The 227,515-nt window shown below is 64.2% G+C and carries 212 protein-coding genes, 4 tRNA genes, 1 pseudogene and 1 riboswitch (2 of these 218 running past the window's edge); of the genes and pseudogenes, 104 read left to right on the top strand and 113 right to left on the bottom strand.

What is annotated here, in order from left to right; all coding sequences use genetic code 11:
• A protein-coding gene (locus EN862_RS07425; protein ID WP_127863483.1) for a xanthine dehydrogenase family protein molybdopterin-binding subunit crosses the window boundary here: on the bottom strand, window positions 1–1,742 show its 5' portion. Its footprint begins 607 nt before the window's first position; only the first 1,742 of its 2,349 coding nucleotides appear in the window; the start codon lies at window positions 1,740–1,742; its stop codon lies beyond the left edge, outside the window.
• A 126-nt stretch (window positions 1,743–1,868) separates the two neighbouring features.
• Window positions 1,869–2,369, bottom strand: coding sequence for a (2Fe-2S)-binding protein (locus EN862_RS07420; protein WP_127863482.1), 501 nt, complete (start codon window positions 2,367–2,369; stop codon window positions 1,869–1,871).
• A gap of 270 nt (window positions 2,370–2,639) precedes the next feature.
• Here EN862_RS07420 and EN862_RS07415 point away from each other — a divergent pair, with 270 nt between their 5' ends.
• The 3 genes from EN862_RS07415 to EN862_RS07405 all read left to right on the top strand — a co-directional run bounded on the left by EN862_RS07415 (window position 2,640) and on the right by EN862_RS07405 (window position 5,598).
• Window positions 2,640–3,809 carry an FIST N-terminal domain-containing protein gene (locus EN862_RS07415; protein WP_127863481.1) on the top strand — a complete coding sequence of 390 codons (1,170 nt, stop codon included), beginning with the start codon at window positions 2,640–2,642 and terminating at the stop codon, window positions 3,807–3,809.
• A gap of 5 nt (window positions 3,810–3,814) precedes the next feature.
• On the top strand, window positions 3,815–5,149 hold the full coding sequence (locus EN862_RS07410; RefSeq protein ID WP_127864014.1) for a hybrid sensor histidine kinase/response regulator: 1,335 nt from the start codon (window positions 3,815–3,817) through the stop codon (window positions 5,147–5,149).
• A 167-nt stretch (window positions 5,150–5,316) separates the two neighbouring features.
• On the top strand, window positions 5,317–5,598 hold the full coding sequence (locus EN862_RS07405) for a hypothetical protein (RefSeq protein WP_127863480.1): 282 nt from the start codon (window positions 5,317–5,319) through the stop codon (window positions 5,596–5,598).
• 32 nt (window positions 5,599–5,630) lie between these two features.
• Here the strand turns inward: EN862_RS07405 and EN862_RS07400 are convergent, their stop codons facing one another.
• Window positions 5,631–6,314 carry a response regulator transcription factor gene (locus tag EN862_RS07400; RefSeq protein ID WP_112127478.1) on the bottom strand — a complete coding sequence of 228 codons (684 nt, stop codon included), beginning with the start codon at window positions 6,312–6,314 and terminating at the stop codon, window positions 5,631–5,633.
• A 207-nt stretch (window positions 6,315–6,521) separates the two neighbouring features.
• On the opposite strand from EN862_RS07400, the gene EN862_RS07395 reads away from it, so the two are divergent.
• The 5 genes from EN862_RS07395 (at window position 6,522) to EN862_RS07375 (ending at window position 10,749) form a co-directional block, all read left to right on the top strand.
• Window positions 6,522–7,220 (top strand): fumarylacetoacetate hydrolase family protein, encoded by a 699-nt coding sequence (locus EN862_RS07395; RefSeq protein WP_127863479.1) that lies wholly within the window; start codon window positions 6,522–6,524, stop codon window positions 7,218–7,220.
• On the top strand, window positions 7,217–7,867 hold the full coding sequence (maiA, locus tag EN862_RS07390; protein WP_127863478.1) for a maleylacetoacetate isomerase: 651 nt from the start codon (window positions 7,217–7,219) through the stop codon (window positions 7,865–7,867). Before EN862_RS07395 ends, maiA begins: the two co-directional genes overlap by 4 nt.
• Window positions 7,857–8,318 (top strand): DUF4262 domain-containing protein, encoded by a 462-nt coding sequence (locus tag EN862_RS07385; protein ID WP_127863477.1) that lies wholly within the window; start codon window positions 7,857–7,859, stop codon window positions 8,316–8,318. Before maiA ends, EN862_RS07385 begins: the two co-directional genes overlap by 11 nt.
• A gap of 210 nt (window positions 8,319–8,528) precedes the next feature.
• The gene (locus EN862_RS07380) at window positions 8,529–9,569 is read left to right on the top strand and encodes a zinc-dependent alcohol dehydrogenase family protein (protein ID WP_127863476.1); all 1,041 of its coding nucleotides are present in this window, start codon (window positions 8,529–8,531) and stop codon (window positions 9,567–9,569) included.
• 94 nt (window positions 9,570–9,663) lie between these two features.
• Window positions 9,664–10,749 (top strand): hypothetical protein, encoded by a 1,086-nt coding sequence (locus EN862_RS07375; protein WP_127863475.1) that lies wholly within the window; start codon window positions 9,664–9,666, stop codon window positions 10,747–10,749.
• A 20-nt stretch (window positions 10,750–10,769) separates the two neighbouring features.
• Here EN862_RS07375 and EN862_RS07370 read toward each other — a convergent pair whose 3' ends face one another.
• Window positions 10,770–11,633: a DMT family transporter gene (locus EN862_RS07370; RefSeq protein WP_127863474.1), complete on the bottom strand. Its 864-nt coding sequence runs from the start codon at window positions 11,631–11,633 to the stop codon at window positions 10,770–10,772.
• A 102-nt stretch (window positions 11,634–11,735) separates the two neighbouring features.
• On the opposite strand from EN862_RS07370, the gene EN862_RS07365 reads away from it, so the two are divergent.
• The 3 genes from EN862_RS07365 to EN862_RS07355 all read left to right on the top strand — a co-directional run bounded on the left by EN862_RS07365 (window position 11,736) and on the right by EN862_RS07355 (window position 14,716).
• Window positions 11,736–13,154 (top strand): PLP-dependent aminotransferase family protein, encoded by a 1,419-nt coding sequence (locus EN862_RS07365; RefSeq protein WP_127863473.1) that lies wholly within the window; start codon window positions 11,736–11,738, stop codon window positions 13,152–13,154.
• A gap of 147 nt (window positions 13,155–13,301) precedes the next feature.
• Entirely contained in the window at window positions 13,302–13,883 is a 582-nt protein-coding gene (locus EN862_RS07360) for a TetR/AcrR family transcriptional regulator (protein WP_127863472.1), read from the top strand.
• On the top strand, window positions 13,880–14,716 hold the full coding sequence (locus EN862_RS07355) for a DMT family transporter (protein WP_127863471.1): 837 nt from the start codon (window positions 13,880–13,882) through the stop codon (window positions 14,714–14,716). Before EN862_RS07360 ends, EN862_RS07355 begins: the two co-directional genes overlap by 4 nt.
• A 69-nt stretch (window positions 14,717–14,785) precedes the next feature.
• Here the strand turns inward: EN862_RS07355 and EN862_RS07350 are convergent, their stop codons facing one another.
• The 3 genes from EN862_RS07350 to EN862_RS07340 form a co-directional block, all read right to left on the bottom strand.
• Window positions 14,786–15,283, bottom strand: coding sequence for a MaoC family dehydratase (locus tag EN862_RS07350; RefSeq protein ID WP_112127469.1), 498 nt, complete (start codon window positions 15,281–15,283; stop codon window positions 14,786–14,788).
• Window positions 15,284–15,462: 179 nt separating this feature from the next.
• Window positions 15,463–15,891, bottom strand: coding sequence for a TIGR01841 family phasin (phaP, locus tag EN862_RS07345; RefSeq protein ID WP_127863470.1), 429 nt, complete (start codon window positions 15,889–15,891; stop codon window positions 15,463–15,465).
• A gap of 143 nt (window positions 15,892–16,034) precedes the next feature.
• Window positions 16,035–17,330 carry a DUF445 domain-containing protein gene (locus EN862_RS07340; protein ID WP_127863469.1) on the bottom strand — a complete coding sequence of 432 codons (1,296 nt, stop codon included), beginning with the start codon at window positions 17,328–17,330 and terminating at the stop codon, window positions 16,035–16,037.
• A 212-nt stretch (window positions 17,331–17,542) separates the two neighbouring features.
• Here EN862_RS07340 and rirA point away from each other — a divergent pair, with 212 nt between their 5' ends.
• The gene (gene rirA / locus EN862_RS07335) at window positions 17,543–18,004 is read left to right on the top strand and encodes an iron-responsive transcriptional regulator RirA (protein ID WP_040982432.1); all 462 of its coding nucleotides are present in this window, start codon (window positions 17,543–17,545) and stop codon (window positions 18,002–18,004) included.
• On the opposite strand, the gene EN862_RS07330 is transcribed toward rirA, so the two are convergent.
• Genes EN862_RS07330 through hemP form a run of 5 tightly spaced genes read right to left on the bottom strand, consistent with a single transcriptional unit; the run spans window position 18,001 to window position 22,114 of the window.
• On the bottom strand, window positions 18,001–18,789 hold the full coding sequence (locus EN862_RS07330) for a heme ABC transporter ATP-binding protein (protein WP_127863468.1): 789 nt from the start codon (window positions 18,787–18,789) through the stop codon (window positions 18,001–18,003). The genes rirA and EN862_RS07330 overlap by 4 nt on opposite strands.
• Before the next feature lie 7 nt (window positions 18,790–18,796).
• A complete protein-coding gene (locus EN862_RS07325) occupies window positions 18,797–19,894 on the bottom strand; it encodes an iron ABC transporter permease (protein WP_127863467.1) in 1,098 nt (365 codons plus the stop codon).
• Window positions 19,895–19,900: 6 nt separating this feature from the next.
• On the bottom strand, window positions 19,901–20,794 hold the full coding sequence (locus EN862_RS07320; RefSeq protein WP_127863466.1) for a hemin ABC transporter substrate-binding protein: 894 nt from the start codon (window positions 20,792–20,794) through the stop codon (window positions 19,901–19,903).
• A gap of 11 nt (window positions 20,795–20,805) precedes the next feature.
• On the bottom strand, window positions 20,806–21,861 hold the full coding sequence (locus EN862_RS07315) for a hemin-degrading factor (protein ID WP_127863465.1): 1,056 nt from the start codon (window positions 21,859–21,861) through the stop codon (window positions 20,806–20,808).
• A 46-nt stretch (window positions 21,862–21,907) separates the two neighbouring features.
• Window positions 21,908–22,114, bottom strand: coding sequence for a hemin uptake protein HemP (gene hemP, locus EN862_RS07310; protein ID WP_127863464.1), 207 nt, complete (start codon window positions 22,112–22,114; stop codon window positions 21,908–21,910).
• A 201-nt stretch (window positions 22,115–22,315) separates the two neighbouring features.
• Here hemP and EN862_RS07305 point away from each other — a divergent pair, with 201 nt between their 5' ends.
• From EN862_RS07305 to EN862_RS07290, 4 genes are all read left to right on the top strand, one after another.
• Window positions 22,316–24,532, top strand: coding sequence for a TonB-dependent hemoglobin/transferrin/lactoferrin family receptor (locus tag EN862_RS07305; protein ID WP_127863463.1), 2,217 nt, complete (start codon window positions 22,316–22,318; stop codon window positions 24,530–24,532).
• A gap of 3 nt (window positions 24,533–24,535) precedes the next feature.
• Window positions 24,536–24,988 carry a hypothetical protein gene (locus tag EN862_RS07300; RefSeq protein WP_127863462.1) on the top strand — a complete coding sequence of 151 codons (453 nt, stop codon included), beginning with the start codon at window positions 24,536–24,538 and terminating at the stop codon, window positions 24,986–24,988.
• Window positions 24,989–25,127: 139 nt separating this feature from the next.
• Complete coding sequence (locus tag EN862_RS07295) at window positions 25,128–26,069, top strand: TonB family protein (RefSeq protein ID WP_127863461.1); 942 nt, start codon at window positions 25,128–25,130, stop codon at window positions 26,067–26,069.
• Window positions 26,070–26,122: 53 nt separating this feature from the next.
• Window positions 26,123–26,437 carry an antibiotic biosynthesis monooxygenase gene (locus tag EN862_RS07290; protein ID WP_127863460.1) on the top strand — a complete coding sequence of 105 codons (315 nt, stop codon included), beginning with the start codon at window positions 26,123–26,125 and terminating at the stop codon, window positions 26,435–26,437.
• A 34-nt stretch (window positions 26,438–26,471) separates the two neighbouring features.
• Here EN862_RS07290 and putA read toward each other — a convergent pair whose 3' ends face one another.
• Window positions 26,472–30,080 (bottom strand): bifunctional proline dehydrogenase/L-glutamate gamma-semialdehyde dehydrogenase PutA, encoded by a 3,609-nt coding sequence (gene putA / locus EN862_RS07285; protein ID WP_127863459.1) that lies wholly within the window; start codon window positions 30,078–30,080, stop codon window positions 26,472–26,474.
• Window positions 30,081–30,244: 164 nt separating this feature from the next.
• Between putA and EN862_RS07280 the strand changes: the two genes are divergently transcribed.
• Complete coding sequence (locus EN862_RS07280) at window positions 30,245–30,697, top strand: Lrp/AsnC ligand binding domain-containing protein (protein ID WP_126088729.1); 453 nt, start codon at window positions 30,245–30,247, stop codon at window positions 30,695–30,697.
• Here the strand turns inward: EN862_RS07280 and EN862_RS07275 are convergent.
• Both EN862_RS07275 and EN862_RS07270 read right to left on the bottom strand, forming a co-directional pair.
• Window positions 30,694–31,902 carry a cytochrome c peroxidase gene (locus EN862_RS07275; protein ID WP_127863458.1) on the bottom strand — a complete coding sequence of 403 codons (1,209 nt, stop codon included), beginning with the start codon at window positions 31,900–31,902 and terminating at the stop codon, window positions 30,694–30,696. The genes EN862_RS07280 and EN862_RS07275 overlap by 4 nt on opposite strands.
• Before the next feature lie 7 nt (window positions 31,903–31,909).
• Entirely contained in the window at window positions 31,910–32,353 is a 444-nt protein-coding gene (locus EN862_RS07270) for a FixH family protein (protein WP_127863457.1), read from the bottom strand.
• Window positions 32,354–32,510: 157 nt separating this feature from the next.
• Between EN862_RS07270 and EN862_RS07265 the strand changes: the two genes are divergently transcribed.
• On the top strand, window positions 32,511–33,431 hold the full coding sequence (locus EN862_RS07265; RefSeq protein WP_127863456.1) for a sugar kinase: 921 nt from the start codon (window positions 32,511–32,513) through the stop codon (window positions 33,429–33,431).
• A gap of 127 nt (window positions 33,432–33,558) precedes the next feature.
• On the opposite strand, the gene EN862_RS07260 is transcribed toward EN862_RS07265, so the two are convergent.
• From EN862_RS07260 to EN862_RS07250, 3 genes are all read right to left on the bottom strand, one after another.
• Window positions 33,559–34,584, bottom strand: a complete 1,026-nt coding sequence (locus EN862_RS07260) for an aldose epimerase family protein (RefSeq protein ID WP_127863455.1) — start codon at window positions 34,582–34,584, stop codon at window positions 33,559–33,561.
• A gap of 220 nt (window positions 34,585–34,804) precedes the next feature.
• Window positions 34,805–36,262: an NAD-dependent succinate-semialdehyde dehydrogenase gene (locus EN862_RS07255; protein WP_127863454.1), complete on the bottom strand. Its 1,458-nt coding sequence runs from the start codon at window positions 36,260–36,262 to the stop codon at window positions 34,805–34,807.
• Window positions 36,263–36,574: 312 nt separating this feature from the next.
• Window positions 36,575–37,525, bottom strand: coding sequence for an AEC family transporter (locus EN862_RS07250; protein ID WP_127863453.1), 951 nt, complete (start codon window positions 37,523–37,525; stop codon window positions 36,575–36,577).
• A 163-nt stretch (window positions 37,526–37,688) separates the two neighbouring features.
• Between EN862_RS07250 and EN862_RS07245 the strand changes: the two genes are divergently transcribed.
• The 9 genes from EN862_RS07245 to EN862_RS07205 all read left to right on the top strand — a co-directional run bounded on the left by EN862_RS07245 (window position 37,689) and on the right by EN862_RS07205 (window position 45,247).
• Window positions 37,689–38,237, top strand: coding sequence for a histidine phosphatase family protein (locus EN862_RS07245; protein WP_127863452.1), 549 nt, complete (start codon window positions 37,689–37,691; stop codon window positions 38,235–38,237).
• Between the two features lie 212 nt (window positions 38,238–38,449).
• Window positions 38,450–38,524, top strand: a tRNA-OTHER gene (locus tag EN862_RS07240).
• A 2-nt stretch (window positions 38,525–38,526) separates the two neighbouring features.
• Window positions 38,527–38,596 (top strand) — tRNA-Ile (locus EN862_RS07235).
• A 366-nt stretch (window positions 38,597–38,962) separates the two neighbouring features.
• Complete coding sequence (locus EN862_RS07230) at window positions 38,963–40,105, top strand: slipin family protein (protein ID WP_127863451.1); 1,143 nt, start codon at window positions 38,963–38,965, stop codon at window positions 40,103–40,105.
• A 182-nt stretch (window positions 40,106–40,287) separates the two neighbouring features.
• A complete protein-coding gene (locus EN862_RS07225; protein ID WP_127863450.1) occupies window positions 40,288–40,569 on the top strand; it encodes an acyl carrier protein in 282 nt (93 codons plus the stop codon).
• 55 nt (window positions 40,570–40,624) lie between these two features.
• Complete coding sequence (locus EN862_RS07220; protein ID WP_127863449.1) at window positions 40,625–41,812, top strand: beta-ketoacyl-ACP synthase; 1,188 nt, start codon at window positions 40,625–40,627, stop codon at window positions 41,810–41,812.
• A 12-nt stretch (window positions 41,813–41,824) separates the two neighbouring features.
• Complete coding sequence (locus EN862_RS07215; protein ID WP_127863448.1) at window positions 41,825–43,096, top strand: beta-ketoacyl-ACP synthase; 1,272 nt, start codon at window positions 41,825–41,827, stop codon at window positions 43,094–43,096.
• A 116-nt stretch (window positions 43,097–43,212) separates the two neighbouring features.
• On the top strand, window positions 43,213–44,241 hold the full coding sequence (locus EN862_RS07210) for a zinc-binding dehydrogenase (protein WP_127863447.1): 1,029 nt from the start codon (window positions 43,213–43,215) through the stop codon (window positions 44,239–44,241).
• 13 nt (window positions 44,242–44,254) lie between these two features.
• Window positions 44,255–45,247, top strand: coding sequence for a lipid A biosynthesis lauroyl acyltransferase (locus tag EN862_RS07205; protein ID WP_127863446.1), 993 nt, complete (start codon window positions 44,255–44,257; stop codon window positions 45,245–45,247).
• A 7-nt stretch (window positions 45,248–45,254) separates the two neighbouring features.
• Here EN862_RS07205 and EN862_RS07200 read toward each other — a convergent pair whose 3' ends face one another.
• Window positions 45,255–45,686 (bottom strand): L,D-transpeptidase, encoded by a 432-nt coding sequence (locus EN862_RS07200; protein WP_127864013.1) that lies wholly within the window; start codon window positions 45,684–45,686, stop codon window positions 45,255–45,257.
• 279 nt (window positions 45,687–45,965) lie between these two features.
• Between EN862_RS07200 and EN862_RS07195 the strand changes: the two genes are divergently transcribed.
• From EN862_RS07195 to EN862_RS07170, 5 genes are all read left to right on the top strand, one after another.
• A complete protein-coding gene (locus EN862_RS07195; protein ID WP_127863445.1) occupies window positions 45,966–47,243 on the top strand; it encodes an acetylornithine deacetylase/succinyl-diaminopimelate desuccinylase family protein in 1,278 nt (425 codons plus the stop codon).
• Window positions 47,244–47,352: 109 nt separating this feature from the next.
• Window positions 47,353–48,834, top strand: coding sequence for an ABC transporter substrate-binding protein (locus EN862_RS07190; protein WP_127863444.1), 1,482 nt, complete (start codon window positions 47,353–47,355; stop codon window positions 48,832–48,834).
• Between the two features lie 250 nt (window positions 48,835–49,084).
• A complete protein-coding gene (locus EN862_RS07180) occupies window positions 49,085–50,032 on the top strand; it encodes an ABC transporter permease (RefSeq protein ID WP_127863442.1) in 948 nt (315 codons plus the stop codon).
• Complete coding sequence (locus tag EN862_RS07175; protein WP_127863441.1) at window positions 50,029–50,898, top strand: ABC transporter permease; 870 nt, start codon at window positions 50,029–50,031, stop codon at window positions 50,896–50,898. Before EN862_RS07180 ends, EN862_RS07175 begins: the two co-directional genes overlap by 4 nt.
• Window positions 50,895–52,517, top strand: coding sequence for a dipeptide ABC transporter ATP-binding protein (locus EN862_RS07170; protein WP_127863440.1), 1,623 nt, complete (start codon window positions 50,895–50,897; stop codon window positions 52,515–52,517). Before EN862_RS07175 ends, EN862_RS07170 begins: the two co-directional genes overlap by 4 nt.
• Window positions 52,518–52,541: 24 nt before the next feature.
• Here the strand turns inward: EN862_RS07170 and EN862_RS07165 are convergent, their stop codons facing one another.
• Window positions 52,542–52,973, bottom strand: a complete 432-nt coding sequence (locus EN862_RS07165) for a TerB family tellurite resistance protein (protein WP_127863439.1) — start codon at window positions 52,971–52,973, stop codon at window positions 52,542–52,544.
• A gap of 107 nt (window positions 52,974–53,080) precedes the next feature.
• Here EN862_RS07165 and EN862_RS07160 point away from each other — a divergent pair, with 107 nt between their 5' ends.
• On the top strand, window positions 53,081–53,866 hold the full coding sequence (locus tag EN862_RS07160) for a TSUP family transporter (RefSeq protein ID WP_127863438.1): 786 nt from the start codon (window positions 53,081–53,083) through the stop codon (window positions 53,864–53,866).
• A gap of 51 nt (window positions 53,867–53,917) precedes the next feature.
• Complete coding sequence (locus EN862_RS07155; RefSeq protein WP_126060304.1) at window positions 53,918–54,088, top strand: hypothetical protein; 171 nt, start codon at window positions 53,918–53,920, stop codon at window positions 54,086–54,088.
• Between the two features lie 423 nt (window positions 54,089–54,511).
• Here EN862_RS07155 and EN862_RS07150 read toward each other — a convergent pair whose 3' ends face one another.
• Complete coding sequence (locus EN862_RS07150) at window positions 54,512–55,981, bottom strand: cobyric acid synthase (protein ID WP_127863437.1); 1,470 nt, start codon at window positions 55,979–55,981, stop codon at window positions 54,512–54,514.
• Entirely contained in the window at window positions 55,981–56,586 is a 606-nt protein-coding gene (locus EN862_RS07145; RefSeq protein WP_127863436.1) for a dimethylsulfonioproprionate lyase family protein, read from the bottom strand. Before EN862_RS07145 ends, EN862_RS07150 begins: the two co-directional genes overlap by 1 nt.
• A gap of 139 nt (window positions 56,587–56,725) precedes the next feature.
• On the opposite strand from EN862_RS07145, the gene EN862_RS07140 reads away from it, so the two are divergent.
• On the top strand, window positions 56,726–57,892 hold the full coding sequence (locus EN862_RS07140) for an isobutyryl-CoA dehydrogenase (protein ID WP_127863435.1): 1,167 nt from the start codon (window positions 56,726–56,728) through the stop codon (window positions 57,890–57,892).
• A 21-nt stretch (window positions 57,893–57,913) separates the two neighbouring features.
• Window positions 57,914–58,798 carry a 3-hydroxyisobutyrate dehydrogenase gene (gene mmsB / locus EN862_RS07135; protein WP_127863434.1) on the top strand — a complete coding sequence of 295 codons (885 nt, stop codon included), beginning with the start codon at window positions 57,914–57,916 and terminating at the stop codon, window positions 58,796–58,798.
• Between the two features lie 473 nt (window positions 58,799–59,271).
• Here the strand turns inward: mmsB and EN862_RS07120 are convergent, their stop codons facing one another.
• The 4 genes from EN862_RS07120 to EN862_RS07100 all read right to left on the bottom strand — a co-directional run bounded on the left by EN862_RS07120 (window position 59,272) and on the right by EN862_RS07100 (window position 66,256).
• The gene (locus tag EN862_RS07120; protein WP_127863432.1) at window positions 59,272–60,651 is read right to left on the bottom strand and encodes an aspartate aminotransferase family protein; all 1,380 of its coding nucleotides are present in this window, start codon (window positions 60,649–60,651) and stop codon (window positions 59,272–59,274) included.
• A 219-nt stretch (window positions 60,652–60,870) separates the two neighbouring features.
• A complete protein-coding gene (locus tag EN862_RS07110; protein WP_127863431.1) occupies window positions 60,871–62,940 on the bottom strand; it encodes a prolyl oligopeptidase family protein in 2,070 nt (689 codons plus the stop codon).
• Between the two features lie 73 nt (window positions 62,941–63,013).
• The gene (locus EN862_RS07105; RefSeq protein WP_127863430.1) at window positions 63,014–64,174 is read right to left on the bottom strand and encodes an MFS transporter; all 1,161 of its coding nucleotides are present in this window, start codon (window positions 64,172–64,174) and stop codon (window positions 63,014–63,016) included.
• Window positions 64,175–64,348: 174 nt separating this feature from the next.
• Window positions 64,349–66,256 (bottom strand): phospholipase D-like domain-containing protein, encoded by a 1,908-nt coding sequence (locus EN862_RS07100; protein WP_127863429.1) that lies wholly within the window; start codon window positions 66,254–66,256, stop codon window positions 64,349–64,351.
• A gap of 205 nt (window positions 66,257–66,461) precedes the next feature.
• On the opposite strand from EN862_RS07100, the gene EN862_RS07095 reads away from it, so the two are divergent.
• The 4 genes from EN862_RS07095 (at window position 66,462) to EN862_RS07080 (ending at window position 73,636) form a co-directional block, all read left to right on the top strand.
• On the top strand, window positions 66,462–68,039 hold the full coding sequence (locus EN862_RS07095; RefSeq protein WP_127863428.1) for a trimethylamine methyltransferase family protein: 1,578 nt from the start codon (window positions 66,462–66,464) through the stop codon (window positions 68,037–68,039).
• 76 nt (window positions 68,040–68,115) lie between these two features.
• Window positions 68,116–70,686, top strand: a complete 2,571-nt coding sequence (locus tag EN862_RS07090) for an FAD-dependent oxidoreductase (RefSeq protein ID WP_127863427.1) — start codon at window positions 68,116–68,118, stop codon at window positions 70,684–70,686.
• Window positions 70,687–70,768: 82 nt separating this feature from the next.
• Entirely contained in the window at window positions 70,769–72,280 is a 1,512-nt protein-coding gene (locus EN862_RS07085) for a glycosyltransferase family 39 protein (protein WP_189400873.1), read from the top strand.
• 15 nt (window positions 72,281–72,295) lie between these two features.
• Complete coding sequence (locus EN862_RS07080; protein ID WP_127863425.1) at window positions 72,296–73,636, top strand: Xaa-Pro peptidase family protein; 1,341 nt, start codon at window positions 72,296–72,298, stop codon at window positions 73,634–73,636.
• Here the strand turns inward: EN862_RS07080 and EN862_RS07075 are convergent.
• On the bottom strand, window positions 73,604–74,443 hold the full coding sequence (locus EN862_RS07075; protein ID WP_127863424.1) for a PhnD/SsuA/transferrin family substrate-binding protein: 840 nt from the start codon (window positions 74,441–74,443) through the stop codon (window positions 73,604–73,606). The genes EN862_RS07080 and EN862_RS07075 overlap by 33 nt on opposite strands.
• Before the next feature lie 77 nt (window positions 74,444–74,520).
• Window positions 74,521–75,522: a fatty acid desaturase gene (locus EN862_RS07070; protein WP_127863423.1), complete on the bottom strand. Its 1,002-nt coding sequence runs from the start codon at window positions 75,520–75,522 to the stop codon at window positions 74,521–74,523.
• Between the two features lie 248 nt (window positions 75,523–75,770).
• Here EN862_RS07070 and EN862_RS07065 point away from each other — a divergent pair, with 248 nt between their 5' ends.
• On the top strand, window positions 75,771–76,628 hold the full coding sequence (locus tag EN862_RS07065) for a helix-turn-helix transcriptional regulator (protein ID WP_127863422.1): 858 nt from the start codon (window positions 75,771–75,773) through the stop codon (window positions 76,626–76,628).
• A 168-nt stretch (window positions 76,629–76,796) separates the two neighbouring features.
• Window positions 76,797–77,813: a betaine--homocysteine S-methyltransferase gene (gene bmt / locus EN862_RS07060; RefSeq protein WP_127863421.1), complete on the top strand. Its 1,017-nt coding sequence runs from the start codon at window positions 76,797–76,799 to the stop codon at window positions 77,811–77,813.
• A gap of 9 nt (window positions 77,814–77,822) precedes the next feature.
• Here bmt and EN862_RS07055 read toward each other — a convergent pair whose 3' ends face one another.
• From EN862_RS07055 to EN862_RS07025, 7 genes are all read right to left on the bottom strand, one after another.
• Entirely contained in the window at window positions 77,823–78,101 is a 279-nt protein-coding gene (locus EN862_RS07055; protein ID WP_245519514.1) for a hypothetical protein, read from the bottom strand.
• Window positions 78,102–78,327: 226 nt separating this feature from the next.
• Complete coding sequence (locus EN862_RS07050; RefSeq protein ID WP_127863420.1) at window positions 78,328–80,517, bottom strand: VWA domain-containing protein; 2,190 nt, start codon at window positions 80,515–80,517, stop codon at window positions 78,328–78,330.
• A gap of 2 nt (window positions 80,518–80,519) precedes the next feature.
• The gene (locus EN862_RS07045) at window positions 80,520–81,080 is read right to left on the bottom strand and encodes an RNA polymerase sigma factor (RefSeq protein WP_127864010.1); all 561 of its coding nucleotides are present in this window, start codon (window positions 81,078–81,080) and stop codon (window positions 80,520–80,522) included.
• 184 nt (window positions 81,081–81,264) lie between these two features.
• A complete protein-coding gene (locus EN862_RS07040; protein ID WP_127863419.1) occupies window positions 81,265–81,996 on the bottom strand; it encodes a dienelactone hydrolase family protein in 732 nt (243 codons plus the stop codon).
• 104 nt (window positions 81,997–82,100) lie between these two features.
• Window positions 82,101–82,781, bottom strand: coding sequence for a 4Fe-4S dicluster domain-containing protein (locus EN862_RS07035; protein WP_127863418.1), 681 nt, complete (start codon window positions 82,779–82,781; stop codon window positions 82,101–82,103).
• Window positions 82,778–83,281, bottom strand: coding sequence for a hypothetical protein (locus tag EN862_RS07030; RefSeq protein WP_127863417.1), 504 nt, complete (start codon window positions 83,279–83,281; stop codon window positions 82,778–82,780). Before EN862_RS07030 ends, EN862_RS07035 begins: the two co-directional genes overlap by 4 nt.
• Before the next feature lie 89 nt (window positions 83,282–83,370).
• Window positions 83,371–84,945: a trimethylamine methyltransferase family protein gene (locus EN862_RS07025; RefSeq protein WP_127863416.1), complete on the bottom strand. Its 1,575-nt coding sequence runs from the start codon at window positions 84,943–84,945 to the stop codon at window positions 83,371–83,373.
• A gap of 271 nt (window positions 84,946–85,216) precedes the next feature.
• On the opposite strand from EN862_RS07025, the gene EN862_RS07020 reads away from it, so the two are divergent.
• Entirely contained in the window at window positions 85,217–85,915 is a 699-nt protein-coding gene (locus EN862_RS07020; protein ID WP_126099636.1) for a B12-binding domain-containing protein, read from the top strand.
• 76 nt (window positions 85,916–85,991) lie between these two features.
• Here the strand turns inward: EN862_RS07020 and EN862_RS07015 are convergent, their stop codons facing one another.
• Window positions 85,992–86,126 carry an entericidin A/B family lipoprotein gene (locus EN862_RS07015; protein ID WP_041003961.1) on the bottom strand — a complete coding sequence of 45 codons (135 nt, stop codon included), beginning with the start codon at window positions 86,124–86,126 and terminating at the stop codon, window positions 85,992–85,994.
• A gap of 51 nt (window positions 86,127–86,177) precedes the next feature.
• Between EN862_RS07015 and EN862_RS07010 the strand changes: the two genes are divergently transcribed.
• The gene (locus EN862_RS07010; protein WP_127863415.1) at window positions 86,178–86,807 is read left to right on the top strand and encodes a DUF1638 domain-containing protein; all 630 of its coding nucleotides are present in this window, start codon (window positions 86,178–86,180) and stop codon (window positions 86,805–86,807) included.
• 7 nt (window positions 86,808–86,814) lie between these two features.
• Here the strand turns inward: EN862_RS07010 and EN862_RS07005 are convergent, their stop codons facing one another.
• Window positions 86,815–87,729: an NAD(P)-dependent oxidoreductase gene (locus EN862_RS07005; protein ID WP_127863414.1), complete on the bottom strand. Its 915-nt coding sequence runs from the start codon at window positions 87,727–87,729 to the stop codon at window positions 86,815–86,817.
• Window positions 87,730–87,855: 126 nt separating this feature from the next.
• Here EN862_RS07005 and EN862_RS07000 point away from each other — a divergent pair, with 126 nt between their 5' ends.
• The 6 genes from EN862_RS07000 to EN862_RS06975 all read left to right on the top strand — a co-directional run bounded on the left by EN862_RS07000 (window position 87,856) and on the right by EN862_RS06975 (window position 92,532).
• Entirely contained in the window at window positions 87,856–88,431 is a 576-nt protein-coding gene (locus EN862_RS07000; protein WP_127863413.1) for a DUF4893 domain-containing protein, read from the top strand.
• Window positions 88,432–88,523: 92 nt separating this feature from the next.
• A complete protein-coding gene (locus tag EN862_RS06995; RefSeq protein WP_127863412.1) occupies window positions 88,524–89,306 on the top strand; it encodes a formyl transferase in 783 nt (260 codons plus the stop codon).
• Between the two features lie 136 nt (window positions 89,307–89,442).
• Window positions 89,443–89,745: a virulence factor gene (locus EN862_RS06990; RefSeq protein WP_127863411.1), complete on the top strand. Its 303-nt coding sequence runs from the start codon at window positions 89,443–89,445 to the stop codon at window positions 89,743–89,745.
• A complete protein-coding gene (locus EN862_RS06985; RefSeq protein ID WP_127863410.1) occupies window positions 89,738–90,328 on the top strand; it encodes a methylenetetrahydrofolate reductase C-terminal domain-containing protein in 591 nt (196 codons plus the stop codon). The genes EN862_RS06990 and EN862_RS06985 overlap by 8 nt, the downstream gene beginning before the upstream one ends.
• Complete coding sequence (locus tag EN862_RS06980) at window positions 90,325–91,416, top strand: methylenetetrahydrofolate reductase (RefSeq protein ID WP_127863409.1); 1,092 nt, start codon at window positions 90,325–90,327, stop codon at window positions 91,414–91,416. Before EN862_RS06985 ends, EN862_RS06980 begins: the two co-directional genes overlap by 4 nt.
• A gap of 141 nt (window positions 91,417–91,557) precedes the next feature.
• Window positions 91,558–92,532, top strand: a complete 975-nt coding sequence (locus EN862_RS06975; RefSeq protein WP_127863408.1) for a methyltetrahydrofolate cobalamin methyltransferase — start codon at window positions 91,558–91,560, stop codon at window positions 92,530–92,532.
• Between the two features lie 79 nt (window positions 92,533–92,611).
• Here EN862_RS06975 and EN862_RS06970 read toward each other — a convergent pair whose 3' ends face one another.
• On the bottom strand, window positions 92,612–92,854 hold the full coding sequence (locus EN862_RS06970; protein WP_245519513.1) for a hypothetical protein: 243 nt from the start codon (window positions 92,852–92,854) through the stop codon (window positions 92,612–92,614).
• Window positions 92,855–92,943: 89 nt separating this feature from the next.
• Here EN862_RS06970 and EN862_RS06965 point away from each other — a divergent pair, with 89 nt between their 5' ends.
• Complete coding sequence (locus EN862_RS06965) at window positions 92,944–95,013, top strand: ASKHA domain-containing protein (RefSeq protein ID WP_127863407.1); 2,070 nt, start codon at window positions 92,944–92,946, stop codon at window positions 95,011–95,013.
• A 175-nt stretch (window positions 95,014–95,188) separates the two neighbouring features.
• Here the strand turns inward: EN862_RS06965 and EN862_RS06960 are convergent.
• A pseudogene (locus tag EN862_RS06960) lies at window positions 95,189–96,001 on the bottom strand (acyltransferase); the annotation flags it as partial.
• A 343-nt stretch (window positions 96,002–96,344) separates the two neighbouring features.
• Between EN862_RS06960 and EN862_RS36055 the strand changes: the two are divergent.
• The 3 genes from EN862_RS36055 (at window position 96,345) to EN862_RS06950 (ending at window position 97,808) form a co-directional block, all read left to right on the top strand.
• Window positions 96,345–96,530, top strand: coding sequence for a hypothetical protein (locus tag EN862_RS36055; RefSeq protein ID WP_127874242.1), 186 nt, complete (start codon window positions 96,345–96,347; stop codon window positions 96,528–96,530).
• Window positions 96,530–96,670 carry a hypothetical protein gene (locus tag EN862_RS36050; RefSeq protein WP_189400876.1) on the top strand — a complete coding sequence of 47 codons (141 nt, stop codon included), beginning with the start codon at window positions 96,530–96,532 and terminating at the stop codon, window positions 96,668–96,670. The genes EN862_RS36055 and EN862_RS36050 overlap by 1 nt, the downstream gene beginning before the upstream one ends.
• Before the next feature lie 157 nt (window positions 96,671–96,827).
• On the top strand, window positions 96,828–97,808 hold the full coding sequence (locus EN862_RS06950) for an alpha/beta hydrolase (protein ID WP_127863406.1): 981 nt from the start codon (window positions 96,828–96,830) through the stop codon (window positions 97,806–97,808).
• On the opposite strand, the gene EN862_RS06945 is transcribed toward EN862_RS06950, so the two are convergent.
• Window positions 97,727–98,065, bottom strand: a complete 339-nt coding sequence (locus tag EN862_RS06945) for a hypothetical protein (RefSeq protein WP_127863405.1) — start codon at window positions 98,063–98,065, stop codon at window positions 97,727–97,729. The genes EN862_RS06950 and EN862_RS06945 overlap by 82 nt on opposite strands.
• A gap of 11 nt (window positions 98,066–98,076) precedes the next feature.
• Entirely contained in the window at window positions 98,077–98,976 is a 900-nt protein-coding gene (locus tag EN862_RS06940) for a LysR substrate-binding domain-containing protein (protein WP_127863404.1), read from the bottom strand.
• A 219-nt stretch (window positions 98,977–99,195) separates the two neighbouring features.
• Between EN862_RS06940 and EN862_RS06935 the strand changes: the two genes are divergently transcribed.
• The 3 genes from EN862_RS06935 to EN862_RS06925 all read left to right on the top strand — a co-directional run bounded on the left by EN862_RS06935 (window position 99,196) and on the right by EN862_RS06925 (window position 101,115).
• Window positions 99,196–99,381, top strand: a complete 186-nt coding sequence (locus tag EN862_RS06935) for a hypothetical protein (protein ID WP_042645026.1) — start codon at window positions 99,196–99,198, stop codon at window positions 99,379–99,381.
• 351 nt (window positions 99,382–99,732) lie between these two features.
• Window positions 99,733–99,867 (top strand): hypothetical protein, encoded by a 135-nt coding sequence (locus EN862_RS37340; protein ID WP_108702985.1) that lies wholly within the window; start codon window positions 99,733–99,735, stop codon window positions 99,865–99,867.
• Between the two features lie 309 nt (window positions 99,868–100,176).
• The gene (locus EN862_RS06925; protein WP_348632067.1) at window positions 100,177–101,115 is read left to right on the top strand and encodes a GlxA family transcriptional regulator; all 939 of its coding nucleotides are present in this window, start codon (window positions 100,177–100,179) and stop codon (window positions 101,113–101,115) included.
• 18 nt (window positions 101,116–101,133) lie between these two features.
• Here EN862_RS06925 and EN862_RS06920 read toward each other — a convergent pair whose 3' ends face one another.
• From EN862_RS06920 to EN862_RS06845, 16 genes are all read right to left on the bottom strand, one after another.
• Entirely contained in the window at window positions 101,134–101,925 is a 792-nt protein-coding gene (locus EN862_RS06920) for an ABC transporter ATP-binding protein (RefSeq protein ID WP_127863402.1), read from the bottom strand.
• A complete protein-coding gene (locus EN862_RS06915; RefSeq protein WP_189400879.1) occupies window positions 101,922–102,698 on the bottom strand; it encodes an ABC transporter permease in 777 nt (258 codons plus the stop codon). Before EN862_RS06915 ends, EN862_RS06920 begins: the two co-directional genes overlap by 4 nt.
• A gap of 164 nt (window positions 102,699–102,862) precedes the next feature.
• Window positions 102,863–103,813, bottom strand: coding sequence for an ABC transporter substrate-binding protein (locus EN862_RS06910; protein WP_127863401.1), 951 nt, complete (start codon window positions 103,811–103,813; stop codon window positions 102,863–102,865).
• Between the two features lie 116 nt (window positions 103,814–103,929).
• The gene (locus EN862_RS06905) at window positions 103,930–104,772 is read right to left on the bottom strand and encodes a DUF1194 domain-containing protein (RefSeq protein ID WP_127863400.1); all 843 of its coding nucleotides are present in this window, start codon (window positions 104,770–104,772) and stop codon (window positions 103,930–103,932) included.
• 75 nt (window positions 104,773–104,847) lie between these two features.
• On the bottom strand, window positions 104,848–105,789 hold the full coding sequence (locus tag EN862_RS06900; RefSeq protein ID WP_127863399.1) for a phosphoribosylaminoimidazolesuccinocarboxamide synthase: 942 nt from the start codon (window positions 105,787–105,789) through the stop codon (window positions 104,848–104,850).
• Between the two features lie 59 nt (window positions 105,790–105,848).
• Window positions 105,849–106,613: a site-2 protease family protein gene (locus EN862_RS06895; protein WP_127863398.1), complete on the bottom strand. Its 765-nt coding sequence runs from the start codon at window positions 106,611–106,613 to the stop codon at window positions 105,849–105,851.
• Between the two features lie 209 nt (window positions 106,614–106,822).
• Window positions 106,823–109,384, bottom strand: a complete 2,562-nt coding sequence (locus EN862_RS06890; RefSeq protein ID WP_127863397.1) for an FAD-dependent oxidoreductase — start codon at window positions 109,382–109,384, stop codon at window positions 106,823–106,825.
• A gap of 155 nt (window positions 109,385–109,539) precedes the next feature.
• Window positions 109,540–110,295: an FkbM family methyltransferase gene (locus EN862_RS06885; RefSeq protein ID WP_127863396.1), complete on the bottom strand. Its 756-nt coding sequence runs from the start codon at window positions 110,293–110,295 to the stop codon at window positions 109,540–109,542.
• Entirely contained in the window at window positions 110,292–111,521 is a 1,230-nt protein-coding gene (locus EN862_RS06880; RefSeq protein WP_127863395.1) for a hypothetical protein, read from the bottom strand. Before EN862_RS06880 ends, EN862_RS06885 begins: the two co-directional genes overlap by 4 nt.
• Window positions 111,522–111,534: 13 nt before the next feature.
• Window positions 111,535–113,010 (bottom strand): aspartate aminotransferase family protein, encoded by a 1,476-nt coding sequence (locus EN862_RS06875; protein ID WP_127863394.1) that lies wholly within the window; start codon window positions 113,008–113,010, stop codon window positions 111,535–111,537.
• A 21-nt stretch (window positions 113,011–113,031) separates the two neighbouring features.
• The gene (locus EN862_RS06870; RefSeq protein WP_127863393.1) at window positions 113,032–114,039 is read right to left on the bottom strand and encodes an NAD(P)-dependent oxidoreductase; all 1,008 of its coding nucleotides are present in this window, start codon (window positions 114,037–114,039) and stop codon (window positions 113,032–113,034) included.
• On the bottom strand, window positions 114,036–114,485 hold the full coding sequence (locus EN862_RS06865) for an EamA family transporter (RefSeq protein WP_127863392.1): 450 nt from the start codon (window positions 114,483–114,485) through the stop codon (window positions 114,036–114,038). Before EN862_RS06865 ends, EN862_RS06870 begins: the two co-directional genes overlap by 4 nt.
• Window positions 114,486–114,608: 123 nt before the next feature.
• The gene (locus EN862_RS06860) at window positions 114,609–115,961 is read right to left on the bottom strand and encodes an FAD-binding oxidoreductase (protein WP_127863391.1); all 1,353 of its coding nucleotides are present in this window, start codon (window positions 115,959–115,961) and stop codon (window positions 114,609–114,611) included.
• Complete coding sequence (locus tag EN862_RS06855) at window positions 115,961–117,394, bottom strand: UbiA family prenyltransferase (protein ID WP_127863390.1); 1,434 nt, start codon at window positions 117,392–117,394, stop codon at window positions 115,961–115,963. The genes EN862_RS06860 and EN862_RS06855 overlap by 1 nt, the downstream gene beginning before the upstream one ends.
• A gap of 259 nt (window positions 117,395–117,653) precedes the next feature.
• Window positions 117,654–117,917, bottom strand: coding sequence for a hypothetical protein (locus EN862_RS06850; protein ID WP_112127398.1), 264 nt, complete (start codon window positions 117,915–117,917; stop codon window positions 117,654–117,656).
• A gap of 310 nt (window positions 117,918–118,227) precedes the next feature.
• Window positions 118,228–120,717: a mechanosensitive ion channel family protein gene (locus EN862_RS06845; protein ID WP_127863389.1), complete on the bottom strand. Its 2,490-nt coding sequence runs from the start codon at window positions 120,715–120,717 to the stop codon at window positions 118,228–118,230.
• Window positions 120,718–120,910: 193 nt separating this feature from the next.
• On the opposite strand from EN862_RS06845, the gene EN862_RS06840 reads away from it, so the two are divergent.
• The 5 genes from EN862_RS06840 to EN862_RS06820 all read left to right on the top strand — a co-directional run bounded on the left by EN862_RS06840 (window position 120,911) and on the right by EN862_RS06820 (window position 127,710).
• Window positions 120,911–122,170 (top strand): sarcosine oxidase subunit beta, encoded by a 1,260-nt coding sequence (locus EN862_RS06840; RefSeq protein ID WP_127863388.1) that lies wholly within the window; start codon window positions 120,911–120,913, stop codon window positions 122,168–122,170.
• 14 nt (window positions 122,171–122,184) lie between these two features.
• Window positions 122,185–122,478, top strand: a complete 294-nt coding sequence (locus EN862_RS06835) for a sarcosine oxidase subunit delta (RefSeq protein ID WP_127252801.1) — start codon at window positions 122,185–122,187, stop codon at window positions 122,476–122,478.
• Window positions 122,475–125,468 carry a sarcosine oxidase subunit alpha gene (locus EN862_RS06830; RefSeq protein WP_127863387.1) on the top strand — a complete coding sequence of 998 codons (2,994 nt, stop codon included), beginning with the start codon at window positions 122,475–122,477 and terminating at the stop codon, window positions 125,466–125,468. The genes EN862_RS06835 and EN862_RS06830 overlap by 4 nt, the downstream gene beginning before the upstream one ends.
• A gap of 7 nt (window positions 125,469–125,475) precedes the next feature.
• Window positions 125,476–126,063 (top strand): sarcosine oxidase subunit gamma, encoded by a 588-nt coding sequence (locus EN862_RS06825; RefSeq protein WP_127864007.1) that lies wholly within the window; start codon window positions 125,476–125,478, stop codon window positions 126,061–126,063.
• A gap of 204 nt (window positions 126,064–126,267) precedes the next feature.
• Window positions 126,268–127,710: an MFS transporter gene (locus EN862_RS06820; protein ID WP_127863386.1), complete on the top strand. Its 1,443-nt coding sequence runs from the start codon at window positions 126,268–126,270 to the stop codon at window positions 127,708–127,710.
• 25 nt (window positions 127,711–127,735) lie between these two features.
• On the opposite strand, the gene EN862_RS06815 is transcribed toward EN862_RS06820, so the two are convergent.
• Window positions 127,736–128,440, bottom strand: coding sequence for a nitroreductase (locus tag EN862_RS06815; RefSeq protein ID WP_127863385.1), 705 nt, complete (start codon window positions 128,438–128,440; stop codon window positions 127,736–127,738).
• A 236-nt stretch (window positions 128,441–128,676) separates the two neighbouring features.
• Here EN862_RS06815 and EN862_RS06810 point away from each other — a divergent pair, with 236 nt between their 5' ends.
• The 4 genes from EN862_RS06810 (at window position 128,677) to EN862_RS06795 (ending at window position 135,528) form a co-directional block, all read left to right on the top strand.
• On the top strand, window positions 128,677–129,264 hold the full coding sequence (locus tag EN862_RS06810; RefSeq protein ID WP_245519511.1) for an XRE family transcriptional regulator: 588 nt from the start codon (window positions 128,677–128,679) through the stop codon (window positions 129,262–129,264).
• Between the two features lie 20 nt (window positions 129,265–129,284).
• Window positions 129,285–131,738, top strand: a complete 2,454-nt coding sequence (locus EN862_RS06805; protein ID WP_127863384.1) for an FAD-dependent oxidoreductase — start codon at window positions 129,285–129,287, stop codon at window positions 131,736–131,738.
• A gap of 164 nt (window positions 131,739–131,902) precedes the next feature.
• Window positions 131,903–133,084 carry a pyridoxal phosphate-dependent aminotransferase gene (locus tag EN862_RS06800; protein ID WP_127863383.1) on the top strand — a complete coding sequence of 394 codons (1,182 nt, stop codon included), beginning with the start codon at window positions 131,903–131,905 and terminating at the stop codon, window positions 133,082–133,084.
• A complete protein-coding gene (locus EN862_RS06795; protein WP_127863382.1) occupies window positions 133,081–135,528 on the top strand; it encodes an FAD-dependent oxidoreductase in 2,448 nt (815 codons plus the stop codon). The genes EN862_RS06800 and EN862_RS06795 overlap by 4 nt, the downstream gene beginning before the upstream one ends.
• Window positions 135,529–135,668: 140 nt before the next feature.
• On the opposite strand, the gene EN862_RS06790 is transcribed toward EN862_RS06795, so the two are convergent.
• The 7 genes from EN862_RS06790 to EN862_RS06760 are packed head-to-tail and all read right to left on the bottom strand — an operon-like array spanning window position 135,669 to window position 142,254.
• Window positions 135,669–136,256, bottom strand: a complete 588-nt coding sequence (locus EN862_RS06790) for an NAD(P)H-dependent oxidoreductase (RefSeq protein ID WP_127863381.1) — start codon at window positions 136,254–136,256, stop codon at window positions 135,669–135,671.
• Window positions 136,256–136,837 (bottom strand): NAD(P)H-dependent oxidoreductase, encoded by a 582-nt coding sequence (locus tag EN862_RS06785; protein ID WP_189400882.1) that lies wholly within the window; start codon window positions 136,835–136,837, stop codon window positions 136,256–136,258. The genes EN862_RS06790 and EN862_RS06785 overlap by 1 nt, the downstream gene beginning before the upstream one ends.
• Window positions 136,837–138,234, bottom strand: a complete 1,398-nt coding sequence (locus EN862_RS06780) for an FAD-binding oxidoreductase (RefSeq protein WP_127864005.1) — start codon at window positions 138,232–138,234, stop codon at window positions 136,837–136,839. Before EN862_RS06780 ends, EN862_RS06785 begins: the two co-directional genes overlap by 1 nt.
• Window positions 138,234–139,535, bottom strand: a complete 1,302-nt coding sequence (locus tag EN862_RS06775; RefSeq protein ID WP_127863379.1) for a cytosine deaminase — start codon at window positions 139,533–139,535, stop codon at window positions 138,234–138,236. The genes EN862_RS06780 and EN862_RS06775 overlap by 1 nt, the downstream gene beginning before the upstream one ends.
• Window positions 139,536–139,577: 42 nt before the next feature.
• Window positions 139,578–140,429 (bottom strand): ABC transporter permease, encoded by an 852-nt coding sequence (locus EN862_RS06770; RefSeq protein ID WP_127863378.1) that lies wholly within the window; start codon window positions 140,427–140,429, stop codon window positions 139,578–139,580.
• The gene (locus EN862_RS06765) at window positions 140,416–141,234 is read right to left on the bottom strand and encodes an ABC transporter ATP-binding protein (RefSeq protein ID WP_127863377.1); all 819 of its coding nucleotides are present in this window, start codon (window positions 141,232–141,234) and stop codon (window positions 140,416–140,418) included. The genes EN862_RS06770 and EN862_RS06765 overlap by 14 nt, the downstream gene beginning before the upstream one ends.
• 15 nt (window positions 141,235–141,249) lie before the next feature.
• On the bottom strand, window positions 141,250–142,254 hold the full coding sequence (locus EN862_RS06760; RefSeq protein WP_127863376.1) for an ABC transporter substrate-binding protein: 1,005 nt from the start codon (window positions 142,252–142,254) through the stop codon (window positions 141,250–141,252).
• A 252-nt stretch (window positions 142,255–142,506) separates the two neighbouring features.
• Here EN862_RS06760 and EN862_RS06755 point away from each other — a divergent pair, with 252 nt between their 5' ends.
• Together EN862_RS06755 and EN862_RS06750 are read left to right on the top strand one after the other, a co-directional pair.
• Window positions 142,507–142,890 carry a RidA family protein gene (locus EN862_RS06755; RefSeq protein WP_127863375.1) on the top strand — a complete coding sequence of 128 codons (384 nt, stop codon included), beginning with the start codon at window positions 142,507–142,509 and terminating at the stop codon, window positions 142,888–142,890.
• 66 nt (window positions 142,891–142,956) lie between these two features.
• A complete protein-coding gene (locus EN862_RS06750) occupies window positions 142,957–143,754 on the top strand; it encodes a creatininase family protein (protein ID WP_127863374.1) in 798 nt (265 codons plus the stop codon).
• 18 nt (window positions 143,755–143,772) lie between these two features.
• Here EN862_RS06750 and EN862_RS06745 read toward each other — a convergent pair whose 3' ends face one another.
• Both EN862_RS06745 and cobD read right to left on the bottom strand, forming a co-directional pair.
• Window positions 143,773–144,282, bottom strand: coding sequence for a tyrosine phosphatase family protein (locus tag EN862_RS06745; protein ID WP_127863373.1), 510 nt, complete (start codon window positions 144,280–144,282; stop codon window positions 143,773–143,775).
• On the bottom strand, window positions 144,279–145,334 hold the full coding sequence (cobD, locus tag EN862_RS06740; protein WP_127863372.1) for a threonine-phosphate decarboxylase CobD: 1,056 nt from the start codon (window positions 145,332–145,334) through the stop codon (window positions 144,279–144,281). Before cobD ends, EN862_RS06745 begins: the two co-directional genes overlap by 4 nt.
• On the opposite strand from cobD, the gene cbiB reads away from it, so the two are divergent.
• Window positions 145,333–146,322, top strand: a complete 990-nt coding sequence (cbiB, locus tag EN862_RS06735) for an adenosylcobinamide-phosphate synthase CbiB (protein ID WP_127863371.1) — start codon at window positions 145,333–145,335, stop codon at window positions 146,320–146,322. The two genes, cobD and cbiB, sit on opposite strands and share 2 nt — an antisense overlap.
• Here cbiB and EN862_RS06730 read toward each other — a convergent pair.
• The 4 genes from EN862_RS06730 to EN862_RS06715 form a co-directional block, all read right to left on the bottom strand.
• Window positions 146,316–146,651 carry a hypothetical protein gene (locus EN862_RS06730; RefSeq protein ID WP_127863370.1) on the bottom strand — a complete coding sequence of 112 codons (336 nt, stop codon included), beginning with the start codon at window positions 146,649–146,651 and terminating at the stop codon, window positions 146,316–146,318. The two genes, cbiB and EN862_RS06730, sit on opposite strands and share 7 nt — an antisense overlap.
• Before the next feature lie 22 nt (window positions 146,652–146,673).
• Entirely contained in the window at window positions 146,674–147,288 is a 615-nt protein-coding gene (gene cobO, locus EN862_RS06725) for a cob(I)yrinic acid a,c-diamide adenosyltransferase (RefSeq protein ID WP_127863369.1), read from the bottom strand.
• Between the two features lies 1 nt (window position 147,289).
• The gene (cobU, locus tag EN862_RS06720) at window positions 147,290–147,835 is read right to left on the bottom strand and encodes a bifunctional adenosylcobinamide kinase/adenosylcobinamide-phosphate guanylyltransferase (protein WP_127863368.1); all 546 of its coding nucleotides are present in this window, start codon (window positions 147,833–147,835) and stop codon (window positions 147,290–147,292) included.
• 132 nt (window positions 147,836–147,967) lie between these two features.
• Window positions 147,968–148,744 carry a gamma-glutamylcyclotransferase gene (locus EN862_RS06715; RefSeq protein ID WP_245519510.1) on the bottom strand — a complete coding sequence of 259 codons (777 nt, stop codon included), beginning with the start codon at window positions 148,742–148,744 and terminating at the stop codon, window positions 147,968–147,970.
• A 13-nt stretch (window positions 148,745–148,757) separates the two neighbouring features.
• On the opposite strand from EN862_RS06715, the gene EN862_RS06710 reads away from it, so the two are divergent.
• On the top strand, window positions 148,758–149,948 hold the full coding sequence (locus tag EN862_RS06710) for an aromatic ring-hydroxylating dioxygenase subunit alpha (protein WP_127863367.1): 1,191 nt from the start codon (window positions 148,758–148,760) through the stop codon (window positions 149,946–149,948).
• On the opposite strand, the gene EN862_RS06705 is transcribed toward EN862_RS06710, so the two are convergent.
• Complete coding sequence (locus tag EN862_RS06705; RefSeq protein ID WP_127863366.1) at window positions 149,917–151,116, bottom strand: MFS transporter; 1,200 nt, start codon at window positions 151,114–151,116, stop codon at window positions 149,917–149,919. The two genes, EN862_RS06710 and EN862_RS06705, sit on opposite strands and share 32 nt — an antisense overlap.
• Window positions 151,117–151,402: 286 nt before the next feature.
• Here EN862_RS06705 and EN862_RS06700 point away from each other — a divergent pair, with 286 nt between their 5' ends.
• Together EN862_RS06700 and EN862_RS06695 are read left to right on the top strand one after the other, a co-directional pair.
• Window positions 151,403–152,404: a DUF1624 domain-containing protein gene (locus EN862_RS06700; RefSeq protein WP_127863365.1), complete on the top strand. Its 1,002-nt coding sequence runs from the start codon at window positions 151,403–151,405 to the stop codon at window positions 152,402–152,404.
• Window positions 152,401–152,880, top strand: coding sequence for an isoprenylcysteine carboxylmethyltransferase family protein (locus EN862_RS06695; protein ID WP_127863364.1), 480 nt, complete (start codon window positions 152,401–152,403; stop codon window positions 152,878–152,880). The genes EN862_RS06700 and EN862_RS06695 overlap by 4 nt, the downstream gene beginning before the upstream one ends.
• A 6-nt stretch (window positions 152,881–152,886) precedes the next feature.
• On the opposite strand, the gene EN862_RS06690 is transcribed toward EN862_RS06695, so the two are convergent.
• Window positions 152,887–153,273, bottom strand: a complete 387-nt coding sequence (locus EN862_RS06690; protein ID WP_095815511.1) for a MerR family DNA-binding transcriptional regulator — start codon at window positions 153,271–153,273, stop codon at window positions 152,887–152,889.
• Between the two features lie 144 nt (window positions 153,274–153,417).
• A complete protein-coding gene (mgtE, locus tag EN862_RS06685; RefSeq protein ID WP_127863363.1) occupies window positions 153,418–154,815 on the bottom strand; it encodes a magnesium transporter in 1,398 nt (465 codons plus the stop codon).
• A 382-nt stretch (window positions 154,816–155,197) separates the two neighbouring features.
• Here mgtE and EN862_RS06680 point away from each other — a divergent pair, with 382 nt between their 5' ends.
• The 6 genes from EN862_RS06680 (at window position 155,198) to EN862_RS06655 (ending at window position 163,095) form a co-directional block, all read left to right on the top strand.
• Complete coding sequence (locus EN862_RS06680) at window positions 155,198–155,869, top strand: response regulator transcription factor (RefSeq protein ID WP_127863362.1); 672 nt, start codon at window positions 155,198–155,200, stop codon at window positions 155,867–155,869.
• A gap of 133 nt (window positions 155,870–156,002) precedes the next feature.
• Complete coding sequence (locus tag EN862_RS06675) at window positions 156,003–157,193, top strand: aminotransferase class V-fold PLP-dependent enzyme (protein ID WP_127863361.1); 1,191 nt, start codon at window positions 156,003–156,005, stop codon at window positions 157,191–157,193.
• Between the two features lie 10 nt (window positions 157,194–157,203).
• Window positions 157,204–158,157 carry a CoA ester lyase gene (locus tag EN862_RS06670; protein ID WP_127863360.1) on the top strand — a complete coding sequence of 318 codons (954 nt, stop codon included), beginning with the start codon at window positions 157,204–157,206 and terminating at the stop codon, window positions 158,155–158,157.
• A gap of 19 nt (window positions 158,158–158,176) precedes the next feature.
• The gene (locus EN862_RS06665) at window positions 158,177–159,364 is read left to right on the top strand and encodes a malate--CoA ligase subunit beta (protein WP_127863359.1); all 1,188 of its coding nucleotides are present in this window, start codon (window positions 158,177–158,179) and stop codon (window positions 159,362–159,364) included.
• Between the two features lie 14 nt (window positions 159,365–159,378).
• The gene (gene sucD / locus EN862_RS06660; protein ID WP_095764879.1) at window positions 159,379–160,278 is read left to right on the top strand and encodes a succinate--CoA ligase subunit alpha; all 900 of its coding nucleotides are present in this window, start codon (window positions 159,379–159,381) and stop codon (window positions 160,276–160,278) included.
• 135 nt (window positions 160,279–160,413) lie between these two features.
• The gene (locus EN862_RS06655) at window positions 160,414–163,095 is read left to right on the top strand and encodes a phosphoenolpyruvate carboxylase (RefSeq protein ID WP_127863358.1); all 2,682 of its coding nucleotides are present in this window, start codon (window positions 160,414–160,416) and stop codon (window positions 163,093–163,095) included.
• A 155-nt stretch (window positions 163,096–163,250) separates the two neighbouring features.
• Here EN862_RS06655 and EN862_RS06650 read toward each other — a convergent pair.
• Window positions 163,251–163,335 (bottom strand) — tRNA-Leu (locus EN862_RS06650).
• Window positions 163,336–163,571: 236 nt separating this feature from the next.
• On the opposite strand from EN862_RS06650, the gene lipB reads away from it, so the two are divergent.
• Complete coding sequence (gene lipB, locus EN862_RS06645; RefSeq protein WP_127863357.1) at window positions 163,572–164,315, top strand: lipoyl(octanoyl) transferase LipB; 744 nt, start codon at window positions 163,572–163,574, stop codon at window positions 164,313–164,315.
• A 156-nt stretch (window positions 164,316–164,471) separates the two neighbouring features.
• Here the strand turns inward: lipB and EN862_RS06640 are convergent, their stop codons facing one another.
• The 24 genes from EN862_RS06640 to EN862_RS06525 form a co-directional block, all read right to left on the bottom strand.
• Window positions 164,472–165,722 carry an SRPBCC family protein gene (locus EN862_RS06640; protein WP_127863356.1) on the bottom strand — a complete coding sequence of 417 codons (1,251 nt, stop codon included), beginning with the start codon at window positions 165,720–165,722 and terminating at the stop codon, window positions 164,472–164,474.
• 682 nt (window positions 165,723–166,404) lie between these two features.
• Window positions 166,405–167,088, bottom strand: coding sequence for an ABC transporter ATP-binding protein (locus tag EN862_RS06635; RefSeq protein WP_189400917.1), 684 nt, complete (start codon window positions 167,086–167,088; stop codon window positions 166,405–166,407).
• Window positions 167,085–168,371 carry a lipoprotein-releasing ABC transporter permease subunit gene (locus EN862_RS06630; protein WP_127863354.1) on the bottom strand — a complete coding sequence of 429 codons (1,287 nt, stop codon included), beginning with the start codon at window positions 168,369–168,371 and terminating at the stop codon, window positions 167,085–167,087. The genes EN862_RS06635 and EN862_RS06630 overlap by 4 nt, the downstream gene beginning before the upstream one ends.
• Complete coding sequence (gene proS, locus EN862_RS06625) at window positions 168,368–169,696, bottom strand: proline--tRNA ligase (protein ID WP_127863353.1); 1,329 nt, start codon at window positions 169,694–169,696, stop codon at window positions 168,368–168,370. Before proS ends, EN862_RS06630 begins: the two co-directional genes overlap by 4 nt.
• A gap of 572 nt (window positions 169,697–170,268) precedes the next feature.
• Complete coding sequence (locus tag EN862_RS06620; protein WP_127863352.1) at window positions 170,269–170,553, bottom strand: DUF1467 family protein; 285 nt, start codon at window positions 170,551–170,553, stop codon at window positions 170,269–170,271.
• Entirely contained in the window at window positions 170,550–170,954 is a 405-nt protein-coding gene (mce, locus tag EN862_RS06615; protein WP_127863351.1) for a methylmalonyl-CoA epimerase, read from the bottom strand. The genes EN862_RS06620 and mce overlap by 4 nt, the downstream gene beginning before the upstream one ends.
• Window positions 170,955–171,069: 115 nt before the next feature.
• Entirely contained in the window at window positions 171,070–172,740 is a 1,671-nt protein-coding gene (locus EN862_RS06610) for a ribonuclease J (protein ID WP_127863350.1), read from the bottom strand.
• A gap of 95 nt (window positions 172,741–172,835) precedes the next feature.
• Entirely contained in the window at window positions 172,836–173,657 is an 822-nt protein-coding gene (locus EN862_RS06605) for a biotin--[acetyl-CoA-carboxylase] ligase (RefSeq protein ID WP_127863349.1), read from the bottom strand.
• 4 nt (window positions 173,658–173,661) lie between these two features.
• Window positions 173,662–175,098: an NADH-quinone oxidoreductase subunit NuoN gene (gene nuoN, locus EN862_RS06600; RefSeq protein WP_127863348.1), complete on the bottom strand. Its 1,437-nt coding sequence runs from the start codon at window positions 175,096–175,098 to the stop codon at window positions 173,662–173,664.
• Between the two features lie 14 nt (window positions 175,099–175,112).
• Window positions 175,113–176,618: an NADH-quinone oxidoreductase subunit M gene (locus EN862_RS06595; RefSeq protein ID WP_127863347.1), complete on the bottom strand. Its 1,506-nt coding sequence runs from the start codon at window positions 176,616–176,618 to the stop codon at window positions 175,113–175,115.
• Window positions 176,618–178,591, bottom strand: coding sequence for an NADH-quinone oxidoreductase subunit L (gene nuoL, locus EN862_RS06590; RefSeq protein ID WP_127863346.1), 1,974 nt, complete (start codon window positions 178,589–178,591; stop codon window positions 176,618–176,620). The genes EN862_RS06595 and nuoL overlap by 1 nt, the downstream gene beginning before the upstream one ends.
• 11 nt (window positions 178,592–178,602) lie before the next feature.
• Window positions 178,603–178,911, bottom strand: a complete 309-nt coding sequence (gene nuoK, locus EN862_RS06585) for an NADH-quinone oxidoreductase subunit NuoK (protein ID WP_112100004.1) — start codon at window positions 178,909–178,911, stop codon at window positions 178,603–178,605.
• Between the two features lies 1 nt (window position 178,912).
• Window positions 178,913–179,533 carry an NADH-quinone oxidoreductase subunit J gene (locus tag EN862_RS06580; protein WP_027168993.1) on the bottom strand — a complete coding sequence of 207 codons (621 nt, stop codon included), beginning with the start codon at window positions 179,531–179,533 and terminating at the stop codon, window positions 178,913–178,915.
• A gap of 230 nt (window positions 179,534–179,763) precedes the next feature.
• Window positions 179,764–180,255 carry an NADH-quinone oxidoreductase subunit NuoI gene (gene nuoI / locus EN862_RS06575; protein WP_042643165.1) on the bottom strand — a complete coding sequence of 164 codons (492 nt, stop codon included), beginning with the start codon at window positions 180,253–180,255 and terminating at the stop codon, window positions 179,764–179,766.
• Window positions 180,255–181,298, bottom strand: coding sequence for an NADH-quinone oxidoreductase subunit NuoH (gene nuoH / locus EN862_RS06570; protein ID WP_127863345.1), 1,044 nt, complete (start codon window positions 181,296–181,298; stop codon window positions 180,255–180,257). Before nuoH ends, nuoI begins: the two co-directional genes overlap by 1 nt.
• A 2-nt stretch (window positions 181,299–181,300) precedes the next feature.
• Window positions 181,301–183,382: an NADH-quinone oxidoreductase subunit NuoG gene (gene nuoG, locus EN862_RS06565; protein WP_127863344.1), complete on the bottom strand. Its 2,082-nt coding sequence runs from the start codon at window positions 183,380–183,382 to the stop codon at window positions 181,301–181,303.
• 72 nt (window positions 183,383–183,454) lie between these two features.
• The gene (locus tag EN862_RS06560; protein ID WP_127863343.1) at window positions 183,455–184,135 is read right to left on the bottom strand and encodes an NADH-ubiquinone dehydrogenase; all 681 of its coding nucleotides are present in this window, start codon (window positions 184,133–184,135) and stop codon (window positions 183,455–183,457) included.
• Window positions 184,136–184,204: 69 nt separating this feature from the next.
• Window positions 184,205–185,509, bottom strand: coding sequence for an NADH-quinone oxidoreductase subunit NuoF (gene nuoF, locus EN862_RS06555; RefSeq protein ID WP_127863342.1), 1,305 nt, complete (start codon window positions 185,507–185,509; stop codon window positions 184,205–184,207).
• 10 nt (window positions 185,510–185,519) lie between these two features.
• On the bottom strand, window positions 185,520–186,860 hold the full coding sequence (locus EN862_RS06550; RefSeq protein WP_127863341.1) for an NADH-quinone oxidoreductase subunit E: 1,341 nt from the start codon (window positions 186,858–186,860) through the stop codon (window positions 185,520–185,522).
• Between the two features lies 1 nt (window position 186,861).
• Entirely contained in the window at window positions 186,862–188,052 is a 1,191-nt protein-coding gene (locus tag EN862_RS06545) for an NADH-quinone oxidoreductase subunit D (protein ID WP_127863340.1), read from the bottom strand.
• Window positions 188,053–188,100: 48 nt separating this feature from the next.
• A complete protein-coding gene (locus EN862_RS06540; protein WP_127235998.1) occupies window positions 188,101–188,484 on the bottom strand; it encodes a four helix bundle protein in 384 nt (127 codons plus the stop codon).
• A 21-nt stretch (window positions 188,485–188,505) separates the two neighbouring features.
• Window positions 188,506–189,108 (bottom strand): NADH-quinone oxidoreductase subunit C, encoded by a 603-nt coding sequence (locus EN862_RS06535; protein WP_127863339.1) that lies wholly within the window; start codon window positions 189,106–189,108, stop codon window positions 188,506–188,508.
• A 4-nt stretch (window positions 189,109–189,112) separates the two neighbouring features.
• Window positions 189,113–189,694, bottom strand: coding sequence for an NADH-quinone oxidoreductase subunit B (locus EN862_RS06530; RefSeq protein WP_015317338.1), 582 nt, complete (start codon window positions 189,692–189,694; stop codon window positions 189,113–189,115).
• Entirely contained in the window at window positions 189,685–190,050 is a 366-nt protein-coding gene (locus EN862_RS06525) for an NADH-quinone oxidoreductase subunit A (RefSeq protein ID WP_042643187.1), read from the bottom strand. Before EN862_RS06525 ends, EN862_RS06530 begins: the two co-directional genes overlap by 10 nt.
• Before the next feature lie 335 nt (window positions 190,051–190,385).
• On the opposite strand from EN862_RS06525, the gene EN862_RS06520 reads away from it, so the two are divergent.
• The 9 genes from EN862_RS06520 (at window position 190,386) to EN862_RS06480 (ending at window position 201,267) form a co-directional block, all read left to right on the top strand.
• On the top strand, window positions 190,386–191,585 hold the full coding sequence (locus tag EN862_RS06520; RefSeq protein ID WP_127863338.1) for a winged helix-turn-helix domain-containing protein: 1,200 nt from the start codon (window positions 190,386–190,388) through the stop codon (window positions 191,583–191,585).
• A gap of 97 nt (window positions 191,586–191,682) precedes the next feature.
• Window positions 191,683–192,096 carry a hypothetical protein gene (locus EN862_RS06515; RefSeq protein ID WP_127863337.1) on the top strand — a complete coding sequence of 138 codons (414 nt, stop codon included), beginning with the start codon at window positions 191,683–191,685 and terminating at the stop codon, window positions 192,094–192,096.
• 59 nt (window positions 192,097–192,155) lie between these two features.
• Window positions 192,156–192,359: riboswitch (cobalamin riboswitch) on the top strand.
• Between the two features lie 39 nt (window positions 192,360–192,398).
• Window positions 192,399–192,824, top strand: a complete 426-nt coding sequence (locus EN862_RS06510) for a DUF1636 family protein (protein WP_127863336.1) — start codon at window positions 192,399–192,401, stop codon at window positions 192,822–192,824.
• Between the two features lie 2 nt (window positions 192,825–192,826).
• Complete coding sequence (gene cobW, locus EN862_RS06505) at window positions 192,827–193,864, top strand: cobalamin biosynthesis protein CobW (protein ID WP_127863335.1); 1,038 nt, start codon at window positions 192,827–192,829, stop codon at window positions 193,862–193,864.
• 17 nt (window positions 193,865–193,881) lie between these two features.
• Complete coding sequence (locus EN862_RS06500) at window positions 193,882–197,637, top strand: cobaltochelatase subunit CobN (protein ID WP_127863334.1); 3,756 nt, start codon at window positions 193,882–193,884, stop codon at window positions 197,635–197,637.
• Window positions 197,634–199,127 (top strand): precorrin-3B synthase, encoded by a 1,494-nt coding sequence (gene cobG, locus EN862_RS06495; RefSeq protein WP_127863333.1) that lies wholly within the window; start codon window positions 197,634–197,636, stop codon window positions 199,125–199,127. Before EN862_RS06500 ends, cobG begins: the two co-directional genes overlap by 4 nt.
• Window positions 199,128–199,760 (top strand): precorrin-8X methylmutase, encoded by a 633-nt coding sequence (locus EN862_RS06490; protein WP_127863332.1) that lies wholly within the window; start codon window positions 199,128–199,130, stop codon window positions 199,758–199,760.
• Window positions 199,757–200,506 carry a precorrin-2 C(20)-methyltransferase gene (locus EN862_RS06485; protein ID WP_127863331.1) on the top strand — a complete coding sequence of 250 codons (750 nt, stop codon included), beginning with the start codon at window positions 199,757–199,759 and terminating at the stop codon, window positions 200,504–200,506. Before EN862_RS06490 ends, EN862_RS06485 begins: the two co-directional genes overlap by 4 nt.
• Entirely contained in the window at window positions 200,503–201,267 is a 765-nt protein-coding gene (locus tag EN862_RS06480) for a precorrin-3B C(17)-methyltransferase (RefSeq protein ID WP_127863330.1), read from the top strand. Before EN862_RS06485 ends, EN862_RS06480 begins: the two co-directional genes overlap by 4 nt.
• Here EN862_RS06480 and EN862_RS06475 read toward each other — a convergent pair.
• Window positions 201,231–201,998 (bottom strand): cobalt-precorrin-6A reductase, encoded by a 768-nt coding sequence (locus EN862_RS06475; RefSeq protein WP_127864003.1) that lies wholly within the window; start codon window positions 201,996–201,998, stop codon window positions 201,231–201,233. The two genes, EN862_RS06480 and EN862_RS06475, sit on opposite strands and share 37 nt — an antisense overlap.
• 1 nt (window position 201,999) lies before the next feature.
• On the opposite strand from EN862_RS06475, the gene cbiE reads away from it, so the two are divergent.
• Genes cbiE through cobT form a run of 7 tightly spaced genes read left to right on the top strand, consistent with a single transcriptional unit; the run spans window position 202,000 to window position 208,309 of the window.
• Window positions 202,000–203,241, top strand: a complete 1,242-nt coding sequence (gene cbiE, locus EN862_RS06470) for a precorrin-6y C5,15-methyltransferase (decarboxylating) subunit CbiE (RefSeq protein ID WP_127863329.1) — start codon at window positions 202,000–202,002, stop codon at window positions 203,239–203,241.
• The gene (locus tag EN862_RS06465; protein WP_112127336.1) at window positions 203,238–203,624 is read left to right on the top strand and encodes a cobalamin biosynthesis protein; all 387 of its coding nucleotides are present in this window, start codon (window positions 203,238–203,240) and stop codon (window positions 203,622–203,624) included. The genes cbiE and EN862_RS06465 overlap by 4 nt, the downstream gene beginning before the upstream one ends.
• A complete protein-coding gene (gene cobM / locus EN862_RS06460; protein ID WP_127863328.1) occupies window positions 203,621–204,385 on the top strand; it encodes a precorrin-4 C(11)-methyltransferase in 765 nt (254 codons plus the stop codon). The genes EN862_RS06465 and cobM overlap by 4 nt, the downstream gene beginning before the upstream one ends.
• Window positions 204,386–204,399: 14 nt before the next feature.
• Complete coding sequence (gene cobA, locus EN862_RS06455) at window positions 204,400–205,197, top strand: uroporphyrinogen-III C-methyltransferase (RefSeq protein WP_127863327.1); 798 nt, start codon at window positions 204,400–204,402, stop codon at window positions 205,195–205,197.
• A complete protein-coding gene (locus tag EN862_RS06450; protein ID WP_127863326.1) occupies window positions 205,194–206,510 on the top strand; it encodes a cobyrinate a,c-diamide synthase in 1,317 nt (438 codons plus the stop codon). Before cobA ends, EN862_RS06450 begins: the two co-directional genes overlap by 4 nt.
• Window positions 206,507–207,274, top strand: a complete 768-nt coding sequence (cobS, locus tag EN862_RS06445; protein WP_127863325.1) for an adenosylcobinamide-GDP ribazoletransferase — start codon at window positions 206,507–206,509, stop codon at window positions 207,272–207,274. The genes EN862_RS06450 and cobS overlap by 4 nt, the downstream gene beginning before the upstream one ends.
• Before the next feature lie 24 nt (window positions 207,275–207,298).
• The gene (gene cobT, locus EN862_RS06440; protein ID WP_127863324.1) at window positions 207,299–208,309 is read left to right on the top strand and encodes a nicotinate-nucleotide--dimethylbenzimidazole phosphoribosyltransferase; all 1,011 of its coding nucleotides are present in this window, start codon (window positions 207,299–207,301) and stop codon (window positions 208,307–208,309) included.
• Between the two features lie 126 nt (window positions 208,310–208,435).
• Here the strand turns inward: cobT and EN862_RS06435 are convergent.
• Window positions 208,436–208,511: transfer RNA gene (locus tag EN862_RS06435), tRNA-Lys, on the bottom strand.
• Between the two features lie 105 nt (window positions 208,512–208,616).
• Entirely contained in the window at window positions 208,617–209,519 is a 903-nt protein-coding gene (locus EN862_RS06430; RefSeq protein ID WP_127863323.1) for a PhzF family phenazine biosynthesis protein, read from the bottom strand.
• 132 nt (window positions 209,520–209,651) lie between these two features.
• On the opposite strand from EN862_RS06430, the gene EN862_RS06425 reads away from it, so the two are divergent.
• The 3 genes from EN862_RS06425 to EN862_RS06415 are packed head-to-tail and all read left to right on the top strand — an operon-like array spanning window position 209,652 to window position 212,863.
• Window positions 209,652–210,938, top strand: a complete 1,287-nt coding sequence (locus tag EN862_RS06425; protein ID WP_127863322.1) for an efflux RND transporter periplasmic adaptor subunit — start codon at window positions 209,652–209,654, stop codon at window positions 210,936–210,938.
• Between the two features lie 3 nt (window positions 210,939–210,941).
• Window positions 210,942–211,649, top strand: coding sequence for an ABC transporter ATP-binding protein (locus EN862_RS06420; protein ID WP_127863321.1), 708 nt, complete (start codon window positions 210,942–210,944; stop codon window positions 211,647–211,649).
• Window positions 211,646–212,863, top strand: a complete 1,218-nt coding sequence (locus EN862_RS06415) for an ABC transporter permease (RefSeq protein ID WP_127863320.1) — start codon at window positions 211,646–211,648, stop codon at window positions 212,861–212,863. The genes EN862_RS06420 and EN862_RS06415 overlap by 4 nt, the downstream gene beginning before the upstream one ends.
• A 23-nt stretch (window positions 212,864–212,886) precedes the next feature.
• On the opposite strand, the gene EN862_RS06410 is transcribed toward EN862_RS06415, so the two are convergent.
• Window positions 212,887–213,363 (bottom strand): Lrp/AsnC ligand binding domain-containing protein, encoded by a 477-nt coding sequence (locus EN862_RS06410; RefSeq protein WP_127863319.1) that lies wholly within the window; start codon window positions 213,361–213,363, stop codon window positions 212,887–212,889.
• A 147-nt stretch (window positions 213,364–213,510) separates the two neighbouring features.
• Here EN862_RS06410 and EN862_RS06405 point away from each other — a divergent pair, with 147 nt between their 5' ends.
• On the top strand, window positions 213,511–214,584 hold the full coding sequence (locus EN862_RS06405; RefSeq protein WP_127863318.1) for a 1-aminocyclopropane-1-carboxylate deaminase: 1,074 nt from the start codon (window positions 213,511–213,513) through the stop codon (window positions 214,582–214,584).
• 105 nt (window positions 214,585–214,689) lie between these two features.
• Here the strand turns inward: EN862_RS06405 and EN862_RS06400 are convergent, their stop codons facing one another.
• Complete coding sequence (locus EN862_RS06400; protein WP_127863317.1) at window positions 214,690–215,415, bottom strand: hypothetical protein; 726 nt, start codon at window positions 215,413–215,415, stop codon at window positions 214,690–214,692.
• 4 nt (window positions 215,416–215,419) lie between these two features.
• A complete protein-coding gene (locus tag EN862_RS06395; RefSeq protein WP_127863316.1) occupies window positions 215,420–216,532 on the bottom strand; it encodes an endonuclease/exonuclease/phosphatase family protein in 1,113 nt (370 codons plus the stop codon).
• 166 nt (window positions 216,533–216,698) lie between these two features.
• Between EN862_RS06395 and EN862_RS06390 the strand changes: the two genes are divergently transcribed.
• A complete protein-coding gene (locus EN862_RS06390; protein WP_127863315.1) occupies window positions 216,699–217,292 on the top strand; it encodes a BA14K family protein in 594 nt (197 codons plus the stop codon).
• 170 nt (window positions 217,293–217,462) lie between these two features.
• Complete coding sequence (locus tag EN862_RS06385; protein WP_095815564.1) at window positions 217,463–217,747, top strand: PilZ domain-containing protein; 285 nt, start codon at window positions 217,463–217,465, stop codon at window positions 217,745–217,747.
• A gap of 18 nt (window positions 217,748–217,765) precedes the next feature.
• Here the strand turns inward: EN862_RS06385 and EN862_RS06380 are convergent, their stop codons facing one another.
• The 4 genes from EN862_RS06380 to EN862_RS06365 form a co-directional block, all read right to left on the bottom strand.
• Window positions 217,766–218,038, bottom strand: coding sequence for a hypothetical protein (locus EN862_RS06380; protein ID WP_127863314.1), 273 nt, complete (start codon window positions 218,036–218,038; stop codon window positions 217,766–217,768).
• 236 nt (window positions 218,039–218,274) lie between these two features.
• On the bottom strand, window positions 218,275–219,294 hold the full coding sequence (gene ilvC, locus EN862_RS06375; RefSeq protein ID WP_042644009.1) for a ketol-acid reductoisomerase: 1,020 nt from the start codon (window positions 219,292–219,294) through the stop codon (window positions 218,275–218,277).
• A 35-nt stretch (window positions 219,295–219,329) separates the two neighbouring features.
• Entirely contained in the window at window positions 219,330–219,974 is a 645-nt protein-coding gene (locus EN862_RS06370) for a TetR/AcrR family transcriptional regulator (RefSeq protein WP_127863313.1), read from the bottom strand.
• A gap of 129 nt (window positions 219,975–220,103) precedes the next feature.
• Window positions 220,104–220,559, bottom strand: coding sequence for a MarR family winged helix-turn-helix transcriptional regulator (locus tag EN862_RS06365; RefSeq protein WP_127863312.1), 456 nt, complete (start codon window positions 220,557–220,559; stop codon window positions 220,104–220,106).
• 96 nt (window positions 220,560–220,655) lie between these two features.
• Here EN862_RS06365 and EN862_RS06360 point away from each other — a divergent pair, with 96 nt between their 5' ends.
• Complete coding sequence (locus tag EN862_RS06360; protein WP_127863311.1) at window positions 220,656–220,961, top strand: Rieske (2Fe-2S) protein; 306 nt, start codon at window positions 220,656–220,658, stop codon at window positions 220,959–220,961.
• 1 nt (window position 220,962) lies between these two features.
• On the top strand, window positions 220,963–221,682 hold the full coding sequence (locus EN862_RS06355) for a glutathione S-transferase family protein (RefSeq protein ID WP_189400919.1): 720 nt from the start codon (window positions 220,963–220,965) through the stop codon (window positions 221,680–221,682).
• Here EN862_RS06355 and EN862_RS06350 read toward each other — a convergent pair.
• Window positions 221,636–222,865 (bottom strand): NAD(P)/FAD-dependent oxidoreductase, encoded by a 1,230-nt coding sequence (locus EN862_RS06350; RefSeq protein ID WP_127863309.1) that lies wholly within the window; start codon window positions 222,863–222,865, stop codon window positions 221,636–221,638. The genes EN862_RS06355 and EN862_RS06350 overlap by 47 nt on opposite strands.
• A gap of 73 nt (window positions 222,866–222,938) precedes the next feature.
• On the bottom strand, window positions 222,939–223,349 hold the full coding sequence (locus tag EN862_RS06345; protein WP_127863308.1) for a helix-turn-helix domain-containing protein: 411 nt from the start codon (window positions 223,347–223,349) through the stop codon (window positions 222,939–222,941).
• 269 nt (window positions 223,350–223,618) lie between these two features.
• On the opposite strand from EN862_RS06345, the gene EN862_RS06340 reads away from it, so the two are divergent.
• The gene (locus EN862_RS06340) at window positions 223,619–224,512 is read left to right on the top strand and encodes an SDR family oxidoreductase (RefSeq protein WP_127863307.1); all 894 of its coding nucleotides are present in this window, start codon (window positions 223,619–223,621) and stop codon (window positions 224,510–224,512) included.
• Window positions 224,513–224,548: 36 nt separating this feature from the next.
• On the opposite strand, the gene EN862_RS06335 is transcribed toward EN862_RS06340, so the two are convergent.
• Window positions 224,549–225,589 carry an aldehyde reductase gene (locus EN862_RS06335; RefSeq protein ID WP_127863306.1) on the bottom strand — a complete coding sequence of 347 codons (1,041 nt, stop codon included), beginning with the start codon at window positions 225,587–225,589 and terminating at the stop codon, window positions 224,549–224,551.
• Window positions 225,590–225,672: 83 nt separating this feature from the next.
• A protein-coding gene (locus EN862_RS06330; RefSeq protein ID WP_127863305.1) for a potassium transporter Kup crosses the window boundary here: on the bottom strand, window positions 225,673–227,515 show its 3' portion. Its footprint extends 80 nt past the window's final position; the window shows 1,843 of its 1,923 coding nt (coding positions 81–1,923); the start codon falls outside the window, past its right edge — the gene reads right to left on this strand; its stop codon occupies window positions 225,673–225,675.

Genomic DNA, 227,515 nt, shown 5'->3' with positions numbered 1-227,515 from the left:
CCCTCGTCCGCTTCGAGCAGGTGGGCCGCGATCTTCTTCGCCTTGGCCTCGACCTTGTCGAGCGCCTTGGCGATGGCCGACATGCCGACGGCGCCCGAGCGCGAGCCATAGGTGCCCATGCCCATCTGCACCTTGTCGGTATCGCCATGCACGATCGAGACCGAGTCGATCGGCACGCCGAAGCGCTGGTTGACCAGTTGCGCAAAGGTCGTCTCATGGCCCTGGCCATGGCTGTGCGAGCCTGTCAGCACCTCGATCGTGCCGACGGCATTCACCCGCACCTCTGCGGATTCCCAAAGGCCGACGCCGGCGCCGAGCGAGCCGACCGCCGCCGACGGCGCGATGCCGCAGGCCTCGATATAGCAGCTCATGCCGATACCGCGCAGCTTGCCGCGCTTGGCCGCATCCGCCTTGCGTTTGGTGAAGCCGGCATAGTCGGCGGCCTTCATCGCCGCATCGAGCGAGGCGTTATAATCGCCGGCGTCATAGTTCATGATCACCGGCGTCTGGTGCGGGAAGGAGGTGATGAAGTTCTTGCGCCGCAATTCCGCCGGCGACACGCCGAGCTCGCGCGCGGCGGTTTCCATCGTCCGCTCCAGGAGATAGGTGGCCTCCGGCCGCCCTGCCCCGCGATAGGCATCGACCGGCGCGGTGTTGGTGTAGACGGTGCGCACATTGGCGTGGATCGCCGGGATGTTGTACTGGCCCGACAGCAGCGTGGCATAGAGATAAGTCGGCACGCAGGACGAGAACAGCGACATATAGGCGCCGATATTGGCTATCGTGTCGACCTTGAGGCCGGTGATCCGGTTGTCCTTGTCGAAGGCCATCTCCACCATCGAGACGTGGTCGCGGCCATGCGCATCCGCCAGGAAGCTCTCGGTGCGGTCGGCCACCCATTTGACCGGGACGCCGGTCCTCTTCGAGGCCCACAGGCAGACGATCTCTTCGGGATAGATATAGATCTTGGAACCGAAGCCGCCGCCGACATCCGGCGCGATGACCCTGAGCTTGTTCTCGGGCGCGACGTTGTAGAAGGCGCTCATCACCAGCCGCGCGACATGCGGATTCTGTGATGTCGTCCAGCAGGTATAGTGGTCCTCTGCCTTGTCGTAATGGCCGAGCGCAGCTCTTGGCTCCATGGCATTCGGCACCAGCCGGTTGTTGACGATCTTCATGCGCGTGACATGGGCCGCCGACTTGATCGCCGCGTCGGTCGCCTTGGCGTCGCCGATCTCCCAGTCGAAGATCAGATTGTTGTCGGACTCGGCATGGATCTGCGGCGCGCCCGGTTGGATGGCCTTTGTGGCGTCGACCACGGCCTTCAGTTCCTTGTAGGTGATCTCGACCGCTTCCGCCGCGTCGCGCGCCTGGCCCTTGGTGTCGGCGACGACGATGACGACCGCGTCGCCGACATAGCGCACCTTGTCGACCGCGAGCGGCGACCAGGCGCCCATCTTCATCGGCGTGCCGTCCTTGGAATGGATCATCCAGCCGCAGATCAAATTGCCGATGCCGTCGGCCTTGAGCTCCTTGCCGGTGAGCACGCCGACGACGCCGGGCATGCCTTGAGCCTTTTTCACGTCGATCTTCTTGATCTGCGCATGCGCGTGCGGGCTGCGCACGAACACGGCATGCTTCATGCCGGGAACCACCATGTCGTCGACGTAACGGCCGCCGCCGGTGATGAACCTCTTGTCTTCCTTGCGCGCCACGCGGGCGCCGACGCCTTCGATACCCATTAGGAAATTCCTCCCGAAAATAGCGAGTAGTGAGTAGCCAATAGCGAGTAGTGAATTGGTGGAGCGCAGAGCGGCCGGAAAAATATCGACTATTCGCTACTCACTATTTCGCTACTCGCTCGATCCTCACGCTGCCTGCTTCGCCTTGCCCTTGGCGCCCTTCGCCATCGTCTCCGATGCGGCGAGGATCGCCTTCACGATGTTGTGGTAGCCAGTGCAGCGGCAGATATTGCCTTCGAGCTCGGTGCGCACCGTCGCCTCGTCGAGGCCTTCGGGATGACGCGCGATCATATCGGTTGCCGTCATGATCATGCCTGGCGTGCAGAAGCCGCATTGCAAGCCGTGATGCTCCTTGAACGCGGCCTGGACCGGATGCAGCTCCGCGCCGTCGGCCAGCCCTTCGATGGTGACGATGGTCGAGCCTGAGGCCTGAACGGCCAGCATCGTGCAGGATTTCACCGCCCGGCCATCGACATGCACGACGCAGGCGCCGCATTGCGACGTATCGCAGCCGACATGCGTTCCGGTGAGGCCCAGATTTTCCCGCAGGAAATGCACCAGCAACGTTCGGTCCTCGGCGCTCCCGCTGACCCGCTTCCCATTCACAGTCAACGACACGTCCGACATGCAACCTCCCTGGGTATTAACCTTGGTTATCACTTGCCGATGCCGTGCTTCGGCAGTGCGTTATTGGGGTAGCGTACAACGGGCAAAACAGCGCTGCCAGCGCTCCGCTCCTTGTACTTTCGGTCATGGCCGGCATGCTGTGGGGCACGCTTGCAGGCCCATTGCCAAATCAGCGATTGAGGGCAAAGATGCCCTCGACGCGGAGCGTGCCTGGCACGCATAAGAAAAGAAACGCATAAAACCGCGTTGGAGGAATTGCGGAGAAGGTAGCTGGCCAGTTCGAGCACACGCTATGCGTCGGGCCTATCGGCGCTCACCACGGATGAGCCCGACCCGAATGCCTTTGCCCGGGCCATCGCGGCCGAAGCGGCGATCGTCGACGCCGGCTTCGCGCTTCTGTTCTTCTCCCAAGGCCTGGTCGACGCGGCGGCGCTGGCGCAGGCGCTGAAAGCCTACGCGCCGTCGCTCGCCTATGCCGGCTGCTCGACCGCCGGCGAGATCACGCCGCAGGGACTGGAAGAAGGACATATCCTTGCCCTGCTTTTGCCCTCGGCGTCGTTTTCAACCGTCTCCACCATGGTCGAAAACCTCTCTTCGTCCAGCATGGACAGTATCACCGGCGAGGTCGTGGCGTTGCGGCGCCTGCTGCGCGGGCGCATCGGCCACGACCGCTCCAAGGGGATTTTCGCGCTCTGTTTCATCGACGGGCTGTCCTATGCCGAGGAAGCGGTGACCTCGGCCATCCACTGGGGGCTGGACGACGTCCCGCTGATCGGCGGCTCGGCCGGCGACGACCTCAAATTCGAGACGACCAGGCTGATCGCCAACGGCAAGGTCGCCTCGGACAGCGCGATCGTCGTGCTGGTCGCGACCGAGATCCCCTTCCACGTCTTCAAGACCGACAATTTCATCCCGACCGACGAGAAGCTGGTGGTGACGGCATCCGACCCGGATCATCGCGTCGTGCGCGAATTCAACGCCACCAACGCCGCGGAGGAATACGCAGCCTCCGTCGGCATCCTGCCGCAGACGCTGACGCCGCTGAGCTTTGCCTCGCACCCCGTCGTGGTGAAGGTCGGCGGAGAATATTACTGCCGCTCGATCCAGCGCATGCACCCTGACGGCTCGCTGTCTTTCTTCTGCGCCATCGACGACGGCGTGGTTCTGTCCATCGCCCAGCCGAAGAACATGGTGGAAGCGACGCGCAGCGCCCTCCAGGATGTCGAGCACAGACTGGGCGGCATCGATATGATCCTCGGCTTCGACTGCGTGCTGCGCCGGCTCGACGCCCGCAATCGCCAGGTTTTTCGCGATATCTCCGAGCTCTACCGGACCAACAAGGTCATCGGCTTCGGCACCTATGGCGAGCAGTACCGCTCGATGCACCTCAACCAGACCTTTACCGGCATCGCCTTCGGCGAGCGCCAGGCGGCCGAGTGAACGAGATGCCGCTGCGCGACATCGCCGACGTCGACAGGCTGAAGAAGATCAACGCGGCGCTTGTCAGCCGCGTCGAGCGCTCGATGGACCAGCAGGGCAACGCCTTCTCGCTGTTCCAGACCGCGATTTCGCTGGAAAACCGGGTGCGCAACCGCACCGAGGAACTGCACGCGACGCTGCGCCGGCTCGAGCAATCGAACATCGATCTCAGCGCGGCGAAGGAAAACGCCGAGCTGGCGAACCTCTCCAAGACCAGGTTCCTCGCCGCCGCCAGCCACGACGTGCTGCAGCCGCTCAACGCCGCGCATCTGTCGGTCTCGGCGCTGGCCGAGGTCCAGACCAGCGAGGAAGGCAAAAAGCTGGTGCGCCAGGTCGAGCGCTCGCTGGAGACGATGGAAGACCTCTTACGCACGCTGCTCGACATCTCCAAGCTCGACGCCGGCGTTGTGCAGCCCGAAATCGGAGACGTCAGCCTGGAAACGCTGTTTTCCTCGCTGCGCTCGGATTTCCAGCCCGAGGCTGAGAAAAAAGGCCTGTCGCTGAAGTTCCGGCCGGTCAATGTCGTGGTGCGCTCCGACCGCACGCTGCTCAGGCGCATCCTGCAGAACATCCTCTCCAACGCGCTGCGCTACACCCGCTCCGGCGGCGTGCTGGTCGGCACCAGGCACCGCGGCGATACCATCCGCATCGACGTCGCCGACACCGGCTGCGGCATTGCCGAGGACCAGCGCGAGGCGGTGTTCGAGGAGTTCCATCGCGGCACCTCGACGCTTGCCGACGGCGGATTGGCCGGCGGACTGGGGCTGGGCCTCGCCATCGTGCGCCGCATGGCGGCCGCACTAGGCCATCCCGTCACCTTTTCCTCAAGGGTTGGGCGCGGCACCATCTTCCACATCGACGTGCCGATCGGCATGGCAGCCGAACCGGCGACGGCCATCGCCGACATGGACCGTCCGCGCGGCTACGGCCTCTTCGGCACCAAGGTCTTGCTGGTCGAGAACGACGCCGACGTGCTCTCCGCCATGACTTCGCTGCTCGAACGCTGGCAGTGCCTGGTGCGCGCAGCGACCTCCACCGACGACGCGCTCGATCTTCTGGGCGACACCGACTGGGTGCCCGACATCGTCATCGCCGACCAGCATCTCGACGGTGGCGACCTCGGCACCGCGACAATAGCCGAAGTGCGCGACTATCTCGGCCGTCCGGTGCCGGCGCTGATCGTCACCGCCGATGGGTCAGAGCTCGTCGCCAAGGCGGCGCGCGCCGCCGGCATAGAGCTGATGCGCAAGCCGCTGAAGCCCGCGCAGCTGCGCGCGCTGCTGGCGCATCTGCTGGCTTAGGATCTCTGGTCCCTTCTCCCCGTCACCATACGGGAGAAGGCGGCGGCCGGATGAGGGGCGGCGCCGACGTTGCGGGAAAGCCGTCTGCTCCTAAAAATCCACGCAGTGGTGAGTGATTTTGCAAACAGCTAGATAGTCAGAGAACTAGACGGCCGGAGAAGGACAAAATGGAAAAGGAAGTGCCGTTTGAGGTTGCGGTTATCGACGACGAGTCATACGAAAATTTAGTGGCCGAGGTTAGATTTCCTTCGAAGGAATTTGGACTAATACTTAGTCAAGAGGAGTCCCGCGAAAGAATAGACGTTTCAATTTTTTCGTTCATATCAGACGGCCGAGAAAAATTCTACGAAACAAAAAACACACCGGAGGTATGTATCGAACTAAACTTACTTCTGTCAGCAATTGATGAGGCTGTTCGGAGACTGAAGCTCCTTGATATACCAAGGTAGCTTAAAATTGGAATTGCGGTGGCAGTGCAGGGTTAAAACCCAGCCTGATCCCTGAACAGCTCCGCATTGTCCAGCTTCGACACTTCGATCACCGCCTGCGTGCGGCTATACACGTTGAGCTTGCGCAATATCTCCGAGACATGCGCCTTCACCGTGGTCTCGCCCACCTGCAGCTCGTAGGCGATCTGCTTGTTGAGCATGCCCTGGCGCAGCATCTGCAGGACCCTCAGCTGCTGCGGCGTGAGCCTCGCCAGGCGCTGCACCATGTCGGCGCGGTCGGTGCTGTCGGGGTCCGGCGGCTGACCCTCGTAGTTCTCCGGCACGTAGACGGCGCCTTCCATCACCGAGCGAATGGCGGCGGCGAGGTCGCTCTTGCGCGCCGATTTCGGGATGAAGCCGGCCGCGCCATAGGACAGCGCCTCGGAAATGATCTTCGGCTCCTCATAACCTGAGACGATCACCACCGGCAGCCGCGGGTAGCGGGTCCTCAGCTGCAACAGCCCCTCGAAGCCATGCACGTCGGGCATGCTGAGATCGAGCAGCGCCAGATCGAACGGCTTGGCGTCGGCAAGAAGCTCGATCGCTTCCGCGATCGAGCGCGCCTCGACCGTGTCGACGTCCGGATAGGCCATCTGCACGGCGCTGTGCAGCGCCTCGCGAAACAGCGGGTGGTCGTCGATGATCAGGAAGCGGGCGCGGTCGCTGACGGAGCTCATTGCAAACGTTCGGGCATGGGTTCGATTTCGTCTGGCACAGGATAGTCCGGTGACCATGGCCAGATTATTGGCAAATAGTATATCGCCCAATGGTACAGGCCGTGCGATTGAAACGACAGGCGGACGTGCGCGTGAGCGTCCTCAGTCTTGCCCGGCCGTCGAAATCGGCCGAGAGTGCGCAGATTCATGCCAGCATAGAGACCGTCCATGCCAGAATTCGTCCTTCCGCCGCCAGCAATCGCCTCGGTCGCCATTGCCGGAACGGCGGAACGGTTTGCCGTGCGCCGTATCTTCTGCGTCGGCCGCAATTACGCAGCACACGCGCGTGAGCTCGGCAATGACGAGCGCGACCCACCCTTCTTCTTCACCAAGCCGGCCGACGCGGTTGTCGACAGCGGCGCCGAGATACCCTACCCGCCGCTGACCTCGAACCTGCATCACGAGATCGAGCTGGTCGTCGCCATCGGCAAGGCCGGCTTCCGCATTCCGCGCGCCGATGCGCTCGCTCATGTCTGGGGCTACGGCGTCGGCGTCGACCTGACGCGCCGCGACCTGCAGGATCAGGCGAAGAAAGCTGCCCGTCCGTGGGATTGGTCGAAGGCCTTCGACCAGTCAGCACCTTGCGGTCCGCTGGTTCCGGCTACGAAATCAGGCCACCCGGAGAAAGGCCGCATCTGGCTCGCCGTCAACGGCGCGGTGAAGCAGGACGGCGATCTTGCCGAGCTGATCTGGCCGATCGCCGACATCGTCTCGATCTGCAGCGAAGCGGTCGAGCTTCGGCCGGGCGACCTGATCTTCACCGGCACGCCGGCCGGCGTCGGCGCGGTCCAGTCGGGCGACAGGATTACCGGCGGGGTCGACGGCATCGGCACCGTCGAGGTGATCATCGGGCAGCCGAGGCGATGAGCGAGCTCATCCTCCACAACTACTACCGCTCCTCCACCTCATACCGGGTGCGGATCGCGCTGGCGATGAAAGGCCTGGACTACACTTATGTGCCGCATCATCTGCGCCACGGCGAGCATCTCGAGCCCGCCTATCTCGCGGTCAACCCGCAAGGCCTGGTGCCGGCGCTGGTGCTGGACGACGGCAGGCTTTTGACCCAGTCGCTGGCGATCATCGAATATCTCGACGAGATTGAGCCTAACCCGCCGCTGCTGCCGAAGGATGCGCTGGGCCGTGCGCGCGTCCGCATGCTGGCGCAGATGATCGCCTGCGACATCCATCCGGTGAACAATCTGCGCGTGCTGACCTCGCTGCGCGCTTTGTTCGGCGCCGGCGACGAGGACGTCGTCAACTGGTTCCGGCACTGGGTGAACGAAGGTTTCCAGCCGCTTGAAAAGATTCTCGCCTCCTCGCCCGAGACCGGCACCTTCTGCCACGGCGACACACCGGGCCTCGCCGATATTTGCCTCGCCGCCCAGGTGACCAACAACGCCCGCTTCGGCGTCGACATGGCGCCCTATCCGGTGATTGCCCGCATCAACGCCGCCTGCATGGCGCTGCCGGCGTTCCAGAAGGCTGCGCCGCAGAACCAGATCGATGCCGAATAGGAAAGCCAAGGATGCCGAGGAGGCCAAGGCACTCGCCGACATCGAAGAGTACGGCTGTCATATCCTCTACGTGCTGGAGGAGGACGAGCATCCGCCATTCGCTATTCGGTCGGGATCGAGCACAATTTTGGCGTCCCTGAATTGGTCGTCATCGGGCTCAAGCCGGAGCTCTCGATGCAACGAATACTGCCGACGCGTGCGCGACGGCGAGAGGTTCCGTGTTGGTGAGCGGGCGTCGGGCTTTCTGGGAGGTGGCTTCGACTGCCAATTCGGTGCGGTCCATCCCGATCACTACCCAGAATATTTCGGCTGGGACATATGGTTCTACGACGGCCCGGATTTCCGGATTATGCAGCTTATCTTTCCGACAACGTCCGGTGTTTGGCCATGGGATGCCGAAGCCGACGAATGGTTTCGCAAACGGCAGCCATTGCTTGATGCCCCACCATAACTAACGCCCCACTCTGAGCGTCACCGCCCAGAACGCCAGTGCAGCCAGGCCGATGCCGGCGTGCTTGCGCCCGACGACACGCGGCTGGCCGATTTCCGCGAGCAGCCGGTTTAGCCGCGCAACCCGCCGGCCCCGACACTGGCAGAATCGATTTCCGGTCGACCGGCGGCGGAATCGGCTATCGTCACCTCAAAAATGTGGGAGTTGCCGATGAAAGCCGTCGTCTTCGAGAAATTCGGCGAAGCGCCGACGATCCAGACCGTGCCGGATCCGAAACCGGCCGCCGACGGTGTGGTCATCAAGGTCGAGGCTACAGGTCTTTGCCGCAGCGACTGGCACGGCTGGATGGGCCATGATGACGGCATCACGCTGCCGCACGTCCCTGGACATGAACTGGCGGGCGTCGTCGTGGCCGCCGGCAAGCAGGTCAGCCGCTGGAAGGCCGGCGATCGCGTCACGGTGCCCTTCGCCGTCGGCTGCGGCCGCTGCTTCGAATGCACCTCCGGCAACCATCAGGTCTGCGAACACCAGACACAGCCGGGTTTCACCGGCTGGGGCTCGTTCGCCGAATATGTCGGCATCGAACATGCCGACACCAATCTCGTGCGCCTGCCCGAGGAGATGGAATACGCTACCGCCGCCAGTCTCGGCTGCCGCTTCGTCACCTCCTTCCGCGCCATCGTCGACCAGGGCCGGGTGACGCCCGGCGAATGGGTCGCCGTGCATGGCTGCGGCGGCGTCGGCCTGTCGGCGATCATGATCGCCAGCGCCATGGGCGCCAATGTGATTGCCATCGACCTCACCGACGAGAAGCTGGAGTTTGCCAGAAAGATCGGCGCCGTGGCGACGATCAACGCCTCGACGACGCCGAACGTGGTCAAGGCGGTCAAGCAGATCACCAATGGCGGCGCGCATATGTCGATGGACGCGCTGGGACACCCGACCACCTCGTTCAACTCGATCTCGAACCTGCGCCGGCGCGGCCGCCACGTTCAGGTCGGGCTGATGCTGGGCGAACATGCCCGTCCGCAAGTGCCGATGGACAAGGTGATCGCCTTCGAGCTCGAACTCCTCGGCAGCCACGGCATGCAGGCCTACCGCTATTCCGCGATGATGGAAATGATCCGCACCGGCAAGCTGAAGCCCGAATTGCTGGTCGGCAAGAAGATCAGTCTCGAAGAGGCTCCGGCCGCCCTAATGGCGATGGGCGGCTTCGAAGGGATCGGCATCGGGGTGGTGACGAAGTTTTAGCACGCGCTAGGCAAAGGCGGCGAGCGTCCGCGCTTATCGTGCTTGCAGTATTTTTATAAGGAACATAAAGTGAACATCATATTGGAATAAACCAATGTATGTTGGGCTGAGGGCAATGAGGCTTGCTTCGTACTTATTTTTGTTTGTGTTGCTGATTTCTACGGTTGATGCGGCTGCTGCAGAGCAAGTAAGCCGTGGGGCAACCCCAGATTGGCCACCCGCCCCTGCGGCAGCATCGCCAGGATGGGATGCGCCGCGCTTTGAGAAATACCCTGCAAAGCCGACCCCCGAAGGCCCTGGGGCAATGCCTCGCTTCAACGGACCAAACTGGACGCCGGAAACCAAAGCCAAAATTAGGGAAGCGGTGAAATCCGGCTACAATTTCGCCGGACACTATACGATCGCCGAAGTGGCATGCGGCACTGAATGTAAATCTGCTTGGGTTGTCGACGGACGAAGCGGCGCGATCCACGCCTTCCCGTTGGGTGGGGAAGGCACAAGCAGCTTGAAACTGGTCTATAATGTGAAAAGCCGATTGATAAAGGCGGCATGGCTTAACAGCGAAAAAGTCCTATGCACGCAGCAGGATTTCAATTGGGACGGCAAGGATTTCAATAACATTGTTGGCATGGACCATACCGACAAAGGCACCTTCTTTCGATGCGACGTTCTCGATTCGAGCGTATCGATGGAGTGGCCGTCTGATGAGGCGAAGATATCGCCCGGCGATGAATTGAGCTTCGAAACCTTTCCGGCGAGGGTTTTTCAAAACGGGCCTGTTAAACTGCCTCAGTTCGATGGCAGAGACCGCGGGGCGCGGGAATATCGCACAAGAATATCAGATGCGATGAAATCCGGCGCGAATTTTGCCGGACATTACACGATTATCGAAATCGGATGCGGTACAGGTTATTTATGTGTGTATTTCGCGGATACAAATAGTGGAAAAGTTTGGGATTTCCCGCTTGGCGGTATGGAATACTCGAATTTGGAACTGAAATACTCGTTGGATAGTCGATTGATAAAGGCCCGATGGATAGACGGCTTAAATGGTGATCAGGCAGACTGTGCGGAGTCGGTTGCTGAATGGGATGGTCGCAATTTCAGCAGCTTCGGCAAGACACATCGTGGGGTGGCTGACGAAACCTACTGTTCATTTGACCCACCTCAAAACGAATAGGGCTCAATTTCACCAAGCCCCTACCGCGCGAACTTCTTCGCCCCGAACACGCAGGCCACGACACCCAGCGTGACGACCACCATCATCGGGCTGACCTTTTCGTGCAGCAGGCTTGCCGCCAGCGCCAGCCCGAAAAAGGGCTGCAGGAGCTGCAACTGCCCGACGGCGGCGATGCCGCCTTGCGCGAGGCCGCGATACCAGAACACGAAGCCAATCAGCATGCTGAACAGCGAGACATAGGCGAGGCCGATCCAGGCGCCGGAACCGATGGTGGCGAAGGATGGCGGCAGCGTCGCGAAGCTCAGCGCCAGCATCACCGGCAGTGACAGCGCCAAGGCCCAGCAGATCACCTGCCAGCCGCCGAGCTTGCGCGACAGCTTGGCCCCTTCGGCGTAGCCCAGCCCGCAGACGATGATGGCGCCAAGCATCAGGCCGTCGCCGACCGGCGAGGCGGTCACGCCTTGGGCCAGGGCAAAGCTGGCGACCAGAGCGCTGCCCAGGCACGAGAACAGCCAGAAAGCCGGGCGCGGACGGTCGCCGCCACGCAGCACGCCGAAGATCGCGGTCGCCAGCGGCAGCAAGCCGACAAAGATGATGGAATGCGCCGAAGTGACATGCTTCAGCGCCAGCGCCGTCAGCAGCGGGAAGCCGACCACGACACCCAGCGCAACGACGGCGAGCGAGATCAGATCCCCTCGCTCCGGACGCTTCTCGCGGAACAGCAGCAGCATCGCAATCCCGAGCAGACCGGCGATCGCCGCCCTGGCCGCCGTCAGGAAGGTCGGGTCGAAATCCATCACCGCTATCCGCGTCGCCGGCAGTGATCCGCTGAAGATCAGCACGCCGATGAAGCCGCTGAGCCAGCCGTCGAAACTCTTTTCCATGATCTGCTCCGTTTGCGCTTCCGTACCGGCGCGGGCCATGGTGTTGCCAGAGACAATGGAGTACAATTCTACAAAACTGTAATGGTCGGCAGGGAAGTACAGATGGACGTATCAGGCCCAAATGCCAGCGGCGCCACCCTCGTCGAAACCGTCATGGCGGCAATCCGTCAGCGTATCGCGGCGCGCACGCTGACGCCCGGAGCCCGCCTGCCATCGATACGGGCTATGGCCAGAGCCATGCAGGTTTCGAAGTCGACCGTGGTGGAGGCCTATGAGCGGCTGGCAGCTGAGGGCACGATCCGTTCGCGGCCCGGCTCCGGCTTTTACGCCGCCGGCCAGCTTGCGCCATTGTCGCTGGCCGAGATCGGCCCTCGGCTTGACCGCGCCGTCGACCCGCTCTGGGTTTCCAGGCAATCACTTGAAGCAGGTGAAGAGATTCTGAAGCCCGGCTGCGGCTGGCTGCCGGCCTCCTGGATGCCGCAGGCCGCCTTGCGCCGGGCGTTGCGCAGCGCGGCCCGCGCGGAGGACGTGGCGCTTGCGGACTACGGCACGCCGCTTGGCCTGCCGCCGCTGCGCCAATTGCTGGCAAGGCGCATGGCCGAGCATGGCATCGAGGTCTCGCCGGACCAGATCATGCTGACCGACTGCGGCACCCAGGCGATCGACCTTTTGTGCCGCTTCCTGCTCGAACCCGGCGATGCCGTGCTGGTCGACGACCCCTGCTATTTCAACTTCCATGCGCTGTTGCGCGCGCACCAGGCCAAAGTGGTTGGCGTTCCTTACACGCCTTCGGGTCCGGATATCGAGCTTTTCGCCGCCGCGCTCGCCGAGCACCGCCCGCGCCTCTACATCACCAATTCCGGCATCCACAACCCGACGGGCGCGATTCTGTCGCCGGTCACCGCGCATCGGTTGCTGAAGCTCGCCGACCAGGCGGATCTCACCATCGTCGAGGACGATATCTTTGCCGACTTCGAACACAGCCCTGCCCCGAGGCTCGCGGCGTTTGACGGACTGCAGCGCGTCATCCAGATCGGCTCCTTCTCCAAGACGCTGTCGGCCTCGGTGCGCTGCGGCTTCATCGCCGCGCCACCCGACTGGATGGAGGGCCTGACCGATCTCAAGATCGCCACGACATTCGGCGGTGCGCGGCTGTCCGCTGAACTGGTGCTGACCCTTTTGAAGGACGGCAGCTACCGCAAGCATGTCGAGCAGTTGCGCACGCGCCTGTCGCGCGCCATGGCCGAGACCGCCGGCAGACTGAAGGCGATGGGCATCACGCCCTGGATCGACCAGCCGGCCGGCATGTTCCTCTGGTGCCGCCTGCCCGACGGCATCGATGCCGCCGATGTCGCCCGCCATGCGCTGTCGGACAATGTCGTGCTGGCGCCCGGCAACGCCTTCAGCCTGTCGCATACCGCCGGCCGCTTCATGCGCTTCAACGCGGCGCAATGCGAAGACCAGCGCATTTTCAGGGCCCTGGACAAGGCGATGGCGGCATCCCGCCTCAAAGCCGCGTAGGCGCGACCACCGATTGCCCAAGCGGTCTTGCGGAGCTCAAAGCCGGATGCCGGTTGCGCTTGTCTCCCACGTCCGGCCTAGCCGGCAATTGACAGGCCTCGTCGCGCGGGCGTAGATAGACAGACCTGTCTCACCCTAGTTGCTACTATGACCGAACCGACCAGAACCGACAAGCGCCAGCACATCGTTGAAACCGCCTATGGGCTGTTCAAGCGCGCGGGCTTTCACGCCACCGGCATCGACCGCATCATCGCCGAAGCCGGTGTGGCCAAGATGACCATGTACCGGCATTTCCCCAGCAAGGACGATTTGATGGTCGAGGTCCTGGTCTACCGTGCGGGGCGCTTCGAGCGTCAACTCGACCGTCTCGCTGAAACGGCGGCCATGCCCGAACAGAAAATCGGCATAATCTTCGACTGGTACGGTCGCTGGTTTCACAGCGCCGACTTCCATGGCTGCCTGTTCGCGCATGCCCTGGCCGAGTTCGGCGATCCGGCGCACCCGGTGTTCCAGGCCGCCGCCAGGCAGAAGAATGACCTCAAGCGGCGGATGGAGCTGATCCTCGAAGAGATGATGCCCGCCGACGAGGCCGACAGTATTTCGGCCGCCCTGCTGATGCTGATCGAAGGCGCGACGCTGATGGCCCGGATGGGACAGCCAGACACCGCCATTCGCGAAGCCCGCAAGGCGGTAATGGCCATCCTCGCCGCGCGGGAGAGATTGCAATGAGCGCTACAGTCATTGGCCTGGCGCTGTTCGCCGCGATCCTGCACGCCAGCTGGAACGCCTTCTTGCGAACCGGCAGCGACAGGCTGTGGACCGTCACGGTCATGAGCTTTTCAGCGACGGTGGCCGCCATTCCGCTGGCGATCTTCCATCCCCTGCCGGCGTCATCGGCCTGGCCCTATATCGTTCTGTCAGCATGCCTTCAGGTCGGCTACAGCCTCTTTCTGGTGGCAGCCTACCGTTACGGTGAATTGGGACAGGTCTACCCGATCGTTCGCGGCTCTGTGCCGCTCCTGGTGACGGTTGGTGGTTTCGTTCTGGCCGGCGAGCGCCTGAGCACGCTTCAGACCCTTGGCGTCGTCCTCGCCGCGCTCGGCATCATGAGCCTTTCCCTTGGCAAAGGGCGCGCGGCGACCAAATCAATTTTCTATGCCCTGGCGACCGGCGTGATCATCGCGGCCTATGCGACGGTCGATGCCATCGGTGTCCGCTCGGCGGGAAGCTCGGGCGCCTACACGGCCTGGGTGCTGTTGACCTACGGCGTGCTGCTGCCGGCCACCTTCATCATCTGCCGCGGCAAGCTCACGGTGGACTTTCGTTCGCCGGACGCGCTGAAGGCGCTTGGCGGCGGGATTTTCGCCCTGATTGCCTATGGCGCCGTGGTTGCGGCCTTCGCGCTCGGGCCGGCCGGCCCAATCACGGCCATCCGCGAGACGAGCGTGGTTTTCGCGGTGCTGATTGGACGGCTCTTCCTGGGAGAGACGCTGACGCCGAAGCGCATTGCGGCCTGCGGCGTTGTCGCGCTAGGCGCGATCTGCCTTGGCTATCATGGATGACTACGGCCGAGAGGCTGTTTCGAAATTCGCTCTGGCGATGGCCGCCGGAGTAGAATTTCCAAACGGCCTCTAAGCGCCCGCCCGCTTACGGCGCTCATACATCATCACCAGCGTCTCGGCGGTCAGCGCCGGCTTCTGCTCGCCTTCGATCTCGACGGTGTTGGCGGCCTTCATCAAATACTGGCCGGGGCCGCGGTCTTCCATGGAAAGCAGCGTGATGCGCAGCCTGATGCGCGCCCCGGCTTTTACCGGCGCCAGGAAGCGCACCTTGTCGAAGCCGTAGTTGAAGGCGGCCTGCGTGTTTTCCGGCACGATGCCCATCTCCAGCGCCAGCGCGCCGATGATCGACAAGGTCAGATAGCCATGCGCGATCGTGGTGCGGAACGGACTCTGCCGCTTTGCACGCTCGGGATCGACATGGATCCACTGATGGTCGCCCGTGCATTCGGCGAACTGGTCGATGCGCCGCTGGTCGACCGTCGTCCAATCGGACACGCCAAGCTCCTGCCCGGACATCGTGCGCAACTGTTCAAAAGTCGGCGGCGTTCTCCGCCGTGGTTCGGTCATTCCGGCTTTCCCGTCACTCTAGCCTGTCTCCCGACCATGAAGCGGCAGCCTCTGTCAATTCGACGCTTCGCAATTTTCGCCGGCAGAGTTGATGCTTTCATGGCAAGCGGAGAACGCGCCCGCGCTTGGACCGGTTGCATCGCATGCCAGTCGATGTGGGTCCGAAACCGCCGGGCAGCCTATTTCTTTTCGTAGCCGGCGCGGATTTCAGCCATCGCATCCCTGATCCGGTCGCGCAGGATCTCGACCGATTCAGTGCTGGATTTCCGCACAAGGTCAGCCACTTCGCTGGCGTTCTTCAGCGTCGTCTCGAACGACTTGCGGGCAAATTCAGCCTGCTTGCTCATCAGGTCCTGCGGGTTGCCGGGCGTCTGGTAGTTCTGCGCCATCCGCGTGATCTCGTTGATGGCGTTCTGCACCATCTCATGCTGCCTCGCCAGCACCGAGGAGGCGCCGGCCGCGCCTGCCCTCGCCGACTTTTCCAGGGCTTCGAGGTTCTTGCGATGATGATCGAGGATCGCCTGGACATCGACATTCGGCAGTTTCAGGTCGCGGCCGAACCTGCTGAACATGTCGAGGAACGAGTCGGATTCCGGTTGTTTTGCCATACCTGCCTCCCGTTTGCCGCGTTCGCGGCGTCCCAAGAACAATTCCAGGAAAAGTGTTTACGGTTAGGCTCGGCGACTTTGCCGTAGCCTTCCGTCCGGAATTGCTTAGGACCCAAGGCAGAATAGTGCACGCCGGGCCGGCGTCAATTGACCAGAAACAGCCGCTCCGCCGTATAGAGCGCCAGGCCGGCAAGCCCGCCGATGATCATGCCGTTGAAGCGGATATATTGCAGGTCCTTGCCGATATTCGTCTCGATCAGCCGCGTCAGCTGCGCCAGGTCCCAGCGCTTGACCTGGTCGGCGATGAATTTCGACACGCCGCTCTTCTGGCTTTCCACGAACGAGGACAGCGCCACGACAAAGCCCTGGTTCATGTCGGCCCTAATCTGCGCGTCATCGGCCAGACGCCGGCCGATTTCGACGAACATATTCGCCAGGTGCTCGCGGATCGTCGAATTCGGCGCATTGACGTCCTGCTCGATGAACAGGCGCAGGCTCGCCCAGGCATCGCCGGCCAGCGCCCTAACCTCCGGGCGGCCGAGGAAATCGCGCTTCAGCTTCTCGGCGCGCCTTGCATACTGCTTCGAGGTCCTGAGCCGCTCGATGAAGGCAAGCGCGAAACGGTCGAATTCAGCCCGCATCGGATGATCGGGATCGGCCCTCACCTCATCCAGCAGCGAGCCCGCTGAGGCGACGATTTTCTTCAAGAGGTAAGCATCGGCGCGAAACAGGTTGAACAGCGACGGCAATTCCTCGCGGATTTTCTCGCGCATCGTCGCCAGCGCCTGCTCGTCATTGAGGAAGCGCCCGACGACCCTGGTGAATTCATCGAACAGCTTCTGATGGCGGCGATCGTCGGTCAGCGCCGACAGCAGGTCGGCGGCCAAAGGCGCCAGCGGCACCTTTTCGATCTGCTCCAGCATGCGGCTGGTGACGAAGTCGCGCAGGCCGGATTGCTCCACCGCTGTCAGCGTCTGCGGTACCAGCCGCGCGACGAATCGCGACAGGCCGGCGGCACGCTCGGCGTCGGCCAGCCAGTCGGCGACCAAAGCGGCGAAGTCGACCTCGGCAAGCTTTTCGCGCACCGGCTCCGGCGCCAGGAAATTGGCCTCGATGAAGCGGCCGAGATTGTCGGCGATGCGGTGCTGGTTCTCCGGAATGATCGCCGTGTGCGGAATGGGCAGTCCGAGCGGCCGTCTGAACAGCGCCACCACGGCATACCAGTCGGCGATGCCGCCTATGGTCGCCGCCTCGGCGAAAGCGGCGACGAAGCCGAGCCACGGATAGGCAGCCTGGAAGGACTTCGCCAGCGCAAAGACAAGGATGCACAGCGCAAGCGCGGCCGCGGCGATGAATTTGGTCCGCCGCAGCGCCGAGCGCTTTGCCTGCGCATCGGCGTCGAATCGAGCCGGCGCGAGAGCCGGAGCTGATTGAGACATGAAAAGGCCGTTTCCTATTTTACACCCGCCTCTATCTAGTGCCTGCGCCCGCGAAACGCTCGCTCGAACCTTGGGAGCCATATCGGGTCACCATCCCCGCCGGCGCGCACAAAAAGTTGACACGATTATTCAGCTATGGTCCGGTCCAGTCTGGAATTGTTCCAAACTATGGGCCATATTCGGCTTTAAGCTAATATTTTCGCGAGGATACCATGCGGCTCACGCGCCAGACCAATTATGCGATGCGCATCCTGATGTATTGCGCCGCAAATACCGACAGGCTGAGCCGCATCCCCGAGATCGCCGCCGCCTATTCGGTGTCGGAACTCTTCCTGTTCAAGATCCTGCAGCCGCTGGTCGAGGCCGGCCTTGTCGAAACCGTGCGTGGCCGCAACGGCGGTGTCAGGCTCGGCCGTCCGGCCGAGCAGATCAGCCTGTTCGATGTCGTGCGCGTCACCGAAGAGAGCTTCGCCATGGCCGAATGCTTCGAGAATGACGCGGCCGAATGCCCGCTGGTCGACAGCTGCGCCCTGAATTCGGCGCTGCGCGAAGCGCTCAACGCCTTCTTCGCCGTGCTTTCGCGCTACACGATCGCCGACCTGATCGCGGCGCGCCCGAACGTGCGTCACCTGCTGGGCATCGACCTTCTGGAGCAGCGCGCCCCGGCGGCCTAGGCGGCGGACTGCGGCAACACGAACGGCATGCTTCCTTCGGGGAGCGCGCCGACCTTGAGCCTGCAGTCGAACACCTTCTCGATCAGTTCATCGTTCAGCACATCCACCGGTGCACCGGCGGCCGCCAGCTGGCCACGGGAGAGCACGAAAATCCGATCAGCATACATGGCCGTCAGATTGAGGTCGTGCAGGATCGCCACCACGCCGCCGCCGCGCCGTGCGAAATCGCGCGCGATGTTCATGATGATGAGCTGGTGCTTGACGTCGAGGCTGGAGACCGGCTCGTCGAGAAAGAGATAGCGCGGCCGCCCTTCCAGCACCGGCGCCCAGACCTGGCAGAGAACACGGGCTAGCTGCACGCGCTGCTGCTCGCCGCCGGAAAGCTCCTGGTAGAAGCGGCCGGCAAAGCCATCGAGGTCGACACGCGCCAGCGCCCGCTCGGGGAGCCGCGTATCCTCGCCGGGCAGCACGCCCGAGCGCCCGCCGATCAGGCCAAGGCGCACGATCTCGCGCACGGTGAACGGGAAGGACAGCGCCGTGGCCTGCGGCAGCACGGCGCGCAGCGTCGCCGCCTCCACCGGTTTCATCGAAGCGAGGTCGCGGCCGTTGAGTGTTACGGTGCCGGTATAGGCGAGCTCGCCGGTCAGCGCCTTGAGCAGGGTCGTCTTGCCGGATCCGTTCGGTCCGACGATGGCCGAGACCTCGCCCGGCCGCGCCGCGAAATCGACATGCGACACGATGCGCTTGCCCGCGATCGCCACCGAAATGTCACGCGCTTCGATCATCGCGGCCTCACAAATCGACGATGCCGCGCTTGCGCAGCAGGATCCACAGGAAGAACGGCGCGCCTGCAATCGCGGTGACGATGCCGATCGGCAGTTCGGCCGGCGCGACGATGGTGCGGGCAACCGAATCGGCGAGCAGCAGCAGCGAGGCGCCGAGCAAGGCTGACGCCGGCAGCAGATAGCGATTGTCCGGTCCGATCGCGAGGCGCAGGACATGCGGCACGACGATGCCGACGAAGCCGATGCCGCCGCTGACGGCGACCGAAGCGCCGACCGCCGCCGACACCCCGACGATGGCCGCGTATTTCAGCCGCTGCACCGGAATGCCGAGATGGCCGGCGGTCGCTTCGCCCAGCGCCAGCGCATTGAGGCCGCGCGACAGGAACGGCATCGCGGCCTGCGCCAGGATGATCACCGGCCCGACGGTGCCGATCTTCGGCCATGTCGCGCCGGCAAGCGAACCGAGCTGCCAGAAGGTCAGGTCGCGCAACTGCCGGTCGTCGGCCATGAAGATGAGGACGCCGGTCAGCGCCATGGCAAGAGCGCTTATGGCGATGCCGGCAAGCAGCATCGTGGCGACCGACGTCCGTCCCTGGCGCGTGGCGATGGCATAAAGCAGCAACGTCACCGCCAGCCCGCCGAAGAAGGCCGCCAACGGCAAGGCGAGCGTGCCGAACGCAAGCGTGACGGGCGCAAGCCAGGTGGTGCCGAGCACGATGATCGCCACCGCGCCGAGGCTGGAGCCGGCGGAAACGCCGATCAGGCCGGGGTCGGCAAGCGGATTGCGGAACAGGCCCTGCATAACAGCGCCGCAGATGGCGAGCGCGGCGCCGATGAGCACACCGAGCAGCGCGCGCGGCATGCGGATGTCATAGACGATCAACTGGTCGCGCGCGGCAAGCGCCGCATCCGCCGGTATGGCGCCGGTGACCGAGTCGCGAATGACGCGGACGGCGGATGCATCGGAAGCGCCCGACGTCAGCGACAGGAACACGGAAAGGGCCAGCGCCAGGCACAAAAGCGCGATGACGAACCTTGCCCGCGCTGAACGATCGCCCTCGGCCGTCATCGCCCTGCCCGCGCCGGCAATGGACTGTTCGGACATCGCCGCTCAGTCCGTGACCTGATTGCCATAGAGCGAGACGGCAAGATCGTGGATCGCTTCGGCCGTGCGCGGGCCGAAGCCGAGCAGATAGCCGCCCCACATGCCGATCATCTTGCGGTTCGTGCCTGCCGGGGTCGAGGCGACGGCAGGGTTGGCGAACAGCTCCTCTTCCGAGATCGGCGGCCCGCCGCCCTTCATCGTCAGGATGACATCCGGTTTGGCGCTGACGATCGCCTCGTCCGTCATTCCTTTGTAGCCGGAAAAGCCCTCGATCGCGTTGACCGCACCGGCAAGCTTGATGATGCCATCGGCCGCGGTGTCGCTGCCGGCGGCAAGGATCTTGCCGCCTTGGGTCGACAGCACGAACAGCACGCGCTTGCGGTCCTTGATCGAGGCCGTCTGCTTTTCCGCTGACGTCAGCTTCGCGTCCGTCTCCGCGGCCAGCCTCTCCGCCTTGGCTTCAACCCCCAGCGCCTTGCCGACGATGCGTATCTTTTCGAGGATGCCCTTATGGTTGAAGTGATCCGGCACCTCGATGAAAGGCACGCTCGATTTCTTCAGCACGTCGACCGCTTCTTTCGGGCCGCTGCCCTGCAGCGCCAGGATTCCGGTCGGATTGACCGACAGGACACCCTCGGGCGAGAGCGCCCGCATGTAACCGACATCCGGCAGCTTCGCCGCCGCCTCGGGATAGGTGCTGGTCGAATCGCGGGCGACGAGACGGCCCTCCTCGCCGAGCGCGTAGACGATCTCGGTGATCGATCCGCCTATGGAGGCGATGCGCGAGGAGTCGGAAAAGACAACCGTGCCTTCTCCCGCCTTAGCTGTTTGCGTGGCCACGGCAAGCAGGACGCCGAGCATCGGGGCAAGCGCCGCGCGGAAATTGAGAGCAAAGCGCATTGGGTGCTACCTTATGCAGCGGTGGGGCTGCGGGGCAGGTTCTCGGCCAGGAAACGCCAGTCTTCCCGCTCGCCTTCGCCTTCATGACGCTTGCCGAAGAACTGGATGATCATGCCGCCTTTGGGGTCATAAGCCTCCAGCGAGGTGACATGGCCGTCCTTGGTCGGCTTTCGCACCGCCCAGACCTCGTGGATGTGATCGGTCCTCAGATGCAGGTGGAAGGTCTTGTCGAGGACGTTGATCCATGGCCCCATCGGCTTGACCGACTTGACCGGGCCGGAATGGATCTGGATGCAGCCGCGGTTGCCGACGAAGCACATGATGGGCATCCCGCCTGCAGCGGCGTGATGGAACATGGCGCTGACCGCGTCCTTGTCGAGCAGCCAGGCATAGTCCTGGCCCACCATGCGCACCGCCTCGCGGCGGCTGAGCTTCAGCGTCTTCAGCATGCCGAAGAACTGATGCACGTCGGTCAGCCGGCTCCAGCGGTCGCGCAGCTCGTCGGTCGAGGCAACCGAACCCTGCCCCTCGCCCTCTCCTTCCGCGGCGCTTGGGAGGATCGCGACGGCCGGCTCCTGGTTCGACGATTCGAGGCTCGCCACCAGTTTCTGGTAGGCATAGAGGTTGGAGGCCGGGCGCAGATGCACCTTGTGCATCGCCTCGCCTGCCGCGTCGAAGAACTGCAGGCTGCGGCGGATCTCGCCATCGTCGCGCTTCTCGACGGCAAAGCCATGCGCCCAGACTTTCGGGAAGATGCGCAGGTCGATGTTTTCACCAAGCACCATGGCGTTGTGGTTGCCGGTGACGACCTTGTCGTAGACGCCGATCTTTTCATGCACGGCGCTTTCGTTGCGCGTCAGCGCCATCACCTCGCCGACCGCCTCGAGGCCGGTCAAAAGGTCGTTGACGCGCGGCTCGACGCGCACCGCGCCGACGCCGCATTGCGCCGCGACCAGTTCCGCTTCCGAAATGCCCAGTTGCGCCGAAAGATCGCGCTCCCGCATTTTCGGATTTTCTTCTCGCGCCCGCCGGATTTCCTCCGGCGACGGTTTTACGCGCTGGTCCATATCGTTCACCTGTGATGCCTGATGTCTGCTCGTCTGCCGCTTCGGGTCACTTGTTGAAGATCAGCTTGCCCTGGCGGGTGATCTTCAAGCGGTAGAGCGCGCCATGATGCTCGATGCCGATCTCATGCTCGCCCTGGAATAGCGTGTTGCTGGAGAGCGTCCTCACCGCCAAAGGCACGCGTTCGTAGCGCATCTGCGCGTCTTCCGGACGGCGAACGCGATAGCGGAAATCGTTGGGATTGTGCATGTTCATCGGGTCGGTCCCTTTCCTCTGACGGCTGCCTTGGCCGCAGCCTCATAAATTGCCGATTCAATTCTTGACTCGAATAATCATGTTTACTAGTCAGTGCATTACCGGAGTAAATGAGTCAACATTTAAGACGCCGGACGTGATCAAAAATGCGAGCGAGCCACTGGCCAGCCAGCTACGAGCCTGAAAATCTGGAGTTGGGGCATGGGGTTGGTGACTTGGGGACGGACGGGCCTGGCGGGCAATAGCGCGGGTCCGGGCTTCCAATCGATGGCATGCGGCATTGCCATCTTGATGGCCGGAGCGGCGGCGATCGCAATCAGCGTATCAGCGGCAAAAGCTCAACAGGCCGTGCAGCCGGCAGCCGACCAGCAGGCCGAGCAGAAAAAGAGGGCTGATGAGAAGGCCGCCGCCGAAGGAACCCTGCTCGACAAGATCCTCGTCATCAGCCGCACCGGCGAAACGGCGATCCAGTCGCTGGCCTCGGCCAGCCATGTCGACCGGGAACAGCTCGACCGCCGCATGGCGACGACGCCGAACGAGATGCTGCTCGGCGTGCCCGGCGTCGCCGTGCAGGCCGACGCGCGGCGTGTCTCTTCGAGCATCAACATCCGCGGCCTGCAGGATTTCGGCCGCGTCGCGGTGATCGTCGACGGCGCTAGGCAGGATTTCCAACGCTCCGACCACGGCACGCAGTCGACCTTCTATGTCGATCCCGAGCTCATCAAGTCGGTCGACGTCATCCGCGGTCCGGTCGCCAACACCTACGGCTCCGGCGCCATCGGCGGCGTCGTCTTCTTCGACACCAAGGACGCCGCGGATTTCCTCAGGCCGGAAGAGACCTGGGCCGGCTCGCTGACCGGGCGCTATGAAAGCAACGGCAAGGGGTGGACCACCAGCGCCACCGGCGCCTACAAGATCAACGACAACTGGGATGTTCTCGGCAACATCGTCTACCGCGACTATGGCGACTACAAGAACGGCGGCGGCGACACCGTTGCCGGCACCGGTTTCGGTGTGCTGAGCGGCATGCTCAAGACCACAATACGCCCGACCGAGAACAGCGAATTGAAGCTCGGTTGGGTCGGCTCCAAGGACGGCTGGACCGAGACCAGCGGCGGCGTGCCTGCCAACGATGTCGATCTGAAGTCGAACACTTTTACCGCCCGCTACAACATCACCGACGACGCCAAGAGTTGGCTCGACCTGCACATCAACGCCTCCTACAACAAGACCTTGCTCGACCTGACGACGCTTACCGCGCAGAACCGCTTCGATCCGACCACTGGCCTGCCCGTGGTGCTGCCGGCCGGCTCGCTGTCCACCTTCGATGTCGGCACGACCGGCATCGACATCTGGAACACGTCGCGCTTCGAGATGGCGAGCGTCGCACATGAGCTGACCTATGGCGGCGATTGGGTCGGCGACGATGTCGATACCGGCGGCAGCGCCGGCGGCGACAGTTTTTATACGCCGTCGGGCAAGCGCAACGTGTCCGGCGCCTACATTCAGGACAAGCTGACCTGGGAGTGGCTCGAGGTCATTGGCGGCCTGCGCTACGATAGTTACAGCCTGAAGGACGACACGAACGAGACCTCCGGCGACCGGGTTTCGCCGCGCATCACCGTCGGTGTCTCGCCCTTTGAAACCGTCGGACTGGCCGGCCTGCAATTCTATGGCACCTATGCCGAAGGCTACCGCTCGCCCTCGCTGACCGAAACGCTGATCAGCGGTAACCATCCCGCCGGCGTCAGCTTCCCGTTCCTGCCCAATCCGAACTTGAAGCCCGAGACCGGCAAGACCGTCGAGTTCGGCGTCAACTACAAGCAGAACGACATCATCGAAGGCGGCGACGCGCTGCGGCTCAAGGCCGCCTATTTCAACAACAATGTCGACGACTATATCGACGGCGTGACGCTCTCGCCCTTCGACCCGACCAGCGGCTGTCCGTTCGGCCCAGGCATTCCGATCTGCTTCCAGTACCAGAACTTCGCCAAGGCCAAGATCAACGGCTTCGAGCTGGAAAGCGTCTACGACGCCGGCTGGGGCTATGCCGGACTGTCGGCCTCCATCATCAACGGCCACACCATCTCGTATCAGGGCGAGCGGGCCGACCTCGCCACCATCCCCTCCTCGCAGGTGACGGCGCAGCTCGGCTTGCGCTTCCTCGAGGACAAGCTGACCGTCGGCGGCGAAGTGCAATACAACGGCAAGCCCAAGGGCAATCCGGTGGCCAAGGACTTCACCCTGGTCAACGCCTTCGCCAGCTACCAGGCGACGGACAAGCTCAAGCTCGACTTCCGCTCCGACAATCTCTTCGACGTCAAATACACCAACCCGCTCAACGGAAGCACGACCGCAGTTCTCTACGAGCCTGGCGTCACGCTGAAGCTGGCGGCAACCATGCGCTTCGGGGGCTGAGGGATGAAAAGCCCGACGACACCGCTTCGCCTCTTGACCTCGGCACTGGCGATGTCGCTCAGCCTAGCGCCGGCGTGGGCTCAGTCCGCGCCGGCTCCGGCCCAAGGTGCGGCATTGAGCCTCGAGCTCAACGCGGCGCAGCCTTCGGACAAAGGCTGCCGGCTGACCTTCGTCGTCAACAACGCGCTCGGCGCCGACCTGTCGAAGGCGGCTTTCGAGATCGCGCTGTTCAAGGAGGCCGGCGTCGTCGACCGCCTCACCGTGCTCGATTTCAAGGACCTGCCGGCCGGCAAGACCAAGGTCACCCGCTTCGACCTTGCCGGCGCCGACTGCGGCAAGCTCAGCCGCGTGCTGATTAACAGCGCGACCGAATGCGCCGGCACCGGCGTCGAGCCGGCCGCCTGCATGCGTGGCCTGAAGACATCTACCAGGACCAGCATCGCTTTCGGGGTCTGAATCGGCCGTGGAGATGGAGCCGGCACTCGCGCGCAACGCCGTTCTCCGGCCTTCGCCTGGAATGCGTGTCGCGCTGTTTGCGGCAACCGATCTTGATTTGACAATTTCCCGCTTGTCGCGGCAGTTTCCGGCCCGCGCCATGCAGGACACCAGCGACATCCCGGATACCGACAGCGTTTTGACGGCCGCTCCCGGCGAGGCGTTGGCCGGACCACGCCCGCGCGGCGAACATGGCAAGTGGACGATGGCGATTGCCGCATCATGCCTGGTCCACGGCGCGGTGGCCGCCGCCTTCCTGATCTCGCCGGGCTCGAAGGCCAATCTCCAGGATCCGGCGCAGGCGGAAGGCAGCGATCGATCCGGCGCCAACGTTGCCGGCAGCGCCCTCAACCCTGAGCAGCAGTCGATCAACGTCGCCTTGGTGCCGCCTCCCCGGCCGCCGGCGAAACCGATGCCGCCAGCCGAAGCGGCACCGCCGGCTGAAAAGACGCCGCCGGTCGAAGCCGTGGAAACACGGGCCGAGCCCAACAAGCCCCCGGTCGATCCGGACATACTCGTCACCGACGCGCCTAGGAACGACGCCGACAGCGTAGCGCCGGACACGAGGCCGACTGAGACTACCCCTGCTCAACAGCAGCAAAGCGCCAGCCATCCGCCGACGCCGGCACAACCGCCAGTCCCCGCTGCAAGGCCGGCGGCCGCTAACCCGCTAACGGCTGAAAAGAGCGGTGCTGCCGATGGTCAGACCCGGTCCGAGCCGGCAGTCAGCAAAGGCAAGAGGCAGAACGAGGCGGGCACCAGGGCGGAAGACAATTACCGCAGCGATGTGATCCGCAAGCTCGGCCGCGTCTACCGGGCCGTCCCGCCTTCGCTGCAGGCTTCGGCACGCAGCAACACGGTCGTCACGTTCGTCATCGGCAAACAGGGCACCATAGACGAGCTGCGTGTCGTCGAAAGCTCAGGTTCGGACACTTTCGATCAGATCGTCCTTGGCTTCGTGCGCAAGGCGGCGCCCTTCCCTCCCATCCCGGCGAAGATCGGAAACCGCCTGGAATTCACCGGTGCGATCGGCCCGTTTTGAAAGCCCCCGCCCCCAAATCATCACCCTCGACTCGCCATTTCGAAAGGAAACCAATGTACATCGCCATGAACCGCTTCAAGGTCCAGAACGGCTCGGAAGAAGCCTTCGAGGACGTCTGGGAGAATCGCGATTCGAGCCTCTCCAAGATGCATGGCTTCAAGGAATTCCACCTGCTGCGCGGTCCGGTCAATGAGACCGAGGGCTACACGCTGTTTGCCTCGCACACGGTCTGGGCCAGCCAGGACGATTTCGTCGCCTGGACCAAATCGGAAAACTTCCGCGCCGCCCACCGCAACGCCGGCGGTTCGAAAGTGCATTACCTGGGCCATCCGCAGTTCGAAGGATTTTCGGTCGTGGAAGGCGCTTAACACGCGCCTTCGATAGATCGTTTTTGCCCTGCGCCTAAGCTGCGGCGAGCAGGCTGGCGTTGCCTCCCGCTGCCGTCGTGTCGACGCAGACCGCGCGCTCATGCGCGTAGGCCGCGGGGTTCAGCACTTCGCTGACCAGCGGCACGATCGGCCCGGCGCGGTCGGCGATCACCTTGCGCACGATGCGCGCCGCTTCCGGCGTGCCGGAGAAGGCGACGACATCGACACGCAGCGAGCGCGCCTCGACCGGATCGGGCCGGCCGTCGATCGCCGCCAGCGGTAGGCCCTTGCCGGTCAGCGCCGACAGCGCCGCCGGTGCGCCCGGCGCCACCGCCAGCACCGCATTGCCGGCGGCGAGCGCCTGGATCGTCTGGGCAAGCAGCGTCTCAGTGTCCGGGCCGAGGCAAAGCACCCGGCCGCGCGGCGCCAGCGACAGCGTATTGGCCTCGCCGGTCGGTCCGGGCAGGTCGACCTGGCCGAAATCGAGGCTTGCCGCAGCGGCGATCGCCGCCGCGCCCTTGCCGCGCAGATGCTTGCGGAGGATCGCGACGCGATCCGGCCGCGTCGACCAGCCGCCAAGCGCCGGATCCGGCAGATTGTCGGCAAGCTCGGTCGCGGTCACCTTGTGGCCGTCCCCAACCTCCGTGCCGGCCTCCGGCCCCTTGCGGAAACGCCGCAGGTAATGCGGTCCGCCGGCCTTCGGGCCTGTGCCCGAAAGCCCCTCGCCGCCGAAGGGCTGCGAGCCGACCACGGCGCCGATCTGGTTGCGGTTGACATAAATGTTGCCGGCATGGATGCCGTCGACGAAATGCTGGACGCGGCCTTCGATGCGCGTGTGCAGGCCGAAGGTGAGGCCGTAGCCCTTGCGGTTGATGGCGGCGATCACCTGGTCGATCTCGTCGGCGTCAAAAGTCGCGACGTGCAGCACCGGGCCGAACACCTCGCGCTCCATCTCCTCGATGCCCTTGACGCGGAACACATGCGGGGCGACGAAACGGCCAGAAGCCGGCGCTTCGAGCTTGGCGATCAGCCGGCCTTCCAGCCCCTTCTTCTTGCAATAGTCGCTGATCGAAGCCTGCGCCTCGTCGTCGATGACAGGCCCGACATCGGTCGAGATGGCCCACGGATTGCCGATGTTGAGCGCTTCCATCGCGCCCTTCAGCATCTCCAGCATCTTCTTCTCGACATCCTTCTGGACGTAGAGCACGCGCAACGCAGAGCAGCGCTGCCCCGCACTCTGGAAGGCGGAAGCGAGAATGTCGCGCACCGCCTGCTCCGGCAGCGCGGTTGAATCGACGATCATGGCGTTCAAGCCGCCGGTTTCGGCGATCAGCATGGCATCAGGCGCCGCGGTCTCGGCCAGTTGCTTCTCGATCAGCTTGGCGACCTCGGTCGAGCCGGTGAAGCACACACCCGCGATGCGCGGATCGGCGGTCAACGGCGCGCCGACCGACGGGCCGTCGCCCGGCAGAAGCTGGATGACATCCTCCGGCACGCCGGCCTCGCGCAGCATCTCGACGGCGCGGAACGCGATCAGCGGCGTCTGCTCCGCCGGCTTGGCAATGACCGAATTGCCGGTGACCAAAGCCGCCGCGATCTGGCCGGTGAAGATCGCCAGCGGGAAGTTCCACGGCGAGATGCAGACGATCGCGCCGCGCGCCTCGGTGCCCACCTCGGCATTCGCCGCCTCGGCCGCGTAATAGCGCAGGAAGTCGACCGCCTCGCGCACTTCCGCCACGCCATCGGCCAGCGACTTGCCGGCCTCGCGGGTGGCGAGAGCGAAGAACTCGGCCGCATTGGCCTCGTAGAGGTCGGCGGCGCGGTTGAGGATCGCGGCGCGCTCCGCAACCGGGCGCTTCGCCCAGGCGGGCTGCGCGTCGACGGCGATGCGCACGGCGGTCGCCACCTGCTTGGCCGCCGCCTCATGCACCGTGCCGACGACCTCATCGGGCTTGGCCGGATTGACGATCTGGCGTTGCTTGCCGTAGCCGGCCGCGCGGGTGACAGGCTTAGCGTGCCAACTATCAGCGCCAGCAAACGCGGCCCTCGCTTTGTCGATGGCCGCGAGCGTCATCGGGTCGGTGATGTCGAAGCCTTTCGAGTTGCGGCGCCCGGCGCCGAAGATCGCGGCTGGACGCGCGATTGCCGGGTTGGCCGCCGGCCCTTGCGTCTCGACCGCCGTGAGCGGGTCGCGCGCGATCTCCTCGGGCTCGACTTCCTCGTCGGTCAGTTGGTGCACGAAGGAGGAGTTGGCGCCATTTTCCAGCAAACGCCGGACCAGATAGGCGAGCAGGTCGGAATGCGCGCCGACCGGCGCATAGATGCGGCAGCGCGTGCCTTCGGCCTGCCGCACGGTTTCATGCAGCGCCTCGCCCATGCCGTGCAGGCGCTGGAACTCGAAGCTGTCGCGGTCCCTCGCCATCGAGAGGATCGCGGCGACCGTATGCGCGTTATGCGTGGCGAACTGCGGATAGATGCGGTCGGTCATCGACAAAAGCTTCTTCGCGCAGGCGATGTAGGAAACGTCGGTGTTCACCTTGCGGGTGAAGACCGGGTAGCCGGAGAGCCCGAGCGTCTGCGCCCGCTTGATCTCGGTGTCCCAATAGGCGCCCTTGACCAGCCGCACCATGATCCTGCGGTCGTATTTCTTCGCCAGCGCGTAGAGCCAGTCGATGGCGAAGGCCGCGCGCGGGCCATAGGCTTGTACGACGACGCCGAAACCGTCCCAGCCGCCGAGCTCCGGCTCCGCCAGAACGCGTTCGATGACATCCAGAGACAAATCGAGCCGGTCGGCTTCCTCGGCGTCGATGTTGAGGCCCATGCGCGAATGCCGGGCGGCAAGCGCCAGCGACAGAAGCCGCTCGGCCATCACCGGCAGCATGGTCTCGCGCTGCGCCACCTCGTAGCGCGGATGCAGCGCTGAGAGCTTGACCGAAATGCCGTGATTGTAGCGGATGTCAGGGCCGTTCGACCCGGCATCGAGCGACGAGATAGCATCCGCATAGGCGCGGTGGTAGCGCAGCGCGTCGGCCTCGGTGCGGGCCGCCTCGCCCAGCATGTCGAACGAATAGAGATAGCCCTTCTGCGTCATCGGCCGGCCGCGCTTGACCGCCTCGGCGATGGTGCGGCCGAGCACGAACTGCTCGCCCATCTCGCGCATCGCCGCGGCGACCGCCTTGCGGATCACCGGCTCGCCCAGCCTGCGCACCATGGCGCGCAGCGTGCCTTCGATGCCGCCCTCGCCTTCATCAAGCACGCGGCCGGTCAGCATCAGCGCCCAGGTCGAGGCGTTGACGAAGATCGAGCTTGAGCCGCCCGAATGCGCCGACCAATCATGCGGCGCGATCTTGTCGGCGATGAGATCGTCCATCGTTTCGGTGTCGGGCACGCGCAGCAGCGCCTCGGCCAGGCACATCAGCGCCACGCCTTCCTTGGTCGATAGGCCATAGGCCGAGAGGAAAACCTCCATCAGCCTGGGATCGGTCGAGCCGCGCACCGCGCGCACCAGATCGGCGGCGCGGGTCGAGATCGCCTTGCGCTCCTCGGCTGACAAGCCCGCCGCCGCCGACAGGCGCTTCACCGCCTCGTCTTCGTCGGGCAAATAATTGGCGCGGATCTGCTGGCGGATGGCGTCGAGCGACATATCGGGTCCATGAAAGCGAGCGTGAGCGAACGGTCTGGCGGTCGCCGGACCGAATGGCGCAAGCTAGCACAGTCGCGAATTTCAGTCGGTCCAAAGAAATCGACAAGATAGTCCGATCGATCTATCATATGGGCACCATTTGCATGTTTTTGACTGCCAAATCCGTGACTGAAGACCAATTGGACCGCATCGACCGAAATATCCTGTCCGCGCTCGGGCGCGACGGCAGGCTTTCGATGTCGGAACTGGCTTTGAAGGTTGGCCTGTCGAAGACGCCGGTGCAGGCCCGTGTGAAACGACTTGAGAAAGACGGCTATATCAGGGGCTACCGCGCGATCATCGACCGCGAACGCATGGGCGAAGGCCATGTCGCTTTTGTCCAGGTGAAGCTGTCGGACACGCGCTCGGCGGCGCTCGACGCCTTCAACCGCGCGGTGCAGGGCGTGCCGGAGATCGAGCAATGCCACATGATGGCGTCGAGCTTCGACTATCTCTTGAAGGTCCGCACGACCGACATCGCCGCCTACCGCCGAGTGCTCGGCGAACGCATCTCGGCCCTGCCCCATGTCGCCCAGACGTCCACCTTCGTGGCGATGGAGACGGTCAAGGATCGTTAGTCCGATAGCGTCTTAAGGAACGCCACCAAGGCCGCGCGCTCGCGATCGGACAGGTCGAGCGGGTGCACTTCCGATACGCCTTCGACGCTGGGCGGCGCCTTCGAATAATGCGCCACCACTTCCTCGAGCGTCGAGAACTGGCCGGCATGCATGTAAGGCGGGCGATCCGCCGCGCCGCGCAGCGACGGCGTCTTGTAGGCGCGCATGATTTGCGGACCGTCCTTGACCATGAAACGCAGCTCTCGGCAGGCGCTGTCGTCGCCGTCGCGGAATTTGCCAAGGCAGTTGAACGGGTCGGCCTCGACCTGCGCCGCCGCATCGACCCGCCCGCGGTCCGGCGGCAGGCCTTCGACGGGCGGTACGCCGGTGTTGTGGAAGGCGTTGTCGGTGAAGCGCGGACCATTGTGGCAGGTCACGCAATTGGCCTTGCCGATGAACAGTTTCAGCCCGAGGATCTCTTCCGGCGAGAAAGCCGCGTCCCCTTCGGGTTTGGCGCCGGTCGCGAGATCGATAGCGAAGCGGTCGAAGCGCGTCTGCTGAGGTTCGATCGACCGCTCGAAGGCGGCGATCGCCTTGCCGATATTTGCATAGACGCGGTTGACGTCATCTTGCTGAGCGGCGGCCATCACGTTCCACGCCGCCTTCTCGGCGTCGGTGCCGAGCGGGCTGGCATTGGCCGGCACGGTGGAAAGGTTGGGCAGCGGCCCAAAAATGCGCTCATAGCGCTCGCCGAACCGCTTCTCGATGTAATGCGCGAAGGCAGCCCGGTTGCCGGCCTGCTCCAGCGGGTTTTCAAGCGGCGTCAGCGCCTGCGCCCACAGGCTGTCGCGCCTGCCGTCCCAGAAGAACCACGGATTGCGCGCCACGCCCGCCAGCGGCATGGTGCGCCGGTTGGTGTGGCCGACGCCGACCGCCTGCGGCAGGTCGTCCTGGAACTGCCGGTCGATCTTGTGGCAGGTCGAGCAGGACACCGTGCCGTCACGGCTCATGCCGACATCGAAGAACAGTGTCGAGCCGAGCGCGGCAGCCGCCGGCGCATCCGCATACCGGTTCGTGGTGTCGGGTTTCAATGACGGCAGCGTGCTCAGCGCCATCGACGCAATGGTCTTCTTCTCGGCGTCGCTGAACTGCGGCTCGCCGCAGCCACCCAGCAAGGCGAGAGCAGCCAAAGCCAAGAGGCAAGTAACGCTCGTCAGACGCCTCATTGCACGCTCACAACACGATGTTGAAGACGACGGTATCGGAACCGGCCGCCGCCGAGATGGCGAAATGCAATTGCCACCAGCCGCCCATCGTGAACTTCACGCCGTCGATGCGGTAGCGCCCCTCGCCCAGATAATCGGTCGCCTGCGGACTGGTCGGCAGGCCGTGATCGTGCTGCGGCATGCCACCGGAAACGGTAATGGCCGCCCCCTCCACCGGCGCGCCGGCGGCGGTCTTCAGCGTCAGCAGCCAGGACTGCAGCTCGCCCTGCCGGACGACGCCGCGCTCCGGCTCGAAGCTCGCGACGAACAGCCCGTTCGACGTCTTCTTGGAGCGCGACAGGTCTGGACCGGACACCGAATGCGGCAGCCTCAGATAGACGACGGCCACGATGCCGACCAGCAGCGCGGCCAGGCCGAGACCCGCAAGGATGTAACGCCATATCGATGCCAAACCCGTTCCTCTTCGGCTGATAACGTCGCGGGCCGCTCGTCACGTCCCGCACTGCCTGTGGGAAATCGTTTCTGGCGCAAAATTCGCCGGCAGCCAAGCATGGCGCTGCCGGCCGCAAAAAGCTACAGCAACAAGACCTTAAGAAGGATACGCCCATATGGCCGCCAAGGGTATCGCGTCGATCGGCGAGTGCATGATCGAATTGTCGGGACAGACCGGCGACAGCTGGCGCATGGGCTTTGCCGGCGACACCTTCAACACGCTGTGGGCATTGCACGCGCTGAGCCCGGAGCGCCCCGCGACTTATGTCTCGGCCTTCGGCGACGACCCCTTCTCGCGCGACCAGATCGCCTTCTTCGCCCGGAACGGCATCGGCATCGGCAACAGTCCGCTCATTGCCGGCGCGCGCCCCGGCCTTTACGCCATCACGCTCACCGGAGCCGAACGCGCCTTCACCTATTGGCGAAGCGACGCGGCAGCGCGCCAGCTCGCCTCCGATCCGGCAGCGCTGGCGAAAAGCCTTGAAAACCAGGCGCTTGTCTATTTTTCTGGAATCACCCTGGCAATTCTGAACGAGGCCGCGCGGAAGACTTTGCTGGCGGGCATAGTTGCAGCCCGGGCCGCCGGCGCGCTCGTCGCCTTCGACCCGAACTACCGGCCGCGTCTGTGGCCGAGCCGCGAGGCAGCCCAGACAGCGATCCTGGAGGCGCTTGCCGTTACCGACATCGCGCTGCCGACCTTTCCGGACGAGCAGATGCTGTTCGGGGATCCGACGCCGCAGGCGACCGCCGACCGCCTCGGCAGGTTGACCGGCGAGGTCGTGGTCAAAAATGGCGAGCAGCCGGCCTTGATCGCGCTGAACGGCGCTTCACAATTCGTTGACGCGGTGCATGTTGCCACCCCTGTCGACACGACCGGCGCGGGCGACTCCTTCAACGGAGGCTATCTTGCTGCCCGGCTCGCCGGCCATGCACCCGCCGACGCGGCGCGCCGCGCGCACAAAGTCGCCGCCGCGGTTGTGCAGGTTCGCGGTGCGCTGGCGCCGTTCGAAACGCTCAGGACCGCATTCGACAGCTAGGACCTGTCAGATTTAGGTCAGGCCGAGTCGAAAATGGTGGGTTCCGAGAACCGGAGCGGAGCGTACTTAGTACGTGAGCACCGGAAGCGCAGGAAGCCGCCATTTGCAGGCCGGCCTCACCTAAATCCTAGGGCAACCGGAATCGGTATTCCGTCACCTGGTGGTAGATCTGCCCCGGCCACAGCGTCGCCTGCGGGAAATAGGGCCGGTTCGGCGCGTCCGGCCAGGTCTGCGCTTCCAGGCAGAGGCCTGAGAACGCCTCGTAATGGCGGCCGTCGAGCCCCGGCGATGTCGGCGCGACGAACTGACCGCTATAGAGTTGCAGTCCGGGCTCCGTGGTCCAGACCTCCATCTCGACGCCGGAATTGGCGCCTTGCACCCAGGCAGCCTGGTGCAGGGGTCCGCGGCTGGCGGCGAGGCAGTAATTCAGGTCGTATTGAAGCTGCTCGCCTTCCATTTCCATGCGCAGCGCCCGCGCCTGGCGGAAGTCGAAAGGCGTGCCGTCGACCGGCTTCACGACGCCGGTCGGGATCATCTCGTCATCGACGGGCGTGTAGGCGCCGGCGTTGAGCATCAGCCGGTGGTCGAGAATGTCGCCGGCCCCGCCATCGTCGAGATTGAAATAGGAATGCTGCGCCAGATTGCAGAGCGTCGGCTCCTCGCAAGTCGCGGTCAGTTCCATGCTGAGCGTGCCGGGGATCTTCAGCCGGTAGGTGCAGGTGACGTCGAGCGCTCCGGGAAAACCCATCGCGCCGTCCGGATCGTGCAGCGTCAGGGTCACGAAATCGCGGCCGTGCAGCGACACGGTCCACGGCCGGTGGAAATAGCCTTCCGAGCCGCCATGCAGTGTGTGCTTGCCGAGAAAATTCCGCTCCGTCTGGTAGCGGTTGCCGGCGATGGTGAAGCGGCCGCCGCCAATGCGGTTGGCAAAGCGGCCGACGACCGCCCCGAAGAAGGCGCGGTCGGTCTCGTAGGGCTCGAAACGGTCGTAGCCCAGCACCAGCGGCGCGTCGTGGCCGGAAAGACGCAGGTCTTGGACGATCGCGCCGAGACCGATGATGTTGGCGGTCAAGCCGCCTCCCCGGATCGTGAACCGGCGCACGGCCTCGCCCGCCTGTGTCGTGCCGAAGACCTCGCCGTCTTTCATCGCCATGCCCGAAACATCATTGCCTGATCCGTGGATTTAGGCCGGCTGCGCATCATCCGGCAAGGGCAGGCATAAGCAATTCCAGGAAAAGTGTGAAACGGTTAGGCTCGGCGACTTCGCCGTAGCCCTCCGTCCGGAATTGCGTCAAAACAAAGCGCTGGAGCAGTTCACCGCTTCCTGAAATGGTGAACTGCTCTAAGCGCCTGCCCTTTTCCGGGGATCTCGATCAGAGCCCCAGGCCGCCGAAGCAGGCATATTTGGTGTCGAGATAGTCCTCGATGCCCTGATGCCCGCCCTCGCGGCCGAGACCGGATTCCTTGACGCCGCCGAAGGGCGCCTCCGGCGTGGTGATCAGGCCTTCATTGACGCCGACCATGCCGTATTTCAGGCCTTCCATGACCCGGAAGGCGCGGCCGAGATTGCCGGTGTAGAAATAAGCGGCAAGGCCGAACTCGGTGTCATTAGCCAAAGCCACCGCCTCTTCCTCGGTCTCGAACTTGAACACCGGCGCGATCGGCCCAAAGATCTCTTCCTTCATGAATCGCATGTTCGGCGTGGCGCCGGAGATCACCGTCGGCTGGAAGAACGAGCCGCCCAGCGCATGGCGCTTGCCGCCGGCGACGACCTTGCCGCCCTTGGACGTGGCGTCGGCGATGAATTCCTCGACCTTCTCGACCGCCTTCTCGTCGATCAGCGGTCCCTGCTGCACGCCTTCCTCGAGCCCCGAGCCGACCTTGAGGTTGTTGCTGGTGGCGGCAAGCTTCTCGACGAACTGGTCATAGATGCCTGCCTGGACGAGGAAGCGGTTGGTGCAAACGCAGGTCTGGCCGGAATTGCGGTATTTCGCGGTGATGGCGCCAGCCACCGCACGGTCGACATCGGCGTCGTCGAAGACCAGGAACGGCGCGTTGCCGCCGAGCTCCATCGACACTTTCTTGACCGTCGTGGCGGACTTCTGGATCAGCAGCTTGCCGATTTCGGTCGAACCGGTGAAGGTGATCTTCTTGACCAGCGGATTGGTGCAGAGCTCGTCGCCGATCTCGCCGGCCGAACCGGTGACGACGTTGACGACACCCTTCGGGAAGCCGACTTCCTCGGCGAGCGCACCCCAGGCGAGGCCGGAATAAGGCGTCTGCGAAGCGGGCTTCACCACAGCGGTGCAGCCGGCGGCCAAGGCCGGGCCGATCTTGCGGGCGAGCATCGAGGACGGGAAATTCCACGGCGTGATGGCGGCGATGACGCCGACCGGCTCCTTGGTCACCAGGATGCGGCGGTCGCCCCAGGGCGAGGGAACGATGTCGCCATAGACGCGGCGGCCTTCCTCGGCGAACCACAGGATGTAGGCCGCGGACGAGCCGATCTCGCCCTTGGATTCGGCGAGCGACTTGCCCTGCTCGATGGTCAGCAGCTCGGCCAGCACGTCCTGATTGTCCATCATAGCGTCATGCAGCTTGCGCAGCAGCTTCGAGCGCTCGAGCGCGGTGGTCTTGCGCCAGCTCTTGAAGGCTTCCTCGGCGGCCTCGATGGCGCGGCGGGTCTCGGCCTTGCCGGCCTTCGGCACGGTGCCGATCTTCAGGCCCGTCGCCGGATTGTTGACGTCGATGGTCTGGCCGCTGTCGGCCTGCACCCATTCGCCATTGATGAGATTGGCCTGGCGCATGAAATGGCTGGTTTTCTGAAGCATGGTCTGGCCTCCGTTCGGCGCGCTGATCGGCCGTTTTTCTGGATATCCGTTGAAGCGTGCTTCAAGTGCCGCACGCCGGCGCATTGCTCTTACCTAGGGAAAGGCAGGCAAGCAATCACAAGATGGCATATAGGGGTTGGGCCAGCAAAGGCGAGCGCCTCAATCGCTGGCAGGGATGTTGAGATTCAGGTCAGGCCGAGCCGAAAACAGCGATTTTCGAGAACCGGAGCGGAGCGTACTTAAAGTACGTGAGCACCGGAAGCGCAGGAAATCGCTGTTTGCAGGCCGGACTCACCTGGAGAACGACATTCCTTATCCGAAGACGTGGATGACGACCGTCAGCCAGAACGACGTGGTCACCACCGCGCTTGCCGTGGCAAGCGTCATCTGGTTCGAGGCCAGCGCCTGGCCGGTGTTGAACTGGACGGCGATCAGGTAGGAATTGATGCCTGAAGGCAGCGCCGCAACCACCACCGCGACTTTGGCCGTCAGCGGCGGCAGGCCGAGCAGCCAGACGAAGACCAGCACCAGCGCCGGCATAAGGAACAGCTTCAGCCCCGACAGCGCCAGCGCCGGCCGGATATTGCCGGAGATGCCGAAGCGACGCAGGCTAAGCCCCATGGCGAACAGCGCCACCGGGCCTGCCGTATCGGCAAGCGTGTCGACCAGGCGCTCGACGAGCTCCGGCAGCGGCGCGCCGGTGAGGCGCCAGGCCAGCCCCGCCAGGATGCCGATGATCAGCGGATTGATGAACAGGCGCCTTAGGAAGCTTTTGACGACGCGCAGCGGGTGGACCGTCTCGCCGCTGCCGCGTCCGAAGATCTCGAACAGCACGATCGAGGCCATCATCATGATCGGCAGGTGGATCGAGACCAGCAGCGACAGCACCTCGAAGCCGCTGGCGCCGAATATGCCGAGGATGAAGGGCGCGCCGAGCAGCACGACATTGGAATAGGCCGAGGAAACGCCGCCGACGATGCCGGCCCGGGCATCCCGACCGAAGACGCGCGTCGTGACCAGATGGCCCGCGGCCCAGGTGACCGCGACAGCCGCAAAATAGGCGCCCCACAGCGACCATGGCGCCACACCGTGGAAATCCGACTTGACCATGGTTTGGAACAGAAGCAGCGGCATCGCCACATTGATGGCGAATTCGGAGATGCCCTCTCCGCTCGCCGGCTTCAGATAGAAGGTCAGCCCGGCCAGATAGCCGAGCGCCACGAGGCTGAAGACGAAGAGGACGGTTTGGGTGAGCGGAGTCATTTTGCGGGCGGGGACATTTTTCCCGTGATAGGCGAGCCCTGACCGTGGTGCAATTGGCGCAGCGCGCCTATCTCCTGCGCCTCCGCTTGTTTTCCGGCCGGCTTTGCGGTCCCTATATGCCGACCATGGCCCCAAATCCCCGGGTCGCCATAAGGGACTTCCGATGCTGCGACTTGTTCTGGCGCTTTTTCTCCTGGCTGTTCCGAGCCTTGCCCACGCGACCGATGCTGGCTGGGCGCTGCTGCGCGACGGTGGCCGTGTCGTGCTGCTTCGCCATGCCTTCGTCACCGGGGCGACGGACCCGGCCAATTTCGACATCGGCAACTGCGCTACGCAGCTCAATCTGTCCGAGCGCGGCAAGCAGGAGGCGAGCCGCATCGGCGCGCTGTTCGCGGCGCGCGCAGCACCCATCGACCACGTGCTCTCCAGCCGCTACTGCCGCTGCCTCGACACTGCCCGCATCGCTTTCGAAGCCGAGCCGCAACCTTTCGCGCCGCTCGACCTGCTGAAGACCGACCCGGCTGAGAAAGCCGCCCAGATGGCGGCAATCATGAAGGAGATCCGCGGCTATTCAGGCTCCGACAATCTGGTGCTGGTCACGCATCTAGAAAACATCGAGGCGCTTACCGGCGTGGCGCCGCGCGAGGGCGAGGCCGTGGTGGTGGCGCCGGACGGCGACGGCCTCAAGGTGCTGGGACGCGTGACTTTCTAAGACTCAGCGCCGACCAGTGTTGCCGAAATACAACTCCTGGAAGAAGCCGCAAATTCGCCGCGACAATGCCGCTTGCGACAACCCGTCGCAGGGTCTATAGGCGCGCTCCCGGTCACGAAAACCGAAGCGAGCACAACGGTTGGAGCTTTCGCCTCCGCCCGTGCAGGCGGCTTTGCCGCCCTGTATACGGCGCCGTTTCGGGTGTTGGGATCGCCGATGTAGCTCAGAGGTTAGAGCGCCGGATTTGGGTCCGGAGGTCGAGGGTTCGAGTCCCTTCATCAGCACCACGGATAGCTCAGGTTGGGTAGAGCATCAGACTGATAATCTGACGGTCGAAGGTTCGAATCCTTCTCCATTGGCCTCGAAAGCCAGCACCCTCTCACGGTGTTATTCGAAAATCGGTCCGGGGACCGGAATGCGAGGACTTCACGGACGGCACGGTTTCGGCCTCGCCGGGCGGCGACGTCCTGCGCCATCGGCTCGCGGCCAGGCCCGCGGTGACGATCAAGGCGCGGCGCGGCCGGCAAGGGAAGCTTCGGCTTCCGGCGCCCGCTTCGCCGTCCCGCGATCCGCTCCCGAAGGCCCGCCACGCGCCGATGCCACCGGTCTCCGGATCATTCGTGCCCGGGAACATGAAGTACGACGATGTGAAGCAAGAAACGAAAAGGATGATCGACGCATGACGTGACGCCTCGCATGGGGCCATGCCCGACAGGAGTAAGACAATGAAGACCATTCTCGAAAAGGCCCTTGGACGCCAGCGCGTCCTCGTGAAGGAAAATGAGCGTGCAGTTGCCCTCTACAAGGGCGAGATCCAGGCTATCCTGATGCCGGGCGAGCATTGGCTCGCCAACCGGCGCGGCAACCTGGAAATCTCCAGGCACGACCTGAAGAACCCGGAATTCGTTTCGGCTTACGAGAAGGCGTTGTTCGACAAGCTCCCGGACGTGGCCGCGCGTCACTTCACCGTCGTCCGCACTGGACGCATGGAGATCGCCGTGGTCGAGCGTGACGGCGCGCTGCATTCCGTGCTGTCGCCGGACCGCAAGCTTGTGCTGTGGACGGACGCCGGTCCGTGGAAGGTCACGACCGTCGACACGGCGGCCGACCTCGCCATCGATCCGGCGCTGATGCGCCGGCTCGGCCAGGCCCGGAAGACGGAACACATGTTCCTCAACCCGGTCGTGGCCGGCCAGGTCGGGCTGCTCTTCGTGGATGGTGTGCTCGTTCGCACGCTTGAAGCGGGCGTGCATGCCTTCTGGAATGTCGGGCGCATGGTCCAGGTCAAGGTCGTCGACATCAAGCGCCAGTCGCTCGATGTCGCCGGGCAGGAAGTGCTGACCAGGGATCGCGTGACGATCCGCGTCAACATCGCCGCCGAATACCGGGTCGTCGACCCGGTCAAGGCGGTGAGCACGGTGAAGGACTTCTCGGAAGCCCTCTACCGCGCCCTGCAGTATGCCTTCCGCAGGACGCTTGGCGCGCTCACGCTCGACCAGATCCTCGACAAGAAGGTCACGGTCGACGGGGACGCGGCGGCCAAGGTGCGCGACGACATGGCCGCGATCGGCGTCGAGGTCAGCGATATCGCTCTCAAGGATGTGATCCTGCCGGGCGATATGCGCGAGATCCTCAACCAGGTGGTTTCGGCCGAAAAGCAGGCCGAGGCCAACGTCATCCGTCGCCGCGAGGAGACGAACGCCACGCGTTCGCTGCTCAACACGGCCAAGGTGATGGCCGAGAACCCTGTGATGCTGCGGCTGAAGGAGCTCGAAGCTCTCGAAGCCATCGCCGGCAAGGTCGAGCGGCTCACCGTCCACAACGGAACGGGCGGGCTGCTCAATGACCTGGTCAAGCTCCGCGAATAGCGGGATTGACGCTGCGTAAGATGAGAAGGGCCACCGGTTCGAACGGCGGCCCTTCTTGCCTTCCCACAACCCGCTACCCATCTGCCCCCGGCGCATCAGGCCTTTTCCTGCCGGGAAAAACCGATTAGACAGCGCCCAAACAAGATGCGGACAGATTCCGCCCGCAACCGAAGGAAGAGCCCTTGTCCACCACGTTCGAGAAAGTCGCCAAGATCATTGCCGACACCAGCGAGATCGATATCGACACCATCACGCCCGAGAGCCACACGATCGACGATCTCGGCATCGACAGCCTCGATTTCCTCGACATCGTCTTCGCCATCGACAAAGAATTCGGCATCAAGGTGCCGCTCGAGAAGTGGACGCAGGAGGTCAATGACGGCAAGGCTTCGACCGACGACTATTTCGTCATGAAGAACCTGTGCGCCAAGATCGACGAGCTGGTCGCGGCCAAGGCCGCCTGAAGCGGTTCGGGCGCGGTCTTGACGCGCCCTGCCAGCTGACCCACAACAGCCGCCCATGAGTTCCCACGACGTCGTCATCACCGGCATCGGCCTTGTCTCTTCACTGGGAGAAGGGCCTGACGCGCACTGGCAGAAGTTGACGCAGCCCGGTTTCCAGCCGGTGCTCGAGGCCGAACGCTTCGCCCCCTACACCATCCATCCCCTGCCCGAGATCGACTGGAACCTGCAGATCGCCAAGCGCGGCGACCAGCGCCAGATGGAAACATGGCAACGTCTCGGCACCTATGCCGCCGGCCTTGCGCTCGACGACGCCGGCATCAAGGGCAATGACGAGCTCTGCACCACCATGGACATGGTGGTGGCGGCCGGCGGCGGCGAGCGCGATGAGGCCGTCGATGCAGCGATCCTTGCCGCCTCCGAGAGCCGCAACGATCGCGACGTGCTGCTCAACGAGAAGCTGACGACGGAATTGCGGCCGACTTTGTTCCTCGCGCAGCTCTCCAACCTGCTCGCCGGCAACATTTCGATCGTCCACAAGGTCACCGGTTCGTCGCGCACCTTCATGGGCGAGGAAGGCGCCGGCGTTTCGGCTGTCGAGACGGCGGCCGCGCGCATCCGCTCGGGACAGTCGACCCATGTGCTGGTCGGCGGCGCCTTCCAGACCGAGCATTCCGACATGCTGCTCGGCTATGAGCTCGCCGGCTACCTGCATCGCGGCCCATGGAAGCCGGTCTGGCAGCGCCAGGGCTCTGAGGGCGGCGGCGTGGTCACCGGTTCGGGCGGCGCTTTCCTGGTGCTGGAGCAGCGCGAGCACGCGGAAAACCGGGGCCGCAAGATCTACGCCGAGCTCGGCCCCGTAGTCTCCGGCCGCGCCAGGCGCCGGCGCGGCGAACTGAATGCCGCAATCGCCGCATTGCTCAAGCAGGCCGCCCTTCCCGACGGCGACCTGCTGACGATTTCCGCCGCCTCCGGCGCCCATGCCGCCACCGCGGCCGAAAAGGCGGTACTCGACGCCAACCCGGCTTTGGCCGTGCGCGCCTTCTCGACGCTGACCGGCCATATGAAGGAGGCGCAGTTTCCCTTCGCCGTAGCGCTCGCCGCGATGGCCGTCGACCGTAAGGCCGGCTACCCTGTCTTCGATGCAACAGTCGAACGCCCGTTCGAAGGCACACCGACTTCCGTCCTTGCAACCGCGATCGGTTATCACCAATTCGAGGGCCTTGGGCTGGTTAAGGCCGCTTAGAAAGAAAGAATCATGGCCAATCTCCGCGACCACATGGGCAGGCCGATCGTCGCCGTGACCGGCATCGGCGTGGTGACCTCGCTCGGCGTCGGCAAGAAAGACAACTGGGCGGCGCTGACCTCGGGCAAATCCGGCATCCATCCGATCACCCGCTTTCCGGTCGATCAGCTCAACACCCGCATTTCCGGCATGGTCGACTTCCTGCCGTCGAGCTCGAAGGGTGCAAGCCACCTCACTTACGAACTGGCCGAGACCGTTGCCCAGGAAGCCGTGTCGGAAGCAGGCCTCGATTCCGGCGATTTCGGCGGCCCGCTGTTCCTTGCCTCGCCGCCGGTCGAGCTCGACTGGGCCGACCGTTTCTCGCTCTACAATTCCGACAAGAAGGATGGCGGTTCCGAGAGATTGCTGCGCGTCGCCCGCGCGTTGAAGGAGCTCGACATCTTCGAAACCACCCAGTTCGGCTCGATCGCCGACCGCCTGGCCGACCGCTTCGGCACGCGGGGCCTGCCGATCACGCTCTCTACCGCATGCGCCTCCGGCGCCACCGCCATCCAGCTTGGCGTCGAGGCGATCCGGCGCGGCGAATGCGACAAGGCGCTGTCGATCGGCGCCGACGGCTCGGCGACCGCCGAGGCTCTGATCCGCTTCTCGCTGCTCTCTGCCCTTTCCACCCACAACGACATCCCGGAAAAGGCGTCGAAACCCTTCTCCAAGGATCGCGATGGCTTCGTGCTCGCCGAGGGATCGGGCGCGCTGGTGCTGGAATCGCTGGAAGCCGCGCTGGCGCGAGGAGCGACGATCCTTGGCATCATGAGCGGCTGCGGCGAAAAGGCCGACGATTTCCATCGCACCCGCTCCAAGCCCGATGCGTCACCGGCGATCGCGGCGGTGCGCGCCGCCCTTGCCGATGCGGGCATGAGCGAGGACGAGATCGAGTATGTCAACGCGCACGGCACCTCGACGCCGGAAAACGACAAGATGGAGCATCTGTCGCTGTCCACCGTGTTCGGCGAGCGTATCGGCTCGATGCCGGTTTCGTCCAACAAGTCGATGATCGGCCACACGCTGTCGGCCGCCGGTGCGGTGGAGGCCGCCTTCTCGCTGATGACCATGCGCGAAAGCGTCATCCCGCCGACCATCAATTACGACAATCCGGATCCGGCTATTGTCCTCGACGTCGTCCCGAACAAGAAGCGCAACGCCGAGGTCGGCACGGTTTTGTCGAACTCCTTTGGCTTCGGCGGCCAGAACACCTGCCTTGTCATGGCGCGGGAACCGGTCTAAGCGGACGTTTTTCCGCCAATGCATATCGCGCAAAAGTGAAATCGGTTTTGCGACAACGACATGCATAACAAAGAACCTAAAGCGCATTGCGCTTTAGAACCGAACTGACAGGCCCTATGCGCGCATTGCAACTTATCGAGGACCGCCGTCTTGAAACGGTGGACCTGCCGCCTCCCCCGCCGCCTTCGCTCGGCGAAGTGACGCTGCGCATCAAGGCGGTGGCGCTCAACCACATCGACGTCTGGGGCTGGCGCGGCATGGCCTTTGCCAAGCGCAAGCTGCCGCTGGTCGTCGGCGCCGAAGCCGCCGGCGAGGTCGAAGCGGTCGGCCCTGGCGTCTCCAACCTCCAGCCCGGACAGTTGGTCTCGATCTACGGCGCGCGCACCTGTGGGCTGTGCCGTGCCTGTCGCGAAGGCCACGACAATCTCTGCGAGCATGTTTCCGGCGTCCACGGCTTCCATCTTGACGGCTTCGCCCAGGAAAAGATCAACCTGCCGGCGCGCCTGCTGGTACCCGCTCCTCCCGGCGTCACCGAGATTGGCGCGGCGGTCGCGCCCGTGACCTTCGGCACGGTCGAGCACATGCTGTTCGACAATGCGAAGCTGGAACCCGGCGAGACCGTTCTCGTCCATGCCGGCGGCTCCGGCATCGGCACCGCCGCCATCCAGTTGGCCAAGAAGATGGGCTGCACGGTGATCACCACGGTCGGCTCGAACGACAAGATCGACAAGGCCAAGGCGCTCGGCGCCGACCACGTCATCAACTACCGCGAGGACCGTTTCGAAGGCGTCGTGCGCAAGCTGACGAAGAAGAAAGGCGTCGACGTGGTGTTCGAGCATGTCGGCGCCGACACTTTCGCCGGCTCGATGCTGTCCTTGAAGCGCGGCGGCCGCCTCGTCACCTGCGGCTCGACCTCCGGCGTGTCGACGCAGGTCAATTTGATGCAGCTTTTCCAGCAGCAGCTGAAGCTGCTCGGTTCCTTCGGCTGCCGCATGGAGAACATGGCCAACGCCATGCAGAAGATGGCCGCCGGTCTTGTCGCCCCCGTCATCGATACCGAGGTGGGTTTCGACGACATCGATGCGGCGCTGAAGCGCATGGAAGGCCGCGACGTCTTCGGCAAGATCATCCTGCGCGTTTCCTAAACAGGGAAGGCGGATGGTCGGCAACGCGCTCAGGAAAGCCCGCCGGGACTTCATGTTCCGCTACGGCAGGCGGCTGCGCCAGATGGAGCATTGGCTGGTCGCCAGGCTCGCCATGGTGTTGCTCTGGCTGCTGCGCCTGTTGCCGCCGGACAGCGCGCTCAATTTCGCCGACCGCGCCGCCCGCCGGGTCGGCCCGCTGGTCGGGCGCCACCGCGTCGCGGTCAACAATCTGCGCCTGGCCTATCCGCAGAAGAGCGACGCTGAAATCGAGGCCATCGCACGCGACATGTGGGGCAACATGGCCCGCCTCGCGGCCGAGTACATCTTCCTTGACGCATTGTTCGACTTCGACCCGGACGCTTCGAAGCCCGGCCGGGTCGAGGTTCGCGGTGTCGAACATTTCGTCGAGATCGCCGGCGAGAAGAAGCCTCACATCCTCTTTACGGGCCATCTCGGCAATTTCGAGCTGCTGCCGGTGGCCGCGGCCACGTTCGGCATGAACATCACGGCGCTGTTTCGCCCGCCGAACAACCCCTATCTCGCGGACTACATCCATTCGACGCGCCGCTCCTCGATGGGCGCGCTGCTGCCCTCCGCCGCCGGCGCCTCCTTCGCCCTCGCCGCCATTCTCGAGAAAGGCGGCAACATCGGCGTGCTGGTCGATCAGAAATTCTCGGGCGGCGTGGAGACGGATTTCTTCGGCCGCCTGTGCCAGACCAATCCGATGCTCGGCATGCTCGCCCGCCACTATGACTGCGATGTCTACCCCGCCCGCTGCGTCAGGCTGCCGGGCAACCGCTTTCGTCTCGATATCGAGGACAAGCTGGACTTGCCGCGCACCGAAGACGGCAGCGTCGACGTCGACGCCACCACCCAACTGCTCACCGATGTGGTCGAGCGCTGGGTGCGCGAGGATCCAGGACAGTGGATGTGGTTCCACAAGCGATGGGAAATCAGCGGCCGCCGCCGGAAGCGCGGACAGGCGAAGGCGGCAGCCGGCAAGTAGTCGGCTTTCAGTTGGTGACAACGATCCGCGTGTTGCCGAAGCCGACTTCGTTGACCATCGTATAGAAGGTCGCGGCATTGGCCGGATGCAGGCGCACGCAGCCATGCGACGCCGGGCGCCCGAGATTTCTCACCGCCCCGGTGCCGTGAATGGCGAAGCCGCCGTGGAAGAACACCGAATAGGGCATCGGCGAGTTGTCATACTTGCGCGAATACCACATCCGGGCTGTCCATTGCGGCCGGTAGCTGCCGCGCGGCGTGAAATAGCCGGGGCGCGCCGTCGATACGCTCCAGCGGTAGAGCACCTGGCCATATTTGCTGACGGTCATGGTCTGCGACGAGACGTCGATATTGGCGACCAGCGTGGCCGCCCGACTTGCGATAGACATGCCGAACAACGCGGTTGCCAGCACGGTTGCCATGAGAACGAAGTTTTTCATGCGATCAAACCCCTTTGATTGCCCCCTGCCATTGACGCGGTTTTCCATCTTTTTGCCGGCAGATGCGTTAAATACCACACACTCCTTGACGATTCCGCCAATCCAATGCGATGAATTTGAACGATTTTCCCGGCATAGTTGCCGCTGCGACACGCACCCTCCTGAGTTTAAACACGGGCATTGGGCCATGCCCGGATCGTCATGTGGCAATGAGCGACTGCTTGCTTGCAAAAGTGCTGCGTTCCTTCTTCAATCCACCGAATGAGTGAACGACTTCGCATGAATGAGCGACTTTTCGGGGCGGTCGACGACCGGACAGACGAACTCGTTGCGCTGACCGCGGACCTGATCCGCTTCCCGACCGTCAATCCGCCAGGCGAGGCCTATCGGCCATGCGCCGAGTTCCTAGGCGCGCGCCTGAAGAAACTCGGCTTCGAAACCGAATTCATCCGTGCCGAGGGCGCGCCAGGCGACAGCGATCGCTATCCGCGTGTCAACGTCGTCGCCCGCTTCGACGGCAATTCGCCCGGCCCCTGCGTGCATTTCAACTCGCATATCGACGTGGTCGAGGCCGGCGACGGCTGGACCGTCGATCCCTTTGCCGGCGTGGTGAAGGACGGCAAGGTCTATGGCCGAGGCGCCTGCGACATGAAGGGCGGCCTGGCGGCCTCCGTCATCGCCGTTGAGGCCTTCATGGAAGCCTATCCGGATTTCCCCGGCGCCATCGAAATCTCGGGCACGGCGGATGAGGAATCAGGCGGTTTCGGCGGCGTCGCCCATCTGGCGCGGCTCGGCTATTTCTCAAAGCCGAAGGTCGACCACGTCATCATCCCGGAGCCGCTGAACAAGGATCGCATCTGCCTTGGCCATCGCGGCGTCTGGTGGGCCGAGATCGAGACCAAGGGCGAGATCGCGCATGGCTCGATGCCGTTCCTCGGCGACAATGCGGTGCGCCATATGGGCGCCGTGCTGCAGGCTTTCGAGGAGGAACTGTTCCCGGCGCTCGACCGCAAGATGACACGCATGCCGGTGGTGCCGGAGGGCGCCCGGCGCTCGACCATGAACATCAATTCCATCCATGGCGGCCAGACCGAGGATTTCCGGCCCGGACTTCCCTCGCCCAATGTGCCGGATTGGTGCCGGCTCACCATCGACCGGCGCTTCCTGCTCGAAGAGGATATCGCCACCGTCAAAGGCGAGGTCACCGGGATCCTGGAGCGGCTGAAACGCGAGCGCAAGAAATTCGATTACGAGATCCGCGACCTGATGGAGGTGCTGCCGCTGATGACCGAGCGCGACGCGCCGGTGGTGAAGGCCGTCGCGAAAGGCATCATGGAGGTGTTCGACCGCGAGCCCGGCTATGTGATCTCGCCCGGCACCTACGACCAGAAGCATGTCGCGCGCATCGGCCACCTCTATGACTGCATCGCCTATGGCCCGGGCATTCTCGACCTTGCGCACCGGCCGGACGAATGGGTCGCCATCGCCGACATGGTGGAATCGGCCAAGGTGATGGCGATCGGCCTCAATGTGCTCTTGCGCGGCACGACCGGATGACAGGTAAAAACATTCCGTCCGGCGCCGCCCGGCAGCACGAAACGCAATTTACTCGCACGCGAAATCACGCTTCTATCCGCCGGCTTGAGCAAGCAATGGGAGTTCAGCGATGAAACTGTGGAAGACCACCCTGGCCGCGGCTACGCTGTCGCTTGCCGCCGCCACGTCGGCCTTTGCCGCGCGCACCGACCTCACGCTCGGCATCGTGCTCGAGCCGCCGCATCTCGATCCGACCGCCGGCGCGGCCGCGGCCATCGGCGAAATCACCTATGCCAATGTCTTTGAAGGGCTGACTCGCATCGACGATAACGGCCAGGTTCAGCCCGGGCTCGCCGAGAGCTGGACCGTCTCCGACGACGGCAAGGTCTACACGTTCAAGCTGCATTCCGGCGTGAAGTTCCACGATGGCTCGGCCTTCAGCGCCGACGACGTGAAATTCTCGCTGGACCGGGCGCGCGCCAAGGATTCGCTCAATCCGCAAAAGCCGCTGTTTGCGCACATCACCGATGTCACGGCGGTCGATCCGGCGACGGCCAAGGTCACCCTCGACGGCCCGCAGGGCAATTTCCTCTACGACATGGGCCAGGTTGCGGCGGTGATCGTGGGGAAGGGATCGGCCGACGGCAACAAGGACAAGCCGATCGGCACCGGTCCGTTCAAGCTCGATCACTGGGCCAAGGCTTCCGAGATCACGCTCGTCAAGAACCCGGACTACTGGGGTACGCCCGCCGCGCTCGACAAGGCGACATTCCGCATCGTTCCCGACGCCGCCGCCGCTGTTCCCGCCTTGCTCTCGGGCGACATCCAGGCTTTCGCCAACATGCCAGCACAAGACGCGCTCGGGCAGGTCCAGTCCGATCCGCGCTTCAGCGTCGTGATCGGCGCGACCGAGGGCGAGACGATCCTGTCCATCAACAACAAGAAGCCGCCATTCGACAAGTTGGCGGTGCGGCAGGCGCTCGCCTCCGCGATCGATCGTAGCGCCATCATCGCAGCCGCCTCGAACGGTCTTGGAAAGCCGATCGGCTCTCATTTCTCGCCAGGCGACGCGGGCTATATCGATCTCACCGGCGTCTATCCGCACGACATCGCCAAGGCCAAGGCGTATCTGAAGGAAGCGGGGCTGGAGAACGGCTTCTCGGCCACGATCAAGCTGCCGCCCGTACCTTACGCACGCGACGGCGGCCAGGTGATTCAGTCCCAACTGAAGGAGATCGGGGTCGATCTGCAGATCATTCCGGTCGAATGGGCGGAGTGGCTGAGCCAGGTCTTCACCAACAAGGACTACGACCTGACGATCGTTTCCCATGTCGAGCCAAACGACATCGATATCTATTCGCGGCCCGGCTACTATTTCCAGTATGACAATCCAAAGTTCAACGGTCTCATCAAGCAGCTCGGCACCACGGTCGACAAGGATAAGAGGCTGGAACTGCTGGACGAGGCGCAGAAGATTCTCGCGCACGACGTGCCTGCCGTCTACCTGTTCGAGCTGCCGAAGATCGGCGTCTGGGACGCCAAGCTGCAGGGCATGTGGACGAACTGGCCGATCGAGGCGGATGATCTGACCAAGGTGAAGTGGAGCGAGTGAGGTCTGTCGGCCAAGGGCAAACGTTGCGCTCCGTCGCCCCCCTCTCTGCCCTGCCGGGCATCTCCCCCTCAAGGGGGGAGATTGCGCTCTCTTCTCTGCTTTCGCCAATTACCTGTACCGCGTTGGTGCCACCGGCGCAGAAACTGCTGATCTCCCCCCTTGAGGGGGAGATGGCCGGCAGGCCAGAGAGGGGGGCGCCAGAACGCCATCCTTGCCCAGTCTCTGTACCCGGCAACCAAGCCATTCCGAAATGACCGCCTATCTCCTCAAACGCCTCATCATCGCGGCCCTCACCCTGGTGCTGGCCTCGATGGTCGTCTTCGCGGTCATGGAGATCCTGCCCGGCGATCCGGCACGGCTGATGCTGGGCCTGAATGCCAGCGCCGACCAGGTCGAGGTGCTGCGCAACCAGATGGGGCTGAACGCGCCGCTGCTGCTGCGCTACCTGCACTGGGTGGCAGGGCTGCTCAGCCTCGATTTCGGCCGCTCCTACACCTATTCGGTGCCCGTCATCGAGCTGGTGCGCGAGCGCATTGCCGTTTCCCTGCCGCTGGCGCTGATCGCGCTGGCGCTCTCGACCATCATCGCCATTCCGGTCGGCGTGTTCTCGGCGAGCCGCCAGGGTCGCGCCGGCGACACGCTTGCTATGGGCGCCGCCCAGCTCGGCGTCGCGGTCCCGAATTTCTGGTTCGCGCTGATGCTGATCTACCTCTTCGCCGTCTGGCTGCGGCTGGTGCCGGCCGGCGGCTTTCCGGGCTGGGGCGCCGGTATCTGGACGGCGTTGAAATCCCTGATCCTGCCGGCCATCGCTCTTGCGCTGCCGCAGGCGGCGATCCTGGGCCGCGTCGCCCGCTCGGCGCTGATCGAGGTGCTTAACGAGGACTATATCCGCACCGCGCGCGCCAAGGGCCTGCCCTACCGCGCCGTGCTGTGGCGCCACGCGCTGCGCAACGCCATGATCCCGGTGCTCACCATCCTCGGCCTGCAATTCGCCTTCCTGCTTGCCGGCACCATCATCATCGAGAATGTCTTCTACCTGCCTGGCCTCGGCCGGCTGATCTTCCAGGCCATCACCCAGCGCGACCTGATTGTGGTCGAAAGCATCGTCATGCTTCTGGTCGCCGCCGTGATCCTGATCAACCTCCTCGTCGATTTCTCCTACGCCATCGTCGACCCGCGTCTTAGAGGCCGGCAATGACCATGCGTATCGACTTGCCCGAGGAAACGCTTGCCGGCGTGCTCGCCAAGGCTCTCGGCAACCGCTCCTTCCTGATCGGGCTGGTCATCACGCTGCTGATCGTTGCCGTCGCGCTCATCTCCTTCCTCTGGACGCCTTACGACGTCGCCAGGCTGGTGATCGCCGACAAGACGCAGGCGCCCTCCTGGGCGCACTGGTTCGGCACCGACCATTTCGGCCGCGACATCCTGTCGATGATCATGGTCGGCGCCCGCAATTCGATCGCAGTCGCGCTGGTCGCCGTCGGCATCGGCATGGGCATCGGCGTGCCGCTCGGCGCCTTCGCCGCCGCCCGCGGCGGTCTGGCCGACGAGGCGCTGATGCGCCTCAACGACCTCGTCTTCGCCTTCCCGGCATTGCTCTCGGCAATCATGATCACCGCGATCTTCGGCCCCGGCGCCGTCAACGCCATCATCGCCATCGGCATCTTCAACATCCCGGTTTTCGCCCGCGTCGCCCGCGCGGGCGCGTTGGCCATCTGGCCGCGCGAATTCATCCTCGCCGCGCGCGCCGCGGGCAAGGGCATGACGCGCATCAGCATCGAGCACATCCTGCCCAACATCGCGACGCTGCTCTTGGTCCAAGGCACCATCCAGTTCGCGCTGGGCATCCTCGCCGAAGCCGGGCTTTCCTATGTCGGCCTGGGCGCGCAGCCGCCGATGCCGAGCTGGGGCCGCATGCTGTTCGACGCCCAGACGCGCATGGTGACCGCGCCCTGGATGGCGATCTTCCCTGGCATGGCGATCGTCATCACCGTGCTTGGGCTGAACCTGCTCGGCGACGGCATCGCCGATATCCTCGATCCGAAATCGCGGCGGCGCCGATGAGCCTGCTCGAAATCGAGAACCTGTCGCTGACGATCGGCGCCACGCCGATCCTGAAAGGCGTCGAGCTGACGGTCTCGCCGGGCGAGGTCGTGGGCCTTGTCGGCGAATCCGGCTCCGGCAAGTCGATGACGGCGCTGACTATCATGCAGCTCCTCCCTCATCTGGCGCGCGCCGAAGGCCGCGTCGCCTTCGACGGCATCGACATCCTCGGCGCCACCGAGGACCAGATGTGCGCCTTGCGCGGCGACGATATCGGCATGGTTTTCCAGGAACCGATGACGGCGCTCAACCCGGTCAAGACGATCGGCGAACAAGTGGCCGAAGGCATTCGCTGGCACACCAAGGCGGGCCGCGCCGAAGCCGAGGACCGCGCGCGAAAAATCCTCGACCGCGTCGGGCTGCCGGAAGCCAAATTCCCGCTATCGCGCTATCCGCACGAACTGTCCGGCGGCCAGCGCCAGCGCGTCGTCATCGCGATCGCCTGCGCGCTGAAGCCGAAGCTGCTGATCGCCGACGAGCCGACGACGGCGCTCGACGTGGTGCTGCAGGCGCAGATCCTCGACCTGTTGCGCGATCTGGTCCGCGAGAACCGCATGGGCCTGCTGCTGATCTCGCACGATCTCGCGGTCGTCACCGAGATGGCCGATCGCCTGACGATCCTGCGCCATGGCGAGGTGACGGAGGCCGGTGACACGGCGCGCACGCTGTCCGAGCAGCAGCATCCCTACACGCGCGAGTTGGCGCTGGCCTCCATGCATGTGCCGGCGCGGCCGAAACAGCACCTTGCCGGATCGGCAAAGCCCTTGCTCGACGTCGAAGGCGTCAGCCGGGACTATCCGGGACGGCGCAAATCCCTGTTCCGGCCGGCAGAGCCGATCCGCGCCGTCGACGATGTCTCGCTCACCATCGAACCGGCGCAATCGGTGGCGCTTGTAGGCCGCTCGGGCTGCGGCAAGTCCACCCTTGCCCGCATGATCCTCGCCTTGGACAAGCCGACGGCCGGCACGATCCGCTTTCGCGGCGAGGCCATCACCGGAAAAGCGGAAGCCGAGCTGAAGCCGGCCCGGCGCGACATGCAGGTCGTGTTCCAGGACCCCTACGGCTCCTTCGATCCGCGCCAGAAGGTGGAGAAGCTGGTCGCCGAGCCGCTGCATCTTCTGGAAAAACAGCCGACGCAGGCCGAGCGGCGCGAGATGGTCGCGCATGCGCTCGATGAAGTCGGGCTCGGTCCGCGCGACATGGACAAATACCCGCATGAATTCTCGGGTGGCCAGCGCCAGCGCCTGTCGATCGCCCGCGCCATCATCACCCGCCCGAAGCTGGTGGTCGCCGACGAGCCGGTCTCGGCCCTCGATGTCTCGATCCGCGCCCAGATCCTCGACCTTTTCGCCGAGCTCAATCAGAAGCTCGGCATCGCCTATCTCTTCATCACCCATGACCTGACGGTCGCCCGCGCCATGGCGGACGAGGTGCTGGTCATGCATGAGGGCAAGATCGTCGAACGCGGCCGGACCGCCGACGTGCTCGACCATCCGCGCTCCGACGCGGCGCAGGCGCTGGTGGCGGCGGCCCCCGACCTACACCGCGCGATCGCGCGCAAAATGCAGGAACAAGGCTAAGCAGCCGGTACCCGGCCGGGCTGGCTATTTCTCCGGCTTCACCAAATCGACAGGGCTGATATCGAGCAGGTCGAGCGTGCGGCGCAGAAGCTTCACCTCACTCTCCGCCAGTTTGGAATCGGCCTTGGCGATCTCGGCCATATGGCGCGCAAGCAGTTTCCGGCGCTCGACATCGAGATCGCGAAACAGGGCGATCGCCTGCGAGCCGTTGGTTTCGTAGCCATAGTCGTTGAGATATTCGATGACGCTGTCGATCGAGGTTTCGGGGATGCCGAAGGCTTCCTTGCAGATGTGGCGGAAGACAACCATCTCGCTCTCCGAAACCGTACCGTCGGCCAGGATCATGCGGAACAGCATCAAAAGCTCCGCCGACAGCACCGGATCGTCCGCCACCTTGCGCACACCCGGGTCACCGTCGAAGATCGAACGTATCTGGTCGAGCAGCGCCATCGCCATCAAGCTCCCCTTTCCGATTCAGTCGAGATTGTTAGCTTGGAATCGCTCTTGCGCAAACGGGGCAAGCGTGGTGGAAGCTGCGGTTTCCTTCCAAACATCCCTTCCCGATGATCGACCTTACGCTGCAGACCGCCCTCATCCTGATTGCCGCGGCTTTTGCCGCGGGCTTTGTCGACTCGATCGCCGGCGGCGGCGGGCTGATCACGATCCCGGCGCTGCTGCTTGCCGGCTTTTCACCGGTCGCAGCCCTCGGCACCAACAAATTGCAGGGCATGTTCGGTTCCGGTTCGGCCACCATCCATTATGCGGCCAACGGCCAGGTCGACCTGCGCCGCCAGCTGCCGTCGGCGCTGCTGGCGCTTGCCGGCGGCGCGGTCGGCGCACTTTTGGCGACGGTCGTTCCAGGCGATTTCCTGCGCGCCATCCTGCCGCTGCTCCTGATCGCCATCGCGCTCTACTTCGCGCTGAAGCCGAACATGGACGACGTCGACCGCGCCGAGCGGCTGTCGGCGTTCCTGTTCGGGTTGATCATCCCGCCGCTGGTCGGCTTCTATGACGGTGTCTTCGGTCCCGGCGCCGGCTCCTTCTACATGCTCGCCTTCGTCACCCTCGCCGGCTATGGCGTGCTCAAGGCGACCGCCCACACCAAGCTGCTCAATTTCGCCTCCAACATCGGCGGCTTCGTCGTCTTCGCCGCCGTCGGCGTCATCGACTGGAAGATCGGCCTGATGATGGGCGTGGCGCAGTTCATCGGCGCCCGTGTTGGTGCCAGCCTTGCCATCCGCATCGGCGCCAGGCTGATCAAGCCGCTGCTGGTGGTCGTCTGCCTGGCGCTCGCCGCGAAGCTGCTGGCCGACCCGGCCAATCCCTTGCGCCAGCTAATTGGTATGTGACCGCACCACTGGTACAATAAGCGCGCGCGAATCATGTTGGAGGGACTAGACATGAATCTCAGTGCGCCTACCCAAATCGTGTTCATCATTTCGTTGGTCATCGCCGTCATCGGCCTTCTCGCCGCGCTTGGCGTTCTTGCATTCATTCCGCTTGCACCCGTTTGGATCATGCTCATCGCCTATATCGTGCTCGCCGCCGGCTGCTTGATGCGCGGCGCTTGAAAATTCGCAGATCTCGGGCAACTCGGAGCGCCCGGCCCTGCCGGGCGCTTTTGATTCTTGCGAGTTTGTTCTGCTAGGCTTCCGCCATGTCCGACGAGACAGAGCGCCATCGACAAGATAATCTCCAGCGTCGGCGCTTGAGGCTAGCGAGAGCATTCCAACTTCGTCATCCACGGGCGGAGCGGGAGCAAAGCGGACGCGTAGACCCGAGGGTCCATTCCGTGACCTCGATCGAAGGGCGCAACGGAGCAGAATTCTGCACGGCTCCAACGCCTTCAGGTAACGGAATGGATTCTATGGTCTGCGCGCGTCGCTTCGCTCCTTGCTCCGCCATAGAATGACGACCGCATAGGCGGCTCAGCCAATCGCCAAGGTACGCGATCCCTCAGCTACCCGAGCCAGCTTCCGTGCGGTGAACCCGGCCTATCGCGCCAGCCCAAAAATCGCGTCGCAGTCGAGATGCCGCTCCAGCTCGGCCGCGACCTCGTCCAGCGCCTTCTCGACGTCCGCTCGATAGTCGATGCCGCCGCCCTTGACACCAAGGCTCGCTAGGTAGGCGGCGCGAAAAGCGTCGGCGGAAAACAGCCCGTGCAGATAGGTGCCGATCACCTTACCGTCGGCGGAAATCGCGCCGTCCTCGGCGCCGTTGAGGATCGTCGACGGCCGCGCCGTATCCGGACCAGTGGTGCGGCCGAGATGGATTTCATAGCCTTCGAGCGGCAGGCCAAACCGCACCGACTGCGCGGTTGAATTGCGCACCGTCTTTTCCGGCTCCATTACCGTTTCGATGTCAAGCAGGCCAAGGCCCTCTGCCTCCGTCACGCTGCCTTCGATGCCGTCAGGATCGCGGACCATGCGACCGAGCATCTGATAGCCGCCGCAGATACCGACGACATGGCCGCCGCGCTTGCGGTGGGCGAGAAGGTCGCGGTCCCAGCCATTCTCGCGGAATTTGATGAGATCGCCGATCGTCGACTTCGAGCCGGGAATGACCACCAGCCCGGCATCCTCCGGCAACCTCTTGCCCGGCGGCACGAACACCACCTCGACCTGCGGCTCGGCTTTCAGCGGATCTAGGTCGTCGAAATTGGCGATGCGCGCCAGCATCGGCACCGCCACCTTCAGCGCCCGTTTCTCGCCGGACGCGAGGCGTTCGAGCACCACGGAATCCTCGGACGGCAACCGGCCGGATGCCTTCAGCCACGGTACGACGCCGAAGCAGTGCCAGCCGGTGAACTTTTCGATCGCCTTGATGCCGTCGTCGAACAACGAGACATCACCACGGAACTTGTTGATGAGGTAGCCGGCGATCATGCGCCGGTCGTCCTCCGGCAGGATAAGATGCGTGCCGGCGACGGAGGCAATGACACCGCCGCGATCGATGTCGCCAACAAGGATCACCGGCACATTGGCCCGCGTCGCAAAACCCATATTGGCGATGTCTCGGCTGCGGAGATTGATCTCGGCCGGCGAGCCCGCGCCCTCGACGATGACAAGGTCGGCGCCCTCGCCAACCTTGGCCCAGGAATCGAGCACCGCGTCCATCAGTCCGGCTTTCATCGCCTGGTAGTCGCGCGCCCGCGCCTCGCCATAGACCTTGCCGTGCACCACCACTTGCGAGCCGATATCGCTCTGCGGCTTGAGCAGCACCGGGTTCATATGCACGGTCGGCCTCACCCCGCAGGCCAGCGCCTGCAGCCATTGCCCACGGCCGATCTCGCCTTCGCCGGCCTCGCCGGGAATGTCGGCGACGGCGGCATTGTTCGACATGTTCTGCGGCTTGAACGGCCGGACTTTCAGGCCGCGATTCTTCGCGGCCCGGCAAAGGCCCGCCGCCAGCACGGTCTTGCCGACATCCGAGCCGGTGCCCTGCAGCATGATCGCTTTTGCCATCAGCCCCTGCTCCCCGAACCGATGGTCGACTTCTGCGCCAGCGGCCCACCGCGCCAGAGATAGAGCGCCATCAGCGGTTCCTTGCCCGTGCGCATGGCATGGCTGACATTCGATGCGTGGTGGATCACCTCGCCGGCGCGGCGACTATGAAAGTCCCCCTCGCCCATCCGCCACTCCGTGCCACCGGTCAGGGGGATATAGATCTCCTCGGCGATGTGGTGGTGGTCGGGATAGACGATGTCCGGCCCGAGCATCAGCAGGCCGCCCGCGACCTCGTCATTGACGAAATGCCCGCGCGTGCCGAACACTTCCAGCCAGCCGTAATTGTCGATGAAACTCTGCCCGAAATCGGCTGCGTTATAGGTCTGCCCCCAGCGCAGCTCGTCCCGATGGTCGGCAACCAACCGCGTCAGCGGCTTCGCGTCCGCCGGTGCAAGCTCGGCGATGCGATCGAGATGGCCGAGGCAGGCAAGCGCGCGCGGATCGAGAGGAAGAGCAGGCATATCCCAGCCGATGCGCGCGACTTCGTCCGCGACCAGATCGTTGTCGACGCCGGCGAGATAGGCATGGAAGCGCTCCAGCAAATCATCGAAAATTGTCGGCACGCAAGAGCTCCGTTAGTCATTCCATGCACAGCCGGTTCTCAACGGCCCGGGTTGCGCGGCGGCATCATTGGTCTAGATTGAACGGCGCGCAAAGCCAAAAACGACAGGCCAGAAGGCCTGAAACGACAGGGAGCACGCCATGGACGCGGCAGTCGATGCGGGCACTGGCCAATTCGAACTCAACGAGGAACAGCGCGCCATCCAGGAGATGGCCCAGGCCTTCGCGGCGGACCGCGTCGCGCCCAACGCGCTCGATTGGGACAAGGCAAAGCACTTTCCCGCCGATGTGATCCGCGAGACCGGTCCGCTCGGCCTCGGTGGCATCTATGTGCGCGACGATGTCGGCGGCTCGGCGCTTGGGCGGCTCGATGCCGTGCTGATCTTCGAGGCGCTTGCCCACGCCGACCCGGCTTTTTCCTCCTTCATTTCCATCCACAACATGGCGGCCTCGATGATCGACCGCTTCGGCTCGGACGAGCAGCGCCAGCGCTTCCTGCCGAAACTGACCTCGATGGAGTGGCTGGCGAGCTATTGCCTGACCGAGCCCGGCTCCGGCTCGGACGCCGCGGCGCTGAAGACGCGCGCGGTGAAGAGCGGCGGCGATTATGTCTTGAACGGCGCCAAGCAGTTCATTTCCGGCGCGGGCGACAGCGACCTCTATGTCGTGATGGCGCGTACCGGCGGCGATGGCCCGAAAGGCATTTCGACCTTCGTCGTGCCCAAGGATGCGCCGGGCCTGTCCTTCGGCGCCAACGAGCACAAGATGGGCTGGCACATGCAGTCGACCCGCCAGGTCATCTTCGAGGACTGCAAGGTGCCGGCCGAGAACCTGCTTGCCACGGAAGGCGCCGGCTTCGGCATCGCCATGGCGGGCCTCGACGGCGGAAGGCTGAACATCGCCGCCTGCTCGCTGGGCGGCGCGCAATCGGCGCTCGACAAGGCGCTTGCCTATACGGCCGAGCGCAAGGCCTTCGGCACCAAGATCAACCAGTTCCAGGCGCTGCAGTTCAGGCTGGCCGACATGGAGACAGAGCTGCAGGCCGCCCGCATCTTCCTTTACGCCGCCGCTTCCAAGCTGGATCGCAAGGCGCCCGACGCCGGCAAATGGTCGGCCATGGCCAAGCGCTTCGTCACCGATATCGGCTTCGACATCGCCAACCAGGCGCTGCAGTTGCATGGCGGCTACGGCTATCTGCACGATTACGGCATCGAGAAGCTGGTGCGGGATCTCCGCGTCCACCAGATCCTCGAAGGCACCAACGAGATCATGCGCGTCATCATCGCGCGATCGCTGATCGGCCGCTGAACAGACTTTGGGAGAGAGACAATGAGCACCATCGCCTTCATCGGCTTGGGCAATATGGGCAATCCGATGGCTGCCAATCTGGTCAAAGCTGGCCATGCGGTGCTGGGGTTCGACCTTGTGCCCGAAAACCTTACGGTCGCGAAAGAGCACGGTGTGACCGTCATGGCGAACGCCGTCGCAGCGGTGAAGGACGCCGATGCCGTCATCACCATGCTGCCCGCCGGCAAGCATGTGCTGTCGGTTTACGAAGACATCGCCCCCAAGGCTAAGAAAGGCGCGCTGTTCATCGATTCTTCGACCATCGATGTCGAATCGGCGCGCAAGGCGCATGCGATTGCCGCCAGGCACGGCCTGCCCTCGATCGACGCGCCGGTCTCCGGCGGCACCGGCGGCGCCACGGCCGGAACCCTGACCTTCATGGCCGGCGGCTCGGACGAAGCCTTCGCCACCGCCGAGCCGATCCTGAAGCCGATGGCCGGGCGCATCGTTCATTGCGGCGGCGACGGCGCCGGCCAGGCGGCCAAGATCTGCAACAACATGATTCTCGGCATCTCGATGATCGGCGTCGCCGAGGCCTTTGTGCTCGCCGAGAAGCTCGGCCTCTCGCACCAGGCGCTGTATGACGTTGCCTCGACCTCGTCGGGGCAATGCTGGTCACTCACCACCTATTGCCCGGTACCCGGCCCTGTTCCGGCCTCGCCGGCCAACCGTGACTACAAGCCGGGCTTTGCCGCAGCGCTCATGCTGAAGGACCTGAAACTGTCGCAGGAAGCCGCGCAGAGCACGGGCGCGGTGACGCCTCTCGGCGCCGAAGCCACGCAGCTTTATGCGCTGTTCAACGCGCAGGGGCATGCTGGCGTCGATTTTTCCGGCATCATAAATTTCCTGCGCGGCAATAAAAGCTAAACACCTGCTTTTGAACGGTTATTAGCGGATTTTTTCGACCCAAAGCCGGCAAATTTAGATTTGCTTAAGGTCTCGATAACGCACCGGTAACGATGTGCCTTTAAAACGGACTGCGAGGCGGACATCGCGTCTGCCCGGCGCTCCGGATCAGGTCTCGCGTACCGGAGCCCGTAAGTTTCGCAAGTATTCTTGTCGCGAAACGCCATGCGTATCTGGCAAAGCCGCGTTCCCGTTGGGGCGCGGTTTTTGCGTTTTGGAGACATCAGCAGCGTCGTCATCCCAGGGCGGAGCAGGAGCGAAGCTCCGTCGCGGAGACCCTGGGATCCATGCCGTTACCTCGGACGCAGGGCGCAGCGGGGCAGAATTCTGCACTGCTGGCGGAGCGTCGATGTAACGGCATGGATCCTCGGGTCTGCGCTGCGTCGCTTCGCTCCTTGCTTCGCCCGTGGATGACGACGGAGCTTGGATACCCCTCAGCGCTTACGCAGATCCGCGTCCGCGAGATCGAGCGCCTTCGCAATACGCTCGCAAGCCATGTCGATCGTGTCGCGCGTCCAGATCAGCGGCGGCGAGAGAATCATCGTGTCGCCGGTGGCGCGCAGCATCATGCCGTTCGCGATCGCATGGTCGCGCACGACGACGGCGGCGCTTCCAGACGGCAGATAGCGTTCCTTGGTCGCCTTGTCCTTGACGATCTCGATCGCGCCCATCAGGCCGATCGAACGCACCTCGCCGACCAGCCTGTGCCCAGCGATCCGCTCCTGCAGCGCCTGCGCGAAATACGGCCCGGTGTCGTTCTTGGCCCGCTCGACCAAGCCTTCCTTCTCGATGATCTCGAGGTTCTTCAGCGCCACCGCGCAGGCCACCGGATGACCGGAATAGGTGTAGCCGTGATAGAACTCGCCGCCCTTCTCGACCAGCGTCCTGGCGACGCGATCGCCGACCAGCAGCGCCGACAGCGGCTGGTAGCCCGAGGTGAGCGCCTTGGCGGTGGTGATGGTGTCAGGCTCGATCCCGAAGGTCTGCGCCGCGAACCACTCGCCGGTGCGGCCATAGCCGGTGATGACCTCGTCCAGCATCAACAGCACATCGTATTTGCGGCAGATACGCTCCACTTCCGGCCAATAGCTCATCGGCGGGATCTTCACCCCACCGGCGCCCATCACCGGCTCGCCGATGAAGGCGGCGACCTTGTCGGCGCCGGCCTCGAGGATCGCGTCCTCGACCGCCTTGGCCGCGCGGATGCCGAAATCATGGTCGCTCTCGCCCGGCAGCGCCAGCTCATAGGCGTAAGGCATCATCACATGGACGATGTTGGGCACCGCGCCGCCGAGCTGCTTGTGCATCGGCTCCATGCCGCCGAGCGAGGTGCCGGCGATGGTCGAGCCATGATAGGCCGACTTGCGCGAGATGATGCGGTTCTTCTCGGGCTTGCCTTCGAGCGCCCAGTAGTGGCGCACGAGCCTGAGCGCCGTGTCGTTGGCTTCCGAACCGGACGAGCCGTAAAAAACCTGGCTGACATGCTTGGGCGCCAGCTCGGCCAGCTTCTTCGACAACAGCACCGGCGTCGGCGTCGAGCATTTGAAGAAGGAGTTGTAGTAGGGCAGCTCTTTCATCTGCGCGTAGGCCGCCTCGGCCAGCTCGTCGCGGCCGTAGCCGACATTGACGCACCAAAGGCCCGCCATGCCGTCGAGGATTTCGGTGCCATCGGCGTCGTAGATGAACGGTCCCTTGGCATGGGTGATGATGCGCGAGCCCGCCTCGCGCAGTTCCTTGTGGTCGGTGAAGGGGTGAAGGTGATGCGCGGCGTCGATCTGCTGAAGCTGCTTCAGCGAATAGTTCTGATAGGTCATGGATTTGGTCTTTCCTCTTGAATCAATCCGGCAACGGCCGGGGCGGATTCTCAGAGGAAAGCGGGCGGCGAATAGCCGATGCGGGCGCACAGCCGCAAAAGCTCGGCGCGAAGGGTCCGAGGTGACGGCGTCACCGCGACCCCGAAGGCGCCAGATGTGCTGAAGCGGATCATGGCGGCAGCTTATGCCGCCCGAGGCCCAAAATTCAAGCCACCCCAGTCATGCAGTCTTACGGAGCGACCGCTGCAGAAAGATGTAACGCATCGCCGTCTGCGCCGCCTGCGGCCGACGATCGCCGCGCCCACCATGGCCGCCCTCGGTCTCCTCGAAGAAGAGCGTCCGGCCATGACCTGCCTCCTGCAGCCGCGCTGCCATCTTACGCGCGTGGCCAGGATGGACGCGGTCGTCGGCGGTCGAGGTCATCAGCAGCACCGGCGGATAAGCGACATTCGCCTCGACATGCTGATAGGGCGAATAGGCACCAAGCCATTCCGCCTCCTCCGGCTTCGACGGGTCGCCATATTCGGCGATCCACGAGGCGCCGGGCGGCAGTTCGATGTAGCGCAGCATGTCGAGCAGCGGCACGTCGATGATGACGGCGCCGAACAGTTCCGGCCGCTGCGTCAACGACGTGCCGGTGAGCAGGCCGCCATTCGAGCCGCCCTGGATGCCCAGCTGCGCCGCCGTGGTGATGCCGCGCCGGACCACATCCTCGGCCACCGCCGCGAAATCGTCGAAGGCGTTCTGGCGCTTGCCCTTCAGCGCCGCCTGGTGCCAGGCCGGACCGAACTCGCCGCCGCCGCGGATATTGGCCTGGACATAGGCATTGCCCTTGTCCAGCCAGAGCTTGCCGCGAATGCCGGCATACCCAGGCAGCAGCGGCACTTCGAAGCCGCCATAGCCATAAAGCAGCGCTGGCACCGGTCCGTTCTGGTCGCGGCGCCTGACCACGAAATACGGGATCATCGTGCCGTCCTTCGAGCGCGCCTCGAACTGCTCCGAAACATAGGGCGAGGCATCGAAGCGGGCCGGCTGCGATTTGACTGTCTCAAGCGTCTCGCCATTGTTGTCCGACCAGATGATCGAGCTCGGCGTCAGGAAATCGGTGAAGGAGAAAGAGACGCTGGAGCCGAAATGCTCGGCATGGCTGATGCCGACATTGCCGTTGTCGGGCAGCGCCACAGGCTTGAGCGACCAGCTGTTGCCGATACGATCGCAGGCGATGACCTTGCCGCGCACATTGTCCATCAGGTTGATGAACAGCCGGTCCTGCGTCCTGGCCAGCCCCGCGATCGAAACGCGATGCGCCGGCGCGAGCACGATTTCGAACGGACCGAATTCGCCCGTGTCGATCCACCGGTCGAAATCGACCGAGTAAAGTCCGTCGGGCAGGCATTGCGTGCCGTCGGGCGCCGTCCACGGGCTGCGTACGCCGAAGATGAGCTGGCCCTTGTAGATCGCCGTGTCCGTGGCGTCATCGGGCAGCGGAATGCGCCGGTTCTCGCCAGAAGCGAGCCGCAAAAAACTGTGCGAGGTGAAGAAGTCGAGCGTCTTGCCGAGCAGCACATGCCGCTTGTCGCCGTCATATTCGACGCCGCCGCCGACCGCGAGATGCTGCTTCTCGCCCTCGAAGATCGGCGTTGCCTCCTCGAGCTTCGTGCCGCGCCGCCAAAGTTTTATGACGCGCGGATAGCCGGACTGTGTCTTGTCTTCCTCCTCGAACGCCGCCGAGACGAGCACCGTGTCCTTGTCCAGCCAGGAAAAGCCCGACTTGGACGCGCGCGCGGAAAAACCGCCCTCGACAAAGGATCTCGTCGCGATATCGAACTCGCGCATCTCGCTGGCGTCACCGCCGTCCGGCGACATGTAGAGCAGGCAGCGGTTGAAATCGGGATAGAGCCGGCTGGCGCCGCCGAACACCCATTTCACGCCTTCCTTCGCCGAGAGTTCATCGAAATCGATGATCGTCTCCCAATCCGGCTTCTCGGTCTTGTAGGAAGCGACGGGCGTGCGCCGCCACAGGCCCAGCGCATTGGTCTTGTCCTGCCAGAAATTATAGACGTGACCGGCAAGTGCAGCCCCGACCGGCATATTGTCCTCGGCCGTCATAAGATCGAGCGCGGTCTCGAAGGTCGCCTGATAGGAAGGGTCGCCCTGCAATTCGGCCACCGTCAGCGCATTCTGGCGATGAACCCAGTCCAGCGCTTGCTTTCCGTTGCGATCCTCCAGCCAAAGGAAGGGATCGTCCGCCGTCGACTTGGGCTGGGTTTTGGTCATCGTGCTGGTCATGCGGGTCTCCATCTGGCGGCCCCGCCTACATCGCGTTCGCTGCTTGGATATTCAAGAGCCTTGGCGAGATCGGTCACAAAACCCGCCGGCGCACGACCGTCGCCACCGCTAGACCGGCGCAAATCACGCCCAGCGTGACCGGCAGGCCTGGGGCGCCGATGACATCCATCACGCCGCCGGTGAGCGGCGGCACGATGATGCCGCCGAGGCCCCACATCAGCGAGAAGGCGGCATTGCCGGCAACCAGCGCCGAGCCGGTGAAACGCTCGCCGAGCTCGATGATCGACATCGTGTAGATGCCGTAGGAAACGGCACCCCAGACGAAAACGCAGAGCCAGATCAACGGCGTCTCGATCAGCGCCGGCAAGAGCACGCAGCCGAGGATGGTCACGGCGACGCAGCCGAAGCGCACCAGGCGCGCCGTCAGCCTTTCGGCGAGCAGGCCGAGCGGCACCTGCATGGCGATGTTGCCGGCGATCATCACCGACAGCAGCGCCGACATGCGCACTTCGGGAATGCCGTGATGCGTTCCATAGACCGGCAGCAGCGCCAGTATCGCCTGCTCGAAACCGGCCGCGACGACGACCGACGACAAAAGCAGCCAGGCCAACGGTATGAAGCCCAGCACCGAAACCTTGTTCTCGGCCTCGTCGACCTTAGGCAGCCGGCGCACCACCGCGGCCAGGCAGGCGCCGCAGAAGAGAAAGGCGCCGATGCCAACCAGGAAAGGCGGCCAGCCTTCGGTGCCGACGGCGAGCAGGCAGAGCGGCCCGGCCGCGAAGCCCGCCGAGATGATTGTCGAATAGAAACCCATGACGCGGCCGCGCCGCGACGGCGGCGCCAGCGCGATCACCCAGATTTCGCTGAGCACATAAAGGGGGTTGGTCACCACGCCGATCAGGAAGCGCAGTGGGAACCACAGATAGACATTCTGCGTCCAGCCGACCAGCGCCAGCACCAGCGCCGAGAGCGCCGCGCAAGTGAGCGCGGTGCGCCCCGCTCCGAAGCGGCGCGCCAATGCCGGAATTGGCGGCGAGGAAACGATGAAGCCGATCGGCGTCATCGCCGCCGACAGCCCGATCATCGCCGGTGAAACGCCCTGCCGCTGCAGGATGAAGCTCAGCAGCGGATAGGAAAGCCCTTGCGCGATGGCGAACACCGACACGGTCGCGATCACGCCGGTGATCGCGGCCCACTGTACCCTCTCGCTGCTCTTTGAATCCGCCGCGCTCATGGCTGTCCTCGGCCGGCAGCCTTAGCCGTTCGCCTGGGCAGCCGTAAGCCCTCGCGCGCGAAAACCGCTTGCTCCAGCCAAACCCTGTCAGGAGCCTCGGCCTGGCCGGTCAGGCCGGCGGCGAAATCCGCTTGCGTCAACGGCCGCCCGCATGGGCGGGGCCGGCGGAGGCTGCTACGGGAAGTAGCGGGCGATGGCCCCCTTCTTGCCGTCGGCATAGGGCTTCAGCCATTTGTCGTCGACGGAAATCCCGTCGTCGTCCGAAGGCCCCTTCCCGATCGTCCGGCGCCAGGCGCGGAACTTGTAGTGGTCGAAGACATCCAGCATGTGCACCGCGTAGGCGGCGGCAAACGTCTTATCGCCCTCCACGATCACCAGGTTCTCGTCATTCTCGTAGGAGGCCTTGTAGCCGAGGTTGTGGCTGCCCGTGATGACGGTGGCATTGTCTTCCATCGGATCGATGATGACGATCTTGTCGTGCACGATGGCGTGACCGACGGTCAGCACTTCCGCCTGGAAATCGCGGGCGATCGTCGCGCCGGTCAAGTTCGCCGCCCTGACGATCGAGACGTTCGGCGCCTCCCAGACCTTTTCCGGGAACACGAAGGGCGACTTGCCGTCCTTGTTCGACTTGTGGGTGACCGGATCCTTGGTCGGCGCAACGTAGTTGGGCATCGCCGTTTCGTCGCTGATCGCCCCCTGCACGATCAGCTTCGGATCGGCTTTCGCCGCCGCCACCGCTTGGTCGACGATCGAGTTCTCGCCGAGCTGCGAAGGATTGAACACGAGAAACAGCACCGCTCGCTTCGCCGCCTTGATGCGGGCGAAGACATCCTCGAGGTCGACCGGGCGCACGGAGATGTCCTTCTTGTTGCGCTCCGGGTCGTTTGGCGAGAACCAAACCGTCATTCCGTCCAGCGCTGCCGTCGCGCCGTCGAGCGGGTTCGCCATATGATTGTCCTTGCGGAATGGCACGCCTTGGGTCTGCGCCACATGTCCGGCGGCGCTCTCGCTGGCCGGCGGCGGGAACACGTCGGTCCTCATCCGCTCCCAATAGGCATTGAACACCTTGGCCATTGCCGGATCGTCGCGGACGAAGGCGTTGTTCGACTGGCCGCAGATACCGGTCGAGGTCCAGTTGGTGCTGCCGGTCATCACCGCCCGCGGATCGCCCTGGGCATCGCGATAGACGGCGAATTTGTTGTGGCCGATATGGTTGTTGTTGAACAGGCGATCGGTCACCACGACGCCGGCGTCATGCAGGCGCTTCCTGAACGGCGCGTTGCCCAAGTCCCATTTCCCGGTCTTGTCGTCCCGGCCCGAATTGGAAAGGATGACCTCCACGACGTCCTTGGCGGCGATGATCGCGTCGCACAATTCGCCGTCGCCGAGCTCGTAGAGCGCAAGCCTGACGGTGCCGCCTTCGCTCTTGGCCCGCTTCATCAGGCTGGTAAGCACGTCAGGCACATCGCCATGTAGGTAGGCGCGTATCTTGCTTGCCGGGTTCTGCAGCTCGGCCGCGATCTTGTCGCGCTGCCCGACCTTGATGCCGGCTTCCGCCAGCGCGCGCGACATCCATTGCGTCGACAAGACACCATTAGTGAAGGCGACCCGCGCCTTGCCGAACATCTGCCCGAGGAAAATCGGCGGACTGACGGCGCCCTGCCCGAGATAGCCGAGCGGACGCCGAGCACCCGTATAGGCAGGCTTGCTATCCACGACCTGATCGGGACGCACCGGCACCGGTTCGAGGCCCGGCTTCATGTCGCCGACGGGGCGCACGCGGTAGGCGATCATCTCGCCCTCCGGCCTGAGATCGATACTATCGCGGCGCCGGCGCACCGTCAGGTCGCGCCAGAACGTCTTCTGCACCGGCCACACCCCGGTGTCCTGCGGTATCCATCTTGGATTGCGTTGTCCCTTGAACGGCACCCACGCCGCCAGGCAACGCTCCTCCCCGCTATCGGGATAGAGGCGGACGATCTCGAAGCCGAGGCAGCCGGGGATCATCCCATCAATATCCCATGCCAGGAACGCGACCTCGTTGTTGGTCGCCGCGCGCACTTTGATGACGTCAGGCATCGCTATCCCCCTCAAGATGCTCGGCCAGCAAGTATAGCCAAAGTAAAAGACGGGAATGTAACAGGCTTCACGTAGCGAAACGGCAGGCGCCCGGTTGCCGTCCCGGCATGTCGCTTCCCTCGCCCTAGTGGTCGCCGCCTCCTCACCGGCTGCATGGCCGCCGGTCCATTATGCCGGCCAAATACGGACCCTGACGAGGCATTTCATGACCGCTGCCCTTCATCCCGCCGAGCCGGCACTGGCAACCGATCGCGCCCGCCGTGGCGGCCGCGCGGGCAAGCGCGCCGGCGGCTCGGCCGCTTTCGAGCAGCCGGCCTTCCGGCAGTTGAAGAACCCGCTGACGCCGACCAAGTTCGTCTCCGACGACGAGTTGGAATCGATCCACCTCGCCTCGCTGCGGGTGCTGAAGGAGATCGGCGTCGACGTTCTGCACGACGAAGCCCGCCGCATCATGAAGGCGCATGGCGCGGATGTGCGCGAAGGCTCGGAGCGCGTGCGCTTCGACAGCGACATGATCCTCGAGCTCGTCTCGCATTGCCCGTCGGAATTCACGCTGCACGCCCGCAACCCGGCGCACAATCTGCGCTTCGGCGGCAACAACGTCATCCTGTCGATGATGGCCTCGGCGCCGAACTGCTCCGACCTCGACCGCGGCCGCCGGCCCGGCAACCAGGCCGACTACCGCAACTTCCTGCGCCTGGCGCAGATGCACAACATCCTGAACTGCACCGGCGGCTATCCGGTCGAGCCTATCGACATTCATCCCTCGGTGCGGCACCTGGAGTGCATCCGCGACCTCGCCATGCTGACCGACAAGGTCTTCCACATCTATTCGCTCGGCAAGGAACGCAATGTCGACGGCATCGAGATCACCCGCATCGCCCGCGGCATCAGCCGTGAGCAGCTGATGGCCGAACCCTCGGTGTTCACCATCATCAACACCAACTCGCCGCTCAAGCTCGACGTGCCGATGATGGAGGGCATCATCCAGATGTCGAGCATGGGCCAGGCTGTCATCGTCACGCCGTTCACGCTCTCCGGCGCCATGGCGCCCGTTACTGTCGCCGGCGCGCTGGTGCAGCAGAATGCCGAGGCGCTTTCCGGCATCGCCTTCGCGCAGATGGTCAAGAAAGGCGCGCCGGTCGGCTATGGCGGCTTCACCTCCAACGTCGACATGAAGTCCGGCGCGCCGGCCTTCGGCACGCCCGAATACATGAAGGCGCAGCTCGTCGGCGGCCAGCTCGCCCGCCGCTACAACATCCCCTACCGCACCTCCAACACCTGCGCCGCCAACACGGTCGACGCGCAAGCCGCCTATGAAAGCGTCTTCTCGCTCTGGGGCGCGATCCAGGGCGGCGGCAACCTGATGATGCACGGCGCCGGCTGGCTGGAAGGCGGCCTGCGCTGCTCCTACGAAAAGACCATCCTCGACATCGACCTTCTGCAGATGGTTGCCGAATTCCTCACCCCGCTCGACCTCTCCGAAGACGCGCTCGGCTTCGACGCCATCCAGTCGGTCGGTCCGGGCGGCCATTTCTTCGGCACCCAGCACACGCAGGCGCGCTACAAGACCGCCTTCTACTCGCCGATCGTCTCCGATTGGCGCAACTTCGAGACCTGGACCGAGGCCGGCTCGCCGACGGCAATGGAACGCACCAACAAGGTGTGGAAGGAGCGGCTTGCCGCTTACGAGGAGCCGTATATGGATCCGGCCATCCGCGAGGAACTCAACGACTTCGTCGAAAAACGCCGCGCCGAAGGCGGCGCGCCGACGGATTTCTGATCTGCGGTCGGTCGGGCAACTGCCCGCCGCTCGCCTTCATCTCTGACTCCACATCGCACAAGACGGACCTATCTGTATGAAATCTCATGTAAAAGCGGTTGTCATCGGCGGCGGTGTCGTCGGCTGCTCGGTGCTCTATCATCTCGCCAAGGCCGGCTGGACAGACATCATGCTGATCGAGCGCTCGGAGCTGACCTCCGGCTCGTCATGGCATGCGGCGGGTGGCTTCCACACGCTGAACGGTGATCCGAACGTCGCCAAGCTGCAGGCCTACACGGTCCAGCTCTACAAGGAGATCGAGGAGCTCTCCGGCCAGTCCTGCTCGCTGCACCTCACCGGCGGCGTGATGATGGCCGACACGCCCGAACGCATGGACTTCCTGCGGCTGGCACACGCCAAGGGCCGCTATCTCGGCATGGACACTGAGCTGATCACGCCTTCGGAAGCGAAGGCAATGTTCCCGCTGATGGACGAGAAGAATTTCGTCGGCGCGATGTGGGATCCGGTCGAGGGCCATCTCGATCCTTCGGGCACCACCATCGCCTATTCCAAGGCTGCGAAAAAACTCGGCGCCGAGATCGTGCTGCGCAACCGCGTCGTCGATCTCACGCAGCAGCCGGACGGCACCTGGAACGTCGTTACCGAACAGGGCACGGTGCATGCCGAGCATGTCGTCAATTGCGGCGGCCTGTGGGCGCGCGAGATCGGCCGCATGGTCGGTGTCGAGCTGCCGGTGCTGGCGATGGAGCACATGTACCTGCTCACCGAGCCGATGCCGGAGGTCGAGGAGTTCAACAAGTCGACCGGCCGCGAGATGATCGGCGTGCTCGACTTCAAGGGCGAGATCTACACCCGCCAGGAGCGCAACGGCATCCTGCTTGGCACTTATGAGAAGGCGTGCAAGCCGTGGTCGCCGGTCAACACGCCGTGGGATTTCGGCCATGAACTGCTGCAGCCCGACATCGACCGCATCGCGCCGTCGCTGGAGATCGGCTTCAAGCATTTCCCCGGCATCGAGAAGGCCGGCATCAAGCAGATCATCAACGGCCCCTTCACCTTCGCCCTCGATGGCAACCCGCTGGTCGGCCCGGTGCAGGGCCTGACCAACTTCTGGTGCGCCTGCGCGGTCATGGCCGGCTTCAGCCAGGGCGGCGGCGTCGGCCTCGCGCTCTCCAACTGGATGGTGCATGGCGATCCGGGCTTCGACGTCTGGGGCATGGACGTCGCCCGCTTCGGCGAATGGGCGACGCTGCGCTACACCAACGCCAAGGTGCGCGAGAACTACTCGCGCCGCTTCTCGATCCGCTTCCCCAACGAGGAACTGCCCGCCGCCCGGCCGGCGCAGACCACGCCGCTCTACGACACCATGCTCGCCAACAACGCCGTCATGGGCGATAGCTGGGGCCTGGAAACCCCGCTCTGGTTCGCGCCTAAGGGGGAGGAGCCCAAGGACATCGTCTCCTTCCACCGTTCCAACGACTTCGGCCCGATCGGCGAGGAAGTGCGCGCCACGCGCGAGAAGGTCGGCGTCACCGAGATCGCCAACTTCGCCAAATACGAGGTGTCCGGCCCGGGCGCGGAGGATTTCCTCAACCGGCTGATGACCAACCGCATGCCGAAGACCGGCCGCATCGTGCTGACCCCGATGGTCAACGAATTCGGCAAGCTGATCGGCGACTTCACCATCGCCAAATCGGGCGAGGACCGCTTCATGATCTGGGGCTCGTCGGCAGCGCAGAAATACCATATGCGCTGGTTCGAGAAGCATCTGCCCAAGGACGGTTCCGTCCGCATCCATCGCTTCGACCAGACGCTGGTGGGTCTCTCCATTGCCGGTCCGAAATCGAGGGACCTGCTGCAGAAGCTGGTCGATGTCGACGTCTCAACCAAGGCCTTCCGCTTCATGGATTTCCGCGAGATGGCAGTCGGCGGCGCGCCCTGCATGGTCAACCGCATCACCTATACCGGCGACCTCGGCTATGAGATCTGGATGGCGCCGGCCTACCAGCGCCTGGTCTATAAGGCGATCAAGGAAGCCGGCGCGGAATTCGGCATTGTCGATTTCGGCATGCGCGCGCTGCTCTCCATGCGCCTCGAAAAGAACTTCCCGACCTGGTTCCGCGAGCTGCGTCCGATCTACGGACCGTTCGAAGGCTCGATGGATCGCTTCATCAAGCTCGAGAAGAACGACTTCATCGGCCGCGAGGCTTCGGCCAAGGAGCATACCGAAGGACCAAAACTGCGCCGCGTCTCCTTCATCGTCGACGCCATCGATGCCGACGTGATGGGCGACGAGCCGATCTGGGCCAGGGTCAGCAAGGACTTCGGCACGGTCGAGAAGCCGCATGGCTATGGCGCGCCGCGCTTCGACACGTCGGGCAAGGAAGTCCGCGGATCGAAGGCCGCCGAAGGCGCTTCCGCTGTGCGCGGCATCGTCGACGGCGAGTGGCGCGTCGTCGGCTGGGTGACCTCGGGCGGCTATGCGCATTACGTCCAGAAGTCGATGGCGCAAGGCTACGTGCCCGCTGCCCTCGCCGAGGACGAAAGCGCCGGCCTGTTCGAGATCGAGATCCTCGGCCACCGCCGCCCGGCCCGCATCAATATCGAGCCGCCCTTCGACCCGAGCGGCGAGAAGATGCGGACCTGACGGGCCCTATTGTTGGATTGCGCCGGTTGCTATGGCATGGTCGAGCCCGCTACCGGCGCATCAGCATGAGAAGACTATCCCCTTGCGGCAACTCGAAAAATGGACCGACTGGCTCTGCGATGAACGGGTCGGTCCCTTCAGCGCCGCGGTCGCGTTTACCCTCCTCTACTGCCTGATCCAGATGGTGGTGATGGCGCTGTTGTCCCATGCCGCGGGCACCGGCGTCGGCGTCGACGATTCCGAGCAGCTGATGGAGATGCGGTTCCTGGCCGCCGGCTACGGCAGCTCGCAGCCGCCTTTATACACCTGGCTCGCCATGCTCGCGGCCTCGGTGGTCGGAACCAGCGTCCTTGCCCTCAAGATCGTCAAATACGGGCTGCTGGCCGCCGGGCTGGTCGCCTATTTCACCGCCATACGCCGCCTAGGCTACTCGAACCGCGCCGCTGCCGCCGGCATGTTCGGGCTGCTTCTGTTTCCCCAGATCTTTTGGGAAATGCAGCACGCCCTCACCCACTCGGTCGCCATATTCTGTTTCACCTCGGTGTTGCTGTTAGCGCTGGTCGAGGTGGAGAAGCGCCGATCGGCCGTTGCCTATGCGTTTTTCGGCCTGGCGACGGCGGCGGCGATGCTGTCGAAATACAACATTGTCATCTTCCTTGCCGCCTTGTTCCTGGCGGCTCTCTCGCTTCGCGAAACGCGGGATGCGATCTTCGACCGTCGCTTCCCGATCAGCGTGGCCGTGGCGATCCTTACCTGCCTCCCGACACTTCACTGGAACATCGCGCACCCAGATGACTTCCTGGCGCATAGCGGCGGCTTCGGCGCTGGCCAAGGCGACAGCCTCCTGGAAACGGCGGCGCTCGCGCTGCGGGGGCTTGGCAACGCGATGCTCAATTTCGCGGGTCTGCCGATAGCTATCGTTGCCGTCGCGTTTTTCCTGGTCGCACGAAAAACCGTGACAACGCCACAGCCGGCGCGCTGGCCCGAAAAACTGCTGTGGCGCACGATCGCCCTTGCCCTGCTGGTCACGCTGGTGGTGGTTCTGGTCGGTGGCATCACCCAGTTTCGCGATCGCTGGGTGCTGCCCATATTCGTCCTTTTGCCCGCCGCCATTGCCATGCGTTTTGACGCGATCGGCCAAAGGGGCGGAAAAGCGCAAGCAACCATCGTCTTCGTCGGCGCGGTGCTCGCCATCCTTGTGCTGCCGGTAAGCTGGTACATGCACGTGAACGGCGGCGACAGCCGCGGCGGAATCGTGCGCATGGACTACCGGTCGCTTTACGACCAGATCAGCGCGGACGGTCCGGTCAAGACCGTGGTCTCGAGCTGGTTCTGGGTCGGCAATCTGCGCCTCGTCGACGCAGACCTCATCGTGCTCGATGACGAGATACCGGATTTCGCCCGCCTCATCCGCGAGCCGGCGGTGCTTGTGCTCGCTAATGACAGGGAACCGGTCTCGGATGTTTTCGTGGAGATGGCGAAGGCCGGCTATGCGATGGACACCGTCCACCGCACTGTCGAGGTGCCGCAGGCGCTCGGCTTCCCGCCGCGCAGGGTCACGATCACCAGACTGCACAAGAAGACCGCGCCGTAGGTTTCAGGGGAACGAATGGACAAGCAACGCTTCGGCTGTCACCGCAAGATCATGCCCTTCGAACCTGGCTCGGTCGAAGCGCTGCGCGAGGCTTCGCGCGAAAAGGCGGCTTCGCTCAACCAGCATGTGCTGGGCTACGGCGCGACAGCCGAAGCCGAATGGGCGACCGCCGGCATTGCGGCGCCCAACCTGCCCGCCATGCGCAAATACCGGCTGGAGCGCATCCGTGCCGAGCTGAAGCGCCGCGACTATTGCGGCGCCCTGCTCTACGATCCGGTCAACATCCGTTACGCGACGGACTCTACCAACATGCAGCTCTGGGTCGCGCACAACCCGACGCGCCACTGTTTCGTCGCCACCGAAGGCCCGGTGGTGCTGTTCGACTATTTTTCCTGCGAGCACCTGTCCGATCATTCGAACGTCGTCGACGAGGTGCGGCCGGCGGTGTCTTGGATGTATCTCTACAGCGGCGAATTGACCGATGCGAAGGTCCGCCGCTGGGCCGGCGGCATCGCTGAACTCGTTGCCGAGCATGGAGGCGGCAATCGCCGCATTGCCATCGACCACATCAATCCGGAAGGGGTTGAAGAACTCGCCCGTCGCGGCATTTCCGTCGGCAACGGCGAGGCGGTGATGGAAAATGCGCGGCTCATCAAATCGCCGGACGAGATCCTCGCCATGCGGCGCTCGATCGTCGCCTGCGAGGCGGCGATGGGCGAGATGGAAGCAGCTTTGAAGCCCGGCATCTCCGAGAACGAATTATGGGCGGAGCTGCATCGCGGCAACATTGCGCGCGGCGGCGAATGGATCGAGACGCGGCTGCTGTCGTCCGGCCCGCGCACCAATCCCTGGTTCCAGGAATGTTCCTCGCGCGTCATCGAGAATGGCGACCTCGTCGCCTTCGACACCGACCTCATCGGCCCCTACGGCTTCTGTGCCGATCTTTCGCGCACATGGCTCTGCGGCGACAGGCAACCGTCGAACGAGCAGCGCGACCTCTTCCGCATCGCCGCCGACCAGATCGCCCACAACACGGACCTGCTGCGGCCGGGCATCTCCTTCCGCGACCTCGTCGAGCGCTCGGCCGTGCCTCCGGGCGACTGTTTCCCTGCCCGCTACGGCGTGCTCTATCACGGCGTCGGCCTGGCCGACGAATATCCGACACTGCCGCACGCAAGCGATTGGACCGACGACACGCCGGACGGCGTGCTCGAACACGGCATGGTGCTCTGCGTCGAAAGCTATATCGGCAGGCTGGGCGGGCGAGAAGGAGTCAAGATCGAGGAGCAGATCCTGATCACAGAGACCGGCAACGTGAAGCTGTCAGCCTACCCTCTGGACGAGCGGCTGCTCTGACGCGCCGCCTTCAACCGCTGCGACGGCCTCGCGCATCGCGGCAACAACCGAGGCCGGCGTGGTCCTCGCGGTGATATAGGGCAGACCCTTGCGCCGCGCCGTCCAGCCGACGACTTTGACGCCCTGCGCAGCCGGCTCGAAACGCTGCGCCAGCGCCCAGCTTTCGCAGTCGATCGCCGCGATATCGGCACGGCCTTCCGCGACCGCCACGATCGACGACCGGTGGCCTCCGCTCTCGCCGCGCGAGGCGAAGATATCCAGGCTTTCGCCCATCGCCTCCAGGTCGCGCGTCAGCGCGATCAGGCCGGACATCGAATCGGGATTGTTGAAGATGAAGCGCTTGCCGCGCAGAAGATCGATCGGGATGAGCGCCTTGCCATCGCGCAGAGAGGCAACCGACAAACCGCCATCCGCTGCCATGATCAGCGCGCTGGAATAGAGTTCGCCCTGCCCGCCCTCGAACGCATCGTAATTCGGCTGGGCAATCACTTGCACATGCCGGGCAAGGCCGAGCTCCATCGGCCCCCAGCAGGTCTGCCCGAAAAGCAGCGCCGGGCTCAGCCAGAGCGCGGGAAAATCCAACTCGTCCGGGGCCAGCGTCGCCGGGTCGGGCGCGATCAGCTCGCCTGCAGCGTCGAGGATGCCGCCGGGCACCGGCGGCAGTTCGCTATTGCTGCGCACGACAGACTCCGGCGCATCGATGCCGCGTTGCCGGAAGGCGTCGCGCAGATGCACCCATTGCGCGTCGACCTCGCCACGCGCTTCGGGCCAGTCATACATCGGCAGCGCCGCAACGAACTTGCTCATGTCAAATAGCTTTCAAGGACAGGCGATCTTCGGACGCCTGCGTTCCGCCGCGAAAAAGCGGTCGCGAAAAGCCGGGATTACTCCTTCGGCGGCTCCGCAGGAACTGGCGCCGTTCCGAGCCCGTTGACATTGCGCGCCCTGACGCGTGGCTTGAAGGCACGGCCAGGTTCGGGCGAACGGCGCAATACCGGATGGATGACCGGCTCCTTGGCCTTGAAGGCGAAGGATTTGATCAGGGCCAGATAGTTCGGATAGACATAACCATTGTTCATCCGCAGCCATTCCTCGCGGCGCTCGCGAAACAGCTTCGGCAATCTGTACCAGGCAACCGTCGGGCTCTTGTGATGCACGAAATGCAGGTTGTTGTTGAGGAACAGAAACGACAGCGGCGAGCGTTCGACGATGATGGTGCGGCCTTCGGGATGTTCGGACCACTGATGCTCGGCATAGGTGCGCACCGAAATCAGCGACTGTCCGAGCCAGACCGGCACCAGCACATAAAGCCAGAGCGGGATGCCGAAGCCGAAGGTCACGATCGGCGCTACGGCGGCAATGCCGATGGCGTGCAGCAGCCATGCCTTGCGGATTGCCTTGTCGCCCGCTGCGATCTGCTTGGCGTCATCGATGAAGAAGCCGACCGACGACAGCCACGGGCCGAGGATCAGGCGGCCGACCATGGTGTTGTTGACCTTAAGCAGGAACTTCATCGCCGGCGGCAGTTCCTCATGCATCCAAAGCGCCTGGTAGTAGCTCTCCGGGTCATCGAGCGGATCGGTCAGCCGCTCGTCGGCATGGTGGCGAAGGTGGATGGTCTTGAAGCGCCGGAACGGCCAGACAAGTCCGATCGGCAGGAAGACGAAGGCTTCGTTGATGCGGGCGCTGCGGGTCGGGTGGCCGTGCAGCACCTCATGCATCAGCGAGGATTGCAATGCCAGGATCACTGCCAGGGCGATCAGTGCGATCAGCGGATGGGCTGGCCAGAGGAGCAAGCCGGCGGCGAGCCATGCGCCGTAGCAGAAGAGTGCGAGGAATACCGTCGGCCATTCGATTGCCGGTGTGCTGCTACGTCTCTCGTTCATGCCGGTATTCACGCTTGCCATGCTATCGACCACTGCCTTTCAGTCGCCGGAACCCCTCGATTCCTGACAGCATTGTGTCAGGAGCCTATCGTGACATCAACGCGACAATGCGCACAAACTGTTGCGAGTGCGCATTTTCAGCCGCATATGTTATACATTGTAAACAAATATGGGGATTCATTTCCGCCTGAGCCGTGCTCAAAGCGGTCTCGGCGCAAATTTTTCCTCTCCGAAGCAGGAGCAGCGTGATGGACAAGCGCGATCTGTCGACCCTCTTCCGGGAACGGTTGAAAATGCTCTTGACAAGATCCGACCTTAACCAGTCGGCCTTCGCGGCCACCGTCGGCATCGATCGCTCGGCGTTGTCGCAGCTCCTGTCGGGCGCTTCGACTCGCCTGCCCCGTGCCGAGACGCTTCTCAACATCGCGGCCGAGTTCAAGGTGTCGCTCGACTGGCTGCTGGGCCTCTCCCAGGACGAGGGCGTCACCGGCGAAATCAGGGAGAGCCTGGAGATCGAGGAGGCGCCGGACGGTTTCGACCGCACGTTGCTCGCCAAATGGCATGCCGAGGCGGCAGGCACGAAAATCCGCTACGTGCCGGCAGGCATCCCCGACCTTTTGCGCACCGAGGCGCTGGTCGAATATGAGGCCGGGATAACCAACAAGAGCCGTGAGGCGCAGGCCGGCGAAACGCAGTACCGTATCGATTACAACCGTCGGCCGGAGACCGACATGGAGGTCTGCATGCCGCGCCACACGCTGGAGATCTTCGCGCGCGGTCTCGGCGTCTGGGATCGTTTTCCCGAAGCCGACCGGCGTGCCCAGTTGCTGCACATGGCAGCGCTCCTCGACGACCTTTACCCGACCTTCCGCCTGTTCCTCTATGATGGACGCATGCGCTATTCGATCCCTTACACGATCTTCGGCCCCTACCGCGCTGCCATCTACGTCGGTGACATGTATCTGGTGTTGAACGCGACCCAGCCGATCCGCACCCTCACCAGCCATTTCGACAACCTGATCCGCGCCGCCGACGTCAACGCGCATGAGGCGGCGAGCTTCGCGCAGAAGCTGGCCGCAATGTCCTTCCCGTCAGGCGCTGTCTGAGCGCTCGCCTGCCCGGCCGACCACCATCCAACCAATGGTGAGGCCTGCACTGAGATCGAGGTCGAGATCACGCCGGCCTATAAGGTCTTCCCGGCCGCAAGCTCGTTGACTGGACATAAAGACTTCTTTATATCGTTATTTGAATTCCAAATACGAAAGCTAATGGCCATGACCGCGACAAACCCCATCCACGCATTGCTGGCCGAAAAGGGTGTGCTTCTGGCCGACGGCGCCACCGGCACCAATCTATTCGCCATGGGTCTGCCGGCCGGCGAAGCGCCCGAACTGCTCAACGAGACGGCGCCCGAGACCATTGCCAGCCTGCATCAGAACTTCGTCGATGCCGGCGCCGACATCATCCTCACCAATTCCTTCGGCGGCACCCGCCACCGGCTCAAGCTGCATCATGCGCAGGACCGTGTGCACGAACTGAACAAACGCGCTGCCGAGATCGCCCGGTCCGTCGCCGACCAGGCCGGCCGCAAGGTCATCGTCGCCGGCTCCGTCGGCCCGACCGGCGAGCTGCTGGTGCCGCTCGGCGCGCTGACCTATGACGACGCCGTCGATGCCTTTGCGGAGCAGATCGAAGGCCTCAAGGCCGGCGGCGCCGAAGTCGCCTGGATCGAAACCATGTCGGCGCCCGACGAGATCCGCGCCGCGGCCGAAGCCGCCATCCGCGTCGGCCTGCCCTATACCTATACCGGCTCCTTCGACACCGCCGGCCGCACCATGATGGGCCTGCTGCCGAAGGACATCCACGGCGTTGTCGACGGCCTGTCGCAGGCTCCGCTCGGTGTCGGTGCAAATTGCGGCGTCGGCGCTTCCGATATCCTCGCTTCGCTGCTTGACATGACCGAGGCGAAGCCGGAGGCGACCGTGATCGTCAAGGGCAATTGCGGCATTCCGGAATTCCGCGGTAGCGAGATCCATTATTCCGGCACGCCGGAGCTGATGTCCGATTATGTGCGGCTGGCGGTCGATGCTGGCGCGAAGATCGTCGGCGGCTGCTGCGGCACCTCCTTCGCGCACCTCGCCGCCATGCGCAAGGCGCTCGACGCGCACACCAAGGCGTCGCGGCCGACCGTCGAGACGATCATCAAGCGCATCGGTCCCATGCGCAACAAGACGGCAAGCGCTGGTGAAGCCGGCGAAGGCAGGCGCGAACGCAGGCGCAGCCGCGCCTGACGGGCCTGCTTATTTGCTGTTTTCGGCGTAGCGCGACAGCGCCGTATTGAAATCGACGACGTTCTGGCTGTCGGCGCCCATCGTCATCAGGGTGCCCGATGCGCCGGGGTCGCTGATCTGCTCCAGCATCACGCGAAACCGGTCGTTGTTGAGTGCCGAGAGCGCCGTGTTGCGGGCGGCATCGACATCGTTTCGGATGCGCGCCGATTCAGCCGAAGCCGCCGACGATCCCCGCACCGGCGCATTGGCCGCCGTCGCGTTCGCATTGCCGATTGTCGTGATATGCACTGCTGGTCCCCCAAAATTCCATGAGCACGAACTAACAAAAGTTAATTGCGACGAGGTTCCGGAAAAGCCGCGCAATTTAACGATCGCAAGAAAGGTCGGCGGGACAATGCATGTTGCCCAGAAGTGTGCAGCGGTTCCGGGGCAACGACATGCATCAAAAAAGACCTAAGCGCGTCGCACCGCGATGCGCTTAGTCCCGCCGGCCCTTCATTAAACTCGCCACGCTCTACTTGTTGCCGTCCAGCGATGAGGCCAGGCGCACCAGCGACAGGAACTCCGCCCTGTAGCCGAACGGATCGGCGCCGCGCGCGGCGTTGGCGATCTCAGCGATCCGGTCATAGCCGAAATTCGCCGTCTGATCCTCGTCGCGCAGCTTCTGCCCGAAGGCGGCGACGGCGACCGAGAAACGCTGGTCGGCGCCGGCCGCGTCGAAGGACTTGACCTCGTTGGCGGCGGTCACCGGCGTGGTGATCAGCTTCGAGACATTCTCGCTCGGCGGCTTGTAGCGGATCTTGACGAAGGCATATTCGTCGGCATTGGCGACCCCGCCATTGTCGACCTTGGCCTGACCGTAGCGCAGCGGATCGACCTGCTCGCCGCCGCTGCCCTTCGGCGTGATCTCATAGACCGCCGTCACCGAATGGCCGGAGCCGATATCGCCGGCATCCACGCGGTCGTTGTTGAAATCCTCGCGCTTCAGCGCCCGGGTCTCATAACCGACGAGACGATATTCAGAAACCTTGGCCGGATTGAACTCGACCTGGATCTTGACGTCCTTGGCGATGGTGAACAGCGTCGAGGAGGCATCCTCGACCAGCACCTTCTCGGCTTCGGCCAAAGTGTCGATATAGGCGGCCGTGCCGTTGCCGTTCTGGGCGATGGTCTGCATCATCTGGTCGTTCAGGTTGCCGCGGCCAAAGCCGAACACCGAGAGAAACACGCCGGTCTTGCGCTCGCTCTCGATCAGCCGCTTGAGATCCTCGTCATCGGTCTGGCCGACATTGAAATCGCCGTCGGTGGCAAGCATCACGCGGTTGACGCCGTCCTTGACGAAGGATTGCTGCGCAAGCTTGTAGGCTTCGCGGATGCCTTCTTCGCCCGCTGTCGATCCGCCGGGCTCGAGATTGTCGATGGCCGCGAGGATTTTCTGCTTTTCCGCCGCCTTGGTCGGCATCAGCACCGTGCCGGCATTGCCCGCATAGGTCACGATCGAGACGGTGTCGTCGGGTTTGAGCTTGCTGACCAGCAGGCGGAAGGCCGATTTGAGCAGCGGCAGCTTGTCCGGCTCGTCCATCGAGCCCGACACATCGATCAGGAAGACAAGGTTGGCCTTGGGCTGCTCGGCCGGCTTCACGTCGAAACCCTTGATAGCGACATGCATGAGCTTGGTGCGCTCGTTCCACGGCGTCGGCATGACGGTGACTGTCGAGTTGAACGGCGTCGACGCCGAATCCGGCCCCTTCCAGTCATAGGGGAAGTAGTTGATCATCTCCTCGACGCGAACCGTGTCCGGGTCCGGCAGACTGCCTTCCTTCAATGAGCGCCGCACGAAGGAATAGGAGGCCGTGTCGACATCGATCGAGAAGGTCGAGACCGGGTCCTGCGCGGTCTCATGGACCGGGTTGGTCTTGAAGGTCTCGATGCGGTCGCGGTTTTCCTCCTGCGGCTGCATCTGATCAGCCGGCATGGGCGCGGGCTGCACCATCAGCTTGGAATCGGCGGCCGCGGGCGGAGATGCCGGTATGGCGGCAGCGACACCGGCCGGTGCCTTGTCGGCCCGCTGCAACTCGTCGGCGCTCCGCTTCGCGGAATAGCCCGCAATTACCCCTACCCCGTCCTTGCCGCCGGCTGCGAGCTGGCCACTCTCGGCTGGCGCGGGTTGCAGGGCAGTCTCGGCTTCAGGCGCCGCCTCCTGCTTGAGCAGGCTGTCGACCTCGGTCGCCGACTTGGGAGCTGCCGGCACCATTTGTGAATTGGCCCGGGTCTCGGCGTCAGCGTCGGTCTTCTTCTCCTTCGCCGGCGCTGCCGCCAGCGGCTCGTTGATCGCCGGTTGCGCCGGCGCGGGCTTCTGCGCCACCGGCTTGTCGGCCAGCGTCTCGGTGATCTTGCCGTTGCCGGTAATGACGGGCGGCTGCTCCTTCAGCATCTCGAAAGCGGCATAGCCGGCGATAGGCAGCGCAACCAGCGCGGTGATGGCCGGCGTGGCAATGAGTTTCCGTTGCATGATGTCTCTCCAGAGCTTTTGTGCTCGCTCCGTGAGACGAAGGCCTGCGGACGTTCCTTGGGGGGCCGTCGAATTTTTTTCATCGAGGTCGAACGCCTGCATTGCGGCGGCCAGCGCGCGCGCCTTCGCCTCGCCGTCCGGCGCCGGTACAGCGATGTCGCTCAGCCTTTCGAGTTCGTTGTCGTCGACCATGGTCACACTTCCCCGGCTGAACGCATCAGCGCCTTCAGCCGTTTCTTCGCTTCATGGATGTGCCAGGAAACCGTCGTCTCCGAGATCGCCATCACCTCCGCCGCCGCCGCGTGATTGAGACCTTCGCCATAGACGAGCAGCACCGCATCGCGCTGCTTGTCGGGCAGCATCCGTACCGCGGCCCACAACACTTCGGCGGGATCGTCACTCGCCGCCGGCGCTTCGCCCGCGATCGACGCATAGGCGCTATAGGCATCGGTCTTGGCGGCGTCGCGGGCGCGCTTGCGCATCATGTCGCGCGAAGCATTCAGCGTCATGGCGTAAAGCCATGTGGTGAAGGCGCCGCTGCCCTGATAGTCGCGGATCGCGCGGCCGAGCCGCACACAGACATCCTGGGCGATGTCCTCGGCATCGGCCTTCCTGCCGCACCAGCGATAGGCGGCGCGATAGACGAAGCCATAGTGCCTTTCGACCAGTTTGCCGAAAGCCCCCCTGTCTCCGCCCCTCGCCCGCCCGATCAACTCGGCATCGGAGGCTTCGCTGTCGTCCAGCATCATCGCCATCATTTGCCTGTTGGACGAAGGCTAATGACCAATCCTTGGGGCGATGAAAAGATTTTTCTGCGGCACCGTCTTTTCCTTCTCCCCGTTTCACGGGGAGAAGGTGTCCGAAGGACGGATGAGGGGCAGCGCGAACCGTCGAAGGTTCGCACTACGAGGTGCCCTTCCGGCAATTTGCAAAAGAAACCTAACTCAGCGTCTCGTTAAAAAACGTCGTCAGCCGCTTCCAGTGACGTTCGGCGCCCGCTTCGTCATAGACGCTATGATCCGGCACGCACCAGCCATGGCCGACGCCGACATAGTTCTCAATCACATGGTCAACCTCGGCCACCCTCAACGCCTCCGCCAGCCGCGCCGACTGCTCAGGCGGGAAGCTGCGGTCTATGCCGGCGACGCCGACATAGACGCGAGCCTCGATCGAGGCCGCCCTGCGATGCGGGCTGTCGGGCGCGTCGCTGGCCAGGTTGCCGCCGTGGAAGCTTGCCGCGGCAGCAATGCGGTCGGGATAGGCCGCGGCCGCGTTGAGCGCCCGCGCGCCGCCCATGCAATAGCCGACGACGCCGATCGGCCCCTCAACCGCTTCGGCCGCGATCGCGTCGAGGAAGGCGCTGCCGTCGCGGATGGTCATGGCCTGCGTCGTGCCGCCGCTCAACGCAGAGAGCGCGGCCTTGCTCTTTTCCTCGGCGAAGGCGGTTTTGGGATCGAACGGACCATAGGGCGCATTGCGATAAAAGAGATCGGGCACCAGCACGGCGTAGCCAAGCCCGGCGATGCGCTCCGCCATCTGGTCGAGCACCGGACGCGGACCGAAAATATCCATGTAGAAAATGATTCCGGCCTGGGCCGGCGCGGCTGGACGAAACAGCCGTGCTTTCGCCGTACCGTCCTGGGTCTTGATCTCGACGTCCTGCTTCGTCATTGCGCGCTCCGCTTGTTGCCACGCGATAGATATCCACGTCGCCCGTCAGGGCAAGCCACGACATCTCAATGGTGGTCAAGTTTCCGTGCGGCCTAGAAAAATGCCTACAGGCCGGCGAACGCCGCCATATGGAAAGCCTGCACGTCAGCCGGATAGCGATACGCAGCGCCATAGGGACAGGCGTTGCGGTCGAGGCAGCCGCCGGCGCGGCAAGGCGCACCATGCGTGCCACGCACATGCGCCAGGCACGCCTGGTGCGCAAAGCCATTCACCGAATAGGCGTCGACCGGACAGGATTTCAGGCAAGGTTTTGCTACACATGTGTCGCAAAGATGAATCGCTGAATGAGCTTCGGGAAGAGAAATCTCGTCCTCGAACAGCAATGCGCCGCGATAGGCGTGCCATAGCCCATATTGCGGATGCATCAGAACGCCGAGCGGCGACGGCTTCAGCCCCTCAGCCCGCATCGCCCATTGCTGGAACGGCAGATAGGGCCGATCCGAAGGCGACACCGCGCGGGCGCCGAATTCTTTCGCCACCGCGCCGATCACCTCGCGCGACCAGCTGTCGAGCGGATTGGCAATGTCCCTCGCCTGCTGCCCCAGCCAGCGCTGGAAATGCGGCCAAAGCGCCGCGCCCGCCTGCCCGATGAGCAGCGCAGATTTGGCGGAAACGCCTGATGGACCGAGGGGAACGTCTTCGTCATCGACGAAATTGAAGCCACCGCGGACGATTAGTCCATATCGGACCAGAGCCTCACTGACATGATGATAGCCACCGATCATAGGGCGATAGCTTCGCCTTGAGCTCGCGAGCTACGTCGCTCTCGTTTTGGATCATGCGGGCGGGAGCAGCCGAGGGCCTTGCGGATCCAAGCTTGCCCTCGGTCGTCAACGATTGTCACCGCGCAGATGAATCCGGCTTCGTCCGCCGAGCACTGGTTAGTTTTCGGAAGATCGAACTCGACTTCAATTTGACCGGCACGAATTCCCAAGCCCTTCGCGGCAGCCTGAGCTTCGATCATTGAACCGTATTTGGCGGCTATCGAAGCGAATTCGGACAGCGTGCTCGGCAACTGGCCCCATACATCGATCAGGATTTTAGTCGTCGAGTGTTCTCTCGCGTACGAATGAAGTTTGCCGACGGTCCAGTATCCATCGCAATCGTTGTTACGGCTGATGAACGACGCGGCGACATCAGCCGCGATCCCCTTCAACGCCCTTCGACGCATTTGGACCTCCGACTTGAACCGCCGGAGAATAGTCGCGCCGCGCGCAAAAATCATCGCTTCCGGTCCGGTTCGGAGAAAGCGCTCCGCCAGACTTCCTTGTGGATGATGTCGGCCACTTTAGCCCGGCCTGACTCGGGCTCCTTTCAAGTGAAGGCGTCGGGCATCGAGCCCTTCTTCTTGGCGATGAACTCCTTGAGTGCCTCATCGATTGCCGGATCGAGATGGGGCGCTTCGTAGCTTTCCAGCCAGCGGCGGGCGAGCTCGTTGGCGCGCTGCGGCGCGGTCTTCTCGCCCTCGGCCAGCCACTGCTCGTAGGAATTGTTGTCGGCGATGTTGGAGCGGTAGAAGGCCGTCTGGAAGTTCGCCTGGGTATGGTCGCAGCCGAGATAATGGCTGCCCGGGCCGACCTGGCGGATGGCATCCATCGCCTGGCCGTTTTCCGACAGATCGACGCCCTCGGCAAACTTCTGCTGCATGCCGAGCTGGTCGATGTCCATCATGAATTTCTCGTAGCAGGAGGCGAGACCGCCCTCCAGCCAACCGGCCGAATGCAGCACGAAATTGGTGCCGGCGAGGATGGTCGAGTTGAGCGTGTTGGCGCTCTCATAGGCCGCCTGCGCATCCGGGATCTTCGAGGCGCAGAGCGAACCGCCGGTACGGAACGGCAGGCCGAGCCGCCGCGCGAGCTGGGCCGCTCCATAGGAGACGAGCGACGGCTCCGGCGTGCCGAAGGTCGGCGCGCCCGACTGCATCGAGATCGACGAGGCGAAGGTGCCGAACAGCACCGGCGCGCCGGGGCGGATCAGCTGCGTGAACGAGGCGCCAGCGAGCACTTCGGCCAGCACCTGCGTCAGCGTGCCGGCAACCGTCACCGGGCTCATCGCGCCGGCCAGGATGAAGGGCGTGACGATGCAGGCCTGGTTATGGCGCGAATAGACTTTCAGGGCGCCGAGCATGGTCTCGTCGAATACCATCGGCGAGTTGGCGTTGATCAGGCTGGTCAGCACCGTGTTGTTCTCGACGAAGTCGTCGCCGAACACCAGCTTGGCCATCGCCACCGTGTCCTCGGCCCGCTCCGGCGCCGTCACCGACCCCATGAACGGCTTATCCGAATAGCGGATGTGGCTGTAGACCATATCGAGATGGCGCTTGTTGACCGGCACATCGACCGGCTCGCAGACCGTGCCGCCCGAATGGTGGATCGACGGCGCCATATAGGCGAGCTTCACGAAATTCTGGAAATCCTCGATCGTCGCGTAGCGGCGATTGCCGTCGAGGTCGCGCACGAAGGGCGGGCCGTAGACCGGCGCAAACACGGTCGCATTGCCGCCGATCTGCACCGAACGCTCCGGGTTGCGCGCATGCTGGGTGTAGATCGAAGGCGCGGTTTTCAAGAGCGAGCGGCAGAGCCCCTTGGGGAAGTGCACGCGCTCGCCCTTGACGTCGGCGCCCGCTTCTTTCCACAGCGCCAGCGCCTCGGCGTCGTCGCGAAAGATGATGCCGATCTCTTCCAGCACCGTGTCGGTGTTCTTCTCGATCAGCGCCAGGCCCTCCTCGTTGAGGACCTCGTAGACGTTGATCTTGCGCCTGATGTAGGTGAGCTGGGTGCCTGGGCCGCCGCCCGAACGGGCAGCACGGCGTGCCGCCGCGCCGCCGCTGGCGCCGCGTCCGCGCCGTCCGCCCGACGCTTCCTGCTCGACTGCCGCGTTATCGCTCATGATCGTTCTTCCTATAACTTGGCCTGAATTGGCTGGGGCGGCTCATCGTCGCCGCTTCTTGCCGGATCGTAGCCATGCACCCTATTGGAAACGGCCAGCCAGCGCCAACGCCTGTCGCAAAATCGACAAGAAAAGCGCCAACTTTTCAGTCGCTTTCCTTTTGCGGGAAGTCGCAAATCAGCTATGGCTAGCTTGCCCTCGCGGGTTAGGTATTGGCGCATCGATTTTTAGGCTGCCGCAGTCATTCCGAGCAGCAAGGAGCCCGAGAAAAATGTCCGACGACGAGATCATCCTTTCCGAGCTTTCCGACGAGGAGCTTGTGCAGCAGATGCACGACGACCTCTATGACGGGCTGAAGGAAGAAATCGAGGAAGGCACGCATATCCTTCTCGAGCGCAATTGGGCGCCCTACAAGGTGCTGACCGAGGCGCTCGTCGAAGGCATGCGCATCGTCGGCGAGGATTTTCGCGATGGCATCCTGTTCGTGCCGGAAGTGCTGCTCTCGGCCAACGCCATGAAGGCCGGCATGGCGATCCTGCGTCCGCTGCTCGCCGCCACCGGCGCGCCGAAGCAGGGCAAGATGGTGATCGGCACCGTCAAGGGCGACATCCACGACATCGGCAAGAACCTCGTCGGCATGATGATGGAAGGCGCTGGCTTCGACGTCATCGACCTCGGCATCAACAATGCGGTGGAGAAGTACCTGGACGCGATCGAACAGCACCAGCCCGACATCATCGGCATGTCGGCGCTGCTCACCACCACCATGCCCTATATGAAGGTCGTCATCGACACGATGAAGGAAAAGGGCATCCGCGACGATTACGTCGTGCTGGTCGGCGGCGCGCCGCTCAACGAGGAATTCGGCAAGGCCGTCGGCGCCGACGCCTATTGCCGCGACGCGGCGGTGGCCGTGGAGACCGCCAAGGATTTCATGAAGCGCAAGCACAACGTTCGCGCTTCCGCCTGACCCAAGGCATCAGGATGGATCAAAAAAAGCCGCGCCTTGCAGCGCGGCTTTTTTGTTCCCAGATGATGGGAGAAGATCAGTTGACAGTGTCTTTGACCGCCCTTGCCGTCGATTTGACGTCCTTGCCGACGCCCCGGATGGTGTTGGCGCAGGCGGTGAGTGCAAGCGCGCAGGCCAGAATGGCGATCGGCGCGATGCGTAGCAGTTTCATGGACGGTGTCTCCCTCGACAGATATTAAGCCCCAGCGAAAGCCGGCCCGACTTGGTCAAGACGCAAAAAACGGAACCGAATCAAACAGACAGGCTGCTCGTCATCGCCTGCGGAATGATTGCGCGCGAAGTTTTGGCCGTCAAGCAACAGCTAAAGCTCGACCATCTCGAACTGACCTGCCTGCCGGCCGAGTTCCATTTCTATCCGGACCGCATCGCGCCGGCGATGGATAAGGCGATCGAGAAGGCCAAGGCCGAAGGTTACGATCACATCTTCGTCGGCTATGCCGACTGCGGCACCGGCGGCCTGCTCGACCGTGTCATCGAGAAACACGGCGTCGAGCGTATGGCCGGGCCGCACTGCTTTGCCTTCTACCAGGGCATGGACGCCTATGCGAAGGTGGCCGATGGCGACATGATGTCGTTCTACATGACCGACTTCCTCTGCCGCCAGTTCGATGCCTTCTTCATCAGGCCGCTCGGCCTCGACCGGCATCCCGAGCTGATCAAGGATTATTTCGGCAACTACGAGAAGCTCATCTATCTCGCCCAGACCGACGATCCGGAGCTCGACAAGGTCGCCGAGAAAGCCGCAATTATGCTCGGGCTTACCTATGAGCGCCGACCGACCGGCTACGGTGATCTAACGAGCGAACTGGCGCGGGTGGCGGTTCGCGCCTGAGGGGGCTTCACGCCTCCGCTTCCAGCGCCGCAAGCACATCGGCGAAGCTGGTCTTGCAGACGAAGCCCAGTCGCTCCCTCGCCTGCGACGGATCATAGACGCGGTCGATCGAGGAGAACATCGTCCAACCCCTTTTGGCATAGAGCCGCGGATAGTCGGGAAAATAGCGCGCCACGACGGATGGCGCATCGGCGATCAGTTCCGCGCAATCCTGCGGCCTGAACGGCGTCGGCGCCGAGACGATAAAGACGTCGAAGCCGAGTTCCGGCGCCTTCTTCAATGCCGCGACATGAGCTTCCGCCGCATCCTCCACCGTCAGCCTGCGGAACAGCAATTCGTTGGCCTTGGTGTTGGCATCCGATTGCTCGATCGCATGCGCCATATCGTCCGCTTCGGGAAAGAAGCGTGCCGTGCGCAGCACCACCACCGGCAATCCATGCTGAAGGTTGTAAAGACGGCACAGATGCTCGGCCGAAAGCTTCGTCACGCCATAGATGTTGCGCGGCTCCGGCGACATCTCCTCCGTCAGCCAGGCCGCCTGGCGCGCGCCGCCCTGGAAGCCGGCGCGGATCGCCTGCGAGATCATCAGCGACGTCGTCGAGGTGAAGACGAAGCGCTGCACGCCGCAGGCAACCGCTGCGTCGAGCAGGTTGAGCGTGCCCTGCACATTCGTCGCGACGAAGGCGCTGTTCTCATAATGCTCGATGTTCGGCTTGTGCAGCGCGCCGCTGTGAATGATGGCCTCGATGCTGTGCTCGCGGACGGTTCTCAGGACAAGATCGCGATCCGCGATCGAGCCGACGACTTGCGTGCGCGCCGAGGCAACCGGATCGAGGCCGATGACGTCATGGCCGAGCGCCCTGAGCCTTGGTTCAAGCCCGCTACCCAGCCAGCCGGACGATCCCGTCAGCAAGATCCGCATCGATCGAACACCATTTTTCCGAGCCCACGCTGTTAAGCACGGATGACAGACGATCGCGAACCGGTAAGTTGTGCGCCAGTGACAGAAAGAACTTTGTTCCAGCCATTGATTGAGGAAACGGATTTCATGACCCCTCGCCTGCTTTTCGCTGCCCTCGGCCTCATCGTCCTCACTTTGCCCGCTCATGCCGATGGCGAGGTGCAGAAGCTGATTACCGCCGCCGACAAGGCGCGGCTGGACAAGTACGGCGAGACGCGCAAGGCGGCCCTCGACGAGGCCAAGGCCGGCGATCCGGCCGAGGTCAAGCAACTGGATGAACTGCTCGCCAAGCCGCTCGTCGCCTTCTCCGACAAGGATCTCACCGGCAACTGGAAGTGCCGCACCATCAAGGCAGGCGGTATCAGCCCGCTCGTCATCTATGGCTGGTTCAAGTGCAAGGTGACAGACGACGGCTCGGGCTGGCGGCTTGCGAAGATCAGCGGCTCGCAGCGCACGACTGGCCGCTTCTTCGACGACAATGAGAAGCGCGCCATCTATCTCGGCTCGTTCTCGGTCAATGACGACAAGGCCAAGCCTTATGGCAGCGGCCCCGAGAGCGACCAGGTCGGCTACGCCTTCCGCAACAGCGCCACAGAATGGCGGATCGAATTCCCCGCGCCCTATTACGAATCGAAACTCGACATCATGGAGTTCAAGCGCTGAGCCGGGCCTGACGCCTGACTGAAAGCCTTCGGCACACCAAGGATTAACCCGCGCCGAATAGCATCCGCCGGTCTTCAGAGCGGGTGCTTGCCATGGCAGCGTCGGAATCGAGTACGCGACCGATCGTGGTCGTCACCGAAGGTGGCCCGCATATCTGGGCCATCGTCAATGCGATTGCCGATCGGGTCGGCCCCGTCAGCGTCATCCTCGAAGCGCCCGAATCCAAAAAGCGCCTGCTCATGGGCCGCGCGCGGCGCCAGGGCTGGATCTCGGCCATCGGCCAGTTCGGCACCATGGTGCTGACCAGGCTCGGTAAGCGCTTCCTTGCCGGCCACGCCGAGCGGCTGATCGCCGAGGAGAAGCTCGCGACCGAGCCGCCGCAAGGCCAGGCGATCATCCATGTGCCGTCGGCCAACGGGCCGGAATGCCTGAAGGAAATCACGCGCATCGAACCAGGCGTCGTCCTGCTGGCCGGGTGCAGGCTGCTGTCGAAAGACACGCTCAGGAAGATGCCCTGCCCGGTGCTCAACTATCACGCCGGCATCGCGCCAAAATATCGCGGCATGAATGGCGGCTACTGGGCGCTGGCCTCCGGCGACGCGCAGAACTTCGGCACGACCGTTCACCTGGTCGACGCCGGCGTCGACACCGGCGGCGTGCTGAAGCAGGCGCGCGGCAAGCCCAAGATGGGCGACACAATCGCCAGCTATGCGCTGCGCCAGGCCGCCTTTTCGCGCGATATCTGTGTCGAAGCGGTCGGCAACGCGTTGGCCGGCAGACTGGAAACTATCGATCCCGACCTGCCGTCGAAGCAGTGGTATCACCCGACGATCTGGTTCTATCTCTGGACCGGCCTGACCAAGCGCGTCTGGTGATCGGCAGGTAACGGATTCCAGCATTCGCTTTGCGCCATCGCCAGCGTCGCTTTTGAAGGGGCGCGCGTCGTCCCATAACAAGCGGCCCAACAGCGCATGCGGCAATGCTCCAGGGACTGCGAGGAGTTGAGAATTCATGGCCGATCTGATCGTCGTCTATTGGCGCGACATTCCTGCCCAGGTCATCGTCAAGAAGGGCCGGCAGAACGCCAAGCGCGAGCTGCCGCTGCGCTTCACCGAGGCGATCGACATGTGCGCCATGCGCACCGGCGCCGGCGGTACCGACGACTATCTGGCGGAATGGCGCAAGGCCGACCCGATCCCTGTCGGCGATGACATCGAGGCCGAGGTCGAGAAGGCCTATCAGGAACTCGACGCGAAATATGACCGCGAGCGGCTGGTCGCTCTGGTCAAGGCTGGCGGGAAAGAAAATGTCTGAGAAGCAGCCGGCGGTTACCCAGGCCACATTGGTCAAGAAGGCGGCGCCGAAATCCGACTACAAGCCGGCCGACGTGTCCCCGCAGCGCCGCGTCCAGCGCACCTTCGCCGTGCGGCTTTGGTCCATCCGGCACTCGCGACTGCTCGAATGGTTCTACAGTCGGTTCGCCGACGTCTTCCTGCTCTTGCATCCGCTCTGGAAAGGCATCGGCTATAGCCGTGTCGAAGCCCCGGTGAAGTTCGTCGAGAAGCGCGTCAAGGGCTTCATGTTCGACTGCCGCATGTGCGGCCAGTGCGTGCTTTCGTCGACCGGCATGTCGTGCCCGATGAACTGCCCCAAGCAGCTGCGCAACGGCCCGTGCGGCGGCGTGCGCGCCAACGGCAATTGCGAGGTCGAGCCGGACATGCCCTGCGTCTGGGTCAAGGCCTGGGAAGGCTCGCGCAACATGGTGCATGGCGACAAGATCCTCGACGTGCAGAAGCCGGTCGACCAGTCGCTGCGCGAAACCTCGGCCTGGCTGCGCGTTACTGCGCAGGCCGCCGCCGCGCGTGAGACGAACCAGAACCCCGGAGCTTCGGCATGAACGTCCGCCAGCGCGATGAGAATCCGGCCGGCATCCATCTGCCGCTCGATCCCCTGCCCGGCCACACCTCGCGCGGCCGGCTGGAGCGCGTGCTGCGTCGCGGCGAATTCGCGGTGACGACCGAGCTCAACCCGCCCGACAGCGCCGATCCGGAAGACGTCTACAACCGCGCCAAGATCTTCGACGGCTGGGTCGATGCGATCAACGCGGTCGATGCCTCGGGCGCCAACTGCCACATGTCCTCGGTCGGCATCTGCGCGCTGCTTACCCGCATGGGCTATGCCCCGATCATGCAGATCGCCTGCCGCGACAAGAACCGCATTGCCATTCAGGGCGACGTGCTGGGCGGCGCCGCGATGGGCGTCGCCAACATGCTCTGCCTCACCGGCGACGGCGTGCAGGCCGGCGACCAGCCCGGCGCCAAGCCTGTCTTCGACCTCGATTCCATGTCGCTGCTCGAAACCATCCGCATCATGCGCGACAACGGCAAGTTCCTGTCCGGCCGCAAGCTGACGACGCCGCCGCAGGTTTTCCTCGGCTGCGCGGTCAATCCCTTCGCGCCGCCTTACGATTTCCGCCCGATCCATCTCGGCAAGAAGATCGCCGCCGGGGCGCAGTTCGCGCAGACGCAGTATTGCTTCGACGTGCCGATGTTCAAAACCTTCATGCAGAAGGCCCGCGACCTCGGCCACACCGAAAAGCTCTTCCTGCTTTGCGGCGTCGGTCCGCTGGCTTCCGCCAAGACGGCGAAGTGGATCCGCTCCAACGTGCCGGGCATCCATATCCCCGATGCGGTGATCAAGCGGCTGGAAGGCGCGCAGGATCAGAAGAAGGAAGGCAAGCAGCTCTGCATCGACATCATCAACGAGGTGAAGGAAATCCCGGGTGTCGCCGGCATCCATGTGATGGCCTACCGCCAGGAGGAATATGTCGCCGAGATCGTCGATGAATCCGGCGTGCTGAAAGGCCGCCAGCCCTGGCAACGCGAAATCCGCCGCGACGACCAGATCGTCGCCGAGCGTCTCGACCACATACTGCACGACGAGATTACCGAAACCCAGGTGGATATGGTGAAGACCGCGCATTGATGTATGTCGCCCAAAAGTGGGAACCGGTTTTGGGACAACGACATACATTGACTTAGAGACCAGGCGTGGCAGTCAGCATTCACCTTGAACCAAATCAGATAACGATATAAAGAACTCTTTATATCCCGACGGAGAGATCGCATGACCCGCACCATCGTCGCCTCGGCGACCCGAGAAATCGTCATCGGCTTCGATCAGCCCTTCTGCGTGATCGGCGAACGCATCAACCCGACCGGCCGCAAGAAGCTCGCCGCCGAGATGGTGGCCGGCAATTTCGAGACCGTCATCAAGGACGCGCTGGAACAGGCCGCCTGCGGCGCCACCATGCTCGACGTTAATGCCGGCGTCACCGCCGTCGACCCCAACGCCACCGAGCCGGCGCTGCTGGTGCAGACGCTGGAGATCGTGCAGGGCCTGGTCGATCTGCCGCTGTCGATCGACTCCTCGGTCACCGCCGCGATCGAAGCCGCGCTGAAGGTCGCCAAGGGCCGCCCGCTGGTCAACTCCGTCACCGGCGAGGAAGAAAAGCTCGAGGCCATCCTGCCGCTGGTCAAGAAATACAACGTCCCGGTCGTCGCCATCTCCAATGACGAGACCGGCATCTCGATGGACCCGGATGTGCGCTTCGCCGTTGCCAAGAAGATCGTCGAGCGCTGCGCCGACTTCGGCATTCCTTCGCATGACGTCGTCGTCGACCCGCTGGTGATGCCGATCGGCGCGCTGGGCGACGCCGGACGCCAGGTGTTCGCGCTGCTGCGGCGGCTCCGCGAAGAGCTCAAGGTCAACACCACCTGCGGCCTCTCCAACATCTCCTTCGGCCTGCCGCACCGCCACGGCATCAACGCCGCCTTCATTCCAATGGTGATCGGCGCCGGCATGACCTCCGCAATTATGAACCCGGTCCGTCCGCAGGAAATGGAAGCCGTGCGCGGCGCCAATGTGCTCAACGGCACCGACGAGAACTGCACCAACTGGATCCGCACCTACAAGGATTACAAGCCGGCCGAAGGTGGCCATGCCGTTGCCGCGCCGGTCGCGGTGACCGCTCCCGGCGATGGCGCCGCTGCCGGCGGCCGTCGCCGCGGCGGCCGCGAAGCCCGCATGGCCCGGGGATAAGCGCGCAATCGTGGGCCGCACCGCAAACAAGGCTGGTCCGATCGCATCGTGGATGCGGTCGGACAGCTCTGCTTTGTGTTCAGGCCATACCCACTATGGCATCGAACAGCGCCATGCCCGCCCACGATCCGAAAATGCCGGTGACGCCGCCGACGATGAAATCATCGTCATAGGCGGGCCAGTAGGCGTGCAGCAGCAGCGCGCCGACGACCGCGCCGAGAATTCCGGTGGCAAGGTATTGCGGATTGCGCAGCCAAGAGTCCTTGATCACGCGCACCATGGTGAAGGCGGTGAGGACGGCGGAGAGCAGCAGATCCGACATGGTTGGCCCCTGGACCAGCAGACTCTCCACCCAACAGTAAAACGATCCGTTAAACGGCATCGGCCATTGCCAGCGAGACGCGTGCCAGCATGAATCCTCCGCCCAACATCACCGATCCGCTCGTCCTGTTCATGCCGTCAGGCAAGCGCGGCCGGTTCCCGGTCGGCACGCCGGTGCTCGATGCCGCGCGCCAGCTCGGCGTCTATGTCGAAAGCGTGTGCGGCGGCCGCGCCACTTGCGGGCGCTGCCAGATCGAGGTGCAGGAAGGCAATTTCGCCAAGCACAAGATCGTCTCGTCCAACGACCATATCTCGCCCAAGGGCGCCAAGGAGGAGCGCTACGAGCGCGTGCGCGGCCTGCCCGATCGGCGCCGCCTCTCCTGCTCGGCGCAGATTCTCGGCGACCTCGTCATCGACGTGCCGCAGGACACGGTCATCAACGCCCAGACCATCCGCAAGGACGCCGACACCAGGGTGATCGCCCGCGATACGGCGATCCGCATGTGCTATGTCGAGATCGAAGAGCCCGACATGCACAAGCCGCTCGGCGATCTCGACCGGCTCAAGATCGCCCTGATGAAGGACTGGGGCCTCAAGAATCTCGAATTCGACTTCTATCTGCTGCCGCAGGTGCAGGGCATCCTGCGCAAGGGCAACTGGACCGCGACGGCCGCCATCCACAAGGATGCCGACAGCGATATCGCGCGCGTCATCGCGCTGTGGCCCGGCCTCAAGAACGAAGCTTACGGCCTCGCTTGCGACATCGGCTCGACCACCATTGCCATGCATTTGGTGTCGCTGCTGTCGGGCCGCGTCGCCGCATCCTCCGGCACGTCCAATCCGCAGATCCGCTTCGGCGAGGATCTGATGAGCCGCGTCTCCTATGTGATGATGAATCCGGACGGCCGCGAAGGCATGACGGTGGCCGTGCGCGAGGCCATTTCCAGCTTGGTCGACAAGGTCTGCGCGGAAGGCAGTGTCCACCGCGCCGACATCCTGGATTCCGTCTTCGTCGGCAATCCGATCATGCATCATTTGTTCCTCGGCATCGATCCGACCGAACTCGGCGGCGCGCCCTTCGCTCTCGCCGTCTCCGGCGCGGTGCGCATCAAGGCCTCCGATATTGGCCTCAAGCTCAACCAGGGCGCCCGCCTCTACATGCTGCCTTGCATCGCCGGCCATGTCGGCGCCGATGCCGCCGCCGTTACCTTGTCGGAAGGTCCACACCGGCAGGACGAGATGATGCTGATCGTCGACGTCGGCACCAACGCCGAGATCGTGCTCGGCAACTCCACGCGGGTCGTCGCGGCCTCCTCGCCCACCGGTCCGGCCTTTGAGGGCGCGGAAATTTCCGGTGGACAGCGCGCCGCGCCAGGCGCCATCGAGCGCGTGCGCATCGATCCCGACACGTTGGAGCCGCGTTACCGCGTCATCGGTTCGGAACTGTGGTCGGATCAGCCGGGCTTCGCCGAAAGCGTGCAGGCAACCGGCGTCACCGGCATCTGCGGTTCGGGCATCATTGAAGTGATCGCGGAGATGTATCTGTCGGGCATCATTTCCGAGGACGGCGTCGTCGACGGATCGCTCAGCATGCGTTCGCCGCGCATCGTGCCCAACGGCCGCACCTTCTCCTATGTGCTGAAGGAAGGCGAGCCGAAGATCACCATCACCCAGAACGATGTGCGCGCCATCCAGCTTGCCAAGGCGGCGCTCTATGCCGGCACCAAGCTGTTGATGGAAAAGCAGCGCACCGATCATGTCGACCGCATCCATTTCGCCGGTGCCTTCGGCTCCTTCATCGATCCGAAATACGCCATGGTGCTCGGCCTGATCCCGGATTGCGATCTCGACAAGGTCTCGGCCGTCGGCAATGCCGCGGGCGCCGGCGCGCGCATGGCGCTGCTCAATCGTGGCTACCGGCGCGAGATCGAGGAAACCGTGAGCAGGATCGAGAAGATCGAGACAGCGCTGGAGCCCAAGTTCCAGGAACACTTCGTCTACGCCATGGCGCTGCCAAACAAGGTCGACCCGTTCCCGAAGCTGGCTGCAGCGGTGAAGCTGCCGCCGCGCAAGGCAATGAGCGAGGACGGCACCGCCGGCGACGCCACCCCGCGCCGGCGTTCGCGCGAGGAGCGCGCGGCACGCCGCGGCCGCGATTAGAACAAGGCTTTAGCCGGCCTTGCCGCGGCCCCTGCGGCCGCGGCGTTGCTTGCCTTGGCGGCGCCTTGGGTCCTTGCGGGTGCAGCAGCCCGATCAACGGCTTTTCGACAGTCAGATAAAGCATCGCCGAGAGTGCAAGCGTGGCGACCAGGATCGTCGCCGGCTGCAAAGCCGCGGGAATTCCGATCCTCAGGACGACGCCCGTCGCCAGCACGCCAACCGCGACATGCCACAGATAGATCGAATAGGACGCGTCGCCGAGAAAAGTGGGCAATTGAGCCGGCTTGAACGGCCGCGCTCGCTCGGCAAAAACCGCGCCTGCCACGATCAATGCGGCCGGAAGCCCCCAGAGCAAGGCGCGAGGCAAATCGGCATCGAACAGCGTGCCGGCCGCAAGCAGAAGGAATCCCGCGCCAGACATCGCCAGCCCCGCCCCGAGCGGCAGCCTGGTACCGTGAAGCCACAAGCGCCCCACGACGACGCCGGCCGCGAACTCGATCACGACAGGATCGGTGAAGGCATGCGCATATCCCTCGGGAAGGACGAAATGCAGCGCGACGATGGCGACAAGTGCGCCCACGAGAACGCCGAACCGCCAGCGCTCGCCCAGAAACAGGACGAGCGTGAAGACGAGATAGAACATCATCTCATAGCAAAGCGTCCAACCCTGTATGACGATGGGATGCAGCGCATCGTCCTGCAGGACCGGCAGGAAGAACAGCGAGCCGGCGAAATTCGCCACACTGAGGAAATGGCCGTAGAAGAACTGCGGCTTGAGCAGGATCCCCGCCGCGGTCAACAGCGTGACGATCCAGTAGAAAGGCACGATGCGGGTGATGCGGCGGCTCATGAAACGCCAGGGATTGGCTGGCCTGCCCGCCGTCGTCACCCACATGATGAAGCCGCTGATGACGAAGAAAACGTCGACGCCGGCGGCTCCGACATCGAACGGACCGCCGAACTGCTCGCTGACATGGAAGCAAACCACCGCGCATGCGGCGAGGCCGCGCAGATATTGGATGCTATGTATGCTTGTCACGATGCCCTGACCCGTCTCGCATCATGCTGCGGTGCACTTACCCCACGCCGCATTGCACAATAACTATGCAGCCACTCGCCCCCGTCAACCGCCCATGGCAGCTATTCGGACCGGACTCGGCCCGTCGGTTTGCTTAATTCATTTGCGTGCAAATGTTTCCGGATCCGCGCGATCCCGAAACCGAAACCCTGTTCTCGCGAAATCGACCCGATACATGCATGACGCATTTAGCGGCCATCGCATGGCGGCAGCGACAATTTTCGGCCGCCGTTGCTCTTCAAGGGAGATGAAAATGTCGATGTTCGGAAATCTCAGCCGCTTCGGTGTCACCGTCAGGCAGGCTCATGCCAGGAACAAAGCGATTCGCGCGCTCAACGATCTGCCGGCGCATGTCCAGAAGGATATCGGCTGGCCGGCCTCGCCGCCGAGCGACCCGCAGGCAGCACTGCACAAGCTGCTTCTGGGCACGCCGCGCTGATGACCTTCGCCGACAAATGCAAGCTGCTTGGCAAGCGCCGGGGTCGCAAGGCGGCCCCGGCGACCGGCGACAACAAACTGCGCGCCGCGCTGCTGCCGAGGCGGCGCCAGGCAAATCCAGGAAAAGCGCGCAGCGATTGAGCTCGGCGGCTTGCCGTAGTTCGTCCAGAATTGCGCAAACAAGGAACTGGTGCCATCGGATCACGCCGATGTGCCAGCGTGAATCCTTGACATTTTCAACAGCGGTACGATCTTCGGGAATTCTCTTAGTCGGCTCTGCCGAGATCCGTGTATCCGCATGCCCAGTTTGAAAAGCCATCTCGTTTCGTTCGTTCTGCGGCACAGCCGCAAGAAAGCCTTTTCCAGTCCCGAGAACCTGCAGCGCTGGATCGCTTACGCCCGCAAGACCGAGGACTATCACCCGCCGGCCTTGCTGAAGGCGCGGCTGGACATCACCGAGACCGAGATCGGCGGCTTTCCCGTCTATGAGATCGCGCCGAAGGCGGGCAAGCGCCGGCGCATCCTTTACATGCATGGCGGCGCCTATGTCTTTCAGATCACGTCCTACCACTGGGGGATGATCGCCGAGATGGCCGAGCGTCTCGGTTTCGGCATCACCGTGCCGATCTACCCCATCGCGCCCGAGCATGATTTCCACGACATGTTCGGCATGGTCGGCGACGTCTACCGGCGCATGCTTGAAGAGACCGACGCCGAGGACATCGTCTTCATGGGCGATTCCGCCGGCGGCAACATGGCGGTCGTGCTCACCATGATGGCGGCCGAGGAGGGCCTGCCCTCGCCGTCGCATCACGTGCTGATTTCGCCCGGCCTCGACGTTTCGCTTGCAAATCCTGAAGTCTTCGAGGCCGAGCGGCAGGATCCGTGGCTGGGTATTCCGGGTGGGCTGGAAGCGGTGCGGCTCTACAGCGCCGGTTTCGACCGCAAAGACTGGCACATCAGCCCGCTTTACGGCGACTTGTCCGTGCTGCCGAGGACGCTGCTGCTGACCGGTTCACGCGACATGCTGACACCAGATAATCTCATCTTCGCCGAAAGGGCGCGGGCTGCCGGCGTCGAGGTGGACGTGGTCTATGAGGAAGGCATGTTCCACGTCTGGCCGCTGATCGAGATGCCGGAAACGCGCCGCGCGCGCGACAGCATCGTCGCATTTCTGAGCAGCGACAAAACCACTGGTCAGCGCAAGAGCGAGCCGATCACCTGGTCGGTCAAAGCTTCATCAGGCAATCCATTCAAGACCGGATTGGCCAACACGTAGATCGCTTGCAATATTTCCTCATAGCGATCTGACTGATAGTCGATGTCCTCCCTGCATTCGATCAGATCCGCCCAACCTTCCACATCGGCCGCGGTGAGTGCTCCCGACCGAAACCGTTGGAGAACGCTCACGATATGATCCGCCGTCAGGACAGCCACTGGCGTCTCGGACCAACCCACGTCGCTCATCATTTCGGTCAGAAGATCGAGCGGCTTTCTGAACGCGATGAGATCGTCGAGAACTGAGGCACGGCTCACGACAAGGCTCGTCAGAACTTACCGGTTTCGCGGAACAATTCGAACGTCGCGCGAATATGGTCGGCCACGGCCTTCACCGGCGCGCTGGCGTCGGGCGCCACCACCATGGCGAGATTGTAGGTGCCGATCTCCGGCATGCCGTCCTTCGCGCCAAGCGAGACCATCTCGTTGCCGAGGAAGGACTTCGGCAGCGGCGCCACCGCGAGGTCGGCCATGATCGCGGCGCGCTGGCCGGCTGTGTGGGCGCTCATATAGGCGATGCGGTAATTGCGGCCCTCGCGTCCAAGCGCTTCCAACGCCCCTGCCCGCCATGCGCAGCCTTCCTCCCACAGCGACACCGGCAGCGGTTCGCGCAGATGCGCGCAGCCGCCCTTGGCGCCGGCCCACACGATCGGTTCGGTTAGCAGAACCTCGGCGCCGATCGCGCTGGTCTTGTAGGAATTGGTCAGCAGCGTGATGTCGAGCGCGCGGTCGTCCATACGCCGGCGCAGATTGATGCTCTGGTCGATGGTCACATCGACGGCGATCGAGGGATGCGACTGCGCGAAGCGCTTCAGCACATGCGGCAGCACGCGCTCGCCATAGTCGTCGGGGGACCCAAGCCGCACCACGCCGACAATGTCGGGGATGATAAACTTCGACACCACCTCGCGGTTGATCGACAGCAGCCGGCGGGCATAGCCGAGCAGCATCTCGCCATCCGTGGTCAGCGTCACCGAACGCGCGTCGCGCGCGAAGACGGAACGGCCGAGGATATCCTCAAGCTTCTTGATCTGCATGGAGACGGCCGACGGCGTGCGGAACACCGCGTTGGCGGCGGTGGTGAATGAGCCGGTCTCCGCGATCGCCACGAAGGTGCGCAGCACATCGAGGTCAAGCAGCGGCAAGGGATGATTGAGCGGGGCATTCATGGGAGCGTGCCTTCAATTTTTCTGATGCAATCCATCATTCCATTTCGTTTGATTGAACATCACTCCGGGCGCATAGTCAACTCGATCGATGCAGGATGCTGCCAAAGGCAGCCATGAAACGACCCTGACACAGTCCTGCAATCGACATGAAATGAAGCTGAAACAGACCTGACTTAACGCAGTGACGGGCGCCTCCCTGCCCGCATAGAGGAGAAAGAAATGTCTATCCTGTCGTCCATCGGTCGGCTTGCGACCGAATTCAGCGCGGCCCGCGCCCGCTACCAGACCGAACGCGCCATCCATGCGCTGCCGATCGAACTGCAGAAGGATATCGGCTGGCCGGAAGCCGCCGACGTCAAGACCGGCCTGCGCCACGGTGTCGGAAGCTGGGCCGGAGCGAAGTAATCACGTGTGTATGGAGTTCTGAAGGCCTGCCGCGTCAGCTCGGCAGGCCTTTTGTTTGTTTAGGCCTTTTTTGTTTGCATTCAAACGACTTTTCCAGCCATGCCGCCGCTGCATGACGCATATGAACCAATCGCATAGCGGGTTAACGGATCAGCTAAAGCGCTGTAAACAATAGGAAATTGTGGGCACATTGCCCAAAAATGTCGCAAATCGTGTCGCTTTTCATATCAAGCGCTTCGTTTTTGCGATTTAGTTTTTGCCGATGCGAGCCTATATCAGCGCCAGCAAAAACGAGCTGCCCCACTCCATCAAGCGAAGGCGACCCGTCTGAGCAACCAAATGGAGATGATGATGAAGCTCTTTGCCCGCTTGTTCGCCCGCCGCGAAATGAACCTGACGACCGCTCTGGAGCGTCAGCGCCTCGCCAAGACCATGCCCGGCCAGACCGGCGCCGTGGCGGCTGCCCGTCTCGGCTTTGTTGCCTGAGACAATCCAGCACCGATAAGCTGAATTCAACGCCGCCCGGCTTGCCGAGGCGGCGTTTTCATTTGGGCCCGGCAGTTGTCGACCTCGCAGTGACGCCCTGCGGTTGCACCTATTGCCCATTTGCGACCCGTGTCGCAAATTTAATCTTCACTTAGCCGCCTACCCGATTGACAGGAATGGTTTTTCCTGTTGTCGCTATGCTGTTCGCGACATCCTGTTCGCGCCATGGCTGCGTGAGGTTTCCCTGTGAATGCCGTAAAGCACCCGATCAAGAGATCGTTTGTATTCTTCCTCATTCCCGATTTCACGATGATCGCTTTCGCGACAGCGCTCGATCCGCTGCGCTCGGCCAACCGGATGCTCGGCTACGAGGCCTATGCCTGGCGCCTGGCAAGCATCGACGGCAAGCCGGTTCGCGCCTCGAACGGCGTCGAATGTGCCGTCAACACCTCGCTCGAGGAGGAGCGCAGGAAGATGGCCGGGCCGGACCGGCCGAACATGGCGATCGTCTGCAGCGGCATCAATGTCGAGCGCTACCACAACAAATCGGCCTTTGCCTGGCTGCGCGAGGAGTATAATCGCGGCGTCGCCGTGGGCGGCCTGTGCACCGGCGCCCATATCTTGGCCGCCGCCGGCCTGCTCTCCAACAAGCGCTGCGCCATCCATTGGGAGAACCTTCCGGGCTTCTCCGAGGCCTTCCCGAAAGCCAATGTCTTCGCCGACCTATTCGAGGTCGACCAGAACATCTACACCTGCGCCGGCGGCACCGCCGCGCTCGACATGATGCTGAAGCTGATCGGCGATGATTTCGACGAGAGCCTCGTCAACCGCGTCTGCGAGCAGGTGCTGACCGACCGCGTGCGCAGCCCGACCGACCGCCAGCGCCTGCCGCTGCGCGCCCGCCTCGGCGTCCAGAATTCCAAGGTGCTCACCATCATCGAGCTGATGGAGGCCAACCTCTCCGAGCCGCTGTCGCTGATCGAAATCGCCGACCATGTCGATCTTTCCCGCCGGCAGATCGAGCGCCTGTTCCGCACCGAGATGGGCCGCTCCCCCGCCCGCTACTATCTGGAGATCCGGCTCGACCGCGCCAGGCACCTGCTCATCCAGTCGTCAATGCCGGTGGTCGAAGTGGCGGTGGCCTGCGGCTTCGTCTCCGCCTCGCATTTCTCCAAATGCTACCGCGAGCTCTATGCCCGCTCGCCGCAGCAGGAACGCGTCGACCGCAAGCAGTTGCTGGCGGCTTAAGCGGGCAGCAGACGCAGTCTAAGCGGACTGCGTCTGCGCCGTCCGCATGGCCTCGATGCGGATGTCTTCAGTGAGCTGTGCCTTGAGCGCGGAGAATTCCGGGCTCGTCTTCAGCGTGTAGTGGCGCGGATGCGGCAGGTCGACCTGCACGTCCGATTTGATACGTCCGGGCCGTGCGCTCATCACGATCACCCGCGACGCCATGAAGATCGCCTCTTCGATGTCGTGGGTGACGAACAGCACCGTCTTCTTGCGCCGCTCCCATATGCCGAGCAGCAATTCCTGCATCAGCCCGCGCGTCTGGTTGTCCAGCGCGCCGAACGGCTCGTCGAGTAGAAGGATCGCGGGATCGTTGGCTAAAGCCCGCGCGATCGCCGTGCGCTGCTGCATGCCGCCCGACAGTTGCTTCGGCCAATGGTTCTCGAAACCCTTGAGGCCGACCAGGTCGACATAGGAAGCGACGATCTCGTTGCGCTCGCGCTCGGGCCGGCCTTGCTCGCGCAGGCCGAAACCGATGTTTTCGGCGACCGTCAGCCAGGGAAACAGCGTGTAGGACTGGAACACCATGCCGCGATCCGGTCCCGGCCTTGTGACCGCCTTGCCGTCGAGCAGCACGCGGCCCGTGCTCGGAGCTTCCAGTCCGGCGACGATCCTGAGCAAAGTCGACTTGCCGCAGCCGGACGGGCCGAGGATGGTGATGAAGTCATTGGCCGCGACGGCAAGATCGACCGGCTGCAGCGCCTGCACCGGCTGGCCGCCGCCGACCGCGGCAAAGGTCCGCGAAACGCCTTCGATCAGCAGCTTGCTCACGCCAGGCTCCATGGAAAGAGCCAACGGTTGAGCGCCTTGAAAGCAAAATCGGACAGAAGCCCGATCAGCCCGATGATGATGATGCCGAAGATGATCTGCCCGGTCGCCAGTCGCGACTGGCTGTTGATGATCATGTAGCCGATGCCCGATGACGAGCCGATCAGCTCGGCGACGATGACATAGGTCCACGCCCAGCCGAGCACCAGCCGCAGCGTTTCGGCGATCTCCGGCGCATTGGCGGGCATGATCACGCGCTTGACGATGCCGTTGTCGGTCGCCCCCAGCGTATAGGCGGCTTCGACCAGGTCGCGGCGCGTAGCGCCGACCTTGACCGCGACGATCAGGATGATCTGGAACACCGAGCCGACGAAGATCACCAGAAGCTTCTCGAATTCGCCAATGCCGGCCCACAGGATGAGCAGCGGGATGAAGGCCGATGCCGGCAGATAGCGCGCAAAGGACACGAACGGCTCGAGGAAGGCTTCGACCGGCTTCCAGGCGCCCATGGCGATGCCGATCGGCACCGCCACGATCGACGCCAGCACGAAACCGCCGAAGACGCGCCAGATGGTGATCAATATGTCGAGCCAGAACCGGTCTTCGACGAGCAGCCGCCAGCCGTCCTTGAGCATCGACAGCGGGTCGGCCAGGAAAATCCGGTTCACATGGCCGCCGAGCGTGATCCACGCCCAGAAGGCCACGAACAGCATGAAGAAGGCGATGCCGAGCACGGTTCGCGTGCCCGGCTGAACGGGATGCAAGGGACGCAGCATCAGGCCCTGTCCTTAAAGCACGTCTCCCGGAAGTGGGAACCGGTTTCGGGTAAGACATGCGCAAAATCAAAGAGCTAAAGCGCGAGGGGCGTATCCGGAGGATCGCGACGCGCTTTAGCGAGAAGGGATCGGCGGCCTTGCGCCGCCGATCGGCTGATGCGCGATCAGTTGGCCACCGCGCTGGTATCGGCAAGCGTCGACACGTCCGGGACTTCCTTGATCAGCCCCATCTGCAGCAAAAGCTCGGCAGCCGTCTTGGAGAAATCCTGGAACTCCTTGGTGAAGAACTGCTTGTTCTCCTCCTTGTCGGCCCATTTCAGGTACTTGGCCGAATCCTCGAACTCCTTGGCCGACTGCTTCACATCGGCGCCCATGATCTCATAGGATTTCTGCGGATCCTTCTTGATCAGGTCGAGCGCGTCGAAATAGCTGTCGGCGAGCGCCTTTGCGGCATCGGGATTGGCCTTGAGGAAGTCCGGCGTGCAGCCGACGGTGTCCAGCACCATCGGGTAGTCGAGCGTGGTCGCCAGGATGTGGCCCTGGTCGGCCTTGTCGCGCACGGCCGAAATGAATGGCTCGTAGGTCACGGCGGCATCGTTCTGGCCGGCCAGGAAGGCCTGCGCCGCCGCGTCCGGCTCCAGATTGACGACGGTGACGTCCTTGGTCGACATGCCGTTCTTGTTGAGCACCCAGGCGAGCAGGAAATAGGGCGACGTGCCGGGCGCCGACGAGGCGACATTCTTGCCCTTGAGGTCGGCGACGGACTTGATGTCGTTGCGCACCACGATACCGTCGGCGCCATAGGATTTGTCGAGCTGGAAGATCTGCTTGGTGGTGACGCCGCTGGCGTTCCACACCATCCAGGTCTCGACCGTGGTCGCCGCGCATTGCAGGTCGCCGCTGGCAATGGCCAGCGGGCGGCTCGCCTGCGGCACTTTCTTCAGCGTGACGTCGAGCCCGTGCTTTTCGAAAAGCCCGGCCTGCTTGGCCAGAGTCAGCGGCGCGAAGCCGGTCCAGCCGCTGATGCCGATGGTGAGCGAGGTGGCGGCCATCGCCGGCGCGCCGAGCACGGCGGCCACCGTCAGCGCCGCCGCGAAAATGGTGGTTCTGTTCATTGTGGTTCCCCTTTTTTGTGGTGAGCCCAGATTGTCTCACAGACGCCAAAAGGCTTGTCAATGAAGCGACGTTTCAACGAAACGTCATCCTGATCGAACGCCTGCTTGTGCACCCCTCACGGCATGCCCCAGCCGCGGTTGCGCCACATCTTCTCGCCGGCCTGGCAATCGGCGGCCGGCCTGTCGTCGATCCGCACGATCGGCGGGTGAGCGGCCTCTTCCGCCGCCCATTGCGGTGAAGCTGGACCGGCAAGCTCGAGCATCAGCTTGCGGCGGATCGCTTCGGGAAATTGCGTCCAGTCATTGACAGGAACCATGAATGCGCCCGGTCCGCCGATGACGCAGTCGCTGTAATAGCGGTCGAGATTCTCGACGTCGAAGGCGCCGCTGAAGCCGCCGCGCGTCATCAGCGGCAGGCCGTTGATGGTGATGCCTTGCTTGACCACCTCGTCGCGCGTGAGATCGACGGGCGCGCCCTGATTGTTCGGTCCATCGCCGGAAACGTCGATAACACGCTTGGTCCCCTGGAATCCGCTCTCTGCGAACAGATCGCTGCCGAAGCTCAGCGCCCCGGAAATCGAGGTCCGCCTGGCGCTGTCCGGCGGGTTGGCGTCGAGCTTCGCGACGAACCCATCGGCGTCGGCGCGGTTGGCGATCACGGTCCACGGCACGACGACTCGCTGCCAGGTCGTGCCCGCCCATTCGACATAGGTGACGGCGATCTTGCCATAGGCGCCGTCGGCGATGGCCTTGAGCACATTGTCATGCGTCAGCGCAGCGGCGTAACCGTGACGCTGGATCTCCAGCTCGGCCGGCGACATGGAGAGAGAGACATCGACCGCCAGCACCAGCTCGACATCGACAGGCTCGGCGGGAGAAGCCGCTTGCGTCAGCCAAAGCGCCAGCGCCAGCGCGGCGCCGCCTGGAAAGACATGCCTTGCGCGGGCATAAGCAGACATGACGGAAGGTTAGGCGAAAATCACCGCGTACAAAAGCCGGGAATTCCCGGGCGCCGAATCCGACGGCGCGCAACCTCAAAAATACCGCGCGAGGTTCGAACGGATACGCTCCAGCACCGTATCGCCGGAAAGGTCGGGCACGAATTTCGCCCCCGTGATCGCTTCATAGGCCTGGACATAGACCGCCGAGGCCTGGTTGATGATCTCGTCGGGAATTGGGGGGATCGGATCCTTGTAGGGGTCGCAGCGCGCCGACACCCATGACCGGACGAAATCCTTATCGAAGCTCTGCGGCCGCCCGCCGCTTGCGAACGCCTCGTCATAGCTCGCCGCTATCCAATAACGGCTGCTGTCGGGCGTGTGGATCTCGTCCGCCAGCACGATGGTGCCGTCCGGCGCGGTGCCGAATTCGTATTTGGTGTCGGCCAGGATCAGGCCGCGTTCGGCGGCGCGCTGCTGGCCGCGAGCGAACAGCTGCAGCGCATAGCGCGATACCGTATCCCACTGTTCCTGCGTGAGCAGCCGCTCTCCGATGATCTCGGCCTCCGACAGCGGCTCGTCATGGCCGCCATGGGCGGCTTTGCTGGTCGGCGTGATGATCGCTTGCGGCAGCTTTTCATTGTCGCGCAGCCCGTCGGGAAAGCTGTGGCCGTAGAAGCTCCTTTCGCCCTTGCGATATTTGGTCAGAATCGAGGTGCTGGTCGTGCCGGCCAGATAGCCGCGCACGACCATTTCGACCGGCAGCATGTCGAGCCGCGTGCCGACGACGACGTTGGGGTCGGGATATTCCAGCACGTGGTTGGGACAGATGTCGGCGGTCTCCTCGAACCAGTAGCGCGCCGTCTGGGTAAGCACCTCGCCCTTGAACGGGATCGAGGCCAGGATGATGTCGAACGCGCTCAAACGGTCGGTGGCGATGATGACGCGGCGCCCGTCCGGCAGATCGTAATTTTCGCGCACCTTGCCGTGATAGTGATTGGGCAGTTCGGGAATGAAGGCGTCGGACAGGATGCGCATGGGGCGTAGGCTTTCGCAGGCTTCTGATCGGGCCACATAAGCCGCTGGCCCCCTGCACATCAAGCCGGATGCTGCGGAACGGACTTCTTATTGCCGGCGGCGCGAAACGCCCGCCAGTTCGGCCTGAAGGAAGGCGGAAACCACAACAGAATTCCGGCCATTGCCGCAGGCACAATGACCGCGAAACGCAGGATCGAAAGCACGACGCCGCAGAAGCCGACGATCCGCACGGCGGTATCCGCGCCGAAACGCGGCGCCAGCAGATGCCGGGCGATCGCCCCGCCATCGAGCGGAAAGGCCGGGAGCAGGTTGAGAACGGCCAGAACCGCATTCACCAGGGCGCCAAGCCAAAGCGTCCATTCCAAAAGTGTGTCCGGTCTCGGCGGCGGCGAACTGAAAAGACCGTCCGGATCGACAGGCAGCAAGGGCCGGGCAAAAAGGCAATAGGCAGTTGCGAAACCTGCCGCCAGGATGATGTTCACCAACGGCCCGGCGAAGGCGATCCATGCCCAGCCATAGGGCGAAGCCGTGCCGGGCTTGAACCAGGCAATTCCGCCGAACAGGTACAGGTCTATCCGCTGGGTGCCGATGCCGCGCCGTCGCGCTGCCCAGACATGGGCAAGTTCATGCAGAAACACCGACAGGAACAGCAGCGCGGCGAATATGGCGGTGTGGATCAGGGCGACCTGGGGACGTCTCGACCACTCATGCAGGAACGGCAAGGCGGCGGGGATGGCAAACGTCCAGCTGACGTGAACGGGAATGTTCCCCTTCATCGTGAAGACGAACGCATCGTTCTTCCTGTCCCAGCCGAGCCGTTGCAAGCCGCTTCCTCCGCCCGGTGCGACGCTAGAGCAATTCCAAGAAAAGTGTGAGCGGTTTTCCGTCCGGAATTGCGTCAAAACAAAGAGCTGGAGCGGTTCGCCGTTTCCTTCGACGGTGACCCGCTCCAGGTGACATTCTCGGTCCGCACAAAAACAAAAGCCCGACCGAAGCCGGGCTTTTGCATCGACGCTCCGCGACGTCCGCGATCTCAGCTCCTCGGCTTGCGGTTCTCCGGGTCGTAGAGCGGCTTGTAACCCACTCCCGCAACCTCGACCGGATAGGTCTCGCCGAAATACTCGACCTGCAGCTTGCGGCCTTCTTGGGCATAGGCCCAGGGCAGATACGCAAGCGCGATGTTCTTGCCGATGGTCGGGCCGTAGGCGACCGATGTGGTGAAGGAACGCCGGCCGAGCTCGTCGACCAGCGTCTCGCCCGTCGCCGGGTCCATCACCGGCATGGTGCCGACCGGATAGCGCGCCACGCCCTTGGAATCGGTGTTCTCGATCATCACCAGCGTGCACAGCATCGCGGGCTGGTGCTCGCGGGCGCGGTATTCCAGATGCTTGGCCTTGCCGCAGAAGTCGTTCTCCTTGACCTTCGGGCGGGCAAGGTCGGCCTCGAGCAGATTGTATTCGGTCAACAGGTCGGCGTTCTGAAGGCGCAGGCTCTTTTCCATGCGGCGCGTGTTGGCATAGGTCTCGACGCCGAACGGCATGACGCCGGTCGAGCGCAGCGCGTCCCAGACGGCGAGCCCGTCCTCGTAGCGCATATGCAGTTCCCAGCCCTGCTCGCCGACATAGGAGATGCGGAAGGCCGTCACATCCTTGCCGGCGATCCGGATCGGCTTGATCGCCGCGAAGGGGAAATTCTCCGGCGTCAGACCCTCGGGGTTCTCGACTACCTTCTGCAAGGTTGTGCGGGCATTCGGCCCCCAGATGCCGATGGTGACGTATTTCTCGGTCACGTCGGTGACGGTGGCATCAAAGCCTTTGTCCTGCGCGGTGCGCTGCATGTAGCGGAAGTCGCGCGGGCCGGCGTCGGCGCCGTCGATCACCCGACAGCGGTCGGCCATGCGGATGACGGTGAAGTCGGCGCGCACCATGCCCTCCTCGTCGAGGAAGTGGGTATAGATGCCCTTGCCGATGTTGTTGTCGCCGCCGATCTTGGCTGCGCATAGCCATTCGAGCAGCGCGACATGGTCGGGCCCTTCGACGTCGTACATCGAGAAATGCGACAGGTTGACGATGCCGCAATCCTCGCTCATCGCCAGATGCTCGGCATTGGAGACGCGCCAGAAATGGCGGTTGTCCCACTCGTTCTCGCGCACCGGCACGCGGTTGCCGTATTTCTCCAGGAGATGCTCGTTGGCAGCGTAGCCATGGGCGCGCTCCCAGCCGCCGAGTTCCATGAAATAGCCGCCGAGCTCCTTCTCGCGCTCCCAGAAGGGCGAGCGGCGGATGTTGCGGCCCTTCGAGAACGGCTCGCGCGGATGGACGGCCGGATTGTAGACCTTCATCGCCGTCTCGGTGCAGCGATCCCAGATGAACTGTTCCTGCGTCTGGTGCGAGTAGAAGCGCGAATAATCGATCTGGTGATGGTCGATCGCGGTGCGGCCGTCGGTCATCCAGTCGGCGATGAGCTTGCCCATGCCCGGTCCGTCCTTGACCCAGATGGCGACGGCGTACCACAGGCCCCTCACCTTCTGGCTCTCGCCCATGGACGGGCCGCCATCGGTGGTCACCTGCAGCAACCCGTTGAAGGAATGGCCTTCATTGTAGCCGAGCTCGCCCAGGATCGGCGTCAGTTCCATGGCGCGCTCCAGCGGCGCCAGGATCTGCTCCATGTCGAGGTCGCGCTGCGATGGCGACAGCCGCGCCTCATGCTTTTCGAGCAGATCGCGCGGGTGGCAGAGGCGCGGATTGGTCTCCTCGTAATAACCCCATTCGATCTGCCCGCCCTCGGCGGTCTTCGGATCGCCTGTGTCGCGCATATAGGCCGAATTGCCCTGGTCGCGCAGCAGCGGCCAGCCGATCTCCTTGCCGGTGCCGGCAAACTCGTTATAGGGGCCGAAGAAGGTCAGCGGATGGTCGATCGGCATGACCGGCAGGTCCTCGCCGACCAGCGCTGCGGTGAGCCGCCCCCAGATGCCGGTGCAGACCACGACATAATCGGCCTCGATCGTGCCGCGCTCGGTCACCACGCCCTTGATGCGGCCGTTTTCGACGATCAGTTCCTTGGCCGAGGTGTTGGCGAAAGCCTGCAGCTTGCCGGAAGCGACGCCCTGGTCGACCAGCTTGCCGGCCACCGTCTGCGAGCGCGGAATGACGAGACCGGCATCCGGGTCCCACAGGCCGCCCTGCACCAGATGCTCCTCGATCAGCGGGAATTTTTCCTTGATCTCGGCCGGCTCGATCAGCCGCGCACGGGTGCCGAACGCCTTGGCGGAGGCGATCTTGCGCTTGATCTCGTCCATGCGGGCATCGTCGCCCACGCGCGCGACCTCCAGGCCACCGACGCGCGCGTAATGCCCCATCTTCTCGTAGAAATCGATGGAGTAGAGCGTCGTCCAGCAGGAGAGGAAATCGTGGCTGGTCGTGTAGCAGAAGTCCGAGGCATGCGCCGTCGAGCCGATATCGGTCGGGATGCCCGACTTGTCGATGCCGAGGATGTCGTCCCAGCCGCGCTCGATCAGGTGGTGGGCGACGGACGCGCCGACGATACCGCCCAGACCGACGATGACGACCTTCGCCTTTTTCGGAAACTCTGCCATTGCCCGCGACTCCAGAAGCATAAAACGGGCGCGCCTGCGCCCTTTCGAATGGCGCACAATATGCAGAGGACGCGGATCGGGCTACCGCCTGTTTGCGACACGCCGCAGGTGCGGCGCGACCCCGCGTCCGGACTTGGCTCGGAATGGAATTCCTCTCAGGCGAAGGCCCAGATGTCCTCGGCCTGGAAGCCGACCTGATAACCAGCGGTCTTGAGCTTGACCACGACCTGGCCGATCTCGGCGGCAGGCAGCGCGCCGACCTCGATCTTGATCATGCCGGGGCGATAGCGCTCAAGGTCGAGTTGCTCGAACACCATCCAGTCGGCGCCCTCGCAGTCGACCAGGAAGGCGTCGATATGGGCGATGCCGTTGCGGTCGAGCAGTGTCTGCAAGGTCTCCGACGGCACCTCGATGTCCTTCAGATGCGGCGCGAATTTGTTGAAGTTGGCGTCCGCCTCGCCCCAGGCGTTCTTGCCCGACATCAGATTGGTATCGGTCACAGACGAGCAGCCGATGAACTCGATCGGCAACGTGCCGGCTTCGAGCGCGGCGGCATCGAAGGTATGGACGGTGATCGTGCCCTTGGTTTTCGTGACAGCCACCGGTTCGATGACGAAGCGGCTTGTATCCGGGTAGTTGGCGCGAAGCCGCTTCTGATTGTAGGGGATCGGCTCGACCAGCATGGCGCGCGCCCCGGAGATCCGGTGCAGCCAGGGCGTCACGTCGTCGAACAGCGCGCCGTCGCAGGCGCCGACATTGACCATCTGGAACGGCTGGCTGCCGCCGAAGCGCGCCTTCAAGGCAGCTTTGGCCAGGAACTTCGTGCCATGCAAAGCCGGGCCGCGATCGAGCAGACCTGCCGGGAGAACGAGCGACAGGAGAACGCGCGCGAAGCTGGAAAGCGAGCTCATGGCTTGTCTCCGGGAATGACCTGCGGCACGGCGCGGCGCCCACCCTGGCTCGCAGCCCACAGCGCCATCAACGGCGCGGCGAGCAGCAGGAAGGGCGGCAACAGGTTGGGAAAGTAGATGCGGGTGTCGTGGATCGGGAAGACCGCGAATTTCGCCAGCACGCCGAGCACCAGCGCCGCCAGCAGGATGCTGGCGCGGCGATCCAGCCGGAAGCCGGCGCGCTCCAGCCCATACCAGCCGGCCAAAGCCAGTACCGAGACACCGACCCAGCTGTTGACGCTGATGGCGCGCACCACCGAAGCGGCGAAGGCCTTTAGATAAGCCGCGATCGAAAATGGCGGTTCGAACCCGTCCATATTGTGGTGCTGCTCGATGCTGGAAAACCACAGATGCGGCCACCAGCCCGGGTGTTGCGCCCAGTGCGAGATGGCGAAATAGGCGACAAAGGAAGCAACGAAGCCGGCCAGCGCGCCCCATGCCCTCTCGCGGAAGGCGACGAGCAGCACCGCGAAGATGGCGAGGAAGACGATGTTGTCCGGCCTAGCCATGAAGGCGAGGAAAAGGAGGGCCGCCGTCGCTGCCTCGCGCCTGCGCACATAAGCAAAGAGCCCGCCAAGGAACAACGCCGAGCACAGAAGGTCGGGCGTCGAGGCGCGCGCCGCGTCGCCGAAATCGGCCATGATCAGGATCGCGCCGACGACCGGCGCCAGCGCCAGCGCGCCTTCCGCGCGCAGCCAGGCGAGCGTGATGGCGCCGAACAGCAGCACCGAAAAACCCTGCACCAGCCGCATCGCCTCGACCGGCGAGACGACATGGCTGAGGCTGGACAGGATTTCCGCATAAAGGAACTTGATCCAGTACATGCCGAGCAGCGAATGGAAGTCGGCGGCGTTCTGCGCCATGTGGCTGCGGAAGCCCCCGCCATCATCGGTCAAGGTCTTGTAGTCACCGGCGGACACGCCGTCCTTGACCGCATTGTAGGCATAATCATGCAGGGTCTGCGGATCGGGATAGGTGCCTTCCTCGGCGATCGCCAGATAGGGCAGCATGTCCCAATTGGCGTCGGGCATGAACCAGGCGGTCGCGGCGGTCAGCAGGATATAGAGCGAGAAGGCGACCGCTCCGATCGGTGCGGCCCATTTCGCGTAGGTCCCCTCGCCCCACGCCAGGCCGGCGCCGGTCAATCGTTCCAGCGGATTGGTCGGAGCGGACGGCCTGGTCAGCATGCTCGGCGGCCTCTTATTTACCGACCTGGCTTTTCACGAAATCCTTCACGATCGCCACGATGCCGCGCGACAACAGGCTGTCGAAGGCGTCGACGAAGCGGTCGACATGCTCGGGCCGGCAGATCAGCGGCGGCTCGAGCCGGATGACGTTGCGGTTGTATTCGGTGAAGGCGACGAGCACGTCGTAATCGCGCAGCAAGAGCGAGCCGACGAAGCCGGACAGCGAGCCCTTGAGCTTGTCGTCGAGCACGCTCACCACCGGGCGCAGCACCATCGGCAGGGTCTGCGAGAAATCGTGGAACTCGAGCCCGATCATGAAACCCTTGCCGCGCACGTCCTTGATGATCTTCGGATATTTTTCTTTCAGCGCCTTGAGCCGCTGCAGAAGGTACTCGCCGGTCGAGGCGGCGTTGTCGATCAACCCTTCTTCATAGAGGACATTGATGCCCTCGATCGCGGTGACGCAGGCCTCGCCCATGCCGCCAAAGGTCGCCATGGCGTGGATCATCGCCGTCTTCGGCGTGCCATAGGCCTTCATGTAGACGTCGCGCCTAGCGATCATGGCGCCGACCGCCGCCTTGCCGGCGCCGAGCGATTTCGCCAGCGCCGTCACATCCGGCACCACGCCGTAATGCTCGAAGGCGTAGAAGCGGCCGGAGCGGCCATAGCCGCACTGCACCTCGTCGGCGACCCACAGCACGCCGTGCCGGTCGCACAGCGCGCGCAGCTTCTGCCAGTACTCGGCCGGAGCCTGGATGATGCCGCCACCGCCCTGGATGGTTTCCAGCACGATGATGCCGATCTCCGGATCGCTCTTGAACAGCCGCTCGACGGCATCGATGTCGCCGAAAGGAACCCGCACGACATTGTCCGCGACCTTGAAGTCGGCGCGGTAGAGCTGGCCGTCGGTGATCGCCAGCACGCCCTTGGTCTTGCCGTGGAAGGAATTCTCCGCATAGACGATTTTCGGCCGCTTCGGACCGGCGGCGCGCTCGGCGAGCTTCACCGCCGCTTCCATGGCTTCCGAGCCCGACGAGCCGAGGAACACCATGTCGAGATCGCCAGGCGAGCATTTGGCGATGTTGTGCGCGAGCGCCGCCGCATATTGCGACATGAAGGCGATGGCGATCTCCTGGCGCTTCTCCTCCTGGAACTTTTTGCGGGCTTCCAGGATGCGCGGATGGTTGTGGCCGAAGGCCAGCGAACCGAAGCCACCAAAGAAATCGAGGATCTTGCGGCCGTTCTGGTCGATATAGAACATGCCCTCGGCGCGCTCTATCTTGACCTTGTGGAAGCCGAGCAGCTTCATGAAATGCAGCTGTCCAGGATTGAGATGCGCCTTGAACAGGTCGGTGATGCGGGCGACATCCATCGCCTTGGCCTGTTCGACGCTGATCAAATCGGGCTTGACGATGGTAGCGGGTGAAAGTGCCGGCGCATCGACCAGCGTGCGCGTGCCTGTCTGTTCCGGCTTGGCCATGACGGTCATCTCAGATCTCCCCTTCGCGCTTTATTCGGCGGGCAAGTGTTCGGTGGCGACGGCGTGGCCGTCCTTCTTGGCGCGGTATTCGCTGTAGGCGGCGATCAGCATGTCCTCGTCGCGATATTGCGGCACCCAGCCGAGCTGGCGCTCGGCCTTGGACACGTCGAGCACGCATTCCTCGTCGGCGATCAGATATTGCTCCGGGTCCATGATCGGCATGTTCAACAGATCGAGCAGGTCAAGCGTGCGCTTGACCGCCCAACCGGGCGTCGGCAGCAGGATCGACTTCGAGCCGGCATGGCGGATCAGGTCGCCGAGCAATTTTTTGACCGGCGGCGGATTGAGCGAGCCGAGATTATAGGCCTCGTTCGGGACCCCGGCCTTCCAGGCGGCGCGGGCGGCTTCGGCGCAGTCGAACACGGAGATGAACTGGTAAGGATTCCTGCCGGAGCCGATCATCGGCACGGGAAGATTCCAGTCGATCAGCTTGAAGAGTTTTTCCAGGATGCCGAGGCGTCCAGGACCGATGATCAGGCGCGGCCGAAACAGCGAGATCGACATGCCGCGCTCGCGCCATTCGGCGGCGAGCTCTTCGGTCTTCAGCTTCGACAGGCCATATTCGCCGAGCGGCGCGACCGGATGATCCTCGGTCATCGGCAGCACCACCGTGTGGCCGTAGATCATGTCGGTCGTGTAGTGGACGAGCCTCTGCGCGCCGGCCTTGTCCATCGCCTGGATGATGTTCTCGGTGCCGTGGAAATTCACCGGGAAGAAGAAGTCGTGCCGCTTGGCGCGCACCTGGATCGGCGACAGCATCTTGGCCGACAGATTGTAGACCATGTCGTCGGCCTTGAGCCCAACCGCAGCGACCGAGACCGGATCGGTCACGTCGCAGGTGATAAAGCGCATCGAACGGTAATGTGGCAGGTCGCTCTTGACGATGTCGGCGACGACGACGGTCTCGCCATCCGCGACAAGCTTGGGGGCAAGATGACGGCCGACGAAACCGTCGCCGCCGAAAATCACATGTCTCATCGAACGATCTCGCTTGTGCCGATCTTGTCGGGATTGATGGACGCGGTCCGATCCTCATGCCCGCGCCCACCCATTTCTCTGCCACTCTGGGCGATCAGGATCGTGCCGACGCAGATGCAGGCGATGCCTGCTATGCGCCAGCCATTGAGGTCCTCGCGGAAGACGAAATAGGCAAAGATCGCCACCGCGACATAGGCGAGGCTGAGGAAGGGATAGGCGAAGCTGAGCTCGACCTTGGACAGCACGTAAAGATGCGACGCCATCGAGATGACGAAGGTGCACAGGCCAAGGAACACCCAGGGGCTGAACACGATCTGCAGCAGCTTGACGAGCGGATTGACGCCTTCGAAGGAGATCGGCCCCATCGACATCATGCCCTGCTTCAGCATCAGCTGCGCCGCGGCATTGGTCATGACCGTGAAGAGAATGAAGACTATGTATTTCATTGTTGCCACCCCGCCCCTCGGGCGGTCCTATTACAAACCTGCAAATATTTCGTGAAGTCGCGACCTTGTTTTGAGTAAACCATGGTGTAACACTTTATTTACCATGATCTATTCGACTTTTATCTATTCCGCGGCTTCAGCTCTCCCTTCTGTGATCTCCAATCTCATGGCGGTACGCGCCCAGAAGCTCGATATGAAAGCCGGGTCGCGAAGCGCCTCCAGCCGCTGCCATTGCGGGAACGACGCGGCGAATGTCTCGGGCCCCATCCTGGCGTCCTTGTAGGGGTTGACCGCCCCGCCCGCCTCGACCGCAATGCGGTCAAGCTCGGCGAGCAGCCGCAATGTCCTTTCGCCCCGGTTCGGGAAATCGAGCGTCAGCGTGTAGCCGGGCCGCGGGAACGACAGCAGCGCCGGCGAGCGGACATCGCCGAAGCGCTTGAGCACCGTCAGGAACGATCCCTGTCCCGCCCGCCGGGCCGTCTCGAGCAGCGCCGGCACGATGCGGCGCGCGTTGGTTTCCGGCACCACGCTCTGATGCTGGAAAAGCCCGCGCGGTCCGTAGAGCCGGTTCCAGTCGCGGACGCCGTCGAGCGGAAAGAAGAAACCCTGATAGCCCGCTTGGCGTGGGGTCGTGGACTTGCCCTTTTTCCAGCGGTAAGCCGCGTTGAAGACAGTGAGGAAGGGCCGGTTCAGCACATTGAGTGGCGGCTGCACCGGCACGGAAAGCCGGCTGCCGGCATTCGCGGCGGCGTGCGAGCCGTGCTCTGCGTGATTGCCGGTGAACAAAAGCCCTCGCCCGCGCCCGTGGCCGCCGGCAAGCTGGTCGATCCAGGCGACGGCATATTCGTTGGCTTGGTCGGCCGCCTCGGCAAGATCGAAGAATTCGCCGAGATTGCGAAACTGCGTTGCACTTTCCGTGATATCGAGCGACGGCACCCGCATCAGCTTGATCGATGCCGACAGGATAAGCCCCGTCAGCCCCATGCCGCCGATCGTCGCCCCGAACAGGCGGACATTGTCGGTCTGCGAGCAGCGATAGGTTCGGCCGTCGGACCGAAGCAGCGCCAAAGCCTCGACATGGCAGCCGAAGGTGCCGCGCCGGTGATGGTTCTTGCCGTGGACGTCGTTGGCGATCGCACCGCCCAACGTCACGAACTGCGTGCCTGGCACCACGGCCGGAAAGAAGCCGTAAGGTGCGGCATAAGCGATGATGTCGCAAAGCAGCGTGCCGGCATCCGCTTCGAGCACACCGGTCTCTGCGTTGAAGGAACGGATGCGGTTGAGCGGCCGCATGTCGACCACCACGCCGGCATCGTTCTGGCAGCTGTCGCCATAGGAGCGGCCGTTGCCGTAGCCGAGCAGCGATCCCGGCCTTGCCGTGCCGCCTTTCAAAAGCGCGATAGCCTCATCCGCCGCAATCGTGTTGCGCGCAGGCGGCGTCGCCCGTCCAAAGCTGCCGAAGCGCTCTTGGCCCATCACCAGCCTCCCGCGACGAGGAAGACCGCGCCGATGGCGACGACGATCTGGCTGCGCCAGTCGCGGATGATGAAGACGACCGGGTCGTCATGCATCTCGTCGCGCCGGGCGAGGATCCAGACGCGCATCGTGAGATAGAGCACGATCGGCGCCAGCGGCCATATCAGCCAGGGATGCGGGTAAAGCTCGCGCACCGCCGGGCTGTCCATATAGAGCGCCAGGACCAGCGCCGAGGAGAAGGCCGACGCCATGCCGGCCTGGGCGACGATCTCCTGGTCCTCGGTGCGGTAGCCGCGGCCGGCGATGCGCTCGCCCGGCGGAATGGCGGTGGTGCGCAATTCGACGAAGCGCTTCACCAGCGCCAGCGACAGGAAGAAGAAGATCGAGAAGGCGAGCAACCAGAAGGAAACGTCGACGCCGGTGGCGGCCGCGCCCGCCAGCACGCGGATCGTGTAGAGGCCGGCAAGCGTCAGCACGTCGATCAGAAGCATGCGCTTGAACGATAGCGAATAGGCAGTGGTGACGACGAGATAGCCGGCAAGCACGCCGAGGAATTCGATCGGAAGGAAGAGGCCCGCCGCGACGCCGATCGCAAGCAGCGCCACGATCGCGCCCATGCCGAACGGAATGGACAATGCGCCGCTGGCAAACGGCCGGTTGCGCTTGGTCGGATGCTTGCGGTCGAGGGCCAGGTCGAAGAAATCGTTGAGGATGTAGATGGCGGACGCCACGGCGCTGAAGGAGACGAACGCCAGCAGGCATTCCCAGATCATATTGGGATTGAAATATTCGTGCGAGAGCACCATCGGCACGGCGATCAGCGCGTTCTTCAGCCACTGATGCATGCGCAGCATCTTGACGTAGGTTGTGAGCGTCGGCTTCGGCGCCGGCACGGCCTCGGCTTGATGCGCCTCCCGCCAGCGCCGGGCGCTGCGGTCGGGCGCCACCACCAGCGCGTTGCGCGCGGCATCGAACACTTTGAGGTCGTGGCGGCTGTTGCCAGCATAATCGAAGCCGGCATCGCCATAGGCGGCGACCAGAGCGGCGCACTTGCGGCCCGAGGTCATGTTATGCGGGCCGTCGGTCGCCAGCACGCGATCGAAGATGCCGAGATGCGCCGCGATCGCCTCGGCGAATTTGCGCGGCGTTCCCGTCGCCAGCACGATTTTGCGGCCCTCCCGATGCTCGGCGCGCAAACGGTCGATCAATTCCTGGCGGTAAGGCAGCGAGGCCGGGTCGATGTCGACGCGCAGGGATATTTCCTGCTTAAGCCGCGCCGGACCGCCCGTCAGCCAGAGCGGCAGCAGAAGGAAATAGAGCGGATTCTTCTTGAGGAGGATGAACAGGCCTTCCCACAGAAGGTCCGTTGCAACCAACGTACCGTCGAGATCGACCGCGAGCGGAATTGCGTTCCTGTCCGACCTCGCGTCCATTGTCCTGCCCCGATCGAGCGCAGGATCCCGGAACTCCGCTCTCGGAAAGGACCACGCGCCAATTCAACCCACGCCGTGTGCCGGCGTCCTTGGGGGCAGATATAGCCGGGGATGACGCAGCGAACGTTAAAACGTCCGGTTGCAGAGCATGGTCATACCGGTTTTTCGGGCGTCATCGTTAAGCGTCGGCTACCGGAAACGATAAAAGGCCGAACATCGGTCCGGCCTTTGCCAATCTTGTCGCGCCGACCGTGGCGCGTTACTTGATGCGGGCGGTCCCGCCCGAAATTTCGACCGTCTCCGAACCGGTCAGCGCTTCGAGGTCACCATTGGGGAGGGTCACGAAACAGCCGTTCGAGCAGAACTCCACCGTCTCGCCGGCACCGAGCGTCAGCTCGCTCTTGGCGCCGCCTTCAGTCACGACCAGGGTCCGCGTCTGAGCGTCCCTGTTGATCGCGCTGGCGGCGAAAGCCGAACCGCCCAAGGCCAAGAAAGCGATGGCGGCAACGACAGACTTCCACATTGCAATTCCGGTGTTTCACACACCGCCTCTGTTCAAATTTGCAAGGCATTCTCGCCCTTTGCGTCGGAGCTTATATGAGATGTTACATGAACCGCAACTGAATGCCGCATTCATGCCACAATCGGTTTGGGCTGCACAGGCGACACCACAGAAGGTCGGGCCTTGCCGAAAATGGTGGTCTCCGAGAACCGGCCTACGCCGACTGTAGCCTTCATGGGGCGGAAACATTTATGAGGGCTTCGGCCGGCGAAAGCTGGAAGCGCAGGAAGCCGTCATTTGCAGGCCGGCCTCACCTGAATATCAATGCGCCTTAGCCCGGATCTGGCTTGCGGCCCCTCCGCTTCATCTTGGCGAGCCGTTCCCGCTCTGCCGCGGCTTCCTCTTCCAGCCTCTCGCGCTCCGCGAATTCGGCTTCGATCTTGTCGTCGTCGATCGGCCAGGCTTCGTGCTTGTTCGTCTCGACCACGGCGCGCGGCGTCGACGGGATTTCGATCCGCTCGTCCTCGAAGATATCGAAGATGGCGAAACGAATATCGTTCTGCACGACGCTGCTGTTCATGATGTCGGCAATGAAGACGCGAATCTCGAACTCGAGCGCGGCAGCCCCGAAATTGGCGAAGAGGACGAACGGCTCCGGATTCTTCAGCACCATAGGATGGGCGCGGGCAATATCCAGCAGGATGGCATGGACGCGCCTCACGTCGCTGCCATAGGCGACGCCGACCTTGATTTCGACCCGCCCCAACTTGTTGCGATGCGTCCAGTTGCCGACCGCGTTGTTTATGAGGTTCGAATTGGGCAGGATCACCGACTGCCGCTGGAAGGTCTCGATCTCGGTGGCGCGCACGCTGATCTTGCGCACCGTGCCGCTGACATCGCCGGCGACAATCCAGTCGCCGACCTTGAAAGGCCGCTCGGCAAGCAGGATGAGGCCCGAAACGAAATTCGAGACGACATTCTGCAGGCCGAAGCCGATGCCCAGCGAAAGGGCGCCGGCAACCAGCGCCAGGTTGGAAAGATCGATGCCGGCGGCCGAGATGCCGACCAGGCCGGCGATCGCCACGCCGGCATAGCCGACACCGAGCCGGATCGAATTGCGCACGCCGGCATCGACCTTGCCGCGCGCCATCACCGAGCCGTCCAGCCAGCCCTGGAACCAACGCGTCAGGAAATAGCCGATGAAGAAGACGACGATGCCGCTGAGGATACCGAGGAAGGAGATCGTCACCGAGCCGATCGTGATGCCGGTCGCGAGCTTGTAGGCCCAGGCCTCGATGTCGCCCGGCTGAAAACCCCACATCAGAAGGATCAGTGGCAGGAACACCAGCACAATCATCAGGTTGATGGCGATGCTGACCACCAGGCCGAGTTGGTCGAGGGCGGTATCCTCGTAGCTGGACTTTTCCGAAAGCCAGCGCCCGACCGACGTGTCGGCGAAGCCGCCTTCCTCGCCGATCGCGCGCGCCGACAGGAAGCCGATATAGGCCGTCACCAGCGCGGTGCCGGTGACCACGACCTGGAACGAAACGAAAAGCGCCAGGCCGATATAGCCGAGCAGCGCCGCGGCGATGGTGAACAGGCCGAGCCCGATGGCGATGAAGCGAAGCCAAGCCGGCCACGGGCGCCATGAACCGTCGGCCGCCCTGAACGGCCGCAGCAACCCCATCAGGATCAGGATGACGCCGACGATGATGGTGGCGACGAAACTCCTGGCGATCGTCAGCGAAAGCGGCGACCCCATCTTCTCGTTGACTACCGACAGGAAGTAGTTGAGGCCCAATACGATGGCCATTGCCGTTGCCAGACCAACGAGCCAGCGCGCCGGACCGGTCGCAATCGGGATCAGCCGCCAGTTGGGCAGGCGTGGCTCGAGCGCCGCATTGGTCAGCCGGTTGACGCAGAACACCGTGCCGATCACGGCCAGCAAGGCGTTGAGGAACGTGCCGATATCGCCACGCAACACGGTGTAGTAGTTGAAGAAGAACACGGCCGAAGCGAAAAAGGCGCCAAGCGCCGCGGTCGGCAGCAATGTCGACCAGAAGGCGACGGAAAGCCGGCTGAGATAGGATGGCTCTTCAACGGTTGGATCGGGCTCGAAGATGCGGCCGAACAGGCGCCTGCCGCCGATGAAAAGCACCGCTGCCAGCGCCAGCGCCATGAAGGTCGCGGCAAGAATTGCCTGGAACTTGAACTTGAGCGCGAAGCTCAGCCACGACGACACCGCCTTGTAGAGACCCGTGAACTGGTCATGCGCGTCGGAAAAAGCCTGCGGGCTCAGCGCGTCGGTCAGGTCGTAGTGCTTGGTGATGACGTTGCGGAAAAGCTCGCTGCGCATCACCGCGATCTTGTCGAGCAGCCCGTTGACGCGGATCGACAGGTTTTGCGCGCTCGCGACGACCGCGTTGATCTCGGCCTTCTCCGAGGCAAGCGCGCCGCGCTCGTTGCTGACGATCGCCGGCTCGGGTGGCTGCCCCTGCGCCGGCGGCGGTCCAAGCACTTGGACGCGGGCGTTGATGTCGTTGAGGCGCTGGCGGAATGCCAGCGCGCTGGTCAGCGCCGCCCGCGAAATATCCTCGAGCTGCAGGCGGATATCGACAAGCCCCGCATCGTCCTCGTCGGGGTCGCTGAGTTTTTTCTCCAGGCCGTCGGTCTTGGTCGTCAGGTCCTGGATGACCTTGGTCTGGTCGGCAATGAGCTGCGACGAGCCGTGACCGATCGCCTGCGCCGACGCCTCGAACGCCGGCTGACCGAAGACAGCGACGATGACGACCAAGATCAGGCGTAGCAGTCGGAAAAACATGGCGTTGTGGCGACTCGCGGCCGAAAAATCCTCGAAATTTCCGCCCTTGATAAAGACCGGCCTATCGGGCGGCAAGCCGTCCCGGTCGTGTCGGGCGGAGTCGGCCTGTCGAAAAGCGATGGCGCAATCTTGGCTTTGCGCTTCCCGCCTGCTCTATAGTCTGCCGCCTCGCATCATAAGGACGATAGGAAGAATGGCGGAATATTCAGCCTTTTCGCTGCTCAAGAATGCGCTGGCCGGCAACAAGGATTGGAAGCCCGCCTGGCGCAAGCCTGACCCCAAGGCTTCCTACGATGTGATCGTCATCGGCGGTGGCGGCCACGGCCTCTCAACCGCCTATTACCTTGCCAAGGAACACGGCATTACCAATGTCGCGGTGCTGGAAAAAGGCTGGCTTGGCTCCGGCAATGTCGGCCGCAACACCACCGCCGTGCGCTCCAACTATCTCTTGCCGCAGAACACCCGCTTCTACGAACATTCGATGAAGCTGTGGGAGAACCTTTCGCACGACCTCAACTACAATGTCATGTTCTCGCAGCGCGGCTGCCTGAATCTTGCGCATACGCCTGCCCATCTCGACGATTATGCGAGGCGCGGCAACGCCATGCGCCATCTCGGCGTCGACGCCGAATTGATGAGCGTCGACCAGATCAAGCGGCTCGTGCCGGCGCTGGACGTCTCGGGTTCGGCGCGCTTCCCGGTGCTTGGCGGGCTGATGCAGCCGCGGGCCGGCACGGCCCGGCACGACGCGGTCGCCTGGGGCTATGCGCGCGGTGCCGACCGGCGCGGCGTCGACATCATCGAGAATTGCGAGGTTACCGGCTTCCTGCGCGACGGCGACCGCATCACCGGCGTTTCGACGACGCGCGGCGAGATCCGCGCCAAGAAGGTCGCGCTTGCTGTTGCCGGCAGCACCGGCCACGTCATGCAACTTGCCGGCATTTCGCACATGCCGATCGAAAGCCATGTGCTGCAGGCCTTCGTCTCGGAATCGCTGAAGCCGGTCATCGATACCGTTCTCACCTTCGGCATGGGTCATTTCTACATTTCGCAATCCGACAAGGGCGGCCTCGTCTATGGCGGCGACCTCGACGGCTACAACAGCTACGCCCAGCGCGGCAGCCTGCCGATCGTCGATGAGGTGATGAGCGAGATGCTGGCGCTGTTCCCGGGTCTCGCCCGGGTGCGCATGCTGCGCTCCTGGGGCGGGCTGTGCGACATGACGATGGACGGCTCGCCGATCATCACCACCGGCCCGCTGCCGGGCATGTATCTCAATGCCGGCTGGTGCTACGGCGGCTTCAAGGCGACGCCCGCCTCGGGCTGGTGCTTTGCCTACACCATCGCCAAGGACGAGCCTCACGAGTTCAACGCGCCCTTCACGCTCGACCGCTTCTACCGTGGCCTGATCATCGATGACAAAGGCCAGGGCGCGACGCCCCGGTTGCACTAGGGTTTGGATTGAAAATGCTGATTACATGTCCCTATTGCGGCCCGCGCGACGTTATCGAGTTCACCTACCAGGGCGATGGCAACCGCGAGCGGCCGCAGCCCGCCTCGCAAGATCTCGACGCCTGGAACGCCTATGTCTACGACCGGCTGAATCCGGCCGGCGACCACAACGAGATCTGGCAGCATTCCGGCGGTTGCCGTGCGCATCTGAGGGTCGTGCGCAACACCATCACGCATGAGATCCTGAGCACGGCCTTCGCCCGTGGCGGCCACAAATCTGCCGACAACAGGGCGGAGGGCCGCTCGTGAGTCCGCGCCGCACAGAGACCGGCGGCCGCATCGACCGGCTTCGCACCATCCGCTTCACCTTCGACGGCGCGGCTTACACCGGCCATGCCGGCGACACGCTGGCCTCGGCGCTGCTGGCCAGCGGCGTGACGCTGTTCGGCCGCTCGTTCAAATACCATCGCCCGCGCGGCCTGCTTTCCGCCGGCGTCGAGGAGCCCAACGCGCTGGTGACGGTGCTGCGCGGCGAAGTTCGCGAGCCCAACATCCCGGCCACCATGGTCGAGATCTATGACGGGCTCGTCGCCGTCAGCCAGAACCGCACGCCTTCGCTCGCCTGGGACATCGGCGCTATCAACCAGCTCGGCGGCAAGATCCTGTCCGCCGGCTTCTACTACAAGACCTTCATGGGGCCGGTGATCGGTCCGCTGAAAGGCACGCGCTTCTGGATGTTCTGCGAGCATTTCATCCGCCGCGCCGCCGGTCTCGGCAAGGCCGGCACTGCCCCCGACCCGGCGCGCTACGGGCGCATGAACGCGTTTTGCGACGTGCTGGTCGTCGGCTCCGGTCCGGCCGGCCTGATGGCTGCGAAGGCCGCCGCCGACCAGGGCGCCCGCGTCATCCTCGCCGATCTCGAAGCCAATCTGGGCGGCTCCGCCAACTGGTCGGGCGAAACCATCGACGGCATGCCCGCCGCCGACTGGGCCCAGCGTATGGCGGCGCAGCTCGCAGGCAACGACAATGTGCGGCTTTTGCCGCGCACGACGGTGTGGGGCTATTACGACGGCAACACGCTGGCCGCGCTTGAACGGGTGACCGACCACAAGGAAGTGGCCGCCACGGGCGAGCCGCGCCAGCGCTATTGGGCGATCCGCGCAGGCACGGTGGTTCTCGCCACCGGCTCCTTCGAGCGGCCGCTGGTATTCCCCGGCAACGATCGTCCCGGCGTCATGCTGGCCCATGCGGCGGAACGCTACGCCAATGAGTATGGTGTGCTGCCTGGACAGCGCATCGCCCTCTTCACCAACAATGACAGCGCCTACCGCTCGGCCGTCGCCCTGAAGAAGGCCGGCGCCGCGGTGGTCGCCATCATCGATGTCCGCGGCGACATCTCGAACGAGATGCGCCGGCTGACAAGCGACGCGGGAGCCGAGCTGCTCGCCGGTCATGCCGTGGTCGCGACCGAAGGCGGCAAGGCGCTCACCGGCCTCAAGGTGCAGCGCTTCGACGCCATGAGCGGCTCGCTCAGCGGCGACGAACGCAGCATCCATGCCGACAACCTTCTGATGTCGGGCGGCTGGTCGCCGACCATCCATCTGGCCAGCCAGGCCGGCGCGAAGGCCGAATGGGACCCGGCGAGACAAGCCTTCCTGCCGCCGAAGCCGACGCAACGCTGGATTGGAGCCGGCGCCTTCACCGGCAGTTTTTCGACTGCCGAGGCGATCGCCGAAGGCCGCGCTGCCGGTCTGCAGGCGGCTGGCGGTGCGGTTTCGTCCGGTCCTCTGCCCGTCGTCGAGGCGGCTCCGGGCGATCCCAATCCCGCGCCGGTCTTCGAGATCAAGGCTAAGGGCAAGAGCTTCGTCGACTTCCAGCACGACGTGACCGCCGAGGATGTCCGGCTTGCGCATCGCGAAGGCTTCGTCTCGGTCGAGCATCTGAAGCGTTACACCACGCTCGGCATGGCGACCGACCAGGGCAAGAACTCCAACGTGCCGGGCCTCGCCATCATGGCCGAGGCGCTCGGCAAGCCAATTCCCGAAGTCGGCACGACGCGCTTCCGCCCGCCCTACACGGCAGTGTCGATCGGCTCGCTGGCGGCCGAGCGCTTCGGCGATCTCAAGCCCGAGCGGCTGACCCCGATGCATGACTGGCACATCGCGAACGGCGCAAGGATGTATTCGGCAGGCCTCTGGTACCGGCCGATGATCTACGGCCTCCCCGGCGAGACGGTCGAGCAGGCCTATGTCCGCGAAGCCAGGGCAACGCGCGAGAGCGCCGGCATCGTCGACGTCTCGACGCTGGGCAAGATCGCGGTGCAGGGACCGGACGCGGCCGAGTTCCTCGACCGCGTCTACACCAACATGTTCTCCACGCTTGCGGTCGGCAAGGCCCGTTACGGCCTGATGCTGCGCGAGGACGGGCTTGCCTTCGACGACGGCACGACCTGGCGGCTCGGCGAGCAGGATTTCCTGATGACCACCACCACCGCCAATGCCGGCAAGGTGATGCAGCATCTGGAATATTTCCTCGACGTCATCTGGCCGGAGCTGAAGGTCACCGTCACCTCGGTCACCGACGAATGGGCGGGCGCCGCGATCGGCGGGCCGAAGGCCCGGGCCATCCTTGCATCCTGCGTCACCGGCACCGCCGTCGACAACGCCACCTTGCCCTTCATGGGCATCGTCCACGGCCGGATCGCCGGCGTGCCGGTGATGATCTGCCGCCTCTCCTTCTCCGGCGAGATGGCGTTCGAGGTCTATTCCGGTGCCGGCTACGGCACCCGCGTCTGGGAAGCCTTGATCGAGGCCGGCAAGCCGTTCGGCCTTGTTACCTACGGCCTCGAGGCGCTGGGCACGATGCGCATCGAGAAGGGCCATGTCACCGGCGCCGAGATCGACGGCCGAACCACGGCGCGCGACCTCCATCTCGACTGGATGCTGTCGAAGAAGAAGCCCTTCATCGGTTCGGCGATGATGGACCGCGAAGGCCTGATCGCGTCCGACCGGTTGCAACTCGTCGGTGTGGTCGCGCTCGACAACCGGCCGCTCAACGGCGGCGGACATATCGTCGAGGAACTGGACGAGGCCAATCCGCACGACTCGCTCGGACACATCACCGCCTGCTGCTATTCGCCGGCGCTGGGCAAATATATTGCCCTGGCCCTGGTCAAGGGCGGCAAGGCGCGCCATGGAACCCGGGCCTTCGTCTCGGATCCGCTGCGCAACCGGTTCGGGCCGGTCGAGATCGTCTCCAATCATTTCTACGACCCGGACGGGAGCCGCATGCATGGCTGAGCCGCATTTGCCCGAACGCCAGTCCCCACTGGAGCCGGAATACCACCCGGGCTCGCATGGCAATTTCGAACATGGCGTCGATGTCATCCTGTCCGAGACGCGGCCGGGCTCGATCCTGCAGCTTGCCGCCTGGCCGGGCGAAGAGAAGCGACTGATCGAGGTTATTCGCAAGGTCACCGGTCTCGCGCTGCCCGACGGCGCCGGCGGCGGCGTGAACAGCGGCGCCCGCGCCGTCTTCGGCTTCGCGCCGGGGAAGTTCACTGTGGTGGATGAGGCTGAGGGCCTTGCTCAAGCCTTTGCCGGGTCGATCACGCCGGCCATCGGCACTCTCACCGACCTGTCGCATGGCCGTACCGCGATCCGCATCGCCGGCCCGAAGGCCGAATGGGTGATGGCGAAGTTCTTCGCCATCGACTTCGCCTTGCCGGCTTTCCCGCTCGGCGCCGGCCGCTCGACCAATCATCACGACATCTTCGCCCAGATCCAGCGCAGTGGCGCCGACCAGTTCGACATCTACGTCTTCCGCTCCTTCGCGCGCTCCTTCTGGAAGGCCTTATGCCACGCCAGCGAGGAAGTCGGTTACGAGGTGCAGTAGAGCACTTAAGGTGTGTTGAGATTCAGGTCAGGCCAAGGCCGGCTCACCTGAAAATCAACGCACCTTTGGTCCAGCCGCTATCTGGCACTATGGACGGCTACAACTGCTGCTTGAGGCTTGGGCCAGCAGGCGCGATAGGTAAGGAATCACGGGCGTTTGCCAGGCAAACGTCCGCTCAGTCAACCAATTCGACCATACCCTTCCATGACTGTTGAGACTTCGGCGACGGCCACGACCCGCTTTGCTCCGGCGGAGGGTCCGTCGATGCTGTTGCCGGCAACCGTCGCTTGCGGCGTGTTCATGACCAGCCTGGACCAGAACGTCGTGGTCACCGCGCTGCCCGGCATCGGCGAGAGCCTCGATCGTCCGCCAAGCCAGCTTGGGCTGCTGATCACCGTTTATCTCGCCAGCCTCATCGTCACCATGCCGCTCGGCGGCTGGCTGGCCGACCGCTTCGGACTGCGCAACGTCTATTGCTTCGCCCTGCTCGTCTTCGCCAGCGCCTCGGCCTTGTGCGGCCTTTCGGAAAACATCTGGATGCTGGTCGGCTCGCGCGCCTTGCAGGGCTGCGGCGGCGCGCTGATGGGCACGCTCGGCCAGGTCGTGATCCTGTCGAGCTTCCCGCGCGACCGCACGCTCAAGATCAACATGTATATTTCGCTGGCCGGCCAGTCCGGGCCGCTGGTCGGGCCGCTCGTCGGCGGCGCGCTGACCACTTACGTCTCGTGGCGCTGGATCTTCTATATCAACATCCCGATCGCGCTGACCGCGGCGCTGCTCGCCGCCTCGCTGTTTCCGACGACCACCAAGCCGGTGCGCACGCCGTTCGATTTTCCGGGCTTCCTGCTCGTCGGCAGCGGCATGGGGCTGCTGGTCTTCGGCATGGATTCGCTTGCGGCCAAGGATGCCGCGGGCAGCCTGATCGGCATCGAGCTTGGCCTGGCGATCGTCATCCTGGCGGTTGCCGCTTTCTACTGCCTGCGCGCCCGCAACCCGCTGCTCGACCTCAACCTGCTGCGCATCCGCACCTTTCGCATCTCCTTCCTCACCGGCGGCAGCCTCGACACGATCGGCCTCAGCTCCGTGGTCTTCCTGCTGCCGCTGATGTTCCAGCTCGGCTTCGGCATGAGCGCCGTGGAGGCCGGATCGCTGACCTTCGTCGCCGCGATCGGGTCCTTGATCATGCGCTTCTTCATGCCGCGGCTTTTGAACCGCTTCGGTTTCAGGCGCGTGCTGGTCACCAACACGCCGATCGTGGCTTCTCTGGTCGCCGGCTTTGCCCTGATGCAGGCGAGCACACCGGCCTGGATCGTTCTGGCCTACATCTTCACTTTCGGCGTCTTCCGCTCGGTGCAATGGGCCTCGACCGGCAATCTTTCCTATTCGGACATCGCGCCGGAGCAGCTCGCTCGCTTCAGCGCGCTCTATTACATCCTGTGGCAGCTTGCGGTGGCGATCAGCGTCGGCCTCGCGGCGGCGCTACTGTCGCTGCTTGCCGGCGGCGGCAAGGCCAGCGTCGACGACTATCGCATCCTGTTCGTCGTCGAAGGGCTGATCACGCTTTGCGCGCTGTCGGCTTACCTGCGGCTGACGCCGCGCGACGGCGCGCATGTCAGCGGCCACGGCGCGCATATGAGCACCGATTAGCTGGCCGAGAGATTCGGCGAGCGGGTTACTCCGAGAAAGTCACCCAGTCCTCGAGCGGCGCGCGGTCGGTGCGGAACTCATTTTCGGGCTTGGACGTGTCCTCGTAGCCGAGCGCCATGCCGCAGACGACGATCTCTTCGTCGGGAATGTTGAGCACCGGCCGGATCTGCCGATGGTAGGGCGCGAAGGCCGCCTGCGGGCAGGTGTGCAGCCCCCGGCCCCGTGCAGCGACCATGATGTTCTGCAGGAACATGCCGTAGTCGATCCACGAGCCCTGGTTCAGCCGCCGGTCGATCGTGAAGATCATGCCGACCGGCGCATCGAAGAAGATGAAATTGCGGTCGTGCTGCGCGCGCATCTTGTCGACCTCGCGCCGGCCGATGCCCAGCGCGCCGTAAAGCCCGAAGCCATTGGCGCGCCGGCGCGTCAGATATGGCTCGAAGAACTGGTCGGGATAATAGCGATACTCGTCCCACTCCGCCTTTTCGGCGCGAATGCCGGAATTGAGGATCGCATCGCTGATGCGCTGCTTGACCTCGCCCTTGGTCACATAGACGCGCCAGGGCTGCATGTTGGTGCCGGACGGCGCGCGCGCGGCCACCGCCAGGATCGCGCGGATCGTATCGTCATCGACCATATCGGGCAGGAAAGCGCGCACCGACCGGCGCGAGGTGATCGCCTCATCGACGATCTCCGCATCCGACGCGATCCGGATGTTCTTCTCAAGCATGGGTCGTCCCTTTCGGCATGGCCAGAAACCCACAACCCGGTTTCCTTGACGACCATCCGCAGACTATAAACTAAACTTGGTCTCCGACCGGGCGCCCCACTCGCCGCTCGTGCGCGAGCCTTTGCATCAACCGCCGAAAACGCGCAAGCAAATCTTGTGGCCTATGAAAATCTCCTTGATTTTTTCATGGTTTTACCCTCTCATGAAATTTTTCCGGATTTTTTCATGAGAGGCCTTTGAGCTCGACCACCGCCAGATCGGAGCAGGACAATGGCGACCGGCTGCTGGCCGGCGACATCCGCGCGCTGCGCAAGGCGCGCGGCCTCACGCTCAGCGAAATTGCGCTCAAGTTGGGCCGTTCGGTCGGCTGGGTCAGCCAGGTCGAACGCGGCCTCTCGGTGCCTTCGGTCGGCGATTTGCGCGCCTTCGCCGACCTCTTCGATGTACCGATCAGCCTGTTCTTCAGTCATGACGTGCCGGCCGAGGAAGAGCGTGGCGTGATCGTGCGCGCCGGCCGCCGCCGCGTCCTTGGCACAAGCGAATCGGGTCTGGTGGAAGAGCTTCTGTCGCCCGATCTCGGCGGTAGTTTCGAGGTGGTGCGCTCAGTCTTCGCGCCCGGCGCCGAGATGAAGACGGCGGCGCTTCGGCCGACCGAGGAGGCCGGATACATCGTCTCCGGACTGTTCGATATCGAGATCGCCGGCGTCTGGCATCGGCTTGGCGAAGGCGACTCGTTCCGCTTCGAGGGCAAGCCCTATCGCTGGCGCAATCCGGGCACCGAGCCGGCGGTCGTCATCTGGGTGGTTTCACCGCCGGTATATTGATTGAATTGGAGGAGAGAAACATGGCGGGTTTGCCGACCACGGCACGCGTGGTGATCATCGGAGGTGGCGTCGTCGGCTGCTCATCGCTCTATCACCTCTGCAAGGCGGGCTGGACCGACTGCGTGCTTCTGGAAAAGAACGAGCTGACCTCAGGCTCGACCTGGCATGCCGCCGGCAATGTGCCGACCTTCTCGTCGTCATGGTCGCTGATGAACATGCAGCGCTATTCCACCGAGCTTTACCGGGGTCTTGCCGAAGCGGTCGACTATCCGATGAACTACCATGTCACCGGCTCGCTCCGGCTCGCCCATACGAAGGAGCGCATGCAGGAATTTCAGCGCGCCAAGGGCATGGGCCGCTACCAGGGCATGGATATCGACGTCGTCGGCCTCGACGAGATCAAGCGCCGTTACCCTTTCATCGAGACGCATGAATTGAAGGGCGCGCTCTACGATCCGAGCGACGGCGACATCGACCCGGCGCAGCTGACACAGGCTTTAGCCAAGGGCGCGCGCGACATGGGCGCAAAGATCATCCGCTTCTGCCCGGTCGGCGGCGTGCGTCGCGAGAACGGCGAATGGGTGGTCGAAACACCGCAAGGCGAGATTCGCTGCGAGATCGTCATCAACGCCGCCGGCTACCGCGCCGCCGAGGTTGGAAAAATGTTCGGCCGCGCCGTGCCGATGATGGTGATGAGCCATCAGTACATTTTGTTCGAGGAGATCCCCGAGCTCGCCGCCTGGACGAAGGAGCAGGGCCATAAGCTGCCGCTGCTGCGCGACGTCGATACCTCCTACTACCTGCGCCAGGAAAAGAGCGGCATGAATCTCGGCCCCTATGAGCGCAATTGCCGCGCGCATTGGGCAACGCATAACGATCCGATGCCGGAGGATTTCTCCTTCCAGCTTTTCCCCGACGATCTCGACCGCCTCGAGCACTATCTCGCGGACGCCGTCGCCCGCGTGCCGATCCTCGGCACCGCCGGCCTGTCCAAGGTGATCAACGGGCCGATCCCTTACGCGCCGGACGGCAACCCGCTGATCGGGCCGATGCCCGGCGTGCCGAATGCCTTCGAGGCCTGCGTCTTCACCTTCGGCATCGCGCAAGGCGGCGGCGCCGGCAAGGTGCTGGCCGAATGGGTCACCGAGGGCCAGACCGAATGGGACATGTGGTCCTGCGATCCGCGCCGTTTCACCAGCTTCGCCTCGGCGCCTGACTATTGCGTCGCCAAGGGCATGGAGATCTACGGCAACGAATACGCCATCCAGTTCCCGCGCCATGCCTGGCCGGAGGGGCGCAATCGCAAGCTGTCGCCGCTGCATGAGCGCATCAAGGCGCTGGGCGGCCAGTTCGACGCCTATAATGGCTGGGAACGCGCCACCTGGTATGCGAGGCCGGGCGACGATACCTCCGAAGAAGCGACGCTCACTTTCCGACGCGAAGGGCCGTGGCACCGGGCCGTGCGGGAGGAATGCCTCGCCGTGCGCGATGCCGCCGGCATCCTTGATCTACCCGGCTTCTCACGCTTCAACCTCGAAGGTCCGGGCGCCGCCGACTGGCTGTCGCTGCAGGTCACCGGCCTTGTGCCGAAGCCTGGCCGCATCGGCCTCGTCTATTTCTCCGACGACAAGGGCCGCATCGTCACCGAAATGTCGGTCGTGCGTCACGGCGAGGACCAGATGACACTGATCACCGCCGCTGTGGCGCAATGGCATGACTTTGAATGGCTGAAGTCGCGCATGCCCGCAGACGCTGCCTTCACGCTGACCGACCGGACCGAGGAATACTCGACGCAAATCCTCGCCGGCCCGAACTCGCGAAAAATCCTGGCGGAGGTCTGCGACGCCGACTTGACCCTGCCCTGGCTGACGCATCAGGAAACGACCATCGCAGGACGCTGGGCAAAGCTGGTGCGCGTCTCCTTCGCCGGCGAGCTCGGCTGGGAAATCCACACCAAGGTTGCCGACACGACGGCCGTTTTCGACGCCGTCTGGGCCGCCGGCCAGAAGCACGGCCTGAAACCCTTCGGCATGTATTCGCTGGATTCGCTGCGGCTCGAAAAAGGCTACCGCGCCTGGAAGGGCGATCTGTCGACCGACTATTCGATCCTGCAGGGCGGACTCGAGCGCTTTGTCAAATGGGATAAGCCCGAGTTCCGCGGCAAGGCGGCCTTGCTCAATGAGAAGCAGCAAGGCGTGAAGAAGCGCTTCGTCACGCTGGTCGTCGAGAACCCCGGCGACTGCGACGCACCCTATATGTCGACGCTCTGGCATGACGGCAGGATCGTCGGCGAGACGACATCCGGCGGCTGGGGCCACCGTGTCGGCAAGTCGATCGCGCTAGGCATGCTGCGAGCCGATCTCACGGAGCCGGGCACGGCGGTCGAGGTCGAGATTTTTGGCGATCGCTTCAAGGCGGTCGTGCAGAAGGACGAGCCGCTCTGGGATCCGAAGAATGAGAGGCTGAGAGCTTAGAACCTTTCCCGGCCATGGCGGTCCATTCTGGCGGAGGAATTTTGTGACAAGATCAAGCGAAGAACCGCAGGGCGTACCGGCGGTACGCACAAGGGGCTTTGCGCCGGAATTGGCGCAAAATAGCCCGTCGGAATGCGGCCGATATGGTCGGGAAAGGTTCTAGAATGCCAAGACCATCGAAGCGCATTACCGGCATCGTGCCTTCCGGCAAGGACGGCTGGGAGGTCCATTCTGCCGCCTGGGCCCGTCAGCAGGCCGGTGAGGACATCATCATGCTGTCGGTCGGCGACCACGACTTCGACGCGCCTTCGGAAACGATCGAAGCCTGTGTCAACGCCGTGCGCGGCAGCAACCATCATTATACGCCGCTGCCCGGCCTGCCGCGCCTGCGCAAGGCAATGGCGGCGGCGTCCACCGCTTGCACCGGCATCGAGACGGAACCTGACGAGATCATCGCCACGCAAGGCGGCCAGGCAGCGCTTTACGCCGCCGTGCAGACCGTGCTCGACCCCGGCGACCACGCCATCGTCGTTGCACCCTATTACGCCACCTATCCCAACACCTTCAGCGCCGCCGGCGCGACTTTCACTGTGGTCGAGACGCCGGCCGAGGACGGGTTCCAGCCCCGCGCGGACATGATCCGCGCCGCGCTGAAGCCCAACACCCGCGCTATCCTGATCAACACGCCGAACAACCCGACCGGCGCCGTCTATTCCCGCGAACGGCTCGAAGAACTGGCCGCCATCTGCAGGGAGCAGGATCTGTGGCTGCTCTCCGACGAGGTCTACTGGACGCTCGGCGGCGGCGAGCACATCTCGCCGCGCTCGCTGCCCGGCATGGCCGAGCGCACGCTGGTCATCAACTCGATGTCGAAAAGCCATGGCATGACCGGATGGCGCATGGGCTGGCTGACCGGCCCGACAGAGATGATCCGGCTGCTCACCGACCTCAACCTAGTCACGACCTACGGCCTGCCGGCCTTCATCTCGATCGCCTGCGCCGAAGCGCTCGAGAACCACTATGGCGTGAAAGAGATCGCCGAGCGCTACGCGGCGCGCCGCGCCCTGATGCTGGAGGCCGTGCGCGGCATGAACGACGTCACCGTGCACGGTTCGGAAGGCGGCATGTATGTTATGCTCGACATTTCGTCCATCGAACCTGACGACGAGAAATTCGCCTGGGGCCTGCTCGACAAGGAGAAGGTCGGCGTCATGCCGGGATCGAGTTTCGGCGAAGCCGCCGCCGGCCACATCCGCATCAGCCTCTGCCAGCCCGAGCCTATCCTAAAGGAAGCCGCACTTCGCTTGCGCCGCTTCGCCTCCAACTACCGCCGCGAGGCCGCATGACCAAGACTGTTCCCACAAAAGCCCGCGCCGTCATCATCGGCGGCGGTGTCTCCGGCTGCTCGGTCGCCTATCACCTGGCCAAGCTTGGCTGGACCGACATCGTGCTCTTGGAGCGCAAGCAGCTCACCTCCGGCACCACCTGGCATGCGGCCGGCCTGATCGGCCAATTGCGCGCCTCGCAGAACATGACGCGGCTGGCGAAATATTCGGCCGACCTCTACGTCAAGCTCGAGGCCGAGACCGATGTCGGCACCGGCATGCGCCAGGTCGGTTCGATCACCGTGGCGCTGACAGAAGAACGCAAGCACGAGATCTACCGGCAGGCCTCGCTGGCCCGCGCCTTCGACGTCGACGTGCGTGAGATTTCGCCGCGCGAGGTCAAAGAGATGTACCCGCATCTCAATGTCTCGGATGTGGTGGGCGCCGTGCACCTGCCGCTCGACGGCCAGTGCGACCCGGCCAACATCGCCATGGCGCTGGCCAAGGGCGCGCGCCAGCGTGGCGCGACCATCATCGAGAACGTCAAGGTCACCAAGGTTCATACGAAGAATGGCCGCGTCTCCGGCGTCTCCTGGGCGCAGGGCGAGGATCGGGGTACGATCGAGACCGATATCGTCGTCAACTGCGCCGGCATGTGGGCGCGCGAGCTTGGCCGGCAGAACGGCGTCACCATTCCCCTGCATGCCTGCGAGCATTTCTATCTCGTCACCGAGCCGATCCCCGGCCTCTCCCGCCTGCCGGTGCTGCGCGTCCCGGACGAATGTGCCTACTACAAGGAGGACGCCGGCAAGATGATGTTGGGCGCCTTCGAGCCGGTCGCAAAACCCTGGGGCATGGACGGCATCCGCGAGGATTTCTGTTTCGACCAGTTGCCCGAGGACATGGATCATTTCGAGCCGATCCTCGAAATGGGCGTCAACCGCATGCCGATGCTGGGCACCGCCGGCATCCATACCTTCTTCAACGGCCCCGAAAGCTTTACTCCCGACGACCGCTACTATCTCGGCGAGGCGCCGGAACTCGCCGGCTACTGGATGGCGACCGGCTACAATTCGATCGGCATCGTCTCGTCCGGCGGCGCCGGCATGGCGCTGGCGCAATGGATCAATGACGGAGAGGCGCCCTTCGACCTCTGGGAAGTCGACATCCGCCGCGCCCAGCCTTTCCAGAAGAACCGCCGCTACCTCAAGGAGCGCGTCTCGGAAACGCTCGGCCTGCTCTATGCCGACCATTTCCCCTACCGCCAGATGGCGACTTCGCGCGGCGTGCGCCGCTCGCCTCTGCACGAGCATCTCAAGGCACGCGGCGCCGTCTTCGGCGAAGTCGCCGGCTGGGAGCGCGCCAACTGGTTCGCCCGCGAAGGCCAGGAGCGCGAGTATCGCTATTCCTGGAAGCGGCAGAACTGGTTCGACAACCAGCGCGACGAGCATCTCGCGGTGCGCAACGGCGTCGGCCTGTTCGACATGACCTCCTTCGGCAAGATTCGCGTCGAGGGCCGCGATGCCTGCGCCTTCCTGCAGCGGCTCTGCGCCAACGACATGGACGTTGCGCCCGGCAAGATCGTCTACACCCAGATGCTCAACCAGCGCGGCGGCATCGAGAGCGACCTCACCGTGACGCGGCTGTCGGAGACGGCTTATTTCCTAGTCGTGCCCGGCGCCACGCTGCAACGCGATCTCGCCTGGCTGAGAAAGCATGTCGCCGACGAGTTCGTCGTCATCACCGACGTGACCGCGGCCGAAGCCGTCATCTGCCTGATGGGACCGGAAGCGCGAAAACTGATTCAGAAGGTCAGCCCGAACGATTTTTCCAACGAGGCCAATCCGTTCGGCACGTTTCAGGAGATCGAGATCGGCATGGGACTGGCCCGCGCCCATCGCGTCACCTATGTCGGCGAGCTTGGCTGGGAACTCTATGTCTCGACCGAGCAGGCGGCCCATGTCTTCGAAGCGATCATGGAAGCCGGCGCCGATGTCGGCCTGAAGCTCTGCGGCCTGCATACGCTGGATTCCTGCCGCATCGAAAAGGCTTTCCGCCATTTCGGCCACGACATCACCGACGAGGACAATGTGCTGGAGGCCGGCCTGGGCTTCGCGGTGAAAACGAGCAAGTCCGGTTTCATCGGACGGGACGCGGTGCTCAGGAAAAAGGAAGCCGGCCTGTCGCGCCGGCTGGTGCAGTTCCGCCTGAAGGACCCTCAGCCGCTACTCTTCCACAACGAGGCGATCCTGCGCGACGGCCGGATTGTCGGCCCGATCACATCAGGCAATTACGGCCACCACCTCGGTGGCGCGATCGGGCTTGGCTATGTGCCCTGCCAGGGCGAAAGCGAGGCGGACGTAGTGGGTTCTTCCTACGAGGTGGAGATCGCCGGCGAGCGGTTCGCGGCGGAGGCTTCGCTGAAGCCGATGTACGATCCGAAGGCGGAGAGGGTCAGGATGTGATCTCTTCCTTCTCCCCGTTCCACGGGAGAAGGTGCCCGAAGGGCGGATGAGGGGCAGCGCCAGCCTCTCGTAAGTTCGCGCCGCCCCTCATCTGGCTGCCGCCATCTTCTCCCCGTAGAACGGGGAGAAGAAAGCTAACCTCAAAACCGCTCCAGCTTCGCCCGCACCTTCCCCAAAAACGCCGCCCTCGTCTTCGGCGTGGACGAATCCATCAGATAGTGCGCCAGGAAGAACGTCTTGCAGCGCGTGGCGCACAGCGCACGCATGCCGCGCAGGATCGTCTTGCGGCCCGGCTGGCCGACGACGACGCTCCACCAGGTCGGCGCGCCGCAGGTGGTGATGACGCCGACCTTGGTCACATGCCGCATCAGCGACGTGATATGCCCCTTCCCGGCCGGCAGCTTAAACGCGATGTCGGTCGCCCAGACCCGGTCGAACCAGCCCTTCAGCATCGCCGGTAATCCGTACCACCAGGTCGGATAGATGAAGAGGATCGCCTCGGCCCACATAAGAAGGTCGAAGTGCGGCTTGAGCGCCGGATCCTCAGGCGCGCGGTCGTTGTAGAAACGCCGTTCCTCGCAGTTCATCACCGGATCGAAATTCTCTGCATAGAGGTCCAGTAAACGCACATCCCAGCCTCTTCGCGTCAGCACCTCGATCGCCGTGTCGCGGATCGCCGCGCAGTAGCTTTCGGGAACCGGATGGCAATAGACCACCAGCACGCGCATCAGAAGGCGTCCATTGTCGCCGCGACCTTTGCCATGAAGGCCTTGCGCGTCTCATCGGTCGAAAGATTCATCGAATAGTGCGCGAGATAGGAAACGGGAGCGCCGGGCCTGATGGTCGCTCGCAGCATGCGCTTGACGATCTTGCGTGGCGGGTCGCCCATCAGCATGGCGCGAAAGCGGCTGCCGCCATAGGTGGTGACGGCCGCCATTTTGCGGATGTTATGCAGCGTCGGCCGCACCTTGCCGTCGACCAGCTTGAACGACACGCCGGGCAGGAAGACGCGGTCGAAAAAACCTTTCAGGATCGCCGGATAGCCGTAGTTCCAGACAGGGAAAGACAGCACCAGCGCTTCGGCATTTTGCAGCCTTTCGACATAGCCGGCGACTGCGTCTGCAGGACTGCGCTGGTCGTGATAGCCGAGCCGCTCAGTCCGTGTCAGCCGCGGATCGAAATCCTCGGCATAGAGATCGCAGTCATCAATCGTATGACCCGCCGCGGAGAGCCGCTCGACGATCGTCCGGTGCAGGCCGGCGTTGAAGCTGGTCTCCACCGGATGCGCGTAGAGCACGAGGATGTTCATCAGCCCGCCTTTTGCAGGCCCTTGAACAGGAAGGGTTTGCCCGAGCGATAATCGTAGGCGGGGTTTTCCCAGGCGATCATCTTGCCGGGGTTGAGCAGCCCTTGCGGATCGGTCTGGCGCTTGAAGGCAAGCTGCACATCGTCCGTTCGCTTCATGCCTCCCTCCTCCAGCGTGTAGCGATGCGGGTTGAAGATCCAGCAGCCATTGTCCTCGTGGATGCGAATGATCTCATTGAGCCGCTGTTCCGTGGTGTAGCGCACCAGCGGCAGGCCGGCGGCGCCGATCGCGCCGTCGAAGCGGATGAACTCGAGATGCGCCGGCACCTCGTCGCCGAAACGGTCGACCATCGCCTTGACATGGGCGAGGTGATCCGGCGACGGGTAGCGTGTCTGCAGATAGGTGATCGTCGGATCGACCCGGATCGCGCGCAGCGTCGTGTGGTTCCAGGTCAGTTCATAGGCCGGCGGGAGCCCTTTGAGGTCGGTCTCCCGGTCGGCCTGGAACACGATCTCGCCCCTGGTGCTGCGCACGAAGGCGACAAAGGCGTCCATCGCATGCGGCGCGATCATGCAGACCACGATGCTCTGCTCGCGCCGGAAGAATTTCTGGTGCCGCTTGAAATAGTCGTAAGGGATAGGCGCGGCGATCGGCGTGATCAGCTTGGCCAAGATGCCGTCCTGCACGGCGAGGTCGTTGCCGAAGCCGGCCGCGTCCATGAAATCGTCGAAACCGACAATGACATCGATCCAGTCATAGGAGGCCGTCAACGGCATCTCGACCTCGGTGATGATGCCGTTGGTGCCATAGGCGTGCATGACCTTGAGCACCTCTTCGCCGGTCAGCTCCATGACGCGTGGCTCGGCCTCCATCGTCACGGTCCGTAGCCTGATGACGTTGCCGAGATCGCGCAACCCGCCCCAGCGGATCGAGCCGACGCCGCCCGAACCGCCGGCTATGAAACCGCCGATCGACGCGGTGTTGTAGGTGGAAGGCGACATGCGCAATTCCTGCGCCGAATGCGCCCGGGTCGCCTTGTCGATCTCGGCCAGCACGGCGCCCGGTCCGGTCACCACGCGTCCCGGCGCGATCGATTTGATCGCGTTCATCTCGGCGAGGTTGAGCACCACGCCCCCCGACAACGGCATCGCCTGCCCGTAATTGCCGGTGCCGCTGCCGCGCGGCGTCACCGGAACCCCGTGCCGATGGCATGCTGCAAGCACGCGGACCACCTCGTCCTCGGTCTTCGGTGTGACGATCAGGTCGCCTTTGACATGATCGAGTTGCGCCTTCAGCACCGGGCTGTACCAGTAGAAGTCGCGGCTCTTCTGCTGGACGATGGCCGGATGGTCGTCGATCTTGATCCCGTCGAGATCGCGCTTCAGCGCTGCGATATCCATCATCCCACCATCAATTCGTCGAGTTCGGCATAGTCGGGCAGTTGGCGTTCGATCGCCCTGCCCTCGCGCACCACGATGCGATCCGATTCGGGCCGCGACAGCAATTCGGTCCAGCTGCGTCCCTTGAAGACGATGAAGTCGGCGCTGCCGCCGGCGGCAAGCGTGCCGGCGCCGTCGAGCCGCATCACCTCGGCCGGCGTCGCCGCGACGGCCCTCGGCCAGTCGCCGACCGGATGGTCGAAATGCAGGATGCGCGTCGCCATCCGGTAGACTTCGAGCATGTCGAGATCGCCATAGGCATAGAACGGATCGCGCGTGTTGTCGGAAGCGACCGCCACCTTAATGCCGCGCGCCTTCATCTCATGCAGCAACGTCACGCCGCGCCAGCGTGGGGTGGTGTGATTGTTGCGCCGGTCCTGCAGATAGAGGTTGCACATCGGCAGCGACACCACGGCGAGCCGCGCCTTCGCCACCTTATCCAGCGTTTCGAGCACCTCAAGGTCCGGCTGGCGCGCCAGCGAGCAGCAATGGCCGACCAGGATGTTGCCTTCAAAACCGTTCCACAGCGAAGCCTCGGCGATCTTCTTCAGCGAAATGGCCGCGACGTCGTCGGTCTCGTCGGCATGGAAGTCGAGATCGAGCTCATGCTTGATGGCTTCAGCGAAAACCTGATCGAGCAGTTCCTCGAGGTCGGGCACCATATAGGTCACGACGCCGAGCACCCCCTTGGCCGCGGCGACGCGCTTGGCCAGCCGCTCGAACCAGGCCTTGTCGCGCACGCCTTCGATGCCGAGCAGGCAGGCGGCCTGCAGATCGATCCTGCCGCGCCATTTTTCGCGCATCGTCTCGAACACCGGCCAGGAGATCTCCTCCTGCGGCGGCACGCTGTCGAGGTGGGTACGCAAGGCCTTGGTGCCATGCGCGTAGGCCGAGCGCAGCGAGAAATCCATGCGTCGCGCGACATCCTCCGCGCTCCACCGCGCGGTGCGGTCGGCGCCAGTGGCGTTGAGCGCGCCCATGAAGGTACCGTCGGGATTGGGCTTTCGCGGCCAGATATGGCCCTTATCAATATGGGTATGACAGTCGACGAAACACGGCAGCACGATCCGGCCGCCAAGGTCGATTGCCTTGTCTTCTGCCTTCGACTTGGCTTGGGCGACAATGCTCGCGATCTTGCCGTCGGCAACGGCCATATCGGCAAGCGCGAAACCGTCCGCGTCGAACGGTGCTGCAAAGCCCGGCGTCAGCGACCGGTGAACGCGGGCATTGGCAAGCTGGTAGGAACCAGAGGCAGGTATCAAGATCCGGTCCTCTTTGCGATTTCCTCTGCGGCTCCAACCACTCTAGTGCTCCTGCTTGAGCGCGCTCTCGTGCCAGCGGCGCAGGATCAGATGCGACACCAGCGACAGCACCAGGAAGATTAATATGCCGGTGAGCGAGATCAGGATCAGCGCCGCGAACAGGCGAGGCGCGTTGAGCCGGTAGCCGGCCTCGATGATACGCGAGGCAAGTCCCGACGATTGCCCCTGCGCGCCTGCGACGAACTCGGCGACCACGGCGCCGATCAGCGACAGGCCGCCGGCGATCTTCAACCCGCCCAGGAAATACGGCATCGCTGCCGGCAGGCGCAGATAGCGCAATTGCTGCCAGCGCGTCGCGCCGTTGAGCTTGAACAGGTCGCGCAGGTTCCGGTCGACGGAGTTCAGCCCGAGCGTGGTGTTGGAAAGGATCGGGAAGAAGGCGACGATCCAGGCGCAGAGCAGCAGTTTGACGGTCTGGTTGTTCACATAGATGTTGATCAGCGGGAAGATCGCGACGATCGGCGTCACCTGCAGGACGATGGCGAAGGGGAAGAACGACATCTCCACCCATTTCGACTGCGCGAACAGCACCGCCAGCCCGACGCCGCCGATGACCGCCAGAGCCAAGCTGAGGAAGGTGATCCTGAGCGTCACCAGCAGCGAGGAGAACAACAGGCCGGCGTCGCTATGCAGCGTCTGCAGCACCACGCCCGGCCGCGGCAGGATATATTGCGGGATCTCATTCCAGACGCAGATACGGTCCCACAGCCAGATCGCCAGCACCATGATCGCCAGCGGCAGCACCCATTTGCCGATACGCTCAAGACGCTCCTGGCGGGCGCGGCGCGCCTCCTCGGGGTCGAGCTTCAATGCATTATCTTCAAAGGCCGTCATGGTGCGGTCCGGCGGTTGAGTTGATGGCGTTAACCAGCACATCCGAGGCCTGCCGGCAAAGCGCGGCATAGTCGGGCGAGGTCCGAAACACCTCATCGCGCGGATAGGGTGCGCTGATGGGGAGCTCGCCGAAAACGCGGCCCGGCCGCGCGGCCATGACGACGACGCGGCTGGACAGGAACACGCTTTCGAAGACGCTGTGGGTGACGAAGGCCACGGTGAAGCGCTCGTCCTGCCACAGCTCCAGAAGGTCGTTGTTGAGCTTGAAGCGGGTGATCTCGTCGAGAGCCGCGAATGGTTCGTCCATCAAAAGGATGCGCGGCTTGGTCACCATGGCCCGCGCGATCGAGACGCGCATCTTCATGCCGCCGGAAAGCTCGCGCGGCACGGCATTCTCGAAACCGTTGAGATGGACGCGCGCCAGCATCTCCATGACGGCGGGTTCGGCCTTGGCGCGCGACACGCCCTTCAGCCTCAATGGCAGCCAGACATTGTCGAAGACGCTCGCCCAAGGCAGCAGCGTCGGCTCCTGGAAGACGAAGCCGATGTTCGAGCGGTCGATCGAACCGCGCCAGTCGAGCTGGCCGGAGGTCGGCGTCGACAAGCCGGCGATCAGCCTGAGCGCCGTCGACTTGCCGCAGCCGGACGGGCCGAGCAGGCTCAGGAAATCGCCCTCGCGGATCGCCAAGTCGACCTTGCTCAGCGCCGTCACGCCATTGGAAAAGACCTTGCCGACATTACGCAGCGACAGCAGCATCGGGGCCTCGCCCGATGCCGCTTTCTCAGCCACTTTCTCCTGGATCATCTCAGGCAGGCCGCCTTACTTCTTCAGCTCCAGCCCAACGCCCTTGTTGATGAAAGCCAGCGTATAGGCCTTCTTGATGTCGAGGCCCGGCTGCGCGACCTTGGCCTTGACCATCTTATCGTAGAAACTCTGGATGCGCGCGTCGGTCATGGCGCCGATGCCGAGCTTTTCCGTATCGCCGGAATCGACGACGCCGAACTTCTTCAACTGCTCGATCGAAAAGGCGATCTGCTCGTCCGTCATGTCCGGATTGTCCTTCTTGATCATGTCGTTGGCGGCTTTGTTGTCGCCGTAAAGATAGTTGTACCAGCCCTTGGCCGAGCCATCGACAAAGCACTGCACGACCTCCGGCCGCTTGTCGATCGTGTCCTGCATCACCTCGACGGTCGTCGCGTAAGTATCCCAGCCATAATCGGCGAGCAGGAACTGGTTCGGCACGAAGCCGCCGGCCTTCTGCACCGCGAACGGCTCGGACGTGACATAGCCCTGCTGGATCGACTTCTTGTTGGCGATGAAGGGCGCCGGATTGAAGGTGTAGGGCACGCGCTTGGCGGGATCGAAGCCGAGCTCGGTCACCATCCACTGGAAGAAGGTCTGCGCGCCCTCGTCCCCGAGGATGTACTGGTCGGCGTTCTTGAGGTCTTCCCATTTGTCCAGCCCCTGCCCCGGCTGGGACATGATGACCTGCGGGTCCTTCTGGAAGTCGGCGGCGACGACACGCATCGGGATGCCCTGCTGCACCGCGTCGAAGGCCGACAGCAGATTGCCGCCCATGTAGAAATCGATCTTGCCGGCAAGCAGCATCGGCCGGCCGCTGACCTGCGGGCCGCCCTGCATGATGGTGACGTCGAGGCCGCACGCGGCATAGGTGCCGTCGGCAACGGCCTGGTAGTAGCCGCCATGCTCCGGCTCGGCCAGCCAGTTGGTGCCGAACGTCACCTTCTCGTTCGCGGCAGCAGCCAGCGTGCCCGCCACCAGCAAGGCGATCGAGCCCGCCAGGATCTTACCATTTCCGATCATAAACTCACCCTCTCTTGGCTCCGGCGCGCAGCGCGCTGGGCTCGACACCATTGGTTCAAGAAGCAAGACACATGCCACCGCCCGGGCCGCCCGCTTGCGCGGCAGTCATTGCCGAGACCGGAGGGGTCATGCTGTGCGCGAGGCATCGTGCCTATTTTTTGGACGCCTGTCCATAATCGCTCGGGCGGCATGCACCGCATCTTGAAGGTTTCATGAATCGAGCCTTAGTCTGCAGGCGCACAGGAGAATGCCATGCTGAAATACCTCGCCCCCAGGACTATCAAGCCGCCCTTCGCCCGTTACAGCCACGGCGTTGAAATACCCGCCGGAAAGCGGCTTGTGCTCTGCTCCGGTCAACTGGGCATCGGCGCTGACGACCATGTTCCCGAGGACGCAGGCGCGCAGGCCGAGCTTTGCTTCAAGAATATCGCCGCGATCCTGAGCGAGGCCGGGCTGACCTTGAACGACACCGTGCGCATCAACGCCTTCGTCACCGATCGTGCCCATCTGCAGCCTTATATGGACGTTCGCAACCGGCTCTTTTCCGATCCCGCGCCGGCATCGACACTGATGATCGTTTCCGGCTTCGCCCGTCCGGAGTTCAAGGTCGAGGTGGAGGTCTTGGCGGCGGGATAGCGTTGCCCGTAGCCAACAAGCGCATTACACCGAACGGAGCGGACGGCAGAGCAATCGGAGACCAAAGTGGCCAAAAAACGTGTGTGGTGGGGCGACTACCGGACGACAGAATATGCCTCGATCGACGCCGAAGCGACCATTGCCGTGCTTCCGGTGGCTGCGATCGAGCAGCACGGCCCTCACCTTCCGGTCTCGACCGACACCTCGATCATGGTCGGCATGCTGGAGACGGTGATCGCGCGCCTGCCCGACGATCTCGACATCCGCATCCTGCCGGTACAGGCGGTCGGCAAGTCGAACGAGCACCTGCATGCACCCGGCACCCTCACCCTGCCGGCGACCACGCTGGTGGATGCCTGGACCGAGCTTGGCCTGTCGATCGCGCGCGCCGGGGTCAGAAAGCTAATCATCGTCAATTCGCATGGCGGCAATGAAGAGATCATGGGCATCATCTCGCGCGAACTGCGCGTGCGCGCGAAGATGCTGTCGGTGAAGACGAGCTGGCAGCGCTTCGGCCGTCCGGCCGGCATGTACACCGAGCTCGAGGACCGTCACGGCATCCATGGCGGCGATGTCGAGACCTCACTGATGCTGCACTTCCGGCCCGACCTCGTCGACATGGGCAAGGCCGACAATTTCATCTCCAATGTCGCCCGCGCCGAAAAGGAATTCGCCCTGCTCCGCCACACCGGAACGCATGCCTTTGCCTGGATCGCCAGCGACCTCAACCCCAACGGCGTGGTCGGCGATGCCTTGATCGCCACGGCCGAGAAGGGCCGGCTCACCGCCGAGCATCAGGCAGACGGTTTTATCAGCCTGGTCAAGGATGTGCGTAAGGCGAAGCTGACCGACTGGCTGTCGTAGCGGTGCGTCCGCTGTGATCTAAGCTTCGATCCCCAATTCGAAGGGGACTCCTTCGAATGCGTCGGCACCGCGCCCGATCGCCTCGATCGCCGCGATCATGCGGCCGTCGCGCTGAAGCAATGTGTCGGCAACCGCGATCAGCCGCGGATTGGGTGTCGCGGTCGGCGAAAGAAAGCGCAGCGTCTTGGCGAGTTCCATCTCGTCACGCTTCGGCGCCAGCGCCGCCGCAATGATATAGGCCGAGGCGGTCGAGCGGCTGACGCCGGCATAGCAATGCACGACCAGCGGCTTCACGCGGTCCCAACGATAGGCGAAATCGAGCAAGGCGCGGACATGCTCCTCGCCCGGCATCGTCATGCCTTCCTGGGCGACGGCGATATCGTGCATGACGAGGTGCAGATGGTTTTCCGCCAGGATCGAAGCCGGACGGACCACTTCGGTGCCGGCGGCAAGCAGCGACAGCAAGCGCTGCGCACCGGTCCTTGCCACGGTTTCGTCGACCTTCGACAGCGAACAGACATGGATCATTGTCCGGACTCCTTCGGCGCATCCTCGCGCCGCACGGCCCAAGCGGCAAGAGCGCTTTCAAGGCGCTGCCATTCCGCCTCGCTGCCCGGCAAGCCGACACGCAGCACTCCAGGCCGCTCGGCAAAATGCCGGACCAGCACGCCGTGCTCTCCGAGCACCGAGAACAGGCTCTGCGCCTCGGCAAACGACAAATAGCGGAACAGGCTGGTACCGCCGGCGACTGGCACATCGAATCGGCCAAGCAGGACGTCGAGCCGCCCGGCATCTTGCGCCAGGCGTTGGCGCATATCGGCCTGCCACGCCGTGTCGGACAGCGCGCGGATGCCATATTCGAGCGCCGGACCGGCCACCGCCCACGGCCCGAGCTGCGCATCCAGCCGCTCGGCAATCAGCGGGTCCGCCAGCGCGAAGCCCAGTCTCACCCCGGCAAGGCCGAAGAATTTGCCGAACGAGCGCAGCACGACAATGCCGCCCTCCCCGACATCCCCCGCCAGGCTTTGTTTGACCGGGCCGACATCCATGAAGGCCTCGTCGACGACGAGCAGCCCGCCCTTGGCACGAAGCAGCGCCGCGAGCTCATGCAGGCGCGGCTTTTCGATCACCCGCCCGTCCGGATTGTTGGGATTGACCAGCACCGCAAGATCCGCGTCCGCCAGCGCGTCGAAATCGCTGACCTCCGCAACCGCATGGCCGGCTATCGCAGCAGCCCGGGCATGTTCGGCATAGGTCGGGCCGAGCACCAGCGCCCTACCGGGCCGCAGCAGCGAAGCCACACGCGGCAGCAGAATCTGCGTGCCGGGCGCCGCCGCCACATGCGCCACAGATGGCGCGCCATAGGCCGCAGCCGCAATTTCGGCCAATTCGCGCAGTTGTCCTGCCTCCGGCAATCGGGTCAGGGCGGTGGCGGGCAGTTCGAAAAGCGGATAGGAGTGCGGGTTGATACCTGTCGAGAGGTCCACGAAAGGTTGTGGCGCATGAGGAAAAAGCGCGCTTGCCCGGCCAAGGCTGCCGCCATGATCAACCGCCGCGATCGCGCCGCTTAGAAGCTTCATGTCTGTCCTGATCGCTTTCCTGTCACTCGCCGTCGAACGGGTCCTCGGCTATCCGGACTGGCTGTTCAACGCTATCGGCCATCCGGTCACCTGGATCGGCAGGCTGATATCCTTTCTCGATCGCCGGCTCAACCGCGCCACAGATTCCGACGAAATCCGTCGCCGCCAGGGCGTGCGGGCGTTGCTCATTATTTTGCTGGTGCCTGGCCTCATCGGCCTTGCGCTGCATGTCCTGCTCTGGCTGATGTTCCCGACGGGTCTGGTCATTGCCGCCATCCTCGGTTCCTCGCTGCTGTCGCAGAAAAGCCTCGCGGAGCATGTCGAGGAAGTTGCCGACGCGCTGGAGACTGGCGGCCTGACGCTTGGCCGCATCGCCGTCTCGCGCATCGTTGGCCGCGACCCCGAAAAGCTCGACAAAGCGGGCGTTGCCCGCGCCGCAATCGAAAGCCTGGCCGAAAACTTCTCCGACGGCATCGTCGCGCCTGCCTTCTGGACCGGGATCGGTGGTCTCGCCGGCGGCGCTGCCTACAAGGCCGCCAACACCGCCGATTCGATGATCGGCCATCGTACGCCGAAACACGAAGCCTTTGGCCGCGCCGCCGCCCGATTCGACGATCTGATCAACCTGCCAGCATCGCGGCTCACCGGCCTGCTCATCGTCCTGGCGGCCTTTCTGGTCTCGGGCGCCGATCCGCGCGCCGCCTGGCAGGTGATGCGGCGCGACGCCAGGAAACACCGCTCGCCCAATGCCGGCTGGCCGGAAGCCGCGATGGCCGGCGCGCTGGGACTTTCCCTCGCCGGACCCCGCAGCTATGGCGGCGAGGTCGTAGAGGACGCCTATATGGGCGAAGGCGGCCGCCGCGAGGCTGAGAGCACCGACATCCGCCAGGCGCTGAAGCTCTATCACGTCGCCGACTGGCTGCTGCTTGGCCTGTTCGCGGTGCTGTCGGCGATCGTGATCTATCTGACCATTTTGCTCACTCAGTGACTTGTCAGCCCGGTTTGCCAAGAGACACGGACTTCCTTTGCATTTGGGTCGGTAGCGGCACCAAATCTCTTGATCACATAACCGCCGACGGCCGCTGACGAGGATTTCAGGACAGGCTCAATAGCGATGAAAAGTTTCTCGGCATCTGGCCCATACAAATAGAGGGTACATCTACCCCCACCGAATTCGTCACCGTCGAACTCGCCGACGCCCGCATCCGAAACGGCCTGATGCAACTGATCCTCCAGAACTTGGATGGATTGTCGCTCTTGCGGCGTTCCAAACCGATCGCCGCTCAGGAGAAGATAAACAATTACCGCTTGTTCCAACGGACACTCCCAACGGCGGCGGCTAGAACTCGATCCCCTGCTGCGCTTTCACCCCAGCGGAGAAATGGTGCTTGGTCAGTCCCATTTCGGTGACGAGATCGGCCGCTTCGACGAGCAGCGGCTTGGCGTTGCGGCCGGTGACGATCACGTGCAGATCGCCCCGGCGCGCCTTCAGCGCCGCGACCACTTTTTCCAGGTCAAGATAATCGTAGCGCAGCGCGATGTTGAGCTCGTCGAGCACCACGAGGCTGATCGACGGATCGGCCATTAGTTCCAGCGCCTTGACCCAGGCCGCTTCAGCGGCGGCGATGTCGCGTTTGAGATCCTGGGTCTCCCACGTGAACCCCTCGCCCATCGCATGCCAGACGACGCGGTCGCCGAAGGCCGCGAAGGCGTCCTTCTCCCCTGTATGCCATTTGCCCTTGATGAATTGGACGACGCCGACGCGCTTGCCGTAGCCGAGCATCCTCAGCGCCAGGCCGAAAGCCGCCGTGGTCTTGCCCTTGCCCGGACCGGTGTTGACGATCAGCAGCCCCTTTTCGATCGTCTTGCCGGCGACTTCGGCATCCTGCACCGCCTTGCGCTTGGCCATCTTGGCGCGATGGCGCTCGGCGTCCTTTTCCTCGATTTCGGCCATGTCATTTCACCTTGAGCGGCAGCCCCGCCACCATCATGAAAACGCTGTCGGCTGTCGCCGCGACCTTCTGGTTGAGCCGGCCGGCGGCGTCGCGGAAACGGCGCGCCAGCGCATTGTCGGGCACGATGCCGAGCCCGACCTCGTTGGAAACCACGAACCAAGGCCCGCGCGGCCGCGACAGCACGTCGGCCAGCCGCCGGCATTCGGCCTCGACATCATGCTCGGCCAGCATGTGATTGGTGAGCCACAGCGTCAGGCAGTCGATCAGCACAGGTTCGTGATTCGGCAAAGCCTCGATTGCGCCCACCAGGTCGAGCGGAGCATCGACGGTGACCCAGCCTTCGCCACGCCGCGACCGGTGCAGCGCGATGCGCTCGCGCATCTCGTCATCATAGGCCTGCGCCGTGGCGATGTAGGCCCAGGGCGCTGCATAGGCGGTCGTCAGGCTCTCGGCATGCGAGCTCTTTCCCGAGCGCGCGCCGCCCAGGATGAAGGTCAGTCTCCGATCGGAAGTTTTGTTGCCGCTCGCGGCTGTCGCGCCGGTCATTCCCTGCCTTTTGCCTTCGGATAGATCCTGTCGCGGCCCGAAGCCGACGGCGCGCGACCTTAGGCGGAACCGCTATGGCCGGCAAACCAAATTCCGCCGTGTCCAGGCGCGATTGCGGCAATGCTTTCGATGCTACGAAGCCGCAATCCGGGCGGCGACGAGCTGCTGCAGCCGCCACAGATGCGCGTCATGGATACCGCGCTGCTCGAGGTTTTTCACCGTGTTGTAGAGATAATCGGCGCCCGAGCCCCAATGGCCGCAGGACGTCGCAAGCCTTTCGACGACCTCCTCCTCGGTGAGCGGGCCGGCATAGGTAGTGCCCTGCCGGTTGATGACGAAGGCCAGCGCCCGCAACGGACCGGCATCGCTCATCATATTGAGCAGGCGCGGATGATAGCTGGTCGGCTTCAGCGTCACCTCGCGCCGCAGGATCTTGTCGAGTTGCGCGCGCCTGTTGCCGTCGCCGATCCGAAAGGCGACGCCCTTGCACTGCCCGCCGCGGTCCAGCGCCATCATCAGGCCCGGACTTTCCTTGGTGCCGCGCCAGCGCGTCATCTTCATGCAGAAGGATCTGTGCCAGCCACGCAGCAGAGCCACCCGCTCCTCGACATGCTCGATCTCTGGCTTCCAGATCAGGGAGCCGTAGCCAAACAGCCAAAGCGGTTCGTTGGCGGGAAGCTGCGACTCGAGCGTACGCGCCATTGCGTCATAGTCGGCGTCATCCAGATGCGCAGCGTCAGGATCGGGCCCGCTATCCTCGACAACGCGAAAGCAGCGGGCGACCAGTTCCTCGGTAAGCGACATGGTTCTTGGCAGCATGCGCGCGACCTTAAGGTTCTCGCGCGGCCGCCACAATGCGCCAGTGCCGGCAATTGACAACAGCTTTGCCCGGGTGTCGGCTGTCGTCACCCGGGAGAAGCCGATGCAACCCAATCCGAGCGAACGCGACCCTTACAACGGCCTGACCGGCCTCCACCCGACCTTGCCGTCGGCGGCCTATTGGGACGCCGATGCCTACCGGCGCGATCTGGACGCCATCTGGTATCGGAGCTGGCTGATGGTCTGCCGCGAGGCCGACATCGCCGAGCCTCTTGCCTTCCGAACGGTGCGCATCGGCAGCCAGGAGATCGTCGTGCTGCGCGACGAGACCGGCGCCTTGCGCGCCTTCCACAACACCTGCCGGCATCGCGGCTCGCAGCTTTGCCAGGAAGGCACCGGGCGGCTGAAGGCCAGGCTGCTCACCTGCCCCTACCACGCCTGGTCCTATTCGCTGCGCGGCGATCTCGTGCGCGTGCCGTCGAAATCGCTGCCCGAGGGCTTCGACAAGACCGATTATCCGCTCTATCGCGTGGCGCTCTCGGTCTGGCGCGGCTTCGTCTTCATCAACCTCGCCGAGGAACCCGAGGACTCAGTGGAAAGCTCATTCGATCGCGCCTCCGGCGATCTTTCCAACTGGCCGCTGGAAACGCTCATCGCCGGTCATAGGCTGACCAAGGTGATGAACTGCAACTGGAAGATCTTTTGGGAAAACTTCAACGAATGCCTGCACTGCCCGGGCGTCCACAAGGATCTGTCGCGGCTGGTGCCGATCTATGGCCGCGGGCTGATGGCAAGGCATGACGATCCCGAATGGGCGCGTCACGCCGACAATGACGATCCGGAATTCTCGGGTCGCCTGCGCGCCGGGGCCGAAACCTGGTCGCGGGACGGCCACGTCCATGGTCCGGTCTTCCCGAGCCTGACTCCGGCCGAGCGCACCGCCGGCCAGACCTACGCCACCTCGCTGCCCTCGATGTTCATCGTCGGCCATGTCGACTACATGCGCACCGTGCGGCTCGCCCCGCTCGGCCCCGAGCAGACCGAGCTCACCGCCGAATGGCTGTTCGCGCCGGACGCGCTGGGCAAGACCGATATCGACAACATCGTGGCCTTCGGCACCCAGGTGCTGGAGGAGGACGCCGCGATCTGCGAGGTCAACCAGAAGGGTCTGCGCTCGATGCGCCACGAGGCGGGCGTGCTGATGCCGGAGGAATACGATCTACACCGCTTCCACGATTGGGTGCGTGGCCGTCACGCAGCCTTCAAAACGCCTTCGGCAGATAGCGCCAGGTGACGAAGCCACAGAAGGCGGCCAGGATGCCGAGCGTGACGAACACCGATCCCAGGCCGAAGAAGGTGAGCACAACCGAATAGACGAGCGGCGGCGTCAGTTCGGAGAAATCGAGATAGGTGCGGTAGACGGCCGCCATCTGGGCTTTCTCGTAGGAGCGCACTGAGCGCATAAAGGCTGTCGAGCCGAGCGCGTCGAGGGCGATGGTGAAGAGCGCGCCGCAGAGCAGCAGCGCGGCCGTGAGCAGCGGTGCGGCCTCGCCGATGCCGCCCGCCGCGAACAGCATGGCAGCCATGGCGAAATAGGCGAAAGTCATGACCCGCCTTCCGCCGAAACGCCTGCCCGCCCTGCCCCAGAAGATCGCCACGAATAGAAGCGCGTTGCCGGCCGAAACCAGCAGGCCGCCGGCAAGCTTGCCCTCGCCGGTGATCACCATGAATAGCGGGCCATAGACGAAGAATGTCGTCCAGAAGCAGGAGCGGCCGAAGGCGATCAGCCAGGCAAGTCTCAGCCTCGGCTGCTTCACGAAGCGGCCGATATTGGCCAGCGGATTGGCGGGGCGCGATTTGCCAGGCCGGATCGACTGGTTGTCGCTCAGCCGGTAGAACCAGAACAGGCAAAGCAGCGCGAACGCAAACACCACGACCGCGCCATGCGCGGCATAGATGCCGAAATGGGTGTAGAGGAAGATGCCGAGCGTCGGCCCGCCGGTCCAGGCAAACATCGACCAGGCCATGCGCAGCGATTCCGCCTGCATGAAGTCGGTCTTGCGGATGTGGTCCATGATGTAGAGGTTGAGCGTGATCGACAGCGCGCTCGCCCCCATGACGCGGCAGAGCATGCCGGCAATCTGTCCGGGCAGCGTGTGGGTGACGAAGAAGGCGGAGCCGATCGCCAGCAGCACGCAGCCGGCCGTGTAGACCCAGCGTCGCGCGAAGCGGCGGATGAGCATCGGCATGAACAGCGTCACCGAAAGGCCCATCAGCGACACGATGGTGTAGAGGATCGAGACGATCCGCTCATTGTGCAGGATCTCGTAGGCCTGGATCGGGATCACGCTGGAGATGGTGGCGCGGGCGAAGGATTCCACCGCGTAGAGCGAGGCGAAGGTGCGCGCATCCGCCGGCCGCAGGGCCGGAAGCCAGATCGGATGGCGCACATGGGTGGACATCGGCCCTCCGGGACGTGAATCGCAATGCATGTCGCCCAGAAGTGTGCTGCGGTTCTGGGGCAACGACATGCATCCAAACTTTGCCAAATCTGGCCGGACCAGCCGCCGGCCAGTAGCAGGAAACCGACCCCCGGGGGCCGAAAAGCGAAGCCTGCCAAAGGCTTTCCGCCACTGGCCTAAAGCGAAATTTTCATGGCTGCCATGAAACGCATTGAGGGCCGCCTGCTTCTGTCGCCGGCTTGAACCGTGATAGTCGTTTGGCACGACTGAATCGGATTGCCAGACGATGAGCCTTCAAACGACGAGCGAACCCGTTCAGGACGCGCCCAAGCAGGGCCGCATCGCCGCCTTCGACATCCTGCGCGGCATCGCGCTGATCGCTATGGCGAGCTACCACTTCACCTGGGATCTCGAGAACTTCGGCTATACCGCGCCCGCGCTCACCGCTTTCGGCTGGTGGAAGTTCTACGCGCGCTGCATCGCCTCGACCTTCCTGTTCCTGGTCGGTGTCAGCCTGTTCCTCGCCCATGGCAGGAAAATCCGCTGGCCGAGCTTCTGGAAGCGCTTTGCCATGGTCGCCGTGGCGGCGATCGCCATTTCGGCGGTCACCTATCTCGTCACGCCGGACGGCTTCATCTTCTTCGGCATCCTGCACGAGATCGCGTTGGCCAGCCTGCTCGGCCTCGCCTTTCTCAGGCTGCCCTGGCTGCTGACGGCAATCATCGCGGCCGCCGTCATCGCGACCCCGTACTATCTGCGGTCGGAATTCTTCGATCATCCGGCGCTGTGGTGGGTCGGCCTTTCCGCCACCAATCCGCGTTCCAACGACTATGTGCCGCTCTTTCCCTGGTTCGGCGCAGTGCTTGCGGGCATCGCCGCGGTCAAGCTCGCTTCCGCGTCTGGCCTGCTCGCCCGCTTGGGAACATGGGGGCCCGGCCGCTGGTCGAACCCGCTGACCTTCATCGGTCGTCACAGCCTCGCCTTCTACCTCATCCACCAGCCGCTTCTGTTCGGCTCGGTCTGGCTGTTCTCGCAAGTCATGCCCGCCGCCCCCCAAGACAAGGAAGCCGGCTTCCTACCGGCCTGCCAGGCGCAGTGCGAACAGCAGCGCGACAGCAAGTTCTGTACAAGCTATTGTGGCTGCATGCTGGACACGTTGAAGGGCGAAGGGTCTCTCGACAAGCTCTACGCCAACGACCAGTCCAGCGTCTGGAAATCGCATCTGGCCGACCTTGCGGAAACCTGCACCGCAGCGACCGAGGACCAGAGGGAGGGAGGGCAGCAATGACAGGCATCGCAAAGCCCAGACACGGGATCATTCCCTGGCCGCCGGTTATCTATGTCGCGGCGATCGCGGCGAGCATCGTGCTCGGCATCCTCTACCCGCTGCCCTGGATCGGCGACATTTTTGGCGATCTCATGTTCGGCGTCGGCTGGGTAGCGCTGTTCGGCGTCGCCATGCTGTGGATCACCGCGATCCGCGCCATGTTCAAGGCCAGGACGACGCTCGACCCCAATGCCGAGCCCGATCATCTGGTGACGTCCGGTCCCTTCGGCATCACCCGCAACCCGATGTATCTCGCCAACACGCTGCTCTTGATCGGCGTCGCCTTCATCACCGGCATCGCCTGGTTCCTGATCTTCGCCTTCCTTGCTGCCTTCGCCACGCAGAAACTGGCGATCGAGAAGGAGGAAAAGATCCTGACGGCGAAGTTCGGCAAGAAATACCGCGACTATGCAAAGAGGGTGCGGCGCTGGATCTGAGCGGGTTTAGGTATTCACGCCCAGTTCCGCCAGCCGCTCCACGCAGGACTCCTCGGCCTGGTCGAGCTCGGCCAGCGTCTCCTCCAGGTCGCGGCGCTTCTGGCGCAGGTCCTCGCGCTTTTCCTCGATGCGCCGAATCATTAGCTTGAGCTGGCCGACCTCGCCGGGCGGCTCCTTGTACATCTGGATGATCTCGCGGATCTCGTTGATCGAGAAGCCGAGCCTTTTTCCCCGCATGATCTGACGGATAAGATGCCGGTCGGACGGTCGAAACAGCCGCGTGCGGCCGCGCCTTACAGGCTGCACCAGCCCTTCGTCCTCGTAGAAACGCAACGTCCGCGTCGACACGTCGAATTCGCGCGTCAGCTCGGTGATCGTATAATATTCCCGCATTCCCGCTCCCAAAGTCCGGACACCGCCGCTTGGAGCGTCGCCCTTCCCGCCAATCAGACCCTTCCGTGCCGGAATCGGCACATGACCCCGGGGCAACCTCGCACGGCATTTACGTAAAAGTCAATTAACGCCGCCGTGTTTGATTTAGGGCACTCTAAACCACCACGTCGCCAGCCCAAGGAAGGCGAAGAAGCCGACGCAGTCGGTGACCGTGGTGACGAAGACCGCCGAGGCCACTGCCGGATCGATCTTGAAACGGTCGAGAACCAGCGGGATCAGGATCCCGGCAAGTGCGGCGGCAAACATATTGATGATCATCGCCGCCCCGATGATGCCGCCCAGATTGGCGTCGCGGAACCAGAAACCGGCGACCATGCCGATCAGCACGGCAAACACCACGCCATTGATGAACCCCACGCCGAGCTCGCGGCGGATGATGCGGGCGGCGTTGTAGATGTCGAGGTCCCTGGTCGCCAGCGCGCGCACGGTCACCGTCATGGTCTGCGAGCCGGCATTGCCGCCCATGCCGGCGACGATCGGCATCAGCACGGCCAGCGCCACGATATGCTCGATCGTATGGTCGAACAGGCCGATGACCGAAGCGGCCAAAAAGGCGGTCAACAGATTGACCAGCAGCCACGGCACGCGCGAGCGCGACGTGGCGAGCACGGTATCCGACAGCTCTTCGTCGCCGACGCCGCCCATGCGCAACAGGTCTTCCTCCGCCTCCTCCTGGATGACGTCCACCACGTCGTCGATGGTGAGCACGCCGACCAGCCGCCCGTTCTCGTCGACCACGGCGGCGGAGAGCAGATTGTATTGCTCGAATTCCCGCGCCGCCTCTTCCTGGTCCATTGTGGCCGGGATCGCATGCAGCGTCTCATGCATGACCTCCTCGACCTTGACCGCGCGCTTGGTGCGAAGAATCTGGTCGAGGTCGATGGCGCCGAGCAGCTTGAAGCTCGGGTCGATGACGAAGATCTGGCTGAAGCGATCGGGAAGGTTCTTGTCCTCGCGCATGTAGTCGATGGTCTGGCCGATCGTCCAGAATGGCGGCACGGCGACGAACTCGGTCTGCATGCGCCGGCCGGCGGTCTCTTCCGGATAATCGAGCGCGCGCCGCAGCCTGATCCGCTCGGTGAACGGCAGTTGCGACAGGATCTCGTCCTGGTCTTCCTGGTCGAGATCTTCCAGAATGTAGACGGCGTCGTCGGAATCGAGCTCCTGCACCGCCTGCGCGATCTGCGCGTTGGGCAGATTGTCGACGATGTCCATGCGGATCGCTTCGTCGACCTCGGTCAGCGCGGAGAAGTCGAAATCGGAGCCGAGCAACCCCACCAGCGCGCGGCGCTGTTCGGGATGCAGCGCCTCCAGCACGTCGCCGAGTTCCGACTGGTGCAGGTCGTCGACTTCGCGCTTGAGGGTGATCGTGTCGCGGTCGGCGATCGCCGCGCCGATCTGGGCAAGGAAGGCGGCGCGCACGGCGCCGTCCTCGCCATAGATGTCGGCGTGATGCTCATCGGCGTGCGCGGGGCCGGTCATCTCTCTGTCCTGGCCTTCCACCGGCGCCTCCCGCCAACAGGGATTCGGAAAGGGTTCAAAATCAGGTCTAGCGCATGACTCCAAGAACGGGAAACCGCTTTCGGAGAAATCCCAGACCTTTGCGGCAGATAGCGCGGCATTAGGATTCGTCTTGGGAAGATGTCACGCTAGAGCCCGGAATAGCCGAAGAAATATCGCGGCGATCTTGCCCACGGAGTCGCTGGCTCACTATGCGTCGCGGCTGTGACAATCCCTCCAGCCGACGCGACAGCGCATGTCGCTGGGGAAAGAGCACCCCTTCCCCGTTGAGGCAGAATTGTCATGATCGACGATCCAGCAGGATCAGCGCAATCGCCAAACGCTCCGAGGACAAACGCTGCCCTTGAACATCAAGTCTGGAAAGACGAGCGAAGGAACTGCCGAGCGGCGCGTTCGCGTCGTCGTCGCCGAACGCAATCCTTTCGTCGTTTCGGCGCTGCGTGAAATGCTGGAATGCGACGGCCGCTTCGATTTGCTCGGGACCATGCACAGCGGCGCGCAGTTCCTGGAACTGGCCGCCGGCACACAGTTCGATGTCGCAGTCGTCGGCTGGAAGCTCGCCGACATGGATGGCGCCGATGTGCTCACGGAAGTTCAGAGCCGCCAGCTTGGCGTGCGCATCACCGTTTTCTCCAACGACCACGACATCGGCATCCTGAAGCAATGCGTGCGCCTAGGCGCTCAAGGCTATTGCTTCCAGTTCGACGATCCGCCGGTGATCTTCGAGACGATCCTGGCCGTCGCGCATGGCCGCATCTGCATCCCCTATATCGACATCAACAAGGTCAACGACACGCCTCTATCCCGGCTTACCGTGCGCGAGCGCGAGTTGCTGGCGGTGCTGTCCGACGGCTGGACCAATTTGCAGATCGCCACGCGCACAGGGATTTCCGAGAACACGGTGAAGTACCACCTGAAGAATCTCTACGATAAGCTCGACGTGCGCAACCGCGCCATGGCCGTCGCGCTCTATTCCAGCGAGAAGCGCCGCAACTCGAAATCGCCTATCGGGTAGGCCGCCGAGGTCGCCAATCGGGTAGGACCATCCCACCCGCAAGGGCCAACAACTTACCCGGCAAGGTGTTGTTGGCGAGCCTGTTCAAAATGAGAATTCCTCCACAATCCCAACGATCGGAGGAGTTTCGCGCATGGCTGGGTTCACGCATCTTTTCATCCCGGGGCCCACCAACATTCCCGAGCAGGTTCGGCAGGCCATGAACCTGCCGATGGAGGATATGCGCGCCTCCTCCTTCCCCAACCTGACGCTGCCGCTGTTCGAGGACATCAAACGGGTCTTCAAAAACGAGACCGGCCGCGTCTTCATCTATCCTTCCTCCGGCACCGGCGCCTGGGAAGCGGCGATGACCAACGTGCTCAGCCCCGGCGACAAGGTGCTGATGTCGCGCTTCGGCCAGTTCTCGCATCTGTGGGTCGACATGGCCGAGCGCCTCGGCTTCGAGGTCGACGTCATCGACTGCGAGTGGGGCACCGGCGTTCCGCTCGACCTCTATGCCGAGAAGCTTCGCGCCGACAAGGCGCACCGCATCAAGGCCGTCTTCTGCACCCAGAACGAGACCGCGACCGGCGTCACCAGCGACATCGCCGGCTGCCGCGCCGCGCTCGACGCGGCGAACCACCCAGCGCTCCTTTTCGTCGACGGCGTCTCCTCGATCGGCTCGATCGATTTCCGTCAGGACGAATGGCGCGTCGACTGCGCCGTCAGCGGTTCGCAGAAGGGCTTCATGCTGCCGGCCGGTCTCGGCTTCCTGTCGGTCAGCCAGAAGGCGCTTGCCGCTTCGCGGGTCGCGACGCACCGGCATTGCTACTTCTCCTTCGAGGACATGATCCGCACCAACGACACCGGCTATTTCCCCTACACGCCGGCGACGCAGCTGCTGCGCGGCCTGCGCGCCTCGCTCGACCTCATCGCTGAGGAAGGATTGGAAAACATCTTCGCCCGCCACCATCGCCTCGCCGAAGGCGTGCGCAAGGCGGTCGACGCTTGGGGCCTGAAGCTTTGCGCCAAGGCGCCGCAATGGCACTCCGACACGGTCAGCGCCATCCTGGTGCCGGAAGGCATCGACAGCGCCAACGTCGTCAAGCGCGCCTACAACGCCTACCAGACATCGCTCGGCGGCGGCCTCAACAAGGTTGCCGGCAAGGTCTTCCGCATCGGCCATCTCGGCTGGCTGAACGAGGTGATGGTGCTGGCCTCGCTGTCGGCCGCCGAAATGACGCTGCTCGACTGCGGCGTACGCTTGGCGCCGGGCTCGGGCGTGGCGGCGGCGATCGAGCACTTCCGCCGCACCGCCGACATGCCGGTCGCCAAGGCGGCGTGAGGAGCGGACCATGAGCCACACCATCAACCACCTGAAGAAGCTGCGGCTCCAGCGCAGCGAGCTGGCCGTGCCGGGCTCCAGCCCGGAGATGATCGACAAGGCGGCAAACAGCGCCGCCGACTTCGTCTTCCTCGACATCGAGGACGCCGTCGCGCCGCCCGACAAGGAGCGCGCCCGTAAGAACATCATCCAGGCGCTGAACGACATCGACTGGCGTGCCAAGGGCAAGACCGTCTCAGTCCGCATCAACGGCCTCGACACCCATTACATGTACCGCGACGTCGTCGACGTCATGGAACAGGCCGGCGACCGTCTGGACACCATCCTGGTGCCGAAGGTCGGCGTTCCCGCGGACCTCTACATGGTCGAGGCCATGGTCAACCAGATCGAGATGGCCAAGGGTTTCAAGACCCGTGTCGGCCTGGAAGCGCTGATCGAGACGGCGCTCGGCATGGCCAATGTCGAGGCGATCGCCGCCACGCCGGGGCGTCTCGAAGCGATGCATTTCGGCGTCGCCGACTATGCCGCCAGCAACAAGGCGCGCACCGTCAACATCGGCGGGCTCAATCCCGACTATCCAGGTGACCAGTGGCATTTCGCTTTGTCGCGCATGACCGTCGCCTGCCGTGCCTATGGCTTGCGCGCCATCGATGGGCCGTTCGGCGATTTCTCCGATCCGGAAGGCTACAAGGCGGCCGCCAGGCGCGCCGCGGCGCTCGGCATCGAAGGCAAATGGGCGATCCACCCTTCGCAGATCGCTTTGGCTAACGACGTGTTCTCGCCGCCTGAGAAAGAGGTCACGCGCGCCCGCCGCATCCTCGAGGTGCTGAAGGAGGCCGAGGCGGCCGGCAAGGGCGCGGCCGCGCTCGACGGCAAGATGATCGACGCCGCGTCGGAACGCATGGCGCGCAATGTGCTGGGGGTCAACGAGGCGATCGAGCGGGCACACGCCGCCGCGCAGTAGAAAATACCGGGAGGACAAGATGGACATCCACGAATACCAGGCCAAGGAACTGCTTGCCCGCCACGGCGTGCATGTGCCGCGCGGCGGCCTCGCCTACAGCCCCGAGCAGGCGACGTACCGCGCCCGAGAGATCGGTGGCTCGAAATGGGTACTGAAGGCGCAGGTCCATTCCGGCGCGCGCGGCAAAGCCGGCGGCATCAAGCTCTGCTCGAATGACGAGGAGATCTCCAACGCAGCGGAGGCCATGCTCGGGCGCAAGCTGGTGACCCACCAGACCGGCCCGCGCGGCAAGCTGATCTCGCGCCTCTATCTGGAGGAAGCCGTCGACATCGCGCAGGAGCTCTATCTCGGCTTCGTGCTCGACCGGAAGGAAGAGCGCGTCATGATCGTGGCCTCGGCCGCCGGCGGCATGGAGATCGAGGACATCTCCGAGAAGCAGCCGGATTCCATCATCCGCGCCACCGTCGATCCCGGCGTCGGCATGCAGGGCTTTCAGGCGCGCGAGATCGCCTTCGGCCTTGGGCTCGAGAGCAATTTGATCGGCAAGGCCACCGAAACCATCCTCGGCTGCTACCAGGTGTTCCGCGACTACGACGCCTCGATGCTGGAGATCAATCCGCTGGTGGTGACGCGCGACGGCAGCCTGGTCGCGCTCGACGCAAAAATGTCGTTCGACGAGAACGCGCTGTTCCGCCGTCCGGAAATCTCCGAGCTGCGCGACAAAAGCCAGGAAGACCCGCGTGAGACCTTCGCCAGCGACCGCGGCCTCTCCTATGTCGGCCTGGACGGCAATATCGGCTGCATCATCAACGGCGCCGGCCTCGCCATGGCGACGATGGACATGATCAAGATCGCCGGCGGCGAGCCGGCCAATTTCCTCGACATCGGCGGCGGCGCCTCGCCGGAGCGGGTGGCGAAATCCTTCCGCGCGGTGCTGGGCGACAAGAATGTCGAGGCGATCCTGGTCAACATCTTCGCCGGCATCAACCGCTGCGACTGGGTGGCCGAGGGCGTCATCAAGGCGATCCGCGAGGTCGGCGTCGACGTGCCGCTGGTGGTGCGCCTGTCCGGCACCAAGGTCGAGGAAGGCCGCAAGATCCTGGCCGATTCCGGCGAGAAGGTGATTGTCGCCGACACGCTGGCCGAGGCCGCCGAAAAGGCCGTCGCCGCCTGGCGCGAAGCCACCAAGAATAAAAAAGCAGCCTGAGGGAGGTCGAGAAAATGGCAATCCTGCTCAACCGCAGCACGCGCGTCATCGTCCAGGGTTTCACCGGCAAGATCGGCAGCTTCCATGCCGATGACATGAAGCGCTACGGCACCAAGCTGGTCGGCGGCGTCACCCCCGGCAAGGGCGGCCAGACGCATCTCGGCCTGCCGGTCTTCAACACCGTCAAGGGCGCGGTGCGCGAAACCCGCGCAGAGGCCAGCATCGTCTTCGTGCCGCCGCCCTTCGCCGCCGATTCGATCATGGAAGCGGCGGATGCGGGGATAAAACTTTGCGTCTGCATCACCGACGGCATTCCCTCGCAGGACATGATGCAGGTCAAGCGCTACATGCGCCGCTACCGCTTCGAGGACCGCATGCGCCTGGTCGGCCCGAACTGTGCCGGCGTCATCACGCCTGGACAGGCGCTGATGGGCATCATGCCGGGCAGCATCTATCTGCCCGGACGCGTCGGCATCGTCGGCCGCTCCGGCACACTGGGCTACGAGGCCGCCTCGCAGATGAAGGCGCTGGGCATAGGTGTGTCGACCAGCGTCGGCATCGGCGGCGACCCGATCAACGGCTCGTCCTTCAAGGACATATTGCAGCTCTTCGAGCGCGACGACGACACCGACGCCGTGGTGATGATCGGCGAGATCGGCGGCCCGCAGGAAGCCGAAGCCGCGATCTGGGCGCGCGATAACATGAGGAAGCCCCTGATCGCCTACATCGCCGGCCTGTCCGCCCCAAAAGGCCGTCGCATGGGCCATGCCGGCGCCATCATCTCCGCCTTCGGCGAGTCGGCTCAGGAAAAGGTCGAGATCCTCAAGGAAGCCGGCGTCGTCATCGTGCCCACCCCCGCCTCCTTCGGCGAGGTGGTGGCTGACACGCTGGCGCGGACGAAGAAGGCGGCGTGACGGCCGGCCAGGCGAAAGTCGCGGAAAGCGGAATGTGAAGCCGGCGGGCGATCTTCGCGATCGCCGGCACCCGATCGGCTCGCCTTGCGGCAATTCGAGGCAAGCTGCGCAGCAATTTCTATCCGGACAGCGGCTTTGGAACAGAGCAAACGCATAAAATTTCGCGAGGACGAGCGCAGCCTGCTGTTGCGCCTGCTGCTCCAGGTCGCAAGGGCGCGCGAGCCCGAGATCGCCGCGGTCCTGAGCGGACGCAGGTCGCTTGTCTCTCTTGCCCCCGGGCAGCGCATCCCGGCGCTTCAGGCGAGCGGCGTCTGGTTCCAGTTGCTGACGATTGCCGATGAACTGATGGCCATGCGGGCGCGGCGCGAACTCGAACAGGGCGCGGGTGCCGACGAGGTGCCCGGGTCGTTCTCCAGCGTCATCGCTGAGATGGCGGCCGCCGGCCACTCGGCGGCGGAAGCCCAGGCGGCGCTCGACGCGCTTTGTGTCGGCCCGACCATGACCGCGCATCCGACCGAGGCCAAGCGCGTCACCGTGCTGGAGATCCATCGCCGTATCTATCGCAAGCTAACCGAGCTCGACCAGCCGCGGTGGGCGCCGCGCGAACGCGACCTGCTGGTCGCCGATCTGGAGAGCGAGATCGAGCTTCTATGGATGACCGGCGAGTTGCGGCTGGAGCGCCCGACGGTCGAGCGCGAGATCGCCTGGGGCCTCCATTTCTTCCGTGAAGTCATCTTCGAGGCAACGCCGCAGCTTTATGGCAAGCTTCAGAGCGCCTTCGAACGCCACTACCCGGGCGAGTCGATCAAGATTCCCTCCTTCATGCGCTATGCCTCGTGGATCGGCGGCGACCGCGACGGCAACCCCAATGTGACGGCCGAAGTCACCGCTCACGCCATGGCCGAATACCGCGACACCGCCATCGGCTGGTACCTGGCGCAGGTGCAGCGGCTGGTGTCGGTGCTCAGCGCCAGCTCGAACGTCATCGAGCTGCCGGCGAGCTTCAAGCCGGTGCTGCAAACCGCGCTTGAGAAGAGCGGCGATGCGCAAGAGATCGCCGCGCGCAACCCCGACGAACCGCTGCGCCAATTCGCTTCGGCCCTGCTTGCCCGGTTGGTCGCCACGCGCGACGGTGGCGAGGCGGCGTACCTGTCCGCCGAGGCGTTTCGCGCCGATCTGAGCGCGCTGTCTTCGGTTCTCGAAGCGATCGGCGGGCGCGCGGTGGCCAGGCGCTTCATCCAGCCGCTGCTTTGGCAGGTCGGAAGTTTTGGTTTCCGCACCATCTCGCTCGACATCCGGCAGAACTCCACGGTCGTCAACCGGGTGCTGGCCGAACTGTTCGCGCTGATGGACCCGGCCGATCCCGTCGTCCCCGGCACGCCGCAATGGTCGGCGCGCATTCGCGCAGCGCTCACCCAGGGTGAGCGGCTGGAGATCGACGAAGGGCGGCTCTCGTCGGAAGCAGCCGAACTGCTGTCGACATTTTCGGTTATCGCCAGGCAGATCTCGGGCTCCGATGCCGACGCGATCGGTTCCTTCGTGCTCAGCATGACCCGCTCTGCCGACGATCTGCTCGCGGTCTACCTGCTGGCGCAATATTGCGGCCTATCGACCGCGCCCGGCAGTGGCACGATCAGTCTGCGGATCGTGCCGTTGTTCGAGACCATCGCCGACCTGCGGGCCGCCCCTGCTATCCTGAACGGGCTGCTCGGCGTTTCGCTGGTGCGGCGCACGGTACGCGATTTCGGCGCGCGCCAGGAAATCATGCTTGGCTATTCCGATTCCAACAAGGACGGCGGCTTCCTCGCTTCCAATTGGGAACTGGCAAAAGCGCAAAAGCGCCTCGCCGCCATCGGCCGCAAGCACAACATCAGGATCAGCTTCTTCCACGGCCGCGGCGGCTCCGTCAGCCGTGGCGGCGCGCCGACCGGCCGCGCGATCGCGGCGCAGCCGCAGGGCACCGTCGCCGGAGCCATGCGGGTGACCGAGCAGGGCGAGGTCGTGTCGTCGAAATTCGCCAATCGCGGCACCGGCCTCAACCAGCTCGAGGTTCTCGCCGCCGCCGTGCTGGCGCACGGTGTCCGATCTAGCGGCGATACTGAGACAAAGGAATCACCGGAGTTCGACGAGGCGCTGGAAGCGCTGGCCGGCATGTCACAGGCATCCTACGCCGGATTGATGGCCGAGCCCGGCTTCCTCGATTATTTCAACCAGGCGAGCCCGATCGCCGAACTGGCGCTCTTGAAAATGGGCTCGCGGCCGGACCGCCGTTTCGGCGCCAGCGGCATTGCCGACCTGCGCGCCATTCCATGGGTGTTCGCCTGGAGCCAGAACCGTCACCTTTTGACCGGCTGGTACGGCATCGGCAGCGCGCTGAGCGCCTTCGTCACGGTGCGCGGCGAGGCCGGACGCGAGCTTCTGGCCCGCATGTTCGAGCACTCGCGCTTCTTTCGCCTGATCGTCGACGAGGCCGAAAAGACGCTTTACCAGTCCGACATGGAGATCGCCGGGCTCTATGCCGGCCTGGTGTCCGACAAAGATGCGGCCAGTCGAATCCACGCCCGCATCGCCGCCGAATATGAGCTGACGCGACGCCTTATCGGCGACCTCACGGGCGGCGATCTTTCCGCGCGCTTCCCGATGTTCAAGCGGCGCTTCGACAATCTGCGCCGGCAGATGGACGACATCCACCGCCTGCAGGTCGATCTGCTGGGTGAGGTCCGCGCAAGCAGCGGCACAGCGGATCGGAAGCGGGCGACCGACGCTCTGCTGGTATCGATCAACTGTATCTCGGCCGGCTTGGGTTGGACTGGGTAGCCTCGGCCTTTTTGCTCAGTGACTGACTGGAAAACTCAAAGCACCGGCGCGGTCCTCAGGGCTTGGCGCCGCTTCTGTTTTGGCCCGCGCAATACAGACGCAGCGCCAACCGTCCGTCGGCTTGCGAGGTCATCCAAGTAGCACATTTGGGAGAATGGTGCGGTCGAGAAGACTCGAACTTCCACGGGTTGCCCCACAGCGACCTCAACGCTGCGCGTCTACCAATTCCGCCACGACCGCACGTGGTAGGAGCCGGAACCGTCCGGCCCGGGGCCTGTAGCAAATCGTTTCCGGCGAAACAAGTGCGCTGAGCGGAATATTCGTCGGTCATTTGCACAACCCTCTGCAGGCAGGCGGCGCACGGCCGGAACTGGACGTTTCGGCAGATTGCCGCCATATAAGTTGAGACGCATGCCGCCCAAAGGTGAAACGCGATTTTGGGATCGCGGCATGCATAGCCGATAGACGAACAACCCATGACAGAACGCAGCCAGATCGCCACGTCGTTCCTTCCTCTCCCCGGTTCGGCGCCGGTGGAATGGGTGATCGAACCCGGTCTCACCGCCTATCCGGACGCGCTGGTCTTCATGGAGGCGCGCGCCGAGGCGATCCGCAGCGGCGCGGCGGGCGAAATGGTCTGGCTGGTCGAGCACCCGTCGCTTTACACGGCCGGCACCAGCGCCCGCAGCGAGGATTTGATCGATCCCGACCGCTTCCCGGTGTTCGCGGCAGGCCGCGGCGGCGAATACACCTATCACGGTCCCGGCCAGCGCGTGGCCTATGTAATGCTCGACCTCAAGCGCCGGCGCGAGGATGTGCGCGCCTTCGTCGCGGGGCTCGAGCAATGGATCATCGCCACGCTCGCCGCCTTCAATGTGCGCGGCGAGCGACGCGAGGACCGCGTCGGCGTCTGGGTGGTGCGGCCGGATCGCCCTGCCTTGCCGGATGGCACGCCGGCCGAGGACAAGATCGCGGCCATCGGCATCCGGTTGCGGCGCTGGGTGAGCTTTCACGGCATCGCCATCAATGTCGAGCCGGACCTCGGCCATTTCGGTGGTATCGTGCCCTGCGGCGTCTCGGACCATAGCGTGACCAGCCTGGTCGATCTCGGCCTTCCCGTCACCATGGCCGATCTCGACCTGGCGCTGAAATCAGCCTTTGAGGACGTGTTTGGTCCCGCCGCCGTTCCAGTCGCCGAGCCTGCCCGCAAGGCCGGCTGAACTGTCTCCGGCCCAGGGTGTGTTGAGATTCAGGTCAGGCCGAGTCGAAAACGGTGGCTTCCGAGAACCGGAGCGGAACGTACTTAAGTACGTGAGCACCGGAAGCGCAGGAAGCCAGTGTTTGCAGGCCGGCCTCACCTGAATATCGGCACACCCTTACATCAACTGTGCGGAAGCCCACAGCATCCCATAGCCATGGATGGCAAAGACGGCGAGCAACGCGCCGGCCATGGCCAGTCGGTCGAAGGTCTTGATCGGCTTCAGCTCGTGACGTGGCTTCACGCCACTGCCCATGGTGATGAGGCTGAGGATCGAGAACACCGCGCCGGCGATCAGCAGGAAGCTCGGCGAGAAACCTGCCCGCCAGCCGAGCGCAAGAAGCGCGGACAAGAGCAGGAAGGACGCCAGCGCGAGCGCTGCCGGGCCAGGACAGATCTGGCGCAGCACCTGGCCGCCGTCGAACTTCCACACCGGCACCAGATTGGCGATGTTGAACAGCGATGCGCAGCCGGCAAGCGTGGCCAAAAGCGCCGCGGCCAGGCGATGTCCTTCGCTGCCGGCAAGGCCGCTGGCGGCGATCAGCACCGGCACCAGGAAAGCCGAAAAGCCGGCCCCCATCAGCGCCACGAATGCCACCTCGAAGCGGCTGTCATAAGGCCTGCCGCCGATGGCAATGCCGCCAAGCAGCGGTATGAAGATCATGCGCGCCCGGCGATGCCCCGTCAGCCGGAAAGCGGCCATATGGCCAAGCTCGTGCAGGGCGACCACCGAGGTCAGGATCGCGGCCAGGGCCAGGCCGCCGATATTGAGGCCGAAGAACGGCCACAGGATCAGGGCCGAGAGCACGGCAAAGCCGATCTGGCTGAGCGGATGCTCGAACCAGCCGCCCTTGCGATAGGTGCCGGTTGCCGCCCAGACATCCAGCTTGCGTATCTCGCGGCGCATGGCGAAGAAGCGGAAGACCAGGAAGGCAACCCCGCGATAGCGATCGGTCTGGGTAAGCGTGACCCGCGTAGCATCCCCCTCCGGCACGAGCTCGGCGGTTTCGCGATAGTTCGCCCAGAACGACGGATCGAGCGCCGTGTCCTCGATGACGGTCATCGAGAAGCGGCTGCCTTCGCTGACATCCTCGAACCGCGCCTTGCGTTCGATCGGTCGGCCGTCCCGGCCGTCCCAGGACAATCTGATCAGCGCCGTCCCCTCTTGGTCCAGCGGCTCGGCTGAAAGGATTTCGCCGGACCATCCGGCATCGCTGCCGAACGGCCACAGCGCCTGCCAGAGGCGATCGCGGTCGGCCTTGATCACGCGGCTGACCGTCACCGTGCGCAGCCCGAGCGGCACGGTCATCAAAAGAAAGATCAGTCCGAGATTGCAGGCCACGAGGGTGACCGTGACGATGACCGACACTGAAGCCGCTCCCTAACTTAAGGGAGGAGCCTAACGGTGCGTGGCCAAGAAAGACTTAACAATAAAGGGCGGGCTCTTGCCCGTCCCAGGCGGGCTCTTGCCCACCCCAGCAGGCCTTGCCCGTCCCAAACGGGCGGGTCTTCCCGGCCCGCAAAGGGCAGGCCCTGCCCGCCCGAAAACAGCGGCGGTCAAACCGCCTGATCACATGGCGCCGATCCAGATCGCCATGGAAACGAGAAAGGTGCTCATGCAAACCAGCGAGACGACATCCTGAACCAGATCAGACATAACTCTCTCCGTTGTTAGTATGTTCGTAATTTGTTCTGATTTTGTTCGAATGTCAACGACTGCCAATGGTCCGTCGGAGCGAATCCGGGCGGCGCGTTTGGGCAGGGTTAAGGAAAGGTTAGCGGGCTTGCACGAGCACACCGCAGCCATTTGCGATTGGCCAACACGCCGATCGCCTCGTCATTCTAGGGCGGAGCAAGGCGCGAAGCGACGCGCGCAGACCCTAGAATCCATTCCGTGAGATTGATGCTTCGCTACGGTGCGGAACAAGGCTTCTAAGAGCTGCCTCTGCCCCTTCTGCGGCGTTGCATTCTTCGGCAGAGGTAACGGAATGGATCCTAGGGTCTTCGCTCCGCTTCGCGGAGCTTCGCCCTAGGATGACGAAATTGGGGCCTCAGAGCGGCACGACCTTGCCTTCGGCCAGCGTCACCCGCCGGTCCATGCGAGAGGCCAGCTCGTGATTGTGCGTGACGATCAGCGCCGCCAGCCCCGATTGGCGGACCAGCGCTTCGAGTGCGTCGAAGACATAGGAGGCGGTCGTCGGATCGAGATTGCCGGTCGGCTCGTCGGCCAGAAGCACCAGCGGCGCATTGGCGACCGCGCGGGCAATGGCGACACGCTGCTGCTCGCCGCCGGAAAGCTCGGCCGGCCGGTGCTGCGCGCGCTTGCCGATCTGCATGTAGTCGAGAAGCTGCGCCGCCCGCTCCGAAGCCTCCTTGCGTGAAAGCCCCTTGATCAGCTGCGGCATCATGATGTTTTCGAGCGCCGAGAATTCCGGCAACAGATGATGGAACTGGTAGACGAAGCCGACATCGTTGCGGCGGATCGCGGTGCGTTCCTCGTCCGACAGCCGGCCGCAGGCACGGCCGGCGAGGATCACGTCGCCCGCATCGGGCCGCTCCAGCAGTCCCGCCGTATGCAGCAAGGTCGACTTGCCGGTACCCGACGGCGCCACCAGTGCCACCATCTCGCCGCGCCTGAGCGAAAAGTCGGCGCCATTCAAAATAGTGAGCTTGCGCGGCCCCTGGACATAGTGCCGCTCGACGCCCTTCAGCTCGATAATGGCTTCGGCCATCACTCGTACCTCAAGGCTTCGACCGGATCGAGCCGCGCGGCACGCCAGGCCGGAAACACCGTCGCAATGAAGGACAGCCCCAGCGCCATGATGACGACATAGGTCGTCTCGCGCGGGTCCATCTTCGCCGGCAGCTGGCTGAGGAAATAGAGCTCGGGGTTGAACAGGATCCGGCCGGTCATCCAGGAGAAGAACTGGCGGATCGATTCGATGTTGATGCAGATGACGACGCCGAGCAGCACGCCGGCGATCGTGCCGGTGACGCCGATCGCTGCCCCCGTCATCAGGAAGATGCGCAGGATCGCCCCGCGCGAGGCGCCCATCGTGCGCAGGATGGCGATGTCGTGGCCCTTGTCCTTCACCAGCATGATGAGGCCGGAAATGATGTTGAGCGCCGCCACCAGCACGATCAGCGTGAGAATCATGAACATGACGTTGCGCTCGACCTGCAGCGCCGAGAAGAAGGTCTCGTTGCGCTGGCGCCAGTCGACGAGGTCGACCGGCCGCTGCGCCGCCTGCTCGACCAGCGGCTTCAGCGCGTCGACATTGTCGGGATTGTCGACATAGATCTCGATGGTCTGCGCGCGCCCGTCCATGTTGAAATAGAGCTGCGCTTCCGAGAACGGCATGTACACGATCGAGCTGTCATATTCCGACATGCCGACCTCGAAGATCGCCGCCACCTTGTAGCCCTTCATGCGCGGCGTCGTGCCGAGCGGCGTCACGTCGCCGTCCGGCGAGATCAGCGTGATGGTGTCGCCGAGCACCAGCCCGAGGCTTTCCGCCATGCGCTTGCCGATCGCCACGCCTTCGCCGGTGTCGAAACCGTCCAGCGTGCCCTGCTTGATGTTGCTGGCGACGATCGAAATCTTGCTAAGGTCTTCGCCGCGGATGCCGCGCACCAGGGCGCCCGTACCGCCGCCAACATTGCCTTGCGCCAGCACCTGGCCATCGATCAGCGGGATCGCGTATTTGACACCCGACACACCGTTGATGCGGCTCGCCACCTGGGCGTAATCCTCCAGCGGCGAATCGAGCGGTTGCACGATGAGATGGCCGTTGACGCCGAGGATCCGCGTCAGCAGCTCGGCGCGAAACCCGTTCATCACCGCCATGACGACGATCAGCGTCGCGACGCCGAGCATGATGCCGAGAAACGAGATCGAGGCGATGACGGAGATCACCGTTTCCTTGCGCCGCGAGCGCAGATAGCGCCACGCCACCATGCGCTCGAAGCCGGAGAAAGCGCCCGCCCCTGACCTGGCCGCTGCCGCCGCCTCGCTCATGCGGCGATACCCAGGCGCTTCTTGGCCTCGGCGATCGGCAGCGTCTCGCGCTCGCCCGACTTGCGGTTCTTGATCTCGACCTCGCCGGCGGCCACGCCGCGCGGGCCGACGATCACCTGCCACGGCAGGCCGATCAGGTCGGCGGTGGCGAATTTGCCGCCCGGCCGCTGGTCGGTGTCGTCATAAAGCACGTCCTTGCCGGCCGAAGTCAGCGCCGCATAGAGATCGTCGCAGACGCGGTCGCATTCGCCGTCGCCGACCTTCATGTTGATCAGGCCGATGTCGAAGGGCGCCACCGCTTCCGGCCAGATGATGCCGTTCTCGTCATGGCTCGCCTCGATGATCGCCGCGACCAGCCGCGAGGGGCCGATGCCGTAGGAGCCGCCCGAGGCGTAATGGTCCTTGCCGTCGGGACCGGCCACCTTGGCGTTCATCGGCTTGGAGTACTTCTCGCCGAAATGGAAGATATGGCCGACCTCGATGCCGCGCGCCGAAAGCCGGTCGCCTTCGGCGACTTTCTCCCAGGCTGCCTCGTCATGCATTTCGTCGGTGGCCGCGTAAGGCGTCGTCCATTTCGTCACGATGCCGCCGATCTCGGCATCGTCGGAGAAGTTGGTGTTCGCGCCCGGCACGTCGAGCGACAGATAGGCGCGGTCGCAGAACACCTGGCTCTCGCCGGTCTCGGCCAGGATGATGAACTCATGGCTGAGGTCGCCGCCGATCGGCCCTGTGTCGGCGCGCATCGGTATGGCCTGCAGTCCCATGCGTGTGAAGGTCCTGAGATAAGAAACGAACATGCGGTTGTAGGCGGCCTTGGCGCCCTCGAAATCGAGGTCGAAGGAATAGGCGTCCTTCATCAGGAACTCTCTGCTGCGCATGACGCCGAAGCGCGGGCGCACCTCGTCGCGGAACTTCCACTGGATGTGGTAGAGGTTGAGCGGCAAATCCTTGTAAGATTTCACGTAGGCGCGAAAAATCTCGGTGACCATCTCTTCGTTGGTCGGACCGTAGAGCATGTCGCGATCCTGGCGATCCTTGATGCGCAGCATCTCCTTGCCGTAGTCGTTGTAGCGGCCGCTTTCGCGCCACAGATCGGCCGATTGGATGGTGGGCATCAGGATTTCCAGCGCGCCGGCGCGGTTCTGCTCCTCACGAATGATCTGGCAAACCTTGTCCAGCACGCGCTTGCCCAATGGCAGCCACGAAAAGCTGCCCTGCCCCTGCTGGCGGATCATGCCCGCGCGCAGCATCAGCCGGTGCGAGACGATTTCGGCCTCGCGGGGATTTTCTTTGAGAATGGGCAGGAAATAGCGCGACAAACGCATGGACTGGTCCGTGAATGAAAAATGACGCGCCGGAATCGGTGCGAAAGGGCTGCTTGCCCCGGCTTCATAGCCATTTCATGGCGGAATGGGAACCCGAACGCCCCAAAGTATCGGGGCCTTCTGCACCTTACCAAACAGCCGATTTTGGCGGCAAAGTGCCTCGAATGGCTATTTGATCGATTCACAAGCAAGCCCTGCCGCAGTATTGTGCAGTGCAGCACGATATTGCCCGTTTCCGGGCAAAATTCTTCGTGACATTTTCACCTGCCTTGGTCTAGTGTGCGCCGATAACCGAGAGGGCGGAGAAAAATCTGCTCTCCTACGCGGTCAAAGTCTTGGGAGGATGCGATCTAGGCGCGGTAACTCGCTGCCGCCGGACACCGGAAACGGATCGGACGCGTTTAAATTGCAAGGCCTCGTGCCTTGCATTTTTTTTGTGCAATCATCTGCTTAGCCCAGCCCTCTGCCAAACAGCTTGACCATCTGCGCTCGCGAAAATCGGAAGCCGACTTCCGATTTCAACCCTTGCGCGCGGATGCTTCGAAATACTTGCGGGGACTGTGTCTGCAGCCTCAGTGGCTGGTGTCCGGCGTGAAGTCCGGCATGATCCGCATGACGTCGTCGAAGCTGAACCCCAGCCCCGTCGTCAGGCCGTAGAAAGTGCCCATCACAACCACCGTCACGACCGTGGCGCGCAGGAAGGCGCGCCGCATATGCGGACCGCGCGGCGCGCTGGAAACCGTGCCAAGCGTGACATCCTTGTCGTCGTCCTGCGTGCGCAGGCTGAACGGCAGGACGATGAACAGCGCCAGCCACCAGGTGACGAAGAACAGCGCGCAGAGCAGCACCCAGTTCATGCCTGCTCCAGTTCGACGAGCGTGCCGAAGAAATCCTTGGGATGCAGGAACAGAACCGGCTTGCCATGCGCGCCGATCTTTGGGTTGCCGTCGCCCAGCACGCGCGCGCCGCTCGCCTTCAAATGGTCGCGGGCAGCCAGAATATCGTCGACCTCATAGCAGACATGATGCATGCCGCCCGAAGGGTTCTTCTCGAGAAACGCTGCGATCGGCGAGGCATCGCCCAGCGGCTCCAGCAACTCGATCTTCGTGTTGCCGACATCGACGAACACCACCGTCACGCCGTGCTCCGGCAGCGCCTGCGGCTCGCTCAATCGCGCGCCAAGCGTATCGCGATAGGCAGCCACCGCCGCGGCCAGGTCCGGCACGGCAAGCGCGACATGGTTCAGGCGTCCAAGCATTGGTTCACTCCAGGGGAGTGGTGAGTAGTCAGTAGTGAATGGTTGCCCGGCACCGAACAGCAGATTCCACTACTCACTACTCACTACTCACTACTGACCATTCACCATTCACCATTCACCGCGTCACAAACACCGTCACCAGCGGCTTCTTGCCCCAGGCTTCGTTGGCGGCGGCGCGCACGGCGCGGCGCACCGCTTCCTGCACCAGGTCGAGGTCTTTTCGGCGCTGGCGCGGAATGGAGTCCACGGCGCCGATTGCCGCATCGAGCATCAGGTCCTCCAGCGTTTCGCCGCTGGCATCCGCCTCGGCCACGCCGATCGCCACCAGGTCGGGGTCGCCGGCAAGCTCATATTTGTCGTCGAGCACGACATTGACCGCGACATGACCGGCGAAGGAGAGCTTGCGGCGGTCGCGTATGCCCATCGCCTGGTCGGTGCCGATCAGGAATCCGTCCTTGTACAGCCGGCCGAACGGCAGCTGGTCGATGATCGTCGCCGGGCCGGGCCAGAGCCTCAGCATGTCGCCGTCGCGCACTTGCGCCACCTGGCCGATGCCCGACATCGACATCAGTGAGCCCTGCGCCACCAGATGCGCCGCCTCGCCATGCACGGGAACGCCGATCTGCGGCCGCACCCATTCATACATCTTGCGCAATTCGCTGCGGCGCGGATGGCCCGACACATGCACCAGCGCGTCGCCGTCCTCGATGATCTTCATGCCGAGATCGATCAGCCGGTTCTTGATTTCCAGAATCGCCCTCTCGTTGCCGGGAATGGTACGCGAGGAAAACACCACCGTGTCGCCAGCCGTCAGCGCCACCGATTTCATCTCGTCGCGCGACATCTTTGCAAGCGCGGCGAGCGGCTCACCCTGGCTGCCGGTGCAGATGATCACCAGGTTCTCGCGCGGGATATAGCCATAGTCTTCCTCGGAGATGAACTCCGGCAGGCCATCCATATAGCCGAGCTCGCCCGCCACATCGATGACGCGCTTCAGCGAGCGGCCGAGCACCAGGCACTGCCGGCCGGCATCGCGCGCCGCGCGCGCTATCGAGACAATGCGCCCGACATTGGAGGAGAACGTGGTGACCGCGACGCGGCCCTTGGCCTTCTCGATGACGCCCTTGAGGCCTTCGCCCACCGCCACTTCCGACGGCGACTCCCCTTCCCTCAAGGCGTTGGTGGAATCGCAGACCAGCGCCAGCACGCCCTTGTCGCCATAGGCGCGGAACCGCGCCTCGTCGGTCTTCGGCCCGATCGTCGGCTCCGGGTCGATCTTCCAGTCGCCGGTATGGATGACGGTGCCGGCCGGTGTGGTGATCGCCAGCGACATCGGCTCGGGAATCGAGTGCGCCACCGGAATGGCCTCGATCTCGAAAGGTCCGATGGTGAATTTCTCCCCGGCCTGGTAGATCGACGCCGGAATCTTCGGAGCGTTCTGCTCGCCCTGCCGCTTGGCTTCGAGCAGGCCTGCGGTGAACGGCGTCATCCAGACCGGCGCCTTGAGCCTCGGCCAGATATCGAGCAGCGCGCCGTAATGGTCCTCATGCGCGTGGGTGATGACGATGCCGCGCAGGCCGTCGATGTTCTCCTCGATGAAGCGCGTATCGGGCAGGATGAGATCGACGCCGGGATGCGCGCTATCGGGAAAGGTGACGCCGACGTCCACGACGATCCATTCGCGCGCACCAGCGGGCCCATAGCCATAAAGGGCGAAATTCATGCCGATCTCGCCGACGCCGCCCAGCGGCGCGAAAACGAGCTCGGCGTTTTCTCTATTCGCCATGAGTCCTTTCCTTCCTGGCCGTCCGGCCAAGCCGTTGGAGCAATTCCGGGAAAAGCGTGGTCAATGACTTCCGTCCGGAATGGCGCAAAACAAAACTATACCCGGGCCGAGGCGACCGCGCCGAAATGCACGTCGCCGGCCGCGATCGTCAAAACCGATCCTTCATCGTCGCGGATCACGAAACGGCAGTCCTCGTCAATGGTTTCGAAGACGCCGCGCACCACATTGCCGTCAATTCTGACAGCAACCTCGCCCCCGAGCCCCGCCGCGCGGGCAAGCCAGCGCTTCCGGACGGCATCGAGACCGCGCCCATCGTCCCAGATCCGGGCATTCTCGCTCCAGGCATCCGATAGCGCCAGGAACAGCGTTTCGGCATCGCAATTGGCGCCCAGCGCCTGCAGCGATGTCGCCGGATAAGGCAAATCCTCGGGGTAAGCCACGACATTGACGCCAATGCCGATGGCAACGGCGAAGCGGCCGCCTTCCAGCATCGCCGACTCCAGCAGGATGCCGGCAAGCTTGGCGCCCGAAGCCAGCACGTCGTTCGGCCATTTCAGCTCGAACCGGTTGCGGCCCTGGCTTGCGCCGTCGACGGCAACGGCGATCCGGCCCTTCGGCGCGACGGCGTCGAGCGCGTCGGCCAGCGCCAGCCCCGCGACGAAGCCAAGCGTCGCGGCCAGCCGAAGCTCACCGCCCGGAACCAGGAGCAGTGTCGCGGCAAGATTGCCTTCCGGCGTCGCCCAGGCGCGGCCACGCCGGCCGCGACCGCTCTCCTGCTTTTTCGACACGACCCAGAGTTTTCCCGGATCGCCGGCGCGCGCGTGTTCCAACGCCAGCGCGTTGGTGGAGCCGACGCTGTCATGCGCCTCGAGCCGGAACCCCTCCGACGCCGCGGTTGGAGCCAGCCGAAACGCCATCCCGTCAGAAGAAGGTCTTGGCGGCAGCTTCGGCATAACTGCCGATCGGTCCGCCGATCAGCACGTAGAACAGCACGAAGGCGCCGCTGACGCCGAGCACGAGGCGCAACTCGCTGGCCATCGGCACGAAGCCGCCGACCGGCTCGTCGAACCACATGATCTTGATGATGCGCAGGTAGTAGTAGGCGCCCACCACGGAGGCCAGAACGCCGATGATCGCCAGCGCGTAGAGATGCGCGTTGATGGCGGCGAGGAATACATACCATTTCCCCCAGAAGCCCGCGAGCGGCGGAATGCCGGCCAGCGAGAACATCAGGATGGTGAGGATGGTGGCCATGACCGGGTTGGTCGATGCAAGGCCGGAAAGATCGCTGATCCGCTCGACATTGCCTTCCTTGCGCCGCATGGCAAGGATGAAGGCGAAGGTGCCGAGTGTCATCACCAGGTAGATCAGCATGTAGATGGCGACGCCGCGCACGCCCGCCTGGCTGTTGGCGGCAAGGCCGACCAGCGCATAGCCCATATGGCCGATCGAGGAATAGGCCATCAGGCGCTTGATGTTGGTCTGGCCGATGGCCGCGAAAGCGCCGAGCGCCATCGAGGCGATCGAGATGAAGACGACGATCTGCTGCCAGTCCGAAGCGATCGGCTTGAAAGCGCCCATGGTCACACGCACGATCAGCGCCATCGCCGCCATCTTCGGCGCCGCCGCCAGAAATGCGGTGATTGGGGTCGGCGCGCCTTCATAGACGTCCGGCGTCCACATGTGGAACGGCACGGCCGAGATCTTGAAGGCGAGGCCGGCGAGCACGAACACCAAGCCGAAGACGAGGCCGAGCTGGCGCTCGCCGCTGCCCAGAGCCGTCGCGATCTCCTGGAAACCGGTGTTGCCGGTGTAGCCGTAGACGAGGCTGATGCCGTAGAGCAGCATGCCCGAGGACAGCGCGCCGAGGACGAAATATTTCAGGCCCGCTTCGGTCGAGCGCAAATTGTCGCGGTTGATCGCCGCCAGCACGTAGATCGCCAGCGATTGCAACTCGAGCCCGAGATAGAGCCCGATCATGCCGTTGGCCGAGATCATCAGCATCATGCCGAGCGTGCAGAGCAGGATAAGCACCGGGAATTCGAACTTGTCGAAATGTTCCTGGCGCGCAAAGCGCATCGACATGACCAGCGTCACCGCCGAGCCGATCAGCGCCAGCATCTTCATGAAGGCTCCGAAGGCATCCTGCACGAAGGCGCCGCCATAGGCAGCGCCCTGCCCGCCGGAGAAGGCGAGCCAGAGTCCGGCCACAACCAGAACGAGGACGGCGAGCCCGGTCACCGTCATGGTGTTGTTGGAGCGCGAATAGGCTCCGATCATCAGGAGCACCAGCGCGCCGACGGCGAGGATCAATTCCGGCGTCGAGAGCGAAAGGCTGGAGAGAAGGTCCGGCGTCATGGTCTATTCCCCAGTCAGTTCGCCGCCGCGGTCTGCGCGGAATTGATGGATGCGGTGACGTTGGTGACGAGCGACTTGACCGATTGGGCCGTCGCGTCGAACACCGGCGCCGGGTAGACGCCGAAGAAGATGACCAGCACTACGAGCGGATAGATGATCGCCTTCTCGCGCGGCGACAGATCGAGCAGGTTCTTCAGGCTGTCCTTGGTCAGCGCGCCGAAGATCACCCGGCGATAGAGCCAGAGCGCATAGGCCGCCGACAGGATGACGCCGGTGGCGGCGAAGAATGCCACCCATGTGTTGACCTTGAACACGCCAAGCATGGTCAGGAACTCGCCGATGAAGCCGCTGGTGCCGGGAAGGCCGACATTGGCCATGGTGAAGATCATGAACACGGTCGCGTATTTCGGCATGTTGTTGACCAGCCCGCCATAGGCGTCGATCTCGCGCGTATGCATGCGGTCATAGACGACGCCGACGCACACGAACAGCGCGCCGGAGACCAGGCCGTGGCTGAGCATCTGGAAGATCGCGCCCTGCACGCCTTCCTGGTTCATCGCGAAGATGCCCATGGTGACGAAGCCCATATGGGCGACCGACGAATAGGCGATCAGCTTCTTCATATCCTCCTGCATCAGCGCAACCAGTGAGGTGTAGATGATGGCGACGACGGAGAGCGTGAACACCAGCGGCGCGAACATCGCCGACGCTTCCGGGAACATCGGCAGCGAGAAACGCAGGAAGCCGTACCCACCCATCTTCAAGAGGATGGCGGCCAGGATCACCGAGCCTGCCGTCGGCGCCTCGACGTGTGCGTCGGGCAACCAGGTGTGCACCGGCCACATCGGCATCTTCACCGCGAAGGAGGCGAAGAAGGCCAGCCACAGCCAGGTCTGCATGTTGGCCGGGAAGTGATGCGTCAGCAGCGTGGTGATGTCGGTCGTACCGGACTGGAAGAACATCGCCATGATGGCGAGCAGCATCAGCACAGAGCCGGCGAGCGTGTAGAGGAAGAACTTGAACGAGGCATAGACGCGCCGCTTGCCGCCCCAGACGCCGATGATGATGAACATCGGGATCAGGCCGGCCTCGAAGAAGACGTAGAACAGCACGATGTCGAGCGCGCAGAACACGCCGATCATCAGCGTCTCGAGGATCAGGAAGGCGATCATATAGGCCTTCACCCGCTTCTCGATCGCTTCCCAGGAGGCGAGGATGGAAAGCGGCATCAGGAAGGTCGTCAGGATGACGAACAGCATCGATATGCCGTCGACGCCCATGTGATAGGAAATGCCCGAATCCAGCCAGGCGTGCTTCTCGACGAACTGGAAGCCGGCCTGCGAATTGTCGAAACCCTTCCAGATGAACAGTGAGACGACGAAGGTGAACGCCGTCGTGATGAAGGCGATCGCACGGATGTTGCGGCGCGCGTTTTCGCTGTCGTCGCTGATGAACAGGATGAGCAGAACACCAACCAGCGGCAGGAAGGTGACCAGCGAGAGGATTGGCCAGTCGGTCATCAGAGCATCATCCAGGTGACTAGAGCGGCCACGCCGATCAGCATGGCGAAAGCATAGTGGTAGAGGTAGCCGGTCTGCAGCTTGACGACGCGGTTGGTGACGTCGACGACGCGCGCCGAGACACCATCGGGCCCGAGGCCGTCGATGATCGTGCCGTCACCGGTCTTCCACAGGAACCTGCCGAGGCGCTTGGCCGGCTGCACGAACAGGAAGTCGTAGAGCTCGTCGAAATACCACTTGTTGAGCAGGAAGCCGTAGAGCAGGCGGTGGTTGGCGGCGACGCTGCGCGGCAGTTCCGGCGAGCGGATGTAGAACTTCCAGGCAACCGCAAGTCCGATCACCATGGCGACAAACGGCGCCAGTTCCACCCACAGCGGCAATTCGTGGATCTCGTGCAGGATGTGGTTGTCCGGCAGCGTGAACAGCGACGCCTTCCAGAACTCGGCATAGCCCTCGCCGATGAAGGCGCCGTGGAAGATGATGCCAGCGAACAGCGCGCCGGCAGCGAGCAGATAGAGCGGCACCAGCATCACCGGCGGCGATTCATGGACATGGTGCATGACCTCGTGGCTGGCGCGCGGCTCGCCGTGGAAGGTCATGAAGATCAGGCGCCATGAGTAGAAGCTGGTGAAGCATGCAGCGACCACCAGCAGGATAAAGGCGAAGCCGGCGACCGCATTGTGGCTGGCGAAGGAGGTTGCGATGATGGCGTCCTTGGAGAAGAAGCCGGCGGTGCCGATCACGGTTGCCGGGATGCCGACGCCCGTCAGCGCCAGCGTGCCGACGATCATCATCCAGTAGGTGGCCGGGATCAGCTTGCGCAGCCCGCCCATCTTACGCATGTCCTGCTCGTCGGAAACGGCATGGATGACCGAGCCGGAGCCGAGGAACAGCAGCGCCTTGAAGAAGGCGTGCGTGAACAGATGGAAGATCGCCGCGCCATAGGCGCCAACGCCGAGCGCCACGAACATGTAGCCGAGCTGCGAGCAGGTCGAATAGGCGATGACGCGCTTGATGTCGTTCTGGACGAGGCCGACGGTCGCCGCGAAGAAGGCGGTGAAGGCGCCGATGAAGGTGACGACGGTCAGCGCCGAGTGCGACAGCTCGAACAGCGGCGACAGCCGCGCCAGCATGAACACGCCGGCGGTCACCATGGTCGCCGCGTGGATGAGCGCGGAGACCGGCGTCGGGCCTTCCATGGCGTCCGGCAGCCAGGTGTGCAGCGGCACCTGCGCCGACTTACCCATGGCTCCCATGAAGAGCAGCAGGCACACCACGGTCAACGCCGTCTGCTTGTCGAGCGCATGGCCGAGGAAAGTAAGCACGGCGGCACCGGCCGGCGCGCCTTCGGCCGGCAGGAATGATGCCGCATTGGCAAAGACGGTGCTCAGATTGACCGAGCCGAACAGCACGAACACGCCGAAGATGCCGAGCGCGAAGCCGAAATCGCCGACGCGGTTGACCACGAAGGCCTTAATCGCCGCGGCGTTGGCCGACGGCTTCTTGTACCAGAAGCCGATCAGCAGATAGGAGGCGAGACCGACGCCTTCCCAGCCGAAGAACATCTGGATCAGGTTATCGGCGGTCACCAGCATCAGCATGGCGAAGGTGAACAGCGACAGATAGGCGAAAAAGCGCGGCCGGTTCGGATCGTGGTGCATGTAGCCGATCGAATAGATGTGAACCAGCGCCGACACGGTGTTGACGACGACCAGCATCACCACCGTCAGCGTATCGATCCTGAGCGCCCAGGAGGCGTCGATACCGCCTGACTGGATCCAGCGCAGCACCGGCACGGTGAACACCTCGCCATGGCCGAAGCCGACGGTGAAGAAGGCGACCCAGGACAGGATAGCCGCGATCACCAGGAAGCCGGAGGTGATGTATTCGGAAGCCTTGGCGCCGAGCGAATTGCCGAACAGGCCGACAATCAGGAAGCCAAGCAGCGGAAGGAAGACGATAGCCTGATACATGGTGGTTCCCGTCAACCCTTCATCGAGCTCACGTCTTCGACCGCGATCGAGCCGCGGTTGCGGAAGAAGACGACAAGAATGGCAAGACCGATCGCGGCTTCGGCGGCCGCGACCGTCAGCACGAACAAGGCGAAGACCTGTCCGACGAGGTCGTGCAGCGCCGCCGAGAAAGCGACGAAATTGATGTTGACCGCAAGCAGGATGAGCTCGACCGACATCAGGATGACGATGATATTGCGGCGGTTCAGGAAGATGCCGAACACGCCGAGCGTGAACAGGATCGCCGATACCGTCAGGTAATGTGCAATGCCGACGACCATCTCAGATGCCCTCGCCCGATTTGACCTTGCGGATTTCCATGCCGGTCGCCGGGGTGCGGCCGACCTGCGCGGCGATTGACTGCCGCTTGACGCCTGGCTTGTGGCGCAGCGTCAGCACGATGGCGCCGATCATGGCGACCAAGAGCACCAGGCCGGAAATCTGGAAATAATAGAGGTAGTCCGTATAGAGGATGTCGCCTAGCGCCGCCGTGTTGGAGCGCGTGGCGAGGTCCGGCGTCGCCTTGGCGACCGTTGAGGCGAGCTGCGGCGCGAATGTGTAGCCGCCGAGCACGACGATCAGCTCCGCCGCCAGGATCAACCCAACCATCGCGCCGATCGGCGCATATTGTAGCGCGCCCTGCTTCATCTCGGCGAAGTCGACGTCGAGCATCATGACGACGAACAGGAACAGCACCATCACCGCGCCGACATAGACCACGAGCAGGATCATCGCCAGGAACTCGGCGCCCGTCAGCATGAACAGGCCTGCGGCGTTGAAGAAGGTGAGGATCAGGAACAGCACGGAATGCACGGGGTTGCGCGACGAAATGACCATGAAGGCCGACGCCACGGCGATAAAGGCGAAGAGGTAGAAAAAAGCCGCCTCTAATCCAGTCAGCATGGGATTCCCCGGGTTCCAAATTCCGACTCCGACCCGCTTCCGGTTCGAAACCGCGTGTTCCTTAGACGGACGACGTTGCGCCGTCCACTTTCTTGTTCCTTCTCCCCGTTTACGGGAAGAATGTGGGCCGAAGGGCCGAATGAGGGGTAACGCCAAGTTTCCAGAAGCTGGCGCCGCCGCTCATCTGCCTGCCGACATCTTCTCCCCGTAAACGGGGAGAAGCACGCTAATCACCTATATGGCGAGTCCAGCGCGATGTTGCGCGCCAGCTCCCGCTCCCAGCGATCGCCGTTCGCGAGCAGCTTTTCCTTGTTGTAGTAGAGCTCCTCGCGCGTCTCGGTCGCGAATTCGAAATTCGGCCCCTCGACGATGGCGTCGACCGGGCAGGCTTCCTGGCAGAAGCCGCAATAGATGCATTTCACCATATCGATGTCGTAGCGGACGGTGCGGCGCGTGCCGTCATTGCGGCGCGGGCCGGCCTCGATGGTGATGGCCTGCGCCGGGCAGATCGCCTCGCAGAGCTTGCAGGCGATGCAGCGTTCCTCGCCGTTGGGATAACGGCGCAGCGCATGCTCGCCACGGAAGCGCGGGCTGGTCGGCCCCTTCTCGTGCGGATAGTTGATCGTTTCCTTCGGCGCGAAGAACTGGCGCATCGACAGGAAAAAGGCGCTGACGAAATCCTTCAGCAGCAGCGACTTTGCGGCCTGGGCCAGAGCGGACATCACGCAAACCCCGTGATCTTGAGGAAGGCCGCGGTGGCCACGACCATGAACAGCGAAATCGGCAGGAACACCTTCCAGCCCAGCCGCATCAGCTGGTCATAGCGGTAGCGCGGCACAAAAGCCTTCACCATCGAGAACATGAAGAACATCAGGCAGATCTTCAGCACGAACCAGATGACGCCCGGTATCCAGGTGAAGGGCGCGAAATTGAACGGTGGCAGCCAGCCGCCGAGGAACAGGATGGTCGCCAGCGCGCACATCAGGACGACGGCGACATACTCGCCGAGGAAGAAGAGCAGGAACGGCGTCGACGAATATTCAACCATGTGGCCGGCGACGAGTTCCGATTCCGCCTCCACCAGGTCGAAAGGCGGACGGTTCGTCTCGGCAAGCGCGGAGATGAAGAACACCACGAACATCGGCAGCAGCGACAGCCAGTGCCAGTCGAGGAAGGTGTTGGGCAGGCCGAGCCGCGTGCCGAGACCATCCTGCTGCGACATGACGATGTCGGAGAGGTTGAGCGAGCCGACGGTGAGCAGCACGGTGACGATGACGAAGCCGATCGACACTTCATAGGACACCATCTGCGCGGCCGAACGCAGCGCGCCGAGGAACGGATATTTGGAATTCGACGCCCAGCCGCCCATGATCACGCCATAGACCTCGAGCGAGGAGATGGCGAAAACATAGAGGATGCCGACATTGATGTTGGCGATCGCCCAGCCCTCACTGACCGGAACGACGGCCCAGGCCGAGATCGCCAGCACCGCCGACACCAGCGGCGCCAGAAGGAACACGCCCTTGTTGGCGCCGGACGGGATCACCGGTTCCTTGAAAACGAATTTCAAAAGGTCGGCGAAGGCCTGCAGCGTTCCCCATGGGCCGACGACGTTCGGGCCGCGGCGCAATTGCACCGCCGCCCAGATCTTGCGGTCGGCATAGAGCAGGTAGGCGACGCCGATCAGCAGCACGACGATGAGGAGCACCGACTCGGCCAGAATCCAGAGCGCCGGCGCCACATAGAGGAAGAAGAAGGTTTCCATGCTTATTCCGCCGCCTGCTTGAAGCCGCTCTTGGCCAGCGCCGAGCATTCAGCCATCACGGCCGACGCCCGCGCGATCGGGTTGGTCAGATAGAAGTCCTTCACCGGCGAGGTGAAGGTGCCTTTGTTCAAACGGCCGCCGAGCTTCGCCACCTTGGCGATATCGTCGCCGCTGCCGGCCTGCACCTGGTCGATGCGGGCGAGATGCGGGAATTCGCCATAGAGCTTGGCGCGCAGCTGCGCCAGCGAATCGAAAGGCAGCTTTTTGCCGAGCACATCCGACAGCGCCCGCAGGATCGCCCAGTCCTCGCGCGCCTCGCCAGGGGCGAAGCCGGCGCGGTTGGTCTGCTGCACGCGGCCTTCCGTGTTCACATAGGTGCCGGACTTTTCCGTATAGGCGGCGGCCGGCAGGATGACGTTGGCGCGATGCGCGCCGGCATCGCCATGCGTGCCGATATAGACGACGAAGGCGCCGCCGGTCTTGGCCATGTCGATCTCGTCGGCACCAAGCAGAAAGAGCACGTCGGTGTCGCCTAGCATGCCGGCGACGTTCTTGCCGCCCTCGCCTGGCACGAAGCCGACATCGAGGCCGCCGACGCGTGCCGCCGCATTGTGCAGCACCGCAAAGCCGTTCCAGTCGGCGGTGACCGCGTTGACGGCAGCCGCGAGCTTTGCCGCCTGGCCGAGCACAGCCGCGCCGTCCGCGCGCGCCAGCGCGCCCTGGCCGACGATGATCAGCGGATGCGTGGCCTTGCTGAGCACCTCGAAGAACTTGCCGTTGCCGTCCGCAAGACCCTTCAGGGATTCGGGACCTGCGCCGATCAACTCATAGTCGTAGCGGGTGTCGCCGACCTCGCCGATGACGCCGACCGGCAGGTTGCCGGCGCGCCAGCGCTTGCGGATGCGGGCGTTGAGCACCGAGGCCTCGAAGCGCGGATTGGCGCCGATGATCAGCACCGCATCGCACTGCTCGATGCCTTCGATGGTGGGGTTGAAGATGTAGCTGGCGCGGCCGAGCGACGGATCGAGCGCGGCGCCATCCTGGCGGCAGTCGATGTTCTTCGAGCCGAGCGCGCTCATCAGAAGCTTCAGCGCATAGATCTCCTCGACCGCGGCGAGATCGCCGGCGATGGCGCCGATGCGCTCGGGCGCGGTCTTCGACACCTCGTCCCTGATCGCCGCGAAGGCTTCCGCCCAGCTTGCCGGAGCGAGCCTGCCGTTCTTGCGCACATAGGGGCGGTCGAGGCGCTGCGTGCGCAGGCCGTCCCAGATGAAGCGGGTCTTGTCGGAGATCCACTCCTCGTTCACCGCCTCGTTGACGCGCGGCAGGATGCGCATCACTTCACGACCCCTGGAGTCGACGCGGATCGCCGAGCCGACGGCATCCATGACGTCGATCGATTCCGTCTTGGTCAGCTCCCACGGCCGCGCCTGGAAGGCGAACGGCTTGGAGGTCAGCGCGCCGACCGGGCAAAGGTCGATGACATTGCCCTGCAGCTCCGAGGTCATCGCCTGTTCGAGATAGGTGGTGATCTCGGCATCCTCGCCGCGGCCGATCAGGCCGAGCTCGGAAATGCCGGCGACTTCGGTGGTGAAGCGGACGCAGCGCGTGCAGTGGATGCAGCGGTTCATCACCGTCTTGACCAGCGGGCCGATATACTTGTCTTCGACCGCGCGCTTGTTCTCGTGATAGCGCGAGGAATCGACGCCGAAGGCCATCGCCTGGTCCTGCAGGTCGCATTCGCCGCCCTGGTCGCAGATCGGGCAATCGAGCGGATGGTTGATCAGCAGGAACTCCATCACGCCTTCACGGGCCTTTTTGACCATCGGCGTGTTGGTGAAGATTTCCGGCGGCTCGCCATTCGGGCCGGGGCGCAGGTCGCGCACGCCCATGGCGCAAGATGCCTGCGGCTTGGGCGGGCCGCCCTTCACCTCGATCAGGCACATGCGGCAATTGCCGGCGATCGACAGCCGCTCATGGAAGCAGAAGCGCGGCACTTCCGCGCCGGCGTCCTCGGCCGCCTGCAGCAGCGTGTAATGGTCGGGTACCGTGATCTCTTTCCCGTCGACCTTCAGCTTTGCCATTCGCCTCAAACCTCTGCGGATGTCCGCAATCTATCTTCCGGGCGCGGTTTGCACCGCGCCCGGCTTTTCAAATCACTTCGCGGCGAGCGCCGCCGCCTGCGCAGTCCAGTCGTCGCGGCCTATGCGGCCGGCGAGCGACAGATAATCTTCCACCCAGGCGATCTCTTGCGACGTCCAGGCCGCGATCTGCTCATAGGTCCAGATACCGAGACCGTTGAGCACCTTCTCAAGTTTCGGTCCGATACCCGAAATCGCCTTCAGGTCCGACGGCTTCGCCGGCTTGTCGACGGCCTTCGGTTGCCTGAAATCCTCGGGCATCAACCCGGCCGCTGCCGGTTGGGCGACAATATCGGCCCCGGTCGCGTCGAGCGCCTTTTCGGTCGCGCTGGCCGTGATATCGGTCATGTCGCGGGCAAAGGTCTGCGCCTCGGCGATCAGCGTCTCGGTCGCCTTGCGCGCCTTGGACGCGTTGGCGGCCGCTTCGCTCTGCGCCTCGAGATCGTCGAGGAAGGGCTGGAACATGCGCTGCGAAGCCTCCAGCGCGCCGGTGAAGGCGCCCATCCACATGCCGACGGCATGGTTGGCAACACCAATGCCGAGCGCCGACATCGCCGCCGCGCCCGCGACCGGATGCGCCAGAAGGTTGACGGCGCTGGCCATCTCCTTCGGCATCATCTTGGTCAGGTCCTGGTTCATCTTCTCGAGCTGGTCCAAATCAGGCATGAACGGATAGGGTATCGAATACGGCGCCATAGAATTCTCCTGGTCGTTTCTTCGTATGCCCCGCCCCTGCTTTCCGTCTCGGGCTTGCGCCCGTAAGTCTTATTCCGCCGCCACCATCACCGGCTCGACCCGGTGCGCGTTGCGCGAAAACTCGTCGATGCGGCGTTCCACCTCGCCGCGGAAATGCCGCATCAGGCCCTGGATCGGCCAGGCCGCCGCGTCGCCCAACGCGCAGATCGTGTGGCCCTCGACCTGCTTGGTGACGTCGAGCAGCATGTCGATCTCGCGCTTCTGCGCTTCGCCGCGCACCAGCCGCTCCATCACCCGCCACATCCAGCCGGTGCCTTCGCGGCACGGCGTGCACTGGCCGCAGCTTTCATGCTTGTAGAAGTAGGAAAGCCTGGCGATCGCCTTCACGACATCGGTCGACTTGTCCATGACGATGACAGCCGCCGTGCCGAGGCCGGATTTGAGGTCGCGCAGCGCGTCGAAATCCATCGGCGCGTCCATGATCTGCTCGGCCGGCACCAGCGGTACCGAAGCGCCGCCCGGAATGACCGCGAGCAGATTGTCCCAGCCGCCGCGGATGCCGCCGCAATGCGTCTCGATCAGCTCCCGGAACGGGATCGACATCGCCTCTTCGAAGGTGCACGGATTGTTGACGTGGCCGGAAACGCAGAACAGCTTGGTGCCGGCATTGTTCGGCCGGCCGAAGGACGAGAACCAGGCAGCACCCCGACGCAGGATGGTCGGCGCCACCGCGATCGACTCGACATTGTTGACCGTGGTCGGGCAGCCATAGAGGCCGACATTGGCGGGGAACGGCGGCTTCAGCCGCGGCTGGCCCTTCTTGCCTTCGAGGCTTTCGAGCAGCGCCGTCTCCTCGCCGCAGATATAGGCGCCGGCGCCATGATGCATATAGACGTCGAAGTCGTAGCCCGAGGTGTTGCCCTTGCCGATCAGCTTGGCCGCGTAAGCCTCGTCGATGGCGCGCTGCAGCGCCTCGCGCTCGCGGATGAACTCGCCGCGCACATAGATGTAGGCCGCGACCGCGGCCATGGCGAAGCCGGCGACCAGCGCGCCCTCGACCAGCGTGTGCGGGTCGTTGCGCAGGATGTCGCGGTCCTTGCAGGTGCCGGGTTCGGATTCGTCGGCATTGATGACCAGATAGCTCGGACGGCCGTCGCTCTGCTTTGGCATGAACGACCATTTCAGGCCGGTCGGGAAGCCGGCGCCGCCGCGGCCGCGCAGGCCGGACGCCTTCATCTCGTTGACGATCCAGTCGCGCCCCTTGGCGATGAGGCCGGGCGTATCGTCCCAGATGCCGCGCGACTGCGCGCCGGCCAGCGACGTGTCGAAGAGGCCGTAGATGTTGGTGAAGATACGGTCTTTGTCCTGAAGCATTTTTCGTCCCTCAGACCGGCTTCTTGCCGAAGACGCGGATGTATTCGGCGACGCCGCCCTTGGCGAGCGCCTTGGCCTGCTTCACCCAGTCGTCGCGCTCGATGCGGCCGCGGAAATTGAGATAGCCGTCGACCCATTCGCGCTCGGCCTTCTTCCAGGAGGCGACCTGCGCGAAGCTGTAGATGCCGAGCGTATGCAGGGTCGCTTCGATCTTCGGCCCGACGCCGGAGATCAGCTTGAGATCGTCGACCGTCGCCGGGCGCTCGATGCCGGCCGGCCGGTTCTTGTCGTCCAGCGATGGTTTTGCCGTCTTGGCGACCGGCTGCTTGGTTTCCGGCGCCTTGAAAGCGCTGGCCGGTTCGGCCTTGTTCTTCGGCCCGCTGCGCGGCTTGGAAACCGCCTCGACTTCCGGAGAAGCCTGATTGGCATTGGCGGCCGAATGGCGCGGCGCCCTGACGCTGGCAGCCTTCTCGGTGGCCGGAGCGACCTTCACCGGCGACGGCGTCGCCAAGGCCGGGCTGGTCTCCGGCGCATCGGTCTTCGGCTTGCCGGATTTGGACGGCGCGACCGGACCGGAAGCCGGCGGCGCAGCGGGTGCCGGAGCCGCAGGCGCGGCAGAAGCAGGTGCCGCCTGCGAGACGACATTGGCAGCGGCTGCAGCCGGCGCTGCCGCGGCGGCATCCTTAGCCGCCTTCGCGGCCGCCTTGGCTTCCTTGTCGCGCGTCGACTTCAGGATCGCCTTTTCGCTGGTCAGCGTCGTCAGCCCGGTTGCCGGCTCGGAGCCGTGGCGGCCATTCTGCGGGCCAGGCTTGACCTCGGCGCCCTTGCCGGCGTCGTAGAGATCGATGATCTCGGCCAGCCGCTCAGGCGTCAAATCCTCGAAAGTGTCCTTGAAGATCATGACCATCGGCGCGTTGACGCAAGCGCCGAGGCATTCGACCTCCTCCCACGACAGCGTGCCCTTGTCGTTGGTGTGGAACTGGTCGTGATGGATCTTCGAGCGGCAGACATCCATCAGCGCTTCCGAACCGCGCAGCATGCAAGGCGTGGTGCCGCAGACCTGGATATGCGCGCGCGTGCCGACCGGATTGAGCTGGTACTGCGTGTAGAACGTCGCGACCTCGAGGCCGCGGATGCGCGGCATGTTGAGCATGTCGGAGATCGCCTCGATCGCCGCCTTGGTGACCCAGCCTTCCTGCTCCTGCGCGATCATCAGCAGCGGGATGATGGCCGACTGTTCGCGACCCTTCGGGTATTTTGCGATCCACTGCTCAGCCGCCGCCGCATTCGCCTTGTTGAAGGCGAAGGTGGCTGGCTGGACGCTGGCATCTGCGAGACGACGAACTGACATTTTAGCGATCGACCTCACCAAACACGATGTCGAGGGAGCCAAGCACGGCGGTGACGTCGGCCAGCATGTGGCCGCGGCACAGGAAGTCCATGGCCTGCAGATGAGCGAAACCGGGCGCGCGCAGCTTGCAGCGATAGGGCTTGTTGGTGCCGTCGGAGACGAGATAGACGCCGAATTCGCCCTTAGGCGCCTCGACGGCCGCATAGACCTCGCCGGCCGGCACGCGGTAGCCTTCGGTGTAGAGCTTGAAGTGATGGATCAGCGCTTCCATCGAGCGCTTCATCGCCGCGCGCTTCGGCGGCACCACCTTGCCGTCGAGGTTCGACACGGGGCCGGCGCTTTCCTTGCCGAGCAGGAGATCGACGCACTGACGCATGATCTTGGCCGACTGGCGCATCTCTTCCATGCGAACGAGATAGCGGTCGTAGCAGTCGCCGTTCTTGCCGATCGGGATGTCGAACTCCATCTCGGAATAGCATTCATAGGGCTGCGCCTTGCGCAGGTCCCAGGCGGCGCCCGAGCCGCGCACCATCACGCCCGAAAAGCCCCAGGCCCAGGCGTCGGCAAGCGATACCGTGCCGATATCGACGTTGCGCTGCTTGAAGATGCGGTTGCCGGTCAAGAGAGCGTCCAGATCGTCGATCGACTTCAGGAACGGATCGATCCACTTGCCGATGTCCTCGATCAGCTTCTGCGGCAGATCCTGGTGCACGCCGCCCGGCCGGAAATAGGCCGCATGCATGCGCGAACCGGAGGCGCGTTCATAGAACACCATCAGCTTTTCGCGCTCGACGAAGCCCCACAGCGGCGGCGTCAGCGCGCCGACGTCCATCGCCTGCGTCGTCACATTCAAGATGTGCGACATGATGCGGCCCATCTCGGAATAGAGCACGCGGATCAACTGGCCGCGCTTCGGCACCTCGATACCGAGCAAACGCTCGGCCGCGAGCGCGAAGGCATGTTCCTGGTTCATCGGCGCGCAATAGTCGAGCCGGTCGAGATAGGGCACGGCCTGCAGGTAGGTCTTGGCCTCGATCAGCTTTTCGGTGCCGCGGTGAAGCAGACCGATATGCGGATCGACGCGGTCGACCACCTCGCCGTCCAGCTCCAGCACCAGGCGCAAAACGCCATGCGCCGCAGGATGCTGCGGACCGAAGTTGATGTTGAAGTTGCGGACGGAGGTTTCAGCCATGGGTCGCCCTTGGCGAATAGTGAATGGTGAATGGTGAATGGTGAATGGTCATTCGCGTTCTGCCTCGAGCGATCGAACGAATGAAACCAGTCTTTTGCCCAGCCTGGTGTAACTTGGTTCCAGACTTGCAGCCTGCTCCCTGGTCAGCAGCCCAACGCGCCCGCAGAGCATTGTATGTGTTTCCAACTCCTTCAAAGAGCCTTGCGCGATACGAAGGAATTGAATGAACGGTCGCCGCTGAGCTCGGCCGAACCCTTCCGCAATATTCGCCGGTATAGAAGCTGAGCATCGCCGCATCTGAGCTGCCATTCCATACATTTCCTCGCGCGGGAACCCGCGCGTGACGACGTAAATGGCCTCGGCGATATCCATCGCCTCCTGCCAGACGATGAGATCGCGATAGTCGCGTATCTTTTCCGGCGTCTCGTCCATTCACCATTCACTATTCACCATTCACTGCTTCGCCTTCTCATCCCCCGGCAGGACGTAGTCCGTCCCTTCCCAAGGAGAAAGAAAATCGAAATTGCGGAATTCCTGCTTGAGCTCGACCGGCTCGTAAATGACCCGCTTGGCCTCGTCGTCGTAGCGAACCTCGACGAAGCCGGTCAGCGGGAAATCCTTGCGCAGCGGATGCCCCTCGAAACCGTAGTCGGTGAGGATGCGGCGCAGATCCGGATGGCCGCTGAACAGCACGCCATAGAGATCGTATGTCTCTCGTTCATACCAGTCGGCGCCGGGGTAGACGGTGGTCAGCGACGGCACCAGCGTTTCCTCGTCGGCCTGTACCTTGAGGCGGATGCGGACATTCTGCTTCGGCGACAGGAGGTGATAGACGACATCGAAGCGCCTGGCGCGCGACGGGTAGTCGGCGCCGCAAATGTCGATGATCGAGATGAACTGGCAGCGCGGATCGTCACGCAGGAAGGTCGCCACCTCGATCAGATTGCCCGGCTCGACGGGAACGGTCAGTTCGCCATAGGCAAGCACGGCTTTGCCGATGCGGCCGGAGAGCTTCTCGCCGAGATAGGTGGAGAGTTCGTTCAACGCCAGGGTCATCGGCTCACCGTTCGATCGTGCCGGTGCGGCGGATCTTCTTCTGCAGAAGGAGAATGCCGTAGAGCAGCGCTTCGGCGCTCGGCGGGCAGCCGGGCACATAGATGTCGACCGGCACGACGCGGTCGCAGCCGCGCACCACCGAGTAAGAGTAGTGGTAGTAGCCGCCGCCATTGGCGCAGGAGCCCATCGAGATGACGTAGCGCGGCTCCGGCATCTGGTCGTAGACCTTGCGCAGCGCCGGCGCCATCTTGTTGGTCAGCGTGCCCGCGACGATCATGATGTCGGACTGGCGTGGAGACGCGCGCGGCGCGACGCCGAAACGCTCGGAATCGTAGCGCGGCATCGAGGTGTGGATCATTTCGACCGCGCAGCAGGCGAGGCCGAAGGTCATGAACATCAGCGAGCCGCTGCGCGCCCAGGTGATCAGCGCTTCGGTCGAGGTGACAAGGAAGCCCTTGTCGGCCAGTTCATTGTTGATTTCGAGGAAGAAGGGATCGTCCTCCCCCACCGGCCTGCCGGTGTTGGGGTCGATGATGCCCTTGGGCTTCGGCGCGACGAGGGTGCCTGAACTGTCGTTCAATCCCATTCCAGCGCTCCTTTTTTCCATTCATAGGCAAAGCCGATGGTCAGCACCGCCAGAAACACCATCATCGACCAGAAACCGAGCATGCCGAGTTTCGAGAAGGACACCGCCCATGGGAACAGGAAGGCGACCTCGAGATCGAAGATGATGAACAGGATCGACACCAGGTAGAAGCGGATGTCGAACTTCATGCGGGCGTCGTCGAACGAGTTGAACCCGCATTCATAGGCGGAAAGCTTTTCCGGATCGGGATTGCGGTAGGCCACCAGGAAGGGGGCGATGATGAGCGCCAGACCCACGATCATCGCCACGGCGATGAACAGCACGATAGGCAGATATGAACTCAGGAGTGCGCTCATGCGGCGGCTTTCCTTCGGCGGGGCAGTTCACTTTGATTACAGCAACGAACTCTAATGCGGAAGCGTGACAGTTTAACCGCTGAACCGTTTTAAGAGGCCCATGCTGCAACGCGGCGAGGGTTAGCGCAGCGGTTTCGGTGACGCAAGTCAAACCTTGTTCAAATCGCGGCCCTGGACGCCTTATCGGAAGAAACTGGTCCGATCCGCTCCTGTTTGATTTCTTTCACTTTTTACTCCACTTTTCTCTCCTGACATATCTCACGCCATTTGCCTGCTAGCATGGCCGGAATCACCGGCTAAAAATCCAACGGACGATCGGGGCAAGGGACACCTTGATGAAGGAGAAAATCTCGCTGGCCATGGCCAGGCGCATCGCGCTCGGCGCGCAAGGGTTCAACGACCCTCGCCCCGTAGGTGTTCCGGATCGCCGGCACCTTGCGCGTGTGCTTTCGCGAACCGGCCTGTTGCAGATCGATTCCGTCAGCGCGGTGGTGCGCGCGCATTACATGCCGCTTTATTCGCGCCTCGGCCCCTACCCGCTGGCGCTGCTCGACAACGCCGCCGTTGGCCGCAAGCGCGCCGTCTTCGAGTATTGGGCGCATGAGGCGTCGTTCCTGCCTGTCGAGACCTACCCTTTGCTGCGCTGGCGCATGCAGCGCGCCGAGCAGGGCGACGAGATGTATCTCGGCCTGGCCAAATGGGGCCGTGAACGCAAGGAAATGATTGACGAGATATATAGAGAGGTCGCCGATCGCGGGCCGATCGCCGCCTCCGATATCGAAGGCCACAAGGGCAATGGCGGCTGGTGGGGCTGGAGCGAGGCCAAGCATGCTTTCGAATGGTTGTTCTGGGCCGGGCGCATCACCACCGCCTACCGGCGCGGCTTCGAACGCTACTACGACCTGCCGGAGCGCGTTTTGCCGCAGGCCGTGCTCGACCTGCCGGTGCCCTCGGTCGAGGAGGCGCATCGCGAATTGCTGCGGATTTCCGCCCGCGCCCACGGCATCGCCACCTATGGCGACCTGCGCGACTATTTTCGCCTGGCGCCGAGCGACACCAAGGACCGTATCGAGGAACTGGTCGAAGCCGGCGAATTGCTGCCGGTGAAGGTCGAAGGCTGGGACAAGCCCGCCTATCTCCACAAGGACGCGCGAATCCCGCGCCGGATCGAGGCGCGCGCCCTGCTTGCCCCTTTCGATCCCGTGGTTTTCGAACGCACGCGCACCGAAAAGCTCTTCAATTTCCGCTATCGCATCGAGATCTATACGCCGGCCGAAAAGCGCCAATATGGCTATTACGTGCTGCCCTTCCTGCTTGGCGACCGCATCGTCGCCCGCGTCGATCTGCGCGCCGACCGCGCGGCCAGCATCTTGCGCGTCCACGCCGCCTATGCCGAAGCCGGTGCTCCCGCCGAAACCGCCGCACAGCTCTTCGACGAACTGAAGCAAATGCAGGCATGGCTCGGCCTGGAGGCGATCGAAGTGACGCCGGCCGGCGACCTCGGACCGGCGCTGATCGACATCGCGATGCCATAGCAGCGCGCTGATCGACATCGCGATGCCATAGCAGCGCGTTGACAAACAAAAAGAACAAAAATAGAACAAAGCTTACTATGAACCGAGCTTTGGTTTGATGACCCTCAATGGTTTCAAGTGTCTGGTAGTAGCAGCTCTAATGCTGTCTTCTACGCTCGATGCAAACGCTGCGTCCCAGTCGAAATGGGTAGAAGTCACCAAACCCGTAATCTACTGCGGCGGCGTAGACGCCGACGCGGCGGCGTTTTTGCTGCTGCGCTGGCTGAGTTCCGAACACGGAGAGATCGACGACGACATCAAGCAGTCCTGTGGCCTGCTGACGGTTGGCGATCAATATCTGCTCGACGATCAGCAACCAGAATCGGATAGGAGCCGGGTTATCTTGATGTGGAGCCCGATCTGCCCGAGAGGTTGTTCGCCAACCATGCTTCCGGCAGCCGCTCCGCCCCGTCGCCTCGCGGGAACATATCTTAAACCGATAAAGCCGCCGAAGGGCTGGGAGGGCTGGTAATGGCGCTAGCCCACACGACCGTGTCGTAGCCGCGCGTTGACAGGCACCCGGCCGTAAGCCTAAATCCTGACCCAGACGGTCTTCTCCCGGCAAAGGGAGGAGCCAAGAGGGAATGCGGTGCGGGCCAAAACCCAAATCCGCGGCTGTCCCCGCAACTGTGAGCGACGAGCCCCGGCCGAAAACCACTGGGATGTTCCCGGGAAGGCGGCATTCAGGGCGACGACCCGCGAGCCAGGAGACCTGCCGTCTGAGACTTTAAGTATCCGAATGCCCGGCGGGTTTTCCGGGCAAGGAGCCTGGTTTTGGATCGCAACGGTAGTTTCCCGGCAAACATCGCGGACATTTCGTCCGAGCCCGATGCGTTGGGCGGCGTGACCGTCATCGTCTGCTCGTCCTGCCGCGACGAGACCGGTTCCGATGCCCATCCGCGTGCCGGCGCGCTGCTTGCCGAAGACGCGCGCCGTGCCGCCTCGAGCGAAAATATCTGCATCCGCACCGTCGAATGCCTCGGCAACTGCAAGCGCCGGCTGAGCGCGGCGCTGCTGCGCGACGGCTGCTGGAGCTACGTCTTCGGCGATCTGGAGACGACCAGCGGCGCCGACCTCGTCGCCGGCGCAAAGCTCTTCGCCACTTCGACCGACGGTCTTATCCCCTGGCGCGGCCGGCCCGATTCCCTCAAACGCGGCCTGGTTGCCCGCATCCCTCCCCTCGACATGCTGAAGGACTGACCATGAACGCTTCCGTTTCCCGCGTGCCCTGCACCGTCGTCACCGGCTTCCTCGGCGCCGGCAAGACGACGCTGATCCGCAACCTGCTGGAAAACGCCAAGGGCAAGCGGCTGGCGATCATCGTCAACGAATTCGGCGATGTCGGCATCGACGGCGAGATCCTGAAGGGCTGCGGCGTCGACACCTGCCCGGAGGAAAACATTGTCGAGCTCGCCAATGGCTGCATCTGCTGCACCGTCGCCGACGATTTCGTGCCGGCGCTCGACCAGATCCTGTCCCGTACGCCGAAAGTCGACCACATCCTGATCGAGACCTCCGGCCTCGCTCTGCCGAAGCCGCTGGTCCAGGCCTTCCAATGGCCCACGGTGAAGAGCCGCGTCACGGTCGACGGCGTCGTCGCCGTGGTCGACGGCCCGGCACTGGCCGACGGCCGCGTGGCCTCCGACATGAATGCCCTCCAGGCGCAGCGCGCGGCGGACGTGACGCTCGACCATGACGATCCGGTCGAGGAGGTCTTCGAGGACCAGATCGCCTGCGCCGACCTGATCATCCTGTCGAAGAGCGATTTGATGGATGCGGCGGGCTCTGAGCGCGCGAATGCCGTCATCGGCGAACACGTCGCGCGCGCCGTGAAAGTCGTACCGACCGCGCAGGGCAAGGTCGATCCGTCCGTGCTGCTCGGCCTCGGCCTTGCCGTCGAGGACGATATCGAGAACCGCAAGACCCATCACGACGACGAGCTCGACCATGAGCATGACGATTTCGACTCCTTCGTCATCGATATCCCGTCGATCGCCAATCCGGACGAACTGGCCAAGCGCGTCGCTGTAGCCGCCGAGCAGGAGAACGTGCTGCGCGTCAAAGGCTTCGTCGAGGTCGGCGGCAAGCCGATGCGGCTCCTGCTCCAGGCTGTCGGCCCGCGCGTCAATCACTATTACGACCGTGCCTGGACCGCCGAGGACGACCGCCGCTCGCGGCTCGTCGTCATCGGCCTCAAAGGACTGAACCGCCCGGCGATCGAGCGTATCCTCGCCGGCTGAGGGAAATCCGGGCTGCGATGCATATCCTCGCCACCACATCCGCTTCGCTCGACGATCTCGCCGAGCCTGTCGACCTCAGGCAGACGCCTGCGGATCTCGTGGCGCTGTCCTTCACCGACAGCGATCTCGCCGGCCTCGCCGCCGCCTGGAAGGCCAATGCGGAGCGGCTGCCCTCGATGCGTCTGGCGGCGCTGCGCGACCTCCGTCACCCGATGTCGGTGGACCTGTGGATCGACAGCGTCGCCCGCCATGCCAAGGTCATCCTCGTCCGCATCCTCGGCGGTTGCGATTGGTGGCGCTATGGCTGCGACCAGCTCGCCGCGGTCGCGCGGGAACGCGGCATCAAGCTGGCGCTGCTGCCGGGCGAAAGCCATGACGAGGATTTACGGCTGATCGAAGGCTCGACCCTGCCGCGCGCGGAGTTGGACGCCCTGCTGGGCTATTTCCGCGAGGGCGGCCCGGCAAACATGGCGGCGCTGGTGCAAAGGCTGGCAAGGCTTGCGGGATCGGATGCGGCGGTGGCCGAGGCAGTGAGCGTGCCGAAGGCGGGGTTTTATCAGCCTGGGCTAGGCGTTGTAGAGAACCCTATCTCATCGAGCGTTGGCGATCCTTCGCCCCCCTCTCTGTCCTGCCGGACATCTCCCCCTCAAGGGGGGAGATCGGCCGTCACCGACCCTGGCGCGTTTTCTTCAGGGGCGTCAAAGCCATCTGCAACGTCTGCCATTGGCGAAACCGTCGACGACAGAGCAATCTCCCCCCTTGAGGGGGAGATGTCCGGCAGGACAGAGAGGGGGGCGAAGGAACTCGGCGCTGGCAGCCTCGGCACCCCCGTTGTTCCCATCCTCTTCTACCGCTCGATGCTACTGGCCGCCGACGTGGCGCCCATCGACACGCTGGTGGAAGCGCTCCGCCAACATGGCCTGGCCCCGGCGCCGATCTTCGTCTCCAGTCTGAAAGACCCAGCATCCCTGGCCTTCGTCGAAGCCGCCCTCGCCTCGCTGCACCCCGCAGCCATCGTCACCGCAACTGCCTTCGCCTCCGGCGCGGAACCGGGCGCCGAAACCCTGTTCGACCGCGCCGGCGTGCCGGTCTTCCAGGTCATCGTCGCCACCACCAGGCGCGAGGTCTGGGAGAAGAACCAGCGTGGCCTGGCGCCCGCCGATCTCGCCATGCATGTGGTCCTGCCCGAGCTCGACGGCCGCATCCTCGCCGGCGCGATCTCCTTCAAGGGCGAAGTCGAGACAGACCCGGCGCTGGCTTTTCGCGCTTTCGCCAACCGGCCGGAGGCGAACCGCGTCGCGCAGGTCGCCAGGCGCATCGCGGCGTTCATTCGCCTGCAGCGGACCGAGCGGGCCGAACGCAAGCTGGCGGTCCTGATCCCGGACTATCCGAGCGCGCCTGGACGGACCGGCTATGCGGTCGGGCTGGACGTTCCGTCCAGCGTACTCGCCATGCTGCACGACCTGAAGGAACAGGGCTATGCGGTTGACGGGATTCCGCAATCGCCGCGCGAGTTGCTGGACGCGCTGGAGGTGGGTCGTCAAAGGTTGAGGCTGGACGACTACCTGCGTTTCTCGGCCGAATTGCCCGAAGCTGCGCGCGATGCGGTTGAGGCCGCTTGGGGCAAGGCAAATGACGAAGCTCACGTCAATGCGCCCCCCTCTGTCCTGCCGGACATCTCTCCCACAAGGGGGGAGATTGAGTTCTCGTCTGCGCTTTCGCCAATCTCCGACGTTGCAGGGAGAGCGCCGGCAGAGGAACTGCCAATCTCCCCCCAAGTTGGGGAGATGTCCGGCAGGACAGAGGGGGGCGCGACAGAACGCCGACCTTCGCAGAGAAACTTCGAAACCCCCTTCCGCGCCGCGACCTTCGGCAACATCACCGTGGCTCTCGCCCCCGACCGCGGCCGCTCGGCCGACCGCCGCGCTGACTACCACGACCCGACGCTCCCGCCGCGCCACGAGCTGATCGCCTTCGGCCTCTGGCTGTGGAAATCGCTCGGCGTCCATGCCATCGTCCATGTCGGCGCGCATGGCACGCTCGAATGGCTGCCGGGCAAGACGGTGGCGCTCTCCGAAACCTGTTTCCCCGAGATCGTCACCGGCTCGCTGCCGGTCATCTATCCCTTCATCGTCTCCAATCCCGGCGAGGCGGCGCAGGCCAAGCGCCGCATTTCCGCCGTCACGCTCGGCCATCTGCCGCCACCGCTGACCGGCGCCGGCCTCGACGAGGCGCAACAGAAGCTAGAACGGCTGGTCGATGAATATGCCCAGGCCGACGGCCTCGACCGCCGGCGCCGCGACCGGCTTGCAAAGCTGATCGTCGAGACGGCCCGGAAGACCGGACTTGCCTCGGAAGCCGGCGTGGCCAAGACCGATCAACCCGACGAAGCGCTGCGGCGCATCGACGCCTGGCTATGCGACCTCAAGGATTTCGCCGTCAAGGACGGGCTGCATGTCTATGGCCGCGCGCCGGAAGACGAGACAGATCCTCTGCGCCGGCAAAGCGCGGCGGCCGAAAAAGCGAACCTGCTCGCCGCGCTCGACGGTCGCCATATCAAAGCGGGCCCAGCCGGCGCGCCGGCGCGCGGCCGCTCCGACGTGCTGCCAACCGGCCGCAACCTCTTCACCTCCGATCCGCGCACCATGCCGATGCCGACCGCCTACGATCTCGGCCAGGCGGCGGCGGAGGAAGTGGTGCGCGGCTACATGCAGAGCCATGGCGACTGGCCGCGCTCGCTGGTCATCGACCTGTGGGGCTCGGCCTCCTTGCGCACCGGCGGCGAGGAGATCGCGCAAGGCCTGGCGCTGATGGGGTGCCGGCCGCAATGGGATGCCGCGACCGGCCGCGTCACCGGCATCGAGGTGCTGCCCCCGGCCACGCTCGGCCGCCCGCGCGTCGATGTCACCTGGCGCATTTCCGGCCTGTTCCGCGACATGTTCCCGACCCAGATCGCGCTGATCGATGCCGCCGCCAACGCGGTCGCCAGCCGCGACGAGGACGATTCCGAGAACCCACTTGCCGCCGCGACCCGCGCCCAGGGCAAGGTCAGCCCGCGCATTTTCGGCACTTCGCCAGGCACCTACGGCGCCGGCATCGAGGATTTGCTGTCGCGCGGCGAATGGGGCGCGCGCGAGGAGGTTGGCCGCGCCTATCTCGACGCCACCTCACACGCCTATGGCGGCGCCGACGGCGAAGCGATCTCCGCGCCCGGCGCCTTCGAGGGGCGGATCGCCGAGGCCGATCTCCTCGTCCACACCGGCGACGATCCAGGCCGCGATATCCTCGAGGGCTCGGCCGACGTCGCCTTCATCGGCGGCTTTTCGGCAGCGCTTGCCGCGCTCGGCCGGAATGCCGATGTCATCGTGCTCGACACCACCGACCCGAAGAAGCCGAAGCCGCGCTCGGTCGGCGAAGCAGTGTCGCGCGTGGTGCGCGCCCGCGCCGTCAATCCGCGCTTCATCGCCGGCCAGATGCGCCACGGCCCGCGCGGCGCCTCCGAATTCGCCGAGACGGTCGACCGTCTCGTCGGCTTCGCCGAGACCACCCATGCCATTTCAGGCGCGCTGATCGAGGCAGTGCATGACGCTTATATCGGCGATCCGGACGTTCGCGCCTTCCTGCTGCGCGAGAACCCTGCTGCCGCAAAAGTTATTGCCGAGCGCTTACTCGCCGCCCGGCGGCGTGGCCTCTGGCATCCGCTCAGGAATTCCATCGACGACGATCTCGCGGCCCTGATCGTCGAGGCTCAGGGAAGCGGAGTTGCCGCATGAACGCGTTCTCGCGCCGCGGCGCCTGCCCTGCTCTCAGCGCGCCGATGCAGACCGGCGACGGCCTTTTGGTGCGACTCAATCCGGTCGCTGGAGGACTTTCGCCCAAGTCGCTGATTGGACTCGGTGAATCCGCCCTGCGCCATGGCAACGGCATCATGGAAGTGACCGCGCGCGGCAGCCTGCAGATCCGCGGGCTGAGCACGGAAAGCGCTAGGCTGCTGGCGGCTGAGGTCGATGCGATGGGCATTGCGGTGCGCAGCGGCGTGCCGATTGAGACCGGGCCGCTGGCGGGGATTGATCCGCAGGAGATTGTCGACCCGCGCCCGCTGGCCCAGCGGATCAGGGCGGCGATTGAAGAGGCCGGGCAAACGGCACGGCTGGGGCCGAAGGTGTCGGTGATTGTCGATGGCGGCGGGCAGCTTACGATGGATGCGGTCACTGCGGATGTGAGGTTGACCGCTGTACGCGCTACCGCAGACGTCCAGTGGAGCGTGTCGGTTGCGGGCGATGGCCGAAGCGCGAAGCCGCTCGCAACGGTCGATGCTGATGCGGCGAGCGACATTGCTGTGGCTGCGCTCAGGATGGTCGCCGAGAAGGGCCGCGAGGCACACACGCGGGATCTGTCGGAGCGGCAGTTGGCCTCTCTCGTAGGCTGGCATTCCTTCGCGCCCCCCTCTGTCCTGCCGGACATCTCCCCCACAAGGGGGGAGATTGGCAGCTTCGCCGCCGGCTCACTTACTGCAGCGAACTCTCATCTTTCCAGGTCGGCGATTCGCGAAACCGGCGGCGACAGCCTAATCTCCCCCCTTGTGGGGGAAATGTCCGGCAGGACAGAGGGGGGCGCCGTGGAGCGCCATCGCTCCCCCATTGGCACCTTCAAACTCAACACCGGCCACGCCCTCGGCATCGTCCTCCCCTACGGCAGCATGCCGGCCCAAAATCTCATCGACCTCGCAAGCCAAGCCTCAATCCTCGGCGCCGCCGAAATCCGCCTCGCCCCAGGCCGCGCCCTGCTTGTCCTCGGCCTCTCGCCATCCGCCTGCGTCTCACTACAGGCCTCGGCCACCACCCTCGGCTTCGTCACCTCCCCCGCCGACCCCCGCACCCGCATTGCCGCCTGTCCCGGCACGCCGGCCTGCGCCTCCGGCCGCATCGCCACGCGCGCCATTGCCGAGACAATCGCTGCTCAAAGCCCCGAACTCCTCGACACCTCGCTGACGCTCCACATTTCCGGCTGCGCCAAGGGCTGCGCGCATCCGGGCGCAGCCGCACTGACATTGGTCGGCGACGAAAACGGAGCCGGACTTGTCGTGGACGGGACGGCAAAGGCCCTTCCTGCCGGATACAGGCCGGGCTATGACGCCGCGCGCGGGGTCGCCGCCATTGCGGCCGCGATCCGCCGTGAACGACATCAAGGCGAAACCGCCGCCGCTTGCCTCACAAGGATTGGCGCTACCGGCATCGCCGAACTCTATCGACGGAACCAGTGAATGGCCGCCTACGACTATATCCATGACGGGATGGCGATCTACGAGCGCTCTTTCGCCATCATTCGAGCCGAGGCGGACCTGTCGCGCTTCTCCGAGGCCGAGGCCGATGTCGCGATCCGCATGATCCATGCCTGCGGCCAGGTCGAAGCCGCCAGCCATTTTGTCTTCTCCAACGGTTTCGTTGATGCGGCCCGGACGGCGCTTGCCGCCGGCGCGCCGATCTTCTGCGATGCCGAGATGGTCGCCCATGGCGTCACCCGGGCGCGCCTTCCGGCCGGCAACGAGGTGATCTGCACGCTGCGCGATCCGCGCACGCATGACATCGCCAAGGCAATCGGCAACACCCGCTCGGCCGCGGCGATCGACCTCTGGGGCGAGCGCATGGCTGGATCGGTGGTCGCCATCGGCAATGCGCCGACCGCGCTTTTCTACTTGCTCGAAAAACTGCGCGACGGCGCGCCGAAGCCGGCCGCGATCATCGGCATGCCGGTCGGCTTCGTCGGCGCCGCCGAATCCAAGGACGCGCTGGCCGACAACTCCTATGGCGTGCCCTACGCCATCGTGCGCGGCAGGCTGGGCGGCAGCGCCATGACGGCGGCGGCGCTCAATTCCTTGGCGAGGCCCGGCCTGTGAACGCGATCATGAAAGGACGCCTCGTCGGCGTCGGCACCGGCCCCGGCGATCCGGAGCTTCTGACGCTGAAGGCGGCGCGGGCATTGGCTGAGGCCGACGTCGTCGCCTATTTCGCCAAGCGCGGCAACAACAGCAATGCCCGCGCCATCGTCGAGGCGCGCTTCCGTCCGGATATGATCGAGCTGCCGCTGCTCTATCCGGTGACGACCGAGATCGACAAGGATCACGACGACTACCGCGCGCAGATCAGCGATTTCTATGAGCAATCGGCCGAACAGGTCGCCGAGCATCTCGGCGCCGGCAGGATGGTGGCGGTGCTTTCGGAAGGCGATCCGCTCTTCTACGGCTCCTACATGCATCTGCATGTGCGCCTGGCGCATCGCTTCCCGACCGAAGTCATCCCCGGCATCACCGCTATGTCCGGCTGCTGGTCGACGACCGGCCTGCCGATCGTCCAGGGCGATGACGTGCTGACCGTGCTGCCGGGCACGATGAGCGAGTTCGAGCTGACGCGTCGGCTGGCCGACACCGATGCCGCCGTCATCATGAAGGTCGGCCGCAACCTGCCGAAGATCCGCCGCGCGCTGGAAGCCGCCGGCAAGCTGACGAAAGCCGTCTATGTCGAACGCGGCACCATGCCGGGCAGCGTCTCGATGCGGCTGGCCGAAAAGCCGGACGACAAGGCCCCCTACTTCGCCATCGTGCTGGTCGCCGGCTGGTCGGGCCGGCCCGGAGCCAAAGCATGAGCGGACGCCTTACCGTCATCGGTCTCGGACCCGGTAATGCCGACCAGGTCACGCCGCAGGCTGCCAATGCCGTCGCCGAGGCGACCTTCTTCTATGGCTACAAGCCCTATCTCGATCGGCTGGAACTGCGCCCGGACCAGACCCGCATCGCCTCGGACAACCGCGAAGAGCTTTCCCGCTCCAACGAGGCGCTGGCCAAGGCTGCCGAGGGCCACAGCGTCGCCGTCGTTTCCGGCGGCGATCCCGGCGTCTTCGCCATGGCAGCGGCCGTTTGCGAGGCGATCGAGGCTGGCCCTGAGGAATGGCGCGCCATCGATCTCTCGGTCGTCCCCGGCGTCACCGCCATGCTGGCGGTCGCCGCCCGCATCGGCGCGCCGCTCGGCCATGATTTCTGCGCCATTTCGCTCTCCGACAATCTGAAGCCGTGGGAGCTGATCGAGTTGCGCCTGCTGGCGGCAGCGGGCGCCGGCTTCGTCATCGCGCTCTACAACCCGATCAGCAAGGCCCGCCCCTGGCAGCTTGGCCGCGCCTTCGAATGCCTGAAGGCGATCCTGCCCGGCACCACGCCGGTGATCTTCGGCCGCGCCGCCGGCCGGCCGGACGAGCGCATCGAGGTTTTCCTGCTGGCGGACGCCGACGCTGAAAAGGCCGACATGTCGACCTGCATCATCATCGGCTCGCCCGAGACACGCATCATCAGGCGCGGCGAGAAGCCGGCGCTGGTCTACACGCCGCGTTCGGCAACGGGATCGAAAAGATGATCGACCTTTGCCGCCAGCGCATCGACGGACTCGGCCGAGGGCACGTCAGGCAAAGGCGGCCGGCGGACCATGATCACTTCGATACCCAGCGCCCGCGCGGCAGCGATCTTGCCATAGGTCGCGTCGCCGCCGCTGTTCTTGGAAACGACGGCATCAATGCCGTATCTTTCGAGAAGCGCCCGCTCGTCCGACTCGGGAAACGGCCCGCGCGCCAGCAGGTAGAGCGCATCGGGCACCGACAACTTCGGTTCGACCGGATCGACGCTGCGGATCAGATAGTTGTGCTGTGGTGCGGCCTCGAAGGCGCCGGCCTCCTGCCGGCCAATCGCCAGGAAAACGCGGCGCGGTGCCGCGCCAAGCGCCCCTGTCGCCTCAGCGACATTGTCGACCAGCGTCCACCGATCGCCGACGACCGGCTCCCAGCCGGGGCGGCGCAGCGCCAGGATCGGCACGCCGGATTTCGTTGCGGCTTCAGCGGCGTTAGCCGAGATCCGGGCGGCGTATGGATGCGTGGCGTCGATCAGCAGATCGATCTTTTCCTGGCGAAGATAGGCGGCGAGCCCCTCCGCGCCGCCAAAACCGCCGACGCGCACCGGCACACCTTGCGCGACCGGACTTTCGGTGCGGCCGGCGAGCGACAGCGTGACGGAAAAATCCTTGCGACGAGCCAGCTTTCCGGCCAGTTGCCGGGCTTCCGTGGTTCCGCCGAGGATCAGAATGCGGTGGGTCATCATGCCTGCTAAGGGTCCGCGCGCCGCCAAGCCCGCCTCAAAATGGCTCACCATCGTCGGCATCGGCGAGGACGGTGTAGCGGGTCTCGGCGACGAGGCCAAGCAGCGCATCGCGCAGGCTGAGGTGGTATTCGGCGGCAAGCGGCATCTCGCCCTCGTCTCGTCCCTGGCCAACGGCGAAACCCGCTCATGGCCGACGCCCTTCGATGCCGAAATGCGCGACGTGCTGGCGCTCAAGGGCAAAAAAATCTGCGTGCTCGCGTCCGGCGACCCTTTCCTTCACGGTGTCGGCGTCACGCTGGCGCGCAAGGTGAAGCCGGATGAGATGCTCGTCCTGCCGGCGCCGTCGTCGCTCTCGCTGGCCGCCTCCCGTCTCGGCTGGGCCTTGCAGGACATCGAGACCATCTCGCTGCATGGCCATTCGATCGACCTGATCCGCCCCCTGCTCCACCCCGGCGGGCGCATCCTCGCACTGACCTCCGACGGCGATGCCCCGGCTGCCATGGCCGCACTGCTCGACGAACTCGGCTTCGGCCCGTCGCGGTTGACGGTCCTCGAAGCGCTCGGCGGTGCCGATGAAGCGCATCGAACCTCCCGCGCCGACGCCTTCGATCTCAAAAACATCAACCCGCTCAACGTGCTGGCGCTTGAAATTGAATCAACGCCGGATGCGCGCATCCTGCCATTGACCGTCGGCCTCGCCGACCACTTGTTCGAGCATGACGGCCAGATCACCAAGCGCGAGATCCGCGCCATCACGCTTTCGGCGCTGGCGCCGCGGCGCGGTGAGTTGTTGTGGGACATCGGCGCCGGCTCCGGCTCGATCGGCATCGAATGGATGCTGGCGCATCCTTCGCTGCGTGCCATTGCCATCGAAGCCAACGACGAACGCGCCGCCCGCATCGCGCGCAATGCCGCGCATTGCGGCGTGCCCGACCTTGTCGTGGTTGAAGGCGCCGCGCCCAAAGCCTTCGCCAAACTGCAGACGCCGGATGCCATCTTCATCGGTGGCGGCGGCAGCGATGCCGGCGTGCTGGAGAAGGCGATCAAGGTGCTCCGTCCCGGCGGTCGGCTGGTCGCCAATGCGGTGACGCTGGAGATGGAGGCGCTGCTGCTCGACCAGCACAACAGGCGCGGCGGCGACCTCACCCGCATCGCCCTGTCGCGCGCCGCACCAGTCGGCTCCATGCAGGGCTGGCGCCCGGCCATGCCGGTCACCCAGTGGAGCTGGACAAAACCATGATGGTCGCGGGCATCGGCAGCCGCAAAGGCGTGAGCGTCGAAGAAGTTTTGGCGGCGATCGAGACCGCGCTTGAGGCGCATGGCCTGGCGATGACGGCGCTTTCGGCGCTGGCGACCGCCCCGCTCAAGAAGGATGAGGCGGCGATCTCCGCCGCCGGCCGCGCGCTCAACCTGCCGGTGGTCATCGCCGATGACAGGGTCCTGCAGCTGGCCTCGCCGGGCGCTCGCAGCCGTTGCGATCTCTCGCAGAGCCGCGCCGGCACGCCGTCGGTTTCGGAGGCGTCCGCCCTCGCCGTTGCCGGAGCTGGTGCAAGACTGCTCGGACCTCGCACGGTGCTTGGTCCGGTCACCTGCGCCATCGCCATCAGCGGAGACGCGCCATGACCGTCCATTTCATCGGCGCGGGTCCAGGAGCGGCCGACCTTATCACGCTTCGCGGCGCGCGGCTGCTGGCCAGTTGCCCGGTCTGCCTCCATGCGGGCTCGATCGTCGCGCCGGAGCTGCTCGAACATTGCACACCCGGCACCAAGTTGATTGACACCGCGCCGATGTCGCTCGACGAGATCGAGGCTGAATATGTTGCCGCCCACAAGGCCGGCCAGGATGTTGCGCGCCTGCATTCCGGCGACCTCTCCGTTTGGAGCGCGGTAGCCGAACAGATCAGGCGGCTGGAAAAGCACGGCATCCCCTATACGCTCACCCCAGGCGTGCCGTCCTTCGCGGCGGCGGCGGCGGCACTGCGCCGCGAGCTCACCATTCCCGAGCTCGCGCAAAGCCTGGTGCTGACCCGCGTTTCCGGCCGCGCCTCGAAAATGCCGCCAGGCGAGACGCTGGCCGGCTTCGGCCGCACCGGCGCCACGCTTGCCATCCATCTTGCCATCCATGCAATTGATCGCATCGTTGCGGATCTCACGCCGCTTTACGGCGCCGAATGCCCGGTCGCCGTCGTCTTCCGCGCCTCCTGGCCGGACGAGCGCATCCTGACCGGCACGCTCGGCACCATCGAAGCGCGGCTGGCGGAGAACCCGATGGAGCGTACGGCGATCATCTTCGTCGGCAGCGCGCTCGCAGCGCGGGATTTCGGCGAAAGCTCACTCTACGACGCCCACTATCAGCGGCGTTTTCGCGGACGGGACGGATTGTGAACGGCAGCGCCAACATGAACGGACGGGCAAATGTGGAGCAGGCGCTGGCGCGGCTGAACTTCAAGCCGCGCGAGCTCGAGCCCGGCCATGTCTGGCTGGCCGGCGCCGGCCCTGGCGACCCCGGATGCCTGACGCTGGAGGTGCTGGCGGCGCTCGGGCAATGCGACGCGCTGGTCTATGACGCGCTGGTCTCGCCCGATGTCGTGGCAGTCGCTCAGGGCGCCGAGCTCTTCTACGCCGGAAAACGCGGCGGTCAGCCTTCGATGAAGCAGGACGACATCAACGCCCTGCTGGTGCGGCTGGCGCGCCAAGGTCGCCGCGTCGTGCGGCTCAAGGGCGGCGATCCCTATATTTTTGGCCGCGGCGGCGAAGAGGCCTTGGCGCTCGCAGGAGAGAAAATTCCGTTCCGGGTGCTTTCCGGCCTGACTTCGGGCCTCAGTGCATTGGCCGCCACCAGCATTCCCGCCACCATGCGCGGCATCAACAAGGCCGTCATCCTTGCCACCGGCCATGCGGCGGGCACAGATGACGACATCGACTGGACGGCGATCGCCCGCACCGGGCAGCCGGTCGTCGTCTATATGGGCATGGCCAACCTGCCGGTGATCGCGGCAAAGCTGCTGAGCGGCGGCCTCGCGCCATCGACACCTGCCGCGGTGATCGTCGCGGCAACCACGCCGCAGGAGCGCATCGTCGTTGCCACGCTCGCCACCATCGCCGAGGAGGCCGCGGCCGCCGGGCTCGCTTCTCCGGCGCTGATCGTGGTCGGCGGCATCGTGGCCCTGCGCGCGGCATTGGCGGGCGGCGCATGACGGCGCGCGCGATCATCATCGGCGCCCCGCGCTCCGGCTCGGGCAAGACCAGCGTCACCATCGGCCTGTTGCGCGCGCTCGCCCGGCGCGGCCTGAAAGTGCGCGGCGCGAAATCAGGGCCGGACTATATCGATCCGGGCTTCCACACCGCTGCCACCGGCCTGTCCGGCGTCAATCTCGACAGCTGGGCGATGTCGCCTGCCCTGCTCAACGCGCTGGCAGCCCAGGCCGCGGACGACGCCGAATATGTCCTGCTCGAAAGCGCCATGGGCCTGTTCGACGGCATTCCCGCGCCGCAAGGCCGCTCCGGCTCGGCCGCCGATCTTGCGCGGCTCTACGGCCTGCCGGTGCTGCTAGTGCTCGACGTTTCAGGACAGTCGACCACGGCGGCCGCCGTCGCCAAGGGTTTTGCCACTTACGACCCGGATGTGCGCATGGCCGGCGTCGTGCTCAATCGCCTCGGCAGCGAACGCCACCGGCGGCTATCGGGCGACGCCATCGAGGCGATCGGCCTGCCTGTGGTCGGCGCCATTCTGCGCGATCCGACTCTCAACTTGCCGGAGCGGCATCTCGGCCTCGTCCAGGCCGGCGAATACGAGAACCTGATGGCGCATCTCGACCGGCTGGCAGACATGGTCGAGAAATCGCTCGACATCGATGCCATCCTCAAGCTGGCGACATCTCTGCAGCCCTCGCCCGGCGACTTTGCCGACGCCTTGCAACCGCCTGGGCAGCGCATCGCGCTGGCCGAGGACGCCGCCTTCACCTTCCTCTATCCGCATGTCGCCACGCAATGGCGCAAGGCCGGCGCGGAGATCGTGCCTTTCTCGCCGCTTGCCGACGAAGGGCCCTCGCAGGACTGCGAGGTCTGCTGGCTGCCCGGTGGCTATCCCGAGTTGCATGCCGGCAAGCTCGCGGCTGCGACGAACTTCCAGGCGGGAATGGCCCGCTTCGCCGCGACGAAACCGGTTCACGGCGAGTGCGGCGGCTTCATGGTGCTGGGCGAAGTGCTGGAGGACGCGGAGGGGACAAGCCACAGGATGCTCGGCCTGCTCGGACATTCGACCAGCTTCGCCAGGCGCAAGATGAATCTCGGTTATCGCGAGGCGCGGCTGCGCGCCGCCTGCCCGTTGGGACCGGAAGGCACGCTGATCCGTGGCCACGAATTCCACTATGCGCAGATGACGGCCACCGGCAATGACGAGCCCTTGGCCGACCTTGCCGACGGCCAGGGCAATCCGCTTGGCGCTTCAGGCTACCGGCGTGGCCATGTCAGCGGCACATTCTTCCACGCCATTGCGAGGAGCGCATGAGCGGCCCTTCGGCGCCCCGGCAAGTACTTGACGATATCGGCCTCAGCCTCGTTTTCTTCACCCGGCTGAGGTTACCCTCGAGCGATTTCGGCGGACGCAGCCTGGCGGATGCGATCTGGGCGGCGCCCTTCGCCGGTCTCGCCGTGGCGATCATTGGCGCGCTCGTCTACGCTATCGCCGCCGTCTTCGGCCTCGCCGCCGCACCGGCCGCGGCGCTCACGCTCGCCGGGACGATGCTTGCTACCGGCTGCCTGCATGAGGATGGGCTTTCCGACATCGCCGATGGCTTTTGGGGCGGCAAGACGCGCGACAGGAAGCTGGAGATCATGCGCGATAGCCGCATCGGCGCCTATGGCGCGGCGGCGCTCGGGTTGTCGCTGCTCATCCGCTGGAGCGCGCTATCCGAACTCGCCGGACCCGGCCACATCTTCCTGGCGCTGCTTGCCGCCCATGCCGCCTCGCGCGGCCTGTTCGGCGCCTTCATGCATCTTCTGCCGCCTGCCCGAGCCGACGGCCTGTCCGCCAATGCGGGCTCCGTCACTGCCGAGACCGCCGCCATAGGTGCTGCGCTCGGCGCGGTGGCGCTGCTGGCGCTCGGCCTTGGCGGCGCGATCGCCGCGCTGATCCTGCTCGGCCTGCTGTTTGCCGGCTTGCGCGCGCTTTGCCTCAGCCAGATCGGCGGCCAGACCGGCGACACGATCGGCGCGCTGCAGCAGCTCGGCGAGATCGCGGTGCTGCTCGTCGCTTCCGTTTGCCTTTCCTGATTCTTTTTCGGAGACCTTGCCCCCATGTCCTTCAAATCCCTCGATGAACTGCGTGCCGCCTGCCTCGATCTTCCGGCTGGCAGCGACACCGCCGCCGGCACCGTCGCCCACCGCCAGGACACACTGACAAAGCCGCCGGGCAGCCTTGGCAGGCTGGAAACGATCGCCGCCTGGCTTGGCCGCTGGCAGGGCCGCGACATGCCGAAGCTCGATGCGGTGAAAGTCTTCGTCTTTGCCGGCAATCACGGGGTCACCGCGCAGGGCGTCTCAGCCTATCCGTCGGAAGTCACGGTGCAGATGGTGGCGAATTTCGCCGGCGGGGGTGCTGCCATCAATCAGCTGGCCCGCATTGCCGGCGCCAAGCTGGACGTCATTCCACTCGATCTCGATCATCCGACCGGCGATTTCACGGAAGTGCCGGCGATGGACGAGCAGGCATTCCTCGCCGCCGTCTCGACCGGCTACGATGCGGTGACCAAGGACCTCGATCTCGTCTGCTTCGGCGAGATGGGCATCGGCAACACCACCCCGGCGGCCGCGATCTCGACGGCGCTGTTCGGCGGCGGCGCCGAAAAATGGACCGGACGCGGCACCGGCGTCGACGATGCCGGCATGAAGCGCAAAGTGGTGGCGATCGAAGCTGGCCTCAAGCGCCACGCCGATTCGCTCTCCGACCCGCTGAAGATTGCCGCGGCGCTCGGCGGACGCGAGCTCGCCGCCATTCTCGGCGCCACGGTCGCCGCGCGTAAGAACAACGTGCCGGTGCTGCTCGACGGTTTTGTGTGCACGGCCGCCGCCGCTCCGCTCGCGAGGCTGCACCCGACCGGCCTCGCCCACACGATCGCCGCCCACGTCTCGGCCGAAGCCGGCCACCGCCGCCTCCTGGAGGCGCTCGGCCTGCCGCCACTGCTCGATCTCGGCATGCGTCTCGGCGAAGGCTCCGGCGCCTGCCTTGCCATCAACATCGTCCGCTCGGCGCTGGAGTGCCATACGAGGATGGCGAGCTTTGCCGAGGCGGGAGTTTCGGAGAAGTAGGCTGCAAACAAAATGGCGGGTTGCCCTTCTGGGGCAGCCCGTCCGCCAAGCCTACAACAAGTCGCCAACGGCCAAAGCAGCCGATCGACTTGGCCAGCGGGACTTCCATCTAATCAAAGAGAAATTTGGTGGGTGTGCACAGGATCGAACTGTGGACCCGCTGATTAAGAGTCAGCTGCTCTACCAACTGAGCTACACACCCACACCGCCGGAAAACTCAGCGTCGGCGGCGCATATAGCCGCCGCTTTCGGGGATGTCTAGCCCTGCCGGATCATTTCCCGACAAATCGCCGAATTGCCGCACCTGTCACACAAAAAGCTTGCCTTCCGCCACCTTGACAGCATGGCCGCCGATGCGCGCGGATACCAGTTTTCCGCCATCGACGTTGAGCTCGAGGCGGATGCGCGAGGGCCGACCCATTTCCAGGCCCTGCTCGATCCAGAGCTGCGAGATGCCGTCGGTCGGGGCGTCGAAATGCATGATGGCGCCGGCAAAGGCAGCGGCAGCCGAACCAGTCGCAGGGTCTTCATAGGACGGGGTGCCGGGCACGATCATGCGCACATGGAAGGCGCTGTCATGATGCACCGTCTCGCGGCAATAGACATAGGGGCTGGCAAAGGCCCAATCGCTCTTGCGGGGTGCCAATTCGGACCATGCCTGGTTGTCGAGCCTGATCTTGGCGGCCTCCTTCAGCCCGGCAACGGGAATCGTCACATAAGGCACGCCGGCCGACCAGAAGGCGACGCGGTGATTCTCGAAGCCGATCTCGTGCGGAGCAAGGCCGAGCGCGGCGCCGATCGCTTCCGGATCGGCCTTGAGCTCCAAAGGTTCCGGCAGTTTCGCCAGGTCGAACTCGGCGAAGGTCGAACCATCATGTTTGCTTACCGCGCAGCGGACCGGTCCGATATTCTCCTCCAGCACGAAGATGCCGGTCGCCTCGCCGGCGAGTTCGGCCAGCGCGATCGCCGAGCCGACCGTCGGATGTCCGGCGAAAGGCATTTCGTAGTCAGGCGTGAAGATGCGGATACGGTTGCGGTGCTTGGGATTGTCCGGGGGCAGCACGAACACCGTCTCCGAAAGATTGAATTCGCGCGCGATCGCCTGCATGCCGGCAGTGTCGAGCTCATCGCTATCGAGCACCACCGCAAGCGGATTTCCGGCCAGCCCTTCGGTGGTAAACACATCGTAAAGCAAGTAGTTGCGCGCCATTTAGAAAACCTTTCGCCCCGCCTCGAATTTCTGCCCCAATCCCAACATGAGGGAAATTTAATTTGAAATTCGAACCTCGAAGCCTGATCTGTGAACGGATAGGGACATCACTTTCCAGCATAGGGGTCCGGGGTGGACCAGGTTGTCAATCCGCCAAAGGCGGAATCCGGTGCTTCCATAGAGGCCGCGCTCGGGCTCGACCGCAAGGGCGTGAGCCGCAAGCGTCGCCACTTCTGGCTTTACGCCCTGCTGGCGATAGCGATCGTCGCGGCCGGCATTGCCCTTTATCAATGGTACGCCGCCGCACCGCCCAGGATTGAATATACCACAGTGCCGGCGGCGACCGCCGACCTCACCGTCGAGGTCTCTGCCACCGGCACGCTGCAGCCGCTGACTCAGGTGGATATCTCGAGCGAACTGTCCGGCATCGTTCGCTCGGTCTCCGCCGTTGAAAACCAGCAAGTCAAGAAGGGCGACGTGCTGGCGACGCTCGATACCGCCAAGCTGGAGGTCCAGATCGAGCGCGCCACTGCCTCCGCCAAGGCGGCAGCCGCAGCTGTCGAGGATGCCAAGGTGACCTTGCACGAAAATGAGAACGCGGTTGCGCGCGCGAGCGCGCTCACCAAGCGCGGCATGGCGACGGACCAGTCGCTCGAAGCGGCAACCGCGACGCGCGACCGCTCGAAGGCGGCGCTCGACAGCGCCGAGGCCAATCTCGCCATCGCCCAGGCCGACCTCAAGGCGCAGCAGACAGATCTGGCGAAAAGCACCATCTATGCGCCGATCGACGGCATCGTGCTGACGCGCTCGGTCGATCCCGGACAGACGGTCGCCTCCTCGCTGCAGGCGCCAGTGCTGTTCGTCATCGCCGCCGACCTTCGCAACATGGAATTGCAGGCGGCCGTGGACGAAGCCGACATCGGCCAGGTCAAACCCGGCCAGCACGCTCGCTTCACCGTCGACGCTTTCCCCGACCGTCCCTTCGACGCAGAGATCCGCGACATCTCCTACGCCTCGGTCACCACCGACGGCGTCGTCACCTACAAAGCGCGCCTCGAAGTCGACAATGGCGAGCTTTTGCTCCGGCCCGGTATGACGGCGACAGTGTCGGTCGTCACCCAGCAGGCCAAGGGCGTGCTCACCGTTCCCTCGACCGCCTTCCGCTATCGCCCGATGCAACAGGCGGCGCGCGGTTGGAGCCTGAGCGACCTCTTCACCGGCCGCATGGGCCGCCCCAACCGGCAGCGCGAGGTGACGAAGGCGCCGACCGACGGCTCGCGCACGCTTTACGTGCTGGAGAACGGAAGGCCGCATCCGGTCAACGTCAAGATCGGTTCGACCGATGGCGAGCTGACCGAGGTCACCTCAGGCCTCGACGAGGGCGCGCAAGTGATCACCGGCGCGCAGCAGCGGAGCTGACCGGTGTCGCCTGCCTTGCTCATCACCTTCGACAAGGTCTGGAAGAGCTATGGCGAGGGCGAGGGCCGCGTGCATGCGCTGGCCGGCGTCGATCTCGCCATCCGGCGTGGTGAGTTCGTCGCTATCATGGGCCCCTCTGGCTCGGGCAAGTCGACGGCGATGAACATCATCGGCTGCCTCGACACGCCGACGGCTGGAACCTACTCCTTCATGGGTGTCGATGCCGGCCGGCTCGACCGCAACCGCCGCGCGCTTTTGCGCAATCTTTATGTCGGCTTCGTCTTCCAGGGCTACAATCTGTTGCCGCGCACCACCGCGGCGGAAAATGTCGAGCTGCCGCTGATCTATCGCGGCGTTGCCGCGCGCGAGCGCCGCGATCTCGCCATGCAGGCGCTGGCCGAGGTCGGGCTTGTCGGGCGCGAGCACCACACCCCGGCTGAGCTGTCGGGCGGTCAGCAGCAGCGCGTGGCGATCGCCCGCGCCATTGTCACCAGGCCGACATTGCTCGTGGCCGACGAGCCGACCGGCAATCTCGACACCGCGCGCACGCATGAGATCATGGAGCTGCTGACCAAGCTCAATGCCGGGCTCGGCCTCTCCATCGTCATGGTCACCCATGAGGCCGATGTCGCGGACTATGCCGGCCGCACCATCCGCTTCCTCGACGGCCATGTTGCCTCCGATACCTTGAAAGCGGAGGCAGCGGCATGATCTGGGAAACCGTCCGCCTTTCGCTGCGCTCGATCCGCCGCAACGTGCTGCGCTCTTTCTTGACGCTGCTTGGCATCGTCATCGGCGTCGCCGCAGTCATCGCCATGCTCACCATCGGCTCCGGCACGACGGAGAAGGTCAAGGCCGATATTTCGAGGCTCGGCAGCAACCTGCTCGTCGTTCGCGCCGGCCGGCCCGCCGGCCCAGGCGGACCGGGAGGTCTCGACCAGGCGGTGCGGCCGCTCGCCGAAAAGGACGTCGCGGCGCTCGTCGCGCATCTCAGCGGCGCGCGCGCGATTTCGCCTGCTTCGCAAAAACAGGTCCGCGTCATCTTCGGCACCGAAAGCCTGACCTCGGGCGTGACCGGCACGGACAGCGCCTATCTTGACGCCCGCGACTGGAAGCTGGTGTCGGGGCGGTCGTTCAGCGATTCCGAAACACGGGCCGGCACCGGTGTGTGCCTGATCGGCGAGACGGTGCGCCAGCAATTCTTCGGCGCCGGCGATCCCGAGGGCGAGATCATCCGCGTCAACCGCACCTCCTGCAAGATCATCGGCCTGCTCGAGCCAAAGGGCTATACCGGCTTCGGCCAGGATCAGGACAATGTCGTGCTGATGCCGCTGCATGCCTATCAGCGGCGCATCGCCGGCAACCGCGACATCGACAACATCTACATCGCCGCCGACGACCGCACGCCGACCAGCGAGCTGCAGCCGCGCGTCGAGGACATTTTGCGCGACACGCGGCGCATCACGCCGGACCGCGATGCCGATTTCGCCATCCGTGACATGACCCAGATCGCCGACGCGATGACCAGCGCCACGACCACCATGACCGGCATGCTGGGCGCCGTCGCCGGCGTCAGCCTTCTTGTCGGTGGCATCGGCATCATGAACATCATGCTGGTCTCGGTCACCGAACGCACGCGCGAGATCGGCATCAGGCTGGCGATCGGCGCGCATGAAAAGCACATCCTCATCCAGTTCCTGGTCGAGGCGACGGTGCTGTCGCTCTTTGGCGGCATCATCGGCATCTTGATCGGGCTGACGCTCGCCGGCCTCACTTCGATGGCGCTGACGATACCTTTCGCGCCAAGCCCGGCCGTCATCCTGCTCGCCGTCGGCTTCTCGGCGCTGATCGGCATGGTGTTCGGCTTCTTCCCGGCGCTGCGCGGCGCCCGCCTCGACCCGATCGACGCGCTGCGGCACGAGTAAGGCGGCTTTTGGGTTGTGGCCTGTCAGAACGGCAGCCGCGCGTTCTCCTTGACCTCTTTCATGACGAAGAACGTCCGGGTCTGCCGGACGCCGGGCAGCGCGATCAGCTTCTGGCCGTGCAGCTTGTTGAAATCCGCCATGTCGCGCACGCGTATTTTCAGAAGATAGTCGAAGTCTCCGGCCACGAGATTGCAGTCCAGAACCTCCTTGAGCTTCAGCACCGCCTCCTCGAAAGCACCGAAGCTTTCGGGCGTCGAGCGATCGAGCACGACCCCGACCATGACCAGCGCGCCGAGCCCCACCGCGGCGGGCGCGATTTCCGCCCTTACTCCGGTGATGTAGCCCTCTTCGAACAGGCGTTGCGTGCGCCGATGGCAGGTGGCGGCGCTGACATTCACCCGGGCCGCCAACTCGGCATTGGTCAACCGCCCCTCGGCCTGCAGGGCCCGCAGGATCTTGACGTCGATCCGGTCGAAAGCCGAAGTGGAAGATTCTTCCATTTTCGTAACCTGAATAGCTGTTTTATCCAACACTAGCACGGCCTTTGGCGGCTATACAAAAATCTTGAAGGCAAGTTCGAGAGCACTTTTCATGCATTTCGGCCTATCCTGGGCCTGTTGAAAAATGGCATGGCGGAGGGCAGGTCGATGTCGCTTCTCGAGAAATTTGAACGCTATCCGCTGACCTTCGGACCGACGCCGATCGAGCATCTGCCGCGTCTCAGCGCGGCGCTCGGCGGCAAGGTGCGGGTCTACGCAAAGCGTGACGATTGCAATTCCGGGCTGGCCATGGGCGGCAACAAGCTGCGCAAGCTCGAATACATCGTGCCCGATGCGATCGCGTCGGGCGCCGACACGCTGGTGTCGATCGGCGGCGTCCAGTCGAACCACACGCGCATGGTCGCCGCGACGGCCGCCAAGATCGGCATGAAATGCGTGGTGATCCAGGAGAAATGGGTGCCGCACTATGATGCGGTCTACGACCGGGTCGGCAATATCCTGCTGACGCGCCTGATGGGCGCCGACAGCCGGCTCGTCGACGACGGTTTCGACATCGGCATCCGCAAGAGCTGGCAGGATGCGATTCAGTCGGTGAAGGATGCGGGCGGCAAGCCCTACCCTATCCCAGCCGGCGCCTCGGTGCACAAGTTCGGTGGCCTGGGCTATGTCGGCTTCGCCGAGGAGGTGGCGAAGCAGGAAGCTGAACTCGGTTTCAAATTCGACTACATCATCGTCTGTGTCGTGACCGGCTCGACGCAGGCCGGCATGATCGTCGGCTTCGCCGCGCAAAACCGCGCCGAGCGGGTGATCGGCATCGATGCCTCCGGCACGCTCGACCAGACCCGCGCGCAGGTCCGCCGCATCGTCGACGACACCGTCGCTCTCGTCGGGCTGGGCCGCGCCGTGCGCGAGGACGAAATCGTCATCAATCCCGACTATGCCTATCCGGCCTATGGCGTTCCATCGAACGAAACGAACGACGCGATCCGGCTGGCTGCCCGCACCGAGGCGATGATCACCGATCCGGTCTATGAGGGAAAGTCGATGCAGGGGCTGATCGACCTGACCCGGAAGGGGTTTTTCCCCGAAGGTTCGAGAATTCTCTATGCGCATCTCGGCGGCGCGCCGGCCATCAACGGTTACAGCTATTACTACAAGGACGACGGCGCCCCCGGAAAAGGCGCGCCGCATGACGACGCGCTGCCGCCGCTCTTTCCTTGAGGAGTTAGAGCAGTTCCAGGAAAAGTGTGATCGGTTTTCCGTCCGGAACTGCGTAAAAACAAAGAGCTAGAGCGCTTCGCCGTTTCCGTGAAACAGTGAAACGCTCTAGCGGACCTCGCCGCTGTCAGCGAAATGCCATTCGATCAGCGGCTTCATATGCCCCATCAGCCCATCCGGCAGATCGGTGGCGTTGCGGATGATGACCGGCCCCTCGATCTCCGGCTCATCTTCACTGGCGACGAAGGCGCTGATACGCCGCGCCAGCTCATCGGCCGTTTCGGCCACACGGTAGCGGCGGAAGATCACCGTGCCGCTCGCCGTCGACAGCGCGTGATAGCGCTGTCCACGCTCGGCCGCTGAAAGATCGAGCCCGGTCTCCTCCCCCACCTCGCGTATCATGTTGAAGTCGATATCGACCAGTCCGTCTCGAAAATCGACCGGCTCGAACGAGCCGGCGGCGAAATAGACGCGGCCGGCATTGACCGTGTGGCGGCCCATGCGGATCGCCACAAGCGCATTGTCGCCGGCGACCAGCACAGCGTGCGCATAGGCATGCTCGGCGCCGGAGTTCTCGCGCCGCTTGCGCCATAGCATGAAGGTCGAGAACCTCACCGCGTGGCAGCGGCCGACGAGGCGGCTGTCTCTGTAAGCGAGCTCGGAAAGCAGCACCACCGTGCCATCGAACAGCGCCGGGTTGGCCGCCATTTCCTGCCGCCAGTTCTCGGCGATCGCCGCCGCATTGCTCAGCGCGAAGGGATGCGGCCCGGGATCGAGGCGGACGTCGATCGCATCGACCGGCAGGATGACATTGCGGGGCAGATCGAAACTCAAGGGGTCACGCCATGTCCAATGTGATCGCCACGGGGCAATGGTCCGACGCTTTCGGCCTGTCCCAGCCGGCGCGCGGGAAACGCTCGACCTCCTGGCCCGCCGGGAAGATGGTGCGCCAGGGCTGGCCGTTGCGGATGATGTCCGGCACGGCGGTCGCGTTCTTCGCCGCCAGCGCCCTCGACAGGAGGATGTAATCGAGCTGGCAGAGATGCCGCTCCTCCGGGTCGCGCGTGTGGTAGAAGCTCCAGCGATCCATCTCCGGCCGCCGCTCGACGACATTCTCGCAGAACCCGCCGGCGGTCAGCACGTTGATCGAGGACTGGGCTTCATCGACCACCTCGAAGCGATGGCCGTCGAAGCTGTCGCCCTCGATCCTCACACGCTGCCGGTAATCGTTCATGTCGCCGCAGATCGCCCAGCGCTTGTCGGCGGCATGGTCCTTGCCGAAACGCTCCTCGATGATGCGGCGCACGGCTTGCGCCTCGGCCATGCGCAGCGGCATTGTCGCCTCGCGGCCGTCCAGCCCGTTGCGCGGTGAGCCCATCGACTTGAAATGCACGAGATAGAGTGTCAGCGGCACGCCGCCGACAGTGAGGTCGACCTCCAGGCAGTCCCGGCGAAAGATGCGATCGCTGGCCACATGCCCGAGCGCCGCAAGCTCCGGCGTGAAGAGGCCGAACCGCTCGAACGTGATATAGGCATGGCTCGTCATGCGCACGAACTCGATCGGCTGGCCCTGCATGGTCTCGTTGCGCATCATCACCGCGACATCGATGCCGCGGGAGTCGTTCCCTGCCGTGGTGTATTTCTGCCGGTAGCCCTGCCCGATCATCTTGAACAGATAGCCATATTCGAACGCCTTCAGCGCCTCGATATTGTCGACCTCCTGCATGCAGATGATGTCCGCGCGGGTGGCCGCGATGGCGAGCGCCGTCAACTGGCGGGTATCGTCGGACTGGGCGATCGCGCGCGCCTGTTCGAGGACCCGATATTCGGCCTCGCTTTGGATGTCGAACAGCGCCAGCGTGCGGTCTTCATTGAGCTGGTTGCGATAGCCCGAGAAATCGAACCTGTTCATCAGGTTCTCGACATTGAAGGTGGCGAGGCGCAGCGACATGGCCTGACCTTTGCCTGCAAGCGAAGGCGAAGACAAGAGCCAGGCTAGATGCTCGTTATGGTTGATGGAACCTTTCCGTTCATCTTCCGTTCAGACGGAAAGTTCCAACAATAAGCCCATTCCCGGGATGCTCTGGGCGTGGGGCCTTTACTCCTTGGAGAGTGAAATGAAACCGTTCTTTTTTTCCTTCAGATCCGGGCTTTTGGCCCTGGGGCTCGTTGCCGGCGTGACCGCGCCGTCGGTCGCCGGCCCGATCCTGCAACCCGATCTCGGCGTCGCAACGAATACCGCCGCCCCGACGATCATTCCCGTCCGCGACAGTTGGGCTGGCGGCAACAACTACTCGCCGCAGATGTATGACTGGCGCTGGCGGCGCGGCGGCGACTTCAGGTGGCGCGGCGATAGGTGGCGCGGCGATCGGCACTTCTCCCGCAACTGGGACGGCGGCAATTGGAATGGCGACGGCGACTGGCGCTGGCGGCACCACCATCATCGTCACTTCCGGGACAGCGACGCGGCGCTGCTTGGGTTGGGTCTCGGCCTGGGCCTGGGCAGCTTGGCCTACAACAATTACTACGATCCCTACTACTACGACCCCTATCCGCGCTACGTTCAGCCGCGGCGCATCTACCGGACCGAGCGGCTTTCCAGGGCCCATGTCCAATGGTGCTACGACCGCTACCGGTCCTATCGGGCCTGGGACAACACGTTCCAGCCCAACTACGGGCCGCGCCGGCAGTGCATTTCGCCCTATATCTGAGCGGCCTGCTGGCACAGAAACGGCGCCCTTCGCGGCGCCGTTTTATTTTAGCGCAACTTGTGGTCGCCACCGGCCGATATAACCCTAAATTCATCGGCGGCGGCTATTCATCCTTGCGGATGTCCCCCAGTATAAAGATTCGCGCGAACGAGGTGCGAGACGTGCTCGCCATGGCCGAAAACGAACACAGAAACCAACACAGGCAACGCGTGCTGAAGGGCGCGGCGATCCTGACCGGCATCAACAATTCCGAAGTGAGATGCACGGTGCGCAACATGCATTCGAACGGCGCGGAGCTGAAAGTGCCGATCGATTCGCGCGTGCCGGACGAATTCCTGCTCTATGTGCCGGTCGACGGCATCGGCTACAGGGCCGTGGTGCGCTGGCGCCGCGAGGACCGCATCGGCGTCGAGTTCACCGGCACCGAGCCTAAGCCACACTGGCACTACGGCTGAAGGGCTGATCGCGCCTTCTCAGGCGACGAATTGAACGCCGACCAGCCTCGCCGAGCGCCAGCGCACAAGCGCGGCACGCGCAGTGCCATTGACCACCAGCTCGAAGCACTGCGGCACGCCGGTCGCATCGCCGAAGCTCAGTTGCGCGCCGTGTTCGGACTCGTTGCGCACCGATCCTTCCACTGCTCCGAAGCCGCCGTTGAACCGCAAGGTTGCGCCCCTCAGCACACGCCTGCGCCGCTCCATCCGGCGTTCGCCGGCAAATGCGGAGCCATTGTCCGTCGTTTCCATCGCCAGTCTCCCACCACGTTCTGGGCCATGCGAAGCGAATCGCGTGCCAGCGTAGTCGTACCGGAATGAAACAGCCGGATGAAAAAAGCCGGCGGATCGCTCCGTCGGCTTCTCCAAGCAGTTTCAAATTTCGAACTGGCTCTTCGCCTTGTCGACCAGCTAGTTCTTCGCGATCACCCCCCGCGACCGCAGGGCAAAGCCCGGGGGACGCGCAAGGTAAAGGAACGTGGATCGCCTTAGTTCTTGGCCTTGTCGACCAGCTTGTTCTTCGCGATCCACGGCATCATCGCGCGGAGTTTGGCTCCAACCTCTTCGATCTGGTGGCTGTCGTTGTTGCGGCGGATGCCCTTGAAGCGCGCCAGGCCGGCCCGATATTCCTGCATCCATTCCGAGGTGAACTTGCCGGTCTGGATGTCCTTCAGCACGCGCTTCATCTCGGCCTTGGTGTCGGCGGTGATGATGCGCGGACCCGAGACATACTCGCCCCATTCGGCGGTGTTCGAGATCGAGTAGTTCATGTTGGCGATGCCGCCCTCATAGATCAGGTCGACGATCAGCTTCACCTCGTGCAGGCACTCGAAATAGGCCATTTCCGGCGCGTAGCCGGCTTCCACCAGCGTCTCGAAGCCGGCGCGGATCAGCTCGACCAGGCCGCCGCACAGCACCACCTGCTCGCCGAACAGGTCGGTCTCGCATTCCTCGCGGAAATTGGTCTCGATGATGCCGGAGCGGCCGCCGCCGACGCCGCAGGCATAGGAGAGCGCCAGATCAAGCGCGTTGCCCGAAGCGTCCTGGTTGACAGCGACGAGGCACGGCACGCCGCCGCCCTTCTGGTATTCGCCGCGCACCGTATGGCCCGGGCCCTTCGGCGCGATCATGACGACGTCGACCGAAGCCTTCGGCTCGATCAGGCCGAAATGCACGTTGAGGCCGTGCGCGAAGGCGATCGCGGCGCCGTCGCGGATGTTCGGAGCGATCTCGTTCTTGTAGATGTCGGCCTGCAATTCGTCGGGCGTCGCCATCATCATCAGGTCGGCCCATTTGGCGGCGTCCGCCACGCTCATCACCTTGAGCCCGTCGGCCTCGACCTTCTTGGCGGTGGCGGAACCGGCTTTCAGGCCGATGGCGATCTCCTTGACGCCGGAATCCTTGAGGTTGAGCGCATGCGCCCGGCCCTGGCTGCCATAGCCGATGATGGCGACCTTCTTGCCCTTGATGAGATTGAGATCGGCGTCACGATCGTAATAGACACGCATTTTCGTCTTCCTTCCCGTTTGAAGATCATAGGCCTTCACGGCCGGTTTGTTGCTCCGAAAAGAGCGAGAAACTGCTGCGTCGCGCGGCGGGCATCGCCGCCGATCGTCGCCTCAGTCAATTCCACCCGGTCGCCTAGCAGCAGACGGATCTGCACGTCGCGGCCGACCAGGCCGAAAAAGGTCCGGAACGCCGTCTCGGCGTCTTCGAAATCGAGCAGCCCGGCTTGGCGCCCTGCTTCAAGCACCGGCTTCAGCCGCCTAGCGAGCGCGAAGCGGCCATTCTGCAGCACGACCGCGCCGAGGTCATCCTTACCGGAACCGGCGTGACCGACTGCCACACGATTCAATGCAATTGAAGTGTCGCTGGAGATAACCTTCAACCAGTCCGAAGCGAAGCGTTCCAGGCTTGCGGTGAGCGAAACAAGGTCCAGCCTGTCGCGATCGACCGCCGCGACACGCACCTTCGAGGCCTGCCACTGCACCGTCGCTGTCAGCAGCCCGTCACGGTCGCCGAACCATTTGTAGAGCGTTTCCTTGGAACAGCTGGCCCGCCGCGCCACCGCGGTCATGGTCAGGTTGTCGCCCTCTTCCACTAGCAGGCGGAGTGCCGCGTCCAGAACGGCCTGCTGGCGCTCCGTCAGCGTTTCGCTTCTGTCGATGTCGGCGCCTGCCTGCAGCACGGTTTTTCCCGTTCTTCCGGTCACGCAGAGGCGTACCGTACGTTACGGTTCGGTTTATTGCGTATTCCGGTGTCCGATGCAAGGGGCTACCGCGAAAAATGCCCAAACGGAGCAGCGAGAGCTCGTCAGCTAATCGCTGGCCGGAGGGTCGCGCAGCCGTCCGAGCAGGCTGGCCAATGTCTTCAGGTCCTGGGCTGAAAGCCTGTCGCCCATTCGGTCGGCAATGCAAGCGCCATAGACCGCCCAGATGCGGCGGCGCATCTCCCGGCCGCTTGCCGTGATGCGAACGGTCTGCCCGCGGCCATCGTCGGAGACGGGCAGCTTTTCGACCAGGCCATCCGCCTCCAGCCGGGCCAGCAGCCGTGAGACGCCGTACTGCGCCAACAGCACACGATCGATCAGCTCGAACGGCCTGAGCCCGCCCTCGCCCGCTTCGGCCAGTTCATGCAGCACGTCATACCAGGCGAGCGGCGGCAGGCCGTTTGCCTTCAGCGCATCCTCGGTCCTTTCGACCAGTTGGCGCGAGACGCGCACGAGGCGCGCCCAGGCTGCAATGGCCTCTGGCGACGGCGATTTCTTCGTCATCGGCGCAGCCTAATGGATAGATGCAATTGCATCAAGCTTGACGATCGATGCAATTGCATCCATATAGATGCAATTGCATCGATAGGGAGTTCTCCGATGAAACATGAAATCTGCAAGATCGCCGATATCCCCCAGACCGGCAGCCTGATCGCGCCCTTCTTCGGCCGCGAGGTGCATGTCTGGCGCAGCGGCGATCGCATCCGCGCCGCGGTCAATGTCTGCCTGCATTTCGGCGGACCGCTGGACTGCAAGGACGGCTCACTTGTCTGCCAATGGCACGGCGCGAAATTCGACATGGAAAGCGGCGAGCGTCTCGAAGGACCGGCGCCAAAAGGCTCGCGCCTGATGTTTTTGTCGACCCGCGTCGAAGACGGCGCGCTCAATTATGTCTGGGGAGAATGAGATGACCGCAAGGCTCACCCTCGTCAGTCATCACCTCTGCCCCTACGTCCAGCGCGCCGCTATCGCGCTTGCCGAAAAAGGCGTGGCGTTCGAGCGGGTCAACGTCGACCTTGCCGATAAGCCTGCTTGGTTCAGAGCCATCTCGCCGCTCGGCAAGGTGCCTCTACTCCGCGTCCGGCACGGCCACTCGGAGGAGGTGATTTTCGAATCCGCCGTCATCCTCGAATTCCTCGAGGAGACCGAGGCCAATCCATTGCACCCTGCCGATCCGCTGGCGCGGGCCAGGCATCGCGCCTGGGTCGAATTCGGCTCGGCCATCCTCAATGCCATAGGCCGCTTCTATTCCGCCGCCGACGAAGCCGCTTTCCTTCATGAAAGCAGAGGTTTGTCCGAGATGTTCGCGCGCCTGGAGGCCGAACTTGCCGCAGGGCAAAGCGGCCCGTGGTTCGCCGGCGAGCGTTTCTCGCTGGTCGATGCCGTCTACGGGCCGATCTTCCGCTATTTCGACACGTTCGACCGCATCGGCGATTTCGGCATTTTCGACGGCAAGCCGCTCGTCCAGACCTGGCGCGCGGCCTTGAGCAGGCGGCAATCGGTCGAGGAGGCGGTCGGCACGGACTATCCGCGGCGGCTACGTGCCTTCCTTCAGGCAAAGGGATCCTATCTGTCCGGGATCATCCGGCGGCAGGCCACTGAAACTCCGCAAGCCCGATCCGCCTGAACGGGTCGATCACCGTTCCGGCGACCATGGCGGCGAGGAATTGCGGCCCCGGCGGAATCTTCGCCAGCGTCGCCACCATGCGGTCGCGGACAAAGGGCAAAGCCGCGGAGTCCGACTGGTAGAACGGCGTCAGCGACAGTGACAGCGCCTGGAACACCCGCACATGCCAGCGGCGTGCGCTGGCATAAGTCGCCAGCGCTTCGTCGACGCTGTCCGCCCGCGCCAGCGCATGGTTGAGCGCGGCGGCGTCGAGCAGCGCCATGTTCGCGCCTTGCCCGAGCTGCGGGCTGGTCGAGTGCGCGGCGTCGCCGATGACGGCAAGTCTTCGGCCGGCCGGCAGCCCCATTGTGTGGTGGCCGTAACGGGCGAGCGAGAGCTGCTCGAAACTGTCGATCTGGCCGGTGAAAGCCTTGCACTCCGGCCACACCGAAACCACTCTCGCCTTCCAGGCTTCGAGCCCCTCGGCCTTGATCCGTTCGGCATCGGCCGGCTTGAGGCTCCAGAAGAAGGCGGCCATGTCTTGCGCACCAGGCTGCGGCCGGCCGATCGGCAGCACGCCGATCATGATGCTTGCCTTGTCGTAGCGCTGCAGCAGGGCGCTCCGGTCGAAGCCGTCACGCCAGGCCAGCGACGCCCAGAATGCCCCATAGGCGAGCGGCCGCGGCATGGCGGCATCGCCGAGATAGTGCCGCAGTTTCGAGCGCGCGCCGCTGGCGTGGACGATGAGGTCGAATGGCCCAAGCCGCCTGCCGTTGCGGCAGACGAGCGTCACCCGCTCGCCGGCCTCCGGTGTCTCGACCTCGACATTGGTTTCGATGGCGATCGCTTCGCGCAAGGCGGCGCGGTAGAGCACCCCGAACAGCGCTGCCCGGTGCACGGCGAGGCCGAAGCGGCGGCCGCGCCGCGCGTCGTAGCGAACTTCGAGCACGGTTCGTCCGCTCTTGGCATCGGTGCCGTGCAGCCGTTCGATGCGGCTGCCAAGCGGAAGAATCTCGTCGAGCAGGCCAAGGTCGGCGAGCACGGTCAGCCCGGTCGGCTGCAGGATCAGGCCGGAGCCGACCGGCTTCGGCTCGTCGAAGCGCTCGAAGATGGTGACCTTGTGCCCCGCCCGCTTGAGATAGAGCGCCGCGGCCAATCCGGCCGGCCCGGCGCCGGCAATCGCGATGTCGTAGGATCTGCTCATTGCCCGCCCAAGCCAAGCCGGCCGGACAATCTCCCAACGCAGCAGTCAAATCAAGCTGGCGCTTTGACGCCCGTCAGGCTTGAGCCGCGTCGAAAGCGGCACGCGCCTCGCGCACGGCGTCACGATTGAGCTCGGCCCATTGGACCAGCATCTGCAGGGGCGCAAACATCGAGCGCCCGAGATCGGTCAGGCTGTATTCCACACTCGGCGGCTTGGTCGGGAATACCTCGCGATGCACATAGCCGTCGCGCTGCAGGTCGTAGAGCGTCTGTGTCAGCATGCGCTGCGAGATGTCCGGGACCAGCCGGCGCAGTTCGCCGAAGCGATAAGGCTTCTCGGCCAGCGCCATGACCAGCAGCGAGCTCCATTTGCCGCTGATGCCCTGGATGACGTCGCGAACCGGACAGTCGGCGAAATTGCCGCCGTTGGTCATCGCCTTATAGACCTCGAGCTTGGCTTTCAGATTGAAGATCTTGCTGTCCATCGCGACATCCGCTGATCGAAACTGAAGCATGTCTCCCGAAAGTGGGAACCGGTTTCGGGAGACATGCGTGAAATCAAAAACCTAAAGCGCATGGAGCGAATCTGAACGATCGCGACGCGCCTTAGGCCGGCCGGGGTGGTTCCCTGGCTGTGCCTACCTCCCGGAAAACTGCCTTCTTTACGGCTTGAGGTCAATTCCTATTTTAGTGCTGGTCTCTTTTTGAGACTACCACTTGATCCGCCTCCGACACAATTTTCAGGAACCCTCCCATGACCGAAACCCTCCTCGTCACCGGCGCTTCCGGCCAGCTTGGCCGCGCCGTCATCAATCACTTGCTGGACACGCAAAAGGTGGCGCCGGCGAGCATCATCGCCGCCACCCGCAACCCCGAGAACCTCGCCGACCTTGCAGCGCGCGGCATTGCCGTCAGGGCCGCCGATTTCAACGACAGCGCCTCGCTGGAGAAGGCGTTCGAAGGCGCCGACCGGGTGCTGATCATCTCGACCGGCGACCTCGATTTGAAGACTGGCCGCCGCCTGAAGCAGCATGAGACGGCCGTGGCCGCGGCCAAGGCGGCGGGCGTTTCGCATCTGCTCTACACCTCGATGCCCAATCCCGAGCCGGGCTCGCCGGTGCTCTTTGCCGGCGATCACTACGGCACCGAGCAGGCGATCAAGGCGAGCGGCATCCCCTACACCATCTTCCGCAACGGCTGGTATCAGGAGAACCTGTTCATGTCACTGCCGCATGCCATTTCGTCGGGCAAGTGGTACACGTCGGCCGCCGACGGACGCATCGCCCACGGCGCGCGCGACGATATGGCAGCCGCCATCGCCGCCGGCCTCGCGTCCGGCTCCAAGGAAAGCCACATCTACACGCTGACCGGCCCGCAGGCCTACACCACGAACGAGATCGCGGCGCTGGTAAGCGAGGTGACCGGCAAGCCGCTGGAGGTCATCCAATTGCCGGACGAAGCGCTGACCGAAGGGGTGAAAGCGGCGGGCGTTCCCGAGGATTTCGCCCGCATCATCGTCTCCTTCGATGTCAACACGCGCGCCGGCCGCATAGGCGAGGTGACCGATGCCGTCGAAAAGCTCTCGGGCCGCAAGCCGCGCACGCTGAAGCAGTTCCTCGAAGCGAACAAGACGGCCCTGCTCGGTTGAAAACTGGCGCGTCTGAGAGGGCCTCTCAGGCGCGCTTCACTTCGACTTCTTGAGCAATCCAAGCCGGATGAGGCTCTCAGCGGTCGCGACAAGCGCCTCTTCCCGCGATCGCGGCGTCCAGCCGAGCAGGCGCATGGCCTTGGCGCCCGTCGCGTTCCTCGGCTTGCTCAGTTCCGTCACGATCTGCGCCGCCTGCCCGTCGAACAGCCCGACGATCCGGACCAGCCAGTCCGGCAGCACTCTGGTCGTGATACGCGATCCTGCGTTGCCCAGCCGCGCCTTCAGCGTCCGCGCGATTTCCAGCATCGTCATGAAATCGCCGCTGATGGCCAGGAACCGCTCGCCCTTGGCGGCAGGATTGGTCATGGCGCGCAGATGCAGGTCGGCGACGTCGCGCGCATCGACCACGCCGAACACCATGCGCGGCAGGCCAGGCATCTCGCCATCCATCAGGCGCCTGATGAAATCGGTCGATGTCGAATGATCCGGCCCCAGGACCGGCCCGAAGATGCCGACCGGATTGACGACCGCCAGCTCCAGGGACCCGCCTTCGCGATCGATGAAATCCCACGCCGCCCGCTCGGCCAGCGTCTTCGACTTCACATAGGCGCTGACCTTTTGGGACAGATCGGTCCAGTTCTCTTCCGTGAACGGATGGCCGGGAATCGGTGCCTGCCCATAGCCGACAGCGGCAAAGGACGAGGTGAGCACGGCGCGTTCGACGCCGGCGTCGCGCGCCGCGCGCAGCACGCGCAATGCCCCTTCCCTGGCCGGGACGATCAGGTCGTCCTCATGCTTCGGCACGCCAGGCGGAAAAGGCGACGCGACGTGAAGGACATAACGGCATCCGGCGACCGCTTCGGGCCAGCCCGTGTCGCTCATCAGATCAGCATGGACGAAGGAAAGCGCATCGCCCGGCTCGGCGCCGCCGACCTTCAGCATGGCAAGAACATCGGCCTCGCGCCTGCCCGAGCGCACCGTGCTGCGCACGCGGTGGCCAGCGTTCAGAAGCGCAAGGATGCAATGAGCGCCAAGAAAGCCGGACCCGCCGGTCACAAGCACCAACTCGCCGCTCATGCCCGCCCCTTTCGAGAGCAATCCCTGGAAAACTGCGTCTTCCGTCCGGAATTTCGTGACGTCAGCCTATGCGGCGCAGTCTGTCAGATCGCGACCTGCGTGCCAATCTCCACCACGCGTCCGGTCGGGATCTGGAAATACTCCGTCGCATCCGCGGCGGTCTTGGCCAGGCCGATAAACAGCCGGTCCTGCCAGATCGGCATGCCGGAATTGGGGGAGGCCTTCAGCGAGCGCCGCGACAGGAAGAAGGACGTCGTCATGATGTCGAACTTCCACCCCTGCTTGCGACAGATGGCCAGCGCGCGCGGAATGTTGGGCTGCTCCATATAGCCGAAGGTCAGCGTCACGCGCATGAACAGCTCGTTGACCGTCTCCATCTTCACGCGCTCGCTGTCCGGCACCACCGGCTGCGGGGCCGTCACCACCGAGAGGATGACGTTTTTCTCGTGCAGCACCTTGTAGTGCTTGAGGCTGTGCATCAGCGCCGTCGGCGCGCTCAGCGGATCGCTGGTCAGGAACACTGCCGTGCCTGAGACGAGCTGAGGCTTCTTCTTCAGGAGGTTCGCCGCCAGGAAATCGAGCGGGATCTCGTTGCGGCGCGTCTTGTCGAACAGGTAGCGGCTGCCGCGCACCCAGGTCCACATGCCTAGGATGATGGCGAAGGCGACCGCGAGCGAGGCCCAGCCGCCCTCGAACACCTTGACGATGTTGGAAGCGAAGAAGCCGATGTCGATCAGCGCGAAAACCACCGTCAGGGCGACAGCCGGCCAGATGTTCCATTTCCAGATTCGCGTCATGACGATGAACAGCAGCGTCGTCGTCACCAGCATGTTGCCGGTGACCGAGATGCCGTAAGCCGAGGCGAGCTTGCTGGATTCACCAAAACCGACCACCAGCAGCATCACCACCAGCGCGATCAGCATATTGACGCGCGGCATGTAGACCTGGCCCGACTGTTTCTCCGATGTATGCAGGATTTCGAGCCGCGGCAGCATGTTGAGCTGCACGGCCTGCCGGGTCAGCGAATAGGCGCCGGAGATCACCGCCTGGCTGGCGATGACCGTCGCCGCCGCGGCCAGCACCACCATCGGGATCAGCGCCCAGCCTTCGTTCATCTCGAAAAACGGGTGCCCGACCGTGCCGCCCTTGGCAAGCACATAGGCGCCCTGCCCGGCATAGTTCAAAAGCAGGCAGGGAAACACGATCGCAAGCCAGGCCAGGACGATCGGCTTGCGGCCGAAATGGCCGAGGTCGGCGTAGAGCGCTTCGGCGCCGGTCACGGCCAGGAAGACCGCGCCGATGGTGACAAAAGACACGTCCGGCGAATTGATCAGGAAGGCGACAATGTAATGCGGGCTTATGGCCCACAAGATTTCCGGATCGTCGATGATGTGATTGAGGCCGGACAGGCCGATGGCGAGAAACCACACTGCTGTCACCGGACCGAACACCAGGCCCACGCCGCCGGTGCCGAAGCGTTGCACCGCAAACAGCATCGCAAGGATCATGAGGGTCAGCGGCACGACATAAGGCTGGAGGGCAGGTGTGACGACGTTCATTCCTTCCACCGCCGACAGCACCGAGATGGCGGGCGTAATGACCGCGTCGCCGAAGAACAGGGATGCGCCCACGATGCCGATGCCGAGCACGATCGCCGAACGCGCCGGGAAAGTTCCGCGCGCCAGCGCCATCAAGGACAGCACGCCGCCCTCGCCGCGATTGTCGGCGCGCAGCACGAACATGATGTACTTGATCGTCACCGTGATCGTCAGCGACCAGATGATCAGCGACAGCACGCCCAGAATGTCGGCGCGGTTGGCAACGTCGCCGCCCGAGGAAGCATGCAGCGCCTCGCGAAACGCGTAGATCGGGCTGGTGCCGATGTCGCCATAGACGACGCCGAGCGCACCCAGCATCAGCACCTTG

The sequence above is a fragment of the Mesorhizobium sp. M2E.F.Ca.ET.219.01.1.1 genome, assembly GCF_004016445.2.
In the GTDB taxonomy this organism is placed as follows: domain Bacteria; phylum Pseudomonadota; class Alphaproteobacteria; order Rhizobiales; family Rhizobiaceae; genus Mesorhizobium.
The sequence above is the reverse complement of the archived record's forward strand: the minus strand, read 5'-3'. Positions and strand labels throughout refer to the sequence as shown.

Excerpts from the sequence above, each read along its gene's own strand:
- EN862_RS07420 (WP_127863482.1), bottom strand. The coding sequence starts at position 2,369 with ATGTCGGACGTGTCGTTGACTGTGAATGGGAAGCGGGTCAGCGGGAGC.
- EN862_RS07410 (WP_127864014.1), top strand. The coding sequence starts at position 3,815 with ATGCCGCTGCGCGACATCGCCGACGTCGACAGGCTGAAGAAGATCAAC.
- EN862_RS07405 (WP_127863480.1), top strand. The coding sequence starts at position 5,317 with ATGGAAAAGGAAGTGCCGTTTGAGGTTGCGGTTATCGACGACGAGTCA.
- EN862_RS07400 (WP_112127478.1), bottom strand. The coding sequence starts at position 6,314 with ATGAGCTCCGTCAGCGACCGCGCCCGCTTCCTGATCATCGACGACCAC.
- EN862_RS07395 (WP_127863479.1), top strand. The coding sequence starts at position 6,522 with ATGCCAGAATTCGTCCTTCCGCCGCCAGCAATCGCCTCGGTCGCCATT.
- maiA (WP_127863478.1), top strand. The coding sequence starts at position 7,217 with ATGAGCGAGCTCATCCTCCACAACTACTACCGCTCCTCCACCTCATAC.
- EN862_RS07385 (WP_127863477.1), top strand. The coding sequence starts at position 7,857 with ATGCCGAATAGGAAAGCCAAGGATGCCGAGGAGGCCAAGGCACTCGCC.
- EN862_RS07380 (WP_127863476.1), top strand. The coding sequence starts at position 8,529 with ATGAAAGCCGTCGTCTTCGAGAAATTCGGCGAAGCGCCGACGATCCAG.
- EN862_RS07375 (WP_127863475.1), top strand. The coding sequence starts at position 9,664 with ATGTATGTTGGGCTGAGGGCAATGAGGCTTGCTTCGTACTTATTTTTG.
- EN862_RS07370 (WP_127863474.1), bottom strand. The coding sequence starts at position 11,633 with ATGGAAAAGAGTTTCGACGGCTGGCTCAGCGGCTTCATCGGCGTGCTG.
- EN862_RS07365 (WP_127863473.1), top strand. The coding sequence starts at position 11,736 with ATGGACGTATCAGGCCCAAATGCCAGCGGCGCCACCCTCGTCGAAACC.
- EN862_RS07360 (WP_127863472.1), top strand. The coding sequence starts at position 13,302 with ATGACCGAACCGACCAGAACCGACAAGCGCCAGCACATCGTTGAAACC.
- EN862_RS07355 (WP_127863471.1), top strand. The coding sequence starts at position 13,880 with ATGAGCGCTACAGTCATTGGCCTGGCGCTGTTCGCCGCGATCCTGCAC.
- EN862_RS07350 (WP_112127469.1), bottom strand. The coding sequence starts at position 15,283 with ATGACCGAACCACGGCGGAGAACGCCGCCGACTTTTGAACAGTTGCGC.
- phaP (WP_127863470.1), bottom strand. The coding sequence starts at position 15,891 with ATGGCAAAACAACCGGAATCCGACTCGTTCCTCGACATGTTCAGCAGG.
- EN862_RS07340 (WP_127863469.1), bottom strand. The coding sequence starts at position 17,330 with ATGTCTCAATCAGCTCCGGCTCTCGCGCCGGCTCGATTCGACGCCGAT.
- rirA (WP_040982432.1), top strand. The coding sequence starts at position 17,543 with ATGCGGCTCACGCGCCAGACCAATTATGCGATGCGCATCCTGATGTAT.
- EN862_RS07330 (WP_127863468.1), bottom strand. The coding sequence starts at position 18,789 with ATGATCGAAGCGCGTGACATTTCGGTGGCGATCGCGGGCAAGCGCATC.
- EN862_RS07325 (WP_127863467.1), bottom strand. The coding sequence starts at position 19,894 with ATGTCCGAACAGTCCATTGCCGGCGCGGGCAGGGCGATGACGGCCGAG.
- EN862_RS07320 (WP_127863466.1), bottom strand. The coding sequence starts at position 20,794 with ATGCGCTTTGCTCTCAATTTCCGCGCGGCGCTTGCCCCGATGCTCGGC.
- EN862_RS07315 (WP_127863465.1), bottom strand. The coding sequence starts at position 21,861 with ATGGACCAGCGCGTAAAACCGTCGCCGGAGGAAATCCGGCGGGCGCGA.
- hemP (WP_127863464.1), bottom strand. The coding sequence starts at position 22,114 with ATGAACATGCACAATCCCAACGATTTCCGCTATCGCGTTCGCCGTCCG.
- EN862_RS07305 (WP_127863463.1), top strand. The coding sequence starts at position 22,316 with ATGGGGTTGGTGACTTGGGGACGGACGGGCCTGGCGGGCAATAGCGCG.
- EN862_RS07300 (WP_127863462.1), top strand. The coding sequence starts at position 24,536 with ATGAAAAGCCCGACGACACCGCTTCGCCTCTTGACCTCGGCACTGGCG.
- EN862_RS07295 (WP_127863461.1), top strand. The coding sequence starts at position 25,128 with ATGCAGGACACCAGCGACATCCCGGATACCGACAGCGTTTTGACGGCC.
- EN862_RS07290 (WP_127863460.1), top strand. The coding sequence starts at position 26,123 with ATGTACATCGCCATGAACCGCTTCAAGGTCCAGAACGGCTCGGAAGAA.
- putA (WP_127863459.1), bottom strand. The coding sequence starts at position 30,080 with ATGTCGCTCGACGCCATCCGCCAGCAGATCCGCGCCAATTATTTGCCC.
- EN862_RS07275 (WP_127863458.1), bottom strand. The coding sequence starts at position 31,902 with ATGAGGCGTCTGACGAGCGTTACTTGCCTCTTGGCTTTGGCTGCTCTC.
- EN862_RS07265 (WP_127863456.1), top strand. The coding sequence starts at position 32,511 with ATGGCCGCCAAGGGTATCGCGTCGATCGGCGAGTGCATGATCGAATTG.
- EN862_RS07260 (WP_127863455.1), bottom strand. The coding sequence starts at position 34,584 with ATGGCGATGAAAGACGGCGAGGTCTTCGGCACGACACAGGCGGGCGAG.
- EN862_RS07255 (WP_127863454.1), bottom strand. The coding sequence starts at position 36,262 with ATGCTTCAGAAAACCAGCCATTTCATGCGCCAGGCCAATCTCATCAAT.
- EN862_RS07250 (WP_127863453.1), bottom strand. The coding sequence starts at position 37,525 with ATGACTCCGCTCACCCAAACCGTCCTCTTCGTCTTCAGCCTCGTGGCG.
- EN862_RS07245 (WP_127863452.1), top strand. The coding sequence starts at position 37,689 with ATGCTGCGACTTGTTCTGGCGCTTTTTCTCCTGGCTGTTCCGAGCCTT.
- EN862_RS07230 (WP_127863451.1), top strand. The coding sequence starts at position 38,963 with ATGAAGACCATTCTCGAAAAGGCCCTTGGACGCCAGCGCGTCCTCGTG.
- EN862_RS07220 (WP_127863449.1), top strand. The coding sequence starts at position 40,625 with ATGAGTTCCCACGACGTCGTCATCACCGGCATCGGCCTTGTCTCTTCA.
- EN862_RS07215 (WP_127863448.1), top strand. The coding sequence starts at position 41,825 with ATGGCCAATCTCCGCGACCACATGGGCAGGCCGATCGTCGCCGTGACC.
- EN862_RS07210 (WP_127863447.1), top strand. The coding sequence starts at position 43,213 with ATGCGCGCATTGCAACTTATCGAGGACCGCCGTCTTGAAACGGTGGAC.
- EN862_RS07205 (WP_127863446.1), top strand. The coding sequence starts at position 44,255 with ATGGTCGGCAACGCGCTCAGGAAAGCCCGCCGGGACTTCATGTTCCGC.
- EN862_RS07200 (WP_127864013.1), bottom strand. The coding sequence starts at position 45,686 with ATGAAAAACTTCGTTCTCATGGCAACCGTGCTGGCAACCGCGTTGTTC.
- EN862_RS07195 (WP_127863445.1), top strand. The coding sequence starts at position 45,966 with ATGAATGAGCGACTTTTCGGGGCGGTCGACGACCGGACAGACGAACTC.
- EN862_RS07190 (WP_127863444.1), top strand. The coding sequence starts at position 47,353 with ATGAAACTGTGGAAGACCACCCTGGCCGCGGCTACGCTGTCGCTTGCC.
- EN862_RS07180 (WP_127863442.1), top strand. The coding sequence starts at position 49,085 with ATGACCGCCTATCTCCTCAAACGCCTCATCATCGCGGCCCTCACCCTG.
- EN862_RS07175 (WP_127863441.1), top strand. The coding sequence starts at position 50,029 with ATGACCATGCGTATCGACTTGCCCGAGGAAACGCTTGCCGGCGTGCTC.
- EN862_RS07170 (WP_127863440.1), top strand. The coding sequence starts at position 50,895 with ATGAGCCTGCTCGAAATCGAGAACCTGTCGCTGACGATCGGCGCCACG.
- EN862_RS07165 (WP_127863439.1), bottom strand. The coding sequence starts at position 52,973 with ATGGCGATGGCGCTGCTCGACCAGATACGTTCGATCTTCGACGGTGAC.
- EN862_RS07160 (WP_127863438.1), top strand. The coding sequence starts at position 53,081 with ATGATCGACCTTACGCTGCAGACCGCCCTCATCCTGATTGCCGCGGCT.
- EN862_RS07155 (WP_126060304.1), top strand. The coding sequence starts at position 53,918 with ATGAATCTCAGTGCGCCTACCCAAATCGTGTTCATCATTTCGTTGGTC.
- EN862_RS07150 (WP_127863437.1), bottom strand. The coding sequence starts at position 55,981 with ATGGCAAAAGCGATCATGCTGCAGGGCACCGGCTCGGATGTCGGCAAG.
- EN862_RS07140 (WP_127863435.1), top strand. The coding sequence starts at position 56,726 with ATGGACGCGGCAGTCGATGCGGGCACTGGCCAATTCGAACTCAACGAG.
- mmsB (WP_127863434.1), top strand. The coding sequence starts at position 57,914 with ATGAGCACCATCGCCTTCATCGGCTTGGGCAATATGGGCAATCCGATG.
- EN862_RS07120 (WP_127863432.1), bottom strand. The coding sequence starts at position 60,651 with ATGACCTATCAGAACTATTCGCTGAAGCAGCTTCAGCAGATCGACGCC.
- EN862_RS07110 (WP_127863431.1), bottom strand. The coding sequence starts at position 62,940 with ATGACCAGCACGATGACCAAAACCCAGCCCAAGTCGACGGCGGACGAT.
- EN862_RS07105 (WP_127863430.1), bottom strand. The coding sequence starts at position 64,174 with ATGAGCGCGGCGGATTCAAAGAGCAGCGAGAGGGTACAGTGGGCCGCG.
- EN862_RS07100 (WP_127863429.1), bottom strand. The coding sequence starts at position 66,256 with ATGCCTGACGTCATCAAAGTGCGCGCGGCGACCAACAACGAGGTCGCG.
- EN862_RS07095 (WP_127863428.1), top strand. The coding sequence starts at position 66,462 with ATGACCGCTGCCCTTCATCCCGCCGAGCCGGCACTGGCAACCGATCGC.
- EN862_RS07090 (WP_127863427.1), top strand. The coding sequence starts at position 68,116 with ATGAAATCTCATGTAAAAGCGGTTGTCATCGGCGGCGGTGTCGTCGGC.
- EN862_RS07080 (WP_127863425.1), top strand. The coding sequence starts at position 72,296 with ATGGACAAGCAACGCTTCGGCTGTCACCGCAAGATCATGCCCTTCGAA.
- EN862_RS07075 (WP_127863424.1), bottom strand. The coding sequence starts at position 74,443 with ATGAGCAAGTTCGTTGCGGCGCTGCCGATGTATGACTGGCCCGAAGCG.
- EN862_RS07070 (WP_127863423.1), bottom strand. The coding sequence starts at position 75,522 with ATGAACGAGAGACGTAGCAGCACACCGGCAATCGAATGGCCGACGGTA.
- EN862_RS07065 (WP_127863422.1), top strand. The coding sequence starts at position 75,771 with ATGGACAAGCGCGATCTGTCGACCCTCTTCCGGGAACGGTTGAAAATG.
- bmt (WP_127863421.1), top strand. The coding sequence starts at position 76,797 with ATGACCGCGACAAACCCCATCCACGCATTGCTGGCCGAAAAGGGTGTG.
- EN862_RS07050 (WP_127863420.1), bottom strand. The coding sequence starts at position 80,517 with ATGGTCGACGACAACGAACTCGAAAGGCTGAGCGACATCGCTGTACCG.
- EN862_RS07045 (WP_127864010.1), bottom strand. The coding sequence starts at position 81,080 with ATGGCGATGATGCTGGACGACAGCGAAGCCTCCGATGCCGAGTTGATC.
- EN862_RS07040 (WP_127863419.1), bottom strand. The coding sequence starts at position 81,996 with ATGACGAAGCAGGACGTCGAGATCAAGACCCAGGACGGTACGGCGAAA.
- EN862_RS07035 (WP_127863418.1), bottom strand. The coding sequence starts at position 82,781 with ATGATCGGTGGCTATCATCATGTCAGTGAGGCTCTGGTCCGATATGGA.
- EN862_RS07030 (WP_127863417.1), bottom strand. The coding sequence starts at position 83,281 with ATGATTTTTGCGCGCGGCGCGACTATTCTCCGGCGGTTCAAGTCGGAG.
- EN862_RS07025 (WP_127863416.1), bottom strand. The coding sequence starts at position 84,945 with ATGAGCGATAACGCGGCAGTCGAGCAGGAAGCGTCGGGCGGACGGCGC.
- EN862_RS07020 (WP_126099636.1), top strand. The coding sequence starts at position 85,217 with ATGTCCGACGACGAGATCATCCTTTCCGAGCTTTCCGACGAGGAGCTT.
- EN862_RS07015 (WP_041003961.1), bottom strand. The coding sequence starts at position 86,126 with ATGAAACTGCTACGCATCGCGCCGATCGCCATTCTGGCCTGCGCGCTT.
- EN862_RS07005 (WP_127863414.1), bottom strand. The coding sequence starts at position 87,729 with ATGCGGATCTTGCTGACGGGATCGTCCGGCTGGCTGGGTAGCGGGCTT.
- EN862_RS07000 (WP_127863413.1), top strand. The coding sequence starts at position 87,856 with ATGACCCCTCGCCTGCTTTTCGCTGCCCTCGGCCTCATCGTCCTCACT.
- EN862_RS06995 (WP_127863412.1), top strand. The coding sequence starts at position 88,524 with ATGGCAGCGTCGGAATCGAGTACGCGACCGATCGTGGTCGTCACCGAA.
- EN862_RS06990 (WP_127863411.1), top strand. The coding sequence starts at position 89,443 with ATGGCCGATCTGATCGTCGTCTATTGGCGCGACATTCCTGCCCAGGTC.
- EN862_RS06985 (WP_127863410.1), top strand. The coding sequence starts at position 89,738 with ATGTCTGAGAAGCAGCCGGCGGTTACCCAGGCCACATTGGTCAAGAAG.
- EN862_RS06980 (WP_127863409.1), top strand. The coding sequence starts at position 90,325 with ATGAACGTCCGCCAGCGCGATGAGAATCCGGCCGGCATCCATCTGCCG.
- EN862_RS06975 (WP_127863408.1), top strand. The coding sequence starts at position 91,558 with ATGACCCGCACCATCGTCGCCTCGGCGACCCGAGAAATCGTCATCGGC.
- EN862_RS06970 (WP_245519513.1), bottom strand. The coding sequence starts at position 92,854 with ATGTCGGATCTGCTGCTCTCCGCCGTCCTCACCGCCTTCACCATGGTG.
- EN862_RS06965 (WP_127863407.1), top strand. The coding sequence starts at position 92,944 with ATGAATCCTCCGCCCAACATCACCGATCCGCTCGTCCTGTTCATGCCG.
- EN862_RS36055 (WP_127874242.1), top strand. The coding sequence starts at position 96,345 with ATGTCGATGTTCGGAAATCTCAGCCGCTTCGGTGTCACCGTCAGGCAG.
- EN862_RS36050 (WP_189400876.1), top strand. The coding sequence starts at position 96,530 with ATGACCTTCGCCGACAAATGCAAGCTGCTTGGCAAGCGCCGGGGTCGC.
- EN862_RS06950 (WP_127863406.1), top strand. The coding sequence starts at position 96,828 with ATGCCCAGTTTGAAAAGCCATCTCGTTTCGTTCGTTCTGCGGCACAGC.
- EN862_RS06940 (WP_127863404.1), bottom strand. The coding sequence starts at position 98,976 with ATGAATGCCCCGCTCAATCATCCCTTGCCGCTGCTTGACCTCGATGTG.
- EN862_RS06935 (WP_042645026.1), top strand. The coding sequence starts at position 99,196 with ATGTCTATCCTGTCGTCCATCGGTCGGCTTGCGACCGAATTCAGCGCG.
- EN862_RS37340 (WP_108702985.1), top strand. The coding sequence starts at position 99,733 with ATGAAGCTCTTTGCCCGCTTGTTCGCCCGCCGCGAAATGAACCTGACG.
- EN862_RS06925 (WP_348632067.1), top strand. The coding sequence starts at position 100,177 with ATGATCGCTTTCGCGACAGCGCTCGATCCGCTGCGCTCGGCCAACCGG.
- EN862_RS06915 (WP_189400879.1), bottom strand. The coding sequence starts at position 102,698 with ATGCTGCGTCCCTTGCATCCCGTTCAGCCGGGCACGCGAACCGTGCTC.
- EN862_RS06910 (WP_127863401.1), bottom strand. The coding sequence starts at position 103,813 with ATGAACAGAACCACCATTTTCGCGGCGGCGCTGACGGTGGCCGCCGTG.
- EN862_RS06905 (WP_127863400.1), bottom strand. The coding sequence starts at position 104,772 with ATGTCTGCTTATGCCCGCGCAAGGCATGTCTTTCCAGGCGGCGCCGCG.
- EN862_RS06900 (WP_127863399.1), bottom strand. The coding sequence starts at position 105,789 with ATGCGCATCCTGTCCGACGCCTTCATTCCCGAACTGCCCAATCACTAT.
- EN862_RS06890 (WP_127863397.1), bottom strand. The coding sequence starts at position 109,384 with ATGGCAGAGTTTCCGAAAAAGGCGAAGGTCGTCATCGTCGGTCTGGGC.
- EN862_RS06885 (WP_127863396.1), bottom strand. The coding sequence starts at position 110,295 with ATGAGCTCGCTTTCCAGCTTCGCGCGCGTTCTCCTGTCGCTCGTTCTC.
- EN862_RS06880 (WP_127863395.1), bottom strand. The coding sequence starts at position 111,521 with ATGCTGACCAGGCCGTCCGCTCCGACCAATCCGCTGGAACGATTGACC.
- EN862_RS06875 (WP_127863394.1), bottom strand. The coding sequence starts at position 113,010 with ATGACCGTCATGGCCAAGCCGGAACAGACAGGCACGCGCACGCTGGTC.
- EN862_RS06870 (WP_127863393.1), bottom strand. The coding sequence starts at position 114,039 with ATGAGACATGTGATTTTCGGCGGCGACGGTTTCGTCGGCCGTCATCTT.
- EN862_RS06865 (WP_127863392.1), bottom strand. The coding sequence starts at position 114,485 with ATGAAATACATAGTCTTCATTCTCTTCACGGTCATGACCAATGCCGCG.
- EN862_RS06860 (WP_127863391.1), bottom strand. The coding sequence starts at position 115,961 with ATGGGCCAAGAGCGCTTCGGCAGCTTTGGACGGGCGACGCCGCCTGCG.
- EN862_RS06855 (WP_127863390.1), bottom strand. The coding sequence starts at position 117,394 with ATGGACGCGAGGTCGGACAGGAACGCAATTCCGCTCGCGGTCGATCTC.
- EN862_RS06850 (WP_112127398.1), bottom strand. The coding sequence starts at position 117,917 with ATGTGGAAGTCTGTCGTTGCCGCCATCGCTTTCTTGGCCTTGGGCGGT.
- EN862_RS06845 (WP_127863389.1), bottom strand. The coding sequence starts at position 120,717 with ATGTTTTTCCGACTGCTACGCCTGATCTTGGTCGTCATCGTCGCTGTC.
- EN862_RS06840 (WP_127863388.1), top strand. The coding sequence starts at position 120,911 with ATGGCGGAATATTCAGCCTTTTCGCTGCTCAAGAATGCGCTGGCCGGC.
- EN862_RS06835 (WP_127252801.1), top strand. The coding sequence starts at position 122,185 with ATGCTGATTACATGTCCCTATTGCGGCCCGCGCGACGTTATCGAGTTC.
- EN862_RS06820 (WP_127863386.1), top strand. The coding sequence starts at position 126,268 with ATGACTGTTGAGACTTCGGCGACGGCCACGACCCGCTTTGCTCCGGCG.
- EN862_RS06815 (WP_127863385.1), bottom strand. The coding sequence starts at position 128,440 with ATGCTTGAGAAGAACATCCGGATCGCGTCGGATGCGGAGATCGTCGAT.
- EN862_RS06805 (WP_127863384.1), top strand. The coding sequence starts at position 129,285 with ATGGCGGGTTTGCCGACCACGGCACGCGTGGTGATCATCGGAGGTGGC.
- EN862_RS06800 (WP_127863383.1), top strand. The coding sequence starts at position 131,903 with ATGCCAAGACCATCGAAGCGCATTACCGGCATCGTGCCTTCCGGCAAG.
- EN862_RS06795 (WP_127863382.1), top strand. The coding sequence starts at position 133,081 with ATGACCAAGACTGTTCCCACAAAAGCCCGCGCCGTCATCATCGGCGGC.
- EN862_RS06790 (WP_127863381.1), bottom strand. The coding sequence starts at position 136,256 with ATGCGCGTGCTGGTGGTCTATTGCCATCCGGTTCCCGAAAGCTACTGC.
- EN862_RS06785 (WP_189400882.1), bottom strand. The coding sequence starts at position 136,837 with ATGAACATCCTCGTGCTCTACGCGCATCCGGTGGAGACCAGCTTCAAC.
- EN862_RS06780 (WP_127864005.1), bottom strand. The coding sequence starts at position 138,234 with ATGGATATCGCAGCGCTGAAGCGCGATCTCGACGGGATCAAGATCGAC.
- EN862_RS06770 (WP_127863378.1), bottom strand. The coding sequence starts at position 140,429 with ATGACGGCCTTTGAAGATAATGCATTGAAGCTCGACCCCGAGGAGGCG.
- EN862_RS06765 (WP_127863377.1), bottom strand. The coding sequence starts at position 141,234 with ATGATCCAGGAGAAAGTGGCTGAGAAAGCGGCATCGGGCGAGGCCCCG.
- EN862_RS06760 (WP_127863376.1), bottom strand. The coding sequence starts at position 142,254 with ATGATCGGAAATGGTAAGATCCTGGCGGGCTCGATCGCCTTGCTGGTG.
- EN862_RS06755 (WP_127863375.1), top strand. The coding sequence starts at position 142,507 with ATGCTGAAATACCTCGCCCCCAGGACTATCAAGCCGCCCTTCGCCCGT.
- EN862_RS06745 (WP_127863373.1), bottom strand. The coding sequence starts at position 144,282 with ATGATCCATGTCTGTTCGCTGTCGAAGGTCGACGAAACCGTGGCAAGG.
- cbiB (WP_127863371.1), top strand. The coding sequence starts at position 145,333 with ATGTCTGTCCTGATCGCTTTCCTGTCACTCGCCGTCGAACGGGTCCTC.
- cobD (WP_127863372.1), bottom strand. The coding sequence starts at position 145,334 with ATGAAGCTTCTAAGCGGCGCGATCGCGGCGGTTGATCATGGCGGCAGC.
- cobO (WP_127863369.1), bottom strand. The coding sequence starts at position 147,288 with ATGGCCGAAATCGAGGAAAAGGACGCCGAGCGCCATCGCGCCAAGATG.
- cobU (WP_127863368.1), bottom strand. The coding sequence starts at position 147,835 with ATGACCGGCGCGACAGCCGCGAGCGGCAACAAAACTTCCGATCGGAGA.
- EN862_RS06710 (WP_127863367.1), top strand. The coding sequence starts at position 148,758 with ATGCAACCCAATCCGAGCGAACGCGACCCTTACAACGGCCTGACCGGC.
- EN862_RS06705 (WP_127863366.1), bottom strand. The coding sequence starts at position 151,116 with ATGTCCACCCATGTGCGCCATCCGATCTGGCTTCCGGCCCTGCGGCCG.
- EN862_RS06700 (WP_127863365.1), top strand. The coding sequence starts at position 151,403 with ATGAGCCTTCAAACGACGAGCGAACCCGTTCAGGACGCGCCCAAGCAG.
- EN862_RS06695 (WP_127863364.1), top strand. The coding sequence starts at position 152,401 with ATGACAGGCATCGCAAAGCCCAGACACGGGATCATTCCCTGGCCGCCG.
- EN862_RS06690 (WP_095815511.1), bottom strand. The coding sequence starts at position 153,273 with ATGCGGGAATATTATACGATCACCGAGCTGACGCGCGAATTCGACGTG.
- mgtE (WP_127863363.1), bottom strand. The coding sequence starts at position 154,815 with ATGACCGGCCCCGCGCACGCCGATGAGCATCACGCCGACATCTATGGC.
- EN862_RS06675 (WP_127863361.1), top strand. The coding sequence starts at position 156,003 with ATGGCTGGGTTCACGCATCTTTTCATCCCGGGGCCCACCAACATTCCC.
- EN862_RS06670 (WP_127863360.1), top strand. The coding sequence starts at position 157,204 with ATGAGCCACACCATCAACCACCTGAAGAAGCTGCGGCTCCAGCGCAGC.
- EN862_RS06665 (WP_127863359.1), top strand. The coding sequence starts at position 158,177 with ATGGACATCCACGAATACCAGGCCAAGGAACTGCTTGCCCGCCACGGC.
- sucD (WP_095764879.1), top strand. The coding sequence starts at position 159,379 with ATGGCAATCCTGCTCAACCGCAGCACGCGCGTCATCGTCCAGGGTTTC.
- lipB (WP_127863357.1), top strand. The coding sequence starts at position 163,572 with ATGACAGAACGCAGCCAGATCGCCACGTCGTTCCTTCCTCTCCCCGGT.
- EN862_RS06630 (WP_127863354.1), bottom strand. The coding sequence starts at position 168,371 with ATGAGCGAGGCGGCGGCAGCGGCCAGGTCAGGGGCGGGCGCTTTCTCC.
- proS (WP_127863353.1), bottom strand. The coding sequence starts at position 169,696 with ATGCGTTTGTCGCGCTATTTCCTGCCCATTCTCAAAGAAAATCCCCGC.
- EN862_RS06620 (WP_127863352.1), bottom strand. The coding sequence starts at position 170,553 with ATGAACTGGGTGCTGCTCTGCGCGCTGTTCTTCGTCACCTGGTGGCTG.
- mce (WP_127863351.1), bottom strand. The coding sequence starts at position 170,954 with ATGCTTGGACGCCTGAACCATGTCGCGCTTGCCGTGCCGGACCTGGCC.
- EN862_RS06610 (WP_127863350.1), bottom strand. The coding sequence starts at position 172,740 with ATGGCGAATAGAGAAAACGCCGAGCTCGTTTTCGCGCCGCTGGGCGGC.
- EN862_RS06605 (WP_127863349.1), bottom strand. The coding sequence starts at position 173,657 with ATGGCGTTTCGGCTGGCTCCAACCGCGGCGTCGGAGGGGTTCCGGCTC.
- nuoN (WP_127863348.1), bottom strand. The coding sequence starts at position 175,098 with ATGACGCCGGACCTTCTCTCCAGCCTTTCGCTCTCGACGCCGGAATTG.
- EN862_RS06595 (WP_127863347.1), bottom strand. The coding sequence starts at position 176,618 with ATGACCGACTGGCCAATCCTCTCGCTGGTCACCTTCCTGCCGCTGGTT.
- nuoL (WP_127863346.1), bottom strand. The coding sequence starts at position 178,591 with ATGTATCAGGCTATCGTCTTCCTTCCGCTGCTTGGCTTCCTGATTGTC.
- nuoK (WP_112100004.1), bottom strand. The coding sequence starts at position 178,911 with ATGGTCGTCGGCATTGCACATTACCTGACGGTATCGGCGATCCTGTTC.
- EN862_RS06580 (WP_027168993.1), bottom strand. The coding sequence starts at position 179,533 with ATGCTGACTGGATTAGAGGCGGCTTTTTTCTACCTCTTCGCCTTTATC.
- nuoI (WP_042643165.1), bottom strand. The coding sequence starts at position 180,255 with ATGTCCGCTCTGGCCCAGGCCGCAAAGTCGCTGCTGCTGAAGGATTTC.
- nuoH (WP_127863345.1), bottom strand. The coding sequence starts at position 181,298 with ATGGAAACCTTCTTCTTCCTCTATGTGGCGCCGGCGCTCTGGATTCTG.
- nuoG (WP_127863344.1), bottom strand. The coding sequence starts at position 183,382 with ATGGCAAAGCTGAAGGTCGACGGGAAAGAGATCACGGTACCCGACCAT.
- EN862_RS06560 (WP_127863343.1), bottom strand. The coding sequence starts at position 184,135 with ATGGCGCCGTATTCGATACCCTATCCGTTCATGCCTGATTTGGACCAG.
- nuoF (WP_127863342.1), bottom strand. The coding sequence starts at position 185,509 with ATGCTTCAGGACAAAGACCGTATCTTCACCAACATCTACGGCCTCTTC.
- EN862_RS06550 (WP_127863341.1), bottom strand. The coding sequence starts at position 186,860 with ATGTCAGTTCGTCGTCTCGCAGATGCCAGCGTCCAGCCAGCCACCTTC.
- EN862_RS06545 (WP_127863340.1), bottom strand. The coding sequence starts at position 188,052 with ATGGCTGAAACCTCCGTCCGCAACTTCAACATCAACTTCGGTCCGCAG.
- EN862_RS06540 (WP_127235998.1), bottom strand. The coding sequence starts at position 188,484 with ATGGACGAGACGCCGGAAAAGATACGCGACTATCGCGATCTCATCGTC.
- EN862_RS06535 (WP_127863339.1), bottom strand. The coding sequence starts at position 189,108 with ATGACCCTGGCGTTGAACGAACTCTCCACCTATCTCGGCGAGAAGCTC.
- EN862_RS06530 (WP_015317338.1), bottom strand. The coding sequence starts at position 189,694 with ATGGGATTGAACGACAGTTCAGGCACCCTCGTCGCGCCGAAGCCCAAG.
- EN862_RS06525 (WP_042643187.1), bottom strand. The coding sequence starts at position 190,050 with ATGAGCGCACTCCTGAGTTCATATCTGCCTATCGTGCTGTTCATCGCC.
- EN862_RS06520 (WP_127863338.1), top strand. The coding sequence starts at position 190,386 with ATGAAGGAGAAAATCTCGCTGGCCATGGCCAGGCGCATCGCGCTCGGC.
- EN862_RS06515 (WP_127863337.1), top strand. The coding sequence starts at position 191,683 with ATGACCCTCAATGGTTTCAAGTGTCTGGTAGTAGCAGCTCTAATGCTG.
- cobW (WP_127863335.1), top strand. The coding sequence starts at position 192,827 with ATGAACGCTTCCGTTTCCCGCGTGCCCTGCACCGTCGTCACCGGCTTC.
- EN862_RS06500 (WP_127863334.1), top strand. The coding sequence starts at position 193,882 with ATGCATATCCTCGCCACCACATCCGCTTCGCTCGACGATCTCGCCGAG.
- cobG (WP_127863333.1), top strand. The coding sequence starts at position 197,634 with ATGAACGCGTTCTCGCGCCGCGGCGCCTGCCCTGCTCTCAGCGCGCCG.
- EN862_RS06490 (WP_127863332.1), top strand. The coding sequence starts at position 199,128 with ATGGCCGCCTACGACTATATCCATGACGGGATGGCGATCTACGAGCGC.
- EN862_RS06480 (WP_127863330.1), top strand. The coding sequence starts at position 200,503 with ATGAGCGGACGCCTTACCGTCATCGGTCTCGGACCCGGTAATGCCGAC.
- EN862_RS06475 (WP_127864003.1), bottom strand. The coding sequence starts at position 201,998 with ATGACCCACCGCATTCTGATCCTCGGCGGAACCACGGAAGCCCGGCAA.
- cbiE (WP_127863329.1), top strand. The coding sequence starts at position 202,000 with ATGCCTGCTAAGGGTCCGCGCGCCGCCAAGCCCGCCTCAAAATGGCTC.
- EN862_RS06465 (WP_112127336.1), top strand. The coding sequence starts at position 203,238 with ATGATGGTCGCGGGCATCGGCAGCCGCAAAGGCGTGAGCGTCGAAGAA.
- cobM (WP_127863328.1), top strand. The coding sequence starts at position 203,621 with ATGACCGTCCATTTCATCGGCGCGGGTCCAGGAGCGGCCGACCTTATC.
- cobA (WP_127863327.1), top strand. The coding sequence starts at position 204,400 with ATGAACGGACGGGCAAATGTGGAGCAGGCGCTGGCGCGGCTGAACTTC.
- EN862_RS06450 (WP_127863326.1), top strand. The coding sequence starts at position 205,194 with ATGACGGCGCGCGCGATCATCATCGGCGCCCCGCGCTCCGGCTCGGGC.
- cobS (WP_127863325.1), top strand. The coding sequence starts at position 206,507 with ATGAGCGGCCCTTCGGCGCCCCGGCAAGTACTTGACGATATCGGCCTC.
- cobT (WP_127863324.1), top strand. The coding sequence starts at position 207,299 with ATGTCCTTCAAATCCCTCGATGAACTGCGTGCCGCCTGCCTCGATCTT.
- EN862_RS06430 (WP_127863323.1), bottom strand. The coding sequence starts at position 209,519 with ATGGCGCGCAACTACTTGCTTTACGATGTGTTTACCACCGAAGGGCTG.
- EN862_RS06415 (WP_127863320.1), top strand. The coding sequence starts at position 211,646 with ATGATCTGGGAAACCGTCCGCCTTTCGCTGCGCTCGATCCGCCGCAAC.
- EN862_RS06410 (WP_127863319.1), bottom strand. The coding sequence starts at position 213,363 with ATGGAAGAATCTTCCACTTCGGCTTTCGACCGGATCGACGTCAAGATC.
- EN862_RS06405 (WP_127863318.1), top strand. The coding sequence starts at position 213,511 with ATGTCGCTTCTCGAGAAATTTGAACGCTATCCGCTGACCTTCGGACCG.
- EN862_RS06395 (WP_127863316.1), bottom strand. The coding sequence starts at position 216,532 with ATGTCGCTGCGCCTCGCCACCTTCAATGTCGAGAACCTGATGAACAGG.
- EN862_RS06390 (WP_127863315.1), top strand. The coding sequence starts at position 216,699 with ATGAAACCGTTCTTTTTTTCCTTCAGATCCGGGCTTTTGGCCCTGGGG.
- EN862_RS06385 (WP_095815564.1), top strand. The coding sequence starts at position 217,463 with ATGGCCGAAAACGAACACAGAAACCAACACAGGCAACGCGTGCTGAAG.
- EN862_RS06380 (WP_127863314.1), bottom strand. The coding sequence starts at position 218,038 with ATGGAAACGACGGACAATGGCTCCGCATTTGCCGGCGAACGCCGGATG.
- ilvC (WP_042644009.1), bottom strand. The coding sequence starts at position 219,294 with ATGCGTGTCTATTACGATCGTGACGCCGATCTCAATCTCATCAAGGGC.
- EN862_RS06365 (WP_127863312.1), bottom strand. The coding sequence starts at position 220,559 with ATGACGAAGAAATCGCCGTCGCCAGAGGCCATTGCAGCCTGGGCGCGC.
- EN862_RS06360 (WP_127863311.1), top strand. The coding sequence starts at position 220,656 with ATGAAACATGAAATCTGCAAGATCGCCGATATCCCCCAGACCGGCAGC.
- EN862_RS06355 (WP_189400919.1), top strand. The coding sequence starts at position 220,963 with ATGACCGCAAGGCTCACCCTCGTCAGTCATCACCTCTGCCCCTACGTC.
- EN862_RS06350 (WP_127863309.1), bottom strand. The coding sequence starts at position 222,865 with ATGAGCAGATCCTACGACATCGCGATTGCCGGCGCCGGGCCGGCCGGA.
- EN862_RS06345 (WP_127863308.1), bottom strand. The coding sequence starts at position 223,349 with ATGGACAGCAAGATCTTCAATCTGAAAGCCAAGCTCGAGGTCTATAAG.
- EN862_RS06340 (WP_127863307.1), top strand. The coding sequence starts at position 223,619 with ATGACCGAAACCCTCCTCGTCACCGGCGCTTCCGGCCAGCTTGGCCGC.
- EN862_RS06335 (WP_127863306.1), bottom strand. The coding sequence starts at position 225,589 with ATGAGCGGCGAGTTGGTGCTTGTGACCGGCGGGTCCGGCTTTCTTGGC.